This window comes from Pseudomonas sp. NPDC096950 (genome assembly GCF_044762525.1).
GTDB lineage: Bacteria > Pseudomonadota > Gammaproteobacteria > Pseudomonadales > Pseudomonadaceae > Aquipseudomonas.
This window is the reverse complement of record NZ_JBIWEL010000004.1, coordinates 1-230,686: the sequence shown is the minus strand read 5'-3', so window position 1 is coordinate 230,686 and position 230,686 is coordinate 1. Positions and strand designations below refer to the sequence as shown.

Below are 230,686 nucleotides of genomic sequence, written 5' to 3'. Positions count from 1 at the left end.
TGCCGACGAAGACCACGTAGTTCTGGTAATCCAGGGTCGACACCATGTTCTCGATCATCGGCGCGATGACGTCATATTCCAGCCACGCCGGGACCATGATCGCGAGGGGCTGTTCGTCCCGGGCCATCAATTGCTCGGCGGTCAGCGGCCGGTATTTGCGGCCCACGGTGAACTTGCGAAACAGGCGGCGAGACCAGTACCACAGGTCAATGAACAGATCGTCCAGGCTGGAGATCAGGATCAGCACGGCGACCACGATGGTCGCGATCTCCAGGAAGCTGTAGTAGTGGGCCAGCCAGTAGGGCCAATAAAGCGACGTCATCGAAGGGTTCCGTTACTGGCGATTGCGACGGGCGTTACGGCCGGCCAGCAACAGGATGAGAACCAACAGAATGCCGCCCGGGATCAGCCACAACAGCGACGGCGTGCGCCAGGCGTCGAGGCCCTTGGGTTCTTCGTTGTCGATCAACTGGCTGCCGCTTGGGTCCTGGGTGTTGAAAGTGGTCAGCGTACCGTCGTCACCGAGGATGGCCACGTCGCCACGGCTCAGCAGAATCGGTTTGGCGAAACGTGGCGCGTCGGCGCCCAGGGTGCGATAGACCAAACCATGTTGGCCGCCGGCATCCACGGCTTGCAGCGAAGCCAGGTGGTTGAGGGGATGCACGTCGAGCAAGACCTGGTCCTTGTGGTTGATGCGCAGGCGACCCTGTTCATCGACCTGCACCGATTCCTTGCTGTCCTTGACCGGCAACTCGAAGGCGAGGAAAGCTTTGTCCGGGGTGACCGAGGCTTTCGGGTCGTTGCTGACTTTCAGTTGTGCGCGCAGCGGCGAGACGCCGGCGGCGTCCGCGACCGAAATCACTTGCCCGAGGCTGCTCGCCGGGTGCTCGAGATAGGCCTGCGGCACGATGATTTGCGTGTCCATGGCAAAGCGCGCGGCCATGCCGGAGAAGTCGTCATCCAGCGCGGTTTTTTCCAGCACGATGTGGCTGGTCGGCAACACCGAGACCGGGAACGCTTGGGGCGTTTCCAGGCAGCGATCGCTAACCGGTTGGCGCTGGAACGACACGCGCAACACGTTGGTCGCGCCCACGGCATAACGCGGGATACGCGCTTCGATGCGTTGCTTCTCGCCGTTGGCCACAAGTTGTTGGGCGCCAATCAGATAGTCATTGAGAAACAGCGAAGCCACCGGTGCGGTGTCTGAGGCGCCAGGTGCGGCGGACACATCGATCACCGCTTTCACCGGCAGGCGACCGTCGTAGGCCACGCTGCCCAGCGGGAACGAAGTGCTCCAGTCGGATTTCGCCAGCACGTCGATGGCGCCAGGGTTACCGCCCAGGCGCGACAAGGCCACACGGCCGTCGGCGCTCAATGGCAACTGCGCTTCGCTGACCGTCAGGTCGCGGCTGCGAGCCAGTTTGTTCCAGGCCGAGCTGAACAAGGCCAGGGCCTTGCCAGTTGCTTGCGGCGCGATCATCAAGACCGGACGCGCGCCCAGCAGACTCAGGCGCACATTGTCGGTAACGCTAACGGCCAGGCCGGCATTGATGTGCCGTTCGCGCCATTGCGTGAAAGCGCTGGCAGCCGTGGCGTCGAGGCCTTGAATCTGGCTCTGCAAGGCATCCAGGGATTCGTTAACCGTCTTGAGCAGTTGCGGGTCGTTGATCGCCAGGTCGGCCTGGACGTTCGGGGTCTGGCCCAGCATCAGCAGCGCGCCAATTTGTGCCGGGTCCGTCAACACCTGCGAGCCTTTGCCGTTGAGGCTGGCGAATGCCGGAATGGCCAGCAACTCAGCCGGGATGCGCAGGTTGCTGAGATCAACACTGTCTTGCAGCGCCGGGAACGGCAGGATGCGGCTGTGCTTGCCGATGCGTTCCAGTGCTACACCGAGGCGCCACGCCGCGTTGTAACTTTCAGCGGACAAGGTGCCCGGCGCGACCATGATCCCGGGTTTGCCAGGCAATGCGGTCCAGGCTGCACCGACGTTCTGCAACTGGCTGGCGTCGTAGCTGTAGGAGAGGCGAGTGTCCGGTTCGATACGCAAGACGTTGCCGATGGCGCGCTGGTCTTCGCACAACACGCGGGACACCACCGACGACCAGGCAATGCCCAGGCGCACCGAGCCGCTGTCCCGTGCCTGCTTGTCCACGCCCAAGGTGGCGCTGGCGTCGCCCTGAGGTTCGCTGAGCCCTTCGGCGCGCACCGGGTAACCGTCCAGCGACAGCAGCAAGGTGTTGCGACCGCCTTCGCCATTGAGGTAACTGGCGTTGAAATTCAGCGTGGCATCGGTCAGCGGCACACCGGCCGGCACCGGCAGATACAGTTCGCGTCGGGCATCGGTGGAGCCGAGAATGATCGGTGCGTCGATCCCCAGATCGCTCAAGCGGATCTCACGCTCCTGCCGGGTATCGGCATTGAGTCGATTGATCGCCTGGGTGAGCGGGTTGTCCGCGGCCAAGGCAAAGGTCGGCATGAGCGCGAGCAGGCTCACGCCACAGGCAAGGGCGCTGAACGCACCCGTATGGATGGCAACGGAAGGCTTCATTCAGGTAGATCTCGAGCTGATAAGGGGAGATACGGTTCGGTTTATTGAGAGGTGAAAGCCGGGTGTCTTTTCTCGGGGGCAGGCACCGTCGACGGGTGATGCAGGAACTTCGGCAACGGCAGCCGCGCCACGAGGAACTCATCCACCGGACGCCCCATGAGCGCATCGACGATGCGTGCACTGGCCTGGCCATCGCCATAAGGGTTGGCCGCCTGGGAGCAGCGGCGCCACAGCAGGTCGTCATCGAACAGCGCGTTGACGCCGGCGATGATCGAGTCCGGCGCGGTGCCGACCAGGCGCACAGTGCCCGCCGCGACCGCTTCCGGGCGTTCGGTGACATCGCGCATCACCAGCACCGGTTTGCCCAGGGATGGCGCTTCTTCCTGCACGCCACCGGAGTCGGTGAGGATCACGTGAGCCCGTTGCATCAGGCGCACGAACGCCAGGTAGTCCAGCGGCTTGATCAAGTGCACGTTGGGCAGGTCGCCCAGATGCTCGGTGACCGGGCCCATGACATTCGGGTTCAAGTGCACCGGGTAGACGATCTGGATGTCCGTGCGCCGGGCCAGGTGGCTCAGGGCCTTGCAGATATCGAGGAAGCCTTCGCCGAAGTTTTCACGACGATGCCCGGTCACCAGCAGGACCTTGCGGCCAGGCTGCAGGAACGAGAATTGTTGGTCCAGGCTGGCCCGCAGGTCAGCGTCTTGCTCGATTCGCCGGGCGGTCATTTGCAACGCGTCGATCACCGTGTTGCCGGTGATGAAGGCGCGGCCTTGCAGGCGTTCGTCGAGCAGGTTCTGCCGCGATTCAAGGGTCGGCGCGAACAGCATGTCGGCACCGAGGTCGATGCAGCGCCGGTTCATTTCTTCCGGCCACGGGCTGTAGATATCACCGGTTCGCAGCCCGGCTTCCACATGGCCAACCGGGATGCGCCGATGGAACGCGGCCATCGCGGCGACCATGGCCGAGGTGGTGTCGCCATGCACCAGCACACGGTCCGGGCAGGTCTGTTCCAGCACCGGGTCAATTGCTGCATAGAGCGCCGCCGTCAGCGAGTTGAGCGTCTGGTGCGGCGTCATCACATCAAGGGTGTAATCGGCCTGGAGGTCAAACAGATCCAACACCTGCTTCAGCATGCTTTGATGTTGGCCAGTGATGCAGATCTGCGAATGAATGCCAGGTTCTGCAGCGAGGGCTTTGACCAAAGGCGCCATCTTGATGGCTTCTGGGCGGGTACCGAAGATCGAAAGGATTTTAATCCTTGGATGATGACGAGCGATGAGAGGCCTTCCTCGCGCAGTTTTAGTGCGCAGCACAAGAGCAGACCCAAGTTGTTTTTTAACTTGAGCGAGCTGGCGTTATTGGATTTTAGTTAATGCCGGGAGGGCATCAGCGTGATGGCTGATGTTCACTTCATGTGAGAGGGGTGTATCGCCTGGAGCCCGGAAGCGGCCGGATTATTAGCATTGAAGATTGGAATGTTAAAGCGTTATATGCGATTTTTAATTAAATAAATAAGATTGAAACTTTCATGTTTTAGGTCGGTCTTTTCTTGTTTTCTGTAATTCTTGAAAAGTCTTTTATTGTTGTAAATACGCCTTCAATGCTTTGTTTTTAAAAAGGTATTTATATTTTGTAGCCGTTCGTCAGTGCGTGTGAATTATTTGTTTAGTTTGATAGTCGCGATTTCTGAAGTTAGGTGCTTGGTTTTACTTGGGATGGTTTTTCAGTCACTTAAATGGCGCCTGAATGTTGTCACCATACTACAAAGAGCGGTGCTCAGTAGTAAGTTTTTTGCGATTGATCTCCCGGGCGTATGTTCAGTGTAGGAGAGTTTAGTTGTAAAAGTTGAACTTTCTAAAAGTGCATGATTTTGCCTCTGGCAGAATCCCCATCCTCTGCGATGTAAATAGCACCTACCCATTTGGAGTATGGCGCCGCCAGGCAATCGGCTGAATGATCGGCATCACAACTATTCGAGAGGGACGCGTTCATGCCGATTTCAAAACCTGCCGTTTTGACCCCTGCCGAGCAGGCCAAGCTGACCCGTGCTGACAAGGCGCATTACATGCACGGCTACCACGTGTTCGATGACCACGCGGAGCAGGGCGCGCTGAACATTGTTGCCGGCGAAGGCGCCTACATCTACGACGCCGACGGCAACCGCTTCCTCGATGCGGTGGGCGGCATGTGGTGCACTAACATTGGCCTCGGTCGCGAAGAAATGGCCGACGCCATCGCCGACCAGGTCCGTCAACTGGCCTATTCCAATCCCTTCTCCGATATGGCCAATACCGTCGCCATTCGCTTGTGCGAGAAACTTGCGAGCCTGGCGCCAGGGGATCTGGATCACGTGTTCCTGACCACCGGCGGTTCGACGGCGGTGGACACCAGCTACCGGTTGATTCAGTACTATCAGAACTGCCGGGGCAAGCCTGAGAAAAAGCACGTGATCGCCCGGCATGGCGCTTATCACGGCTCGACGTGCCTGACGATGTCGATCGGCAACAAAGCCGCAGACCGGGTCCCCGAGTTCGACTATGCCCACGATAAAATCCATCACGTTTCCAGCCCCAACCCTTACCGGGCGCCGGAAGGCATGGACGAAGCGCAACTGCTGGAATTCCTGGTCGGCGAGTTCGAGGACAAGATCCTGAGCATCGGCGCGGACAAGGTGGCCGCGTTCTATGCCGAGCCGATCATGGGCTCCGGCGGCGTGATCATTCCGCCGGAAGGGTATTTGCGGCGGATGTGGGAGGTCTGCCAGAAGTACGACATTCTGTTTGTCGCGGATGAAGTGGTCACGTCCTTCGGGCGCTTGGGCAAGTTCTTTTCATCCCTCGATGTGTTCGGTGTGCAACCCGACATCATCACCACCGCCAAAGGCCTGACTTCTGCTTATCTGCCGCTGGGTGCCTGCATCTTTTCCCAACGCATCTGGGACGTGATCAGCGAGCCGGGCCAGGGCCGCTGTTTCACCCACGGCTTTACCTACAGCGGCCATCCGGTGTGCTGCACGGCCGCCCTGAAGAACATCGAAATCATCGAGCGGGAAAACCTGCTGGCCCATGTAGATGATGTGGGCGCGTACTTTGAGCAGCGCCTGAAGACCCTGGAAGGCTTGCCGCTGGTGGGGGATGTGCGCTGCAAGAAATTGATGGCCTGCGTTGAATTCGTTGAAGACAAGCGCACGAAAAAGCTGTTTCCGGAGGCGTTGAACATCGGCGAGAAAATCCATCTGCGCGCCCAGTACAAAGGCTTGCTGGTGCGGCCGATCGTGCACCTCAACGTGATGTCGCCGCCGTTGACGATCAGCCATGCGCAGGTCGATGAGATCGTCGAGACGCTGCGCGAATGCATCCTCGAAGTCGCCGTGGAGCTGCAATGCAGCGGTGATTACGCCGGGCAATGAGCCGGCGTTTCGCACCTTTGCGCGGGGAGGGGGCAATCGCTAGACTGGCCGGCATGAACTCATCGGCCCCCTCTCATTCGATCACCCTGGCACTGCATGCGCTGCACCAATGGCATGTGGAACTTGAGCGCGCGTTCCAGCATGGCGCCGAGCCCGATGCACTGCGGCATCTGGTGGTGGCGCTGACGGCGCTGGCGCCGGTCGAGTCGGTGATGATCAGCCTGGAGCGCAAGGACTGCCCGCCCAGGTTGCTCTATCAGCACGGCATTCCCGAGCAGCACCTGGACGCGATCCTCAATCGTTACTTCTCCGTGGGCTATTTGCTCGATCCATTCTGCCTCGCGGTGGACAGTGGTTTGGCCCAAGGCTTTTATTCGCTGGCCGAAATCGCCCCGGACGACTTTTTCGACAGCGAGTACTACAAAACCTACTACCTGAATCTGGGCTGCACCGAAGACAGCTATTACATCGTCAACCTGGACGACCACAGCAAGATTTCCGTTAGTCTGTTCCAGGGCATGGGCGCCAGCAGCCTGAGCGCCGATCAGTTGGACGTGCTGCGGGCCGTCGAGCCGATGGTGCGGCTGTTCATCCGCCAGTGCGGCTACATTGACCAACAGCGCGATTCAATGGCGTCCGCCGCGCCGGTGGCGTCAACGGCGGTCAACCAGCGCATCCAGGTGGCGATGCAGCAATTCGGCTGTGACGTGCTGACCGAGCGCGAGCGCGAGAGTGCGCACATGGTCTTGCGCGGGCACTCGATCAAATCCGCCGCTCGGGAAATGGGCATCTCCCCCGAGACCGTGCGCATGCACCGCAAAAACCTGTACTTGAAGCTGGGCATCAACTCGCAGTCGGAGTTGTTCGCGCAGTTTATCGAGTGGTTGCAGAAAGCCTAGAGCGGCATCGCCAACACATCCTGTCGACACAACGTGCACCTACCCATTTGGAGTATGGTGCCGATTCCTCAATGGCTAAATAGTAAAGGCGCACGTTTCCTTCAGAAGAAAAACACCAAAAGGTGAATAGAAATGCGAACTGCGCTAGCCATCCTTTTCAGTCTGTTGCTTTTCCCTGTGTGCTCGGTGACTCATGCGGCGGAGGCGGATGACACGCTGCGCATCTACAACTGGTCGGACTATATCGGTGAGCACACCCTGGCGAATTTCCAGAAGGCCACCGGCATTAAAGTCATCTACGACACCTTTGATGGTTACGAAACGGTCCAGGCCAAACTGCTGACTGGCCACTCCGGTTATGACCTGGTCATGCTTAACGCGTCGCTGGTTCCCCCGTTGATCAAGGCGAACGTGTTCCAGCCGCTGGACAAGAAGCAGTTGCCGAGCTGGAGCAACCTGAACCCGGAGATTGTGCAAAAGTTGCAGGCTTACGATCCGGGTCTTATCTATTCGGCGCCTTACACCTGGGGCAGTAACGGGGTGACGTACAACGTCGACATGATCAAGGAGCGGATGCCGGATGCGCCGATCGGTTCATTGGCGATGCTGTTCGATCCGAAAGTCGTTTCGCGCTTCGCCGATTGCGGCGTGACGATGCTCGACGCTCCCACTGAAGTCCTTCCATTGGTCCTGCAATACCTTGGACGCGACCCGCAAAGTGCCTCTGCCGAAGACCTTAAAGCCGCGCAGGACGTGCTGTTGGCGGTCCGCCCGTACATCAAGAAGTTTGACTCGGTGAGTTACCTCAACAGTTTGCCCAACGGCGACATTTGCCTGGCCATGACCTGGTCCGGTGACGCCGCCACCGCCCAGGCGCGGGCGAAAGAGGCGGGGCTCAAGACCAACTTGTCCTATTTCGTGCCCAAGGAAGGTTCGCTGATCTGGTTCGATGACCTGTACATCCCGAAAGATTCGACCCATGCCGCGAATGCGCACAAGTTCATCGAGTTCCTGTTGCAGCCGCAGAACATGGCCGACGTCACTAACCTGATTCACTACGCCAACAGCAACGCGGCGGCGACCGCGTTAGTCGATGCGGATGTGCTGGCCACGGCGGCGATCTACCCGGATGACGCGACGCGCCAACGCCTGTTTACGCAAAAGACCCACGACGCCCAAGGCATGCGGGCCATGACCCGGGTGTGGAACAACGTGAAAACCGGCAAGTAATTCCGGCTCGCTCGACCGGCGAATGCGGGAGGGAGTTGTTCGAAGATGTAACAACTTCCACCTGTCGCCATCCCTGTTTCTAGAAAAACCAGAAATTAATCAATGAATTAAGTCCTGTAACAGGTGTTACAGGGCCTTTTGGCACGGGATTGCCGCCTTACTGAACACTTGTTTAGTATCGGCAGCAATTCAACTCCCGCAACTCAAAAACAATAAGACGAGGGCCTTTCATGACTTCTCATTCGACACTGCTGAGCCGGGTAGAAAACGGCATCGCCTGCGTCACGCTCAATCGCCCCGAACAGCGCAACGCGTTGGACATTCCGACCCTCAAGGCCTTGATCAACCTGCTCGACGAGCACGATGCCAATCCCGATGTCCGGGTGCTGGTGTTGACGGGTTCCGGCAAAGGCTTCTGCGCGGGTGCCGATGTGGCCGAATGGGCCGATGCGGAAAGCCGCGGCATCCTGGAAACCTACGGCTGGACCGAAACCGCCCACACCTTGATGAACCGCCTGCATGGTTTCAGCAAACCGACGATCGCCGCCATCAACGGCATTGCCGTCGGCGCCGGGATGGATTTGACCCTGACCTGCGATTTTCGCCTGGCCGCCCAATCCGCGCGGTTCAAGGCCGGCTACACCAGCCTGGCCTACTCGCCGGATGCGGGCGCGAGTTGGCACTTGCCACGCCTGATCGGCGCCGAACAGGCCAAGCGTCTGCTGTTCCTCGACGAAATCTGGAGTGCCGATCGCGCCTTGGCCACCGGATTGGTGAGCGAGATCTGCGCCGATGAGCAGTTGCTGGACAGCGCCGCCGAGCTGGCAACGCGCCTGGCCAACGGCCCGACCTTCGCCTTCATGCAGACCAAAGTGCTGATCCGCGATGGCGCCCAACGCAGCCTCGCCGAACAGCTTGAAGCCGAACAGGCAGCTGGTTTGCTCTGCGGTCGCAGCCACGACGGCGCCGAAGCCCTCAAGGCCGCCGTGGAAAAACGCACCCCTCACTTTATCGGCCGCTAATCCAACAGCAGGGACGTACAGCCATGAATTTCCAACTGACTCAAGAGCAGGACATGCTGGTGGAAGCGGTGCGGCGTTTTGTCGAGAAAGAGCTGCTGCCCCACGAAGAAACCGTCGACCGCGCCGATGCGGTGCCGCCGGAATTGGCCGCGCAGATTCGCGCCAAGGCGATCGCCGCAGGTTTCTATGCCTTCAACATGCCGGAAGAGGTCGGCGGTGGCGGCCTCGATTACCTGTCCCAGGCGCTGGTCGAGCGCGAATTGTCCAAAGTGTCGTGGGCGCTGCATGTGTTCGTTGCGCGCCCGTCGAAAATCCTCATGGCCTGCACTGGCGCGCAGGTCGAGGATTATCTGTTGCCCTGCGTGCGTGGCGAGAAGGTCGACTGTTTTGCCCTGACCGAACCGGGCGCCGGCTCCGATGCCAACGCGATCAAGACCCGCGCGGTGCGCGATGGCGATAACTTCGTGATCAACGGCAGCAAGCATTTCATCAGCCACGCCGGGCATGCCGACTTTGCGATTGTGTTCGCGGTCACCGACACCTATGAGCACAACGGTCGCCAGCGCAACGCCGTGACGTCGTTCCTGGTGGATCGCGACACGCCGGGGATGACCATCCGCCGTGGCCCGAAATGCGTGAGCAATCGCGGTTATCACACCAGCGAAATCTTCTTCGACGACTGCCGCGTACCGGCCTCCAAAGTGTTGGGCGAAGTCGGCAAGGGTTGGGAGGTTGCCAACGCCTGGTTGACCGCTGGCCGGGTGATGGTGGCGGCCAACTGTGTCGGTCAGGCCCAGCGTGCGCTGGACGTGGCGCTGCAATGGGCGGCGGACCGCAAGCAGTTCGGCCACGCCATCGGCACTTACCAGGGCATCTCGTTCAAGTTGGCGGACATGGCCACTGAAATCCGCGCCGCCGAACTGCTGGCGCTGTACGCCGCCTGGAAAATGGACCAGGGCACCATGACCGACGGCGAGGCCGGCATGGCCAAGCTGTTCGCCAGCGAAGTACTGGGCCGCGCGGCCGATGAGGCGGTGCAGATTTTCGGCGGCATGGGCCTGATGGACGAGGGACCGGTGGAGCGCATTTGGCGCAACGCGCGGATCGAGCGGATCTGGGAAGGCACGTCGGAGATCCAGCGCCACATCATTTCCCGCGAACTGCTGCGGCCGCTGCTGCGCTGATCGGTCGAGGAGAATCCCATGTCAATCAGAGACAATCTCAAGCGCATGCTGGCGCCGCAGCATTTGGCATTTGTCGGTGGGCGCAGCATGGCGCGGGCGTTCAAACGCTGCGCTGACGGTGGCTTTCAGGGGCAGATGTGGCTGGTCAATCCGCAGCACGAAAGCCTTGAGGGCATTCCTTGCGTGGCGTCGGTTGCCGACTTGCCTTGCGGGCCGGATGCGGTGTTTATCGCTACCAACCGCGAACTGACGTTGAGCTGCGTCGCCGAACTGGCGCTCAAGGGCGCGGGCGGGGCGATCTGCTATGCCTCCGGTTTCGCGGAAACCGGCGAGGAAGGCCAGGCGATGCAGGTGCAACTGTTGCAAGCCGCCGGCGACATGGCGCTGCTTGGGCCGAATTGCTACGGCTTGCTCGACTACCTGCACAGCGCCGCGTTGTGGCCGGTGGCCCATGGCGGCAAAGCGGTAGAGAAGGGCGTCGCGGTGCTGACCCAGAGCGGCAATTTTGCCTACAACCTGAGCATGAGTGATCGTTCGCTGCCGTTGGCCTACATGGCCTCGGTGGGCAATCAGGCGCAACTGGGTGTTGCGGAATTGATGGACGTGCTGCTCGACGAACCGCGTGTGACGGCCATCGGTCTGCACCTCGAAGGGCTGAAGAACGTCCCCGGTTTTGCCCGCGCCGCGCACAAGGCGCTGGAGAAAGGCATTCCGGTAATCGCCCTGAAAACCGGCGTGTCGCAGATCGGCGCGGAGCTGGCGTTGAGTCACACCAGTTCCCTGGCCGGTTCCGATGCGCTGTATGACAGCCTGTTCGAGCGTCTCGGGGTGATCCGGGTCAGCGGGCCGGTGAGTTTTGTCGAAACCCTCAAGGCTGCGGCGTGTGGTCGTCTGCCGGCCGGTCCGAGCCTCGCGGCGCTGGCGTGTTCCGGTGGCGACGCAGGATTTATCGCCGACTACGCCGAACGCAACGGCCTGACCCTGCCCACATTTGACGACAGCCAGCGCGCGGATCTGGCGCAGGTGTTACCGAGCTACGCCAACCTGGTCAACCCACTGGATTTCACCACGGCAATCTGGGGCGATCGCGATGCGCTGGAAAACATGCTCGACAGCGTTTTGCGCACGCCTGCTGATGCGGCATTGCTGGTGCTGGATTACCCGGCCGAATCCACCGGTGAGCGCAAGGAATGCGACTTGCTGCTGGAGTTGTTTTGCGAACGGCTGGAGCAGCATGGCAAGACCGGTGTGGTGACGTCGGCGTTCCCCGAATTGCTCCCGGCCAGTGCCCGTGATCGGCTGCATGCCCGTGGCGTTGCCGCGCTGCAAGGGATTGAGGATGGTTTGGCGGCGTGGGGGCGGATCGCCCAATACCAGACGCGCCGCCGGGTGTTGCTGGCCAAAGGTGAATCGGTGCTGGCGCCGATCTGTCCCGCTGCGTTGGTTTCTGAAGGACAGCTATTGGATGAGTGGCAATCCAAACAGGCATTGCGTCCGTTTGGCCTGCCCTTGCCGGAAGCGCGGTTGTGCCGTCCCGAACAGGCCCTGGAGCAGGCCGAGCACCTTGGCTATCCGTTGGTGCTCAAAGTGGTCAGCGCCGACCTGCCGCACAAAACCGAGGCCGGTGGAGTTGCTCTCAACCTGAAAGACCCGGCGGCTTTGCAATCAGCGCTGGAAAGCATGCGCGGCAATCTTGCGAAGCATGCACCGGGGCTGGTGTTCGATCAGGTGCTGCTTGAACGCATGGCGTCGCCGCCCTTGGCTGAGCTGATCGTCGGGATCAAACGCGAAACCGGCTTCGGCCTGGCGCTGGTGATCGGAGCGGGTGGGATTCTGGTCGAGCTGCTCAAGGACAGTCGCAGCCTGTTGCTGCCGACCACCGACCAGGCCATCCACGATGCGCTTCTGAGCCTGCGCTGTGCGCCGTTGCTCACTGGGTTTCGCGGTGGGCCAGCGATGGATATGCCGGCGTTGGTCCGGGCGATTCGTGCCGTGGCGGATTACGCCGGCGAGAACGCCGAGCGCTTGCTGGAACTGGATGTGAACCCTTTGCTGGTCAATGCCCAAGGCGCGGTGGCGGTGGATGCACTGATCCGCCTGGCCTGAACACTGACTGCATCATCGATTGCCATAAGGCTGCTCAAATGAACGTTTTGATTCTTCACGCCCACCCCGAACCGCAATCCTTTACCAACGCTTTGCGCGATCAGGCGGTGCAAACGCTGCAAGCCCAAGGGCACGCGGTCCAGGTGTCGGACCTCTACGCCATGAACTGGAACCCGGTCGCCAGCGCCGAGGATTTTTCCGACCGGGACAACCCCGAGTATCTGGTCTACGCCCTCGAACAACGCTTGGGCGTGAAGACCAAAAGCCTGGCCCAGGACATCCAGCAGGAACTGGACAAGTTGCTGTGGGCCGACCTGCTGATCCTCAACTTTCCGATCTACTGGTTTTCCATGCCGGCGATTCTCAAGGGCTGGATCGACCGAGTGCTGGTGTCCGGCGTGTGCTACGGCGGCAAGCGTTTCTACGATCAGGGTGGGCTGGCGGGCAAGAAAGCGCTGGTCACCGTGACCCTTGGCGGGCGTGAGCACATGTTCGGCGAAGACGCGATTCACGGTCCGCTGGAGGACATGCTGCGCCCACTGCTGCGCGGCACGCTGGCGTATGTCGGCCTCGACGTGTTGCCGCCGTTTGTGGCGTGGCATGTGCCTTACATCAGTGCTGAAGCTCGCGGACAGTTTCTGCTCGATTACCAGCAGCGCCTGGAGAATCTGCATCAGGATTCGCCGCTGGTCTTCCCGCGCCTGGCGCAATTTGACGAGGCGCTGTATCCGATCCGTTGATGTCGAGAGGGCAGGAGCACTATGGCCGAGGAAGCGCGTTTTTTGCGAATGGATCCCAGGTTGCGCAAGGCCAATCTGGTGGCCGCCACGCTGACGTGCCTGAAAAAGTATGGATTTGTCGGCACCTCGATCCGCAAGATTTGCGCGGAGGCCGGGGTGTCGGTGGGGTTGATCAGTCATCACTACGCCGGCAAGGATGAACTGGTCGCCGATGCTTATCTGCACATCACCGGGCAGGTGATGCGGCTGTTGCGCGAGTCCGTGGCTGCTTCGGGCAACGGTGCGCGACGGCATCTGTCGGCGTTTTTCGAAGCGTCGTTTTCCTCGCGCATGCTCGATCCCGAACTGCTTGAAGCCTGGCTGGCGTTCTGGGGCGCGGTGAAAACCGCCGATGCGATCAACCGCGCCCACGATCATTCCTATGGCGAGTACCGGACCATCATGGGCGAAGCCTTGACCCTGCTGGCCCAGGAGGAGGGCTGGGAGGGTTTCGACAGTGGCCTGGCGTCCATCGGCTTGAGCGCGTTACTGGATGGGTTGTGGCTGGAATGCGGGCTCAATCCCAGCACTTTTACCCCGACTCAGGGCGTGTTGATTTGTGAGGCGTGGGTCGATGGTCTGCAAATGGGCGGGTTTCGGCGGTTCGTCGCGCAATAATTCCGGCTTGTTGATCAACTGTTCAGCAGCGGCTACAGTGCAGGTCTTCGCGCTTCGTAAAATTCCAAAAATCGGCCGTTCGCGGCACGAACAGGAGCCAGGTCATGAAGGTGATGCCGTGCGTGCTGGTGGTGAGTGATGAGCCGCTGCTGCGGGAATCGTTGCAGGGTTTTTTGGCCGGGGAAGGGTATGAGGTCCACTGCGCCGACAGCGCCGATCAGGCCGATACGTGCCTTGAGCGTTTCTCGGTGGGGCTGGTGTTGCTGGACGCGCATTTGCGACGCGGCAACGCTCTGAACCTGACTCGCCAATGGCGCGAGCGTTCGGAGGTCGGGATTATCTTGGTGGGTGGCGATGACGCCGAACGTCTCGCTGGCCTGGAATGCGGCGCCGATGATTACCTGACCCTGGCTTTGCCTTCACCCGAATTACTCACCCGCGCCCGCAACCTGCTGCGGCGTGTGCAGCACGCTCAATTGCTCGTGCAACCCGACGCGCATCTCAAGCGTTTTGCCGACTGGACTCTGGACACTGATCGCCGCCGCCTCAAGGGTTGTGACGGTCGCGAAACCCTGCTCAGCCATGGCGAGTTCCAGTTGCTCAATGTGTTCATGCGCAACAGCGGTCACACTTTGAGCCGCGACCAGTTGATGGACCAGTTGCGCAACCGCGAATGGCTGCCCAACGATCGCTCGATTGATGTGCTGGTGGGGCGCCTGCGCCGCAAGCTGCATGACGACCCGGCCGAACCGGAATTGATCATCACCATTCACGGTGCAGGCTATCTGTTTACTGCCGGTGCATCGTTGGCAGCCTGAGCATTCAGGTATGTTCGAAGATGTAACAACTGGCCGTTGGCGATTCATGTCTTCTATATAAATTCCTTTAAAAACAAATAATTAATTTATGTTTGTGATGTGAGTTCGCAAGACAGTAAAAGCTTGCCTCTCTGTTGAACGAGTGTTTAGTATCGACACCATCCTCCATCACTTCAGAACAATAAATCGAGGGCTTGCATGAGCTTCCAATCGACCCCGCAACCTGTTTCTTTGAGCCTCACCGGCGGCCAGGCATTGGTGCGTCTGCTGGCCAATTACGGCGTCGACACCGTGTTCGGCATTCCCGGCGTGCATACGTTGGAGCTGTATCGCGGACTGCCTGGCAGTGGCATTCGGCATGTATTGACCCGCCATGAGCAGGGCGCCGGTTTTATGGCCGATGGTTATGCCCGGGTCAGCGGCAAGCCCGGCGTGTGCTTCATCATTACCGGCCCCGGCGTCACCAACGCAGCGACCGCCATCGGCCAGGCCTACGCCGACTCGATTCCGATGCTGGTGATCTCCAGCGTCAACCACACTTCAAGCCTCGGCAAAGGCTGGGGCAGCCTGCATGAAACCCAGGATCAACGGGCAATCACAGCGCCCATCACCGCGTTTTCGGCAGTGGCTCTTAGCACTGACGATTTGCCTGAGCTGATCGCCCGCGCCTTTGCCGTGTTCGACAGCGAGCGGCCACGCCCCGTGCATATTTCGGTGCCACTGGATGTGCTGGCCGGGGCGATCAGCCGCGACTGGAGCGCAGAGGTGGTGCGGCGTCCCGGGCGCGGTCTGCCGGAGGCTGGCGCGCTGGATGACGCGGCTCGGCGTCTGCAACAGGCCAAGCGTCCGATGATCATCGCGGGTGGCGGTGCATTGGCGGCGGGGGCCGAGTTGCAGACCTTGAGCGAACATCTCGCCGCGCCGCTGTTCACCAGTGTGGCCGGCAAAGGTCTGCTGGCGCCGGATGCGCCGCTGAATGCCGGCTCCAGCCTGTGCGTGCAACCCGGTTGGGACCTGATCGCGCAAGCGGACGTGGTGCTGGCCGTCGGCACCGAAATGGCTGACACCGATTATTGGCGCGAGCGCCTGCCGCTGAGCGGTGACGTGCTCCGGGTCGATATCGATCCACGCAAGTTCAACGATTTCTATCCTTGCGCCGTCGCTTTGCATGGCGATGCCCGGCAAACCCTCGGGGCTTTACTGGCACGCCTGCCTGACGCGGCGCGGGATTCTCGTGAATCGGTAACGGCGGTGGCCGCATTGAAAGCGGCGATCCGCAGCGGCCACGCTGAATTGCAGTCGATCCACCAACAGATTCTGGACCGCATCGCCGCCGCGATGCCCGCCGACACTGTCATCAGCACCGACATGACCCAACTGGCCTACACCGGCAATTACGCGTTCGCCAGCCAGGGTGTCCGCAGTTGGTTGCATCCCACCGGCTACGGCACCCTTGGGTATGGCTTGCCGGCGGGCATCGGTGCGAAGTTCGGCGCGCCGCAACGACCCGGCTTGGTACTGGTGGGCGACGGCGGATTTCTCTACACCGCGCAGGAACTGGCCACTGCCGTCGAGGAACTGGACAGTCCGCTCGTGGTGCTGCTCTGGAACAACGACGCCCTGGGGCAGATTCGCGACGACATGCTCAGCCTGGACATCGAACCGGTGGGCGTATTGCCGCGCAATCCGGATTTCCCACTGTTGGCCAAAGCCTTCGGCTGCACGGTGCACGAGCCGCAAAGCCTCAACGAACTGGAACGCGATCTGCGCCACGGTTTTGCCCACGCCGGCGTAACCCTGATCGAGCTCAAGCACGCCTGCGCGTGTCGATAAAACCAGGAAAAATCCTACTGAAATAACGGCTCGACTGTCGTGAAAACGACCTGTTTACGCTGAACACGAACCACCATGAGTTTTCTATTGAACGACTGTTCAGCGTCGGCTATGTTGGCTCCACCACCCCCGGTTGGTTGCGGGCTTGCGTTTCTTCCATTCGAACGAGGCACTGGCATGCGGTTTTCACCCTTTGTTGAGCGGATTTCAGGCGATGGCGTCGCCGCCTGGGATATTCACAATGCAGCGTTCGAAGCCCGGCGCCGTGGCGAAGATGTGATTATTCTCAGTGTCGGAGACCCGGATTTCCCCACTCCGGATTTCATCACCGACGCCGCAATCCACGCTTTGCGTGAAGGCGACACCCACTACACCGAAATCGCCGGCCGCCAGGCCTTGCGCGAAGCCATCGCCACCCGCTACAGCGGCTTGTTCGACCGCGAAGTGAACGCCTCCAACGTCATCATCGTCGCCGGGGCACAGAACGCTTTGTTCGCCGCCTCGATGTGCTTGCTCAATGTCGGCGATGAAGTGATTGCCCTGGACCCGATGTACGTCACCTACGAGGCGACCCTCAAGGCCTCCGGCGCAACATTGGTCCGCGTGCCTTGCTCGGCGGACGCGGGCTTTCGCCTCGACGCCGCCGTCCTCGCCAAAGCCATCACCCCGAAGACCCGGGCGATTTTCTTCTCCAACCCCAACAACCCAACCGGCGTGGTGCTCAGCCGCGAAGAGCTGCAAGGCATTGCCGACCTGGTTATCGCCCATGATTTGTGGGTGGTGGTGGACGAGGTCTATGAAAGCCTGACCTTCGAGCGCGAACACCTGAGCCTGGCGTCGTTGCCGGGCATGGCCGAGCGTTGCGTGGTGATCGGCAGCCTGTCGAAATCCCACGCGATGACTGGCTGGCGCACCGGTTGGATCATCGCCGATGAAGCAATGGTCGCCCATGCGGAAAACCTGGTGCTGAGCATGCTCTACGGCTTGCCGGGGTTTGTCATGGAGGCCGCGCTTAAAGCCGTGGAGTCCCATGAAGCAGTCACCCACGGCATGCGCGAAATCTATCGCCATCGCCGGGATCTGGTCGTCGCGGGCCTGTCGGATTGCCCAGGGATTTCCGTGCTCAACCCCGATGCTGGCATGTTTGTGCTGGTGGATGTGCGTGATACCGGGCTGACCTCGCTGGAATTCGCCTGGCGCCTGTTGCGCGAAGCGCATGTGTCGGTGCTGGACGCCGCCGCATTCGGTGAGCCGGCACAAGGCTTCGTGCGTATCTCGTTCACGCTGGGCGAAGAACGACTGGCCCAGGCCTGCCAGCGCATTCGCGACTTTGTCCTGGTGCTCAAAGGCGAAGCGCCCCGGCCCGTGATTGCCCGTGTCACCCGCGCAGCAACAGCTGAGCCGGTTGCGGCCCGGACCATGATCGAAGTCGACAGCCTGCACAAACGTTTCGGTAATATCGAGGTGCTCAAGGGCGTCTCGCTGACCGCCCGTGAAGGCGACGTGATCTCCCTGATCGGCGCCAGCGGCTCGGGCAAAAGTACCTTGCTGCGCTGCATCAACATGCTCGAAGTGCCGGACCAGGGACGCATCCTGGTGGACGGCGAAAGCATTCACCTGAACTTCGATCGCCCCGGCGCACCGCTGGTGTCGGACGCCAAGCAACTGGTACGGATTCGTTCGAGCCTGGGCATGGTGTTCCAGAACTTCAACCTCTGGCCCCATCGCACGGTGCTGGAAAACCTCATCGAAGCGCCGACCCAGGTCCTGCGCGAAAGCCGTGCCGAAGCCACTGAACGGGCCGAAGCCTTGCTGGAACGCGTGGGGCTGGCGGCCAAGCGCAACGAGTACCCGGCGTTTCTCTCCGGGGGACAGCAGCAACGGGTGGCCATCGCCCGTGCCCTGGCCATGCGGCCCAAAGTCATGCTGTTCGATGAACCCACCTCGGCACTCGACCCGGAACTGGTCGGTGAAGTGCTGCGGGTGATCCGCTCCCTCGCGGAAGAAGGCCGGACCATGATCCTGGTGACCCATGAGATGGCTTTCGCCCGCGATGTGTCGTCCAAAGTCGCCTATTTGCATCAAGGGCTGATCGAAGAAACCGGTTCGCCGGATGAAGTGTTCGTACACCCACGCAGCGAACGTTGCCGGCAGTTCGTCAACGCTCATCAGACTCGCTAACGCATCATAAAAAGACGGGGAAAAATCATGGGAAATCGACGTTTGGCAAACTGGTTGACCGGCGTGGCCTGCGTCATGCTCGCTGGCATGAGCGCGGCGCAAGCCCAACCGATCAGGTTCGCGGTCGCGGCAGAACCCTATCCGCCGTACACCGAGAAACAGGCCAATGGTGAGTGGAAAGGCTTTGAAGTCGACCTGATTCACAAGCTGTGCAGCGAAATGAAAGCCGAGTGCGAGATCAAGGAAGTGGCGTGGGACGGGATCATTCCGTCGTTGCTGGCGAAGAAGATCGACGTGATTTTCTCCTCCATGTCCGTGACCGAAGAGCGTGAAAAACAGATCGCGTTCAGCAAGGCCTACTACGACTCGGTGATTGCGATTGTCGGGCCGAAGGACGCTTCGGTGAAGAAGTATCCGGATGACCTCAAGGGCAAGACCATCGGCGTGCAGAACTCGACGGTGAGCGCGAGTTTCCTGAAGACCTACTACGAAAAAATTGCCGACGTTAAGTACTACGACACCCAGGACTCGGCCAACGCCGACCTGATTGCCGGGCGCATCGACCTGATGATGGCGGACGGCACGGCCATGGCGGCCTTCGTCAAGACCCCCGATGCCAAGGACCTGGCGTACCTCGGCCCGGTGCCTTATGACCCGATCTTCGGCAAAGGTGTGGGCGCCGGTCTGCGCAAGGATGACACCGAGCTCAAGGTCAAACTCGACAAGGCCATCACCTCCTTGCTGGCCAGCAAGGACTACGACGACCTCTCCGAGCATTACTTCGGCACCAGCGTGAAACCTGCGTTCTGACCTGAACACAACCCGTGTGGGAGCGGGCTTGCTCGCGAAGGCGGTTCATCATTCAGCAAGGATGTTGACTGGCCCACCGCCTTCGCGAGCAAGCCCGCTCCCACAGGTGACTGACTGGAGAATGAAATGCCAGCAATGTTCGAGTTGATCAATTTCAGCGAAACAGGGTGGGGCGGGGCGCTGCTCAAAGGGTTGTGGATGACCCTGCAGATCTCGGCCGGGGCCTTTGTGCTCGGGCTGGCCATCGGGCTGGTCGTGGCCTGCCTCAAGCTCAACGCACCGAAACCGATTGCGACGCTGATGCGCGGCTACACCACGTTGTTCCGCGCGGTGCCGGAGTTGTTGCTGATCCTGTTGCTGTACTACGTCGGTTCCATGCTGCTCAACTCGCTGATGGTCCAACTGGGTTACGGCGTGGTGAATGTCAGCGGACCGCTGGCGGCCATCGTGGTGCTGGGTCTGGTGCAGGGCGCGTACGCCTCGGAAATCTTCCGGGCGGCGATCCAGGCGATTCCGTTTGGCCAGATCGAAGCGGCGCGGGCCTTCGGCCTGAGCGGGTTCGGCCTGTTCCGGCGCGTCACGTTGCCGATCATGGCGCCGTTCGCGATGGCGGGGATGGCGAATCTGTGGATCAACCTGATCAAGGACAGTGCCTTGATCAGCGTGGTCGGCACCAACGAGCTGTTGTACACCGCCAAGCAAGGCGCGGGTTCCACGCGTCATTATCTGTTGTTCTACCTCACGGCCGCGGCGATGTATTACGCGGTGACGTTGGTGTCCAACTACCTGTCGGGACGGCTTGAGCGACGCATTCGTCGCTGGATGCCTTTGGCTGAGTGATTGAAATGATTCCAGCGTGGATAGTTGAATACGCAGCGCTGTTGGGCCGAGGGTTGCAAACGACCGTTACCCTGCTGTTGCTGTCCAGTGTGTTCGGTTTCTTGTTGGCCATCCTGGTGGCACTGGCGCGGATCTCCAAATACAAGGTGATCGCCAAGGCCAGCCTGTTCTATACCAGCGTGTTTCGCGGCACGCCGTTGCTGATCCAGATCTACATTTTCTACTACGGGCTCGGCAGCCTGTTTGCGCAGTTTCCGTTGATTCGCGGCAGCTTCCTTTGGCCTTACCTGCGTGACGGCTACTGGTACATCGTGTTTGCTCTGGTGGTGTCGATGGGCGCCTACGTCGGAGAAGTGATTCGCGGCGGTCTGCTGGCGGTGCCCAGAGGTGAAATGGAAGCGGCTTCGGCCTTCGGCATGACCTCGCGCCAGTCCTTGTTGCGGGTGCGCTTGCCCCGGGCGATGCGCTTGCTGTTGCCGACCCTGGCCGGGGAAACGGTGATGTTGCTCAAGTCCACGGCACTGGCCTCGACCATTGCGGTGATTGACCTGCTGGGCGCCGCCAACGTGGTGCGGGCGCAGACCCTGCAAGTCTATGAGCCGTTGCTACTGGTAGCCGGCGTGTACGTCTGCCTGACTTTCCTGATCGAGGCGCTGTTCGGCTTCGTCGAGCGGCGCGGGACGCCCGTGCGCAGGTCGGTTTGATGAGTTCGCCAACGATCGTCGACCGTTCGTTGCAGGGCATTGGCCTGTGCACCTTGGGTTATGCGTTCCTGGCGTTGCAGGACGCGGTCATCAAGTGGCTGGTGGCCGACTATTCGGTGGTCACCATCCTGTTCTGGCGCAGCTTGGTGGTGGTCGTGGCCTGTTTGATCGCGGGGCGGATGAGGCTGGTTCAGCGCGCCTGGCGTTCACCGAGCCGGCGCTTGCTGGTGGTGCGCGGTTTGTTGTCGATCGTGGCGTGGCTGCTGTACTACACGGCGGCCCGGGACCTGACCCTCGCCGAGATGACCACCCTGTATTTTTCAGCGCCGATCATGGTCACCGTGCTGGCGGCGATGATCCTCAAGGAACGCGCCAGCGGCTGGCAGTGGTTCAGCCTGATCATCGGCTTCGTCGGAGTGATTATCGCCTGCCGCCCGAGCCACATCGCCGATCCGTTGCCGATCATCCTCACGCTGCTGGCGGCGATGTGCTGGGCGTTCACCTACATCCAGTTGCGCCAGGTCGACGATCAGACCTCGGTGCTGGAGCAGATGCTGATCACCAACGTGGTGTTTGTGATTTGCATGACGGTGGCACTGCCCTGGACCCACACCCCGGCGCCCACCCCGGCCTGGCTGGGCATGCTGGCGGCCGGGCTGGTGGGCGGTATCGGGCAGTTCCTGCTGTTCGCCAGTTTTCAGCGCGCGACCGCGACCTTGCTGGCGCCGTTCGAGTACACCGGGCTGATCTGGGCGTTCGCGCTGTCGAACCTGATCTGGGGCACGTTGATGGACGTGTCACTGATGATCGGTGCCGGGCTGATCGCGGTCAGCGGCACCCTGGCCATGATCTTCGGGCGCCACGCTTCCCAGGACGTCGTCGGTGCTGAATGCTCCGTGACGCAACCCCTTTATCCAGCAACGACAGATGTGGAGGCCGTTGGCGGGGCTGAAGGTTTCGGGGTTCAGGCACCACTCGATCCAGAGTCCGTCGAGCATCGCCGATAAGCCAATGGCCGCCAGGCGCGTGTCGTGGATGACAAAACCCTCGCTGGCCGCCAGATCGTCCAGCAGTTGGCGCAGCAGATCGAGGTAGGCGCGGTAGCTTTTTTCGTGGGTCTGGCTGACGTGTTCCGAATGCCGGATCAGGCTCCAGAACACCACCCAGACCCCGAGCAGTTGCGGGTCCATGACCCGTGGCGAAAACGAGCCGACGAGGAAGGTGTCCATTTTTTCGGCCGGTGTATTGGCCTGTTGGACTTCCACGAGCAGGGCGCTGGTCAGCTCACTGGCCAGGGTCTGGTAGGTGTCGGCGATCAGCGCATCAATGCTGCCGAAATGGTGATTGAGCAGGCCGACGGACACCCCGGCCTCGGTCGCGATGCGGCGCACGGAAATACCGGCATGGCCGTCGCGGGCCAGGCAACGCAGGGTGGCGGCAATCAGCAGTTCGCGGCGCGCGTCGGCTTCAACGCGACGGAATTTTGGAGCGTCGGTGGTCACAAGCGAATCCTTGGGTGCAGTGCCTGGTTGGCGAGCTTAGTTGAACGTGCGTTCAAGTTCCAGCGTCGGCGACGGCAATCCAGGGTTTTTTAACGATCAACACGGGAGAACAAGCGGATGGCGCAGGATATTTCGTTCAGTGTTCGCAACAACAATGGCGATCCGGCGCGGGTCGGCGCCTGGCGTTTTCAGGGCGATGGCAGCGGGCCGAAGGTGCACTTGCAGGCGGGGGTGCATGCCGATGAAATCGCCGGGATGCTGGTCCTGCACCTGTTGATGCAACGGCTAACAGTCGCCGAGGCCGAGGGCCGGCTCAAGAGCCAAGTGACGGTGGTGCCGCAAGCCAATCCCCTGGGCATCGGGCAGTTTCGCCAGGGGCGGATTCTCGGTCGTTTTCACGACGCCACTGGGCACAACTTCAACCGTTCGTTTGATCTGTCGGCGGCGCTGGAGCGACCTTCGACCAACGTCCAGGAGTGGCAAAAAAGCCTGGTACAACTGGCGTCCACGGCGGACGTGATGCTCGATCTGCACACCGATGACGAAGCCTTGCCATACCTCTACGTGCACCGCAGTTTCTGGCCCCGTGGTCGTGAACTGGCCGTGGCGATGAAGATGGACGTGGCGATTATCTGGGATGACGGCGGCGACGGTTCTTTCGAAGAAACGATCATTGCGCCCTGGCTTCGCGATGGCGTCACCGAGCGGAAAATGGCGGCAACCCTGGAATTGCGCGGGCAGGGCGATGTCAGCGATCACTTCGCCGAACAGGATGCGCAAGGCCTGTACGCGTGGCTGTGCGCTATCGGCGCGATCGATGAGGTCGTGATAACCGGTGACTGGCCCGTCGAGACCATGCAGATGAGCCACATGGAAACCCACCTCGCGCCGCAACCTGGCGTGCTGATTTTCGAAAAGGAACTGGGGGATTTTGTCGAGGCAGGGCAGCGCTTTGCGCGCATTCTCCAGCGCCCCGGCGATCCCGCTTCCGAGGTGGTGTTGTACGCCGAGCAGGCCGGGCGAATGGTCACGCGCTATCGGGATCGGCTGGTGTCGCAAGGCATGGTCGTGGCCAAGTTCACCGGCAGCCGGGAATCACGGCATTGGAGCGGCGGGTTACTGGATCCAAATTGAGGCCGGAGCCTGACTGCATCCAAGCGCCGCTCGAAGGCTTTACGGCGGCGCTTTGCGTCGGATGACGACGCGGGAATGAAGGAAATATCTGAAAGATATTTTTCACTTTTGTAACTTTTTGTTTGCTTCACCGCCAAAATCCATGGTTATTATCCGGCGGCGCACCAGGCCAAAAGCCTGGCGCCAAAGGATTGCCATGCGTCCACAGACCCGGCAATCGCAGCCGATCGGGTCCACCCTAGCGCTGTCACCCCTGCGCAGGCCGTTCCCCGTCGTTGACCCTCAAACGAAAGGTGAGGTTTCAATTGGTCAAGCGGTATGCATTCGTCGGTGTAATGGGCAGGACGACCGAAGTCGCCAATGTCCCCGTCAGTTCCCTTGCTGTTTGCGATTCACGCCTTGCAGCGCTGTTCGCCAGCCAAATCCCCCGCAATTCCTTGTGCGCCACTGCGTCCGCCCCTGACGTGAGTCCGCGGGCACGCGCCGCACCATCCCCCTGATTTCGCATGACCGACCCGGCACACACTGTCGGGCCTGACTGGCGGGTGATGAACGTCCCAGCCAAACACACAAAAATAATGTAGTCATGGACGGTAGCCTGATGTTCGACAAATCCTCCTCGCGTGGGATGACCTCCGCGCAGCCCAATGCTTTACCCGAAAATCCATCGACCACCCCGGCACTCGCCTACTGGCGCGAGCGGTTGGCCGATGCCCCTGCGTTGCTGGAGCTCCCTACCGACCGGCCACGGCCGGCGGTGCAGGGCGCTCAAACCGCTTCGCACGCGCTTTTGCTGGATGCGCCGTTGACCGAAGGGCTCAAGGCGTTGGGACGGCAACATGGCACCACGTTGTTCATGACCTTGCTCGCCGGTTGGGCGGTGGTGCTGGCGCGGTTGTCCGGTCAGCACGAGGTGATGATCGGGGCGCGCACGGGAGATTTAGGCAACACGCTGCCACTGCGCCTGTCCCCGACGGAGGCTCCGTCCACGAGCCAACTGCTCGATCACACCCGCGCTGTGCTACTCGGCGCCGAGGAACATCAGGACCTGCCGTTCGAGCAATTGCTCGCGCAACTCAACCCCGAACACAGCCCCGCTTACCATCCGCTGATCCAGGTGCTGTTCGCCTTGGACCACTCGCATTCGCTGCCTGCCGGGTTTGACCTGACATTGGTGCTGGCCGAAACGGAAGGGTGCATCAGCGGCTATCTGCATTACGCCTCGGCGTTGTTCGACGCCGCCATCATTGAGCGTTTCGCCGGTTACCTGAACACGATTCTGCAGCATATGGTCGCGCAACCCGCAGCTTCGGCAATGGCGCTGGAGATGCTCGACGACGCCGAACGCCAACGCCTGCTGCACGACTGGAACAGCGCCGAGCAACCGTTCGACGCCAACCAATACGTACACGGTTTGTTCGAAGCCCAGGTCCTGCGCAACCCCGATGCCATCGCCGCACGATTGAACGACGAGGCGCTGAGCTACGGCGAACTGAACACCCGCGCCAACCGCCTGGCCCATCACCTGCGCAGCCTCGGTGTCGGCCCGGACGTGCGCGTCGGGTTGTGCCTGGAGCGCTCGCTGGACATGCTGGTCGGCGTACTGGCGGTGCTCAAGGCTGGCGGTGCGTATGTGCCGCTGGACCCGGCGTATCCGCCGGCGCGGCTGGCGCATATGCTCGCCGACAGTGCGCCCGTCGTGGTGCTGACCCAAGGCCAGGACACGGCTGCTCTTCAGCATTCAACCGTGCTGGACATCACCGACACCCGCCCATGGGCCTCGCAATCACCGAACAATCCCGATCCCCTCATCGTTGGGCTAACGCCCCGGCACCTGGCCTACGTGATCTACACCTCGGGCTCCACCGGCACCCCTAAAGGCGTGATGGTCGAGCACCGTGGGCTGATCGCCGTCAGCGCGGCGTGGGAAAAGCTTTACGCATTGGGCGCGCCCCTCAATCACCTGCAAATGGCCGGTTTTTCCTTCGATGTGTTCAGCGCCGACCTGATCCGCGCACTGGGCTTTGGCGGCACCTTGGTGCTGTGTCCGCGTGAAACGCTGATGGACCCGCCGGCGCTGTATCGCCTGCTGAGCGAAACCCACATCGGTTTCGCCGACTTCGTGCCGGCGGTGATCAATCCGTTTCTGGCCTGGGTCGAAGAAACCGGCCACGACCTGTCGTTCATGCGCACCGTGGTCTGCGGCTCGGACATCTGGACCGCCCACAGCGCCCGGCAATTGCGCCGGTTGTGTGGCGAACAGGTGCAAATCGTCCAGGCCTATGGCGTTACCGAAGCGAGCATCGACAGCACCTGTTTTGAATTCAACGCCGATAGCGTGGCCGACGGCGTGTTGCCGATCGGGCGAGCGCTGGCCAACACGCGGATTTACCTGCTGGATGCCTTGGGCGCACCCGTGCCCGTGGGTGTCGCGGGCGAATTGCACATCGGTGGTGTTGGCGTCGCGCGGGGTTACCTCAATCTGCCGCAACTGACCGCCGAACGTTTTATCGACAGTCCATTTGTGGCAGGCGAGCGTCTGTATCGCAGCGGCGATCTGGCACGTTATCGGGCGGACGGTAATCTCGAATTCCTCGGTCGCAACGACTTCCAGGCCAAGCTGCGTGGCTTGCGTCTGGAGCTGGGGGAAATCGAAGCGCGTCTGGCGGACATCGCCGGGGTGCGCGAAAGCCTGGTGCTGTTGCGCCAGGACACGCTCGGCGAATCGCGACTGGTGGCCTATTACTGCGAAAGCCAAGACGCGGCGCTGACCCCGCGTTCGCTGCGTGAACAACTGCACACCAGCCTGCCGGATTACATGGTGCCCACCGCATACGTGCGCCTGGATGCGCTGCCGCTGACCGCCAACGGAAAACTGGATCGCAGTGCATTACCGATGCCGGATGCCGAGGCCTTCGATCAGCGCGACTACCAGCCGCCGCAAGGTCCACTGGAAATCGCACTCGCTAAAATCTGGGCCGAAGTGCTCGGTGTCGAGCGGGTCGGGCGTCAGGATCAGTTCTTCGCCCTCGGCGGTCACTCGTTGCTGGTGATGCGCGTGCTGGCTCAGGTTCGCCAGCAACTCGGTCTGGAAGTGGCCCCTTCGACGCTGTTTGCCGCGCCTGTGCTGGAACAGTTCGCCGAACGCCTGAAACTCAACCAGGACAAGGCTCGCGTGGCGATAACGGCTGTTGAACGGCCGGGCGCGCAAACGTTGTCGTCTGCCCAGCAGCGCCTGTGGTTCCTCGCACAAATGGAGGGTGGCAACGCGGCGTATCACATGCCATTGAACCTGCGCTTGCGCGGTCCGTTGCAGGTCGCCGCCCTGGAACGCAGCTTCAATCAACTGGTGGCGCGGCATGAAGCGCTGCGCACCACGTTCATCGCTGTTGAAGGGGAAGGGCGGCAACTGGTCGCGGCGCTCTGGCAGTTCATCAAGCTGTCGGTGATTGACCAGCAAGGCCAACCCCAAGCGCGTCTTACGCAATTGATCGACGAAGAAGGCGCCAAGCCCTTCGACCTGACCCGTGGACCGCTGATGCGCGTCAGCCTGGTGCGGCTGGCGGACGACGACCATGTGTTGCTGCTGACTCAGCACCACATCATCTCCGATGGCTGGTCCATGGGCGTGCTCACCCGCGAGTTGGGCTTGCTGTACGAAGCGGCCGTTCAGGACCGCGACGATCCATTGCCAGCGCTGCCCGTGCAGTATGTGGATTACTCGGTGTGGCAAAGGCAGTGGCTGACCGGCGACGTGCTGGCCGAACAGAACAGCTACTGGCGCGACACCCTCAGCGGCGCGCCGGTGTTGCTGGAACTGCCGGCCGATCACAAACGCCCACCGGTGCAGGATTACCTCGGCGGTTTCGTACCGCTGGTGTTCGACCCGGCATTGACCGCGCAGTTGAAAACCTTGTGCATGCAGCAGGGCACCACGCTGTTCATGACGTTGCTCGCGGCGTGGTCGCTGGTGCTGTCGCGCCTGTCCGGGCAAGCCGATGTGGTGATCGGCGTGCCGTCGGCCAACCGCACGCAGCAGGAACTGGAAGGGCTGATCGGTTTCTTCGTCAACACCCTGGCGCTGCGCATGACCCGCTCGGGCTCTCCGTCAGTGGCGCAATGGCTGCAACAGGCGCGCCGTGTGGCGCTGGGCGCCCAGGAACATCAGGATCTGCCGTTCGAGCAGGTCGTCGAATTGCTCAACCCGCCTCGCAGCCTGGCCCACAGTCCGTTGTTCCAGGTGCTGTTTGCCTGGGAGCAGGATCAGGATTCCGATCTGGTGTTGTCGGGGCTTGAGGTCAGCCCGGTCGAGAGCAGCCATCACGTGGCCAAGTTCGATCTGCAACTGGCGCTGCATGAGCGTGACGGGCAGATTGTCGGCGGTCTTGAATACGCCTCGGGGCTGTTTGAGCCGGCCACGGTGGCGCAGTTCGGTGAGTACCTGCGTCGGGTGTTGACCCAGATGGTCGAGAACCCTAAGCAGCCGTTGACCACGGTTGATTTGCTGAGCGCGGAACAGCATCAACAGATCGTCCACGACTGGAACCGCACCGAGCGCGACACCTCGGGCATGCCCGATTGTGTGGCGCGGTTTGAAGCCATTGCCCGGCAAACACCAGAGGCAGTGGCGGTGCTCGCGAATGACCGGCAACTGCGTTATGGCGAACTGAATCAAGCCGCCAATCGCCTTGCGCATTACCTGATCGAGCAAGGCGTGCGCCCCGAGCACCGAGTGGGACTTTGCCTGGCGCGCTCGCCGGAAATGGTCATCGGTTTGCTGGCGATCCTCAAGGCGGGCGCGGCGTATGTGCCGTTCGACCCGGCGTATCCGAGAGAGCGTCTGGCTTTCATGTTCAGCGATGCGGCACCGACCTTGCTGCTGACTCAGGACCCATTGCGCGACGGTCTGCCCACGCTCACCAACGCCTGCTGCCTGGACACCGATGCACAGCGCTGGGCGCACTGTCCGGACACTGATCCGCAAGTGGTCGTCAGCCCTGACAATCTGGGCTACGTGCTCTACACCTCCGGCTCCACTGGCCGCCCGAAAGGCGTGGCCCACAGCCGCCGCGCCCTGGATAACCTGATCGCCTGGCAGCTCGACCAAGCGCAGGCACCGGGCCGGGTCCTGCAGTTTGCTTCGCTGAACTTCGACGTGTCGTTCCAGGAAATCTGCAGCACTTTGTGTTCGGGTGGCAGCCTGTTGCTGATGACCGAAGACAGCCGCAAGGACCTCGCCGCGCTGCGTCCGACCCTGGTGGCCGAAGGCGTGCAGCGGGCGTTCCTGCCGTTTGCCGTGTTGCAGCAACTCGCCGGGCTGACCGAGGCCGACGCGCCGATGCCGGCCGGTGGCTGCGACATCGTCACGGCGGGTGAGGCCCTGCAAATCAACGATGAACTGCGCGGCTTTGTGCGTGGCCTCGGCGGCGCGCAATTGCACAACCAGTACGGCCCGACCGAAACCCATGTGGTCAGCCAGTTCAGCCTCTCATGCAGCGACGCTGAACACTGGCCAGACGCGCCGCCGATTGGCCGTCCGATCGCCAACGCGCGGCTGTATGTGCTCGACGTTGATATGAACCCGGTGCCGGTCGGCGTGGCGGGGGAGTTGTACATCGCTGGCGCGTGCCTGGCTCGGGGTTATCTGAACCGCCCGGACCTGACCGCCGAACGCTTCGTGCCGGACCCGTTCAGCGCCAAACCCGGCGCGCGCATGTACCGCAGCGGTGACTTGGCGAAATTCCAGGCCGACGGAAACGTGCAGTACCTGGGACGCATCGACCAGCAGGTCAAGCTGCGCGGTTTCCGTATCGAACTCGGTGAGATCGACAGCCTGTTGCAACAGCAGCCCGGCGTGCAGGAAGCCGCGGTGTTGCTGCGTGAAGACGTGCCGGGGGACAAGCGTCTGGTGGCCTACGTGGTCGGTCCGGCGTCCAGCGAATCCCTGCGCGCCGAACTGCAACGTCATCTACCGGAACACATGATCCCCAGCGCCTGGGTGTCGATGGCGCAGTTGCCGTTGACCCGCAACGGCAAACTCGACCGCCAGGCGCTGCCCGCACCGGAACGCAACGCCGGGGCCACTTACGTGGCGCCGCGCAATGACACCGAACAGCAAATGGCCGAGATCTGGGCCGAGGTGCTCAAGTGCGAGCGGGTCGGGATTCACGATAACTTCTTCGAACTTGGCGGACACTCGCTGCTGGCGACGCGGATGATCTACGCGATCAACCAGCGCATGGGCGCGCAGTTGTCCTTGAGCAGTCTGTTCAAGACGCCGGTGCTGATGGACCTGGCGGCGCAGGTGCAGGCCGGGCGCAGTGATGAAGCGCAAATCGTCCCGGCTTTCCTTGAGATCGAGGCGGATCGCGATGCCCGGCATGCGCCGTTCCCCCTGACCGATATCCAGCAAGCCTACTGGTTCGGTCGCGAAGCCACGGTCAGCCTCGGCGGGGTCAGTGCCCACGGCTACGAAGAACTGCGCATTCCCGACTTCGACGCCCCGCGTTTCGAGCAGGCGTTGAATCGCATGATCCAGCGCCACGACATGCTGCGCGTGGTGTTTCTCAGCGACGGCACGCAACAGGTGTTGGAGCAGGTGCCGACCTACTGCATGCCCCGCAGCGATTTGCGCGGCGTGCCCGCCGAGGTCGCGCAACAGACCCTTCAAGCCACCCGCGAGCGCCAGTCCCACCAAGTGCTGGACGCCAGTCGCTGGCCGCTGTTCGAGTTCAGCCTGTCGTTGCTCGGTGACGGCATCACCCATCTGCACATCAGCCTGGATGCGCTGATCGTCGATGCCGCGAGCACGCAGATTCTCGCTCGCGAACTGATGGCGTTTTACGTTGACCCGAATCTGATCCTGCCCGAACCGGGCCTGACCTTCCGTGATTACGTGTTGGCCGAACATCAACTGCGCAGCGGTATTCGTTACGAGCAGGCGCTGAGCTACTGGCGTGAACGGGTCACCACCCTGGCGCCGGCGCCGGACCTGCCGCTGGTGCGCCAACCGGACAGCATCAGCAACCCGCACTTCACCCGCCGCGACCGCGACATGCCGGCGACGCAATGGGCGCAGCTCAAAGCCGTGGCCAAACAGTTTGCGGTGACACCGTCGGTGATGCTGTTGACGGCATTCAGCGAAGTGCTGGCGCTGTGGAGCCGACAACCGCGCTTCACCCTGAGTCTGCCGCTGTTCAACCGTTTGCCGTTGCACCCGGATGTCGATGAAATCATCGGCGACTTCACCTCCCTGGTGCTGCTGGAAGTCAGCATTGCCGGGGCCATGAGTTTCACCGACAAGGCCCGGGCGTTGCAGGCGCAGTTGTGGCAAGACATCGATCACTCGGTGGTCAGCGGGGTGCGGGTGCTGCGGGAATTGTCCCAGGCCCGAGGCGTGCAGCAGACGGCGATGCCGATCGTGTTCAACAGCACGTTGTCGGAAGCGGCGCCGGAGCTGGCGGAGTTCAACCTGGCGGACGCGTTGAACGCCAGGCACATGCACAGCATCACCCAGACCCCGCAAGTGTGGCTCGACCACACCTTGCTGGAGCTGGAAGGACGCTTGCTGTTCAACTGGGACAGCATTGATGAGCTGTTTCCGGCGGGCATGATCGAAGAAATGTTCGTGGCCTATAACGCGTTGCTGGATCTCCTGCTGGAACCGACGGCCTGGGACGCGAGCACGCCGCAACTGCTGCCGTTGGCCCGCTTGCCGGCACCCCTCGACACTCAAGAAGCGTTGCCGTTGATGCACGAATTGTTCGAGCGTCAGGCCCTCATCACGCCGGACGCTGTGGCGGTGATCGCTGCACAGCGGCAACTCACCTACGGGCAATTGCGCGATGAGGCGCGGTCCCTGGGGGTGCTGCTTCAGGCCGAGGGCGTGGTGCCCAATCGACTGGTCGCCGTGATGATGGAACGCGGCTGGGAACAAGTGGTGGCGACGCTGGCGATTCTCTACGCCGGTGGCGCTTACATGCCGATTGACCCGACGCTGCCGGCGGAGCGGGTGCGGCATATTCTTGAGCGGGCCGAAGTCAGCCTGGTGCTGACCCAACCGGCGCTCCTCGGCGTGATCGAGTGGCCCGTGCAGGTCAGCGCCATCGCCGTGACCGATGACGTCATGGCCGAACACGCGCCGTTGCAACCAGTCAACGTCGCACCGACCGATCTGGCCTACGTGATCTACACCTCCGGCTCCACCGGCATGCCAAAAGGCGTGGTCATCGACCATCGCGGCGCGGTCAACACCTTGCTCGATATCAACCGGCGTTTTGCCGTCGGCCCGGCGGACCGGGTGCTGGCGATTTCGTCGCTAAGTTTCGACCTCTCGGTGTATGACTTCTTCGGCACCCTGGCCGTCGGCGCAGCGGTGGTGGTGCTTGAACCGCAACTGGCCCTCGACCCGGCGCATTGGCGGGACTTGATCGAACGTCATCAAGTGAGCCTGTGGAACTCGGTGCCGGCGTTGCTCGGCATGTTGCTCGAATATGTAGAGGGCGAGGGCGGTACGCTGCCGGTCAGCCTGCGGGTGGCGATGCTTTCCGGCGACTGGATTCCCCTGACCCTGCCGCAACGGCTGTGGGCGTTGCAGCCGTCGGCGCAACTGTTCAGCCTCGGCGGGGCCACCGAAGCCTCAATCTGGTCGATCTGCTACCCGGTGCAGCACGTCGATCCGGCGTGGCGCAGCATCCCTTACGGCAAGGCCCTCGATCACCAGCGCTTTTACGTGCTGGACGAAGCCCTGCAAGTGCGCCCGACCTGGGTTGCGGGGCAGTTGTACATCGGCGGTATCGGCCTGGCGCAAGGTTACTGGCGTGATGAAAAACTCAGCGCCGGCAGTTTCTTCCCGCACCCGTTGACCGGCGAACGCCTGTACCGCACCGGCGACCTCGGGCGTTTGCTGCCCGACGGCAACATCGAATTCCTTGGTCGCGAAGACAATCAGGTCAAGGTCCAGGGCTATCGTATCGAGTTGGGTGAAATCGAAGCCGCGCTCAATCGCCATCCCGGCGTGCAAGGGGCGGTGGTGCAAATCCTCGGCAGCACGCTCGGCGAAAAACGCTTGGCCGGCTATGTGCTCAGGGCCGATCCGGCGTTGCAGGCCAGCGACTTCGCCCAGTACCTGGCAGACAAACTGCCGGCGTACATGGTGCCGTCGTCGTTTACTTTCGTGGAGGCCTGGCCGTTGTCGTCCAACGGCAAGGTCGACAAAAAACGCTTGCCGGAACCCTCGCAACAACAGGAGTCCGGCCCGGCGCTGGACGTCGAGGGACCGCAGGAACAACGGCTGGTGGCGATCGTGCAGGGCGTGCTCAAGCGCGATGCCATCGCCGGCAACGCCAACCTGCTGAACCTCGGCGCGACGTCGATCGACATCGTGCGCATCAGCAACGCATTGTCCAGCGAACTTCGGTTCCGTCCCCATGTGGCGCAACTGTTGGCGCAACCGACCTTGCTGCACCTGGTCGGCATGTACCGCCAGAGCCTGGCGCGCCAGGAACTGGTCAGCAATGCGCAACAGCGTGCGGGCAGTCCTGAAGAGGTCATCGAAGATCCGCAGCAACGCGCGCAGTTCAAGGCTGATCAGCGTGGGCGTCGCAGCTTTGCCCCGGACTTGTCGGCGGTGGCGCTGTCACTGCCGCAATCCCCGGCATTCACCCGGCGCTTCAGCGATTACCGTTCGGTGCGCCAGTACGCCGCACAGCCGATTGAAACCCGCGCTTTTGCCGAACTGTTGGCGGCACTTGCCCAGGGGCAACTCGACGGCGAGGTGAAATACCAGTTTCCGTCGGCGGGCGGCTTGTACCCGATCCAGGCGTACCTCTACGTCAAGCCGGACCGAGTGCTCGGCGTGCCCGGTGGCGCGTATTACTACGACCCGCGCCAGCACCGGTTGCTCGCCCTCGACAGCGGGGTGCTCGACCCGGACACCTACGACTACTTCGTCAATCGCCCGGTGTATGAGAACGCCGCGTTCTCGCTGTTTTTCATCGCCGACATGGCCGCGATCCGTCCGCTGTACGGCGAGCGCAGTCGCGATTTCTGCCACATCGAAACCGGCGCCATGGCGCAATTGCTGACCATGACTGCCGTCGAACAAGGCCTGGGCCTGTGCGGTACGGGTTCGATTGAAGAGGCGCAATTGCCGGCGCTGTTCGACCTCGGGCCGAGCCATCAATTGATCTACTCGATGGTCGGTGGCCTGCGCACCACGGATGAGCAACACCGCGCCCAAGTCGAGGCCTTTGCGCCCGACCAGCCCAGTGACGACAGCGACATGGAGGAATTTGAGGTATGAACGCCTATCAATTGCTGGAGCTGTTCGCTCGTCATGCTGTAGTTCTTGAAGTGGACGGCGACAAGCTGCGCTGCAAGGCGCCGCGCGGGTTTCTCACTGAAGAGATGATGCAGGCGCTCAAGCGCCACAAACTGGAATTGATTGCGTTGCTGGGCGGCCAAGACGGCGCGGCGATTCCGCTACGACCGGCCGGTGAATCGACCGCGCCGCTGTCGTTTTCCCAGCGACAATTGTGGTTTCTCGATCAACTGGAACCGGGCAACGCGTTCTACAACGTGCCCACGGCGGTGACCCTCAAGGGTTCGCTTGAAGTGCCGCTGCTGGAGCGGGCACTGAACGAACTGATCCAGCGCCACGAAATCCTGCGCACGACGTTTTGCAGTGTGGATGGCGAACCGCGTCAAATTGTCCATCCGGCGATGCCGCTGGCACTGCATGTGGCCGATTTACGCGACCTGCCAGCCGCCGAACGCGAGCAACAGGTGAGGGCGGCAGTTGATCACGATGCTCGCGCACCGTTCGATCTGGCCACCGGCCCACTGTTCCGAGCCGCGTTACTGCGCCTGGCCGACGACGAATACCTGTGGCTGTACAGCGTGCACCACATCATCGCCGATGGTTGGTCGATGGGCGTGATCCTGCACGAAGTCGCCACGTTGTATGGCGATTACCTGCGCGGCGAGCCGTCGAGCCTGGCGCCATTACCGGTGCAGTACGCCGACTACGCCTGCTGGCAACAGCAACGTCTCGTTGGTGACGCGTTAACCGCGCAACTTGATTACTGGCGGCGCACCCTGGCCGACGCGCCGGCACTCTCGACCATCCCCGCCGACCGTCCTCGGCCACTGGTGCAGCGCTATGCCGGCACCACTTTCAGTTCATCCCTCGACGGCAACACGTTGCGTGAGCTGAATGGGTTGGCTCGACAAACCCAAGGCACCTTGTTCAACGTGTTGATGGGCGCTCTGGCCGTGCTGCTTTGGCGGTACAGCGGTCAGCAGGATTTGTGCATCGGTACACCATTCGCCAACCGCAGCAGCCCGGAAATCGAGCCGCTGATCGGGCACTTCGTCAACACTTTGGTGCTGCGCCAACGCCTGGATTCGCAGCAAACCTTCGCCGAATTGCTGCGCGATGTGCGCGGGCAGATGCTCGACGTTCACGCTCATCAGGACGTGCCGTTAGACCGGGTGGTCGAGGCCGTCAACCCGCAGCGTGATACCGCTCATTCGCCGTTGTTCCAGGTGATGCTGGTATTGCAGAACACCCCCGGCGGCGCGGTGGAAATGCCCGGTTTAAGCCTGTCGCCCTACAGCACCAGCAGCGCCACGGCCAAGTTCGACCTGGCATTTGAGTGGGTAGAACGGGAAGGGCGGCTGAATCTGTTGATCGAGTACAACACCGACCTGTTCGACGTGGCGACCATTGAACGCCTGAGCGGGCATTACCGGCAGTTGCTCGAACACATCGCCCAGGACCCCAAGCAGCCGATTGGCGCGTTGTCGCTGTTGGCCGAGGCCGAGCGCGAACAAATCCTGGTGGACTGGAACCGTTCCGCGCCGCTGATGCAACCGGTCGATTGTGTGCACCGATTGTTCGAAACCCAGGTTGCGCGCAATCCGCAAGCCTGCGCGGTGGCGTTCGAAGCTGAAACCCTGAGCTACGGCGAATTGAATGCCCAGGCCAATCGTCTGGCCGCCTATTTGCGCAGCCTCGGTGTCGGCCCGGACGTGCGCGTGGCGGTGTGTGTCGAGCGCTCGCTGGAATTGCCGGTGGCGCTGCTGGCGGTGCTCAAGGCTGGTGGTGCCTATGTGCCGCTGGACCCGAATTACCCGGTCGGACGCCTGAGCCACATGCTCAGCGACAGCACTCCGGCGGTGCTGCTGACCCTCGGCTCGGCGCACGCCATCTTACGCCAGGCCCAGCAAGGCTCAACCTGGGAAGCGCCGGTACTTGACCTCAAGGCCGACGCCGGAAGTTGGGTCGGGCTGTCGCCAGACAACCCCGACCCGCGCAGCGTCGGTGTCACGCCCGATCACCTCGCCTATGTGATTTACACCTCGGGCACCACCGGGTTGCCGAAGGGCGCGATGGTCGCCCATCGCGGCCTGAGCAATCTGTTGCTGTGGTGTTCCCAGGTCTGCGGCGAAACCGGGGTGATGCTGCACAAGATTCCCTTCGGTTTCGACGCCTCGGCCTGGGAAACTTTCTGGCCGCTGGCCACGGGCGGGCGGCTGGTTGTCGCACGTCCCGGTGGTCATTTGGAACCGGGTTACATGGCGAAAGTGGTGCGCGAACAGCGAGTCACGGCGCTGGTGTTTGTGCCGGCGATGCTGCAACTGTTTCTTGAGGTCGATGAAGTCAGTCTGTGCACCGAGCTGACCGACGTGTTCAGCGGCGGCGGTGAGCTGTCGCCGGCCCTGGCCCGGCGTTTTCAGGAGCGTCTGCCCCATGCCCGTTTGCACAATGTCTATGGCCCGACCGAAACCACGGTGATCAACAGCGTCTGGACCCTGGAGCCCGGCGCCGAGGTCCCGGCCCTGCAAGTGCCGATTGGCCGGCCCATCGCCAACAACCGTTTCTACGTGCTGGATGAGCGCGATGCGCCGGTGCCGGTGGGCGTTACAGGACAACTGCACATCGGTGGCGTGGGTGTGGCCCGTGGTTATCTGGGACTGGCACAACTCACCGCCGAGCGCTTTATCGACAACCCGTTCGTGCCCGGTGACCGGCTCTATCGCAGCGGCGATCTGGCGCGTTATCGCCCGGATGGCCAGCTGGAATTCCTCGGGCGCAACGACTTCCAGGTCAAGTTGCGCGGCGTGCGCCTGGAACTGGGCGAGATCGAGGTACGCCTGGAAGCGTTCGCCGACATCCGCGCCGCCGTGGTGCTGATGGTCGGCGACACGGCGCAGAACCAGCGACTCGTAGCCTGCTGTGCCGTGATGGAAACCCCGGACGAGTCGGCGGTGCACGCGCACCTGGCGGCCACGTTGCCAAGTGCGGTATTGCCGAGCGCCTACCTGTGGCTCGACACGCTGCCGCTGACCGCCAATGGCAAAGTCGATCGCGTGGCCCTGACGACCCTGGCCGATCACGACCTGGCCAATCGTCAGGTCAACCTGAGCAGCCCGCGGGACCACATCGAACTGACCCTGTACCAAATCTGGAAAGGTTTGTTGCTGGCGACCCAGATCGGCATCCGCGACAACTTTTTCAACGTCGGCGGGACGTCCATCGCGGCGATCAAAATGGCCCACCAGATCGGCCAGGCGTTCGCCGTCGAAGTGCCGGTGCGCGTGGTGCTCGGCTACCCGACCATCGAAGCTCTGGGCGGCTGGTTGCGCGCCGGGGCCAGTCCGGCGGCGGTGCAAAGCAATCTGATCGAATTTCGTCGCGGCGCGGGCCAGCGCAATGTGGTGTGCATTCACCCGGCGGGTGGCACCGCGTTTTGCTATTTGTCCCTGGCCAAAGTGCTGCCGGAAGCGGTGGGTGTGTACGGTGTGCAATCGCCGGGACTGAATCCGGGGGAAGCCACCGAGCCGACGGTCGAAGCCATGGCCGAGGCCTATTTGCGCCTGATCGAACCCTTGGCGACGCAACCGCTGGTGCTCACCGGGCTGTCCTTCGGTGGTCTGGTGGCTTACGAAATGGCCCGACGTTTGACAGCGGCGGGGCATCGCCAAGTGACCGTGGTATTGCTCGATACCCAAGGCTCGGATGATCCGGGTTTCCGGCAACAGATCGGCACCGTGGACATGGCCGAGTTCCGCGACAAACTGGTGCGCTTCAATGGCATGTACCCCGGCATCGAAGACGCCCAGGTCGAGCGTTATTTCCACCTCTACAACCACAACCGTCTGGCCATGGCCGGCTACGAGTGCGAGCCCCGCGCCGGTCGCGTGGTGCTGATCCAGGCCCGGGAAGGTTTCAGTCGCCAGCAGTTGCATGAACTGCGGGGCTTCTGGCGTCGGCGTGCTGGCGAGGGCTTCCTGGCGAAACTGGTGAATGGCGGTCACTGGGACATGCTTGAAACCGCTGAAGTGCATCGGGTCTCCCAGACCCTCAAGCAGGAGCTGCAACGCTTCGACGCGCAGGAGGCGAAATGATGAATCCACAGATGCTGACGTTGCTCGCACAATTTGCCGGACAAGTACGGCGCGATCCCCAAGCCCTGGCAGTCATTGATCAGCACTCACGGCTGACCTACGCCGAACTGGCCAGCGCCAGCGAACGCATCGCCCGGGGTTTGCAGGCGCGGGGCGTGCAACCGGGCCAGGCAGTGGCGCTGTGCATGCCGCGTGGCTGGCAATGGCTCGCGGCGATACTTGGTGCGTTGAAAGTCGGCGCCGTGGTGGTGCCGCTGGACCGTGCCAGCCCTTTGAAGCGCCGGGACTTGATGCTTGCCGACGCCGCGTGCGTGGGGCTGATCACGCTGGATGAAGAATGGAGCCCGGCAACCGCGCTTTGGCAGGCGAGTGTCGACGCGCTGCTGGATCACCCGGATCAACCGCCACAACCCTTGGCCGACACGTTTGCCGAGGTAAGTTTCCTGTTCTACACCTCGGGCACCACCGGCACACCGAAAGCGGTGGAAGTCGGCGAACGAGGCTTGCTGCGCCTGACCCAAACCGCTGGCTACATCGAGATTCGTCCGGCGGACCGTTTTGCCTGCCTGTCGAATCCGGCCTTCGATGCGTGCAGTTTTGAACTGTGGGCGCCGCTGCTCAATGGCGGTTGCTGCGTGATGATTGCCGATCACGATTTGCTGGACGCGCAACGTCTGGCCCGGGTGTTGGAAGAACAGCGGGTCGACAACCTGTTCATGACCGTTTCGCTGTTCAACACCTTGAGCGCGGAATGTCCTGCGTGTTTTGCCAGTTTGCGTCAGGTGCTGATTGGCGGCGAACAAATCAGCGCCGCCGCCGTGCGTGCCTGGTATCGAGCGAATCCTGACAGTCAGTGCCAAATCTTCAACGTCTACGGCCCCACCGAATGCACCACGTTTGCGTTGTGTTATCCGATTGCCCGGGACTTCAGCGGCCCGTCGGTGCCGATTGGCCGGCCATTGCCGGACACTGGCGTGCGGGTGCTGGATGAGCAACATCGAACGGTCGCGGTCGGTGAAGTCGGTGAGCTGTACTTGAGCGGCAGCGGTGTTGCCCGAGGCTACCGCAACCGTGCCGAAGACACCGCCCGCAGCTTCGTGCGCCTGCCCGAACTCGACGCTGGCGCCCAGGTGCATTACCGGACAGGTGATCGGGTGCGGGTCAACGCTGAAGGATTGGTCGAGTACATCGGCCGGGTTGATCGCCAGGTAAAGGTGCGTGGTTTTCGCATCGAGCCAGGGGAGGTGGAGCTGCAGATTCTGGAGCATCCGCGGGTGGCGCAGGCGTATGTCTGCACCCGGCGTCAGGCTGCCGAAGATCATCAGTTGCTGGCGTTTATCGTGCCGCGCGACGGTTTGGACTACGTTGAGTTCGACGCCCATTTGCGGGCGCGACTGGCGTCCTACATGCGCCCGCACCAATTGTTTTTGCTGGAGCGTCTGCCGCTGACCGCCAACGGCAAGATCGACCGCGACAACTTGCTCGCACAGGCGTTGACACCATGGCGGGCAGCCGTCGAGCAGAGTGATGTCGATGTTTCGCCGGCCCTGAACTGGTTGCTGGAGCACGTTCGAACCTTGCTGGGCCAACCGACATTGGGTGCGCACGACGACTGGCTCGGCAGTGGCGGCGATTCGCTCAAAGCCATGCGCTTGCGTTCGGCGATTCGCACCCATTGGCAGCGTGAAATCGCCATCGCCACGTTGTTGAGCGAGCCTTTCGCAGCGCTGGCCGAACACCTGATCGGCCAACAGGCCAACTTTATCTATCCTCCCGCGCCCTCCATCAGCAGCGCACGACGTCTGCCGGCCACCGCCGAACAACGCCGCTTGTGGCTGATGCAACAACGCACACCGACATCGACCGCTTATAACGTGCCGCTGATTCTGCATCTCGCAGCGGGTATCGACGTGCCGGCGCTGACGCATGCCGTGGGGCAACTGGCGGCGCGTCATCCGGGGCTACGTACGGCGTTTGTGTCCGGCGCTGATGGCCTCGATCAAGTGATCGTCGAACAAGGCCCGGTTTGCCGCACCTTCGAATCGGGGCATTTCACTGAAGACACCTGGCAAGCCTTCGCGGCATTGGTGTTCGGTACGCCGTTTGATCTGGCCACGCCGACGCTGTTCCAGGCCTGGCTGCTGCCGTTTGCCGATGGCAGTTGCCGGTTGTTGCTGAACCTGCACCACATCATCGTCGATGGCTGGTCGATGAACCTGCTGTTCGACGACCTGACGCAGCTGTATGAAGACGCCGTGCACGGTCGCATCAGTGCTGAGCCGGCGCCACGCCTGACCACGCTGGAATTTGGCCTGTGGCAGGGCCAGTGGAGTGTCGATCCGCATTACCGCGACCAGCGCCGGGCCTTGGCGCAATTGCACCGCCAGCAAGAGGCGCCGTCGCCCGCGCTGCTGCCGATGCGAGCCGTCAGTCCGGACGCCAGACTCTACCGCGCCCCCCTGGGCAACCTGCGCAGCGCGGCCCTTGAGCGTTTTTGCAGCCAGCAGCGCCTGACCCGTTTCGAAGTGCTGTTCAGTGTCTTCGCCTGGAGCCTGTACGCCCTGACCGGGTGTGAACGGCCACGGATCGCCAGCCCGGTGTCGAACCGGCCGCTGGCGGAATTCGAACAGACGCTGGGCATGTTTGCCAACACCGTGCTGATCCCGAGCGCCATCGACAATGCGCTGGCGTTGGGCGACCAATTACGGCGCCAGACCTTCACCGTGCGCGAGGTGCTGGCGTTGCAGGACGTCGCGTTGGCGGATGTGGTGGAAGACTTGCGGTTGTCGTCGGGCACGGCGTTGTTCGATTTTATGTTCGTGCTGGAAAACACCGATTACGCCGCGCTGGCGGGTTCCGGCTTGCAAGCGACGCTGGAGTTCAGCGAGCCGTTGCAGGCCAAATGCCCGCTGACCTTGCTTGTCGTGGGGGCTGAATGCTGGTGGGAATATCAGTGCAGCTACTTCGATGAAGCGCAGATGCACGCGGTGAATGACCTGTTCTGCCGTGGCCTCGACCTGCTGCTGGAATCCCCGGCAGCGACTCTCGACGAATTGCTCAGTCCTTATCGCCGGCAATTGCCGGCGGCCAGCGAGGGTGCCAGCGGCGAACCGCCGTTCTACACCCTGGCCGACTGGTTCGAGCATCAGGTCCATTGCACGCCGGACGCCATCGCATTGGTTGCCGGCCAGCAGCGCGTGAGCTATGGCGAGTTGAATACGCTGGCCGACACCTTGGCGGCGACCTTGATCGAGCGCCATCCGCTGCCGATTCATGACAACGCACCGCTGCATGTGGTGTTGTTCCTTGAAGCCTCGGTCGAGCACATCGTTGCCTTGCTGGCCCTGGCCAAACTCAACCTGACCGCCGTGCCGCTCGATCCCGGTTATCCGCTGGCCGTACAGCGTCAGGTGCTGGAACAGGCGAATCCGCATTGCCTGTTGTTCAGCACCGCGACCGAGGCGGCGCTGGAAAACCTCGATGCCAAGCGCTTTGCCCGGCATCGGGTGGATCTGAGCGCTGAAGCCCAATCTTTCGAGCGCCCGCGTCATTCCGGCGAGCGCGCGCTGTACACGCTGTTTACCTCCGGCTCCACCGGTACGCCCAAAGGTGTGCAAGTGCCGGATCGCACCCTGTGCAACCTGCTGCAATGGCAGCGCACCGAAGGCCAGTTGCCGGCGAAATCGGTGACCTTGCAGTTTTCCATGTTGTCGTTCGATGTGTCGTTCCAGGAAATCTTCGGCACCTTGTGCGGCGGTGGCACCTACCACCTGATCACGCCCCGCTGGCGCCAGGATGCCCAGGCGTTGCTGGCGTATCTGGTTGAGGCGCGAATCGAACGTTTGTTCCTGCCGTGTGTGGCGTTGCAGCACCTGGCGCAAACCGCTGTAGCTCAAGGCGTGTACCCGTCGGCACTGCGCGAAGTGGTCACGGCGGGGGAGCAACTGCTGTGCACCGACGCGCTGAAAACCTGGTTCGCCGGTTTGCCGCTGGCGACATTGTTCAATCACTACGGCCCCACGGAAACCCACGTGGTCAGCGCTTACCGCTTGTCGGCAACCGCCCGTGACTGGCCGCTGCGCGCACCGATTGGCCACGCCGTCAGCAATGCCCGGTTGTTGTTGGTGGACGATCACGACCGCCCGGTGCCGAACGGTAGCCGTGGCTACCTGCTGGTGGCCGGACCGATGATTTCCCGCTGCTACCTCGCCGACCCGGCATTGAATGCGGCGCGGTTTATCGAACTGCCCCAGGCTGAAGGTGACACCCGGTTGTTTTATCGCACCGGCGACCTGGCCTGGGCCGACCCTGAAGGTTGCCTGCATTATCTGGGGCGCGACGATCAGCAGATCAAACTCAGCGGTCATCGCCTGGAGCTGGGGCAGATCGAAGCGGCGCTGATGCAGGTGCCGCAAGTGATCAACGCGGTGGTGACGGTCCAGGCCGATCCGCCGAGCCTGATCGCCTACCTGCAACTGCAAGGCGAACCGGCGACGGCGCAGATGCTGGATCGTCAGGTCACCCGGCAACTGCCGGCCCACGTGCGCATTGACGAGTACCGACGGATCGACGCCTGGCCACGCACGCCCAGCGGCAAAATCGACCGCAAGGCCTTGAGCGGGTTAGGTGAGGCGTTGGAGCGCCGTCGGTCAACGGCTCCGGCCATTGCGCTGAGCGCGCTGGAGCAGCAACTGAGCGAGTTGTTCAGCGCCGTGATTGGCCGTGAAATCGAACCCGATCAAACCTTCTTCGAAGCCGGCGCCACCAGCCTTGGCCTGATGCGCCTGCACGCCCGCTACAACCAGGAACTGCCGCACGCAGTGGCGATGGCCGATCTGTTCGAACAGGTGACAGTGCGACGGCTCGCGGCGCACTTGTCCAGCGCGCCATCGGCCCCGGCCGAGCGGGTACGCCACGCCGATGTCGGCCAGCAACCCATGGCGATCATCGGCATGGCGGTCAACGTCGCCGGGGCGCAGAACCTCGATGAGTTCTGGTCCATGGTCCAGGGTGGCGAGTTGGGTATCGAGCATTTCGAGGCCAGCGAAGGGCGCGTCGGTGCCCGCAGTCAACTCGCCGGAATGCTGGATTTCGACCCCGAGTATTTCGGCATCAGTCGTCAGGAAGCGCGCCTGATGGACCCGCAACAGCGGCATTTGTTGATGGCGTGTGTGCAGGCGCTGCAACACGCGGCGATCACGCCGTCCGCCGACGGTCCGCGCATCGGCCTGATTGCCAGTTGCGGCGAAACCACTTACTTCCAGCAGATGTTGCGCGAGACCGCCGACGGTGATTTGCCGGACGGTTTCCAGATGGCGCTGCACCACGACAAGGACTTCCTGGCGACCAAAGCCGCCTACCATCTCGACCTCACCGGCCCGGCCATGAGCGTGCAGGCAGCGTGCGGCAGTTCGCTGATCGGCGTGCACCTGGCCAGCGCGATGCTGCGCCAGGGTGACAGCGACGTGATGCTGGCGGCCGGGGTGCTGATCGACCCGACGTTGACCGACGGCTATCGCCATCGTTCGCAGCACATCTTTTCCAGTGACGGTCTGTGCCGACCGTTCAGCGACGATGCCAGCGGTACCATCGGCGCCAGTGGTTATGGCGTGGTGGTGCTCAAGCCTTTGGCCCGGGCTCGCGCCGATGGCGACCGGATTTATGCGCTGGTCGAGGCCTCGGCGCTGAACAACGATGGCCGTGACAAGATGAGCTACACCGCGCCATCGGTGGCGGGGCAGAGTGCGGTGATTCGCGAAGCCTTGGCCAAGGCCGGGCTGACCGGCGCCGACATCGGTTACATCGAAGCCCACGGCACCGGCACGTTGCTGGGTGACCCGATCGAAGTCGCGGCACTGAGCAAGGCGTTCGGTGATGCCCCGGCCGGCGGTTGTGCGTTGGCCTCGGTGAAAAGCCAGATCGGCCATTTGGGCGCGGCGGCCGGGGTGGTTGGACTCATTCGCGCCAGCCTCGCGGTGTTCCATGGCGTAGTGCCGCCGAACCTTGGCTTTGGCCGGATCAATCCGCAAATCGACTTCGCGAATTCGCCGTTCTACATACCAACTACGTCGCGGCCATGGCCAGAAGGTCGGCGGTGTTTGGCGGGGGTCAGCAGTTTTGGCATCGGTGGCACCAATGCCCATGTGATTGTGGGGGCTGCGCAGCAGGATGACGTTTTGGCTGAAGACGTGGTGCCATGCCTGATGCTCTCGGCTCACAGCCGTTCGGCGTTGTTGCGTGATGTGGCGGCGATTCAAGGGTATTTGCAGGCTTATCCCGAGCGGCACGAAGCGCTGCTGCGCCACCTGCAATCCGGTCGTCGTCAATTGCGCTGGCGTTTGGCGATGGCGTATCGGCCAGGTGAGGAGTTGCAGACTTCGTCGATCAAGGAAGTGAGCGTGTCGGGTGTGCAGCTGAAGGCCAATGGGCATTCAACTCAGGCGCTGATTGAGGCGTGGTATGACGGTGCAACCATCGACTGGCCACAGCGCTCGGCGCCACCGCCCTGGGATCTGCCGCCATCGTCTTTCGACCTGGAGACTTTCCGGTTCCAGACGGCTGCCGTCGCTGAACCCGAAAAGGCGATGACCATCGAGCGACAGCCATTAGCTGACTGGTTCTACCAACGGCAATGGATACGCGTGCGACGCTTGAACACGGTGGTGGCTACCGAACGACGTGAAACCCTGGTCATCTGCAGCAACGATGCGCCCGACGCGACGTTGCTGGAGTGCCTGAATGGCGTTTATCAGCGGGTGATTCAGGTGCGCGCCGGCAACGGCTTCAAGCGACTCGGTCCGGATTGTTTCGAGCTGGATCCGCTGGACGTCCAGGCCTTGTCGCGCCTGCTCGACGAACTGGCTGAGCCCGCATTGGGTGAACTCGACTGGCTGCATGCCTTACCGCTTTCAGTGACAGGCCCGGTCAATGAGCAAAGTCTGGCGGCAGCACAGTGGGCCGGTCTGGACACGGTCAGCGCCTTGATGCAGGCCTGGGGGCAAACCTCGCGGACGACGGCCCTGCGGCTGTGGCTGATGTCATGGCAGGCGTGCCCGGTGGACGGTGAAGTGATGCGCCCCGAGCTGGCGGCGCTGGCCGGGATCGCCGAAGTGGTGCCCCAGGAATACCCGGTGCGTTGTCACTGGCTGGATTGGCCGTCGTCCCGCTTGGGCGCGCAGGAACTGGCGACGTTACTCGCGGCCCCGGCGTCCTTGCCTCGGCGCATGGCGATTCGCGGTGGTTACCTTTGGCAACCACGGTTGATCGCCAGCCCGTTGCCGGCCAGTGCAGCGATGTCGAACAGGCTGCCCATGGATGGCACGTTCCTGGTGCTGGGCGGCACGGGCGGTATCGGGCGCACGTTGGCCGAGCACCTGTTGCAGGCGCCGCAACGGCGCATCGTCGTGCTCTCGCGTGGGGGTGAATTGCCGGCAGCGCTGGCGGCGTATGTCGCGCGGATCGACTGCGTTCAGGCCGACATCTCCGACCTGGTCCGTTGGCCCACGGTGCTCGACCAATTGGCCCGGCGTTACGGCCGCTTTGCCGGGGTGATCCACGCCGCCGGGGTCGGTGCGGGCAGCCTGATTCGCCAGCGTGACGCCCGCCAATTGGGCGAAGCCATGGCGGCCAAGACCCGTGGCATGCTCGCGGTCGAGGCCTTGATTGAGGCGATGAATCCCGGGTTTGTCCTGTACTGCTCGTCGATGTCAGCGCTGTTCGGCGGCGCGGGGCATATGGATTACGCGGCCGCCAGTGGCGTGCTCGACGGCTTCGCCCATTACCGTCCGAACACCACCAGCGATTGCGTGCGCCTGGGCATCAACTGGGACATCTGGCGCGACATCGGCATGGCCACCACCAGCGGCACCGGCGATGCCGCGCATCAGGAACACCTGACGGTCGGCATGACGGCGGAAGAGGGCTGCCGGGTGTTCGACCTGGCTATGGCGACGCAACTGCCACAACTGCTGATCTCGACCACTGGCATCGACACTGCGCGGCGTTTTTACCCGGTTCGCCATGGCGCTGTGATTGCGCCGATGAATGTGCCGGAGGTGTTGGATCTGCACAGCCATCTGCACGAATGCCTGTGCAAATGGCTGGGTGTCAGCACTCTCGAGGACGACGATTCGCTGTACGAACTGGGGGCGGATTCCCTGACGTTGCTGGACCTGATCGACGAACTGCAAGCAGCCACCGGTGTGGTGTTCCAGCTCTCGCAATTCAGTCACAAGGTCAGTCTGCAAGAAGTCCTGGCGCTGGTGGATGCAGCCGCGGTCTGTGTGACGCCAACAGCGCCGGATACCTGGGCCGATGCGGTGCAGGTTGATCAATGGCACGCGGGGGCCGGCCGTGAGTGGCTGTACCTGATTCACCCGGTGGGCGGCGATGTCCAGGCGTATCGGGAACTGGTGTCGGCGCTGCATCCGGATCTGGGCGTGTGTGTGATTGCCGATCCGGCGTTGCGTCTGCCGGACTTGCCGAACATCAGCCTCGATGAGCGCGCCACTCTTTACCTGAAAGCGATTCAGGCCCGGGAGCTCAACGGCAGTGCCTGGCGCCTGGCGGGTTGGTCGTTTGGTGCCTGGGTGGCGCAGTCGATGTGCAGCCTGGCGCAGTCATCCGGAATCAGGCAGCCGCTGTTGTACCTGATCGACCCGCCCGCGCCGGATGCCGGGGCGGAACTGGCGAGCATCGATGATCAGGCCATCGAGCAGGTGTTCCAGCGCGAGTTTGCCCAGCGTTGGCCCGACGCCGTCGGCCGGGCGTTGTCGGAAGACCGGCAACTCTATATGCAGCGCCTGACCCATTGCTGCCACCACAACATCGCGAGCATGGCGGCCTTCCAGCCACCGCCCTTGGCCAACACCTCAGCGCGGCTGTTCATCGCCGCGCAAGCCAATCCCTATGGCGTGGGCAGTGCCTGGAACACCGAAGATCTGAAACAAGCGTGGCAAGGATTACTCCCGCAGTTGCTGAGCTGGCAGCTGCTGGACACCGATCACTACGGCGTCGTCGCGGGCCAGTGGGCGCGGGTGATCGCCGACATCATCAGCACCGATTCGCAACCCGAGGAGGGCGATCAGCATGAGTGACATCAACCCGCAATTCGAAGTGGTACGCAACGACGAAGGCCAGTACTCCCTGTGGCCGGTGGGCAAGCCGATGGCTAATGGTTGGACCGAGGTTGGGCAGCGTGGGGAGCGGCAGGTTTGCCTGGATTACATTGCTGAACACTGGACGGATATGCGGCCGCGTTCGTTGCGCGAGCTCTTGTCCTGACAATGGACAACCCCTGTGGGAGCGAGCCTGCTCGCGAAAGCATTGTGTCAGGCAGCATAAATGTTGACTGTGCCGGCGTCTTCGCGAGCAGGCTCGCTCCCACAGGTTTGAACGCATTTCAAATAATAAGGTGAGGGAACATGGATCAATTGGCATTGAAGGCTATCGAGCGCATCGCAGGGCAATCCCGTGCGCCTTACAACAGCATCACCGTGGACCGCCTGACACCCATCATCGGTGCAGAAGTCGGCGGCGTTGACCTGTCACAACCGCTGAGCGACGAACAACTCACAGAAGTGCGCCGGGCTTTTCTGGAGAATCATGTATTGGTCTTTCGCGACCAGCACCTGACCGTGGACCAGCACAAAGCTTTCGGCCGGTTGTTCGGTGAACTGCGGGCCTTACCGGTGGAAGACATCGATGGCGATGACCCGGAACTGGTGGTGATCCGCGCCAACGCGCAATCGCGGTTTGTCGCCGGGGAAACCTGGCACACCGACGGCACGGCGGACCTGGAACCGTCCATGGGTTCGATGTTGTACGTCAAGGAAACCCCGGCCATCGGCACCGGTGGCGATACCCTGTTCGCCAACATGCACCTGGCCGTGGAAATGCTGTCACCAACGATGCAGCAGTTCCTGGGTGGATTGACTGCGATCCATGACGGCGAGATTCCGTGGAAGGGCTTCCAGCCACCGGCCAATTTGCCCAAGACCGAACACCCGGTGGTGGTCCGTCACCCTGAAACCGGGCGCAAGACGCTGTTCGTCAATTCCGGGTTTACCTCGCACATCGTGCAGTTGTCCGGCGGCGAGAGCCAGATGCTGTTGAACATGCTGTTCGATCTGATCGCCCGAGAACCGATCCTCAGCTGCCGCGTACGCTGGGCGCCCAACACCCTGGTGTTCTGGGACAACCGCTGCACCCAGCATCACGCAGTCTGGGATTACTTCCCGCACTCGCGCTACGGCGAACGCGTGACGATCCTGGGCAAACAACCCAAGGCCTGAGCCCTCCACAGCATTCCCCTGTGGGAGCGGGCTTGCTCGCGAAAGCGGTGTGTCAGTCAATGATGATGTCGACTGACACACCGCATTCGCGAGCAAGCCCGCTCCCACAAAGGGCGGGTCTCAGGGCATGGAGGTTGCTGGCACCACCTCAGGCTGACTCACCCGCAACACCCGATACCCCAACAACCCAATCGGAATGCAAGCCAACGCCAACCCCCAGAACAACATCGCACCGCCAAAATGCGCAATCACCACCGCCCCCAGCAGCGGCGCCAGCGCCGAGCCAAACCCCGCCAGCATCGAAATCCCGATAAAACTGCCACGCATGCCCGGCGGCGCCAGGCGATCGATCAGGGTGCCGAACAGCGGCATCACAATGATTTCGGCGAAAGTGGCGAAGACCACCGCAAACAGCCAGCCAGCCCACCAGGCTCCGGTGTTCAACGCAATCAGGGCGTGCGCGACCATCAGGCAGCCCAGCGCCATCAGGTAGGCGGTCTTGTCGGCCAGGGCAATCAGCCAACTCATCAAAAACAAGTGCACCACCAGCACCACGGCGGCGTTGGTGAAGCTCATCATGGCGATGATGTGGTTGATGTCGTCGACGCTCAGTTGCAGCAGGTAAAAGGTCAGCGGCTCATCGATTTGCGCGTAGACCAGCACCAGGAAAAAGTTGGCGACGATAATCGACAGAAACAACTTGCTGCCGAGGATCGCGCGGAAAATCTCCCGGAGCGGTGGCGAGGCGGTTTTCGTCAGGTGCGGGTTACGCAAGCGCGCGCGGGCAGCGTTAATAATCGTCAGGGTCAGCACCGCATAGACGCACACGGCAATCGCAAACACGCCGTCGCTTTGATGGTTGGCAAACCACAGGCCAATCAGCGGACCGATGGCCGCCGCGCAATTGACCACGTAATAACGGATATGGAACAGGAACGTGCGCTGGGCATCATCGACCGCGGTGTCACTCAACAGCATGCGTAGCAGTGGCTCGAGAATGCTCTGGGACAGCGCCATGCCGATGATCGCCACGAAGTAACTGGTTTGCCCCGGCAGCAGGCCCATCAACAGGTAACAACTGGCGCACAACGCACAGCCGAACAGCATCAGGTTGCGCGAGTTGAAGCGATCGCCCAGCAGACCGCTGAGCGGCGACAAGGCAATCGAGATCAACGCGCCGAGGGCCAGTTGCGCGCCAATCTCGGTGATCGGCGTGCCGAAGCGTTTGTTCATCGCCACGGCAATGAACGGCCAGATCATAAATGAGGCGACGCGGGCGAGTCCGATCCCCAGTAACAGCCAGCGGGTCGGAGGGGGCAGGGCGCGTAACGAGGCGAGGGTGCCGGTGTCCGGGCGCTGACTCATCAAGTGAGCCGAAGCTGGTAGATCAAGTCGTCAAACCACTGATCACCAATCTGATAGGCCTGGGGCACGCGGCGTTCGAACACGAAACCGCATTTCTCCAGCACCTTGCACGAGGCGATATTCCCATCGGTGACGGTCGACTCCAGCGAGTCGAGGCCGATGGCCGCGGCGTAATCGATGATCGCGCGCCGGGACTCGGTGCCAAAACCCTTGCCTTGAAATTCCGGCAGCAGCAGCGTGCCAACCTCGGCGTGGCCCGGCGACAGAATCCGGAAACCGCTGACCCCCAGTTCCTGCTCGCTGGCCTTGTCGATCACCACCAGGCACAACCAATGCTCGGACTGCGGCGTCCACGCCGGGAGCCGGTGATCGAAGCCTTTGCGAATCTGTTCCTCGGCGATTTCGCCAAACACGAATTGCATGGTCTGGGGTTCGGAATGCAGTCTGAGAAACAGTGGCCAGTCGGATTCGACCATGGTCCGGAAATACAGCTGCTCGGTGTGTAACGCCAGCATCCAATGCTCCTTGCGTGATCGAAAAGGGACAGGCTTTTTTACGCGGCGCGCCTGCAAAGATCAATGCAAAGGTGAAAGAACCGCGAGGTGCTTTACCCTGCGTTGAACAGCGCGGTTTGCATCGCCTGTGGCGCTTGTCCGAAGGCCCGCAAAAACGCCTGGCGCATGCGTTCGCGGTCACCGAATCCGGTCGTCCTGGCGATGACTTCGATGGGATGGCGGCCGGTTTCCATCATGATTCGCGCGGCTTCGACTCGCAGGCTTTCGATGGCCTTGGCGGGTGTTTTTCCGGTTTCTTCCCTGAACAAGCGACTGAACTGGCGAGGGCTGAGCCGCGCCACGGCGGCGAGCGCTTCGACCGACAGATCATCCGTCAGATTCTCCCGCGCGTAGGCCATCGCCAACTGCACGCGATCAGACTTGGGGTCCAGTTCCAGCAGCGCAGACAGTTGGGATTGTTCGCTGCCACGACGCTGATAGATCACCAGTTTGCGCGAGATCCGCCGGGCCAGGTCGCTGCCCAAATCGTTCTCGACCATGGCCAGCGTCAAATCCAGCGCGGCGCTCATCCCCGCGCCTGTCCACACTTGGCCGTCCACCACGAACAGCTTGTTTTCCTCAAGACGAATGTCCGGGTAGCGCTTCTGGAAGGCCGGCGCGTGAAGCCAGTGGGTGGTGGCGCGTTTGCCGGCCAGCAAACCGGCTTCAGCCAGCACAAAGATGCCGGTGCACAACGACACCACCCGCCGCGATTGCGCGGAGGCGGCCCTGACGAATTCAAGCAGGCTGGTGTCCGGCAACTGGAACTCAAGGTAGCCGCTGACAATCAGCGTGTCATAACCCTCTGCGCGGATCGGCGTGGTGTTCACCGCAAAGCCCTGGGAGGACATGACGGCGCCGCCGGTTTCCGACACGAGATGAAATTCGTAGGCCGGTTCATCGTGCAGCAGGTTTGCACATTCGAAAACCGAACCTACGGACAGGCTCAGCGGTTGAAAGTTTGGATAAACCACCAATGCAACGCTGTGCATTCCATCTCTCCAGGGGGCGACAAGTCGGTGATTGTCGGGGTTGGTCCGGCAAACGGCAACTGACATCGTGACGGCCATGTCCGGAATCCTTGCGGATTTGACATTGTGCAACTTTTACCCGGCTCCTAACATTCAACTCAACGAGCTAGACGACTGGTCTACTCAGACAGTTGGATAGGAAGATGAACGTCAGTAAAAGTGTAAGGCAGCATATTCTTGATACCGCACAACTGATTGTGAGTCATAAAGGTTTTACTGCGGTGGGTTTGAATGAAGTACTTCAAGCCGCCGATGTTCCCAAAGGCTCGTTTTATCATTACTTCGGTTCCAAAGATGCGTTCGGTGTGGCGCTGCTGGATAACTATTTTGAAAGTTATTTGAACGAAGTACGGCAGATTTTTCAGGCGCCGAATACGTCGGAGCGCCAGAAGTTATTGCGGTACTGGCAGTGCTGGATCGACAACCAGACGCAGCAAACAGATGCCGGCAAGTGCCTGGCCGTCAAACTCGGGGCCGAGGTGGCGGATCTTTCCGAACCCATGCGGTTGGCCCTGGATCGCGGCACGTCGCAAGTCATCAGCGTGCTGGCTGGCGCGCTGGATCGCGGCATTAAAGATGGATCGTTGACGATTGATGAAGCTCCCGAGTGCATGGCGCTGCGCTTGTACGCGTTGTGGTTGGGGGCGAGTGTCATGGCAAAGATAACCCTTACAACCGTTGCATTCGATGAAGCCATGCTGATGACCCGAACGTTGTTGGGATGCGCTGAAAAAAACTGATACCCACACCCTACGAGGAAGCACACATGAAAGTATTAATGGTATTGACCTCCCACGATCAGCTGGGCAACACCGGCAAGAAAACCGGTTTCTGGCTCGAAGAATTCGCCGCGCCGTACTACGCCTTTACTGACGCAGGTGCTGAAGTGGTGCTGGCATCTCCAGCCGGCGGGCAGCCGCCGCTGGACCCAAAAAGTGATCAACCCGAGTTCCAGACCGAATACACCGCGCGCTTCAAGGCCGACCCGGCGGCGCAGCAGGCCTTGGCATCGACCGTGACCCTGGATTCGGTTTCGCAGGCTGATTTCGACACGGTGTTTTACCCAGGTGGTCACGGTCCGCTGTGGGATCTGGCGGAATCGAGCACTTCGATTGCGTTGATCGAGGCCTTTGAGCGCGCCGGCAAACCCATCGGCTTCGTGTGCCACGCCCCGGGCGCCCTGCGTCATGTCAAAGCCGCCAGCGGTGAACCGCTGATCAAGAACCGCCGCGTCACCGGTTTCACCAATTCGGAAGAGGCCGGTGTCGGGCTGACCGATGTGGTGCCGTTTCTCATCGAAGATGAATTCAAGGCACTCGGCGCTCGATATGAAAAGGGCAGTGACTGGGCGTCGTTTATTGTCGAAGACGGCCTGCTGGTCACCGGTCAGAACCCGGCAAGTTCCGAAGCTGTTGCAAAAGCGCTGCTCAAGTTGCTGGCGTGATTTAACTCGCTAGCACTTACCTTTCTAAAGTTTATAAGTCGCGTGCTGACGATTCGTTGGCACGTCGGCCAACTATTGCCTGAAAAGTTAATATTTTGGAGTTGATGTCATGAATAACGTGTTGCGTAGCATTGCGCCGGCCAATTTATTTGAAGGTCCCTATTATCTGAGCATCGCCGGCGAACTTGTCGAGACGAAAGATTCATTCGCAGTAATAAACCCCGCAACAGGACAAGTGCTGGCTAACGCGCCAGCGGCAACTTCCGAACAACTTGATCAAGCCGTGACGGCGGCCAAGTCTGCGTTCAAGCGCTGGTCGCTGCTCAGTTACGATGAACGCCAGAGCTACCTGAATGCCTATGCTGACGCACTGGAAGTTCACCGCGATGAACTGGCTCGTTTGCTGACTTTGGAGCAGGGTAAACCGCTCAAGAGTGGCGCCGAGCCGGAAGTCGACCAGTCGATTTCCTGGATTCGCCAGATTGCCGCCCGACGCATTCCGGTCGAAATTCTCGAAGACACCGACAGCCACATCGTAGAACTGCACCACACGCCGTTGGGTGTGGTCGGCGCTATCACACCGTGGAATTTCCCGGTGCTGCTGGCGCTGTGGAAAGTCGCCCCGGCGTTGCTCACCGGTAACACCATGGTGATCAAGCCGTCGCCGTTCACGCCGCTGACCACATTGCGCTTCGGGCAAATTGCGCAATCGATATTCCCGCCGGGCGTGCTGTCGATTGTCTCCGGCGGCAACGAGCTCGGGCCGCAAATGACGGCTCACTCGGACATCGCCAAAATCAGCTTCACCGGCTCGACGGAAACCGGCAAGCACGTGATTCGCTCGGCTGCCGGCACCGTCAAGCGCCTGACCCTGGAAATGGGCGGTAACGACGCCGCCATCGTCCTGCCCGATGCCGACTGGAAATCCGCCATCCCCCAGTTGTTCTGGGGCGCGATTGGCAACTCAGGCCAATGGTGCGTGGGCATCAAGCGCCTGTACATCCATCGGTCATTCCACGAAGGATTCGTCGCGGCATTCGTCGAGTACGCTCGCCGGCAGAAGCTCGGCGACGGCCTCGATCCGGACGTAACGATTGGTCCGATGCAAAACAAAATGCAGTTCGACAAAGTCCGCACCTTCCTCGACGACATCAAGGCCAACGGTCAGAAGATCGTGCTGGGCGGGGAGGTGGACGAGGGGCGGCCGGGTTACTTCATTCCCGTCACCGTGGTGGACAACCCGCCGGAGAACTCGAAAATCGTCCAGGAAGAACAGTTCGGTCCGATCGTGCCGATCATCGTGTATGACGAGGTGGACGATGTGATCGAACGCGCCAACGACAGCCCGTTCGGTTTGGGCGGCTCCGTGTGGGGACGCGATACCCGGCTGGCCGTGGCGGTGGCGAATCGTCTGGAAACCGGCATGGTGTGGGTCAACGAGATGCACACCCAAGGCGTGGACATCCCGTTCGGCGGTCACAAACAGTCCGGTGTGGGCACCGAAGGCGGGCATGAAGGTCGACTGCTGTTCACCAACCCTAAAACGCTGTTGATCAAGAAGTAAGTCGGCAGCCGTTCCCGGCGGCACAAATGAAAAATCCCGGAGACATTAACGTGTCCGGGATTTTTTCGTTGTTACGCCAAAATGAGGCGCCCACGGAGCCAGATTTACCCTTGGTGGGCCCAAACCCCGGTCGCTGCCGTACGCCGGACATAATCGCTGAAGTCCCGCGCCGGCCGACCCAATGCACGTTGCACGCCATCGGCCACAGGCGTGTTGCGGCCATCGAGCACGGTGGTGAACAGGTACAGCACCAGGTCGATCACGTCGGCGGGCAATTCTTCCTGTTCCAGCGCTCGGCGATAGTCGTCGGCCGGCACTGTGGCGAAATGAATATCGCGGCGTGTCTCGCGGGCGATTTCCTCGACGGCTTGGGCAAAGGTCAGCGCGCGTGGGCCGGTCAGTTCGTACAGTTGGTTGGAGTGCCCGGGTTGGGTCAGCGCCGCGACCGCGATTTCGGCGATGTCTTCGGCATCGATGAAGGGCTCGGCAATGTTGCCCACGGGTAGGAAGAATTCCCCTTGCAGGATCGGGTCGAGGAAGTGCGCCTCGCTGAAATTCTGGGCAAACCAACTGGCGCGCAGGATCGTCCAATCGACGCCGCTGTTCTGTACGACGCGCTCCGCTTGTTCGGCTTCGATCTCTCCACGCCCCGAAAGCAGCACCAGTTTGCGAACGCCGCTATCAACCGCTTGAGCGGTGAATGCCTGAATGGTTTCGAGCGCGCCCGGAACCGCGAGGTCGGGTTGAAACGCGATGTAGACCGCATGGATACCGTCCAGCGCAGCGGCCCAAGTGCTTCGATCGTCCCAGTCGAAAGCAGGATTTGCCCCGCGAGAGCCCAGGCGAACGGGCCGGCCGGCGGCTTCCAGTCGCTGCGCAATCCGCCGTCCGGTTTTGCCGGTGGCGCCGAGAATCAGGATGGTTTCTTGTTGGGTTTTCATCGATTCATCTCCCTCGGGTTAATGTGAGTGATACTCACGTTAAAAAGATGATAGACCCTCACGTTTTGCTGTCAATGGGCAGAATTACCGAGCCCGACGTACGGCCGATGCTAAAGTGAGCCTATGTCATGTTCACGATCGGGAGATTTACACCGGTGCCCAAGAAAATTATCGATGCCTCCGTAGCAGAACCCACGCGGCGCAATCCCACGCAGCAGCGCAGCCGCGACCGTCAGGAACGCATTCTCACCGTCGCGACGGAATTGATCGCGAGCAAGGGCAGCGACCAGGTCAAAATGAGTGAAATTGCCGAGCGCTCGGAGATTTCGATTGGCTCGCTGTACCAGTACTTTCCCGACAAAAGCTCGGTGATCCGCACGCTGGCCGAGCGCTACAACGCCGAAAGCCGCCGCTGTATCGAAGAGGCGCTGAGTGCAGTCCAGGATGCGCAAGGTCTTCAAACCGCCTATTCAGACCTGCTCGACGAGTATTACGAAATCGTCCTGGCGACCCCGGCGATGCGTGATATCTGGTCTGGCATGCAGGCCGATAAACAGCTGATGGATTTGGAGCTGCAGGAGAGTCGTATCGCCAGCGTGTTTTTGAGCGACGCGATGCTGCGGGTTTACCCGGACAGCGATGCGCGGCAGGTGCGCGAGTCCGCGTTTCTGATTTGGCACCTGGGGGAGGCGACGATGCGGCTGGCCATCTCCTGCACACCCGAGGAAGGACGGGGCTTGGTCGAAGCCTTCAAGCGTATGTCGTTGCGCGAAATCATGGCGCCGGTGGCCGAATCGAGTGAACCCGATCCAGCCGCCGAAGTAATCAATTAAGCCAAATCTTCAGCCTGGTGCCGCTCAGGCACTTGGCTCGCCTCATCGCCCCACGTGCGGTTGACCCGCTGGCCACGGATGACCGCCGGCCGTTTGGCGATGTCTTCCGCCCAGCGCTGTACGTGGGTGTATTCGTGGGCCGCCAGGAACTCTGCCGCCGAATACACGTTGTTTCGCACCAATTGGCCGTACCACGGCCAGACCGCGATATCCGCGATGGTATAGCTGTCGCCGGCCAGATAAGGGCTTTGCGCTAGTCGGCGATCAAGCACATCCAGCTGACGCTTGGCTTCCATGGTGAAACGGTTGATCGGGTACTCAAGCTTCTCCGGCGCGTACGCGTAGAAATGCCCGAAACCGCCGCCCAGGTAGGGCGCCGCGCCCATTTGCCAGAACAGCCAGTTCAAGGTTTCGGTGCGTCCTGCCAGATCGCTGGGGAGGAAGGCGCCGAACTTTTCCGCGAGGTACAGCAGGATCGAACCGGACTCGAAGACCCGGATGGCCGGCTCCACGCTGCGGTCCAGCAAGGCCGGGATTTTCGAGTTGGGGTTGATCCCGACAAAGCCGCTGGAGAACTGGTCACCCTCATTGATGCGGATCAACCAGGCGTCGTATTCGGCTTCGCGATGCCCGAGCGCCAGCAGCTCTTCAAGCAGGATCGTCACCTTCACGCCATTGGGCGTGGCCAGGGAATAAAGCTGCAACGGATGCTTGCCGACGGGTAATACCTTGTCGTGGGTCGGCCCTGCGGTCGGGCGGTTGATGCTGGCGAATTGTCCGCCGGACGGGGCGTTGTTTTTCCAGACCTGGGGAGGCACATAGGACGCTTTGCTCATGAGACAAACCTTATGGGTTGCTGACGGTGATCACGAGAACCGCGGATGGACAGTTCTCGCGGCGAACAGGCTTTTTTACTCGGCACGCCTGCAAAGATCAACGCAATGGCCGAAAGAACGCCCGGATATCCTCGGCCAGTAACTGCGGTTGTTCCATCGCGGCGAAGTGGCCACCCTTGGGCAAGGAGGTCCAGCGCTGCACGTTGAAACAGCGCTCGACCCAACTGCGCGGCGGCATCGGCAGTTCGGCGGGGAACAGCGCCACGGCGGTGGGTGGTTGCACCCGTTCCCCGGCGGCAAACGCCAGCGGACGGGCGCGACCTTCGACATACGGCCGCAACGACGAACCGATGCTGCCGGTAAACCAATAGACACTGATGTTGGTCAGCAACGTATCCAGCGCAACGGCTTGCTGCAGATCGCCGGAACAATCGGTCCACGCCTGGAATTTCTCGACGATCCATGCCGCCAATCCGGCCGGTGAGTCGTTGAGGCCGATCGCCAGGGACTGCGGTTTGGTGCCGTGGACTTTGGCGTAGGCGCCCTCGGCATCGGCAAAGACTGCGCCGCGATCGAGAAAGGCTTGTTCTTCGCCGGAGATCGGTGGGTGGTCGGGCCCCAGTGGCGGACGATAGGAACCGGGCACGTAGTTCAGATGAATCCCGCTGATCTGCTCGGGGAAACGCCGTCCCAGCCAGGTCGAGACCCCGGCGCCCAGATCGCCGCCCTGAGCGCCGAATCGTTCATAACCCAAACCGGCCATCAGCGTCGCCCACAATTCGGCCACTTCATATGGCCCGACCCCCTTATGCGTCGGCGCCGGAGAGAAGGCGTAACCCGGCAGCGATGGCACCACCACATGGAAGGCATCCGCCGCATCGCCGCCATGGCTGGCCGGGTCCGCGAGCAAGGGGATCAGGCGTTGCATTTCCACGAACGACCCCGGCCAGCCGTGGGTCAGGATCAATGGCAGCGGCGCCGGGCCAGTGCCGGGTTGATGAACGAAATGCACCGTTTGCTCGCCGATCCGGGCGAGGTATTGCGGCAATTGATTGAGTTGCGCTTCTTGGGCGCGCCAGTCAAAACCCTCGTCCCAGTGCCCGAGCAACGCCTGCAAAAACCCCAGGTCCGTGCCCTCGCTCCAGCCCTGGCCGTCGATGGCCTCCAGCCAACGGGTACGTCGCAGGCGGTCGTGCAGGTCAGCGATGGCGGCATCGGGGATGGCGATTTTGAAAGGCTGGAGTTGCATGGGCGTGCTCATTCCTGAAAGGAAATCAAGGTTGTCCGTAACTTACGCCAATTTGTGCGTGGTGATAATGGATAAACGTGAAAGCCCAGCATTCATTGATTGAAAACTTCAGTAAATAATTGCCCGCGTGGGTCGGTTTTACTTCTGGAGGTCGGTAGGTTTTTGACCCGTGTTGACTTCGATGTGCCGTGGGTACACCCTTGATGTACAACATTTATTTTCAAGAAATTGAGTTGGTTATCACAAAAAATGCCCAAGGTATAGTTTGAAATTTGACGGATGAATATACCTGAGGGTCGTCGATTTCTATGTTAGTTTTCGCAGCGATCCGGTCCGGAACCCTTGGTTTTGAGCGCTTATGAAGGCATGAAAGATTCAGGGCGGAGATGGCTGGGCAAGCTGCCAGGCCAGTGTCGCCAAGGCGCCTATCTTACAATTGGTAATAACTAGGTGTGATGATCAGTACTTCGCGCGTGACAGGTAAATGAGCTAAGCGGCAAGTAGGGTTTAATAGGCAATATTTTGTGAAATATGCACTTACATGGTGTGAGTGTAACTAATCGACAGAAGCGAAGATGTTTGCTTCTGGGAGGCAAGGATGCGCGACCAAAGTACTTCCAGGTATTCAGATCACCTGTGTGCTCATCATTTGTTTGAACAGCAAGTTGCCCGCAACCCCGAGGCGAAAGCACTGGTCTTCGGGGGCGAGGTGCTCAGCTATGGCGAACTCAACGCCAGGGCCAACCGACTGGCGCACCAGCTGATTGCGTCAGGCGTCAGGCCAGAACAGCGGGTGGCGATCTGTGTCGAGCGGTCCCTGGCGATGGTCGTGGGGCTGCTGGCGATCCTGAAGGCGGGCGGGGCGTATGTGCCACTCGATCCGGCCTATTCGGGGGAGCGGCTTTCTTTCATTCTGGATGATACGGCGCCGGTCCTGGTGTTGGCGGATGCGGTCGGGCGCGATGCGCTGGGCAGTGATCTGCAGGCGTATGCGGTACTGGACCCGCGCGAGGCGTCGGCCGGTGCCGATACCAACCCGGATGTTCCTGGCCTTACGCCGCAAAACCTGGCCTATATCATCTACACCTCGGGTTCGACCGGTCAGCCTAAAGGCGTGATGGTCGAGCATGTCCAGGTGGTGCGTTTGTTCGACACCACGCAGGCCGATTTCGGTTTTGCGGCCAGCGACGTGTGGTGCCTGTTCCACTCGTTCGCCTTCGACTTCTCGGTCTGGGAACTGTGGGGTGCCCTGCGTTATGGCGGCACGCTGGTGTTGGTCCCGCATGCCGTTACCCGTGCTCCACAAGCGTTCTACCAGTTGCTGTGCGAGCAAGGCGTCACCGTCCTGAACCAGACCCCAAGCGCGTTCACCGCCCTGATGGAATTCGTCCAGCCGTCATCGGATCGGCTGCGCTATGTCATCTTTGGCGGTGAAGCCCTGCAACCGGCGACCCTGCGCGACTGGTATGGCACGCGCGGCGAATCGGCCCCGCAACTGGTCAACATGTACGGGATCACCGAAACCACGGTCCACGTCACCTATTACCCGCTGACCGCATCCGATGCGCAACGCACCGACAGCGTGATCGGCCAGCGCCTGCCGGATTTGCATCTTTATCTTCTGGACGCGTTTGGCCAACCGGTCCCGATGGGCGCCGTGGGGGAGATGTACGTCGGCGGCGCCGGCGTGGCGCGCGGTTACCTGAACCGCCCGGACCTGACGGCCGAGCGCTTCTTGCGTGATCCGTTTTCTGATCAGCCCGAAGCGCGGATGTACCGGACCGGCGACCTGGCCCGTTACCTGTCGAACGGGGACCTGGCGTATCTCGGGCGCAATGACGATCAGGTCAAGATCCGCGGCTTCCGGATCGAGCTGGGCGAGATCGCGGCCAACCTGGGCGAGCATCCTTCCATCCGCGAGGCGGTAGTCGTGGCGCAAGGCGCCGACAGCGACAAGCGCTTGGTGGCGTATGTCGTGGCTCAGCCCGAGGTGGCGGAAACCGACGCGAGCGCCTTGCGTGATTATCTGAGTGGTCGTCTGCCCGATTACATGGTGCCGTCGGCGTTCGTGCGAATGGACAGCTTCCCCCTGACCGCCAATGGCAAGCTGGACCGACGGGCGCTGCCGCGTCCTGACGGCGATGCTTTCGCCCGCGAGGCTTACGAGGCTCCGCTGGGCGAGATCGAAGTGGCCCTTGCGGCAATCTGGTCAGAGTTGCTGGGGATTGAACGGGTCAGTCGTCATGACAATTTTTTTGCCCTCGGCGGGCATTCGCTCATTGCCGTGCGATTGGTCAGCCGGATAGCTTCTTTGGGAGTGGAATTGCCTCTGGCAACCTTGTTCGCCTCTCCAACGCTCCAGGCTGTCGCCTTGGCGATTGAGGCGCAGCGTGACGCAGGCGCTGTGGCGCGCGGCTCGATCGGGATCATCTCTCGCGACAAGCCGTTGCCGCCATCGTTTGCCCAACAGCGACTATGGTTCCTGGCACAGCTGGACAGTGAAATCAGCGATGCCTATCACATTCCCCTGGCCCTGAGATTGCGCGGCTCGTTGAACGTGAAGGTGTTGCAACAGGCCCTTGATGAACTATGGTCGCGTCATGAGGCATTGCGCTCGGTCTTCGTTAATAACGAGGGTGAGGTTGAAGTGCGCCTGCTGGCCAGTGACCACGGTTTGCCATTGCGCCAGATCGATCTGCATGATGAGCCGGTCAAGGGATCGAGTGCAGAGGCCGAGCTTGCAAGGCTGTGTACCGAAGAGGCTCGCGCCCCTTTTAATCTTGATACGGGGCCGCTGGTCCGCGCTTGCCTGATCCGGACGAACCTTGCGCAAACAAGTTCCTCATCTGCAGATGAGCATGTCTTGCTCCTCACACAGCACCATATCGTCTCGGATGGCTGGTCCCTTGGCCTGCTGTTATCTGATTTGAGTGCGCTGTATACGGCTTACAGTAACGATCAAGTCAGTCCATTGCCGTCGCTTGCGATCCAATATCCGGACTATGCGGCATGGCAGCGTCAATGGCTGTCGGGCGCTCGGCTGAATGAGCAGAAGGCTTACTGGAAGCAAGCGCTGGCCGATGTTCCGACGCTCCTCGATCTGCCAACGGACCGGCCGCGGCCTGAACAGCAGTCCTTCGTGGGCGCCTCTGTGCCGATCAAATTGAGTCGAGAGTTGACCGCTGACCTCAAGCAATTCTGCCAGGCGCAGGGCACGACGCTATTCATGACGCTGTTGGCGGCCTGGTCGACGGTACTGTCACGTCTGTCGGGGCAGGAAGACATCGTCATCGGTGCGCCAAGTGCCAACCGGGGCCATCGCGAAATCGAGCCGTTAATCGGCTTCTTTGTAAACACGCTGGCGTTGCGGATTGATCTGGGCGACAGCCCGAGCGTTGCCGAGCTCCTTGCCCGAGTACGCGAAAGGGCACTCAAGGCCCAGGATCATCAGGACCTGCCGTTCGAGCAGGTGGTGGAGATCGCGCAGCCGCCTAGACGGTTAAGCCATACGCCGCTGTTTCAGGTGGTTTTCGCCTGGCAAAACTACGATGCAGGCCAATGGGCCTTACCCGGCCTTGAAGCCAGCCCGGTTCATTCTACCTACGACGTTGCCCGGTTTGATCTGGAGCTGAACCTGGCCGAGGAGGGCGACCGAATCGTTGGTGCGCTGGGCTATGCGACGGCATTATTTGACTCGGTGACAATTGAGCGTCATGTGGGTTACCTGACGACTGCCCTTGCTCAGATGATCAAGGATGCAGGCCAAACGGCCGCCGCGATCGAGCTTCTTGATGCCGATGAACGCACCTTGCTGCTCAAGACGTGGAACGCGACGGTTGAGTCCCGTCCGGATCAGTTGTGCATGCATCAGCTATTCGAGGAGCAAGTTGCCCGCAACCCCAAGGCGAAGGCACTGGTCTTCGGGGACGAGGTGCTCAGCTATGGCGAACTCAACGCCAGGGCCAACCGCCTGGCGCACCAGCTGATTGCGTCAGGCGTCAGGCCGGAGCAGCGGGTGGCGATCTGTGTCGAGCGGTCCCTGGCGATGGTCGTGGGGCTGCTGGCGATCCTGAAGGCGGGCGGGGCGTATGTGCCACTCGATCCGGCCTATTCGGGGGAGCGGCTTTCTTTCATTCTGGATGATACGGCGCCGGTCCTGGTGTTGGCGGATGCGGTCGGGCGCGATGCGCTGGGCAGTGATCTGCAGGCGTATGCGGTACTGGACCCTCGCGAGGCGTCGGCCGGTGCCGACACCAACCCGGATGTTCCTGGCCTTACGCCGCAAAACCTGGCCTATATCATCTACACCTCGGGTTCGACCGGTCAGCCTAAAGGCGTGATGGTCGAGCATGCCCAGGTGGTGCGTTTGTTCGACACCACGCAGGCCGATTTCGGTTTTGCGGCCAGCGACGTGTGGTGCCTGTTCCACTCGTTCGCCTTCGACTTCTCGGTCTGGGAACTGTGGGGCGCGCTGCGTTATGGCGGCACGCTGGTGTTGGTCCCACATGCTGTCACCCGTGCTCCACAAGCGTTCTACCAGTTGCTGTGCGAGCAAGGCGTCACCGTCCTGAACCAGACCCCAAGCGCGTTCACCGCCCTGATGGAATTCGTCCAGCCGTCATCGGATCGGCTGCGCTATGTCATCTTTGGCGGTGAAGCCCTGCAACCGGCGACCCTGCGCGACTGGTATGGCACGCGCGGCGAATCGGCCCCGCAACTGGTCAACATGTACGGGATCACCGAAACCACGGTCCACGTTACCTATTACCCGCTGACCGCATCCGATGCGCAACGCACCGACAGCGTGATCGGCCAGCGCCTGCCGGATTTGCATCTTTATCTTCTGGACGCGTTTGGCCAACCGGTCCCGATGGGCGCCGTGGGGGAGATGTACGTCGGCGGCGCCGGTGTGGCGCGCGGTTACCTGAACCGCCCGGACCTGACGGCCGAGCGCTTCTTGCGTGATCCGTTTTCTGATCAGCCCGAAGCGCGGATGTACCGGACCGGCGACCTGGCCCGTTACCTGCCGAACGGGGACCTGGCGTATCTCGGGCGCAATGACGATCAGGTCAAGATCCGCGGCTTCCGGATTGAGCTGGGTGAGATCGCGGCCAACCTGGGCGAGCATCCTTCCATCCGCGAGGCGGTAGTCGTGGCGCAAGGCGCCGACAGCGACAAGCGCTTGGTGGCGTATGTCGTGGCTCAGCCCGAGGTGGCGGAAACCGACGCGAGCGCCTTGCGTGATTATCTGAGTGGTCGTCTGCCCGATTACATGGTGCCGTCGGCTTTCGTGCGAATGGACAGCTTCCCCCTGACCGCCAATGGCAAGCTGGACCGACGGGCGCTGCCGCGTCCTGACGGCGATGCTTTCGCCCGCGAGGCTTACGAGGCTCCGCTGGGCGAGATCGAAGCGGCCCTTGCGGCAATCTGGTCAGAGCTGCTGGGGATTGAACGGGTCAGTCGTCATGACAACTTTTTTGCCCTCGGTGGGCATTCGCTCATGGCTGTGCGGTTGATCGAACGCTTGCGCCGCCAGGGTCTGAGCCTGGCTGTGCGCGATCTGTTTCAAACGCCAGTGTTGTCCGTTCTGGCCAACACGCTTGGCCAGCACCGCGAAGTGGTGGTGCCATCCAATCCGATCAGGCCCGAGACAATCAACATCACGCCCGAACTGTTGCCCTTGATTGATCTTGAGCAATCGGACATCGATCGGATTGTGTCGCAGGTTCCCGGAGGCGTAGCCAACATCCAGGATATCTATGCGCTGTCACCCATGCAGGACGGCATCCTGTTCCATCACCTGCTGGCAGAGGAGGGGGACCCCTATCTGTTGGTTGCCCAGATGGCTTTCCCTGATCTTGAAACGGTGGAGCGTTATCTTGGCGCGGTTCAACAGGTGGTAGACCGTCACGACATTTTGCGCACGGCCTTCGTTTGGGAGGGGATGTCACGCGCAGCGCAGGTTGTCTGGCGAAAAGCGCCGCTCTCCATTACGAATATTGTTCTCGATCCGGCGGACGGTTCGATCACCGAGCAGCTTTCCCGGCGTTTTAATTCAAGCCGTCACAGAATCGACCTGAGCCAGGCCCCGGTGCTGTGTTTCATCGTGGCTCGTGACCCTGTCGAAGATCGCTTCATCCTGATGCAATTGCAGCATCACTTGATTGACGATGCTTCTTCATTGCAGTTTTTCTATAACGAAGTGCAGGCGTTCCTTGCTGGTCGCGGAGAGAAACTGCCAGCGCCTCAACCATTCCGCAACCTGATCGGCCAAGTGCGTCTGGGCAAAAGTGTGGAGGAGCATGAACGGTTCTTCACCGCAATGCTCGGTGACATAGAAGAACCGACGCTGCCCTTTGGTTTGGCGGAGGTGCATCTGGATGGCGCGCAGGTGGGGCAGACCCACCGCCGGGTGTCCGCCGAACTGAATGATCGGCTGCGTACCCAGGCAAGGCGATTAAATGTGAGCCTCGCAAGCGTGTGTCATGTTGCGTTTGCCCAAGTGTTGGCACGTACCAGCGGCCAGGAACAGGTTGTGTTCGGCACGGTGCTGTTTGGGCGCATGCAAGCGGGCCATGGGGCCGATCGAGCCATGGGCATGTTCATCAATACGCTGCCGATCCGGTTCGACTCAGGTGGTATTGATACGGCCAAAAGTGTCCAGCAGGCTCATGCGCGACTGGCCGAGTTGCTTGCCCATGAGCATGCCTCGCTGGCGCTCGCGCAACGGTGTAGTGGTGTCGCCGCGGGCTCGCCGCTGTTCAGTGCGCTGCTCAATTACCGGCACAATGATCTGGCGGGTGAAGACAATGTGGTCCAGACCCTGGGGAAAATGCCCGGCGTCGAGTTGTTGAATGAGCAAGAACGGACCAATTATCCGTTTACCTTGTCGGTGGAAGATTTCGGTCACTCGCTGGGTTTGACGACCCAAGTGATCGCGCCATTCGATTCTGATCGTGTGTGTGGCTACATGGAACGCGCGCTGGAAAGTCTGGCGCAGACCCTGGAGCGCTCGCCGCAGCGACCGGTTCGGCAACTGGATATTCTGCCCGGGGCTGAGCGTTTATTGCTGCTCGAGACGTGGAACGCGACAGAGGCCGCTTACCCGGATCACTTGTGCATTCATCATTTGTTCGAGCAGCAGGTTGCGCGCACTCCAGAGGCGACGGCGCTGGTCTTTGAGGGACAGGCGCTTTGCTATGGTGAACTCAATGCCAGGTCGAATCGACTGGCGCATCGGCTGGTGGAACTGGGCATCGGGCCGGACCAGCGGGTGGCGGTGTGTGTCGAGCGCTCAGCGGCCATGGTGGTTGCCCTGATGGCGGTGCTGAAGGCGGGTGGCGCCTATGTACCGCTTGATCCGGCCTATCCGGGAGACCGACTGGCCTACATTCTCGACGATACCGCTCCAGCCCTGGTGCTGGCCGATGCCGTCGGGCAGCACGTGCTGGGTGAGGCTTTACAGCGTTACACCGTTCTTGATCCTAACGAAACCCCGGCAGAGATGGATGCCAATGTGCGGATTGCCGGCCTTACATCCCGCCATCTCGCCTACATCATCTATACATCGGGTTCGACCGGGCAGCCTAAGGGCGTCATGGTCGAACACCGTGGATTGATCGCATCGACGCTGGCAAGAACCACGATTTACAAGCCAACCAGCGATGCCGTTTTTCTACTCTTGTCTTCGATGGCCTTCGACAGTTCCGTAGCGGGCATTTTTGGAACGTTAACCACCGGTGGTGCTTTGTGTCTACCGCGCAGCAAGGCAGTCGTGGATCCACAGATCATTAGCCGCTTATTGATTGAAAACAACGTGACGTCAGTGCTGATGGTGCCTTCGCTTGCACGGTTGGTGCTACCGCAAGTGGCCCAACTTGGGTATGGGCAACTGCGTCAGGTGATCGTAGCGGGTGAGGTGTGTACTGCGAAGCTGATACAGGACGTACTTTCAGCGTTTACGACCGTCGAGTTATTCAATGAATACGGCCCGACTGAAACGACAGTCTGGGCTACGGTCCATCGCTGTTCGTCCGACGATCCTGATCCTGTACCAATAGGCCGGCCGATTCCAAACGCGCGCATTTACCTGTTGGACGCACATGGCGAGCCGGTTCCTGTGGGGGCGGCAGGTGAGATATACATCGGCGGCGCTGGGGTTGCGCGTGGCTATTTGAATCAGCCGGAGTTGTCGGCCGAGCGCTTCTTGCGCGATCCCTTTTCCGAAAAACCTGAAGCGCGGATGTACAGGACGGGAGACTTGGGCCGTTATCTGCAGAACGGGAATCTGCTATTCCTGGGCCGCAATGACGATCAGGTCAAGATCCGTGGCTTGCGGATTGAGCCGGGTGAAATTGCGGCAAGACTGACAGAGCATCCTTCCATCCACGAGGCCGTTGTGGTGGTACAAGGCGCAGACACTGACAAGCGACTGGTCGCTTATGTCGTGGCTCAGCCAGAGGCCAGGGAATTCGACCCGCAGGCAGGTTTGCCGCTGGCAGTTTTGTTGCGCGGTTATCTGAGTGAGCGTTTACCCGACTACATGGTGCCGTCTGCCTTCGTGCTCATGGATAGCTGGCCGCTGACCCCCAACGGCAAGCTTGATCGGCGAGCACTGCCGGTTCCTGACGGGCAAGCCTTTGCCCACGCGGCCTATGAAGCGCCGCAAGGTGAGACCGAGATGATCCTGGCAGCACTGTGGTCAGGGTTGCTCGGGGTTGAGCAGATCGGTCGCCAGGACAATTTCTTCACCCTCGGCGGTCATTCGCTCATGGCTGTGCAGTTGATGCAAAAAATCCGCAGTTATGGCCTGGATTGTTCGCTGAGTGACCTGTTTGCACACGCGCAACTGGCCAGTCTTGCGACCCACATCGCACAGTCCCCTGCACTCAAGGCACAAAACGGTGCGATTGCGGTGCGCTCCGGTGGCACTGAACCACCGATTTTTTTCGTGCCTTCCGGGTTGGCTGACTATTCGTATGCGATTTCCCTGGCGCAATTTATCCGGGAAAGTTGCCCGATCTATGTTTTGCCGTGGTCGGCAGCGGGTGAATCGCTTCCTCAATCGCTGGAGGTGATGGCCGACAGAATGCTGCCGCTTATCCAGGCGATACAGCCTGAAGGGCCTTATCGCATCGCCGGGTATTCCTCTGGAGGGATTCTTGCCTTTGCCATCGCCCGCGCGTTGCTGTGCAAAGACGCCGAGGTCGAGTTTTTAGGCTTCATTGATGTGCCCGCGCCACATAAGTTACCTAATAGAAATCAGGATATTAACCAGCACTTTGTCGAACATGTTAAGGCGACGGTTTGCGAGGTGGAGGCTGACAAGTTTGAACTACTGAGCCAGGGTGCCGGGGATGAAGAACTGGGGGCATTGATAAAAAAAGCACAGGCTTTGGGCGGTTATGATTCAAACGCGGACATTTCACTGGAAACAGTCAAATGGCAGGCGATTCATCATTATTCGCAAATAGCCGGCGCGTATGAGCCGCTACCCTTGCCGATCCCGCTTTATCACTTCTACGCCGCGGATCGTGAGCGGGCCGGTTTGCCGCAAGTTGATATGGTCGGCGGTTGGAGAGAGGTATTACCTGATTTAGCGATCAGCTCCATTTCCATTCCAGGCAGGCACGTGACGATGATGGAGGATGTCAGCAATCGCAAGCAGTTGGCTCAAGCATTCAATCGCGTTCTTTTGCAAGAAAATGATGATTGAGGTTTAGCGTCGCAGACGCTTCTTACCCACACGCCAGTGGGGCTGTTGCAAACGTTGTAATGCCTCACTGGCGGGTTTGCTAATGACACTACTGCGTCGCCTGGAAACCGCTTCAGACAGTGATGTCGCATGAATCGGAATACTGATCAGCGTCGCGTTATAAAACTGGAGAAATCATGGCTAATCCCTATCGCGAACTTCTAACCACCCCCGGCGTCGCGGGGTTGGTGATCGCGAGCTCCATTGCCCGCCTGCCGCAGGCAATGATCGGCATCGGCATCATCACGATGCTGGTGATGCAGACGGGTCTTTATTGGCTGGCTGGTGCGGTCGCCGGTACGTTTACATTAGCGAACGCACTGATAGGGCCGAGAATATCAAAACTCGTGGATCAGCGCGGCCAGAGCCGGGTTCTGCCCGTTGTGACGGCGTTCAGCATTGGCATGTTGCTGGCGTTGATAATGGCCGTCTATATGAGGGCTCCGGCCTTTATGCTTTTTATCCTGGCAGCACTGGCGGGGACGATGCCAAGCATGCCCGCCATGATCAGGGCACGATGGACACAGCTTTTCCGTGGCAAACCGCAATTGCACACAGCGTTTTCCCTGGACACTGTCCTGACGGAACTGGCCTTTATTATTGGCCCGCCATTGGCCATTGGCCTGAGCACCAGCTTCTTTGCCGAGGCCGGACCTCTGGTTGCCGTCTTGCTGTTGGTGATCGGCGTGACGGCGTTTGTCCTGCAGCGACAGACAGAACCTGAAGTGGTCAGCGGTAGCCGGAAAAACGCCAGCTCAACCTTGCGTATCCCTGGTCTTCGCATCATCGTTCTGGCGTTGCTCGCGATGGGGGGCATTGGCGGATCGATCGATGTGGCGGTAGTCGCTTTCGCTACCGCAGAGGGCTGGCCAACGTCCGCCAGTTTTATCCTGGCAGCCTACGCGGCCGGCTCAATGATCGCGGGCCTGACTTTCGGTGCGCTGAGCATTTCCCTGCCGATCGAAAAGCAGTTCTTTATCGGGATACTGATAACGGCAGTCACCGCCGTACTGCCCATTCTTTCACCAAACGTTTACTTCCTTGCCGGAATGCTTTTTGTGGCCGGGATGTCATTCGCGCCAACGATGGTCATCGTCATGAATCTGGGCACGATCATCGTGCCGCCGTCGAGGATCACCGAAGGACTGACGTGGATGACCACCGGTATCAGCATCGGCGTAGCGCTGGGTGGCGTACTGGCGGGCTTGATCATCGACGTCTATGGCGCGCGAGCAGGTTTCGGTGTTCCCATTGCCGCCGGCCTCGTGATGGTGATGGTGGTGTTTTTGGGGCTGGGTACGCTGCGAGCGTCATCAACGACTTGCGGCGAGCCTTCCTTTCAGTAGCCAACTCCCGGGAGCGGCAGGCGTCACGCGGTTTTGCGCTTCGGCGCCGGCACCGGTTTTTTTCAAAAACGATCCAGCCTGTAAGGTTCGGTGACCGGCAATTCATGGGATTTGCCGAGGGCCTCCGGCACGGCCAGTTGCCCAATCAGTTCCGCGGTGATTGCTGCCTGGGTCAGCCCCAAATGCTGGTGACCAAACGCCAGCAGCACCTTGCCATCGCACACCCGATCGATGATCGGCAGGGAGTCCGGCAAGGAAGGGCGAAAGCCCATCCACGGCGTAGCGTCTTCAGCATTCAAGTCTCGGCTGAACAGGCCTTTGCTCAGGCGATGCAGTTGCCAGGCACGTTCCATGGTCGGTGGGCGGTTGAGGCCGGCGAATTCGACGGTGCCGGCCAGCCTCAACCCATCGGCCATGGGGGTCATGATGAATTTTCGCTCCAGGGAGGTGACGGCGAACGGCAACCGGTCATGCTCGTGAGGCAACATCAGGTGATAACCGCGCTCGGTGTCCAGCGGCACATTCTCGCCGGTCAGCGCAGCGGTGAGTTTCGCCGAGTGTGCACCGCAGGCGATCAGGACCCGGCGGGCGGTCAGGGGCTGCTGGTCAGTGATCAGCGCAACGCCATGCTCATGCAACTGCCCACCCAGGACCTGCTGTTTCAAGAACTGCACGCCGCTGGTTCTGGCGGCGTGGACCAGTTCGCAGACCACCTGGTAAGGATCGAGAAAATGCCCGGTGCCCGGAAAGAACAAGCCGCCCTGAATTCCCTCACTCAGTTGCGGGGCCGTCTCGCGTATCACGTTGGCCTGCCAGTAATCGACCGGCACTTGTTGTTGCTGCATCCGCGCCTGCAGCGCCTCGATGACCGGGCGCGAGTCGGCGCGTTCGAACATGAGCAGTGAGCCGTCCTCCCGCAGCAAATCGGGACGGCTGATGTCCTGCAACAAGCGCTGCCAGGCACCAAGGCTGCTTTCGTTGAGCGCGCGGATACCGGCCACGGTACGTCGGAACGGCGCCGGGCGAAGGTTCAATAACAGGCGGGTGAACCACGGCAGGGCACGAGGCAGGTATTTCCAGTCCAGGCGCAGCGGGCCCATCGGGTCCATCAGCATGGCGGGCAGGCGTCTAAGGATCGACAGGTCGGCGATGGGAAACACCTGCTCGGTGGCCAGGTGCCCGGCATTGCCAAACGAGGCGCCGTGACCGGGTTCCTGCCGGTCGATGACCACCACCCGCAGCCCCTGGCGTGCCAGGCGCAGGGCGCAGGCGACGCCGATGATGCCGGCGCCGACGACCGCGATGTCGGGATGCTCAGTGGCGTGATCAGACATTGTTCTGCTCGGCCGACCAGTTTTTGTACCACTGGCGGAACAACGAGTACTGATTTTCGGCGTAACGCCGCTGGGCATCGCTGAGCACATCGGTGTCGTTGAAGTGCAGGGTGTATTCCTTGTCGCCGTTGAGCCCCATCAAATGCTTGTAATAGAGCACCAGGTCGCAGCCTTCATCGAAGGACGACAACACCGCCAATGCCGATTCCAGCTCCCGCGCCAGGCGTCGGGCCTTGGCGTCGCCGTTGGCCGCTTGCTTGCTCAGGGCCACCAGTTGCAGCACTTCCCGTGGCAGGGCGTTGCCGATGCCGGTGATGGCGCCGGTGGCGTTGCAGTTGACGAAACCATGCACCACTTGCGTATCGACTCCGACCATCAGGGTGACGCTGTCGTCCTGGGACGTGATGTTTTCGGCGGCGTAGCGCAGGTCGGCGGCGCCACCGAATTCCTTGAATCCGATCAGGTTCGGGTGTTCGCGGCGCAGTTCAAAGAACAGATCGGCGCGTGTGGCGAAGCCGTAGTAAGGGCTGTTGTAGATCACCGCCGGCAGGTTTGGCGCGGCATTCAGGATGGCGGCGAAGTGGTTTTTTTGCGCGGTGGCCGAGGCGCCGCGAGAAAGCACGCGCGGGATCACCATCAAACCGTGGGCGCCGACTTTGGCCGCATGGGCCGCATGGGAAATTGCCTCGCGACTGTTCACGGCGCCGGTGCCGACGATGGTCGGAACACCGGCAGCAACCAGACGCGCCACGCCTTCCTGGCGCTGGGCTTCGGTCAACAACGGCCAGTCGCCCATGGAGCCGCAGTACACGACTGCACTCATGCCGATATCGACCAGCTCACGCCCCTTGGCCACCAACTTGTCAAAGTCCGGTGTGCGCTCGGCGGTGCACGGAGTCATCAATGCAGGGATGCAGCCAGTGAAAATATTGTCGCTCATGATGGTCACTCCAGATTTATTGAGAGGCGGGGTCGCTCAAATGCCCCAGGCGAAAGGGTCCTGTTCGTCGATCAGCAGCGTGCTGTCGGCCGTCATGAACGCCTGGCCGGTAATGAACGGGCGGACACGTTCGCCTTCCCATTCGTAGCTGCCGATGAACTGGCTGGCGGTGATGCTGGCCTGGACCCAGGGCTCACCGGGGGCGAGTTTTCCATCGGCCGCCAGGCACGCCAGTTTGGCGCTGGTGCCGGTGCCGCAAGGCGAGCGGTCGTAGGCTTTGCCGGGGCACATGACGAAGTTGCGGCTGTCGGCCTGGTCATCGTCGGCAAACAGTTCGACATGGTCGATGACTGCGCCGTCCTCGCCATGAATGCCTTGGGCTTCCAGGGCCTTGAGCATCGCCCAGGTGTATTCGGTCAGGGCGTCGACGTTGTCGAGTTGCAACACTTTTCCGTGATCGGACACCAGGAAGAACCAGTTGCCGCCCCAAGCGATATCGCCGTACACGCGGCCATGCCCCGGAACATCGACCGGCACCTGTTGGCGGTGGCGATAGGCGGGCACATTGCGCAGGGTCACCGTGCCGTCGTCGTGCAACGTGGCGCTGACCGGGCCGACGGGCGTGTCGATCTTGTGCACCCCGGGCTTGATATAGCCCAGGTAATGCAACGAGTTGACCAGGCCGATGGTGCCGTGGCCGCACATGCCGAGGTAGCCGGCATTGTTGAAGAAGATCACGCCGCACGTGGCGTCCGGCGACACCGGTTCGCAATACAGCGCGCCGACCAATACGTCGTTGCCGCGCGGTTCCAACAGACAGGCACGCCGCCAGTGGTCATGCTGGTCACGCAGGGCGTCGCGTTTCTCGACCATCGTCTGGCCAGCCAGTTGCGGGAAGCCACTAATCACCAGGCGGGTCGGTTCGCCGCCGGTGTGGGAATCAATGACATGAACCAGTTTCATAAACCTATCCTTGAGAGGTGCGCAGGTAATGGCTGTAGCCTGGACTTCCCGTCACGCTGGCGATTGATGTTTTCAGTGGGCGTGGATGACGAAATCAGCACAATGCAGGAGGGCTCGACACCGCTCCCGCAACGGGGCAATCTCGGGTCGGGCATTGAGAGGGTGAGACGGATGACGCAGAACGCGTTGGCGATGCTGTGCCAGGGGAGCGACGGGAATCGCCCCGAAACCATCGAAGCGCTACTGGCGGGCGTGGCGCCGCTGTTACCGATGCTGGATGTGATTCCGAATGCGACGATTTTTATCAAGGACGTCCAGGCGCGCTACGTCATGGCCAACCGCACGCTGGTTCAGCGCTGTAACTTGAAACAACTGCAATCCTTGCTCGGGAAAACCAGCGCCGAGGTTTTTCCAGCACAGTTTGGACCGGGTTATACCGAACAGGATCGACAGGTGTTGGAGCAAGGCCGGGTGCTGGAAGATCAACTGGAACTGCACCTGTACGGCAGTCGCGAGCCGGGCTGGTGCCTGACCCACAAGCGACCGCTGTTAAACCACAAGGGTGACATCATCGGCCTGGCGGGGATCTCGGTGGATCTGCAATCGGCCAGCGACACGCACCCGGCCTACCAGCGCCTGGCGGCGGTGGACGAATACATTCGCGCGCATTTCAATCGGCGTGTCACCTTGGCCGAACTGACGCGGATTGCCGGTATTTCCGTGGCGCAACTGGAAAGGTACTGCCAGCGGGTGTTCCACCTGACGCCACGGCAGATGATTCAAAAAGTGCGACTGGAACACGCCCATCGTTTACTGCACACCGACATTCCCATCACCGATGTCGCGTTGCAGTGCGGCTACACCGACCACAGTGCTTTCACCCGCCAGTTCAAGGCCTTGACTGGATTCACGCCACGTCAGTATCGGCAAGCTACCGCCAATTAACGGTGGGGAGTCGGTTCTGGTAGATGGCGTTTTCTGCTTATTTTTCGGTGCGCTCTCGTCATTGTGCGGGCATGGCAGAAAGCGTCCAATCATCACGTGTCAACACAACACACGCACTTCCGAAAGACACGGCGCGCTCGTTTAAATACGAGCCCGGAGTCTCTTCTAATAATAAGATTTTGGATGCGAAGATGAAAACACACGTGGCGAGCGGCTGTTCCTTAAATACCCTACCTTTACTCTGCGCCTTGACTGTCAGTGCACCAGCATTTGCCGTGAATTTCAATATTGGTGAAATAGAAGGGCGTTTTGACTCTTCACTTTCAATCGGGTCAAGTTGGGCGCTGCGTAATCCAGACCCTCATTTGATCGGCGTCAATAATGGCGGAAAAGGTTCGGCATCGACCGGGGACGATGGTCGGTTGAATTTCAAGAAACATGAAACCTTCTCTAAGATATTCAAGGGTGTGCATGATCTTGAGTTGAAGTATCAGGATGTGGGTGTGTTTGTTCGCGGCAAGTATTGGTACGACTTTGAGTTGAAAGACGAAAATAGGCGTTTTCGCGATATCGACGACTCTGGACGCAAGGAAGGCGCCAAATCGTCCGGCGCGCAAATCCTCGATGCGTTCGCTTATTACAACTACGTGATCAGTGACTTGCCTGGCTCGTTTCGTGCGGGCAAGCAGGTGGTCAACTGGGGCGAAAGCACCTTTATTCCGGGCGGGATCAACGTGATCAACCCCATCGACGTGGCTGCGATCCGTCGCCCGGGGTCCGAGGTCAAGGAAGCGCTGCTGCCGGTCAACATGCTCTACCTGTCGCAAGCGCTGACGGATAATCTGGGGCTGGAGACCTTCTACCAATTGGACTGGGAACAGACGGTCGTCGATAACTGCGGCACGTTCTTTGGCAGCGACATCCTGGCTGATGGCTGCAACTTTGCCACGGTCGGCCCGAACCTTACCGGTAATGCCAGTGCGGTCAGGGGCCTGACCCCGTTTGGCATCGGGCTCGACAAACAGGGCATCATCCTGCCTCGCGGCGATGACAGGGATGCGCGTAACGGCGGCCAGTGGGGCGCGGCCATGCGCTATATGTTCGAACCGCTGGACACGGAGTTTGGCGCGTACTTCGTCAACTATCACAGTCGCAGCCCTTACCTCAGTTCGCAAACCAGTGCCCATGCCACTGACCTGGGTTTCGCCCCGCAGTTGTGTGCAAACCTGGGCATCGCCGCCAATTCCGCCGGGTGTGGCAGCGCGGTGGCGGGCCTGGCGCCGGCGTATCGTTTCGGCACGGCCAACTACTTTATCGAGTACCCGGAAGACATTCAGATGTACGGGTTGAGTTTCGCCACCACCTTGCCGACCGGCACGGCGTTGTCCGGTGAAATCAGCTATCGACCGAACTTGCCCTTGCAGTTGAACACCGTTGATTTGCTGCAAGCGACCATTGGCGCCACGGCGCAATCGCCGATCCTCTCCAGTGGCGACATGATCGTCGGCAACTCCACCGACATGACCGGCTACAAGCGCAAGGAAGTGACGCAGATGCAAGTCACGGCCGTGCACTTCGTGGATCAGGTGCTGGGCGCCAGTCGCCTGTCTTTGGTCGGAGAAGTAGGCGCGGTTTACGTTGCCGGGCTGGAAGGCAATGGCGGCGTGCGTTATGGCCGCGACAACGTGTATGGCCTGGGTGCTATCTCACCGGATAACAGCAAGTGTTCGAACGCGCAAACGAGGTTTTGCACTAACGACGGTTTCGTCACCACGACTTCGTGGGGTTATCGCGGTCGCGCGTCGTTGGATTATCCAAGCGCGATTGCCGGGATAAACCTGCAGCCAAGTATTTCGTGGTCACATGATGTGAAGGGTTATGCGCCGTCGCAAAGTGCGGGTTTTAACGAGGGCAGTAAAGCCATCAGTCTTGGATTGACCGCTGATTATAAAAATACTTACACGGCGACCCTTAACTACACCGACTTCTTTGGCGGGACTTACAACGCGCAAATTGATCGTGACTTTATCGCCCTGAGCATGGGCGTAAACTTCTAGTTATAAAAAGAACGTCTGCCACGAGGTTACTATGAACGTTATTGCATATTCAGTATGTGTCTCCGCGCTCGGCCTGTGTTTGGCCAGTGGACATGCACTTTCTGCTGTTTCGGAAGTTGAAGCGGCCAAACTAGGTAAAGAACTGACCCCGGTCGGCGCGGAAAAAGCCGCGAATGCCGATGGCAGTATTCCGGCCTGGACCGGCGGCCTGCCCAAAAATGCCGGGGCGGTGGATGCCAAAGGTTTTCTGGCGGATCCTTTTCCTCAGGAAAAACCGCTGTTCACCATCACCGCAAAGACCGTGGAAAAGTACAAGAAGAATCTGACGCCGGGGCAACTCGCCCTGTTCGCGCGCTACCCCGACAGTTACACGATGCCGGTCTACATGACCCATCGAACCGCGAACTTGCCGGACGATGTATTGGCGGCCATTCGTCAAAATGCGCTGAAGGCGAATCTGGTTGAAGACGGTAATGGTTTGGAAGGTTTCAGTACCGCGATCCCGTTCCCTATTCCACATACGGGCCTGGAAGTGATCTGGAACCACTTGACCCGTTATCGCGGAGAGGGCGTTTCGCGTTTGATTACCCAGGTCACGCCACAAACCGACGGTTCGTATTCCCTGGTGCGCTTCAAGGATCAGATGACCTTCTCTCGAGGGTTGACCGATTTTGATCCGGTCAAACAATCGAACCTGTTGTTTCTCTTCAAGCAGGAAGTCATCTCGCCGACCCGATTGTCCGGCTCGGTGGTCCTGGTTCATGAAACCCTGAATCAGGTCAAAGAACCGCGCATGGCCTGGGTGTACAACGCCGGGCAGCGTCGGGTCCGGCGTGCACCACAGATTGCCTATGACGGCCCGGGCAGCGCCTCCGATGGCACCCGTACCTCGGACAACTTCGACTTGTATAACGGCTCGCCGGATCGATACGACTGGAAACTGGAAGGGAAAAAAGAGGTGTATATCCCTTACAACAGTTATCGCCTGGACTCACCGAAATTGAAGTATGACGACGTGGTAAAGGCCGGCCATATCAATCAGGACCTGACTCGTTACGAGTTGCACCGGGTGTGGCATGTTGTGGCGACGTTGAAACCGGGCGCTCGGCATATTTACTCCAAGCGCGACTTCTACATCGACGAGGACACTTGGCAGGCTGCGACAGTTGACCACTATGACGGTCGCGGAACATTGTGGCGTGTGGCCGAAGGGCATCCGCAGTTTTACTACAACCAGCAGATTCCCTGGCTGACCGTGGAAACCCTCTACGACTTGATCTCCGGGCGCTATCTGGCCCTCGGGTTCAAGAACGAAGAGGCCCAGGCTTATGACTTTGCGTTCAAGGCCAACAACATCGACTACACCCCGACGGCACTTAGACAATCAGGGGTTCGCTAACTAAAAGGGCACTTGAAATCCCGGGCAGGATTATCTGCCCGGGATCAGTCTATGCGGCGATAATCGCCGGGCGTTACACCGGTCCATCCTTTAAACGCGCGAATAAAAGCACCCGGTTCAGTGAAGCCGACTTTTATCGCGATCTCATTGATGGGCAGGTTGCGTTGCGTCAGGTGAAAGATGGCGAAGTCGCGGCGGATGGTGTCCTTGATCGTCTGGTAGGGCGTGCCTTCCTGGGCCAATTTACGTCGCAGGGTCTGTGGCGCCATGTTGAATTCGCTGGCTACTACGGTGAAATCCGGAAAGCCTTCTTCCATGCGGGTTTCGATCATCAAGCGGATTCGTGTGCTGTAACTGTCGTCGTTTTCCAGCTTCATCAACATATCGATGGGGGTTCTATGGAAGTATTCTTTCAGCGCACTTTCGGACTGGATCACCGGTAACTGCAGATATTTTTTATGGAAGGTCAGGCTGTTGACGGGCTCCGAGAAACTCTGGTCGCCAGGAAACAGGAATTTGTATTCGTCGACATGGGGCGGCGGCGGGTATTTGAAGGTGCTGTGCCCCAACAAAATATATTTACCGACGAGCCAACTGAAGAAACGGTGCCAGACAATCATCAGGAATTCGGAAAATAAATGATGGGGGTCCAGTTCTGGATTGTTGAAGGTAAAGACCAGGCGCGCTTCATCACCTTCTTTTATCAACTCTATTCGGTAGTTGTCTTCGATTGTTCGATAGAAACGGGTGGCAATTTTCAAAGCCTTTTCCAGATTGGGCTCATGCAGCGCCAGTTTACCCATCAGGTAAAGCGTGCCGATTTTACAAGGCGTCAACGTAAAACCCAGGTACTCGTCCTGCAGGGATTCCCAGGTTTTTTGCACCACCCGGGCGAGTTTCTCCACGGCAATTCGGGCCTGCGGGCTGTGCAGCAACTCTTCGGAAATCCCGGTTTCACGCAGCAGGCTTTCGGTGTCGAGGCCTTTGGCAGCTACTTGTTCCAGTAAAACGGACACGTAGTGATTGCTGGCGGTGTATTTTTTCATTGCGCTCCCGATGGGCCGGCTTATTGTGCGGAAATGTTCATTTCACAGTTTCTTTAGGGCATTGTCCGACGAGGCGAATAAAAATTAGTATCGAGGTGTCGGTAAGGCGAAGTCAATGCATATCAATGCTTTAGCAGAATTCGAAAGAATGATTGAAAGATGAAAAATATAAGTGTGTGGATGTAGCGCGTTTTGTCAGATGGGTAGCTGATATTAGTTCTGCAAGCTTCTATTCTCTGCTGGCCCGGTGCAAGGCGTGTTAATACCCAATAATTATAAAAAGAGGCTCCCATGTACCTGTTCCAGTCGATCAAGCGCAATGCGCAAGTCACTCCCAACCATATCGCGACAGTGGACGGCGCGCGTCGGCAAACATGGGCAGAACTCCACGGGCGCGTCGCGAGGTTTGCTGGCGCGTTGGTCGCTCTGGGCGGACAGGCGGGCGATCGGGTAGCGATTCTGGCGCTGAATTCGGATCGCCACTTCGAGCTGTGCTTCTCGGTGCCATGGGCCAATCGCGTGGTGGTGCCTCTGAATACCCGCTGGTCGATCAAGGAAAATGTGTATTCCTTGCAGGATTGCGGGGCGACGGTGCTGGTGGTCGATGATGCGTTCAAAGGCATCGCCCATGAGATTTTTTGTCAGGTGGATAGCCTTGAAACCCTTGTCTACGTGGGGGACGGTGAAACACCTGAGGGCATGTTGAACTATGAAGCGTTGCTCGACGCCGCAGAGCCGGTCGAGGCCTCTCATGCAGAATACGGCGAACTCGCCGGCATATTTTACACCGGCGGCACCACGGGTTTTCCGAAGGGCGTGATGTTGTCCCATCAGAACCTGTGGAGCAGCGCCATGTCGGTCATGGCGGGGATTTCGGTCAATGAACCCGGCACGGTTTATCTACACGCCGCGCCCATGTTCCATCTGGCCGATCTGGCGTTTTCGATTGCCAATTCGATCGCCGGGTCCACCCATGTCTTTGTCCCGGCATTCGAGCCTGGAAAAGTGCTGGAGACGATTGCCGAGAACAAAGTCACCGACGTATTGCTGGTGCCGACCATGATCTCGATGTTGTTGAGCCATCCGGCACTGGCCGACGCCGATATTTCGTCCCTGCGCAAGGTTGTCTACGGCGCCTCGCCGATGCCGGAAGGCACGTTGAGGCGAGCGATCGAAGGTTTCGCGAAAGTTGATTTCTATCAGGCCTACGGGCAAACCGAACTGGGGCCCATCGCGACGATCTTACAGCCGCAATACCATGTGATCGAAGGGCCGAATGCGCGCCGATTAAGGTCTGCAGGGCAGGCGGCCTATTGCGTTGAACTGAAAATTGTCGGTGATGAAGGCCAGGCGCTGGCGGTGGGTGGCATCGGTGAAGTGGCGGTTCGTGGCCCCAATGCCATGCTCGGCTATTGGAACAGCCCGGAGCAGACCCGTGCTGCGTTGGTCGACGGTTGGGTCATGACCGGCGACGCCGGTTACCTGGATGACGAGGGCTTTCTGTTTCTGGTGGACCGGGTCAAGGACATGATCGTGTCCGGTGGCGAGAATGTGTTTTCCGCTGAGGTGGAAAGTGCCATTTCCAAGCATCCGGCGATACACGAAGTGGTGGTCATCGGTATTCCCAGTGAACAATGGGGCGAGTCTGTGCATGCCATTGTTCGTCTGCGTGAATCAGCCGGCACGACTGAACAGGAAGTTATCGACCATTGCCGGCAATACATTGCCGGTTATAAGTGCCCGCGAAGTGTGGTGTTTCGCGAAGAACCTTTCCCGATGACCGGTGCAGGAAAGTTACGCAAGGTTGAACTTCGCGAAGTCTATTGGCGTGACCGCCAGCGCGCCATCAATTAATTAATAACATCGGATAAGCCTGCCGCAACGATGGGTTATCCAGAAACGTCAAGCAGCACCCAAGCGCGTTATTGTTAATTTAGTTGGTCTATGCCGGCATTGTTTGCCGGCATGGCCATCGGCAAAGTACCTATCAATAAGAACAACCAAGGCATTCCTAAATGAATCAAATACGATTTGACGGGCGAGTTGTAGTTGTGACTGGCGCGGGCAACGGTTTGGGCCGCGCTTATGCGTTGGAGTTTGCCCGCCGTGGTGCGCAAGTTGTGGTCAATGACTTGGGCGGTAGCGGTCACGGCGAAGGACAAAGTGCGACGGCCGCCGATCTCGTGGTTGCGCAAATCCGCAGTGCCGGTGGTCAAGCGGTGGCCAACTATGATTCGGTGGAGTTCGGCGAACGGATTATCGAGACCGCGCTGGATAACTACAGCCGTGTGGATGTGGTCATCAACAACGCCGGGATCTTGCGCGATTCCAGTTTCGCCAAGATGACCGATACCGATTGGCAGTTGATCTACCGCGTGCATGTGGACGGTGCTTACAAGGTCACCAAAGCTGCCTGGGCAACCATGCGTGAACAGGGTTTTGGACGAATCATTTTTACCACCTCGGCTGCCGGGCTCTACGGCAACTTTGGCCAGGCCAATTACAGCTCGGCCAAGTCCGCATTGCTGGGCTTGGGTCGCACCCTGGCCATTGAAGGCGCGCGCAACAACATCTACTCAAACGTTATCGCGCCAATCGCCGGTTCCCGTTTGACCGAGACGATCTGGCCGGAAGAAGTACTCAAGGCTACCAGCCCGGATTATGTCGTGCCGCTGGCGATCAAGTTGTGCGCCGAAGACAGCACGGAAAACGGTGGCGTGTTTGAAGTCGGCGCCAGTTGGTTCGCGAAAGTCCGTACCGAGCGCAGTAAAGGCGTGGCCTTCGGTATCGAGAACGTCGTCAGTGCCGAACAAGTTGCCGAGCGCTGGAGTGATATCTGCGACTTCGGTGAGTCCGAGCCGGCGGAAGATGTCTTGAGCACGTTCAACGCCGTTGGCCGGATGGTAGGCATCGACTTGTTGGCCACTAAAAAGTAACCCAACCCGCAAGAGGAAACAGTGATGTCCAATGTTCGGATTGCCGGTGTGGGAATGGTCAAGTTTTGTAAACCGGGTACCCAGGAACCGTATCGGGTCATGGCCACCAAAGCGGTGAAAGCGGCCCTGGAAGATGCCGGTATCGACTACCGCTTGGTGCAACAGGCGTACGCCAGTTATGTCTACGGCGACAGCACCTGCGGGCAGCATGCGTTGTATGGCGTCGGCATGAGCGGTATCCCGATTATCAACGTCAACAACAATTGCTCCTCGGGTTCGACGGCGTTGTTTCTGGCGCGTCAGGCTGTGGCCAGCGGCGCTGTCGAGTGTGCGTTGGCAGTGGGTTTCGAGGAGATGCAACCGGGTGCGCTGGGTTCGGTGTGGAACGACCGCGAGTCACCGTTCGATCCGATGGTGCAACGCCTGAATGAAGTCGCCGACGCGCCCGAAGGACCGTTGGCCCTGCGTATGTTTGGCTCGGCGGGCACGGCGTATATCGACAAGTACGGCGCCAACCCTGACATCTTCGCCCGCGTCTCGGCCAAGACCCGCAGCCATGCGATCAAGAACCCGTTCTCGATGTTCACCACGCCACTGACCGTGGAAGAAGTGATGGCGGCGCCGATTATCTACACACCCTATTTGACCCGGCTGATGGCGTGTCCGCCGAGCTGTGGCGCGGCAGCGGTGATCGTGTGCAGCGAAGCATTTGCGCGCAAACACGGCACCGCCGCTGGGGTGGAAATCATCGGGCAATCGATGGTCACCGACCTGCAGGACAGCTGGACTGATCCAATCAACCTGATCGGCGCCAGGATGACCAGCACCGCCGCGCAACAGGTTTACGAACAGTCCGGCCTGGGCCCGGAAGCCGCTCAGGTTGTGGAGTTGCACGACTGCTTCACCACCAACGAAGTCATTACCTACGAAGGCCTGGGCCTGTGCGAAGAAGGGCAGGCCGAGCAATTCATCCATGACGGCGACAACACCTACGGCGGGCGATACGTGGTCAATCCATCCGGCGGCCTGATGTCCAAGGGGCATCCCCTGGGCGCTACCGGCCTGGCTCAATGCACGGAACTGGTCTGGCACCTGCGCGGCACGGCCGGCGCGCGTCAGGTCGAAGGCGCGCGAGTGGCTTTGCAGCACAACCTGGGCCTGGGCGGCGCGGCTGTCGTCACGATGTATCGCAGCGTTTAGTTCTGCGCCGTTCAATAACAAAAAAGGAAGATTGCCATGTTGGATCGCACCAAGATAGGCACCGAATTCAAACCCTTCGTCGTTTCCGTTGAAAAGGGCCGGCTGGCGTTTTTCGTGAAAGCCATTGGCGAGCGCAATCGCATCTATCTGGACGCGCCGAGTGCCCAGGCCGCCGGTTATCGCTCGATCCCCGCGCCGCCCACCTATGCGTCGGTACTGGAAATGGAAGGTGACAGTGATCTGCCACCCGAAGTGCAAGCGTTGCAGCTAGAGGTCGGGCGGATTCTCCATGGCAGCCAGTCCTTTGAATACTTCGAGCCGATCTATGCGGGGGATGAAATCACCGTCGTGCGGAAAATCATCGATATGTACGACAAGAAGGACGGCGCCCTGGAGTTTGTGGTGACGCAGAGCACCTACACCAATCAACACGGCAAGTTGGTCGCCAAGGCCCAGTGCAACCTGGTCTATCGCAATTAAGAGGGATGTCTTTCATGTCGAATATTCAAGTGGGCAGTGAAATAACGCCCTTGCAGTTGCCACCTGTTTCCCGCCACACCCTGGCGTTGTACTGCGGGGCTTCGGGCGACCATAACCCGATCCATGTGGATTCGGACTTCGCGGTAAAAGCCGGCATGCCCGATGTGTTTGCCCACGGCATGTTGTCCATGGCCTACCTCGGACGCATGCTGACGAACTGGCAGCCGCAGTCGAAGTTGCGCACGTTCACCAGCCGTTTTGTCGCGCTCACCCAGGTGCATGACGTGATTACTTGCACCGGCTCGGTTATCGAGTTGTTCGAAGAGCAGGGCGTGCAACTGGCGCGCCTGAGCATTGCCGCCACGACCGGCAATGGCACCCAGACGTTACTCGGTGAAGCCGTGGTGGCGTTGTAACCCTCGTTAAACCTGGCGGTCGATAAATTCGCCATCCGTCCAGCGGATGGCGCACAACAATAAGAGGCAATTCATGGGTAGCGAATCGGATAAACCGGAACTGCAATTGTTCCGCCACAATGTGCGGCGCTTCGTGCAAAACGAAATTGTTCCCCACTACGAACAGTGGGAGAAAGCCGGCATCGTTCCCCGGGAGTTCTGGAATACATTAGGCCGCACCGGGCTGTTGTGCGTGGATATTCCCGAAGACTATGAAGGGGCCGGCGCGACGTTCGAGTTTTCCATGGTGGTGTCACAAGAGTTGGGCCTGGCAGGTTGCTCCGCGTTGGCCGGTAGCCTGGCGGTGCACTCCGACATCGCGGCGCATTACATTCTCAACGTCGGCACCGAGCAGCAGAAAACCACCTACTTGCCGAAGATGATCACGGGAGAACGCATCGGCGCCATCGCGATGACCGAGCCCGGCGCCGGTTCCGACTTGCAGGGCATCCGCACCAGTGCCAGGCGGGACGGCGATCACTACGTCATCAATGGCTCCAAGACTTTCATCACCAATGGCCAGCATTGCGATTTTGTCATCGTGGTCGCCAGGACCAATCCGGACGTGGCCGGTGCAAAAGGGCTGTCACTGTTCATCGTGGACAGCGACAGTCCGGGGTTTGAGCGCGGACGCAATCTGGACAAGATCGGCTGCCATAGCGCAGACACCTCCGAGTTGTTTTTCCAGGACGTCCGGGTGCCCGCTACGGCGATGTTGGGTGAGTTGAACAAAGGTTTCGTGGTGTTGGCGAATGAGTTGCAACGCGAGCGTGTAAGCCTGGCGACCATGGCGGTGGCGGCTGCCGAGGGCGCACTGGCGCTGACCGTGGACTACGTCAAGGAACGCAAAGTGTTCGGCGGACTGCTCGCGGATTTGCAGAACACCCGCTTCAAGCTGGCGGAAATGCACACCGACATGCGCGTGCACAAAGCCTTCGTCAACGAGTGCCGCGAGCGTTTTGAAGCAGGGACGCTGGACGTGGCGTCCGTGAGCATGGCCAAGCTGGCCTGCACCGAAATGCAGGGGCGGGTGGTCGATGGTTGCCTGCAACTGTTTGGCGGCTACGGCTACATGAGCGAATACCCGATCTCCCGTGCCTACGTGGATGCGAGGGTGCAGCGGATTTATGGCGGGGCTTCCGAGATCATGAAAGAGATCATTGCCCGGGATGTGTTGAAGTAAGAAGATCCCTCCAACCGATGGTGGCTAGACATGCTGGCCGCCATTGACCTGGATCTCGGCACCATTGATGTAGGACGCGCCATTGGTGCAGAGGAAATGAATCAGTGACGCGACTTCCTCAGGCTTGCCGAGCCGGTGCATCGGGATGTCGCGCGCCACAATGTCGTCAGTACCGGGGGAGAGGATGGCGGTATCGATTTCCCCTGGGGCGATAGCGTTCACCCGAATCCCATGTTGGCCGTAGTCATAAGCCATTTCGCGTGTGAGAGCAGACAAGGCGGCTTTTGACGCCGCATAGGCAACGCCGGCGAAAGGGTGCACCCGGGAACCGGCAATAGAGGTGACGTTGATGATGGTGCCCTGCGCCGCTTTCAATTCCGCGAACAAGCCTCGGGCGAGCAGGGCGGTCGAAAACAGATTGACGTTGAAGACCCGAAGCCACGTCGCATAGTCGGTTTCCAGCACCCCCAGTCGACCGCCCTCAGGCCCTTTCGGACTGACCCCGGCATTGTCGACAAAGGCGTGCAGTCTGCCGTCGCCAATCTTCGCCTTGATCAATTCGATACTGGCTTCGATGCTGCCGATATCCTCCAGATCCAGGTGAATGTGATTTTCCTGCCCGTCCGCCCACGGGCATTCGCTTCCCCAACTCTGCCGCGAGGCGGTGAATACGCGCCAGCCGGCTGCATTAAAGTGTTTGACCGTGGCATGGCCGATGCCTCGACTGGCGCCGGTCAGCAGCAATGTTTTCTTTTCGTTCATGGATCAGGCCTCGCAACTCATCGTATGCAGCTTTTTTTCCTGTTGGCGAAAATATCGGGCGGCAAAAAAGCCACCCAGCGGTATCAGCGCCGAGCCGAGTGCGCGGGCCAGGTCGCTTCTCTTCCATTTTTCGCTTTCAGCGGCGGTGATCACCAGCCAGCAATAAAGCAAAAACACCAGGCCATGCAACGGACCGATGATTTGTACCGCCGCCGGCCAGTCAAAAACGTGCTTGAGCGGAACAGCGACGCCAAGCAACAAGGCCAGGGTGCAGCCTTCCAGGAGGGCGGCATAGCGCAGCTGTCGCAGGATGCCAAGGGAGCGCGAAGTCAGGTCATTCGTCATGGGTGGTTTCTCCAAAGCGGGGCCTGAGTATGTCGACCTTGTGCCACCTCGCCAATTGGCTAAAATGCCAATCATCGACGGATTCAAGCCAGGTTCACCACCACCATGTCGCCCCAACCCAAACCTCATAAAGTCGCGATTCTCGCGTTCCATGGCGTGGTCGCGTTTGACCTCACCCTGCCGATTGAAATGTTCGAGCGCGTTCGCCTGGGAGCGGGGCAGCGCGCTTATCAAGTGATGGTCTGCGCACAGACGCGGGTGGTCAGGACGGAATATTTCGACTTGCAGGTGAAGTGGGATTTGAGCGACCTGATCCACGCCGATACGGTCATCGTGCCCGGCCTGATAGATATTGCCGCGCCGATACCCAAGGCACTTCTGGAGGCACTGAAAGCGGCAGCCGACGCGGGCGCGAGGATTGCGTCTGTTTGTACGGGATCGTTCCTCCTGGCCGCCAGTGGTCTGCTCGACGGATTAAGCGCAACTACCCATTGGTTGGCGGCGTCCGCGCTCGCTGCGCGATATCCCGCCATTACGGTCGATCCGAATGTGCTGTTTATCGACAACGGGCAGGTGCTGACGTCGGCGGGCGCGTCTGCCGGCCTGGATTTGTGCCTGCACATGATCCGGCAAGACCATGGCGCCGTGGTGGCTGCGGACACCGCTCGCCTGGCGGTGATGCCGCTGGAACGGGCGGGCGGGCAAGCGCAGTTCATCGTCCATGAACCCGTTGAATCAACGGGGACGTTGCAACACCTGCAGCAATGGATCGAGCAACAACTGGATCAGCCGTTGACCCTGGAACAAATGGCCGACAAAGCCTCGATCAGCACCCGAACCCTCAGCCGGCGTTTTCGCGAACAACTCGGCGTTACGCCCCTGCAATGGCTATTGCACGCACGGGTCCGGCGAGCGCAATGCATTCTCGAGACCACCGACATGTCCGTTGAGCAGGTTGCGTTAAAGGCCGGATTTGGCTCGCCGACCTCCCTGCGCGAACACTTCCGACGTGTCGTCGGAACCAGCCCCCAGGCATACCGCAACGCATTCTCCAGTGCGCTATCGCGACGCGGCCGGGCTTGAGCATCACTCCAGAAAGCTTCGATCAAACAGGTAGAGGCTGGCCGGCTTGAGATTTTCCAGGGTGGCTTGCGGGCGGCCGCCGTCACCGCTCTTTTTGCGGCCGGTTTCCTGCAGGTAGCCTGCCTCGGCCATTTTCAACAAGCGCTGGCGAATGCTGGTCTTGAGTACGGGACGCTCGAGCACCAACGAGAAAATGCTTACCGCTTCCGGTGCGCTGAATTCGGTGCCGAGGAACATCAGTGGCAGGCTGCTGTAAAGCGACTTCGACAGCAGTCGCTCCTGCACGGCGGCTACCAGGCTGTTGTGATCAAACGGCAGTTTTGTCGAGGCGTCGGCCACGTCCTTGAGCGGGAAAAACCCCTGATGCTCTGCAAGCTGCACGTCTTCGCTGACGATGGCGAGGTAGAACGTGGATGACGACCAGCAGCGCGGATCGCGGAACGCATCGCCGACGGTGCCGACCTGCTCGATCCAGGCCAGCGGCATGCCGACCTTGTTCGACTGGCGCAGACGCTCAACGGCATCGCCCAATGTCAGGTCTTCGACACCGCCGTTGACCACCATCCCGGGCAGCGCCCAATGGCCGGCGAACGGATCGGCTTCCCGCCGATTCAAGAGGATCTCAAGCGCCTGGGTTTGCCGGCAGTAGCGCAATACGCAGAGGTCGATGGTGTGCAGGTAGGCATTGGGGTGGGCGATGCGGTCAGGCATATCAGTTTCCGTGAGCAGCGTAGAGATCATAGTTTACCGGGTTCATGCCGGGAGCCAGCCATTGACTGGGCAGTGACTCGCCCGAGGCCAGGCGTTCGCGTATTTGTGTGCTGTGGACCTGGATTTTTTCTTCCACACAAAGGATGGAAAAACGCTCCAGCAATTGTGCACCGCGATAGAAGGTGGGTAACAGTGAGGCAACGTCCTGACCCACCACCAGTGCAACCTGTTTGCCATCCAGGGCCAGGCTGTCGGCGAGGTGGGCGAGCAGGGTGTAGCTGTAGATCGGCCCTTCGACGTTGCGTGCCACGTGCTGTTCGACTCGACTCGCACACAGTTCGGCGTGGCACAGCGGCTGCACATGTTCAACGATCGATTCCAGCCACTCCAGGCGCAGCTCGTAATCGGCCATTCGTTTGCCGTAAGGGTGCCTGAAGCTTGGGGCGACCAACACGCGTCGGGCCTGGGCTGACGCCTCGATCATCGCCTGGACATGACCGGCGTGCGGCGGATTGAAGGCGCCACCATAAAGGGCTATCTCAAACATGGTTGATCGTCCTGATATGTACATGACGTGTACCTTATCATCAAAATTTATTCAGGCGAAATGCCGCGTGTAGATTCAGCAGGATTACCGATAGCTATTATTTTCAAAAGATTACTTGTCTTGTAAGTGCATGACGTGTACCTTGCGATCCATGCACAGGAGAGACACGACATGAAAAGCCTGACCGTGAGCACCGCTTCCTTCGATGTTGATGCACAAAAGAGCTTTACGCCGTTGTGCCCCGATGAACTTCCCGTACCCGGAGGGGACCAGATTGGCGGCGAGCTGAATTTCATGGCTTCCCTCGGTAGCCTGCGGGTCGGCAGCAAGGACGCGCATTCGCCGCACGCCCCATGGGTGGTTGCGGAGCACTCGCAAATGCTCCGGCCGACCGGCCTCGAGCACGCCGACCTCACCTGGGTCAGCCACTGCATCCCCGGCACCGAAGGCTTTGGCTTGCTGGACGAGCTGCCGACCCCCTACGACTACGACTATTTCGTGTGGAAGGGCGTGGAGCCGGACCTTCACCCCTACGGCGCCTGTTACCACGACCTGCACGGCAAGCTGTCCACCGGCGTCATCGAATACCTGAGAAGCCGGGATGTCCGGCAGGTCATCGTCGGTGGCCTGGCCCTGGATTTCTGTGTCAAGACCACCGCGCTGCAACTCGCGGCCGCCGGTTTCAAAGTGATCGTGCACCTTCCGGCCTGTCGGGCCATCAGCGAGGAGGGCGCCACCCAGGCCATTCAAGACATGCAACAAGCGGGCATCGCGGTTACTGCGACTCGCAAAGAAACCGCCCAACTGGCAAACGCATAAGGACATCAACATGGACAGTGCATTCGATTCAGGCAATGGCGTAATCCAGAGTCTTCTGGACACCGATTACTACACCTTCACCATGATGCAGGCCGTCCTGCACCAGCACCCGAACGTCGAGGTGGAATACCAGTTCATCGTGCGCTCGAAAGAGCGGCTCGGGCACTTGATCCCGCAGATTCGCGAAGAGCTGGAGAAACTCGCCGGCCTGCAACTGCGCGAAGGTGAGCAGCGGTTTTTGTTCAACAAGCGTTTTCGCGAGTACCTGACACCGGACTTCGAACAGTTTCTCGGGCTGTTCCGCTTCAATCTGCGCTACATCCATGTCTCGGAAATCGACGGTCAACTGAACATCCGCGTCCGAGGCCCGATGCTGCATTGCATCATGTTCGAGCAACCGGTGTTGGCGATGGTCAGCGAGTTACGCAACCGCGAGAAGTACCCCGAAGCCGAACTGGCCGATGTCACCCGTCAGCTGTACCGGAAGTTCGAATGGCTGGAGAAAAATGCCAGTCGCGAAGAACTCGCCGAGTTGCGCGTCTCGGACTTCTCCACCCGCCGGCGCCTGTCGTTCCGGGCCCAGCGCGAAGTGGTGAACGTGATGCGCAGTGATTTCCCCGGTGTGTTTGTCGGCACCAGCAACGCCCACCTGGCCTATGAATTCGACTTACCACTGATCGGCACCATGGCCCACCAATGGCTGATGGTGCACCAGCAACTCGGGCGGTTGCGCGAGAGTCAGAACGCCGCGCTGGAAAACTGGGTGCACGAGTACCGTGGCCGGCTCGGTATCGCACTGACCGATTGCATCAGCACCGATTTCTTTCTCAAGGATTTCGACCTGTACTTCGCCAAGCTCTACGACGGTCTGCGCCAGGACTCCGGTGACCCGATTGTCTGGGCCGACAAGGTGCTGGCGCGCTACAAGGAACTGGGCATCGACCCGCGTACCAAGGACTTGATGTTCTCCGACGGCCTCAACTTCGAAAAATGCCTGCCGATCCTGCGTCACGTTCGCGGCAAGGCCAAATTCGGATTCGGCATGGGCACCAGCCTGGCGTGCGATGTCGAAGGTGTCGAACCGTTGAGCATCGTGATGAAGCTGGTTCGGGTTCACGGTGAGCCTGTTGTGAAGTTTTCCGACGACCCGATCAAAAACGTATGCGAAGACGCCTCGTTCCTGCGCTACGCGGCCCAGGTGTTCAACGTCACGATGATCAATCCACAATTGGGAGCCTGATATGACCACGCAACGGCAAGATACCATCGCCCGGGAACTGGGAATCAACCGCCAACTCACAGAGGGTGGAGAGGCCCCGGAAATCGCGCGGCGTATCGACTTTATCAAGCAGGTTTTACGCGACTCGGGTTGCAAGGCACTGGTCCTCGGGATCAGCGGCGGCGTCGACTCGCTCACGGCTGGCCGTTTGTGCCAGTTGGCGGTGGAGCAATTACGCGACGACGACTATGACGCGCGCTTTATCGCCGTGCGCCTGCCCTACAAGACCCAGGCCGATGAACGAGACGCCCAGGCTTCCCTGGATTTCATCCGGCCGGACTTGATCACCACCAGCAACATCGCCCCGTGCGTTGACGGACTGATGGCCAGTATCGCCATCGACGGCTTGCAGCCCAGCGCCGAACTCGTCGATTTTGCCAAAGGTAACGTCAAGGCCCGGGCCCGGATGCTGGCGCAATACGCCATTGCCAACTTCAGCAACGGGTTGGTGGTCGGCACCGATCACGGCGCGGAAGCCTTGATGGGTTTCTTCACCAAATTCGGCGACGGTGCCTGTGATTTGGCACCGCTGTCGGGCCTGACCAAGACCCAGGTGCGGCTGCTGGCCGATGAAATGGGGGCGCCGGCTTACCTGGTGCGCAAGGTCCCGACGGCGGACCTGGAAGATCTGGCGCCGGGCAAACTGGATGAAGCCGCGTATGGCTGCACCTACGAAGAGATCGACGCCTACCTGATGGGGGGCGCGGTATCGCCGCAGGCACGACAGATCATTGAAGGCGCCTACCTGAAAACCGCGCATAAGCGCGCATTGCCTTGCGCCCCGCTTAGCGGGAATCCATCGGTAACCGCCGTGTCTTGAACCGTCTCCTATACTGTCTCGCGTCGACAGGTTTAACGCCGTTCCTGAACGCCGTTGAGCTTCCCTCTGAACTCACAGTAAGGAGAACGAACATGGCAATCCGCATAGGCGACGAAGCACCGGACTTTACCGTTGAAAGCACCGAAGGCACGCTGCATTTCCACGAGTGGATCGGCGACAAGTGGGCGATTCTGTTCTCGCACCCCAAGGACTTCACACCGGTGTGCACCACTGAACTCGGCTACATGGCCGGCCTCAAGCCCGAATTCGATAAACGCAATACCAAGGTGGTCGGGCTCAGCGTGGACCCGGTCAGCAACCACGCGAGCTGGGCCAAGGACATCGAGGAAACCCAGGGGCATGCGGTCAACTATCCCATGATCGGCGACGAAAACCTGGTGGTGGCCAAGCTCTACGACATGATCCATCCGAACGCCAGCGGCGGTAACCGGACGGCAGTGGACAACGCCACCGTGCGTTCGGTGTTCATCATCGGCCCGGACAAGAAGGTCAAGGCGATGCTGATCTACCCGATGAGCGCCGGGCGCAATTTCGATGAAGTGCTGCGGCTGCTCGACGCCCTGCAGTTGAATGCCAAGCACACCGTCGCCACGCCGGTGAACTGGCGTCCGGGCGAAGACGTGATCATCCCGACTTCGGTTTCCGACGAAGACGCCCGCAAGAAATACCCGGACGGCTTCAGGACGGTGAAACCTTACCTGCGCACGGTGGCGCAACCGAAGTAATCCGCCCCGGCTTAAAAATGGATCTGTGAAAACAGGTCCATTTTTTTGCCCGATCACGGCGTGCTTGTGTCGAGCACGTTTTGCGAAGCGATGTACATCCCATGTGGGAGCGGGCTTGCTCGCGAAGGCGGTGTGTCAGTCAACATCTGCATTGCCTGACACAGCGCCTTCGCGAGCAAGCCCGCTCCCACAGGTTTTGCGTGTTTATATGCAATAGTTAAATATAGAAAATAGTTATGATCATTGTTTTTCATAATTAGGATAGATCAACAAAGCATTTCACAAGCGTATTCCCAACGCCTAAGGTCGTGCTTCAACGGCCAGCAGAGCTGCCATCTCCGGGGGAATATCCAGATGTCCACTTCACCACGACAACTCAAATTCGGCGCCATTCTCACTGGCGTCGGTACCGCTCAGAATGAATGGCTGCACCCGGAAATTCCCGGTGATGCGAGCATCGACATCGACTGGTATCGCCAGCAGGCGCAACAAGCCGAGGCGGCGAAATTTGACCTGATCTTCATCGTCGACAGCCCCTACATCACCCCGGATTCGGCCCCGCATTATCTCAATCGCCTGGAACCGCTGACGTTGTTGTCCGCCGTCGCGGGGGCGACGTCGAAGATCGGGCTGGTCGCCACCCTGACGACGTCCTATACCGAACCGTTCAATGTGGCCCGGCAATTTGCCTCGCTGGACCTGATCAGCGGCGGTCGCGCGGGCTGGAACGTGGTGACCACCGGGCTCGAAGGCGCCGCCGGGAATTTCGGACGCGAGCAGCACATCGACCACACCGAGCGCTATCGTCGGGCCGGCGAGCATCTGCAAGTGGTGCAAGGCTTGTGGGATTCCTACGAAGACGACGCCTTTGTGCGCGACAAGCAGAGCGGGGTGTTTCTCGACCCGCAACGCCAGCACCGTCTCGATCACCAGGGCGAGTTCTTTTCCGTGACCGGGCCGTTGAACATCGCCCGTTCGGCCCAGGGTCAACCGGTGATTTTTCAGGCTGGAGTTTCCGAGTCCGGACGTAACCTGGCGGCAAGCTTTGCCGAGGGCATCTTCGCCGGCGTGGACAATTTCGAGGACGCTCGCGACTACTATCAAGACGTCAAAAAACGCACCGCAGCGGCGGGCCGCAATCCCGATCACGTGACGATCCTGCCGGGCATCGCGCCGATCATTGCCGACACCGACGAAGAGGCCCAAGCCATCGATCGCCAACGCCACGGTGAACTGGACCTGCACAAGGCGCTGGTGCAATTGGGGCGGCCGTTCAACTATCACGATTTTTCCCAGTATGCCCTCGACGAACCGTTCCCGGACCTGGGTGATCTGGGCAGCAATGGTTATCGCGGGCACGCCGAACGCATCAAACAGGTTGCTCGTGAGCAGGGGCTGACCCTGCGTCAGACGGCCTTGCGCTTCGCCGCTCCGTTTTCGAATTTCGTCGGGTCGCCGAAAACCGTGGCCGACGAGATCGAGCGCTGGTTTGTCGAAGGGGCGGTCGATGGGTTCAACATCCGTGTCGGTGCCCCCGGTGAATTTGCCCGATTCACCAACGAAGTCCTGCCATTGCTGCGTGAGCGCGGCCTGTTCCGCAGCGAATACAGCCACAGCACATTGCGTGGTCACCTGGGCTTGCCGGTGCCGGTCAATCGCCACAGTGCCGCGCGTGCGGCACAAGCTGTTACCGTCATTGAATCTTTACAAGCAGTGGGTGCATAAATGTCTTCATCTTTGAACAGCCGCTATCGACACGGCGAGTGGCCGCAAGGCGCGCCGTGGAATGACGTCATCGAGTCACTGTTGCAGCACAGCAGTGTGCGCAGCTACCTGGACAAACCGTTGCCGGAAGGCACGTTGCACACGTTAGTCGCGGCCGCGCAATCGGCGGCCACCTCGTCCAACCTGCAAGCCTGGAGCCTGCTGGCGATCGAGGACCCGGCCCGCAAGGCGCGCTTGGCCGAACTGGCCGGCAACCAGGCGCATATCCGTCAGGCACCGCTGTTTCTGGTGTGGCTGGCGGACCTGTCGCGGATTGACCGCCAGGCTCAACGGCAGGACGTCGAACTCGACGCGCCGGCCTACCTCGATAGCCTGCTGGTCAGCAGCATCGATGCGGCGCTGGCGGCGCAAAATGCCGTGGTGGCGTTGGAATCCCTGGGACTGGGCAGCGTGTACATCGGCGCGCTGCGCAATAACCTCGCCGCCGTCATCGATGAATTACAGCTACCGCCGCTGGTGTTCCCCGTGTTTGGCCTGTGCGTCGGCTATGCCGATCCGACGCGTCCGAGCGCCGTCAAACCGCGTCTGCCGCAACAGGTCGTGCTGCACCGCGAGACGTACGGGCAACCCGTCGAGCAGCAGTTGGTCGACGACTATGACCAGCACATTGCGGCGTTCTATCGGGAACAGGGGCTCAGCACGCCGAGCTGGTCGCAGCAGGCGGTCGAACGCCTGCGCAGCATCCACACATTGAACGGGCGTGAACACATCAGCTCAGTCCTCAAGGGGCAGCGCTTCGAGCAGAAATGAGGCGATGGCCGGGATTACCGGCCACTGGCCGATTTGAACACCCCGCTGAGCACGAAGGCGTAGCGTTCCGGGCGGATAAAGAAAGTGGTGCGGTCGCAACAGCGGCCGTCGGCAAAGTAAGAGGTGCGTTCCATCACCAGCAGTGCGGCGCCGCGTTTGACGTTGAGCGCGCTGGCCAGGCTTTTGTCCGCTTCTTGCGCGCGGATTGCCAGGTCGGCGCGGGTGACCGCCAGGCCGGTGATCGATTCCAGAATCGAGTAGATCGGTTGATGCTCGACGTCCGTCCACACCACGCTGGCCAGCTCGGCCGGTAGATGGCTGCGGCCCAGGGCGATAGGTTCGTCATCGACAAAATGCAGTCGCTCCAGCAGCAGGCAATCGTCCGCTGCTTCAAACAACCCCCGCAAGGCTTCCGGAACGGGCCACAGCGTATGGCTGATCACCCGCATGCTCGGTTTCAGCCCTTGCAACAGCAAGGCTTCATGAAAACTGCGCAACGCATCCAGTCCATGCCGAACCTGTTTCGCCGCCACGAACGTGCCTTTGCCTTGCTTGCGCTCCACCACGCCGTCGTCACTGAGCTTGCCCACCGCGAGGCGCACCGTGACGCGGCTGACCCCAAAGCGCTCGCCCAGCTCGGCTTCTGACGGCAACTTGCCGGTGGGTTCAAAGTCGCCGCGTTGAATCTCTTCCAGCAAACGATGGGCGATCTGTTCGTAGAGCGAGGTGGTGCTGTCGCGAAGAATGGACGTGGACACGGTCGGCTTCCATGGCCTTGGAGTGGGGCGGTGTGCCTTCACTTCTAAGGTTATAAAAATAGGTTATTGGGACAACTTGTATTAATACGTATTATGTCAGGCATTCCCATTGTAAACGACCTGACGACACTTGCCATGCCCGAATCCTTGCCTTACGCACCGCCGCAAGCCGACGCCCTGACGGTCGATGACATCAGCTTCAGTTACCCCAACGGGCATCGGGTGTTCAGCGCTTTCAGCCTGAACGCCAAGCCGGGTGAATTCGTTGCGATCCTCGGGCCGTCCGGCTGCGGGAAAACCACGTTGCTGAATCTGTTGTCCGGTTTTCAGCAACCGCAAAGCGGCCAGATCAGCATTAACCAGACGGCGGTGCGGCCGGAGCGTTCGGAATTGGGCTATGTGTTCCAAGCGCCGCAATTGTTTCCCTGGTTGAGCGCGCTGGAAAACGTGCGTTTCGGCCTGCGGATGACGGCGCAGCTCAGCGAGGATCAACAGCGTGCGCAAGCGTTGCAGTATTTGCGGCTGGTCGGTCTGGAGAGCGCGGCGCAGCGCTTGCCCCATCAGCTTTCCGGCGGCATGCAGCAGCGGGTTTCCCTGGCCAGGACCTTGGCCCTGGAACCCAGCGTGTTGCTGATGGACGAGCCTTTCGCCGCGCTGGATGCCATCAGTCGCAACAGCATGAACGAAGAGACCCTGCGCATCTGGGCCGAGCTGGGCCAGACGGTGCTGTTCATCACCCACGATATCGACGAAGCGGTGTTCCTGGCGGATCGGGTCATCGTGCTCAACATCGCCCCGGGCGGCATCCATAGCGAACTGAATATTCATCTGCCGCGTCCGCGCTCCAACCTGAAAACCCGCCGCTTGCCGGCCTTTCTCGATTACCGCAATGAACTGATGGAGCGTATTTCCCACGTCATGGAAGTGTCCGAGGCCATCGCCAACCCAACCCGCCAACCCGAGTTAACCGCATGATCAAACGTTCGCTGCTTGCCCTCTCTTTGTCTGTTGCCGCATTGGCAAGCAGCACATTTGCCGTGGCCACTGAAGAGAAGCCCCTGCGTGTGGGTTATGTCTTCGCCATGGCCAACGCCCCGGCGCTGATCGCCGACAAACAGGGTTACTACCGCGAGGAAGGCTTGAATGTCGATCTCAAGGCCTTGGGCGATGGTCCGGTTATCCAGCAGGCGCTGGCCGCCAATGAGCTGGACGTGGCCTATGTCGGCACGCCGCCGGTGTACCAATGGTTCTCCCGAGGCTTGGAAAGCCGGATTCTGGCCAAGGTCAATTACGGGCAGGCCGCGGTGATTGTCGATGCCAAAAGTCCGATTAACAGCCTGGATCAACTCAAGGGCAAAAAACTCGCCGGGGTCAAGAAGGGCAGTGGCATGGACGTGCTGTTGCGCGGCTATGTGCTGAAGGAAAAGGCCGGGCTCAATCCCGACAAGGATCTGGACATCATCGACATGCCACCCGGCAACATGAACGCGGCGCTGGAGCGCGGCATTGTCGACGCGGCGTTTTCCTGGGAACCCTTTGTCAGCCAGTCGTTGCTGCGCGGGTCGAGCCGGATTCTGCTCGACGTCAACCAGGCGCTGCCGAATTACCCGTGGTACGTGGTGATCGCGCTGCCCAAAACCTTGCAGGAGCGGCCGGACGATGTGGTCAAGCTGCTGCGTGCGCACCGCAAGGCAATCGCGTTCCTCAACGAACACCCTGACGAGTCGAATCGCATCATCGCCGAGGCGTTCAAGCTTGAGGCGGTACAAGGCGCCGACTGCAAGACCATCGCCCCGGAAACCATCGTTGCCCAGGCACGCACCCGATTGGGCTGGTCGGCGGATTTGCAGGCTTCGGACATCCAATTCATCCAGCGCCTGATGAATTACTCCCACGACCTGGGCTTTATCGACACCACGCTCAAGACTGAGCAGATCGTGGATACCTCCTACCTGGAAAAAGCCTCGCGCTGAGTCTGAGTCTGTCATGTCCTTGCCAAAACCGAATTGGGGATGGGCTTCGCTGCCATTCCTTCTGTTGATCTGGATCGCCCTGGCCAGTCGTTTTCCCACTTACATCCTGCCGCAGCCCTGGGATGTGGCGCGCGAAGCGGTGCGCTGGCTCAGCGACAGTTCGCTGTGGCAGCACCTCAAGGCGAGCGTCCTGGAAGAGGTCGGCGGATTCTGTGCAGCCGTGATTGTCGCGATTCTGTTGGGCACGGCCGGAGGATTGTCTTCACGGTTTCGCGATTTCATTTCGCCGCTTAACAGTCTGTTCATGGCGATCCCGCCCATCGCCTGGGCGCCGCTGATCATGATCATTTTCGGCCTGGGTTATGTGTCCATCGTGCTGGTGATTTTCATCGCCGCGGTGTTTCCCATGGCGGTGACCATCCAGGAGGGCGTGCAGAGCATTCGCGGCGGTGAAGTCCGGGCGGCGCGGACCTTGGGCGCCAGCGCCTGGCAGTTGCTGGCCCACGTTTATCTACCCGCTTCATTGCCCTTCGTGACAGCAGCCCTGCGCATCGGTTTCAGCCAGGGTTGGCGAGCCTTGGTCGCCGCGGAAATGATCGGCGCGTCCCAGGGCATCGGCTGGATGGTCTCCACCGGTGGGCAGATCGGCAACAGCAGCCAAGTGCTGCTGGGCATCGTGCTGATCGGCCTGATTGCCTGGCTCATGGAGAGTTTTGTGTTCCGGCGCATCGAGCGTCACTACCAGAAATGGCGCGTGCAGTAGCAGCTGTCGAGCAACGCGAGGTAGCGTCCGGCGGCGCAGCCTTCGTAAACCCTGCATACGCGGTCTGCCTGACACACCGCATAGGCTGATTTTACGACGGCTGCGTCGCCGGACGCTGCCTCGCGGTGCTCGACAGCTGCTACAGAGCGTGTTTTGAAGCCTTTTCATCCACTGCACGAGGTGTCATGTGAGTAACGTTTTCGATCCCCGGGAAGCCGGGCATTACATCGCCCCCCAAGGCCTCTACGAACGCAACAAGAAACGCCCGTTCCTGGGCCACATCGACTGTGACCGAGACACGCTGATTGCCGGGCAATGGGATGAAATCACCTTGGTCTATGAGGTCGGCGGCAGTGGTTTGGCGGACGGCGCCTGGCTGAAACTGGCGTTCAAGTTCTACTCCGACTGGGCCTTGTTCCAGACCTCGAATCCGGCCGGTCCCAACTACGTCAGCGCCGAGTATCAGGCGGGTGACCTGGTCCCCGGCCAGAGCCAGGCCACCGTGCAGCACCTGAAAGTGCGCTTCGACCAGAAGGGCCACGAACGGCCGTTCCAGAAAGCGATCATCATCGACATCATCGACGGCTACCTGAATCCCGGCGACAAAATCACCATTCGCCTGGGCGACCGTCGCCAGGGCGGCGCGGGGACGCGGGTGCAGAGTTTCGTCGAGAAAGACTTCCGTTTCCGGCTGTTTATCGACCCGTTGGGCAGCTCCAAATTTGCCGAGGTGCCGGGTGATCCGTTGCTGAACATCGTGCCGGGGCCGCCCCAGAGTGTGCAGCTGATTGTGCCGCGCCTGGTCAGCGCCGGTGAGGCGTTCGATGTTTTGCTGCGGGTGGACGATGCCTGGGGCAACACATGCCGCAACCTGCCGCTTAACGGTGTCCTGACCCTGGTTGATCCTGAGGGCGGCGAGCGCCAACAAACATTCACCTTGGCGGCTGAAGGCTGGGCGACGGCGCGACTTGAGGGTTTTGATCTAGGGGCCGTGGGCGAGTGGCGCTTGTCCGCCGGGGTGCAGACGCCTGGCGTGCGAGGCGCCCAGGCCTTCGTCACCGTTGACCCGGCCGGCACGGCATTGCGGCCGCTGTACGCCGACCTGCATGTGCATTCCGATGACACCGTGGGCACCAATGACACGCTCTATAACCTCAGCTACGGTCGCGATGTAGCCGGTCTCGATGTCCTCGGCTACACCGCCAACGACTTCAATATCACCGAGCAGCGTTGGGATCAGGCGGTGAAGCTGATCCACGAACTGAACGAACCCGGTCGCTTCGTCTGCTACCCCGGCACCGAATGGTGCGGCAACTCCTGCGCGGGCGGCGACCGCAATGTGGTGTTCCTGCATGATCGCAAACCCGGGTTTCCGTTCGACAATCAAGGACGACTGGTGCGCTCCTTCGAATGGAACGAGTTCACCGCCGGCACCATCAAACCGGGCGCCTGGCCGGTGGACGAGTTGTACGCCGCCTATGCGAAAGACCCGGAAGGTCACCTGATGATGCCCCACGTCGGCGGGCGCCGCTGCAACCTCGACTGGCACCACCCGGAGCTGGAACGCTTGATTGAAGTCGGTTCGGCGTGGGGCCAGTTCCATTGGGTCTACGCCGAAGCCCTTCAGCGTGGCTATCGGGTGGGCGCCGCGGCGAACAGCGATGAACACCAGGGCCGTTGCGGTGGCGGGGTACCGGCCACGGCGGTGTTTGGTTCTCGCGGCGGGTTGACCGGTGTGGTTGCCGATGGCTTCGACCGTGCCAGTGTCGGCAAGGCCCTGCGTGCCCGGCGCACCTTTGCCACCACCGGCGAACGTTCATTCGCCAGCCTGCGCCAGGGCCGGCATTTCATGGGCGAAGTGTTCACGGCGGATTCGAATGCAACCCTGGACTATCGTTTGCTGGGCGAGGCGGGCTGGGAGCAGGTCGATCTGTTCGACGGCGAGACGCTGATCTGGTCGCGCAACCTGCACCAGGAACTGGGTTTTTCCGCCCAACGCATTCGCTTGCGCCTGGGTGGCGCGCGGATCAAGGATCGCTATCGCGGTGCCTACTGGACTGGCGAGGTCCGGGTGACCGGGGCGGTGATCAATGGTTTTCGCGCCTTGGGCCTCGATCACCCGGAGCAAACCGTCTGGCGCAAGGACGCCACGACTCTGGCCTTTCGCACCGACACCAACGGCGACACCGACAGCATCGAAATCGACCTGTCGCAACTGGCCGGCGCGACGTTGCAGGTCCGCAGCCGCATCGACAACTACATCAAGGTCGGCGACCCGTCCGAACCGCAACCCTACGTGCATGCGCCGACGGTGCTGATGGAACTGTCCGGTGAAGCCTTGCTGGCGCAATCCGAAGTCATCGAAGAGTTGCAGGGGGCCGAGTTGAAAGTCTCCCTGGAAAGAACCACCGCCGCGCCGCTGCCCCGTGAGCTGCAAGGCAAGATCGAGCTGGCGCAACTCAATCTGCAACCGGGCCGCGAGCATCCGTTGTTCATCTGTGCGCGTCAGCGGGATCAGTCCCGGGTCTGGACGTCGGCGTTGTTTCTGACGCTGTCCTGACGCCGGAGGTTCTGGCTAGAGTGTGCCGTCGGCTGTCGCTGGCGGTTCACTGACGGGGCTTTCCGCCAGTTCAAGGGGGATTTCCAGGGTGAATACCGCGCCCAGTTCAGGCCCGTCGCTGTGGACGTTCAGGTGCCCGTTCATTTCCACGGCGGCGAGTGCGCAACTGTGCAGACCAAAACCGTGGCCTTCCTTACGTGTCGTGAAACCATGGTTGAAGATGCGCGACAGGTTCTCGGCGAGAATGCCTTCCCCCTGATCCTTGACGCTGAAACGCAGCGTTGTACGGTTGATGACGCTGACACTCAGGGTCATTTCCCGCTGCTGCTCGGTGACCTTGGACATCGCATATTTGGCGTTGCTGATCAGGTTGATCAGGATCAACAGCAACCGGTGCTTGTCGCCAATGATGGTCGGCACGTCGTGGTAGTCCTTGACCACCGTGACATGGTGCCGGCTCAAGGCGCCGGAGTTCATCCGCAACGCGTCATCAAACAGACTGATCACGTTCAAGGGTTCGACCACTCGGGCCGCGCCGGCGTAGGCCTGCTGGGTGGAAACGATGTCCTTGATGTGGTCGATACTCTTGGTCAGTTGCGACAGCTCATCGACGATGCCGGATTGCTCGACCGCGATGGAATCTACCAGTTGATTGAAGTACAAGGGCAACAACTTGCCTTTCTCATCGTGGGTGATGAATTGCCCCAGGTCCTCGGCATGCGCATTCATCATGTTGACGGCTTTGCCCAGGCCCAGGGTATTACTGGTGGACAAGCGATGGGCGATCACATCGGCGGAGACGTTCACGCTGTTCAACACATTGCCGACGTTGTGCAGCACATTGGTGGCGATTTCCGCCATGCCGGCCATTCGCGCGGCATCCACCAGCTCGCGCTCGGCCTCGATCAATTCCCGGGTGCGTTCTTCGACGCGCTGTTCAAGGCGTTCATTGGCGGTTTGCAGTTCGTTGTTGATTTTGTTGATCACGGTGTAACTGCGAATCAAGCGAAAGGCCAGGTACACCAACAGGAACGCCATGATGCTCGCGCAAATGGCCAGGTAAATATGGTATTGGCGGTCCTGGGCTTCCGTTCGCCGCTGGGTTTCGTTCAATAACTCATTGATGCTGTCCAGTTGTTGCGCGACGGGAATCACATTGATCCGGTCGAGCAGGTCATTCACGATCGGTTGTTCCCGCACGATAGTGTTCACGTGGGTGACATACGTATCGAATGGCGCCCGGCGCTCGGCAGGGAGCTGGCTCATGTACTGATTAAGGATGCTCAGTTGGCTATCAAGGGCCTGGGCGTTGTTGCTGGAGGCATACAAGGCGTATTCGAGGGTGGTCAGGGTCAGGTTCAGAATGTTCCAGGAGTTGGTCAGGTATTCCAGCTGTTGTTTATCGGTAATGTCTTCCAACAGGTCTTGCACCGAGTCTTCTACCTCGGGCAAGGCATCCAGGGCGGCGCGTAGCGCGGTGTTGTGCTCCTTGAATTGATCCACCAGCAGCGTCTTGTTTTGTACGGCATTCAAATAACCCTGGCGGCGATCATTCCATAAAGTGGCCAGTGGACCGGAATTGTTCAGTTTGTCCAGTTGATCCCATCGATTACCGGATTCGGCCGGCGCTCCCAATTGCAAACTGCTGTTAATGCCGATTTTCGCCCTGAGGATTTTCACCGCCCAATTGGCATCCAGTTGCTTTAGTTGACGAACAAAGTCCCGGGATTCGAAATAAGTTGAGGTTTCATAGGAGTACGACTTGATCAGCAGGAATATCAGCGCCGCGAAAACAGTCAGTGTTATGGCGGTCAAGCCCGTCCATGTGTAACGGCTGCTGATTTGCATAATTTTTTTCAACTCCCTGAAAACGGTAAATACCTATGCAAATGCCATCGTTGTGCAGATTCTAGTCGTGCGTTGGGAAACTGCTTGCGGCGACAGTGAAAAGCCCCGAGGCCTTAAAAAAAGGCGTCGGGGCTTTTTAGTGCTTTCTTGAAAACAATGAAGACCCCTGTGGGAGCGAGCCTGCTCGCGAAAGCGGTCTGTCAGCTAATACTGTTGTTGACTGACACGACGTCTTCGCGAGCAGGCTCGCTCCCACAGGACTGTGTGGCGGGGTTACGCGCTGGGCTTGAAGGACAAGATATCCAGGTTCTTTTTGCGAAAACTGCTCTGCGGGGTCAGGCGGAAATACCATTCCCGCAGCCAGCAGGCGACTTTCGATTCAGCCTGTTCGATGCCACTCATAAACCGCGCAGCCTTCACCACCCCGTTGGCGCGCGGATGGCGAAACGCCTGGTACTGCGCCAGCGCGGCATCCAGGTCGGGCGTTTGCGCCAGGTAGTGCGCCAGCACCACGGCATCTTCAATCGCCTGGGCCGCACCCTGGCCGAGGCTCGGCAACATGGGATGCGCCGCATCGCCCAACAGCACCACGTGGCCATCGCAGAACTGTTCCACCGGGTCACGATCCCGGGCCTGCATTTTCAGGATCGCACTTTCGGGCGTGGCGACGATGGCCGCGATCACTTCCGGCGCCCAGCTGCTATAGGCGTCGAGCACTTCCTGTTTGCTGATGCTCAACGCGGCATCCGCCGCATTCTCGTGGTTGCAGGTGCCCCACCAGTAGGCCTGGCCGTCGCCCACATCGCAGAGCCCGAAGCGTTTGCCACGACCCCAGTAATGCGCGACGTAGCCTTCGGTCATCGCCGGGTGGCTGAAGGGCACGATCGCCAGCCAGGCGATGTAACCGCAGGGCCGCGTCGGTGTGTCGCCGAGCATCTGCTGGCGGATCACCGAATTCAGGCCGTCCGCGCCAATCAGCAAATCCGCCTGGCGGGTGCTGCCGTCTTCAAACGACACCTGCACGCTATCCGGGCGATGGGTATAGCCCACGCAACGCAACCCGGTGGTCAGGGTGTCCGGCGTCAACTGTTGGGCCAAGGCCCTCAGCAGGAGAGGGCGCTGGATATTCACGCTCGGGTGCCCCAATTGCTCGCCGATCTCGTGGATCGGCATACGCGTGATGGCGTCGCCGTTCTGTTTCTTGAAATGAAACTGTTTGATCACCTGGCCGGCTTGTTCCACCGGGACGTCGGCGTCGATTGAATGCAGGGCCGCCATGGCGTTGGCCATGATCGACAGGCCGGTGCCACCGGTGCGCAGGGTCTGGGCCGCTTCGAAGACCTCGACCTGCCAACCCGCCCGTTGCAGCGCAATGGCGGCGGTGAGCCCGCCGATGCCGGCGCCTGCCACAATGGCTTTCTTGAGTGCTGTCATGCCGTTCCACCTGTATCGAGCCCGGAGTGACCGGGCGTTGAGTTGTGACCGTCGGTGACGGCTATGCGAATGCAGCCACGGTGCCGGCGCTTTTCACCCGGGCCGCATCAATGCGTGCCTTGATGACCTCGCCGACCCGCTGGATATGCGGTTCGCGCATCATGGTCAGATGGTCGCCCTCGACGGCGATGCGCTCCACATGCGGCGCCACCGTGCGCCAGCCGCGATACGGATCGCGGAAGGCCGTGCCGACCAGTTCATGGGGGGCTTGCAGCACATCCGGTAATTCGACGTCCGCCGCGAACAGCGTCAATGGCAAATCCAGGGGCGGGAAGCGGTAGTCCAGCAGCGACTGCCAATTGGCATGAAACACCCGATACAGCTGATCGAGCGTTTGCAACGTGATGCTCCCGTCGAAAATGCCCTGGGCCACGCCGTGCTGCTTGATCGCCTCGAAAGCTTGCAGGTCGCTCAGCGGCGCGAAGTCCAGGGCGTGGTAGCCGTAGTCTTTCTGGCCGTCGCCGCTGAGCAATTCCCACATAAACCAGTTCATGAACTCGCTGCGTTCAATCTGCACCTCGCCCTGGCTGACCCGCACGATGGTGTCGAGCAAGAACACGTTATGCAGACGCCGACCCCGCCGCTTCAACTCGCTCGCCAACTCGTAAGCGACCACGCCGCCGTAGGACCAGCCGCCAATGTTCAGCGGGCCGGTGGGCGCGACCTGCTCAATCGCATCGGCGTAATGCATGGCCTGGGCCTGCACCGATTGCAACGGTTCGCGACTGTCCCAGGTGCCCGGCGCCTGCAGGGCGTACAGCTGAACCCGGTCCTTGAGCACCCGCGCCAGCGCGGCATAACACAGCACGTGCCCGCCGATGGGGTGCACCAGGAACAGGGTCGGCACACGCTTGGCGTTTTTGAAGTCCACCAGCGCGCCGGTTTGCCCGTGACCGGCCTCGCTTTGCTGCAACACCTGGGCGAATTCGGCGATGGTTGGTGCCTGGATAAAGTCGGACAACGACGGCTCGCAGCCCTGATGCCGGGCCAGCATCGCAATCAGCCGCACGGCTTTGAGCGAGTTGCCGCCCAGTTCGAAGAAATTGTCATGGACGCTGATGTCTTCCAGCTCCAGGGTTTCCTGCCAATAGGCCTGCAACAGGTCTTCCCAAGTATTGCGCGGCGCGGTGAAGGGCCGCTGCAACGTGGTTTGCACGTCGACCTTTTGCAAGCGCTGGCGATCGATCTTGCCGGTGGGGCCAAGGGGCAATTTACTGATGCTGACCAGCGTGGTCGGCAGCATGTAGTCGGGCAGCGTCAGGCGCATTTCGGCCTTGAGGCGATCCAGGTCCAGCTCACGCCCCGGCATCACCTGAACGAAACCGACCAGATAGCGACCGCCATCCGCCGCCTGCTTGTCGATCACCGCCACTTGCTGAATGTCGGCGCCAAACTGAGGCGAGCCGAGCATGGCCACTTCGATCTCGCCCAACTCGACGCGATAACCGCGAATCTTCACCTGCGCGTCGCTGCGACCCTGATAGATCAGGTCGCCCCAAGGCAGGTAAAAGCCGACGTCGCCGGTCTCGTATAACCGGCGGTTCTCGCCTTCCAATTCACGATAGACAAAGCGTTCGGCGGTCAGGTCCGGTTGATTCCAGTAGCCGTTGGCCAGGCACAGGCCTTCGATAAACAGGTCACCGCTGACTCCAACCGGGCAGGCATTGCCCGTGGCATCCAGCACATGCATGCGCACCCCATCGATCGGCACACCAATCGGCGGCATGTTCGGCCAGTCTGCGCTGGCGCCTTCAAGCCGCAGGCTGGTGACCACGTGGGCTTCGGTCGGGCCGTAATGGTTTTCCACCCGGCAATCGTCGAGGCCATCGATCAGGTGGCGGATTTCCGCGGTGATTTTCAACTGCTCGCCCGCCACGTTGATCTGGCGCAGCGAAGCGGGGCGGATACCGAGTTGCATCGACACCTCGGCCAAGCCCTGGAACGCGACGTAGGGCAGGAACAGCCGATTGATATCCTGGGCGCCGATAAATTTCAGCAGCCGGATGAAGTCGTAACGCAGCGCTTCATCGATCATTACCAACTCTGCACCGCTCGACAGGGTCGAGAAGATTTCCTGGAACGAGACGTCGAACGAAATGGGCGAGTATTGCAGGGTCTTCAGCGGTGCATTCGTGGCGTCCTGCTGGCGGGTTTGCCAGCGGATCATATTGCCCAATGCGTGATGCGGCATGGCGACGCCTTTCGGCCGTCCGGTGGAACCCGAGGTATAGAGCAGGTAAGCGTTATCGTCGCCGGCGATGTCGGCCGCGATCGAGGCGACCCGCTGATGACAGCGCGGCAGGTTGCCGTCGAACTCGGTGACCACGCCGTCCCAATGCCGCCGCTCGACCTGACTGGCCAGAGTCGCCACCAGATTGGTCGAGCCATCGCCGGACAGCACCAGGCGCGGCTGTGAATCGTCGAGGATCAGGCGAATGCGGTCCTGCGGGTAACTCAGGTCAATCGGCACATACGCAGCGCCAGCCTGGATCACCCCCAGCAGGGCGATGATCAGCTCGGGGGAGCGGGGCATCATGATCGCCACCCGATCACCCGGACCAATGCCGCGCTGGTGCAGCCAACTCGCCAATTGGGCGCTGCGGTTCGCCAGTTGCCGGTACGAGAGTCGGGTCTGGCCAAAGCTCACGGCGACCTTCTCGTCATGGCGGGCGAAGCTGTCCAGCAACAAGGTCGAGAGGTTGCCGTGGGTCGCTGGCAACCTGTGCTCGATGCGCGGCATCCAGTCCGGGATGCGCGGCGGCGCGTCGGGGTTGGCGATCATCAGTTCCAGGGTGCGCAGCATGTAATCGGCGTAGACCTCGACCTGACTGGTGGCGACGCGTGCGGTGCAGTAATCGGTTTTCAGCATCAGCGAGCCGTTGGACGGGTGGCGGCCTGCGGTGGTCAGCAAGTCATAGTTGCTGGCTTCGGTGGTTTCCCAACCGGTGAGGATCTCTTCCCCCGGCGCCAGCAGGTCGTTGAGCACGTAGAAGTCCACGTAGTTGAACACCACGTTCAGGGCCACGTCGGTTTCCCGGTGAATCAGCGCGAACGGGTAGCGCCTGTGAGCAAACACCTGTTGCTCCTGGCTCATCAGCCCGCGAATCACCTCAAGCCAATTAGCGCCCAGGGTGCTGAAGCGCAGGGGCAAGCTGTTGAGGAACAACCCCAGCACCTGGGCGCTGTCGGCAAACTCCGGGCGACCATGACTGATCACGCCGCACAACACTTCTGGCTGATTGGACACGATGGCTTGGGCAAAACCGTGGGCCGCCAGCAACACGGCGCGCAAGGGCAGGTCCTGGTCGCGGCAGAACGCTTCGAGCCGGGCCACGTCGGCGGCGGGCATCTCCCTGTAGGCGGAACGGTGCGGCGTCGGGTCCGGGGCCACCGCGTGGGTCCAACTGGTCATGGACGCGGCGGGCGCGTCGTGCAGGTAGTCGCGCCAGAATTCACGGTGGGCCTCGTTGGCCATGGCTTCCTGTTCCAGCACGATAAAGTCGGCGGGTGTGGTGGTCAGGGCCGGCAACGGGGTTTCGGAGGTGTAAAGCGTGATCAGATCGCGCATCAGGGTCGCCACACTCCAGCCATCGAGAATCGCGTGGTGGAAACTGAACACCAGATCCATGTCGTCCGCGCCCGCGGCTACGGCGAACTGGTACAGCGGCGCCTGGTGCCAATCCTCACGGTGACGCTTGCGTTCCTCGATGTAGCTGGCGACCGCTTGCTCGCGATCAGCAGGGCTCGGTGAAACAATCAACTGCACCGGCGATTCCACCACCGAATGCACCCGCGCCATTGGCACTTCGGAATGGCCGACGTCGAACGACATGCGCAGCGCCGGGTGACGCTGGATCAAGGCGCGACAGGCCCGGTCCCAGTTTGCGGCGTCCCATTTCAGGCGCAGGCGATAGCGGAAGATGTCGTGATAGATCGCCGAATCCGGGTGCATCATCGAGTGGTAGATCATCCCGACTTGCAGTTGCGACGCGGCAAACACGTCATCGAATTGACCCGCGCTGGCCAGGCGAATCGCCTCCGGCACCTGGGCAAACGGCGCCACATGTGCCAAGGGTGCAAGGGTGGTGGAAGTGCCGCCCTGGGCTTCAACGCTTTCGGCCAGTTGAGCGATGCTCGGGTGCTGGTAAATCTGCGCCAGCGTCAACGCGATCCCTTGTTCACGGGCCTTGACCTGCAAGTGAATGACTTTCAGGGAGTCGCCGCCGAGCATGAAATAGTTGTCGTGGATGCCCAGTTCCGAGCGTTTGAGGTTGTCCCTCCAGAGTTCGGCCAGCACGTGTTCCAACGCCGAGCGCGGCGCCGTTGTATCGCGGCGGCCCAAGGCTTCGTCGGGCTCGGGCAGGGCCTTACGGTCGAGCTTCCCGTTGACGTTCAACGGGAATTGCTCAAGCTGGATCAGGTGCCGGGGCACCATGTAGTCGGGTACTTGCTGGAGTAAAACGGCCTGCAATGCCGTGGGTGATAGCTCGAATCCCGGCTCGCCGACAACGTAGGCGCACAGCCAGGCATCGCCTTCGGACTGTTGACGGGCAATCACCACCGCCTCCTTGACCCCTTCGCACGCCACCAGACGCGATTCGATCTCGCCCAACTCGATGCGCAGGCCACGAATTTTCACCTGGAAATCATTGCGGCCCAGGTATTCGAGGCTGCCATCCGGTAACCAGCGGCCCAGGTCGCCGGTTTTGTATAGGCGCGCCTGTGGATCGGTGTGGAATGGATCGCGAATAAACCGTTCCGCCGTCAGCTCGGGGCGATTCAAATAACCTCGCGCCACACCGATGCCGCCGATGTGCAGCTCACCGGCGACGCCGGGCGGTAAACGTTGCAGGTTTGCGTCGAGGACGTGCATTTGCGTATTGGCGATGGGCAGGCCAATCGGCACGATGCCGCTGTGCACCCCGGGCCGGCAATGCCAGGCCGTGACGTCGATGGCCGCTTCGGTGGGACCGTAGAGGTTGTGCAATTGCACCTGCGGCAAGCGGTCGAAAAAGCGCTCCTGCAAGGCATACGGCAACGCTTCGCCACTGCACAGCACTTGCTTCAGCGCCGGTAAACGCCGGGGTTCGACCTGGTCGAGAAATACTTGCAACATCGACGGCACGAAATGCAGCAGCGTGATGCCGGCGCTCGCCATGATGTCCATCAAGTAGGCAGGATCCTGATGCCCGCCAGGCGCCGCCACCACCAGTTGCGCGCCGCTGAGCAGCGGCAGGAAAAACTCCCACACCGACACATCGAAACTGAACGGAGTCTTCTGCAGGATGCTGCTGTGCTCATCGACCCCATACGCGTCGCGGGCCCACAGCAAGCGGTTGACCACCCCGTCATGCTGGTTCATCACGCCTTTGGGCAGGCCGGTGGAGCCGGAGGTGTAAATCACATAGGCGAGGTGTTGCGGAGTCAGGCCGAGGATGGGGTTTTCATACGGTTGCCGGGCGAGCTGTTCGTGGTCGGTGTCGAGACACAACACCGGCACCGTTACGTCGGGCAGGCTGGCCAGCAAGGCGCGGGTGGTGATCAGGGCGGCGGGCGTGCTGTCGCTGAGCATATGGCTCAAGCGGTCGGCGGGATAACCCGGATCCAGCGGGACGTAGGCGGCGCCCGCTTTCAGAATGCCCAGCAGACCGACCACCATCTCCAGACTGCGCTCCACGCAAATGGCCACGCGGTCGTCCGGACGAATGCCGGTTTCCAGCAATGCGTGAGCCAGCTGATTCGCCTGGCGATTCAGTGCGTCATAGGTCAGCGATTGCTGTTCGAAACGCACGGCGATCGCACCCGGGCGAGCAGCCACCTGAGCCTCGATCAACTGATGCAGCATCGGTGTCTTCGGGTAATCAAGCTCGGTGCGATTCCACTCATCCAGCACCTGGCGTTCGGCGTCCGGCATCAGCTCCAGGGCGTTGACTGGTACGTTGAAGTCAGCCGCCACGCTGTGCAGGAGACTCATGAACCGCTGTTGCAGCGCCTCGATTTGCGGGGCGTCGAAGTACGCCTCGTTGTAGATGAAATGCATCCACACATCGTCGTCCGGCCCAGCCTCACGCACGTGCATTGCCAACGGATTCTGTTCGTAGCCGTTACTGAGCTTGACCGGATGCGCGAGGGTGGCGTCGTACCACGTGTCCTGGTCTTGCTCGAAGGACAACACCAAGTCGAATAATTGCCGCCGCCCCAGGTTCTGCAAGCCGAGTTCACGGTTCAGTTCGCTCAACGGATAACGCTGATAGCGGTAATCCTGCTTGAGTGTCAGGGCAATTTGGCCGACCAGTTCGCTGAAAGTCAGGTCGGTGCCGAGGCTCAAGCGGACCGGGCTCATGCCAACGAACAACCCGACCGTGGACTTGTGTGCGGCATTCGCGCGGTTGAGGATCGGCAGGCCGATCACGATCTCGTCGCGCTGGGCTACGCGGGCGAAGTAGCTGTACAGCGCGCCCAGCATCACATGGAAAATCGACCCCTGGCCGCTGGCTTTCGTCAGTTCGCCGAGACGGTTGTACAGCGCCCGGGGCAAGCGCCAGGTGTGGTTCTGGCTCGGCGCCAGGCCTTGTCCGACACGGCTTTCAGTGCGAGGCGCGAGCAAGGGTTCGGGCAGCGTGCGGTACTTTTCCAGCCAGTACTGGCGTTGGCGCTGCAACGCCGCCGAGGCTTTTTCGCTGCCCTGCTGTTCGAGATAGGCCTGATAGCTTGGCGCCGGCAGCATCGGTTCCGCGGCGGTATAGGCCTCGCTGATGGCCTTGCCAATCATGGCAAACGACCAGCCATCCACGATCAGGTGATGGCAATTGAAGAAGAAGTAATACAGGTCTTCCCGCACCTTGAGCAGTTCGGTGCGATACAGCAAACCGTCGTCAAACGAGAACGGCGTTTGCAGGTTTGTTTCCAGCAGCGCCAGTGCGGCAGCCTCGGGATCGGCCTTTGCGGAGACATCGATCAAGGAATACGCCGCGCTGACCGAGGCCAGGAAGCGCTGGCGCGGCAACGGATGATCCACCGAACCCGGCACCAGTTGCGTGCGCAGCGCATCGTGGCGACTGACCACCTGATCGATCGCGTGCTGCATCCGGATGGCATCCACCGCGCCGTTGATCCGGGCATAACCGCCGATGTTGTACAGCGGCGAGTCTTCGTGCAGTCGCTGGTCCAGCCAGATATCCAGTTGCGGGGCCGTCAGCGGGTAAAGCAGGTCACTCGAAACGGGCTTGGCCTGAGTCATGAAGTTCTCCGTGGGCCGGGCCCATAACTGATTAATTGCGTGACAACCGAGGCTTCGCGCAGGCGTGGCGAAGCAACGGAGGTCAGGAGTCCGTTGCTGGGATCAGCGGTTAAGGTGTGTCTGGGTAAAAACCGGTTACGCGACGCGGTACGTCTTCACTCGAGCGAGTGCGAGTGCCTCGACCTGCAGTGCGGCCGCTTCACTGGCGCTTTCGCCGCTGGGAATCAGGGCACGGTAGCGAGCGCAATTGATCAGCACCTCGGGGCTGGTCAACACCTTGTCCAGTGCCTTGGCCAGCGCTTCGCCGGAGGCCGGAGGCGATAAGCTCACGCCGCACCCCAGACGCTCCATGCGCGCCGCGTTGTCGAACTGGTCATGGGCAAACGGCGTCGCCACTTGCGGTACGCCGGCAGCCATCGCCAGTGCCGTGGTGCCGACGCCACCGTGGTGCACCAGTGCGGCGGTGTGGGGCAGGATGCGGCTCATCGGCACATAGCGGCGCACCAGGATTTGCCCGGCGGCGGCCATTGCCGTGTCCACCGGTTGTCGGGTCAGGAACACGCCACGGCGGTTGACCGCTTTCAGCGCAGCCACGGCAGCGGCGAAATATTCTTCGCCATTGACTTGGGTCGAGCCGGGCGTAAACACCACCGGTGATTCTTCGCGGAGGAAGTCGTCCAGTTCGCTGTCGGGGGGCTGGAATCCGGATTCGTCGAACAGCGGAAAACCGGTCAACACGGTGTGGCTCGGCCAGTCCGATGCCACCTCGGCGAACCACTGCGGGAACAAGCCCAACACCCCGTCGGGTGAGCAGATCCATTCGCTGATAATCCGCTTGGTCGGCGGCAGGCCCAACTCCCGGCGGAAGCGGTTGAGTTCCGGTTTCATGAGCCCATCGAGAAAGGCCCGCTCTACCAGACGCAGCACCAGGCGTTTCACCGGGGTAGGCACAAAACCTGGCAGATTGGTGCCCGGTGGATGCACCGAGGGCGAAGCGGCGGACCAGAAACCGAACGGCGAGACCTGCGCGGTGATTAGCGGGATACCGCGTTTTTCCTGGAGCAGACGGGCTGAAAACGCCCACAGGGAACCGAGCATCACGGTCTCGTCGTCACACGCGCCTTCGAGCAACTGGTATTGTTCGCGCAGCGTGCTGGAAACGGTTTTCCAGAGGGTGGGCAGCGACGTTCGCGTGCGCCACAGCGCCGGGTCGGCCATGACCGCTTCATAGTCCTCGGCGGTACCCAATGGCAAAAAGGTAAAGCCGCAGCGCTCGATCAACGGCGCGAATGCGGCGCTGGCGCAAAAGGTGATCCGGTGTCCGCGGGCAGCGAGCGCGCGGCCGATACCGACAAAAGGATGAACGTCACCGGCAGAGCCGATGGCCGTAATGATCACATGCATAAGAATCCGTCCTGTTGAGTGATCTGGCGGTCGAGGCCTAGGCTGGGGCGGCGATCAGGTCGCGCGCCGAATAGAAGCCCAGCACCGTGCGTTTTTTCTCCCGGTATTCACAAGGCACCAGCGGCGTGCCCGGCAGGTCGGAAGTGAAGGAGGGGTGTTTGACAATCATTTTCCTGCCGCCCGCGCGTAAGCGAACGTATTCACCCGGTTCGAATGTGTTCATTTTCATTGCCCTCACAATGCAACATTCAGTCGTTCGGCCCAGCCTCCGCCCAGCGCCTTGTACAGCCCGACCTCAGAGGTCAGCTGTGCGAGCCGGTCGGTGATCAGCGTTTGCTGGGCACTGAACAGGGAGCGTTGCGCGTCGAGAAAGGTCAGGTTGTTGTCGACACCGATGCGATAGCGACGCTCGGCCAACCGGTAGTAATCCTGGTTCGCCTGGACGAGGTCGCGTTGCGCGGTCAGTTGTTCGCTGTAGGTCTTGCGCGCCGCCAGGCCGTCGGAGACTTCCTGGAACGCGGCCTGGATTGATTTCTCATACTGCGAAACCCGGATGTCTTTCTGGATCTTCGAATAATCCAGGCTCGCCCGCAGGCTGCCGGCATTGAAAATCGGCAGATTGATTTGCGGCTGGAACAGCCAACTGCCAGAGCCACCCTTGAACAGCCCGGACAGTTGCGAGCTGGAGGTGCCCGCGTTGGCCGTCAGGGTGATGCTGGGGAAGAACGCAGCACGGGCGGCGCCGATGTCGGCATTCGCGGACTTGAGCAGGTATTCGGCTTGCAGGATATCGGGACGCCGTTGCAGCAGGTCCGATGGCAACCCGGCCGGTACTTCGCTGAGCAGCTCGGAGGCGAGGGGCAGGCCAGGCAGGTTGTCCGGCACAGAGGTGCCGACCAGCAGCGTCAGGCCGTTCATGTCTTGCGCCACTTGCCGTTGAAACTTCGCCAGATTGGCCCGGGCACCTTCGACGGTGGTCCGGGCCTGGCTGACGTCCAGCGCGGAGGCCACGCCAACGGCATTGCTGCGGGTGGTCAGGCGCAGGCTTTCTTCATAAGACTTGAGGGTGTCCTGGGTCAGCACCAACAATTCCTGGTCGGCGCGCCAGGTCAGGTAAGCCGTGGCCACATTCGCCACCAGGCTCAATTGCGTACTGCGCCGGGCTTCTTCGCTGGACAGGTAAACCTGCATGGCTTCCTGACTCAGGCTGCGGATTCGCCCGAACAGGTCCAGTTCATAGGCGCTGATACCCAGGCCCGCCGAGTAGGAACCGCTGGTGACCGCTTCGCCAGTAGGCGACAGGTCGCCCGGCGTGCGCTGGCGCGTACCGGAACCGCTGGCGGACACCGCGGGGTACAAGTCTGCGCGCTGGATCTGGTATTGCGCCCGATAGGCCTCGACGTTCAACGCCGCCACCCGCAGGTCGCGGTTGTTGCTCAAGGCACTCTGGATCAGCTGCTGCAACGCCGGATCGCGAAACTGATCGCGCCAGCCTTGTTCGGCCGCATTCCCATCGGCCTGGGCCGGCGCGTAGGCGGCGCTTTGCGGGTACTGCGGGGCGACTGGTGCGGCTGGCCGTTGGTAGTCCGGTATTAACGAACAACCGCCGAGAACAAACGCAACGGCCGCCAGGGACATCGGGGACTTGCTCATTGACCAGCCTCATCGTATGGGAGTCGGGGGCTTCGCTTTAACGGAGAAGAGTTCGGGGCATTACGCCCCGATCATCCATTTGGCCAGGCCGTGTCGACCGCTCACGCCAAGCTTGGCCGCAGCCCGCTTGAGGTAGGTTTCGACGGAGCTGTTCTTGACGCAGAGTTTTTCCGCCATCTCCGGCACGGTGCCGCCGGTCAACAGCCCCAGGCACACCTCTTTCTCCCGTGCCGACAAGGCCACGTCACACAGGGTCAATCGTTCGTTGAAGTCCCGTTGCAGGGGTGTTTGCTCAAAGGCGACGACAGGTCGCGCCATTGGGCTGCCGGTCTTGCGCACGTTGACCTGACGACTGATCCGCGCATGCCGCTCGACCAGCGGCAACAGCGTCTCTGAAAGGTTTTTCAGAAACGACAGTTCGCTCAGGGAAAAGTCACGGTCCAGCAACGGTCGGTGCAACGAGATCACGCAACGCCGATTACCCTTGCCCGAGACCAGGCTGCATTGATGGGTCGCGTTGCTGAGTTGATAACCCTTGGCGTCCATCATTGGCGCGTTCATGTGAATCAGGATGGAATCGTCCACTTCAAGAATCCTTTGCATGAGTGGGTGTTCGTCTCGCTGCCGGGGGGTGATGGAACAAGGGAGGGAGGGCGACGCGATGTCCTCTGGGAGGCCTGCGGTGCCGAGGGATTGGATGTCGATGACGCTTCCCTGGCTGTCGTCTGTTGTCCATTCGCTGAGTTCGACCAGGCTGACGGACACTGATGTCCCGATCAGTTGGTGCATATTCGCAACGAAGTGTTCATGCCCTACGCTTGAAATCAGTTTCCCTAGTTCGAAATAGATATGCGGATTCTCTATATTTCGTACGCTACTGATTCGATTCATAAGCCTGCATACCAAAATCGCTGGTTGACCTGGTTTCCGACCGCCCGGTCGAAAATAACCCTGCCCCCATGTCAAATTTCCACCGTTGCGTTTCATTGATTTAGTGCACGACTAAATCGATTCAGCGTGGGTGAATTATTAAAACCTACACGTTTATAGGTGTATGTAGGGGGATACAGGGACAGGCATGTCACAAAATTGGCGTCAATAAGCATAGAAGTCGGCCTCCGTGCCGAGAGAAACATTTGTTCGAAACTAGCGTTTGTCAGCGATATAAGCATTTGAAAGGTAGAACCTTTTTTGAAGTACGCAAGCTCATCGGAATAAATGATGTCCAAATGGCCATCATTTGTAAGTTGTAGGACAAATTTGTAGGACAAAGCCGACCAACGGTCGGCTTTAAACGGGTTGTTATTTGGATTTTCCCTTCAGTGCGTAGGAAATTGCCTCACCGAGGGCATTGACGTACGGCGCGCGTACCAACGTGTGGTGCGTGCCTGGCAGCGCTTTGATCGTCACGCGCTCACCCTGCAAGGCTCGCCAACCCAATGTCGGGTCGGATCGCTCTTGCTGGGTCGCCGTGAACAGCGAAACCGTCACCGGCAACTCAGGGCTCACGTAGGCAGCCACGGCCAGCCGCGTCGCGTAGGCCACCGCCAGATGAGTGCGTAACATCCCGGCGTCGATCCCTTGACTTAACTCTTCCGGCAGCAAGCCATGGGTCGTGCAACGTGCAAGCATCGGCTCGATCTCGCCGTTCGCCACCAGCGGCGACAGTTGATCGAACAACGCGGCGTCCATGTCCTCCGGCAGCCACGACATCAGGAACTGCGCTTCCGTCAGCACTTCGCGTTCCTCCGCGCCGACATCGGCGGAGGTGTCGATGATGCCGATGAACTCGACCTGCTCGCCGCTGGCGATGACCTGACTGGCCATCTCATAGGCGATCAAGCCGCCAGCCGACCAACCCGCGAACCGGTATGGACCCTGGGCCTGTACCTCGCGAATCGCCGCCAGATAACGCGCCGCGATGGACGGGATCGTTCTAAGGGGCACTTCACCCGCCACGAAGCCCGTGGCAGCGAGGCCGTAGACCGGCACCTCGGGATCCAGGCTCGGCGCCAGGTCCCGGGCATAACCGACCTCACCACCGAGCGGGTGCACCAGGAACAGCGGCCGCTGGGAACCACCGCGACGGATCGGCACCAGGTTATTGCGCGACGTCGGTCGTGATTGCGTGTCGAGGGTGCGGGCGAACCCGGCGATGGTCGGTTCGACAAACAGGTCACGCACGGCGATGGGTTTGCCCAACACTTTGCGCAGTCGCGACGTCATCTGCACCGCCATCAGCGAAATCCCGCCGAGCCTGAAGAAGTCGTCGTGGCGACTGACCTGCTCAAGTTTCAGCAACTCCAGCCAGATCTTCGCGATGGCCAACTCGGTGTCACCTTGGGGCGCTTCGAAGGGCAGTTCCTGCACTTCAAGCGCTTGCGGGGCTGACTCGGACCGGACCAGCACCGGCAGCGCCTCAAGCAGTGCGCCCACCGGTTGTCGGGCGTCAGTGACCAGGGTTTCCAGCACCTGGACGAACAGCGCGATGATGTTTTCCACCGTGGCGGTATCGAACAGATCACTGGCGTATTGCAGGCTGCCGGTGATGGTCTCGACGTCATCGATCAGCGACAGCGACAAGTCGAACTGCGTGGTGGTGTGCGCGCTGTCCACCGATTGCACCGTCAGGTTCGGCAATTGCAGCGGTGCCGGCGGCGTGTTGTTCAGGCTCAGCATCACCTGGAACAACGGGCTGTGGCTCATGCTCCGGGTCGGCTGCAACGTGCTCACAACCTGTTCGAAAGGCAGGTCCTGATGGCTGAAAGCCGCCAGGGTCAGGCCTTTGATGCGGGTCAGCAAATCGCCGACGCTGGCCTCGGGCTCCGTGGTCACGCGCAGCGCCAGGGTGTTGGCGAAGAAGCCGATCAAGCCTTCCAGTTCGGTGCGTGGCCGGTTGGCCACCGGAGTACCGACCACCACATCCGATTGACCGCTCAGATGCGTCATCAGCGTTGACCAACCCGCCAGCAACGTCATGAACAAGGTCGAGCCCTGGGCCTGGCTGAAGGCGCGCAATCGGGTGCTGAGTGCTGGCGGCAACACGCAATCAATGATGCCACCGGCATAGCTTTGAACTGCCGGGCGCGGACGATCCAGCGGCAGATTCAACAGGCTCGGCGCACCGTCCAAGTGAGCACGCCAGAAGTCGGTCTGCGCCTGCAACGCCGGGCCGTTCAGCCATTGGCGTTGCCACACCGCGTAGTCGGCATATTGCAGCGGCAGGGCCGGCAACGGATCTTTCAAGCCTTGAGCGAACGCGGTGTACAGCACGGTCAGTTCATGGGCGAGCACGCTGTTGGACCAACCGTCCGAGACGATGTGGTGCAGGGTGACGAACAGCACGTGCTCTTCGTCGTCGAGCCGAACCAGATGACCCCGCACCAGCGGGCCGCTGCTCAAATCGAACAACTCGGACGCGTTGGCATCGCCGAACCTGGCGAGTGTCGCACCGCGTTGTTCTTCGTCAAGTTCCCGAAGGTCCTGTTCCAGCAGCTGGAAGCGCTGGTCAGCCGGCGCAATCTTCTGCACCGGTTCTCCGTCGATCAATTCGAACGTGGTGCGCAAGGTTTCATGGCGCGCCACCAGGCGATCCAGGGCCTGGCGCAATGCTGGCGTGTGCAGCACGCCGTTCAGGCGCAGGGCCAGCGGCAAGTGATAAGCCGCGCCCGCCGCGTGATCGAGATGGTCGAGGAACCACAACCGTTGCTGGGAGAACGACAGCGGCAGCCGCGCCTTGCGGTTGGCCAGTGGAATCGGTTGCGCTTCGGTCGGCACGGCGGCGTTGACCAGCGCGGCGAGGCCACGCACGGTCGGGGCGTCGAACAACTCGCGCAGGGTCAGTCGTGCACCGAGTTTGCGGCGCAGTCGCGACAGCAGTTGCACCGCGAGCAGCGAGTGACCGCCGAGTTCAAGGAAACCGTCGTGACGCCCGACCTGATCCAGGTGCAGCAGGTTCTCCCAGATGCCGGCGATGGCGATTTCGGTTTCACCTTGCGGCGCTTCATAGGCACGGCTGGCCAGGGAATCCTGACCCGGAGCGGGCAGGGCACGGCGGTCGAGTTTGCCGTTGGACGTGAGGGGCAGGGCGTCGAGTTGCACGTAGGCACTCGGCACCATGTACTCGGGCAGGTTTTTCAGCAGTTCGGCGCGCAATTGTTCAACGGTCACCGCGTCGCCACACAGATAGGCGACCAGGCGCTTGCCGTCCTCGGGATTGTCCTCCCGGGCGATGACCGCCGCTTCACGCACGCCAGGGCAGGCGAGCAAGGCGTTTTCGATCTCGCCCAGTTCGATGCGGAAACCCCGGATCTTCACCTGGAAGTCGTTGCGCCCCAGGTATTCCAGGGTGCCGTCGGCCTGCCAGCGGCCAAGGTCACCGGTTTTATAGAGACGTGCCTGCGGAAGGCTGGAGAACGGATCGGCAATAAAGCGCTCGGCGCTCATGTCCGGACGGTTGAGGTAGCCGCGAGCCACGCCGGCACCCCCGATGTGCAGTTCACCGGCCACACCCAACGGCGTCGGCTGGCCGTGAGCGTCGAGCACATGCACTTGAACGTTGGCGAAGGGCCGGCCAATGCTCGGTGTTTCGCCGAGGTCGCGGATCAGGTCGATCGTCGCATCCACCGTGGCTTCGGTCGGGCCGTACATGTTGTAGAAGCGGATGCTCTGGCAGTCGCGCAACTTGCTCCACATCGCCGCATTGATCGCTTCACCGCCGAGCAACACGCTCACCGGTTGATAGCTGTTGCGTTCCAGCAAACCGGCATTGAGCAGACCGTCGAGTTGCGATGGCGTGGAGTCGAAGGCGTGCACCCGATGCTGTTCGAGGAAATCGAGCAACTCGTTGCCACTGCCGCGAATCTGTTGCGGGATGATCACCAGTTTGTGGCCGGAAAACAGCTGCGAAATGCCCTTGATCGACATGTCGAAGTAGAACCCGGCGTTCAGCGCCACGGTGGCATATTCCGGGCAATGCTGGTGCGTGGTGCGTTGCAACACCTGCCAGAAGTTATGTACCGAATGATGCTCGACCATCACGCCTTTGGATTGCCCGGTAGAGCCGGAGGTGTAGATCACGTAGGCCAGGTGATTCGGGGTCAAGCCTGGAATAACCGGATCGAGATCGTAAACAGGATCATCGGCAGCCAGCAGCGATTCGCGCTCATCCAGCAACAACAATGGCGTTTCACCGACCGGCAATTGTGCGGCCAGGGCCTGTTGGGTCAACACTGCTAGCGGCGTGCTGTCGCTGAGCATGAATGCCATGCGTTCAACCGGATGCGCCGGATCGATCGGCACATAAGCACCGCCGGCCTTGAGCACGCCGAGCAACCCGACAATCATCTCCAGACTGCGCTCGGCACACAGCGCCACACGCTGATCCGGTTGCAGGCCGAGGGCAATCAGGCGTCGAGCCAAGTGGTTGGCCCGGCGGTTGAGCTGGACGTAGGTGAGTTGCTGATCCTCATGAACCAGCGCAGTCGCCTGAGGCCGTGCACGCACCTGGGCTTCAAATAGCGTGTGGATCGGCTGGGCCGGGGCGAACTCGGTGGCGGTGTCATTGAAGCTGTTGAGCAGTTGCTGACGCTCAGCCGCCGGCAGCACATAGAGTGTGTTGGCCCGTTGCGACGGATCACGTTCAAGCGCCTCGACCAGCGCCGTCACCGCATGCGCCAGGTAAGCCGCAATCCGCTGCGGATCAATCCCGGCAATCGACTGCGCCGTCAGCGAGAACCCGGTTTCCTCAGCCGCCACGGCAATTTCAATCGGGTAATTGGTCCGCGTTTCGGACTCCTCGAAACGCATGCCTTCCCAATCGCCCATTTCATCGACGCTCTCGCCGCCCGCCGTGACCATATCGCCATGGCGGCAGTTGAGAATGACAGTGAACAGTGGCAACGCCGAATCCACACCGCTGCAACGCTGGGCGAGGGCCAATGACGCTTGTTCGTGGGTCAGCAATTCGCTGAGCTGCTGATAAGCGTCCTGCACGATGGCGCTGACGCTACTGTCCTGCAGGCGAATGCGCATCGGCAAGGTGTTGATGAACATGCCCAAGGCATGATCGGCACCGGTGGTGCCTTGGGAACGCCCCGACAACACCGTGCCGAAGATCGCATCGTCGCGACCGCTGGTGGCCGCGACCACCAGGCCCCATGCGGCATGGAACAGCACCGATGTCGGCACCCCTTGGGTCCGCGCCGTGCGGTGAATCGCGGCGTTGACCTCATCACTCAGGTGCTCAATCGCCCGAGTCACACTGGCGCCATTGCCGCGTACATCCAGCACCCCGTAAGGCGCGGTGGTTTCGTCAACATCCGCCAGCAAACGGCGGAAGTAGGTTTCATGTTCCTCCTGGGAAATCGCCGCTGCCTGGGCGATGAAATTGCGATACGGCTGGGACGGCGGCAGGCTGTCGCCACGGCCGGCGAGGATGCTTTGGATCTCCAGCATGATCAGGCGCAGGGTCACGTTGTCGCTGATCAGGTGATGGTCGAGCAGGGCCAGCAGCCATTGCTCGCGGACCGGGTCATAGGTCACATACGCCGCGATCAACGGCGCGACCTGCAAGTCCAGGCGCAGATGATGGGTGTCGGTTTTATCGCGCAGCATCTGCAACGCGTCTTTACCGTCCGTGCTTTCCAGCGTGATGACCGGCAGTTGCGCTTGCCGATGAACGATTTGCACCGGTTGCGGCAGGCCGGACCAGCGCAAGGCACTGCGCAGGATGTCGTGGCGGTCGATGACTATTTGAACTGCGGCGAGGAAGTCGTCGAGCAGGCTGCGCTGGTCAAACAGGATCACCGAGCGCATCAGATACGCATCGCCTTCCGCCAGCAGCAAGTGGTGGAACAGAATCCCTTCCTGCAGCGAGGACAGCGGGTAAATGTCCTGCACATTGCTCGCGCCACCGGGCACGTCGGCAACGATCTGATCGATTTCCGCTTGGCTCAAGGTCAACAGCGGTAGCATCGATGGGTCGATAGCCTCGCAATCCGCTGGAATCAGATTCGGCGGCACGATAAAAGCCGCGCTACGTTCACCGGCCAGCACGGTCGCCATGGCCCGCAGCGTCGGGGCCGAGAACACGGTGCGCACATCCAGCAGCAACCCGGACTGGCGCAGCCGCTCGATCAGGCTGATGACCAGGAACGAATGCCCACCGAGTTCGAAGAAGTGGTCATCGCGACCCACCTGTTCAACCCCGAGCAGTTCCTGCCAGGCCGCCGCCAGTGCGGTTTCAATCGCACCTTTCGGCGCTTCATATTCACGGCTCACCAGCGCGGACAGGCCCGGCGCGGGCAGGGCGCCGCGATCCAGTTTGCCGTTGGTGGTCAGCGGCCAGGTGTCCAGCGTGACGAAGGCACTCGGGATCATGTGTTCGGCCAACACATCGGCCAATTGCGTGCGTAGCGTGGCCGATTCCGGCGCGGCGTTATCCTCGGCAATCAGGTAGGCCACCAGGCGTTTGTCGCCGGGCACGTCTTCGCGCACCGTGACCACGGCTTCGCGCACGCCAGGGCAGGCGAGCAGTTGCGCTTCGATCTCGCCGAGTTCGATGCGAAAGCCACGGATCTTGATCTGCGAATCGTTGCGACCGATATAGACGATTCCGCCATCCGCGCGATAACGCGCGACGTCGCCGGTGCGATAGAGACGCTGCGGCCCGTACGGGTCGGCGATAAACCGTTCGGCATTCAGTTCCGGACGGTTCAGGTAATTGCGCGCCACGCCGGCGCCGCCAATGTAGATCTCGCCGTGTACACCGACAGGCACCGGTTGTTGGTATTCATCGAGGATGCGCAGGCACAGGTCCGGCAACGCGGTGCCGATCAGGCTGGGTGCGCCGGTATCGATCTCGGCCTGCGTCACGGCATGGAACGTGGCGTGCACGGTGATTTCGGTGATCCCGTACATGTTCACCAGTCGCGTTTGCGCCAACGGTGTGCGGGTGATCCATGGACGCAGGCTGATAAAGTCCAGCGCCTCGCCGCCAAAGATCACCTCGCGCAACCCATGCACCTGGTTGCTGCGACCACTGGCGTCGATGAACTGGCGGAAGGCACTTGGCGTCTGGTTCAACACCGTTACGTTCTGGCGACAGACCAGGCCGTAGAACTCATCCGCCGAGCGGGCCACGTCGGTCGGCACGATCACCAGTTTGCCGCCATAACTCAACGCGCCCCAGATTTCCCAGACTGAGAAGTCGAAGGCAAACGAATGGAACAGCGTCCAGACGTCATCGCGATTGAAGCGGAACATTTCCCGGGTGGTGTCGAACAGCCGCGCGACATTGCCATGCTCGACCAGCACGCCCTTGGGCAAACCGGTGGAGCCGGAGGTATAGATGACGTAAGCCAGATGCTGCGGCAGGGTATCGACCACAGGATTGATGTCGAACGATGCATCCGACAGCGAATATTCGTCGCTCTCGGTATTCAACAGCACCACCCGGATATCCAGGGCCGGCAGCACGTCGAGGCAGTCTGGCTGCGCGAGCAACACCACCGGGGCGCTGTCGCTCAGCAGATAGTTGAGGCGCTCGGCCGGATAGGCCGGGTCCAGCGGCACGTAAGCGGCGCCGGCCTTGAGCACACCGAGCACGGCACAGACCATTTCCAGCCCGCGACCGCTGAGAATCGCCACGCGATCATCGGCTTTCACCCCCAGCGCCAGCAGTTGCGCAGCGATGCGGTTGGCTCGGCGGTTCAGCTTGCGGTAGCTCATGTGAACGTCGCCAAACACCAGGGCAACGTTTTCGGGGTGGGTGGCCGCGAACTGCTCGAAACGCTGATGAATCAGCAGCCCCGGCGCACGCACTTGCAATGGTGGACGCACCGCCGGTGAAGCCTGGCTCTGCGCCGGGCTCAGCAACGGCAAGGCACGCACCGCTTGATCGGCGTTGTCGAGCATGGCGCCGAGCAGGGTCTGGAAGTGCTGGGCGAAGCGCTCGACCGTCGCGCGGTCGAACAGGTCGGTGGCGAACTCGATCACACCGCTCAACTCGCCACCCTCATCGGCGAGGGTCAGCATCAGGTCGAATTGCGAGGTTTCCCGGGCTTGCGCCAAAGCGGTCAGGGTCAGCCCTGGCAACGCCAATTCGCCGCCGTCCGGGGTGTTGTTCAGCGACAACGCCACCTGGCACAGCGGGTTATGGCTCAACGCACGAGGCGGCTGCAAGGCGTCGATGACTTGCTCGAACGGAATGTCCTGATGTTCGTGGGCGGCGAGGGTGGTTTCCTTGATCTGCGCCAGCAACTGCGCGACGGTCGGGTTGTCTTGCAGCCGGACGCGCAGGGCGAGGGTGTTGACGAAGAAACCGATCAGCGCTTCGACTTCGGTGCTGCCGCGATTGGCGGTCGGCACGCCGATTACCACGTCGGGCTCGTTGCCCAGTCGCGCCAGCACCACCGACCACGCGGTCAGCAGGGCCATAAACAGCGTGACGTCGTGTTCCCGGCAGAACTGTTCCAGGCGTTCGCGCAGTTGCGGCGCAATCACCACCGGCACATCGCTGCCACGGTAGCTTTGCATCGCCGGGCGTGGACGGTCGGTGGGCAGGGACAGCAAGGTCGGTGCGCCGGTGAGGTGCTCACGCCAGAACTCGACTTGTCGGGTCAGGCGGTCGCCGCTCAGGCAACGGCGTTGCCAGGCTGCGTAGTCGGCGTACTGGATCGCCAGGGGCGGCAGCGGGTCGGGCTGTTGTTGGCTGAACGCGCCGTAGAGCGCCGCGAATTCCTTGACCAGCACGCCAATCGACCAGCCATCGGAGATGATGTGGTGCTGGGTGATCAGCAGGATGTATTCGTCATCGGCCAGGCGCAGCAGGCGACCGCGAATCAGCGGGCCGTTGTGCAAATCGAATGGCGCGTTGGCTTCGCTGTGACTCAGGCGCGCCGCCGTGTGACTGGCTTCTTCGTAAGGCAGGGTACGCAAGTCCTGCTCTACGAGGGTGAAACCGGATTCCGGCGCGGCAATGCGCTGCACCGGCTGCTCGCCCACCCGTTCAAACGTGGTGCGCAGGCTTTCATGGCGGGCTACCAGTTGATCGAGCGCAGCCTTGAGCGCGGGCAGGTCGAGTTCGCCGCGCAGCAACAGGGACGCCGGCATGTGGTAAGCGGTGCTCGCATTCGGATCGAGCTGATCGAGGAACCACAACCGTTGTTGGGAAAAGGACAGCACCAATGGCGCATCGCGGTCGACGACGGTGATTGCGTCGGGCAGGACTGACTCAAGGTTGCCAACGCTTTTCGCCAGTTCCGCCACCGTTGGATGGCTGAACAATTCCCGCAGCTTCAATTCGCCGCCCAGGGTTTGGCGAACCCGAGAAACCAATTGCGCCGCCAGCAGCGAATGCCCGCCCAATTCAAAGAAGCCGTCGTGACGACCGACCCGCTCCAGGCCCAACAACTCCTGGAAGATCAGCGCCAGAGCCTGCTCGGTTGGGCCTTCCGGCGCTTCGTAGCTGCGCTCGGACATGGCGTCCAGATCCGGTTCCGGCAACGCGTTCTGATCCAGTTTGCCGTTGGCGGTCAGTGGATAGGCCGTCAGGCTGACGAAGGCGCTGGGGATCATGTAATCCGGCAGGGTCGCGCCGAGTTGCAGGCGCAGCGCGGCGATTTCCAGCACTACGCCGGGTTGCGGAATCAGGTAGGCGATCAGGCGTTTGCTGCCGGTTTTGTCATCGCTGGCCAGCACGCGGACTTCAAACACGCCCTCGCAGGCCTGGAGTTTCGCTTCGATTTCCCCCAGTTCGATGCGGAAACCACGAATCTTGACCTGAGCATCCATCCGCCCCAGGTGCACGATTTCGCCATTGCCGAGCAACTTGCCCAGGTCGCCGGAGCGATACAGCCGCTCGCGGGGGCGGAAGGGATCGACGATAAAGCGTTCAGCGGTGAGTTCGGGACGGTTCAGGTAACCGCGGCCGACCCCCTGGCCACCGACGCAGATTTCCCCAGGCACCCCGACCGGCATCAGGCGCTGTTGCGCGTCCATGATGTAAGTCACGGTGGTCGGGATCGGCCGCCCGACATTGGAAATGCCCTCGGCGATATCCGCCGCTTCGAGGTGTTTGTAGGTCACGTGGACGCAGGTTTCGGTGATGCCGTACATATTGATCAACGCGACATGCGGGAAGGCGCGATGGAAAGCATCGAGGCGGGCCGGTTCGAGGCTTTCGCCGCCGAGAATCACGTAGCGCAGCTTCGCCAGGGTGACCTCCGGGCGGGACGTCGCGACGCCGCTCAATTGATGGAACGCCGACGGCGTCTGGTTGAGAACGGTGATGCCGTCGCTTTCGATAAACGCGAGGAAGTCCTGCGGATCCCGGCGCAGGGCTTCGGGCACCAGGCTCAGGCGGGCGCCATGCAGCAGCGCGCCAAACATCTCCCAGACCGAAAAGTCGAACGCGTTGGAATGGAACAGCGACCAGACATCATCGGCGTCGAAATGGAACGGTGTGCGGCTGTTGTGCAGCAGGCGGATGACATTGCGGTGTTCCAGCAACGCGCCTTTCGGCTGCCCGGTGGAGCCCGAGGTGTAGATCACGTAGCACAGATGATCCGGCGCATTGACGTTCGACAGGTTCACCGAAGCGCGCTGCACTTCAGGCGAAGTCTGGGTGCTCAGGGGTTTGGGATCGAACACTTCGATGCCCAGTTCGCCCAGTTCGACGGCCATGTCTGCCAGGGCAATCGCCTTGCGCGCGCCGCTGTCCTGCAGCACATACGCGATGCGGTCCGACGGCGATGTTGGATCGATGGGCACATATGCCGCGCCGGATTTGAGCACGGCGAGGGTGGCGACGATCATGTCCAGCGAGCGTTCCAGCAGGATTGCAACGAGGTCTTGCGGCACCACACCGGCGGCGCGCAACCGGCGGGCCAGTTGGTTCGACAGTTCGTTGAGTGCGCGGTAGGTCAGGCTTTGCGTGCCCATGCTCACCGCGATGCTTTGCGGCGTGCGCCGGGCCTGCTCTTCGAACATTTGATGCAGGGTGGTTTCTTCCGGGTAAGCGGCTTCCGTGTCGTTCCAGTCCAGGGCCTGGTGTTGCTGTTCGCGAGCATCGAGCAGCGGCACCTCATCGACCCGTTGTGCTGAGTCATCGGCGAAGGCTTCGAGCAGGCGCACGTAGTGCCGCATCATTTGCTCGATGAAGTCTTCATCGAACATCTGCGCGTTGTAAGTCAAGCGACCCATCCATTGCTGTTCACCGGCCTCGACCAACAGATGCAGGTCATTCTTGCCATAGCCCAGGTTGGTTTCCAGCGTCTGGACCGTCAGGCCGGCGACGATTTCCGAGGCCTTGGCGGCTTGTTCGAAGTTGAACAACACATCGAACAGCGCGGTGCGGCTCATGTCCTTGTCAGGATTCAGCGCCAGTACCAGTTGGTCGAACGGCATGTAGCGATGGCGCAGGGCTTGGGCCTGGGTGCTGGCGACCTGTTCAAGCAAGGCCTGCAACGTCGTGTGGTTATCGCAGGTGTTGCGCAGCACCGACAAGTTGCCGATCGGTCCGACCAGTTCTTTGACTGCCAGGTCTTCGCGGCAAGTGGCGGTGGTGCCGATCACCAGTTCGTCGTGCCCGGCATAGCGGCGCAACAGCGCGGTGAAGGCGCTGAGGGCCAGGGTATTGGCGCCGACGCCAGCCAGTTCGGCGGCAGTGTTCAGGCGATTGACCAGTTTGGTGTCGATCAGGAACGGGTGCGTCGCCTCGGCGTAGGTGTGCACCGCGTTACGCGGACGGTTCAGCGGCAGCTCCATCGCTTGCAACTTGCCGCGCAATTGATAGGCCCAGAATGAACGCAGGGTTTCGTTGACGGCAGCTGGAAACTGGCGCTGCCAAACGGCGAAGTCGCGGTAGTGCACCGTCAGTGCCGGCAATCGGGCAGGGCGGTCGGCGCAGGCGGCGGCATACAGTTCCAGCAGATCGCGGCGGATCACTTGCATCGACGCACGGTCGGCCAGCAAGTGGTGAACGGCAATCGCGAGCACGGCGTCGTGGTCGTCGCTGTGTACCAACGTGGCTCGCACCAGGCTGCCGCCATCCATTTGCAACGGTTGGCGCGTGGATTCCAGTGCCCGCGCGGCGATTTGTTCCGGCAGGGCTTGCACCACCGTCAGTGGTAACACCGCCTCGCCGTCGAAACGCTGCCAGGCACTGGCACCATCGGACACCACCCGGCAACGCAGGATGTCATGCCGGGCCAGCAATCCGTCGAGGGCGCTTTGCAGCGCCGGTTGATTGATTGCGCCACGCAGCTCCAGCAGCAGCGGAATGTTGTGATAGATCGGATTGGCGTCGTACAGATAGCCGGATTCGAAGGTATCGACGAACCAGATGCGCTCCTGGTGGAACGACAACGGCGTGCGTGGTTCTTCGGGTTGCGGCTGCACCGCCGGCAGGTTCAGTCCGGGGTCGAGGTCGAGGGCGCCGATGCGGGTTTGCGGCGCGTCGGTGAAGTAGCTCAACACCCGCTCGAAACGCTGGGCGATACGCTCAATCGTGGCCGCATCAAACAGCGCCGTCGAATACGACAAGCTGCACGACAGGCAGTCGCCGGAGTCATCGATGTGCAGCGACAAATCGTGTTGCGTCTGGTCCTTGCGCGACGGCAGGAATTCCAGGGTCAGGCCCGACAGGCTGAGGGTTTCAGCGTCATTGCCGGCGTTGGTGTAGAGCATGGTCTGGAACACCGGGCTGTGCCGGGTGCTGCGCGGTGGCTTGAGCGCTTCGACCACTTGCTCGAACGGGGTGTCCTGATAGACCGACGATTCCAGCATCAGCGTGCGGACTTGCAGCAACGCCTCGTCGAGGGTCGGGTTGGCGTGCAACCTGATCCGCAACGCCAGGGTGTTGACGAAGAAGCCGATCAGCGACTGCACGTCCTGCCGGTCACGATTGGCCGCGACGGTGCCGATCACCAGATCCTGCTGGCCGCTGATGCGCACCAACAGCACGGCCCACGCAGCCATCAAGGTCATGAACGGCGTCGCCGCACGGGATTGGGCGAAACGGGTGATGGCGTTGGACAGCTCTGCAGGCAGATCGAAACTCAGGGTCGCACCGCGATAATCCTGCACCGCCGGGCGCGGACGGTCGGTGGGCACCGTGAGCAAGGCCGGCGCGCCCGCCAGGTGACTGCGCCAGTATTCGATGTTCTTCGCCAACCGCTCGCCGTCGAGGTGACGGCGTTGCCATGCCGCATAGTCGGCGTATTGGATGGAAAGGGGCGGCAGCGGGTCCGGTTGCTGGCGGGCGAAGGCCTGGTACAGCGCGGCAAACTCCTTGACCAGCACGTCGATGGACCAGCCATCGGAGATGATGTGGTGCTGGGTGATCAGCAAACGGTATTCATCATCGGCCAGGCGCAGCAGGCGACCGCGAATCAGCGGGCCGTTCAGTAGATCGAACGGCGCAGCAGCTTCTGCATCGCTGATGCGTTCGGCGCTGCGGGCGGCTTCTTCGGCGGACAGGGCGCGCAGGTCTTCTTCGATCAGGCTAAAACCACACTCCGGGCTGGCAATCACCTGCACCGGCTCATCGCCCACCCGTTCAAACGTGGTGCGCAGGCTTTCATGCCGGGCGACGAGGCGGTCCAGAGACGCCTTGAGCGCGACGATGTCCAGCGAGCCACGCAGGCTTAGCGCCGCCGGGATGTGATAGGCAGTGCTGGCGGTCGGATCGAGTTGATCGAGGAACCACAAGCGTTGCTGCGAGAAAGACAGGGCCAATGGCGCGGCGCGGTCGGCGAGGCTGATCGTGTCCGGCGTTTCGGCGACCCTTGCCGCACCGCGTTGCTGGAGAAGACGCAGCAGCGCGGCACGTTTGAGCTGTTCCAGACTATCGTTTTGGCTGTTCAATTTTTAAGCATCCTTGGAGACGATAGCGAGCAAGTCGCTTTCTGATAACGAAGCCAGTTCGCGCTCGAGATCGAGCAGCACTTCTGACTCGTACAGCGCCAGTTGCAGGGTCGTGATGAGGTCGGCCAGTTCGCGCAGCGACGGGTGTTCGAACAACGCCTTGAGCGTGACTTCGACGCCGAAGTGTTCCCGGGCCCGCAGGGTCAGTTGCACCGCGATCAGGGAATGGCCGCCCAGCTCGAAGAACTGGTCGTTGCGGCCAATGCGCTCGATGCCGAGCAGGTTGCTCCACAGCGCCGCGAGTTTCTGTTCGGTCTCGCCTTTGGGCGCTTCGTACTGCAGCGCTTCGGCGGCTTCGATTTCACCGGCGTCACCGAGGGTGAGCGGGCTTTCCAGGATTTCAAGCGTGCCGTCCGCGAGCCAGCGACCGAGATCGCCGGACTTGTAGAGGCGCGCTTGTGGATCTGCGCTGAACGGGTTGCTGATGAAGCGATCGGTGCCGAGGTTTTGCGCACCACCGATATGGATTTCGCCGGTGACACCGATAGGTGCCAACTGGCCGGCCGCGTCTAGCACATAAAGCCGTGGCTCGCTGATGGACAGGCTGTGCTGTGCCAACCACTCGGCGTCCGGTGCGGTCTGGCTGAATTCGACCAACAAGCGCTCGCGTTCCTGCTCTGGCAACAGATCCAGTTGCGTGAGCAGCGCGTCCGGGGTGTTTGCCAGCGCCTGGGTCAGTTGCTCCAGTGCGCGCTGCATCATGTCGCAGATGCGCTGCGGGTTGACGCTCGGCGAGCACTGCACGGTCAGGCCCAGGTCGTGTTGGTAATCGTTGACCGACACTGTCAGCGGATAGTTGTCGCGCTCCGCTTCGGAGAGGATCCGCGCGCCCGGCCATTGCGTCGGCGCGGCGTCATCCTCCAGTTGATGGCGATAGTTGAACAGGCTGCTGAACAGCGGCAGCGAGGCAGGCACCGCGCTGCAACGCTGGGCCAGCGCAAGCGAAGCCTGTTCGTGGGCGAGCAATTCGCTGAGGTCGCGGTGCGTCTCGGCGACCAGCGCATTGGCGCCAAACTGCGCCAGGTTCACCCGCAGCGGCAGGGTGTTGATGAACACGCCCAGCGCCCTTTCTGCACCGGCCGAGCCTTGCAAACGACCCGACACCACGGTGCCGAACACCACGTCATCGCGGCCGGAACAACGACCGATCAGCTGCGCCCAGGCCACATGGAACAGCACGGCCGGGGTAATGCCGCGCTCGCGGGCCTGGGCCCGGATCAGACGGGTGAGGCCATCGTCGAAGCGCATGCTGACTTCTTCGACATCGCTGCCGTCGCCCTGCACATCCAGCAGGCCGAACGGCGCGGTGGGTTGGTCGATATCGGCCAACCGGCGCTGGAAGTATTCCTCGTCGGCTTCGATTGGGGTCGCCAAAATCTGCGCAACGAAATCCCGGTAAGGCATCGGCGCGGTCAAGCTGTCGCCCTGGCCCTGAAGGATGGTCTGGATTTCTTCCAGCACAATTTCCAGGGTGACGTGGTCGCTGACCATATGGTGGTTGAGCAAGGCCAGCAGCCAGCGTTGGCTGTGCGGATCCCGACCAATGTAGGCGCGCAGCAGCGGCGCCTGGCTCAGGTCGAGGCGCAATTGACGCGGGTCGCTGATGTTTTCCAATTGCGCGAGGGCGTCGCTTTTTGGATCGAGCGTGACCGTGTGCACCGCCAGCTCGGCGTTGCGCTGCACGATTTGCACTGGTTCCGGCAAGCCATTCCATTGCACCGAAGTGCGCAGGATGTCGTGTCGATCAATCACTTGTTGCAGCGCCGCGACGAAGCGGTCGAGACCGCTGCGCTCATCGAACTCGATCATCGAGCGAATCAGGTACGCGTCACCGGCATGGCCGAGCAAGTGGTGGAAGAGAATGCCCTGTTGCAACGGCGCGAGGGGGTAGATGTCCTGGATATTGGTGATGCCGCCGGGCACGTTGGCAACGATGGTGTCGATCTGCGCTTGATCGAGTTCGATCAGCGGCAGCATCTGTGGCGTCAGTTGCGTCGTGCCGGGCAGGATCAGGTTCGGCGGTGCGTGGAAAATTTCCCGCGCATCACGGCCAATCGCCCGGGCCATTTCACGCAGGCTCGGCGAGGCGAAGACCATGCGCACATCGGCCCCGAGGCCGTGCTCACGCAAGCGATCGATCAGGGCCACGGCCATCAGTGAGTGACCGCCGAGTTCGAAGAAACGATCATGCCGACCGACTTGTTCCAGACCCAACAGGTCCTGCCAGATGCCGGCAATCACGGTTTCCACGTCACCCTGCGGCGCCTCGTAGGCTCGGCTGGCGAACGCGTCGGCACCCGGTGCCGGCAGGGCGCGGCGATCCAGTTTGCCGTTGGGCGTCAGCGGCAACTCGTCGAGGTAAACAAAGGCGCTCGGCACCATGTACTCGGGCAGATGCGCGAGCAATTCACTGCGCAGCAATTCGGCGAGCACCGGTTCGCCACACAGGTAGGCGACCAGTCGCGTGCTGTCCGATTGGCCAGGGCTGACTTCGCGAGCAATCACGGCGACGTCGCGCACACCTTCGCAACCGGCAAGCACGGCCTCGATTTCGCTCAGCTCGACACGGAAGCCACGGATCTTCACCTGATGGTCATCGCGACCGAGGTATTCGAGGGTGCCGTCCGCCAGCCAGCGACCGATGTCACCGGTCTTGTACAGGCGTGCGTCCGCGGTGGCAGCGAACGGATCGGTGATGAAACGCTCGGCGCTCAACTCCGGTTGGTTCAGGTAGCCACGGGCCACGCCGGTGCCGCCAATGTGAATCTCGCCGCGAACACCGATCGGCACCAGATGCCCGAGGGTATCCAGCACATGCAGTTGCATGTTGCGGATCGGCTTGCCGATGGGGATTGCCTGGTCCCGGTAAACGTCGAGGTCGGCGTCAACCGTTTGCCAGGCCACCACGTCACTGCACTCGGTCGGGCCGTAGCTGTTGATCACGATTGGCCGAGGCGCCTGGAGTTTTTCCAGCATGGCCAGCGGGATCGGCTCGCCGCCCAGCACCACGCGTTTGAGGCTGGCGAGGGCGTGGGTTTTGTCGGCATCGACCAAGGCGTGGAAGGCGCTCGGCGACATATTGATGTGGGTGATGCCCGACTGTGCAATCTGCTGGACGATGGCGGCGGGGTCGAACGGTTCTTCGGCCAGGTGCAACACACCGCCCACCATCAGCGGCGCCAGGATGTTTTTCTGGGTCAGGTCGAAGTTGTAGGAGGACGCGAGCAGCACCGCATCATTGGCGGTGAACGCCAGATCCTTGAGGTACCAGTCGAGCAGGTTGCGCAGCCCGCGGTGTTCGACCATCACGCCTTTCGGCAGGCCAGTGGAGCCAGAGGTGTAGATCACGTAGGCGAGATGGCCCACGGTCAAACCGGCGATTTGCGGGTTGCGGGTGATTTCGTCGCTGCCGATCTCGATGGTGGCGAGGTCAACCGGCACCGCCAACTCAAGCCCTTGTTCGCGCACCAGCACGCGGGGTGCGCTGTCGGCGAGCATGTGCGCCAGACGTTCCGCCGGGTATTGCGGGTCGAGCGGCACGTAGGCGGCGCCTGCCTTCAGGATGCCCAGCAGGCCGATCACCATGTCGGCGCTGCGCCGGGCGCACAGGCCCACGGTGTCATCGGGCTTGACCCCGAGCTTGATCAGGCGATGGGCGACGCCATTCGCCCGTGCGTTCAACGTGGCGTAAGTCAGGGATTCGCCGGCACTGACCAGGGCAATCGCCTCCGGTGTGCGGGCGGCCTGGGTTTCGAAGATTTTCTGCGGCAGGCGATCCGGGTCTTCGTCGAGAGGTTCGGCGCTCGGATTGAAGTCCTTCAGCACCTGCAGGTACTGCTCGGCGTCCAGCAGCGGCAAGGCGCCGACGGCTTGGCTGGTGTCGGCAAGCATCGCCTCAAGCAGACGCAGGAAGTGCCGGCCCCAGCGCTCGATGGTGTTGGCGTCGAACAGGTCGGTGGCGTATTCGAACTGCCCGGTAATGATCTCGCCATCGTCGTTGAGCGACAGGCTCAAATCCGTTTGCGTCGTGCTGAGTGGCAGGGCGACAGGGCTCAGTTGCAGGTCCGGCAGCTCTAGCGTGCGGTCATGGGGCGTGTTGCCAAACACCAGCATCGCCTGGAACAGCGGACTGTGGCCCAGGCTGCGCTCCGGTTGCAGGGCTTCGACGACTTGTTCGAACGGCAATTCCTGATGGCTGTAGGCGTCGAGGGTGGTGGACTTTATCCGCGCCAGCAATTGCCCGACGCTTGGCTGGTCGCGCAGGTCGACCCGCAACGCCAGGGTGTTGACGAAGAAACCGATCAGGGCTTCGGTTTCAGCGCGGGGACGGTTGGCCACCGGGGTGCCGATTACCACGTCGGACTGATTGCTCAAGCGTGCAAGCAGCACCGACCAGGCACCGAGCAAGGTCATGAACGGCGTCAGCCCTTGTTGCTGGCTGAAGCGGCGCACTGCGTTGCTCAACTCTGGCGACAGGCGCAGCGGTACGCTGGAACCGATATAACTTTGTACTTGCGGGCGCGGCCGGTCTGCCGGCAGTTCGAGCAGTGCCGGCGCGCCATCCAGAGCCTGGGTCCAGTAGCGGGTTTGGGTTTGCAGCACCTCACCTTGCAACCATTCACGCTGCCACACCGCATAGTCGGCGTACTGCAGCGCCAAGTCCGGCAGCGGATCGTCCAAACCCTGGCTGAACGCGGTGTACAGCGCGTTGAACTCTTCGATCAGCAGCGCGATAGACCAGCCATCGGTGACGATATGGTGCTGAGTCACCAGCAACACATGCTCGCTGTCGTCCAGTCGCAACAGACGGCCACGGATCAGCGGGCCACGGCTCAAATCAAACGGCGCGTGGGCCTCGATTTGCGCGAGTTCCTTGACCGCATGTTCCCGTGCCTCGGGCGGCAGGCGCTGTAAATCGTGCTCGGTGAGGGTGAAGCCAGCGTCCGCCGGGGCGAAGTATTGGCCGACTTTATCGTCGCGACGTTCGAAGGTGGTGCGCAGGCTCTCGTGGCGCGCAACGATGCGGTCGAGGGCGCGGCGCAGGGCGGTTTCGTCGAGGCTGCCGCTCAGGCGCAGCGCCGCGGGCAGGTGATACGCCGCGCTGGCGGCATGATCGAGTTGATCGAGGAACCACAACCGCTGCTGCGCCATCGACAAGGGCGGCGCCTGTTTGCGCGAAACCAGCGGGATCGGTTGCACCAGCGACAGGCTGGCGTGGCTGACGCACTCGGCCATGGCACTCAGCGAACCCTGGGCAAACAGCGTGCGTAAGGCGATTTCGACACCGAGCACCTGATGCAGGCGGGCCTGCAACTGCACGGTCAGCAGCGAATGGCCGCCGAGTTCAAGGAAACCGTCGTGACGCCCGACCTGCTCAAGGTGCAGCAAGTCCTGCCAGATGCTGGCAATCGCGATTTCGGTTTCACCTTGGGGCGCTTCATAGGTGCGGCTGGCCACGGCGTCCTGGCCCGGCGCCGGCAGAGTCTTGCGGTCGAGTTTGCCGTTCGGGGTGAGGGGCAGGGCGTCCAGTTGCACGTAGGCGCTGGGCACCATGTAGTCGGGCAGGCTTTTCAGCAGTTCGGCGCGCAGCAGTTCGGCCGGAACCGGGTTGCCGCACAAGTAGGCGACCAGGCGTTGGCTGTTGGCGACTTCCGGGGTGTCGTCGCGAGCGATCACCACCGCTTCACGCACACCGGGGCAGGCCATCAGGGCGTTTTCGATTTCGCCCAGTTCGATGCGCAAACCGCGGATCTTCACCTGGAAGTCGTTGCGTCCCAGGAATTCCAGGCTGCCGTCGGCCAACCAGCGGCCGAGATCGCCGGTGCGATACATTCGCGCGTTCGGCACTGTGCTGAATGGATCGGTGAGGAAGCGTTCGGCGCTGAGGTCGGGACGGTTCAGGTAGCCACGGGCCACGCCGGTGCCGCCGATAAACATTTCCCCCGAGACACCGACCGGTACGGGGTTACCTTGCGGGTCGAGCAGGTAGAACTGCGTATTGGCGATCGGCCGGCCAATGCTGACCTGGCTGCCGAGGGTGTCCTGAGCGCTGACCTGAATTGCCGATGACCAGATGGTGGTTTCGGTCGGGCCGTACACGTTGAACAGGCGCGCGACCTGTCCGGCCAGACGCCGGGCCAGATCAGCCGGCAAGGCCTCGCCGCCACACAGGGCGGTCAGCGATGTATCGCCCGACCAGCCTGAATCCAGCAGCATGCGCCAGCTCGCCGGGGTGGCCTGGGCGAGGGTGACTTCGTTGCGCGCAATGACTTCGGCCAGTAGTCGACCGTCATGAGCTTGATCACGGGAAGCCAACACCACCCGTGCGCCGCAGATCAGCGGCAGGAACAGTTCCAGACCGGCAATATCGAAGCCGAGGGTGGTTAGCGCCAGTACGCGATCATTGGCATTCGCCCCGACTTTTTCAGCCATCGTCCGCAACAGATTGACCACGTTGCGGTGTTCGACCATCACGCCTTTCGGCTTGCCGGTCGAGCCCGAGGTAAACATCACGTAGGCCAGATGCGCCGGGGTCAGCCCGGCAATCACCGGGTCCAGATCGAAGGCCGGGTCGTTGCCAGCGTCCAGGGACTCGCGTTCATCGAGCAACAACAGCGGCGTTTCGCCGACCTGCAATTGCGCCGCCAAAGCCTGTTGGGTGAGTACCACCAATGGCGTGCTTTCGCTGAGCATGAACGCCGTGCGCTCGACCGGCAGGGCCAAGTCGAGGGGCAGGTAGGCGCCGCCGGCCTTGAGCACGCCGAGCAAGCCGATCAGCATCTCCGGGCTGCGCTCGGCACACAGCGCAACACGCTGGTCCGGTTGCAGACCGAGGGCGATCAAGCGCCGTGCGAGCTGGTTGGCGCGGCGGTTGAGCTGGGCGTAGGTGAGTTGCTGATCCTCGTAGACCAGCGCAATCGCCTCGGGTCGTACACGCACCTGGGCTTCGAAGAGCGCCTGCAGCGGTTGAGACAAGTCGAAGTCAGTAACGGTGGCATTGAAGCCGCCGAGCAGTTGCTGACGCTCGGCTTCGGGCAGCACGTTGAGGGTGTCGGCCAGTTGCTCGGGGTTGTGTTCAAGGGCTTCGACCAGCGCGGTGACGGCATGGGTCATATAAGCGGCGATACGCTGTGGATCGATGCCCGCAGTCGCTTGGGCGCTCAGGGAGAAGTCCGCGCCTTCATCTGCCACGGCGATTTCGATCGGGTAACCGGTGCGTTCTTCGTTGCTCAGGAAGCGGATGCCTTCCCAGGCCAGCACTTGATCTTCATTAGCCAGCGACGCATCGCCGGTCTGGTGGCGATAGTTGAGCAGGGTAGTGAACAGCGGCAGGCCGGCGGACAGCCCACTGCAACGCTGGGCCAGTGCGAGGGAGGCCTGTTCGTGGGCGAGCAGGGCGCTCAGGTCGCGATAGGTATCGGCAACCAGCGCGGGGGTGGTCTGTTCACTCAGACGCACACGCACCGGCAGGGTATTGATAAACACCCCGAGAGCCCGATCAGAACCCGCCGAACCTTGCAAACGACCCGACACCACGGTGCCGAACACCACATCGTTACGCCCGGTGCAGCGTGCGAGCACCAGCGCCCAAGCGATATGGAACAGCACCGCCGGGGTGACGCCACGTTTGCGCGCGGCAACGCGGATGTTGCGGGCCAGTGTCGTGTCGAGGCGCACGTTGACCATCGAAACGTCGCTGCCGTCGCCCTGGATATCCAGCAGGTCGAATGGCGCGGTGGGTTCGTCGATATCCGCCAGACGCTGGCGGAAATAGGCTTCATGGACCTGTGGCGGACTCGCGAGGGTCTGCGCCACGAAGTCACGGTAAGGCAATGGGGTTGGCAGGCTGGCGCTGTCGCCATTGAGGATCGCTTGCACTTCTTCGAGAAGAATCCCCAGCGTGACGTGGTCGCTGACCATGTGGTGGTCAAGTAGCGACAGCAACCAGCGTGGCGACTGCGGATCTTTGGCGATGTGCGCGCACAGCAGCGGCGCCTTGGTCAGGTCCAGGCGCAAGTGACGTGGATCGCTGATGTTTTCGAGCTGGACCAGCGCGTCTTCTTGATCGTTGAGGGTGACGGTATGCACGGGCAGCACCGCGCGGCGCTGGACGATCTGCACCGCGTGCGGCAGGCCGCTCCATTGAACGGCGGTTCGCAGGATGTCGTGACGGTCGATGACCTGTTGCAGCGCCGCGACGAAGGCGTCGAGACGGCTGCGATCATCGAACTCGATCAGCGAGCGCACCAGATAGGCATCGCCTTCATGGCCGAGAAAGTGGTGGAAAAGGATGCCTTGCTGCAACGGCACCAGCGGGTAGATGTCCTGGATATTCCCGGCGCCGCCGGGGATGTTGGCGACGATGCGGTCGATGTGCGCCTGTTCGAGCTCGACCAGGGGCAACAGGTCTGGGGTCAGCGCGGTGCAACCGGCGGGAATGCGATTGGCCGGGGCCTGGAACAGGTCGCGGGTGTCGCGATCAATCGCCTGGGCCATGTCGCGCAGGGTCGGCGAGGTGAACACGGTGCGCACGTCGGCAGACAGGTTTTGCTGGCGCAGGCGTTCGATCAGGCTGACGGCCAACAGCGAGTGACCGCCGAGTTCGAAGAAGTGATCGTGGCGACCCACGGCATCGACTTTGAGCAAACTCTGCCAGATCTGGGCGAGGGCGATTTCGGTCGAGCCTTTCGCGGCTTCGTGGGTGCGGTTGGCGAAGGCTGCGGCATCCGGCGCTGGCAGCGCTCGGCGGTCGAGCTTGCGGTTGGGTGTCAGCGGCAAAGCTTCAAGGCTGACGAAGGCACTTGGCAGCATGTATTCGGCGAGCAACGGAGCGAGTTGCGCGCGCAGGTTGGCAGCGGTCAGGGTGATGCCGGTTTGTGGCACGACGTAGGCGACCAGGCGTTTTTCGCCCGGCGCGTCTTCGCGGACGATCACGGCGGCTTCTTTCACGCCGGTGCAGTCGCCAAGCTTGGCTTCGATCTCGCCGAGTTCGATACGGAAACCGCGAACCTTGACCTGGAAGTCGTTGCGGCCTTGGTATTCGAGGCCGCCGTCCGGGCGGTAGCGCGCCAGGTCGCCGGTTTTGTAGAGGCGGGCGCTGGCGAGGTTGCTGAAGGGGTCAGGCAGGAAACGTTCGGCGGTGATTTTGTCGAGGTTCAGGTAACCCCGTGCCACGCCGTCGCCACCGATGTAGATTTCGCCGATGACGCCGAAGGGCACCGGTTGCAGGTGCGCATCGAGCAGGTAGATGCGTGTGTTGGCCATCGGTGTGCCGATGCTGGCGTTGCTGTTCAGCGCTTCGAAGGTGACGTAGCTTGCGGTGCAAGACACCGTGGCTTCGGTCGGACCGTAGGTGTTGACCAGTTGGGTGTGCGCCGGACGAATTTGCTCCCACATTTGCAGTTTTTGCGTGGAGAGCGCGTCGCCGGTGACGTTGATCAGGCGCACGTCGCGGAGTTGTTCTTGCGCCAGCGTCGGGTTGTAGTGCCACTCGGCAGCCAGGGTGTGCCAGTGGGCAGCGGTCAGGTGCAGGAAGGTTGGGCGGATGTCGTCCTGGGAGGTGCCGAAGATGTTGCGGCTCGGCGCGAGGGTCGCACCGGCGATCAGCGCCGGGAAGATTTCTTCCACCGACAAATCGAAGTTCAGGGTGTTTTGTTGCAACACGGTGTCGGCATTTGTCAGACCGAACAACCGAATGGCGTCGAGGGTGTAGTTGACCAGCCCGCGATGTTCGATCATCACGCCTTTCGGGGTGCCGGTGGAGCCGGAGGTGTAGATCACGTAGGCCAAATGGCGCACGCCCAACGACAGGATCACCGGGTTGTCGTCGTAACCATCGGCGATGTGCACGCGTTCTTCACGGTCGAGCAGCACCACCGGCACGTCGAGCACTGGCAAACGATCCTGCAACGCCCGTTGAGTCAACAACACCGCCGGAGTGCTGTCGGTGAGCATGTAGGCCAGTCGTTCAGCCGGATACGCCGGATCCAGCGGTACATAACCGGCACCGGATTTCAGAATCGCCAGCAAGCCGACCAGCATTTCCGCGCCACGTTCGACGCAAATCGCCACCCGATCATCCGGACGAATGCCCAGCCCGATCAGGTGATGCGCCATCTGGTTGGCCTGGCGATTGAGTTCGGCGTAGCTCATCTGCTCGCCGTCAAACACCACCGCAATGGCGTCCGGTTGCGCTTCGGCCTGGGCTTCAAACAACTGGTGAATGGTTTTGTCGCGCGGATACGGAGCGCGGGTGGCGTTGAGGTCAACCAGCAAGCGTTGGCGTTCGCCGGCATCGAGCAACTCGATACGGTCAACCTGCGCCTGATCGTCGGCCACCATGCCACGCAGTACCCGTTCGAAATAACCGAGATAACGCTGCACCGTGCGCTCATCGAACAACGCCGTGGCGTATTCCAGCGTGCCGAGCAGTTGCCCGCCGACCTCACCGAGTTCCAGCGACAAGTCGAACTTGGCCACACGGTTGGTCATGCCCAGGGTTTCGAGTTTCAATTCCCCGAGCACCAAGTCATCGCCGTTGGCGGTCTGCCACGACAACATCGCCTGGAACAACGGACTGTGAGCCAGGCTGCGCACCGGGTTCAGCGCTTCCACCACTTGTTCGAACGGCAGGTCCTGATGGGCCTGGGCGCCGAGGGTTTGCGCCTTGACCCGGGCCAACAGGTTTTCAACATTCAGGGCGCCGGAGACATCCACACGGACGGCCAGGGTGTTGACGAAGAAGCCGATCAAGCCTTCGACTTCGGCGCGCAGACGGTTGGCCACCGGTGAGCCGATCACCACTTCGTCCTGGCCCGAGAGACGGCTCAGCAGCGCTGCCCAGCCCGCCATCAACGTCATGTACAACGTGGTACCGTGGCGTTGGCTGAGGTTTTTCAGGTCTGCGGTCAGGCTCGCGTCGAACGCCACCGACAGTGCGGCGCCCGCGTAATCCTGTTCCACCGGACGTGGCCGATCGGTCGGCAGCATCAGCAATGCCGGCGCATCGGCCAGGGTTTTTTGCCAGTAAGTGTTCTGGGTTTGCAGCACCTCGCCGCTCAACCAGCGACGCTGCCACACGGCGTAATCGGCGTATTGCACCGCCAGCGCTGGCAGTGGATCGTCGAGGCCATGGCGGAACGCTTCGTACAGCGCCGCCAGTTCATTGGTCAGCACACCAATCGACCAGCCATCGGAAACGATGTGGTGCATGGTCACCAGCAGCACATGGTCCTGGGCATTGAGACGGATCAATCGGCCACGAATCAACGGGCCGTGTTCCAGATCAAACAGCTCGGCCTCTTCTTCCGCTGCCAGAACCTGCCATTGCGCCTCGGCATCGGCCTCACCGCGCAGATCGTATTGACGCAAGGCAAACCCACAATCCGCCGGGGCGATGCGCTGGGCAGCGTCCTCGCCTTGAGCCTGAACGAAGGTGGTGCGCAGCGCTTCGTGACGGAACACGATGCGATCCAGCGCCCGTTGCAGCGCCTCCGTATCCAATGTCCCGCGCAAACGCAGGCCCGCCGGCATGTGATAAGCGGCGCTGCCACCTTCCATCTGCGCCAGGAACCACAACCGTTGCTGGGCAAACGACAGCGGCAGCTCTTCCTCGCGGGAAACCGTGACGATCTCCGGCAAGGTGCTGCGACTGGCCTCAGCCACGGCTTGTGCCAACGCGGCAAGCTCAGGCTGGGCGAACAAATCAGCCAGGCCGAGCTCGACGCCCAGTCGCAAACGCACCTGGGAAATCAGTTGAATCGCCAGCAGCGAATGGCCGCCCAACTCAAAGAACTGATCCTGACGCCCCACCTGCGGCAAGCCCAACAAATCCTGCCAAATCTGCGCCAGGGCAATTTCAACTTCACCCACCGGGGCTTCGTAAGTGCGAGTGACCAGCGACGCCAGATCCGGCGCCGGCAATGCCTTGCGATCCAACTTGCCGTTGGAGGTCAGCGGCAGCGCGTCGAGGCGCACATACGCCGCCGGCACCATGTATTCCGGCAACAGCGCTTGCAGGTGCGTACGCAGGGTTTCAGTCTCCAGCGCTTCATCGGTGGTTGTGTAGTAGGCCACCAGACGCTTCTCGCCCAACGCATCTTCACGCGCCAGTACCACGGCTTCCTTCACGTCCGGATGGTTGGCCAGCTTGGCTTCGATCTCACCCAACTCAATGCGGAAGCCGCGAATCTTCACCTGGAAGTCATTGCGGCCCATGTACTCGATCGAACCATCCGCCAACCAGCGGCCCAGGTCACCGGTTTTGTACAGGCGTGCTTCAGGATCCGTAGAAAACGGATCGGCCACAAAGCGCTCGGCACTCAGCTCCGGCAGGTTCAGGTAACCCCGGGCCACGCCGACGCCACCGATATTGATTTCCCCGGCGACGCCCATCGGCGTGGGTTCGCCAAAGCTGTCGAGAATGCGGATCTGGATATTGGCGATCGGTCGGCCAATCGGCACGCTGTCGCCGCGATCGGTCGGACGGCAGTGCCACGCGGTCACGTCGATGGCCGCTTCGGTAGGGCCGTACAGGTTATGCAGCTCGACTTCGGCCAGTTGCTGTTCGAAGCGATTTTGCAGACTGCGAGGGAGGGCTTCGCCGCTGCACAGCACCCGACGCAGGCCCGGGAAGCCTTGGCTGGTGCGGTCTTCCAGGAACAGCTCAAGCATCGACGGCACGAAATGCAGCATAGTGATGCCGGCGCTTCGAATCACTTTCGCAAGGTAATCCGGCTCCTGATGGCCACCCGGACGCGCCATCACCAGTTGCGCACCGGCCAGCAACGGCAGGAAGAATTCCCAGACCGACACGTCGAAACCGAACGGGGTCTTTTGCAGGACGCGGTCGGTTTCATCGACGCGGTATTCATCACGCGCCCAGAGCAACCGGTTGACCACCCCGCGATGCTCGTTCATCACGCCTTTTGGCATGCCGGTCGAGCCCGAGGTGTAGAGCACGTAGGCCAGGTGCGTGGCGTTGAGGCCTGACACTTGCGGATTGGTGTCGGGGAAATCATGGGTATCGCGATCCAGCACTAACACCGGCACGTTCAACGCGGGCAGGGTCGCAAGCAGTGCTGCGCTGCTCAACACCGCCAACGGTGCGCTGTCATCGAGCATGTATTCGCGGCGAGAAACCGGCAGATCCGGGTCAATCGGCACATAAGCGCCGCCAGCCTTGAGGATCGCCAACAGGGCAATCACCATCTCCGGACTACGGCGCAGGCACACGGCAACCCGTGCGTCAGGGCCGACACCCAGTTCGATCAACCGATGGGCCAACTGATTGGCCCGGCGGTTGAGTTCGGCGTAGCTCAACACCTGACCGCTGTCGTCGCTGACTGCATTGGCTTCCGGGCGGCGGGCGACTTGCTGTTCGAACAGTTCGTGGATCAACAGATCCCGTGGGTAATCGCGCTCGGTGGCGTTGAACTCGCCGAGCAGTTGCTGCCGCTCTGTCGCAGGCATGATCGGGAAGTGCCCGACCGGCAGCGCGTGATGCTCGATCACGGTTTCCAGCATCGACAGAATGCGCTGTTGCAGCTGCTGCACTTCGTCGAGGGTGAAGAATGCGGTGTTGAAGTTGAAGTCCAAGTACACGTCTTCGTTCGGGTGGTAGTCACGCACGAAAATCGCCAGCGGCGTGCGTTCATAACCATTGTCCAGGGTGAACACTTCCGATGGCATGCCGCCGAAATGAATGTCGCCGTCGAGGCTTTCGAAGGACAGCGAGATGTCGAACAGTTGTCGGCGCCCTTGCTGCGCCAGTTTCAGGGAGCGGTTCAACTCGGCAATCGGGAAACGCTGGTGGCGGTAGCATTTGCGCAGTTGCGTGGCGACGACCTGCATCAGGTCCAGCAACGAGGCTTGCGGATCGACTTCAAGCAGAATCGGGCTGAGGGAGGAGAACATGCCGACCGTGGCTTTCTGGCGCGCGGTGGTGCGGTTGTGCACGGGCATGCCGATCACGATTTCGTCCACGCCTTCGGTGCGGCAGAAGTACGTGGCCAGGACCGTCATCAATACGTGGGCGAGGGACATGCCATGGCCGCTGGCGAATTGCGCCAGGGCGTTGAACAGGGCGCGAGGAATCATCGCTTGCGCTTGCGCACTCGGGGCGATGCCGCTGCCTGCGACCGCAACCCTTTGCTGCAACAGCGCCGGCGGCAACTGGGCAAATTTCTCATGCCAGAACGCGCGGTCGCGCTCGAAACGCGTTGATTCGATGTAGCTACGGTCTTCTGCCAGGAAGGAAATATAGGAATGGCCTTCGGGCGGGTTGTCGTCACCGGCAAGCAGACCGTTGTAGGCATCACTGACCGCATGACCGATCAGCGACACACTGGCGCCATCGGTCACGAGGTGGTGATAGCGGTTGAGCCAGTAGAAACGCTCCGGTCCGCACCGCACCAATCGTGCTTCCCACAGCTTGCCGGTCAGTTTGTCGAACGGCTTGCGGAAGGCTTCACGCACGTAGGCCATGGCCAGTCCGGCGGCGGTGTCTTCCTCGGAAAAATCGACGACGTCGAGCCTCACTTCGATGGACGGCAACACGGTCTGACGCGCGACGCCACCTTCGTGGCTGAAGCTCAGGCGCAGGGCATCGTGCCGATTGGCGATCAGTTCGATGGCTTGTTCGAGCAAGCGCACATCGATCCGGCCCTTGATCTCCAGCACCATGCCGATGTTGTAGTAAGGCAGCTCCGGGTGGGCCATCTGATCCAGCCAGATGCCTTGTTGGACGGAAGCGAGCTCGTGGGCCTGGTTGTCATTCTGGAGGTCGTGGGAAAGCGCCATATCGGTAGACGAAGCCATATCGGAAACACCTGTTTCTAAGTCAATTAAGGCTCGTCTCCGTTCGATGGGCAGATATACCTGAGGGGCTGGGCTGAGCATCGACGTGACGAAACGTAGGTCGTGGAGAGGGCGGTTTTCGCGGCGCGGACGTATCGTTCGAGCGCCTTGACGGTCTCTCCACAGGGTCGGAAAAAATTAGAACATCCACGGCCGACTGTCTGTCATGGGAAGCAGGGACAAGCGTGCCGATGCACCGGCGCGGCGCTTTGGATCTGGGGAGGGGGCTGCTATAAAAGCCCGGGCAAACCTTCAGTCAGCCCGTGTCCGGCTCTCGACTGTCTCGAGAAAAATCGATGCTTTCCCAGAGACCGAACGCCATCCCTTGGGTGTACTTGCGAGAGCCATTGAAATGAACATGACAGCCGAAACGGACCGTCCCGCGGTTAAGCCCTGGAGCCTGACCCGATTCCCCAATTACGCTGAAGCCGCGGCGGTTGAAGTGATCGATGCGCATGAAATCTCCAAAGCCGATTTCATGCGCCTCTATGTCACCAAGAACCGTCCCTGCCTGATCAAGAATGCCGTGCGCCACTGGCCGGCGTTCACCAAATGGACCGACACCGAATACCTGCGGGCCAACTCGCCCAACAGCCCGGTGGTGGTGCGTTCGGCGATGGTGTCGGAGGTGATCGGCTGGTCCGGGCCCGAGGTCAAAGCCGCGTTGACCGAACAGGCGGACGCGCGTCACCGCGACATTCTGTTCCACGACTTTCTCGACGAGTTGAAGGTTGAGGGTGGGCCGTTGGTGGCTGACAGTTGCGGTTTCACCGAAGGCGCGGCGTTCGAGAAGATGAAGGACGACGTCGCGGGTATGCCGTTCATGCCGGTGCTGAGCAAGGCCCGGCGTTATCCGTCCTATCGCGGTTTCCTGTATCGCGATTCCTATACGGACTGGCACTTCCACGCCACCGACGAAACGTTCATGACCCAGGTGATCGGCGCCAAGGAAATCCTCTTGCTGCCACCGGATGATGCGAGTTGGGAAGGCTTGCGGCCGGTGATCGAGAACGAGGGTTACCTGTTCAATATCGACACCGAGCGTTTCCCCGGCACCCGCGCATTGCGCCCGACCCGGGCCGTGGTCGAACCCGGCGATGCGCTGTATATCCCGGCGCTGTGGTGGCATGCGGTGGAGTCGATTGGCGAAGAGTTCGGCATCACCGTTGCCGCGACTTTCGGCACGCCGTTGCACATCAACGGTGACCTGCGCTATCCCATCGCTCGCAAAGTGGCGCGCACGTATCTGTTCACCCCGGCGGCCCCGTTGGTACTGGGTGCGGTGGTGTATTCCCTGGCGTATCGGCTTCTGCATGGCGTTGCACGCCTGGTCAAACGGTGATCTTCAAGTCGGCCCGACCAGACTTTTCCCTCGGGCGCGGTTTCTATTTCCTGTGGATGGGCGAATCCCTCGCGGTGATCGGCACCGCGCTGATGGAGTTCGCCCTGGGCGTCTGGGTCTACAACCACACCGGATCAGCCGTTGCGTTTGCCAATGTGGTGCTGGCGGCGACGTTGCCGGCGATCATCTTCCTGCCATTGGCCGGAGGTCTGGCGGATCGGGTCAGTCACAAAGTCATCATTGTCTGCAGCGACGTGCTGCTCGCGGCGATGCTGTTCGTGGTGATGGCGCTGCTCTGGACCGATCGGCTGGAACCGCTGCATTTGTATGTGTTCAACGCGTTAGCGTCGATCGTCAGTTCGTTCCGCCAGCCGGCTTATCAGGCGGCCGTCAATTCGATTGTTAAACCCGACAAATTCACCCGGGCCTCGGGGTTGATGGGCATCAGCAAGAACGCCTCGGCGCTGGTGGGGCCGCTGTTGGCAGGGATACTGATGGCTCAGGCCGGGTTGGTGACGATTGTTGCCATCGACCTGATCACCTTCTGCTCGGGCACGTTATTGGTGATCAAGGCGTTTTCCCATGCGCGCACGCCGGTATTGGGCGGTGGCGGGGCGAGTGCGGGGTCGGTAATGCGCGGCGCAGTGCGCAATGTCACCGATGCGCTGGGCTTCTTTAAAAGCGAACGGCTGATGGCGGGGTTGCTGGTCTACACGATGCTGCGCAATGCGCTGCTGTCGATGGTGACGTTGATGATCACGCCGTTGTTGCTGTCGATGCACACCAGCCAGACCTTGGGCGTGGTGTACACCTGGGCGGCGTTGGGCGGATTGTCTGGCGCCGGGTTGCTGATCTTTGTCGGCAACCCCGGGCGGTTGATGGTGTTGATTGCGTGTGCCGACCTGGTGTTGTCGCTGTGTGTGGTCAGCATTGGACTGGTATCGAGTACGACGGCCTACTGCGCGGTGGTGTTTGTCGCCATCGCGGCGGCCAGTGTGGCCGATGGCGGCGTCAGTGCGTTGTGGATGCGCAAGATCCCCACCGGGTCCCGGGCCAGTGTGTTTGCGTTGATCAGTATGTTGATCATTGCCGCCACGAGCATTGCGATCTTTGGTGGTGGCTTGATTGTCGACCACTGGTTCCAGCCGGCGCTTGAACCGGGTGGGCGGTTTGTCGAGTCCATCGGCGGCTGGCTCGGTGTGGGCAAGGGCCGGGGCGTGGCGCTGCTGTTTGTGGTGGCGGGCGCGGTGAGTGTGTTGTTGTGCCTGGGCACGCTGATCTATCGGCCGATGCGGCGACTGGATCGGTTGGTGCGGGATGAGGACAGCACAGCACTGACCCCGGCCGACGCGGTTCTGTAGGAGCGAGGCTTGCCCGCGAAAGCGGTGTGTCAGTCGGCATGAGTAGTGACTGGTGCGACGCCTTCGCGAGCAAGCTTTGCTCCTGCAGGGGTCTGTGCCGACCACAGATCTTGTGATCGACACTTAAACAAATGTGGGAGCGAGCCTGCTCGCGAAAGCGGTGTGTCAGCCAACGATAATGTCGACTGTCATGCCGCCTTCGCGAGCAGGCTCGCTCCCACAGGGTTAGTGTTTCTTCAGCACAATCCCTGTTTCAGACCTCAGCCAATTCAAGCGTTGCGTCGATGAATTCAAACGCCGTTTTCTTCGACTCCGCTGCCCGTTCGAAGAATGCCAGATGGCTGCCATCCTTCTCGATATGCAACGTTGCACCCTCAATGGACTGCGCAATCAACCGCGAGCCACCGATGTGGGTGGTGCTGTCGCTGTCCCCAGCCACCACCAATGTCGGCACCGTGATCCGGGGCAGGATGGGGAGCAACTCGGTTTTGTTCAGCGCGTCATTGAGGCGGGCGTAGCGGTAGAACAGCTCCGGGTTGACGTAGGGGAACAGCACCGTATGAGCGATCGGTTCCGGCGTGGTCGCCAGGGTCTTTTGATCAACGAACATCGCTTGCAGGTCTTGCGCCTCGGCCCGGTCCTGCGCGGCGGTTTCCATCAGCCATTCGAAGTTTTGCTGGTGCGGCGTACGCAGGCTGTCATCGCCCAGGTTGTAGTCGCCGTGCCAAAGGCTCAACGACTGCGCGCGTTCGCCATGCACGGCCGCAGCGCACAGCACAATCGCGGCACCGCCGCAGATGCCCATCAGGTGTGCACTGTGCAGCTCGAAATGATCCATCACCGCGAACAGATCGGCGACTTGGTCATGGGTATCGACGCCCACCTGGTCGAAGGCTTCGCACGCGCCAAACAGCCCGCGAGTTTCCCAGGTCACGACAAAGTAACGCTCACTGAGCGCGTCGAACCAGTCACGGCAAAGATCAAACGGCATGCCGCAGGGCAGGGCGAGGACGATGGGCGGGCGTTGCCGATGTTTGCTGGCATAGACCGAAAGGGGGACGCCGTCACGAGTGATCAGGCGCGACGTTTCGATCTGCGGGACGGCGCCGCTGAAATCGAAAGACGCCAGCACGGCCTCAAAGGGTTCCGGCGCGTCGAAAGCGTCGTAGCGAAAGTCGAGGGCCTGGGAAATCTTCTTACTGATAAACAATTCGAACGACGACAGTTGCGCCGACGCGCCGTGCAAGTACTGCACGGCGCTGACGCCAACGTGGGCCAACGCGCGAGTCACGGCGTGCTCTGTGGCAACCCGCGCCGGGGAGGCGGCGACAGGCGTGCTGTCGTCTCCCCCGGCGAAGAAACACAGACGAACCGGGTCCGGCAGGTTGGCGGCAAGATGCCGGAGCATCCTGACTGTCTCGCACAGGCGCGTTGCGGCGTCGGTGGGAAGGGACATGGAAAGGGTGCTCCTGTTAGGCAACGTTGCTCAAGCCAGCATTATTCCGAGCCGAATTTCTTGCCTCGGGTGGTCTCGGTCACCAGGCGGTTGTAGTCCGGTGAGGAGTTGCCGAGCACCTGGACTGCGCCGTATTTCTCCAGGCTGATCTTGCCGCCGTACTCTTCGATGTGGTCCGAGTCCGGGTAGATTTTCACGAACGAAGGCACGTAGCGCGAGGCAAAACCCATGCGCATGTCCTGGGATTCGCCGCTGTGCGGGTAGGAAGCGTGCATCAGCGTGGACCAGAAAATGATGAATTGGCCGGCCTTCATTTGCATCGGCACGGCAGAGGCTTCGTCAGGTTTCCAGTTTTCGTCGATCTGCAACTGGCGGTAGTCGTAGCCGAAGAAACCACGACGAACGCCGTCCTTGACCACCCCGGTGGCGTTTTCGGGGTCGTAGCTCATGCGCTTGGTTTCGTCGTAATTCATGCTGTTCTGCGTGCCCGGAATAAATTGCAGGCAGCCGTTGGCAATGTTGGCGTCGGTGAACGCGGTCCACACGGTGATGGTGCCGCCGAACTCTTCGTTCTCCGGCCAGATGATCTGCGGTTTACCCGAGGCGTTGGCGAAGGTGTCGGCCTGGTGCCAGTCGGTGCCTTCGTCGCCAGGGTATTTCGGGAAAAACTCGGTGCGCCAGCACAGCACTTCAGGGCCGAGGATGCTTTGGATGCGGTCGGTGATTTCGGCGCGGCAGATGTGGTCGGCGAGGAAATCGTCATCGAGGTGGCGATCGTAGTTGGCGATGTTGGTGGCGCCGGAAATCGCGTCGAGGTCTTGATAAGCCGCGGCGCTGCGGTCGAGCAGGCGCAAGCGGGTACGCTTCCAGGTTTCTTTCATTTCTTCCGGGGTGTAGGCCGTGAAGGGGCCGATGAAGCCATTCTTTTCGAACGACTCTCGTTCTTCCTTCGTCAGGTTGAATTTTCTAACCGCAACTTCAGACATTTGCTTCTTCCTTTTGGTTGTGGGCTTGAACAAGCGAATTAATGCAGCCGGCGAGGACCTTGGCGGTCGCGCCATCGGCCAGGACGCCTGGGTCCAGGTTGATCTGGTAATGCGTCTTGAGCTTGCTCAACGAGCGGATCAAGGCCAGGGAGGTGCCGCCGAAGTCGAAGAAGTCATCGTTGAGGCCGATGCCGCTCAAGCCGATATCGTCGGACCAGACCCGCAATACGAAGTGCTCATACTCGGACAGCCCGGATTGCAGCGGCGCGGACGTCTCGTTCAACGGCGACGGCAGCTGCGCCTTGTCGATCTTGCCGTGGGCGGTCATCGGCAGGGCCGGGAGCACGATGTAGGCGGAAGGGCGCATGTAGTCCGGCAGGTTGTCCGAGGCCAGTGCCGCGAGTTGCGCACGGGAGTGTTCGGTCCAGGCATCCGGGCCATCGGTGGGTACGACATAGGCGATCAGGCGCCAGTCGCCGTCGCCATAATCATGGGCGCCAACGTGGCAAGCGGACAGGGCGGTGCTGGTTTGCAGGCAGGCTTCGACTTCACCCGGCTCGATGCGAAAACCACGGATTTTCAGTTGTTCGTCGCAACGCCCGACGTAGCGATATTCACCGTCGGCGCCTTGCATCAACAAGTCACCGGTGCGATAGGACGGGCTCGTGTGGCCGGGCAGGGTGACGAAGCGTTCGGCACTGAGCGCAATTCGATTCAGATAGCCTTGAGCGACGCCGGCACCTTCGATGTACAACTCGCCGGTCGCACCTTGGGCCACTGGGACCTGGTTCACGTCCAGCAGGTTGAGCTTCCAGCCATCCAGTGGCTGACCGATGGAGACCATCGCCGAGCTTTCCAGATCCTGGCCGCGCACCCGTTTGTAAGTGGTGTGGACCGTGGCTTCAGTGATGCCGTACATGTTGATCAGCGCGGGCTTTTCATCGCCGTGACGCTCGACCCAGGGACGCAGCACCGTGGCCGGCAAGGCTTCGCCACCGAACACCACATAACGCAGGGCCAGGCGATCCTTGGCCGCGCGGTCAATCTCATCAAGACCACGGAAGGCCGAAGGGGTCTGGCTGAGCACGGTCACGCCGTTGCGCACCAGCCACTTGCGGAACGATTCCGGCGAGCGCGACACGTCGTAAGGCACCACGGCGACCTGGCCGCCATGGGCCAGTGCGCCCCAGATTTCCCACACGGAAAAATCGAAACCGATGGAATGAAACATCGACCAGACGTCCGTCTGCGCGAAGCCATACGAGCGTTGTGTGCTTTCCAGCAGACTGCTGACGTTGCCGTGTGCGACCAGCACGCCCTTGGGTTCGCCGGTCGAGCCAGAGGTGTAAATCACATAGGCCGGGGCGGTTGCCGCGTTGAGTTTTGGTGCAGTCGAGTCGACCTCTGGGCCGGTCAGCAAAGCGTCAAGATGCAGCACGCGCAGCGACGGACTCGCCGGAACGCTGGCGACATCCTTGGAAGAAATCATCAGGCTGATGCCGCTGTCGCGCACGATATGTTCGAGGCGTTTGGCCGGGTACAGCGGGTCAACCGGCACATAAGCCGCGCCGGCTTTCAGGATGCCGAGCAGACCGATCACCAGGTCGACACTGCGCTCCAGGCACAGGCCCACGAGCATGCCGTCAGTCACCCCTTCATGACGCAGGCGTGCCGCGAGTTTCGATGAGACGGCTTCCAGTTCCGCATAGCTCAAGGCCCGGGTTTCGTCGGACACCGCCGTTCGCTCGGGAAATTCGCGGGCCTTGGCACTGAACAACTCATGCAGCAACGCTGCGGGTTTGAGAGGCGATGACGCGGAGTTCAGCGCCCCGCCCGTGTTGGTGATCGGCATGACTAACGCTCCAGTGAATGGGGAAAGGTGCATCACGGTTGCCTCGACGGGCGAGGTCATTCGACCGTCCACCGGACAGGTATCCGGGGACCGACCGCGATTCGCAGCTGCCGTATTTCAGCACCGTGTTCAAGCGGATGTCTGTCGCGGGAAATGGGGACAAGCGCACAGATGGAGCGAACGACGAACCAAATGTGGGAGCGGGCTTGCTCGCGAAGGCGGCCTGTCTGATACATCAATGTGGGATGTGCCGCCGCTTTCGCGAGCAAGCCCGCTCCCACATGGGGCGGTGGATGACATCCGAGCCTGTCCCGGATTGCGGTTACAGACATGACCCACCCGCAATGTTTTGATCCTTGCGCGATCGATCCATATGGCTTGGGAGTTGTGCATGAATCTTGAAACTGCGGCGGTTGGTTGGGCTGACAACGGTCTGGATGCGTCGGTCCGGCTTTCTTTGTTGAGCCCCGGGCTCAGCCTGCCGGTGGTGATCGAACCGGTGACTGCCGGCCTTGATTTTGCGGCGTGGGCCTCGGCCCGGCGCGAGGCGGTGGAGGCCTTGTTGTGTCGGCATGGCGCCGTGCTTTTTCGCGGCTTTGGGCTTGACACGGTGTCGTCCTTCGAAGCCTTCGCCGAGGCACTGTCACCCGGTCTGCATGGCAGCTACGGCGACCTGCCGAAGAAGGAGGGCGGGCGCAATGTCTATCGTTCGACGCCTTATCCCGAGCGGGAAATGATCCTGTACCACAACGAGAGTTCTCACCTCGAAAGCTGGCCGCGCAAGCAATGGTTCTTCTGCGAAAAGCCTTCCCGCGTGGGTGGCGCAACACCCCTGGTGGACATCCGCCAAATGATTCGCCTGCTGCCCGCCGACATCGTCGAGACGTTCGAGCGCAAGGCACTGACCTACAGCCGCACCTTCACCAAAGGCGTCGAGCCGAGCTGGCAGAATTTTTTCGGTGTCGATGACCCCGCTGTGGTCGAGGCCCGTTGCCATGAACAGGGCACCGAGTGCGCCTGGCTCGACGCCGACACCTTGCAGATTCGCACCCGCTGCCCGGCGGTGATCAAGCACCCGGTGACCGGTGAATCGGCGTTTTTCAATCAGGTGCAGCTGCATCACCCGTTCTGCCTGGGCGAGGAAATGCGCGAAGACCTGCTCGACATGTTCGGTGAAGATCGCTTGCCACGCATGGTCAGTTACGGCGACGGCACACCGATCGAAGACGAAGTCATGGCGTTGCTCGGCGAGGCGTATGAGTCCTGCGCGGTGCGCTTCGATTGGCAGAAAGGCGATGTGGTGATGCTCGACAACATGCTCACCGCCCACGCCCGCGACCCGTATGAAGAACCGCGCCTGATTGTGGTGGCCATGGGTGAGATGACCGCCAGAAACGATGTCTGGCAGGAACAATAACAGCGGCCGGGTGCCAGGCATTTGCGGTTTTGTACCGGCAATCCGGGACAGCCGATTTGCTCACGCTCCGTACACTTGATGCCCTGCGGTGAGCCCATTTGAGGATAGCGATCAATGAAAGGCGAGAAGAAAGAGAAGAAGCCAAAGAAGGACAAAAAGCCGAAACCCGGCTCGGTCATGCGCCTGCTGTGGCGCAGTCATCCTTGGCTGACCTTCTTCACCTTGATCACCGGCATCATCAGCGGCGTGGCGTCCATTGCCGTGGTCAGCGTGATCAACAAAGCCATTCATGAAGAAGGCACGCGCACCGATGCACTGATCTGGTTTGTCGGCCTGAGTGTGGTGGCGCTGATTTTCCGTAATGGCGCCGCGCTGTTTCCGGCCTACGCCAGCATGCGCATCATGACCCGCTTGCGCATCGCCCTGTGCCGCAAGATCCTTGGTACGCCGCTGGAAGTAGTCGACCGGCGCGGCCCACCAAACGTGTTGACGATGTTGACCAACGACATCCCGCAGCTGAACACCACGCTGGTGGTCATGCCCACGGTGTTGATCGAGGCGACGGTATTTATATTCGGCATCGCTTACCTGGCGTACCTGTCGTGGGTGGTGTTCGCCCTGACCCTGACGCTGATGGTCGTCGGCGTCATCCTCTATATGTTCTTTTTCCTGGGCGGCATCCGCTACTCCGGTCGGGTCCGCGATGAGTTCACCTCGTTCAACGAATACACGCATGCCCTGGTGTTCGGCCTCAAGGAACTGAAGCTCAACGGCATCCGCCGTCGCTGGTTTGCCCGCTCGGCAATCCAGGCGTCTTCCACTCGGGTGGCGCGCTTCAATTTCATCGAGCGCCTTTGGTACACCGCCGCCGATAACGTCGGCCAGTTCACCCTGTCGCTGTTGATCGGTTGCCTGCTGTTTGCCGCGCCATTGGTCATCGCCCTCGACCCGAAAGTCATGACCGCCAGCGTGCTCGCGGTGCTGTACATCATGGGGCCGCTGTCGCTGTTGGTTGGCGCGATGCCGGTCCTGGCGGGCGGGCGTATCGCTTGTACACGCCTGGCCGAATTCGGCTTCTCGATCAACGACCCACACCCGGATCCGGTTGAACCGGAAGTCGCCGCCACGCTGTTGCTGGAGCACAAAAAATACTGGGACAGCATCGAACTCAAAGACGTGCGCATGCATTACCAGGACAAAGTCACCGGGACCGGTTTCGGCCTGGGGCCGATCGATTTGAGTATCCAGTCCGGCGAGTTGATCTACATCGTTGGCGGCAATGGTTGCGGCAAAAGTACCCTGGCCAAGGTGATCTGCGGTCTCTACATCCCGCAAAGCGGTGAAGTCATGCTCGACGGCAAGGCCATCACCGATGACAGCCGCAGTGATTTCCGCGACTTGTTTTCCGCCGTGTTCTCCGACTTCCACCTGTTCAATCGCCTGATCGGGCCGGACGAGGAAGAGGGCAGTCCCGCGCTGGCCCAGAAGTACCTGGAAACCCTGGGCCTGGCGGACAAAATCAAGATCGAAGGCCTCGGTTATTCGACCACCAAGGAGCTGTCCTACGGCCAGCAAAAACGCCTGGCGCTGGTCTGCGCCTACATGGAAGACCGGCCGGTCTACGTGCTCGACGAATGGGCCGCCGATCAGGATCCGCCGTTCAAGAAATTCTTCTATGAAGAACTGCTGCCGGACCTCAAGCGACGCGGCAAAACGGTGCTGATCATCACCCACGACGATCAATATTTCCAACTGGCCGACCGCATCATCAAGTTGGCCGACGGGCACATCGTCTCCGATATCAACTGCACCGCCCGCGACAAGAACCTGAGCTCCCTGGCGTAGACCGCGCCACATCTCCTGACACCGCCGCCGAGCCTGACCACAGGCCGGTTCGGCGCACTGATTCCGTACCCACTCCAAGCGTGCCTGGTGCTTTGTGTCCCGGGTGGCACTGACAAATCTTCGAGAAGGAACTTATGAAATTTATCGCTGCTCGTGCGTTGGGCGACTTTGTCGCGACAGGTTTTTCCTTGGTTGAGGCCGTGCGTGCCATGGAGTGCGGAGCATGAATCAACGTCTTGAGCTGTCCGAAACCTACCCGCTGACCGCCGCGCAGCGCGATATCTGGCTGGACCAGATGACCCAGGGCGATTCGCCCCTGTACACCATCGGCGGCTACATCCAGATCAAAGGGCACATCGACCCCGAACGCTTCCAGCGCGCGATTGAATTGCTGATTCAAAAGCACGATGCCCTGCGCACCGTGTTGCTGCCCAACGTGGGCGAAGAGGGCGCGCCGATGCAGGCGCTGGCCGCCGCCATGGTGGAACAGGTCGAGTTGCAGGACTTTTCCGGTCACGCCGATCCCGAGGCAGCAGTGCAAGCCTGGATGCAGCAACAGATCGAGATCGCGTTTCCGCTGGATGGCCGTCGGTTGTTCCGCTTTCACTTGGCCAAGCTCAGCGACACTTCGTTCTACTTCGTTGCCCACGTTCATCACCTGATCCAGGATGGCTGGGGCATCAGCCTGATGTTTGATTCCGTGGGTGAGCTTTACAGCGCACTGGACAATAACCAGCAGCCTGACCTGTCGGCACCGTCCTATGTGGAGTTCATCCACGACGATGCGCGGTATCGCGACTCCCCGCGTTTCGCCCGTGACCAGGCGTATTGGCTGGAAAAATACCGGGACGTACCGGAGCCGTTGTTTGTTGCCCGTTACCGCGACCAGTATCCGGATCGCGGGGCACCGAGCCGCGTGGTGACCCAGCGTTATCCGCACTCGCTCAACGACCGCATCGACGCCTTGGCGCAATCGCTTCAGGTCTCGCGCTTCCACGTGCTGCTGGCCGCGCTGTACGTCTATTTCGTGCGCACGCCAGAGCGCGATGAATTGGTGATCGGTTTGCCGATCCTTAACCGCTCAAACGCGAATTTCCGCAATACCCTGGGTTTGTTTACCCAAGTGAGCGCCGTGCGCTTGCAGTTCAGCGATGAATTGTCGTTCGGTGAACTGGCGCGGGAAATTGCGCGCACGCTCAAGCAGGATTATCGCCACCAGCGTTATCCGCTCAGCGACATGAACCGTTCGTTGGGCCTGCGCCGTGATGATCGCGCGCAGTTGTTTGATTTGTCGTTTTCCTATGAGCAAGTCGATCACCAGTTCATGTACGGCCAGGCGCCGGCCAGTGTGGTCAAGAGTTCGAGCAATCATGAACAGACACCACTGACCATCCACATCCGCACCAGCCCCCACGATGAAACCGCGTGGATGCACTTCACCTACAACGAGGCGTATTTCAAACAAACCGACGTTGAGGCGATGGTTGAGCGCTTTATGCATGTGCTGGAGCAGGGGTTGGCCGATGACGCCATGCCTGTCAGAGGTTTTCTGCTGCCAACGCCGGCTGAAGCACTCACCTTGCAAGACTGGAACGCGACCAAGACACCGTATGAGCAGGACCGCACGATCCATGGTCAGTTTGAAGCTCAGGTGCTGGCGCAACCCGATGCGGTGGCGGTGGCTTACGAAGATCAACAGCTGACCTACAGCGAGTTGAATGCCCGGGCGAATCAGGTCGCGCATCAGTTGCTGACGCTGGGCATCCGCCCGGATGACCGGGTAGCGATTTGTGTTGAACGTGGTCTGGAGATGATCGTTGGTCTGCTCGGGATCCTGAAATCCGGCGCGGGTTATGTGCCGCTGGACCCGGCCTATCCGCTGGAGCGCCTGAAGTTCATGCTTGAAGACAGCGCGCCGGTTGCGTTGCTGACCCAATCGGGCCTGCGTGAATTGCTGCCGCCACTGGAGGCCCCGGTGCTGTTGCTCGATCAGCTCGAAGCGTCGGGTATGCAGCACAATCCCGACGTAAACGTGCTGTCGCACCACTTGGCTTACGTGATCTACACCTCCGGTTCGACCGGTCTGCCCAAAGGCGTGATGGTCGAACATCGCAATGTGGCGCGGCTGTTTTCAGCGACGCAAGACTGGTTCAACTTCGGCCCGCAAGATGTCTGGGCCTTGTTCCACTCGTTTGCTTTTGACTTCTCGGTCTGGGAAATCTGGGGCGCGCTGATCCATGGCGGACGCTTGCTGGTCGTCCCGCAACTGGTCAGCCGTTCGCCAGAAGATTGTTACGCGCTGCTGTGCGAGGCCGGCGTCACGGTGTTGAACCAGACGCCGAGCGCCTTCCGGCAGTTGATTGCCGCCCAGGACGCCACGCCTCATAGCCTGCGCCAGGTGATTTTCGGCGGCGAAGCGCTGGAAACCGGGATTCTCAAGCCGTGGTACGCCCGCCAAGCCAATGCACAAACGCAATTGGTCAACATGTACGGCATCACCGAAACCACGGTGCACGTGACCTATCGCCCGCTGACTGCGGCCGATGCGCAACTGGTCGGCATCAGCCCGATCGGCAAGCGTATTCCCGACTTGCGCCTGTACCTGCTCGATTCCCACGGCCAGGCAGTGCCGGTGGGCGTCGAGGGTGAGTTGTATGTCGGCGGCGCCGGTGTGGCACGGGGTTACCTGAATCGTCCGGAACTCAATGCCACGCGGTTTCTGGACGATCCGTTCAGCGACACGCCACACGCACGGATGTACCGCACCGGCGACCTCGGTCGCTGGCTGGCGGACGGCGACCTCGAATACCTCGGTCGCAACGATGATCAGGTGAAGATTCGCGGTTTCCGCATCGAACTGGGTGAAATCGAAGCCAAACTCGCGGCCTGCGACCACGTGCGCGAAGCCGTGGTCATCGCTCGTGAAGACGAACCGGGGGACAAACGCCTCGTCGCCTACGTCATCGCGAAGGATGGCGAACAACTGTCCGCCACCGAGCTGCGCACCCAACTGCTCGGCGCGTTGGCCGAATACATGGTGCCGAGCGCCTTCGTGACCCTGGCCTCGTTCCCGCTGACCGCCAACGGCAAACTCGACCGCAAGGCCTTGCCGGCACCGGATTCGGCGGCTTATGCCAGTCGCGACTATGAAGCGCCGCAGGGCGCGGTGGAAATCACCCTGGCCGCGTTGTGGGTCGAGTTGCTCGGTGTCGAGCAAGTCGGGCGCCACGACCGCTTCTTTGAACTGGGCGGGCATTCGCTGTTGGCGGTCAAGCTGATCGAGCGCATGCGCCAGGTCAATCTGAGCGCCGATGTACGCGTGTTGTTCGGCCAGCCAACGCTGGCGACTTTGGCCGCTGCCGCCGGAGCCAGCAGCGGAATCGTCGTCCCGGTCAATCGCATTCCCACCGATTGCCCGCGCATCACCCCGGACATGCTGCCCCTGGCCACCCTGCGTCAGGACGAGATCGATCGCATCGTCGCCACCGTGCCGGGCGGTGTGGCGAATGTGCAGGATATCTACGGATTAGTGTCGCTCCAGGAAGGCATCCTCTATCACCATTTGGCCACTGAAGTTGGCGATCCGTATTTGCTGCAAGCCACGCTGCGCATGGACAGCCGCGCGCAACTGGATACGTTCGTGCAGTCCCTGCAATCGGTGATCGAGCGCCACGACATCCTGCGCACTTCGGTGGCATGGGAAGGGCTGGACGAGCCGGTGCAAGTGGTTTGGCGCGAGGCTCGGCTGGGCGCGTTTGAAGTGGCGCTGGACCCGACTCAGGGCGATATCGCCGAGCAATTGCAGACCCGTTTCGACCCGCGTCACACCCGTTTCGATCTGCGCCAGGCGCCATTGATGCGTCTGCACTTCGCCGAAGACGTGGCCGGCGCGAGCTGGGTCGCGATTCTACTGTTCCACCATTTGATCGACGATGCGACTTCGCTGGCGTTGCTCGGCCAGGAAATCGAAGCGTTCAGTGAGGGCCGTTCGGCGCAGTTGCCGGTGTCGGTGCCTTACCGCAATTACGTGGCGCAGGTCCGGCTCGGGGCGAGTCAGGTGCAACAGGAAGCGTTCTTCAGCGAGATGCTGGGGGACGTGGACGAGCCGACCCTGCCGTTCGGTTTGCAGGATGTGCAAGGCGATGGCAGCGGGATGGAAGAGGCGTCGCTGCCGCTGGAAGCCGGGCTGGGCCAGCGTTTGCGTGCCCAGGCCCGGCGTCTGGGCGTCAGCAGCGCCAGCCTGCATCACTTGGCCTGGGGCCAGGTGGTCGGGCGTTTGGCCGGGCGTCAGGACGTGGTGTTCGGCACGGTGCTGATGGGGCGCCTGCACAGTGGCGAGGATGCCGAGCGTGCCCTGGGCATGTTCATCAACACCTTGCCGTTGCGCGTCGATGCCGGCGATAAAGGCGTGTTGGCGGCGCTGAAAACCACCCACGCACGACTGGCCGCACTGATGGGCCACGAACATGCACCGCTGTCCCTGGCGCAGCGTTGCAGCGGCGTTGCTGCACCGGCGCCGCTGTTCAGCGCGTTGATGAACTACCGCCACGGCGCTGTCGGTGCGCAGGCGCCAAAAGATGCCGGCAATGCGCGGATCTGGGCGGGCGTGACGCTGTTGGGCGGCGAAGAGCGGACCAACTTCCCGCTGTCGTTGTCGGTGGATGACCTCGGCCAATCGTTCGGCTTGACGGTGCAAGCCGTCGCCGGGATCGGTGCCCAGCGGGTTTGCGGCTACATGCATACCGTGCTTGAAGCGCTGGTCGATGCGCTGGATCACGACACGAACATACCGCTGCAACACCTCGCATTTTTGCCAGATATCGAACGCCGGCAGGTGCTTGAAGACTTCAATGCCTTTGACGCGGACTATCCGTCGGGGCTGATTCATCAGTTGTTCGAAGCGCATGCCGCCGAGCAGCCTGATGTCATCGCGGTGACCTATGAAGGCCAGCGTCTCAGTTACGGCGAGCTCAATCAGCGCGCCAACCAGATCGCCCATCGCCTGATCGAATTGGGCATTGGTGCGGATGATCGCGTGGCGATTTGCGTGGATCGCAGCCTGGAAATGATCGCCGGGCTGATCGGCATCCTCAAGGCCGGCGCCGGTTATGTGCCGCTGGACCCGGCGTATCCCGCCGAGCGCTTGACCTACATGCTCGACGACAGCGCGCCAAAAGTGCTGCTGACTCAACACAGCTTGCAAGAGCGTTTCCCGCAGTTGAGCGTGCCGGTGTTGTTGCTCGATGTCGAGGCCAGTCTCAACGATCAGCCGCAAACCAATCCCGATGTTCATGAGCTGACCGCGCAGCATTTGGCCTACGTCATCTACACCTCGGGTTCGACCGGTCAGCCGAAAGGTGTGGCCATGGCCCACGGGCCGCTGGTCAACCTGATGCAATGGCAAATCGCGCAATCGGTGCCGGCGCGCACCTTGCAGTTCGCCGCCCTCGGTTTTGACGTGGCGTTCCAGGAAGTCTTCAGCACCTTGTGTGCCGGGGCCGAGCTGTCGCTGATCCATGCCGACACTCGCTTGAATTTCCACGCGCTGTTCCAGCATATCGCCCAGCAGAACATCGAACGCCTGTACCTGCCGTGTGTCGCGTTGCAAGCCCTGGCTGAATCTGTGATCAGCGACGGCGCGAGCGGACCATTGGCCTGTGGGCTGCGGGATGTCATCACCGCCGGCGAGCAATTGCGCATCACGCCACAGATCCGTGCGTTCTTCGAACGCCTGCCGGGCTGTCGCCTGCACAACCATTACGGCCCGACCGAATCCCACGTCACCACCGCGCTGACGCTGCCGAACGATGTGGCGGCCTGGCCAATCTTGCCGGCCATCGGCTATCCGGTGGCCAACACCCGCATCTATTTGCTGGACGAACACCTGCAACCGGTCCCGGTCGGTGTGGCTGGCGAGATTCACATTGGCGGCGCCTGCGTGGCGCGGGGCTATCTGAATCGCCCTGACATGACCGCCGAGCGCTTCATTCGCGATCCGTTTAACGCTGATGGGCGTTTGTACAAGACTGGCGACCTCGGTTGTTATCAGGTTGACGGCTGCATTGATTACCTGGGCCGCAACGACGATCAGATCAAGATTCGCGGCTTCCGCGTCGAGTTGGGCGAGATCGAATCCCGTCTCGGCCAGCATGCCGGCGTCAGGTCGGCAGCCGTGCTTGCCCGCGAAGACAGCCCCGGCGACAAGCGTCTGGTGGCGTATTTCACCGCACAAAAATTGGATACAGCGCCGGACGCCGACTCCCTGCGCGCGCATCTCCAGGCCTTGTTGCCGGACTACATGGTCCCGGCAGCCTACGTGCTATTGGAAAAACTGCCGCTGTCGCCCAACGGCAAGCTTGACCGTCGCGCCTTGCCGGCGCCTGACGCCGACGCATTTGCCAGCCGCGAATATGAAGCGCCGATCGGTCATCTGGAAACCACCTTGGCCAGCCTATGGGCCGAGGTGCTGGGTGTGGCGCAAGTCGGTCGGCATGACCACTTCTTCGAACTCGGCGGCCATTCGCTGTTGGCGGTGAAGCTGATCGAGCGCATGCGTCACGCCGGATTGAGCGCCGATGTGCGTGTGCTGTTCGGTCAACCGACCCTGGCGGCACTGGCTGCGGCGGTCGGTGGCAGCACTGAAGTGGTGGTGCCGGCCAATGGCATTGCGCTCGATTGCGCGCAGATCACTCCGGCGATGCTGACGCTGGTCACACTGAGCCAGGAAACGATTGATCAAGTTGTAGAGAAAGTCCCGGGCGGCGTGGGCAACGTGCAGGACATCTACCCGCTGGCGCCGCTGCAAGAGGGCATTCTTTACCACCATATTTCCGCCGAACAGGGTGATCCGTACCTGTTGCAAGCGTCGTTTGCCATGACCAGTTGCGCCCAGCTCGACGGGTTTGTGCAGGCCTTGCAGGCGATGATTGATCGCCATGACATTCTCCGGACCGCCATGGTCTGGGAAGGGCTGGACGACCCGCTGCAAGTGGTGTTGCGCCGGGCACAACTGAACGTCGAAGAAATTGCCGTCGACCCTGCATTGGGCGACGTCGCCAAGCAATTGGGCCAGCGTTTCGACCCGGCCCACACGCGTCTGGACCTGGGCAACGCGCCGCTGATGCACCTGGCCTGCGCCTGGGATGCGAGCCACCAGCGTTGGGTCGCGATCCTGCTGTTCCACCATATCGCCCTCGACCACACCGCGCTGGACGTGATGCATGACGAGATGTTGGCGTACCAAAACGGTGAAGCCTCGCGCTTGAATGCAGCAACGCCGTATCGCAACTACGTGGCCCAGGCCTTGCTGGGTGTGAGCCGCGAGCAACATGAACGGTTCTTCCGCGACATGCTCAACGACGTCGATGAGCCGACGCTGCCGTTCGGCTTGCATGAAGTGCAGGGTGACGGTCGCGGCATCCAGGAGGTGAAACTTAATCTCGATCCGCTGCTGAGCCAGCGTCTGCGCACCCAGGCGCGGTTGCTGGGGGTGAGTGCGGCGAGCCTGCATCACTTGGCCTGGGCCCGGGTGTTGGGGCGCGTTTCCGGCCGCGACGATGTGGTGTTCGGCACGGTATTGCTGGGACGGATGCAGGGTGGCGTGGGCTCGGACCGCGCCCTCGGGATGTTCATCAACACCTTGCCGTTGCGGGTGAAAGTCGGTGCTCAGGATGTGCGCAGCGGCGTGAAGGCGACCCATGCACGGCTGACTGCGTTGCTCGGTCATGAGCATGCGTCATTGGCATTGGCCCAGCGTTGCAGCGGGGTGCCGGCGTCGTTGCCGCTGTTCAGCGCGCTGCTGAACTACCGGCACAGTGCGCACCAGGACAACGATGGCGTTGAACTGTGGGGCGGCACTGAAGTGTTGGGCGTGATGGAACGCACCAACTATCCGTGCATGTTGTCGGTGGACGACCAGGGCGAAGGCTTCCTGTTGAGCGTGCAGACCGCGGGCGCGGTGGATGCCTGGCGGGTTGGCGCTTATATGCAGACCGCGTTGGCGAGCCTGGTGGATGCGCTGGAGTTTGCGCCTGAGTCGGCAGTGGATCAGTTGGATATTTTGTCGGCGGATGAGCGTCGGCAGGTGGTGTTGGAGTTCAATGCGACGGAAGCGGTTTATCCGTTGGAGCAGACGGTTCACGGGTTGTTTGAGGCGCAGGTTGAGCGCACGCCGGATGCGGTGGCTGTGGTTCATGGCTTGGAGCGGTTGAGTTATCGCGAGGTGAATGAGCGGGCGAACCGCTTGGCGCATTACCTGCGCGGGCAGGGTGTAAAACCTGATTCGCGGGTGGCGATTTGTGTTGAACGTTCGGCGGATATGGTCGTCGGGTTGTTGGCGATTTTGAAGGCGGGCGGGGGTTATGTCCCGCTGGATCCGGCGTATCCGCTGGACCGGATTGCCTACATGTTGCAGGACAGCGCGCCGGCCGTGGTGTTGGCGCAAGCTTCGACACTGGGCTTGTTGGCCGAAGCTTCGATGCCGGTCATCGATCTGGATAGCGGCATTTGGCAGGACGAATCCGTTTCCAATCCTTCGATTGAAGGTCTGACGTCCGCGCATCTCGCTTACGTGATCTACACCTCGGGTTCGACCGGTTTGCCGAAAGGCGTGATGATCGAACACCGCAACACCGTGAACTTCCTGACCTGGGCGCATCGTTCGTTTGACGATGCTACGTTGGCGAAAACGTTGTTTTCGACTTCGTTGAACTTCGACTTGGCGGTCTATGAATGCTTCGCGCCGCTGACGTCCGGCGGCAGCATTGATGTCGTCACTAATGTGCTGGAACTGCGCCACGACATCACCCTGATCAACACCGTGCCGTCGGCGCTTAAAGCGTTGCTGGAATCCGGGGGTCTCAGCGCCAAAGTGCACACGGTCAACGTCGCCGGGGAAGCGCTCAAACGCAGCCTGGTAGAAAACCTGTTCGAACAAACCGCCGTCCAGCGCCTGTGCAACCTCTACGGCCCCTCGGAAACCACGACCTACTCAAGTTGGGTCTCGATGGACCGCGAAGACGGTTTCGCCGCACACATCGGCAAACCCGTGGCCAACACCCAGTTCTACTTGCTGGATGAACACCAACAACCGGTTCCTTTAGGCGTGCCGGGTGAAATCTACATCGGCGGCGCCGGCGTGGCTCGCGGTTACCTGAACCGCGACGACCTCACCGCCGAACGCTTCCTTAACGATCCGTTCCAAACAAACGGCCGGATGTACAGAACCGGCGACTTGGGCCGCTACCTCCCCGACGGCAACATCGAATACCTGGGCCGCAACGACGATCAAGTCAAAATCCGTGGCTTCCGCATCGAACTCGGCGAAATCGAAGCCAAACTCGCGCAACACGCCGACATCAACGAAGCCGTCGTCCTGGCCCGCGAAGACGTGCCGGGCGACAAACGCCTGGTCGCTTACTACACCGCGCCGCAAGCACTGGACATCGACGCGTTACGCCGGCACCTGCAAACCCAACTCCCGGACTACATGATCCCGGCAGCCTACGTCCACCTCGACGCGCTGCCACTAACCCCCAACGGCAAACTCGACCGCAAAGCATTGCCAGCCCCCGACCTGGACGCCGTGATCACCCGAGGCTACGAAGCCCCCCTCGGCGAAACCGAGATCACCCTGGCGCGGATCTGGGCGCAAGTGCTCAATGTGGAACAGGTCGGTCGTCACGATCACTTCTTCGAACTCGGCGGCCACTCTCTATTGGCCGTCAGCCTGATGGAGCGGATGCGCCAGGCCGGCCTGAGCGCCGATGTGCGCGTGCTGTTCAGTCAACCAACCCTGGCCGCACTGGCGGCGGCAGTCGGTGGCGAAAGCAGCGAGGTCAGCGTCCCGGCCAACCTGATTCCAGCCAACTGCGAACACATCACCCCGGCCATGCTGCCGCTGGTCTCGCTGACTCAAGCTGCCATCGAACGCCTCGTCGCCACGGTGCCCGGTGGTGCCAGCAATGTGCAAGATATCTACCCGCTGGCGCCGTTGCAGGAAGGCATCCTCTATCACCACCTCGCCGCCGAGCAGGGCGACCCGTACGTGCTGCAAGCTCAGTTTGCTTTCGACAGCCGCCAGCGTCTGGACGACTTCACCCAGGCCTTGCAGGGCGTGATCGACCGCCACGACATCTTGCGCACCTCGATGGCCTGGGAAAGGCTGGATGAACCGGTGCAAGTGGTCTGGCGCCAGGCGCGACTGTCGGTGGAAGAAGTGACATTGGCAGCCGCCGAAGGCGATATCGCCGATCAGCTGCGTGAGCGTTTCGACGCTCGCCACCATCGCCTCGACATTCGCCAGGCACCGTTGATGTGCATCCGTTTTGCCCAGGATGACCAGCGCTGGATCGCGACGCTATTGTTCCACCACATGGCCCTCGACCACACGGCGCTGGAAGTCGTGCGTCACGAAATGCAGGCGCACTTGCTGGGTCAGTCGGACCAGTTGGGCGCCGCCGTGCCATATCGCAACTACGTGGCGCAGGCGCGCCTTGGCGTCAGCCGTGAAGAACACGAAGCCTTTTTCCGCGACATGCTTGGCGATATTGATGAACCGACGCTGCCGTTCGGTTTGCAGGATGTGCAGGGTGATGGCCGCGACATCGAAGAGGCCAAACAATCGGTAGACGCGGCGCTGAGCCTGCGTTTGCGCGCCCAGGCGCGGCAGCTCGGTGTGAGTGCAGCAAGCCTGGTGCACCTGGCGTGGGCGCAAGTCCTCGGCCGGGTCTCGGGTCGCGAAGAAGTGGTGTTCGGCACCGTGCTGATGGGCCGAATGCAGGGCGGCGAAGGGGCTGAGCGTGCCTTGGGCATGTTCATCAACACCTTGCCGCTACGGGTCAGCGTGGGCGGCCAAAGTGCACGGGCCGCCGTCAAGGCAACCCATGCGCGATTGACCGGGCTGTTGGGGCATGAGCATGCCTCGCTGGCACTGGCCCAGCGTTGCAGCGGCGTGGTTGCACCGACGCCGCTGTTCAGCGCGTTGCTCAACTTCCGCCATTCCGGCGCGGAGCCAACGGCTTTGGGCGACTCTGCGGCCTGGAGCGGGATTACGGCGCTGGGCGGGGAAGAACGTACGAACTATCCGCTGACGCTGTCGGTGGATGATTTGGGCCAGGGGTTCAGCCTGACGGTCCAGGCTGCCGCCGGGATTGGTGCGCAGCGGGTCGGCATGTTTATGCAAGCGGCGATGGCGAGTCTGGTGGAGGCGCTGGAATCGGCGCCTGAGACTTCGTTGTTTGATTTGGCGATTTTGCCGGTGGCGGAAAGATTGAAGCTGCTGGTTGAGTTCAATGCCACTGAGGCTTCGTATCCGCTGGATCAGACGGTTCATGGGTTGATTGAGGCTCAGGTTGAGCGGACGCCGGATGCGGTGGCGGTGGTTCATGGCTTGGAACAGTTGAGTTATCGCGAGTTGAATAGTCGTGCTAACCAATTGGCGCATTACCTGCGCGGGCAGGGCGTAAGGCCGGATTCGCGGGTAGCGATTTGTGTGGACCGCTCGGCGGACATGGTCGTCGGATTGCTGGCGATTCTGAAGGCGGGCGGTGGTTACGTGCCGCTGGATCCGGCGTATCCGCTGGATCGGATTGCCTACATGTTGCAGGACAGTGCGCCCGCCGTGGTGTTGGCGCAGGCCGCGACGCTAGGGTTGCTGGCCGAAGCTTCGATGCCGGTCATTAATCTCGATAGCGGCATCTGGCAGGACGAATCCGTCACCAACCCAGTGATTGAAGGGCTGACGTCGGCGCATCTGGCTTACGTGATCTACACCTCCGGCTCCACCGGTCTGCCGAAAGGCGTGATGATCGAACACCGCAATACCGTGAACTTCCTGACTTGGGCGCATCGTTCATTCGATGAAACTACATTGGCGAAAACGCTGTTCGCGACCTCGCTGAACTTCGATTTGGCGGTCTACGAATGCTTCGCGCCGCTGACGTCCGGCGGCAGCATCGATGTCGTCACTAATGTGCTGGAACTGCGCGACGACATCACGCTGATCAACACCGTGCCGTCCGCGCTTAAAGCGCTGCTGGAATCCGGTGGCCTCAGCAAAAACGTGCACACGGTCAACGTCGCGGGTGAAGCGCTCAAAAGAAGCTTGGTCGAAAACCTGTTCGAACAAACCAGCGTCCAGCGCCTGTGCAACCTCTATGGCCCCTCAGAAACCACGACTTATTCAAGCTGGGTGTCGATGGACCGCGAAGACGGGTTCGCCGCACACATCGGCAAACCCGTGGCCAACACCCAGTTCTATTTGCTGGATGAACACCAACAACCGGTTCCTTTGGGCGTTGCGGGCGAAATCTACATCGGCGGCGCCGGCGTGGCTCGCGGCTATCTGAACCGCGACGACCTGACTGCCGAACGCTTCCTTAACGACCCATTCAGCACAAACGGCCGGATGTACAGAACGGGCGACTTGGGCCGCTACCTGCCCGACGGCAACATCGAATACCTCGGCCGCAACGACGACCAAGTGAAAATCCGCGGCTTCCGCATCGAACTCGGCGAGATCGAAGCCAAACTCACTCAACACGCCGACATCCATGAAACCGTTGTCCTGGCCCGCGAAGACGTGCCTGGCGATAAACGCCTGGTCGCGTACTACACCGCGCAATCATCGCTCGACATCGATCAGTTACGCCGATACCTGCAAACCCAGCTACCGGACTACATGGTCCCGGCTGCCTACGTCCATCTCGATAACCTGCCATTAACGCCAAACGGCAAACTCGACCGCAAAGCATTGCCAGCACCTGACCTGGATTCCGTCATCACCCGAGGCTACGAAGCCCCCCAAGGCGAAACCGAAACCACCCTCGCGCAGATCTGGTCAGACGTCCTAAACGTAGAGCGCATCGGCCGACACGACCACTTCTTCGAACTCGGCGGCCACTCACTGCTGGCCGTCACGCTGATCGAACGCATGCGCCAGGCCGGGCTCAGCACCGACGTCCGCGCACTGTTCAGCCAACCGACCCTGGCCGCTTTGGCCGCCGCCGTTGGCAGCGGCAACGAAGTCATCGTCCCGGCGAACCTGATCCCTGACAGTTGCGACCACATCACCCCGGCCATGCTGCCGCTGGTCACCCTGACGCCGGAAACCATCGAGCGCATCGTCGCCACGGTTCCCGGCGGCGCGCGCAATGTGCAGGACATCTACCCGCTGGCGCCGTTGCAGGAAGGCATCCTCTACCACCATATTTCGGCGGAGCAAGGCGATCCCTATGTGCTGCAAACCCAGTTTGCGTTCGCAACCCGCGCCCGCCTGGACGATTTCGCGCAGGCGCTACAGCAGGTCATCAATCGACACGACATTCTCCGCACCTCGATGCTCTGGGAAGGACTCGAGCAGCCGTTGCAGGTTGTCTGGCGCGAAGCGCAACTGATTCAGGAAGAAATTGAAGCGCTCGACGACGATGTTGCGGCGCAACTGCTTGAGCGTTTCGACCCAAGGCATCACCGCCTAGACATCACCCAGGCGCCGATGCTGCGCCTGGTCTACAGCCACGACGCCGCCAGCAACCGCTGGCTGGCGATTCTGCTGTTCCACCACATGGCCCTCGACCATACGGCGATGGAAGTGGTGCAACTCGAGATGCAGGCGTTCCTGTTGGGCGATGGCTCGCAATTGGGCGCGGCGATGCCTTACCGCAACTACGTGGCCCAGGCGCGGTTGGGCGTGAGCCTGGAAGAGCACGAAGGGTTCTTCCGCGAGATGCTGGGCGATGTCGACGAACCGACGCTGCCGTTCGGCCTGCACGATGTGCAGGGCGGCGGGCAGGGGATCGAAGAGGCCACGCTGGCGCTGGAAAACAGCCTGAGCCAGCGCCTGCGCGGGCAGGCACGCCAACTCGGCGTCAGTGCCGCGAGCCTGGTGCATCTGGCCTGGGCGCAGGTGTTGGGCCGGGTGTCGGGCAAGGACGATGTGGTGTTCGGCACCGTGCTGATGGGGCGGATGCAGGGCGGCGAGGGTGCTGATCGTGCGCTGGGCATGTTCATCAATACCTTGCCGTTGCGGGTGAATGTCGGCATTCAAGACACTCGCGCCGGGGTCAAGGCGACCCATGCGCGGCTGACCGGGTTGCTGGGGCATGAACATGCTTCGCTGGCCCTGGCGCAACGCTGCAGTGGCGTGATCGCGCCGCTGCCGTTGTTCAGTGCATTGCTCAACTATCGCCACAGCGGTGTTGCCGAATCGGCTTCCGCCGACGCCATTCGTGCCTGGGAAGGGATCGATGTGCTGGGCGGGGAAGAGCGCACCAACTATCCGTTGATGCTGTCGGTGGATGACCTGGGCGACGGCTTCAGCCTGACGGCGCAGGCCAGTCTTGGGGTCAGTCCGCAGCGGGTTTGCGCTTATATGCGCACGGCGCTGCATAGTCTGGTGGAGGCGTTGGAGCAGAAGGCCGCGGTGGCGCTGCACAGTTTGTCGATTCTGCCGCAGGATGAGCGGGCGAAGTTGTTGGTCGATTTCAACGCGACCGAGACGTTGTATCCGCTGGAGCAGACGGTTCACGGGTTGTTTGAGGCGCAGGTTGGGCGCACGCCGGATGCCGTGGCAGTGGTCTATGGCGAACAGCGTCTGAGTTATCGCGAGCTGAATGAGCGGGCGAACCGCTTGGCCCATCACTTGCGCGGGCAGGGTGTGAAACCGGATTCGCGAGTGGCGATTTGTGTTGAGCGTTCGGCGGATATGGTCGTCGGGTTGTTGGCGATTTTGAAGGCGGGCGGGGGTTATGTGCCGCTCGATCCGGCGTATCCGCTGGATCGGATTGCCTACATGTTGCAGGACAGCGCGCCGGCCGTGGTGTTGGCGCAAGCTTCGACACTGGGCTTGTTGGCCGAAGCTTCGATGCCGGTCATCGATCTGGATAGCGGCATTTGGCAGGACGAATCCGTCGCCAATCCTTCGATTGAAGGGCTGACGTCTGCGCATCTGGCGTACGTGATCTACACCTCGGGTTCGACCGGTTTGCCGAAAGGCGTGATGATCGAACACCGCAACACCGTGAATTTCCTGACCTGGGCGCATCGTTCGTTCGATGAATCCACGTTGGCCAAAACCCTGTTCTCGACTTCGCTGAACTTCGACCTCGCGGTCTATGAATGCTTCGCACCGCTGACGTCCGGCGGCAGCATCGATGTCGTCACTAATGTGCTGGAACTGCGAGACGACATCACGCTGATCAACACCGTGCCGTCGGCGCTTAAAGCGCTGTTGGAATCCGGCGGATTGAGCAAAAACGTGCACACGGTCAACGTCGCCGGTGAAGCGCTCAAACGCAGCCTGGTAGAAAACCTGTTCGAACAAACCGCCGTCCAGCGCCTGTGCAACCTCTACGGCCCCTCGGAAACCACGACTTATTCAAGTTGGGTCTCGATGGACCGCGAAGACGGCTTCGCCGCCCACATCGGCAAACCCGTGGCCAACACCCAGTTCTATTTGCTGGATGAACATCAGCAACCGGTTCCTTTGGGCGTGCCGGGCGAAATCTACATCGGCGGCGCCGGCGTGGCACGCGGTTACCTGAACCGCGACGACCTCACCGCTGAACGCTTCCTGACCGATCCCTTCAGCACCAATGGCCGGATGTACAAAACCGGAGACCTGGGCCGCTACCTGCCCGACGGCAACATCGAATACCTGGGCCGCAACGACGATCAAGTCAAAATCCGCGGCTTCCGCATCGAACTGGGCGAAATCGAAGCCAAACTCGCCCAGCACGAAAACATCAATGAAGCCGTGGTCCTGGCCCGCGAAGACGTGCCGGGCGACAAACGCTTGGTCGCGTACTACACCTCACCACAAATCCTCGACATCGACGCACTCCGCCGTCACCTGCAAACCCAACTACCGGACTACATGATCCCGGCGGTCTACGTCCATCTCGACAAACTGCCCCTGACGCCCAACGGCAAACTCGACCGCAAAGCCCTGCCAGCCCCGGACTCCGATTCCGTCATCACCCGAGGCTACGAAGCCCCGCAAGGCGAAACCGAAACCACCCTGGCGCAGATCTGGTCCGAAGTCCTCAACGTCGACCGCATCGGCCGTCACGACCACTTCTTCGAACTCGGCGGCCATTCCCTGCTGGCCGTCAGCCTGATCGAACGCATGCGCCAGGCCGGCCTCAGCGCCGACGTGCGCGTGCTGTTCGGCCAACCGACCCTCGCCGCGCTGGCGGCCGCCATCGGCGGCACCCACGAAATCGTGGTCCCGGCCAACGGTATCCAGCCCGATTGCACGCGAATCACCCCGGACATGCTGGTCCTGACCGAGCTGGATCAAGACGCCATCGACCGCATCATCGCCACCGTCCCCGGCGGCGCCCGCAACGTGCAGGACATCTACCCGCTGGCGCCATTGCAGGAAGGCATCCTCTACCATCACCTGTCTGCCGAGCAGGGCGATCCGTATGTGCTGCAAGCGCGGTTTGCGCTGGACAGCCGCCAGCGTCTCGACGATTTCGTCCAGGCCCTGCAAGGCGTCATCGACCGTCACGACATCCTGCGCACTGCTGTGCTCTGGGAAGGGCTCGACGAGCCGCAACAGGTTGTTTGGCGCCATGCACAACTAGGCTTGGATGAACTCGCGCTCGACCCGCAAGCCGGCGACATTACCGAACAACTGCACCAGCGTTTCGACGCCCGCCACTATGGCCTGGACATCACCCAGGCACCGCTGATGCGCCTGGCTTTCGCCGAGGACACAGCGAATCAGCGTTGGGTGGCAATGCTGCTGTTCCACCACATGGCCCTCGACCACACGGCGCTGGAAGTCGTGCGTCACGAAATGCAGGCGCACTTGCTGGGGCAGTCGGACCAGTTGGGCGCCGCCGTTCCATATCGCAACTACGTGGCCCAGGCGCGCCTTGGCGTCAGCCGTGAAGAACACGAAGCCTTTTTCAGCGACATGCTGGGTGATATCGACGAGCCAACGCTGCCGTTCGGCTTGCAGGATGTGCAAGGCGATGGCAGTGATATCGAGGAAGCCCGCGTAGTCATCGACCGCGACTTGAGCCGGCGCCTGCGCCGTCTGGCCCGTCAGTCGGGCGTGGGTGCGGCGAGCCTGCACCACTTGGCCTGGGCGCAAGTGTTGGGCCGTGTTTCCGGTCAGGACGACGTGGTGTTCGGCACCGTGCTGATGGGCCGGATGCAGGGCGGCGAGGGCGCTGATCGGGCGCTGGGCATGTTTATCAATACCCTGCCGCTGCGGGTTGATGTCGCCGGTCAAGACGTCAAGGCCGGCGTGCGCGCCGTTCACGAGCGACTGACCGCGCTGCTGGGGCATGAGCACGCTTCCCTGGCCCTGGCCCAGCGTTGCAGCGCGGTGGCCGCGCCGACGCCGCTGTTCAGCGCCTTGCTCAATTACCGTCACTCCAGTGAGCAGTCAGAAGAAGTGAATGCAGCGTGGCAGGGCATCGATGCCCTGGGCGGCGAAGAACGCACCAACTACCCGCTGACCCTGTCGGTGGACGACCTGGGCGATGACTTCGCACTGACGGCGCTGGTCGGCGGCGGTGTCAATGCGCAACGGGTTTGTGCCTACATGAATGCCGCGCTGCAAAGCCTGGCCACAGCGCTGGAATCCGCGCCGACCTCAGCCTTGCACGGCCTGGATGTACTGCCGCAAATCGAGCGTCGACAAGTGTTGACCGGTTTCAACGCGACCGCTCGCGGCTATCCGCAAAGCAGCACCGTGCACGCGGCGTTCGAAGCGCAGGTCCTGGCCCATCCGACCGCCACCGCGGCGGTCCACGACGGACACAGCCTGACCTACAGCGAACTCAACGTGCGGGCCAATCGCCTGGCGCATCACCTGATCAGCCTTGGCGTGCAGCCCGGCGACAGCGTGGCGATCCTGCTGGCGCGTTCGCTTGACCTGCTGATCAGCCAGTTGGCGATCCTCAAGTGCGCGGCGGTTTATGTGCCGCTGGACGTCAACGCACCGACCGAACGCCAGCAATTCATGGTGCAAGACAGTCAGGCCGGCCTGGTACTGACTCACCGTGACGAAAACGTTGCGCTCGGCGTACAGCGAATCGACCTGGATACCCTCGCGCTCGACAGCCTGCCGAGCCATAACCCACAACGGCCGCAGTCCAGCGAGACGCCGGCGTACATCATGTACACCTCCGGTTCGACCGGCACGCCTAAGGGTGTGCTGGTGCCGCATCGGGCGATCAACCGTTTGGTGATCAACAACGGCTACGCCGAATTCAACGCCCGGGACCGCGTGGCCTTCGCCTCGAACCCGGCCTTCGACGCCAGTACCCTCGACGTCTGGGCACCGTTGCTCAATGGCGGTTGTGTGGTGGTGGTTGCGCAGGATGTGTTGCTCTCGCAAGAACGCTTCAGCGCATTGCTGCTTGAGCAAAAGATCAGTGTCTTGTGGATGACCGCAGGGCTGTTCCACCAGTACGCCGCCGGTTTGATGGCGGTGTTTGGCCAGTTGCGCTACCTGATTGTCGGTGGCGACGTACTCGATCCGGCGATGATCGGTCGCGTGCTCAAGGATGGCACGCCGCAGCACTTGCTCAATGGCTACGGCCCGACGGAAGCGACCACGTTTTCCACCACGTATGAGATCAAGTCGGCCGGCGCGGGCAGCATTCCGATTGGTCGTCCGGTCGGCAATACCCGGGTCTACGTGCTGGACGCCTACCAGCGGCCAACACCCATCGGCGTGGCGGGCGAGTTGTACATCGGGGGCGACGGCGTGGCCAACGGGTATCTGAACCGTCCGGAGCTGACCGCCGAGAAGTTTGTCGCCGACCCGTTCAGCACCGAGCCGCAAGCCTTGCTGTATCGCACGGGCGATCTGGCGCGCTGGTTGCCGGACGGCAATGTCGAATACCTGGGGCGCAACGACGACCAGGTGAAAATCCGAGGTTATCGCATCGAACTGGGCGAGATCGAAGCCCGGTTGGCGCAACACCTCGATGTCAAGGACGCAGTAATCCTGGCCCGGGAAGACGTACCGGGCGACAAACGCCTGGTCGCTTATTACACCTCACAACACACGCTGGACATCGATGCATTACGCAGCCACCTGCAAGCGCAGTTGCCGGACTACATGATCCCGGCCGCCTACGTGCGCCTCGACGTGTTGCCCCTGACGCCGAACGGCAAACTCGACCGCAAAGCGCTGCCGGCGCCAGACCTCGATGCGCTGATCACTCGTGAATACGAAGCCCCTGTCGGCGAAACCGAAATCACCCTGGCGCGAATCTGGGCGCAGATTCTCACTGTGGAACAGGTTGGCCGTCACGATCATTTCTTCGAACTCGGTGGCCATTCGCTGCTGGCGGTAAAGCTGATCGAGCAGATGCGTCAGGCTGGACTGAGCGCCGATGTGCGGGTGCTGTTCAGTCAGCCAACGCTGGCTGCATTGGCCGCGGCGATTGGCAGCGGCAGCGAAGTGCGGGTGCCGGTGAACCTGATTCCGCTGGACTGCGAACACATCACTCCGGCCATGCTGCCGTTGATCCAGCTTGATCAGGCAGCGATTGATCACATCGTCGCGACGGTTCCCGGCGGCGTGCGCAACGTGCAGGACATCTACCCGCTGGCGCCGTTGCAGGAAGGCATTCTCTATCACCATTTGGCCGCCGAGCAGGGCGACCCGTATGTGTTGCAGACGCTGTTCGAACTGAGCAGCCGTGATCGGCTGACGGCGTTCGTGGCCGCGCTGCAAAACGTCATCGACCGCCATGACATCCTGCGCACCAGCGTGGTGTGGCAAGGGCTGGACGCGCCGACGCAAGTGGTGTGGCGCGAAGCGAAGTTGCATCTGGAACAGGTCGATCTTGACGCCACCGCCGGCGATATCGCCGCGCAGTTGCAGCGCCAGTTCGACCCGCGACATTACCGACTGGATATCACCCAGGCGCCGATGCTGCGCCTGGCCTTCGCCGAGGACGCAGCCAATCAGCGTTGGGTCGCGGTTTTGCTGTTCCACCATATGGCGCTCGACCACACCGCGATGGAAGTGGTGCAACACGAGATGCAGGCGCACTTGCTGGGCGAGGCGGATCAACTGAGCGCAGCGGTGCCGTACCGCAACTATGTGGCCCAGGCGCGGTTGGGGACGAGCCAGCAAGCACACGAAGGATTCTTCCGCGAGATGCTCGGCGATGTCGACGAGCCGACCCTGCCATTCGGTTTGCAGGATGTGCAGGGCGATGGGCGCGATGTCGAAGAAGCCCGGCAGTCGGTGGATGCGAGATTGAACCTGCGTCTGCGGGCCCAGGCACGCCAGCTCGGCGTGAGTGCCGCGAGCCTGGTGCATCTGGCCTTTGCCCAGGTGCTGGGCAAGGTGTCCGGCAAGCAGGACGTGGTGTTTGGCACGGTGCTGATGGGCCGGATGCAGGGCGGCGAGGGTGCCGACCGGGCGTTGGGGATGTTCATCAACACCTTGCCGTTGCGGGTCGATGTCGGCGCGCAAGCGGTGCGCGACGGGGTGAAAGCCACCCATGCACGGCTGACTGCGCTGCTGGGGCATGAACATGCGCCGCTGGTGCTGGCACAGCGTTGCAGTGGCGTGGTTGCGCCGGTGCCGCTGTTCAGCGCCTTGTTGAATTACCGTCATAGCGCAGTGGCCGAGCCGTCGGCGCTGTATCAGGCGGCGTGGCACGGTATCGAGGTGCTTGGCGGGGAAGAGCGCACCAATTATCCGTTGACGCTGAACGTCGATGATCTCGGTAACGGGTTTGCGTTGTCGGTGTTGGTGACTTCGCAGGTCGGCGCGCAGCGGGTTTGCGCTTATGTGCATACGGCGCTGGAAAGTCTGGTGGAGGCGTTGGAGCAGGCGCCGAAGGCTTCGCTGAACAGCTTGCCGATTTTGCCGGCGTCGGAGCGTGAGCAGTTGTTGGTTGGGTTCAATGCGACTGAGGCGTTGTATCCGCTGGAGCAGACGGTTCACGGGTTGTTTGAGGCCCAGGTTGAGCGCACGCCGGAGGCGGTGGCGGTGGTTCATGGTTTAAAACACCTGAGTTATCGCGAGCTGAATGAACAGGCGAACCGCTTGGCGCATCATCTGCGCGGGCAGGGTGTGCGGCCGGACTCGCGGGTGGCGATTTGTGTTGAGCGTAGTGCCGACATGGTCGTCGGGTTGTTGGCGATCCTGAAGGCGGGCGGTGGTTACGTGCCGCTGGATCCGGCGTATCCGCTGGATCGGATTGCCTACATGTTGCAGGACAGTGCGCCCGCCGTGGTGTTGGCGCAGGCCGCGACGCTAGGGTTGCTGGCCGAAGCTTCGATGCCGGTCATTAATCTCGATAGCGGCATCTGGCAGGACGAATCCGTCACCAACCCAGTGATTGAAGGGCTGACGTCGGCGCATCTCGCTTACGTGATCTACACCTCCGGTTCGACCGGTTTGCCGAAAGGCGTGATGATCGAACACCGCAATACCGTGAATTTCCTGACCTGGGCGCACCGTTCATTCGATGACGCCACGTTGGCCAAAACCCTGTTCTCGACCTCGTTGAACTTCGACTTGGCGGTTTATGAATGCTTTGCGCCATTGACGTCCGGCGGCAGCATTGATGTCGTGGCCAACGTATTGGAACTGCGAGACGACATCACCCTGATCAACACCGTGCCGTCGGCACTGAAAGCCTTGCTGGAATCCGGCGGGCTCAGCAAAAACGTGCACACGGTCAACGTCGCGGGTGAAGCGCTTAAACGCAGCCTCGTGGAAAACCTTTTCGAACAAACCAGCGTCCAGCGCCTGTGTAACCTCTATGGCCCCTCAGAAACCACGACTTATTCAAGCTGGGTCTCGATGGACCGCCAGGATGGTTTCGCCGCACACATCGGCAAACCCGTGGCCAACACCCAGTTCTACTTGCTGGATGAACACCAACAACCGGTTCCTTTGGGCGTGCCGGGTGAAATCTACATCGGTGGCGCCGGCGTGGCTCGGGGCTATCTGAACCGCGACGACCTGACTGCCGAACGCTTTCTCACCGACCCATTCCGCACCAACGCCCGCATATATCGTACCGGCGACCTGGGCCGCTACCTCCCGGACGGCAACATCGAATACCTCGGCCGCAACGACGATCAAGTCAAAATCCGCGGCTTCCGCATCGAGTTGGGCGAAATCGAAACCAAACTCGCCCAACACGAGGACATCCAGGAAACCGTCGTCCTGGCCCGCGAAGACGTGCCGGGCGACAAACGCCTCGTCGCGTACTACACCGCGCCGCAAGCACTGGACATCGACGCACTCCGTCGTCACCTGCAAACCCAACTCCCGGACTACATGATCCCGGCAGCCTACGTCCATCTCGACAAACTGCCCCTGACGCCCAACGGCAAACTCGACCGCAAAGCGCTGCCGATCCCGGATCTGGCCGCCGTGATCACCCGCGGCTACGAAGCCCCCATCGGCGAAACCGAAACCACCCTGGCGCAAATCTGGCAAGACCTGCTGGGCCTGCCACAAGTCAGCCGCCACGACCATTTCTTCGAACTCGGCGGCCACTCGCTCCTGGCCGTCAGCCTGATCGAACGCATGCGTCAGGCTGGCCTCAGCGCCGACGTCCGCGCACTGTTCAGCCAACCGACCCTGGCCGCACTCGCAGCTGCCGTCGGCAGCGGCACCGAAATCCATGTCCCGGCCAACCTGATCCCGGCCAACGGCGACCACATCACCCCAGCCATGCTGCCACTGGTTGCGCTGACCCAGGACGCCATCGACCGCATCATCGCCACCGTCCCGGGCGGCGCAGGCAACGTGCAAGACATCTACCCGCTCGCGCCGCTGCAGGAAGGCATCCTCTACCACCACCTCGCCGCCGAGCAGGGCGACCCGTACGTGCTGCAAACCCAGTTCGCGTTCGACAGTCGCGAGCACCTCGACGCCTTCACCCAGGCGCTGCAAGTGGTGATCGATCGCCACGATATCCTGCGCACCTCGATGGCTTGGGAAGGGCTGGACGAACCGGTGCAAGTGGTCTGGCGCCACGCGCAATTGAATGTGGAAGAAGTGACCCTGGCCGCCACTGAAGGCGATATCGCCGATCAGTTGCGCGAGCGTTTCGACTCCCGCCACCATCGCCTCGACATCCGTCAGGCGCCGCTCATGTGCATCCGTTTCGCCCAGGACGCCGCCAATCAGCGCTGGGTCGCGACCTTGCTGTTCCACCACATGGCGCTGGACCATACCGCGCTGGATGTGGTGCGCCACGAAATGCAGGCGCATTTGCTGGGTCAGTCGGACCAGTTAGGCGCCGCCATCCCGTATCGCAACTACGTGGCCCAGGCGCGCCTGGGTGTCAGCGAGCAAGCGCACGAAACCTTCTTCCGCGACATGCTCGGCGACATCGACGAGCCGACGCTGCCGTTCGGTTTGACTCAGGTTCAGGGCGACGGACGCGGCATTGAAGAAGTGACCCAAGCCGTCGATCAGGCCCTGAGCCTGCGTCTGCGGGCCCAGGCCCGGCGCCTCGGCGTGGGTGCCGCGAGCCTGGTGCATCTGGCCTGGGCTCAGGTGTTGGGCATGGCTTCCGGTCAGCCGGACGTGGTGTTCGGCACCGTGCTGATGGGCCGGATGCAGGGCGGTGAGGGCGCCGATCGTGCCTTGGGCATGTTCATCAACACCTTGCCGATCCGCGTGCAGATTGACGCGCAAAACGTGCGCGCCGCCGTCACTTCCACCCACGCACGACTGACCGGGCTGTTGGGGCATGAACACGCCTCGCTGGCCCTGGCCCAGCGTTGCAGTGGCGTGGCCGCACCGGCACCGCTGTTCAGCGCACTGTTGAACTACCGCCACAGCTCGGTCCAACTGACCGATGAAGTGCTGTCGGCCTGGAGCGGCATGCACCTGCTGGCCAGCGAAGAACGCACCAACTACCCGCTGACGCTCAACGTCGATGACTTGGGCCAGGGTTTCAGTCTGACCGCGCAGGTCGAGGCGCAAATCGGCGCGCAACGCATCTGCGGCTATATGCAGGTGACGCTGGAAAGTCTCGTCCACGCCCTGGAGCACGCACCGCACACCGCGATGCGCGATTTGGCCGTGTTGCCGCTGGCAGAACGTCAACAACTGCTCGACACCTGGAATGCTCCGACGGGCGAATACGCCCATAACCACACCATCCATGGCCTGTTTGAAGCGCAAGCAAGCGTGCAGCCCGATGCAGTGGCGGTGGTATTCGAGGATCAATCCCTGACCTACGGCGAACTCAACGCTCGGGCCAATCAGGTCGCCCATCGCCTGCTGTCACTGGGTATTCGCCCGGATGACCGAGTGGCGATTTGCGTCGAACGTGGCCTGGAAATGATCGTTGGCCTGCTGGGTATCCTGAAATCCGGCGCAGGCTACGTGCCGCTGGACCCGGCATATCCCGCCGAGCGCATCGCCTACATGCTGGAAGACAGCACGCCCGTGGCGATCCTGGTCCACGCCGCTACCCGCGAATTACTGGCGGAAGAGTCGGTGCGGGTGCTCGACCTCGATTGCGCGTCGTTGCACAGCCAATCGACGAGCAATCCGCCGGTGCCGGAGCTGACCTCGGCGCATCTGGCCTACGTGATCTACACCTCGGGTTCCACCGGTCTGCCGAAAGGTGTGATGGTCGAACACCGCAACGTCGCGCGGCTGTTTTCCGCGACCGAGGCGTGGTTCGATTTCGGCCCGCAGGATGTCTGGGCGCTGTTCCACTCCTTTGCCTTCGACTTCTCGGTCTGGGAAATCTGGGGTGCTTTGACCCATGGCGGTCGCCTGTTGGTGGTGCCGCAAGCAACCAGCCGTTCGCCGGACGACTGTTATGCCTTGCTGTGCGAGGCCGGTGTCACGGTACTTAACCAGACGCCGAGCGCGTTCCGTCAACTGATCGCCGCCCAAGGCGAAAGCACCAAGGCCCACAGCCTGCGCCAGGTGATTTTCGGCGGCGAAGCGCTGGAGCCGGGCCTGCTCAAACCGTGGTATGCCCGTGCAATCAATGACCAGACGCAACTGGTCAACATGTACGGCATCACCGAAACCACGGTGCATGTGACCTATCGCGCACTGACAGCGGCGGATGCGCAACGGCCTGGTGTCAGCCCGATTGGCGGGCGCATTCCCGATTTGCAGTTGTACATCCTCAATCCACAGCGCGAGCCAGTGCCGGTGGGTGTGATCGGGGAAATGTACGTCGGCGGTGCCGGCGTCGCCCGGGGGTACCTGAACCGCGACGAATTGACCGCCGAACGTTTCCTGAGCAACCCGTTCAGCCGCGAGCCGAACGCCCGGATGTACCGAACCGGTGACCTCGGTCGCTGGCTGGCGGACGGCAGCGTCGAATACCTCGGGCGTAACGACGAACAAGTGAAGATTCGTGGTTTCCGCATTGAACTGGGCGAGATCCAGGCCACGTTGGCCAACTGCGCAGGCGTCAGTGAAGCGCTGGTCATCGCCCGGGAAGATGCGCCGGGTGACAAGCGCCTGGTGGCGTACGTAATTGCCCGGGAAGGTGTTGAACTCAGCGCCGCCGAATTGCGCGGCCAACTGCTGGACACTTTGGCCGACTACATGGTGCCGAGTGCCTTCGTGACGTTGACCGCGTTCCCGTTGACCGCCAACGGCAAGCTCGACCGCAAGTCCCTGCCGGCGCCGGATCAGGCTTCGGTGGCGTCCCAAGCCTATGCCGCGCCACAAGGCACGGTCGAAACAATCCTCGCGTCTATCTGGCAAGAGTTGCTGGGCCTTGAGCAAATCGGCCGTCACGACAACTTCTTCGAACTGGGCGGCCACTCGCTGCTCGCGGTGAAGTTGATCGAGCGCATGCGCCACGCCGGTTTGAGTGCCGACGTGCGGGTGCTGTTTGGTCAACCGACCCTGGCGGCGCTGGCGGCTGCGGTCGGTGGCTACACCGAAGTGGTCGTGCCGCTGAATCGGATTGCCGCCGATTGCCAACGCATTACCCCGGACATGCTGCCCCTGGCGCGTCTGGAGCAGTCGGCGATTGATCACATCATCTCGATGGTGCCCGGTGGCGTCAGCAATGTGCAGGACATCTACCCGCTGGCGCCGTTGCAGGAGGGGATCTTGTATCACCACCTCGCGGCGGCCCAGGGCGATCCGTACCTGCAATACGTGATGTTCGGCTTCGACAGCTTCGCGCGCCTGAACGGTTTCAGTCAGGCGCTGCAAGCCGTGGTCGCGCGGCACGACATCCTGCGCACCGGTGTGCTGTGGGAAGGCCTGGCCGAACCGATGCAAGTGGTCTGGCGTGACGCGCGACTGGTGGTCGAAGCGGTCGAGCTGGAGCCGGCGGCCGGCGATATCGCCACACAGCTGCACCAGCGTTTCGACCCGCGGCACTATCGCCTGGATATCCGCGAAGCACCGATGATGCGCATCGCGTATGCGCAAGACACGGCGAATCAGCGCTGGGTCGGCATCCTGCTGTTCCATCACCTGGTGGACGATGCCACGTCGCTGGCGGTGCTGGCCTCGGAAATCGAGGCGCATATGCTCGGCCAGGCACAACGCCTGCCGATGTCGGTGCCGTACCGCAACTACGTGGCCCAGGCTCGACTCGGTGTCAGCCGCGAAGCCCACGAAACCTTCTTCCGCGACATGCTCGGTGAGGTTGACGAACCAACCTTGCCGTTCGGTTTACAAGACGTGCAGGGGGACGGCAGTGGCATCGAGGAAGTGCGCGAGAACATCGACGCCGACCTCAGCCGTCGCTTGCGAGTGCAGGCCCGTCAGCTCGGGGTGAGTGCGGCGAGTTTGTATCACCTGGTCTGGGCGCAGGTCCTGGCCAAGGTTTCGGGCCGCGACGACGTGGTGTTCGGCACCGTGCTGATCGGGCGGATGCAGGCCGGCGAGGGCGCAGATCGTGCCTTGGGCATGTTCATCAACACCTTGCCGCTGCGGGTGCAATTGGGCGAACAGGCTGTGCGTGCCGGTGTGAAAGCCACGCACAAACAATTGACCGCGCTGCTGGGCCATGAGCACGCCTCGCTGGTGCTGGCGCAACGTTGCAGCGGCGTATCGGCACCGACGCCACTGTTCAGTGCCTTGCTCAACTACCGCCACACCGGAGCGATGACGTCGAAGGAAGCGTTGTCAGCGTGGAACGGCATTGAATTGCTCAGCGGTGAAGAGCGCACCAATTATCCGTTGACCTTGTCGGTGGATGATCAGGGCGAGTCGTTCAGCTTCACCGTCATGACCCCGGAGCGGATCGGTGCGCAACGTATCTGCGGTTATGTGCAGCAGACGTTGCAAGGCCTGATCGGCATGCTCGAACAGACCCCGGATGCGCCGCTGCACCAATTGTCGATCCTGCCTGCCGCTGAAACCGAGCAGTTGCGGGTGACGTTCAACGCCACCGAGCGCGATTACCCACGGGACCTGTTGATTCACGAGCTGTTCGAACAGCAAGTCGTACGCCGTCCTGACGCTTGTGCGGTCAGCGACGACAGTGGCCAGGTCCTGACCTACACCGCGCTCAATCGCCGGGCCAACCGACTCGCCCACCAGTTGATAAAACTCGGCGTCGGCCCCGATGCACGGGTTGCCGTGTGCCTGCGCCGCAGCCCGGAGATGGTGATTGCGCTGCTGGCGATCCTCAAGGCCGGTGGCGCCTATGTGCCGATCGACCCGGACCTGCCGGACGCTCGCCGCGAATACATGCTCGACGACAGCGCGCCGTTGGCGGTGTTGAGCAGCGCGGAGTTGGCGCAAACCCTGCCAGCGCTGGGCGTGCCGTTGTTGGTGCTGGATCGCGATACTTATGACTTCTCCGACACCAATCCGCAAACACCGGGCCTCAACGCCACGCACCTGGCCTACGTGCTCTACACCTCGGGTTCGACCGGCATGCCCAAAGGCGTGATGAACGAGCATCGCGGCGTGGTCAATCGCCTGCTCTGGGCGCGTGATGAATACCGTGTCGATGAAACCGACCGCATCCTGCAAAAGACCCCGTTCGGCTTCGATGTCTCGGTCTGGGAATTCTTCCTGCCGTTGCTCGCCGGTGCCCAATTGGTCATGGCCAAGCCCGGCGGCCATCAGGAACCGGATTACATCGCGCAAACCATTCGCAGCGCCGGCATCACCCTGTTGCACTTCGTGCCGTCCATGCTCGAGCTGTTCCTGGAACGTCGAGACAGCCAAGGCTTCCCAGGACTGCGTCGGGTGCTGTGCAGCGGCGAGGCGTTACCCCGCAGTCTGCAAAAACGCTTCGAACAACAACTGGCCGAGGTCGAGCTGCACAACCTGTACGGGCCGACCGAAGCGGCCATCGACGTGACCGCGTGGCAGTGCCGTCCGACGGATCAGGGCGACAGCGTGCCGATTGGCCGACCGATCGCCAACATCCAGATCCACATCCTCGACAGCCATGGCGCGCCTACGCCGCTGGGCATTGCCGGGGAAATCAATATCGGTGGCGTCGGCGTGGCCCGGGGTTATCTGAACCTGCCTGAGCTGAGTGCCGAGCGTTTTGTGGCTGATCCGTTTTCCAGCGATCCGGAGGCTCGCCTGTACAAAACCGGAGACCTCGGTCGCTGGCTGCCCGATGGCTCGGTTGAGTATCTGGGCCGTAACGACTTCCAGGTGAAGATCCGCGGCTTCCGCATTGAGTTGGGCGAGATTGAAGCCAAGTTGGCCAATTACCCTGAGGTCAAGGAAACCGTAGTGCTGGCCCGTGAAGACGTGCCGGGCGAGAAACGCCTGGTGGCTTACTACACGACTCCGGGCGGCGCGCTGGAGGCGGAAATCCTGCGCTCGCACCTGCAAGCCCGGCTGCCGACCTACATGGTCCCGGCGGCTTATGTACACCTCGATGCCTTGCCGCTGACCGCCAACGGCAAACTCGACCGCAAGGCGCTGCCGGCACCGGACCTGGCGTCCCTGATCACCCGGGGCTACGAAGCGCCCATTGGCGACACCGAAATCACCCTGGCCCAACTCTGGGCGGAAGTCCTCAACGTGGAGCGCGTCGGCCGTCACGATCACTTCTTCGAACTCGGCGGGCACTCGCTGCTGGCCGTCAGCCTGATGGAGCGCATGCGCCAGGAAGGTCTTGAAGCGGATGTCAGGACGTTGTTCGAGCAACCCACGCTCTCGGAATACGCAGCAACGACAGAAAAAATGGAGATTGTCCTGTGACTGTGATCGAACTGTTGGCAACACTAAAAGAAAAAGACGTACAGCTCTCAGTCAAAGGCGACCAGCTTGTTGTTCGAGGCCGCAAACAGTCTCTGGGCGAACCGGCGGTGCTGGCCTTGCTGCGTGAGCATAAAGCGACGCTGATCGAGTTGATCCAGACCGGGCAATACGACGCCAGCAAGGCCGGCGAAATCGAGATCCCCGGCAACGGCATACCGGAGGGTTGCACGCGCATTACGCCGTCGATGCTGACGCTGGTGAACCTGGATCAACCGGCCATCGAGCGCATTGTCGCCACGGTGCCGGGCGGTGCGGCCAATGTGCAGGACATTTATCCATTGGCGCCGTTGCAGGAAGGGATTCTTTATCACCACTTGACCGCCAGCCAGGGCGACCCCTACGTCCTGCAAGCCCAATTCAGCATCACCACCCGTGAACGCCTGGCGGATTTTGCCGACGCCTTGCAAAGCGTGGTCGATCGCCACGATATCCTGCGCACCGCGATCGTCCGCGAAGGGCTGGATGAACCGGTGCAAGTGGTGTGGCGCCATGCACGCCTGGGCCTGCAAGACATCAGTGCCGACATCGTCGACGGCGATGCCATGGCGCAACTGCAAGCGCGTTTCGATCCTCGCCATCATCGCCTCGACGTCAGCCAGGCGCCGTTGCTGTTGCTGGTGTTCGCCGAAGACCCGCTGAACCAGCGCTGGGTCGCGATGCTGCTGTTTCACCATATGGCCCTGGACCATGCGGCGCTCGCCGTGGTCCAGCATGAAATGCAGGCCTACCTGATGGGGCAGGCCGAGCAATTGCAGGCTGCCGTGCCGTACCGCAACTACGTCGCGCGCACCCGTCAGGCCGGTCAGCGCCAGGCCGACGAAGCATTTTTCGGTGAGATGCTCGGTGATGTCGACGAACCGACCTTGCCCTTCGGCCAGCAGGATGTGCTGGGCGACGGCAGTGCGATCGAAGAGATCCAGCGTCCATTGCCGTCGGAACTAAGCCGCCGTCTGCGGGCACAGGCGCGATTGGTCGGGGTCAGCGCGGCGAGCGTGATCCACCTCGCTTGGGCCCAGGTGCTGGGCTGTGTGTCGGGCCGCGAGGATGTGGTGTTCGGCACGGTGATGCTGGGGCGTATGCAGGCCTCGGAAAACATGAGCCGGGCGCTGGGCATGTTCATCAATACCTTGCCGCTGCGGGTCGGCGTGGGCGCACAGAGTGTGCGCGACGGAGTCAAGTCCACCCACGCGCGGCTCAGCACCTTGCTCAGTCACGAATACGCGTCCCTGGCATTGGCCCAGCGCTGCAGCGGAGTGCCGGCACCGGCGCCGTTGTTCAGCGCGCTGTTGAATTACCGCCACAGCACCAGCGCGACCCAGGCGATCCCGGCCGAAGCGAGCCGGGCCTGGAGCGGCATCGAAACCCTCAGCGCCCAGGAGCGCACCAACTACCCGCTGATTATCTCGGTCGACGACTTCGCCGATGACTTTGCCCTGACCGTGCAGGCGAGCGCGCAAATTGGCGCGGCGCGTCTGTGCGACTACATGCAGACCGCCGTGGAAAGTCTGGTCGCGGCGCTGGAAGAGGCCCCGGATTCGCGGCTCGACAGCCTGTTGATCCTGCCGGCCGCCGAGCGTGAACAAGTAGTGCTGACGTTCAACCAAACCGAGCGCGAATACCCCCGGCAGCAGACCGTTCACGGGTTGTTCGAAGCCCAGGCCGAGGCTCGCCCCGACGCACCCGCCGCCGTAGAAGCAGGGCAAACCCTAACCTATGCCGAGCTGAACACCAAGGCCGAACGCCTGGCCGCACGCCTGACCAGCCTTGGCCTGCAACCGGGCGAAGCGGTGGCGATCCTGCTGCCACGCTCCCTGGATTTACTGGTCAGCCAACTGGCGATCCTCAAATGCGCGGCGGTTTATGTGCCGCTGGACATCAATGCGCCCGTCGAACGCCAGCAGTTCATGCTGCAAGACAGTCGCGCCGTCCTGGCCTTGACCCGAAGTGGCGAGGTGTTGGCCGACGGCGTACGTCGAGTCGATCTGGATACGCTTGATTTCGCTAACCAGGCGGTCCGCAACGTAGCGCACCCGCAGTCCAGCGAAACCCCGGCGTACATCATGTACACCTCGGGCTCCACCGGCACACCTAAAGGCGTGCTGGTGCCGCACCGGGCGATCAGCCGACTGGTGATCAACAACGGCTATGCCGATTTCAACTCAGCGGATCGTGTGGCCTTCGCCTCCAATCCGGCCTTCGACGCCAGCACCCTGGAAGTCTGGGCACCGTTGCTCAATGGCAGTTGTGTGGTGGTGGTCGAACAGGATGTGCTGTTGTCCCAAGAACACTTCCGCGCGCTGGTGCTTGAGCAAAAAATCAGTGTGTTGTGGATGACGGCGGGGCTGTTTCATCAATACGCCGCCGGTTTGATGTCGGCGTTTGGCCAATTGCGCTACCTGATCGTCGGTGGCGATGTGCTCGATCCGGCGGTGATCGGCCGCGTCTTGAACGAAGGCGCGCCGCAGCATCTGCTCAATGGCTACGGCCCGACCGAAGCCACGACCTTTTCCACCACTCACGAAATCACGGCAGTCGACGTCGGCAGCATTCCGATTGGCCGGCCGATCGGCAACACGAAGGTCTACGTGCTCGACGCACAACTGCGCGCCGTACCCCTGGGCGTGCCCGGCGAGCTGTTTATCGGTGGCGCGGGGGTCGCCAACGGCTATCTTAACCGTCCAGAACTGAGCGCTGAAAAGTTCATCGCCGACCCGTTCAACGGTCAATCGATGTATCGCACGGGCGACCTCGGGCGCCACTTGCCGGACGGCAGCATTGAGTACCTGGGCCGCAACGACGATCAGGTGAAAATCCGTGGCTACCGCATCGAACTGGGTGAAATTGAAGCCCGGTTGGCGCAACACGACAGCGTGAAAGACACGGTGGTGCTAGTACGTGAAGATGTGCCGGGGGAAAAACGCCTGGTGGCCTATTTCACCGGCGATGGCGCGGCGGACCTCGACAGCCTGCGCACCCACCTGCAATCAGGACTGCCGGATTACATGGTGCCGGCGGCGTACGTGCAACTCGACCGCTTGCCATTGACCGCCAACGGCAAGCTCGACCGCAAGGCACTGCCCGTGCCGGACCTGGCGTCGATCGTCACCCGGGGTTATGAAGCGCCGCAGGGCGAAATCGAAATCACCCTGGCCCGGCTCTGGGCGCAGGTGCTCAACGTCGAGCGCGTCGGTCGTCACGATCACTTCTTCGAACTGGGCGGGCATTCGCTGTTGGCAGTCAACCTGATCGAGCAAATGCGTCAGGTCGACCTCAGCGCCGATGTGCGCGTACTGTTTGGTCAACCAACATTGGCAGCCCTGGCCGCCGCCGTGGGTGGCGGCAATGAAATCCAGGTGCCGGCCAATGGCATCACCCCGGACTGCCAGCGGATCACCCCGGCGATGTTGCCGCTGGCCGCGCTGGATCAGGACGCGATTGATCGCATCGTCGCCACGGTTCCCGGCGGCACGGCCAACGTGCAGGACATCTACCCGTTGGCGCCGTTGCAGGAAGGCATTCTCTACCACCATATGTCCGCCGGGCAGGGTGACCCTTACGTCCTGCAATCGCTGTTTTCCTTCGACAGTGAAGCGCGTCTTCAAGCGTTTACCCAGGCGTTGCAAGGCGTCATCAATCGCCACGATATCTTGCGCACGGCGGTGCTTTGGGAAGGTCTGGAACAACCGGTGCAAGTGGTCTGGCGCCAGGCCCGGCTCGGTGTCGAGCACGTGGCGTTGAGCCGCGACGATGGCGATGTCGTGACCCAGTTGCACGCACGTTTCGACTCCCGTCATCACCGTCTCGATATCCGCCAGGCGCCGTTGATGTGCCTGCGGGTGGCCGAAGATTCGGCCAACCAACGTTGGGTGGCGATGCTGCTGTTCCACCACATCGCCCTCGACCACACCGCGCTGGAAGTGGTGCAGCAGGAAATGCAGGCGCACTTGCTGGGTCAGGAAAACGGTCTGGCCGCGGCCATGCCGTACCGCAACTACGTGGCCCAGGCTCGGTTGGGTGTCAGCCAGGTACAGCACGAAAGCTTTTTCCGCGAGATGCTCGGCGATATCGACGAGCCGACGCTGCCCTTTGGCTTGCAACAGGTGCAGGGCGACGGCAGTGGCATCGAGGAAGCCAAACTGGAAGTGAACGCCGAGCTGAGCCGACGCCTGCGGGCCCAGGCGCGGCAGATGGGCGTGAGCGCCGCCAGCCTGCATCACTTGGCCTGGGCGCAGGTCATCGGGCGTTTGTCCGGGCGCGAAGACGTGGTGTTCGGCACCGTGCTGATGGGCCGGATGCAGGGCGGCGACGGTGCGGACCGGGCGCTGGGCATGTTCATCAACACCTTGCCGCTGCGGGTCAGCCTGGACGAGCAGGGCGTGCGCGCCGGGGTCAAGGCCACGCACGCGCGGCTGACGGCATTGCTCGGTCACGAACACGCTTCGCTGGCCTTGGCGCAACGCTGCAGCCGCGTGGCATCACCGGCGCCGCTGTTCAGTGCGTTGCTCAATTACCGCCACAGCGCGACCGGCGAAGTCTCGGCTGAAGCGGCGAGCGCGTGGCAGGGCATGGAAAATCTTGGTGCAGAAGAACGCACCAACTATCCGCTGACCCTGTCGGTGGATGACCTGGGCGCCGGATTCCTGCTGAGCGCCCTGGTGCAGAAAGGCATCGGTGCCGCACGCATCTGCGCCTACATGCACACCGCGCTGGAGCAGTTGGCCAAGGCGCTGGAACACGCGCCGCGAACGCCGCTGCGTAACCTGGAGATCTTGCCGGACGCCGAACGTAGCCAATTGCTGGTGGATTTCAACGCCACCACACGCGCCTATCCCCAGGACAAAACCGTCCTCGCGCTGTTCGAAGCGCAAGTGGCACGCACCCCGCACGCAGTCGCGGCGGTGCACGGTCAGGAAACGTTGAGTTATGCCGCATTGAATCAGCGGGCGAACCAACTGGCGCATTACCTGATCGGTCTGGGTGTACAACCGGACGATCGCGTGGCGATCCTGCTGCCGCGTTCCCTCGATTTGCTGGCCAGTCAACTGGCAGCGCTCAAATGCGCGGCGGCCTATGTGCCGCTGGATCGCAATGCGTCCCTGGAGCGCCAGCGCTTCATGCTGGAAGACAGCCAGGCCTCGGTGTTGCTGACGTTCAGCGATCAGGAGGCGCCTGAAGGTGCGCACCGTATCGATCTGGACGCATTGGATCTGCACGGCGAGGCCATTCACGATCTGGCGCTGAGCCAGTCCGCCGAAACCATCGCCTACATCATGTACACCTCCGGTTCCACCGGTCAGCCCAAGGGCGTACTGGTGCCGCACCGGGCCATCAATCGCCTGGTGATCAACAACGGTTACGCCGATTTCAACGAACAGGACCGCATCGCTTTCGCCTCGAACCCAGCGTTCGACGCCAGCACCATGGACGTGTGGGGCGCCTTGCTCAATGGCGGCCGGGTGATAGTGATCGACCACGAAACCCTGCTGGAACCGTCACGCTTCGCCGCCGTCCTGACCGAATCCGGCGCGACGGTGTTGTTCGTCACCACGGCGATCTTCAACCAATACGTGCAGCTGATCCCGCAAGCCATCGGTGGCCTGCGCATCCTGCTGTGTGGCGGTGAACGGGCGGATGCGGCGTCCTTCCGGCGCTTGTTGAGCCTGGCGCCGAATCTGCGTCTGGTGCATTGCTACGGCCCGACCGAAACCACCACCTACGCCACCACTTATGAAGTGAAGGCTGTGGCAGCGGATGCCGAAAGCGTGCCGATTGGCGGGCCGATTTCCAACACGCAACTCTATCTGCTCGACGCCCGCCAGCAGCTCGCACCGCTGGGCGTGGTCGGCGAAATCTATATCGGCGGTCGCGGGGTGGCGAAGGGATACCTCAACCGGCCGGAACTGACGGCGCAGGCGTTTATCGCCGACCCGTTCAGTGATGAGCTCGGCGCCTTGCTCTACCGCACCGGCGACCTGGGACGTTGGCTGTCCGAGGGGCAGCTGGAATGCCTGGGGCGCAATGATGATCAGGTGAAGATTCGTGGCTTCCGCATCGAGCTCGGTGAAATCGAGGCCAAACTGGCTGCCTGCGACGGCGTGAAGGACACCGTGGTGCTGGTCCGGGCCGACGAGTCCGGCGAAAAGCGCCTGGTCGCCTACGTGGTGGCTCAGCCCGAGGTCACGCTGACGGTGGCGTGGTTGCGCGAGCAATTGTCCGCGTCTTTGTCCGAATACATGGTGCCGAGTGCGTTCGTGATCCTGCCGATATTCCCCCTGACCCTCAATGGCAAGATCGATCGCAAAGCGCTGCCCGCGCCACAAGCCGACGCCTTCGCAAGCCAGGCCTACGAAGCGCCGCAAGGTGAGATCGAGCAGACCCTGGCGGGTTTGTGGGCGGACCTGCTGAACGTCGAGCAGGTCGGTCGTCGCGATAATTTCTTTGAACTGGGCGGGCATTCGCTGTTGGCCATGCGCCTGATCGAACGGATGCGCCAGGTTGATCTGGCGGTGGATGTGCGGGTGCTGTTCAGCCAACCGACGCTGTTGGCGCTGGCCGCCGCCGTGGGCGGGCACACCGAAGTGGTGGTGCCGGCCAACGCGATCGTCGACGGGTGTGAGCGCATTACCCCGGCCATGCTGCCGCTGGCGATCTTGAGTCAGTCGGCGATTGACCGGATCGTCGCGAGCGTGCCCGGCGGCGTCGCGAATGTGCAGGACATCTACCCGTTGGCGCCGTTGCAGGAAGGCATCCTGTTCCACCACCTCTCAGCGGAACATGGCGATCCTTATGTGCTGCAATCGCAATTCGGCTTTGAGAGCCGTGCGCGTTTCAATGACTTCGCCCAAGCGCTGCAACAGGTGATCAACCGCCATGACATCCTCCGGACCTCCATGTCCTGGGAAGGACTGGCGGAACCGATGCAGGTGGTGTGGCGTCATGCACCGCTGGTGTGCGAACAGTTTGAGCCGGCCAGCGGCGATGTCGCCCAGCAGTTGTATGCGCATTTCGATGCCCGGCATTACCGCCTCGATGTGCGTCAGGCGCCGATGCTACGCCTGGTGTTCGCCGAGGACGTGGCTAACCGGCGCTGGGTCGCGACGCTGTTGTTCCACCATATGGTGCTCGACCACACGGCGCTGGAAACCCTGGAACACGAAATGCAGGCGCATTTGCTCGGTCACGGGCAGCGTTTGGGCGCTGCGGTGCCGTATCGCAACTACGTGGCGCAGGCGCGGCTGGGTGTCAGCCAGGATCAGCACGAAGCATTCTTCCGCGAGATGCTTGGCGATATCGATGAGCCGACCCTGCCGTTTGGTTTGCAGGATGTGCAGGGCGATGGTACCGGCGTCACTGAAGTGAAACGCGCGGTTGATGCCGGTTTGAGCCAACGCCTGCGTGCCCAGGCCCGGCAACTCGGGGTCAGTGCGGCAAGCGTGGTGCATTTGGCCTGGGCCCAGGTGTTGGGGCGGGTCAGTGGCCGCGACGAAGTCGTGTTCGGCACGGTGCTGCTGGGGCGGATGCAGGGCGGTGAGGGCGCCGACCGCGCGCTGGGGATGTTCATCAATACCTTGCCGTTGCGGGTCAGCCTCGGCGGGCAAGGTGCGGGTGCTGCGGTGAAAGCCACGCATATGCGCCTGACCGGCCTGCTCGGTCACGAACACGCGCCGCTGGCATTGGCCCAGCGTTGCAGCGGCGTGGTCGCGCCGACGCCGCTGTTCAGCGCCATGCTCAACTATCGCCATAGCGCGACTGAAGTCACGGAACAAATGGTCTCGGCCTGGCAAGGCATCGAGGCGTTGGGCGGTGAGGAACGCACTAATTACCCGCTGACACTGGCCGTGGATGACGAGGGCCTGGGTTTCAGCCTGGTGGTTCAGGCGGTGGAAGGGATCGATGCGCAGCGGATCGGCGATTACATGCAGCTTGCGCTTGAGCGTCTGGTCATTGCACTGGAGCAGGCGCCGGACACGCCGCTGCATCAACTCGATAGCCTGCCGGACGCCGAACGTCGGCAGTTGCTGGAGACCTTTAACGCTACGGCGGTCGAGTATCCGCAGGGTCTGACCTTGCACGGGTTGTTCGAAGCGCAGGTGACTTCGGGCCCGGATGCGATTGCCGTGAGCTTTGAAAACAGTCACTGGACGTATGCCGAACTGAACCGCAGCGCCAACCAGATTGCCCATCGCCTGATCGAACTGGGCATCCGCCCGGATGACCGTGTGGCAATTTGCGTGGATCGCAGCCTGGAGATGGTCGCGGGACTGTTGGGCATCCTGAAATCCGGCGCCGCGTATGTGCCGCTGGATCCGGATTATCCGGCTGATCGGTTGGCCTACATGCTGGAGAACAGTGCGCCGACGGTGGTCCTGACCCAACGTGCTTTGCAGGCCAGCCTGCCGGCGACAGATGCACTGGTCTTGTTGCTGGACGGCGGCGGCTTCTCGATTCAGCCGAACACCGATCCTGTCGTAGAAGGCCTGAAATCAGACAACCTGGCCTACGTGATCTACACCTCCGGATCGACCGGGATGCCCAAAGGTGTGATGAACGAACACGGCGGGGTGGTTAACCGCTTGTTGTGGATGCAGGACGAATACCAACTGACACCTGCGGACGCCGTGCTGCAAAAAACACCATTCAGCTTCGACGTCTCGGTCTGGGAGTTCTTCTGGCCGCTGTTCACCGGTGCACGCCTGGTCATGGCGCGTCCGGGCGGTCATCGCGAACCGGCGTACCTGCGCGAAGTGATCCAAACCGAAGGCATCACCACGCTGCACTTTGTGCCGTCGATGCTGGATGTGTTCCTGGCCGCAGGCGATGTCAGCGATTGCAAAGGCCTGGTGCGGGTGATGTGCAGCGGCGAGGCGCTGCCGGGTCAACTGGTTCGACGCTTCAAGCTGCAACTGCCAGCCACTGAGTTGCACAACCTCTACGGCCCAACCGAAGCCGCCGTCGATGTCACCGCATGGAGCTGCGCCGGCCCTGATACGCCGGACAGCACGCCGATTGGCAAACCGGTGGCCAACACGCAAATCTACCTGCTCGATGCCCACCAACAGCCTGTGCCGATGGGCGTGGCGGGGGAGATCTACATCGCTGGCGTTCAAGTCGCGCGGGGCTATCTGCATCGTCCGGAACTGACGGTCGAACGCTTCCTTCGCGACCCGTTCAGCACCAAGCCGAATGCCCGGATGTACCGCACCGGCGACTTGGGCCGCTACCTGGCGGATGGCAATATCGTCTACCTCGGCCGCAACGACGATCAGGTCAAGATTCGCGGTTTCCGCATCGAACTGGGTGAGATCGAAGCCCGTCTCGCCGAGCACCCAGCGGTCGCGGAAGCGGTGGTGCTGGCCCGTGAGGACGCCAGCGGCGACAAACGCCTGGTGGCCTATTACACAACACCGACAACGGGCGAAACCCTCGACATCGAGACCCTGCGTGCCTACCTGCAAGTCCAGTTGCCGGAACACATGATCCCGGCAGCCTACGTGTATCTCGATGCATTGCCGCTCACCCCGAACGGCAAACTGGATCGCAAGGCGCTACCGGCGCCGGACGCGGATTCGGTGATCAGCCGTGGTTACGAAGCTCCCCAGGGTGAAGTGGAAACCACCCTGGCGCAGCTCTGGAGCGAACTGCTCAACGTCGAGCAGGTCGGGCGTCACGATCATTTCTTTGAACTGGGCGGGCACTCTCTGCTGGCGGTGAAGCTGATCGAGCAGATGCGTCAGGCCGGATTGAGCGCCGACGTGCGCGTGCTGTTCGGCCAGCCAACGCTGATGGCGCTGGCGGCGGCCGTGGGCGGTAGCAGCGAGATCGAGGTGCCGGTCAACGGCATCCCGGACGGTTGTGAACGGATCACCCCGGACATGCTGCCCCTGGTCCAACTGGATCAATCGGCGATTGATCAGATTGTCGCGCGAGTGCCCGGTGGCGCACGCAATGTGCAGGACATCTATCCGCTGGCGCCGTTGCAGGAAGGGATTTTGTATCACCACCTCGCCGCGGCCCAGGGCGATCCGTACTTGCAATACGTGGTGTTCGGTTTCGACAGCTTTGCCCGTCTGGAAGGTTTCAGTCAGGCGCTGCAAGCCGTGGTCGCCCGTCACGACATTTTGCGTACCGGCGTGCAATGGGAAGGCCTGGCCGAAGCGGTGCAGGTGGTCTGGCGCGATGCGCCGCTGGCCGTTGAGGCCGTGGCGCTAGACCCGGCGGACGGCGACATCGCCACGCAACTGCACGAGCGTTTCGACCCGCGCCACTATCGCCTGGATATTCGTCAGGCGCCGATGATGCGTATCGCGTATGCCGAGGACAACGCGAACCAGCGCTGGATCGGCATGCTGCTGTTCCATCACCTGGTCGACGACGCCACCTCCTTGGCGGTGCTGGCCTCGGAAATCGAGGCGCATATGCTCGGCCAGGGGCAACGTCTGGCGGCGTCGGTGCCGTACCGCAACTACGTGGCTCAGGCCCGATTGGGTGTCAGTCGAGAAAAACACGAAGCGTTTTTCCGCGACATGCTCGCCGATGTCGATGAGCCGACGTTGCCGTTCGGATTGCAGGATGTGCAAGGGGATGGCAGCGGTATCGAGGACCTTCGCCAGGACGTGGACGCCGACCTCAGTCGCCGTTTGCGCCTGCAGGCCCGGCAGCTCGGCGTGAGTGCGGCGAGCCTGTATCACTTGGTCTGGGGCCAGGTGCTGGCCAAGATCTCGGGCAAGGACGATGTGGTGTTCGGCACGGTGCTGATCGGCCGCATGCAGGGCGGTGAAGGCGCCGACCGGGCGCTGGGGATGTTCATCAACACCTTGCCGTTGCGGGTGACGCTGGGCGCGCAAAGCGTGCGGGACGGCGTCAAGGCCACCCATGCACGCCTGACCGCGCTGCTGGGGCACGAGCACGCTTCCCTGGCGCTGGCGCAACGTTGCAGCGGCGTGGAAGCACCGACGCCGCTGTTCAGCGCCTTGCTCAACTACCGCCATGCGTCCGCGACGGCCTCGACCGAGGCGCTGTCGGCCTGGAGCGGGATCGAGATGCTCAGCGGCGAAGAGCGCACCAACTATCCACTGACCTTGTCGGTGAACGACTTGGGCGAGGGGTTCAGCTTCACGGTCATGACCCCGGCGCGGATCGGTGCGCAGCGTATCTGCGGCTATGTACAGACTGCGCTGGAAAGCCTGGTGCAGGCGTTGGAGCATGGGCCGAAGGCGCCGCTGCATGGCTTGCGGATTTTGCCGGCGTCGGAGCGTGATCAGGTGTTGCTCGGGTTCAATGCCACTGAGGCGTTGTATCCGCTGGACGAGACGGTTCATGGGTTGTTTGAGGCGCAGGTTGAGCGGACGCCGGATGCTGTGGCGGTGGTCTATGGCGAACAGCGTCTGAGTTATCGCGAGCTGAATGAGCGGGCGAACCGCTTGGCGCATTACCTGCGCGGGCAGGGTGTGCAACCGGATTCGCGAGTGGCGATTTGTGTTGAGCGTTCGGCGGACATGGTCGTCGGGTTGTTGGCGATTTTGAAGGCGGGCGGCGGTTATGTGCCGCTGGATCCTGCGTATCCGCTGGATCGGATTGCCTACATGTTGCAGGACAGTGCGCCGGCCGTGGTGTTGGCGCAGGCTTCGACGCTCGGGCTTCTGAGTGAAGCTTCGATGCCGGTTATCGATCTCGATAGCAGCACTTGGCAGGACGAATCCGTCTCCAATCCTGTGATTGAAGGTCTGACGTCTGCGCATCTGGCCTATGTGATCTACACCTCGGGTTCGACCGGTTTGCCGAAAGGCGTGATGATCGAACACCGCAATACCGTGAATTTCCTGACCTGGGCGCATCGCTCATTCAACAGCGAAACCTTGGCGAAAACGCTGTTCGCGACCTCGCTGAACTTCGACCTGGCGGTCTACGAATGCTTCGCGCCGCTGACCTCGGGCGGCAGCATCAATGTCGTGACCAACGTATTGGAACCGCGAGACGACATCACCCTGATCAACACCGTGCCGTCCGCGCTTAAAGCCTTGCTGGAATCCGGCGGCCTCAGCAAAAACGTGCTCACGGTCAATGTCGCCGGTGAAGCGCTCAAACGCAGCCTCGTGGAAAACCTGTTCGAACAAACTCAGGTTCAACGTCTGTGCAACCTCTACGGCCCCTCGGAAACCACGACTTATTCAAGTTGGGTCTCGATGGACCGCGAGGATGGTTTCGCCGCGCACATCGGCAAACCTGTGGCCAACACCCAGTTCTATTTGCTGGATGAACACCAACAACCGGTTCCTTTGGGCGTGCCGGGTGAAATCTACATCGGCGGCGCGGGCGTGGCGCGGGGTTACCTGAACCGCGACGACCTGACTGCCGAACGCTTCCTTAACGATCCATTCCGCACCAATGCCCGGATGTACCGTACGGGCGATCTGGGCCGATACCTGCCCGACGGCAACATCGAATACCTCGGCCGCAACGACGACCAGGTCAAAATCCGCGGCTTCCGCATCGAACTCGGCGAGATCGAAGCCAAACTCACCCAACACGAGGACATCCACGAAACCGTCATCCTCGCCCGGGAAGACGTGCCCGGCGAAAAACGCCTGGTCGCGTACTACACCGCCCAGGCAACCCTCGACATCGACACATTACGCCGCCATCTGCAAGCGCAACTCCCGGACTACATGATCCCGGCAGCCTACGTCCACCTCGACAACTTGCCGCTGACCCCCAACGGCAAACTCGATCGAAAAGCCCTGCCGGCACCCGACAGCAGCGCCTATTCCACCCGTCACTATGAAGCCCCGGTGGGCGACATCGAGACGAAACTCGCGGTGTTGTGGGCGGAGCTGCTGAAAGTCGAACGGGTGGGGCGTCACGACCACTTCTTTGAACTGGGCGGGCATTCGCTGTTGGCGGTCAGCCTGATCGAGCGCATGCGCCAGGACAACATGGAAGCCGATGTCCGCGTGCTGTTCGGTGCGCCGACACTGGCGTCGGTGGCGGCGGCCGTGGGCCAGGTGCAACGGGTTGACGTACCACTGACGACCATCCCCGCGCTCACGCGCAAACGCCGTATCTGATTCATTCGCGATCCCGATCCGATGGGGTTCTCCCATCGGATTGCCTGCCTTTGCACAAATCCACACCGATCGACGCCAGGGCTTGTCCCTGCTTCCCATGACAGACATTCGGCCTCGAATGTTCTAATTTTTTCGACCAGTAAAGGGCGTCATTGCTGCGAGTAGACCACTCCCGATCAGCGATCGCTTTTGACCCGATATTCATTCAAAGCCCTGACCCAAGCGCCGCCCTCGGCCCCTGAAACGCTGCCGATTCCCGCGTTCAGGCGCCACGCCGTATCTGAAAAGCACATTTTTCATCGTCAACCACCCCCGAATTCACAAAGCAGGTTCTTCGATGCAATTCAGCGATTTGATGGCCGTTCTTTCTCTGCACCCGATCCGTCTCCAACTGGATGATGGCGACCTTGTGATCCTGGGCGATGACGAAGGGCTGGACAGCGCGCTGTGGGACAGTCTTGGCGTGCATAAGAACGAGTTGATCGCGCTGGTTACGAAAAATGGCGGCGACTGGCTCAGCCCGGCGTTCCGCATAACCCCGGACATGCTGCCCCTGGCCAGCCTGAGTCAGGCCGAAATCGACCGCATCGTTGAAACCGTGCCCGGTGGCGCCGGCAATGTGCAGGACATCTACCCGCTCGCGCCGTTGCAGGAAGGCATTCTTTACCATCACCTCGCCGCCGAGCAGGGCGACCCGTACGTGTTGCAGGCGCTGTTCGGCGCCGAGCAGCGTTCGCACCTCGAACACTTTACCCAGGCCTTGCAAGGCGTGATCAATCGTCACGACATCCTGCGCACTTCGGTGGTGTGGGAAGGGCTCGACGAGCCGGTGCAAGTGGTCTGGCACGCGGCAACCCTGCCTTTGGAAGAATTAGCGCTCGACCCGACCCAAGGCGACATCCTCGGGCAACTGCGCCAGCGCTTCGACACCCGCCAGCATCGTCTGGACGTGGGCCGGGCGCCGCTGATGCGCCTGGTCTGCGCCCAGGACCTTGAGCACAACCGTTGGGTCGCGATTCTGTTGTTCCATCACATGGCCCTGGACCACGCGGCACTGGAACTGGTGCAGCATGAAATGCAGGCGTTCCTGCTCGGCGAGGGCGACGCGTTGCCCGCCGCGATGCCGTTTCGTAACTACGTGGCGCAGGTACGGTTGGGTGTTGGCCGCGATGCGCATGAGGCGTTTTTCCGCGACATGCTGGGCGAGGTCGATGAGCCGACCTTGCCCTTCGGCTTGGCGGATGTGCCCGAACTCGAGCCGGTCATCGAAGAGGTGCATCTGTCGGTCGATGCCTCCCTCAGCCTGCGCCTGCGCGCCCAGGCCCGGCAGTTGGGCGTGAGCGCCGCGAGCCTGCATCACTTGGCATGGGCGCGGGTGTTGGGGTGTGTTTCGGGCCGTGAAGATGTGGTGTTCGGCACCGTGCTGATGGGCCGGATGCAGGGCGGCGATGGTTCGGATCGGGCCTTGGGCATGTTCATCAATACCCTGCCGTTGCGGGTGAAACTGGCCGGGCAGGGCGCGCGGGACAGCGTCAAAGCCACCCATGCCGACCTCGCGGCGCTGCTCGGCCATGAACACGCCTCGCTGGCACTGGCCCAGCGTTGCAGCGGGGTGCCGGCACCGGCTCCGTTGTTCGGTTCGCTGCTCAATTATCGCCACAGTGGCACCGCGCAGGTGCCGACCACGGAGTCGCTGAAAGCGTGGGCGGGATTGCAGTCGCTGGGCGGTGAGGAGCGCACCAATTATCCGTTGACCTTGTCGGTGGATGACCTCGGCGAAGGGTTCAGCCTGAGCGTGCTGGCGTTGGCCGAAATCGGTGCGCAACGGGTCGGCGACTACATGCTGACCGCGCTGGCAGGACTGGCCCGGGCGCTGGAGCAGACGCCGGAGTTGCCGCTGCATCAGCTCAGCATTTTGCCGGACGCCGAGCGTCAGCACGTGTTGCTGGATTTCAATGCGACCACGCGCAGCTATCCGCAGGATCGGACCGTGCATGGGCTGTTTGAAGCGCAGGTTCTGGCGCATCCCGATGCGACAGCGGCGATCCACAACGGGCAACGCCTGACTTATCGTGAACTCAACGCCAGGGCCAATGGCCTGGCTCATTACCTTGTAGACCTCGGTGTGCGACCGGGCGAATCCGTGGCGATTTTGCTGGAGCGATCCCTTGAATTACTGATCAGCCAGTTGGCCGTACTCAAATGTGCTGCGGTCTACGTGCCGCTGGACATCAGTGCGCCGATTGAGCGTCAGGATTTCATGGTGCAGGACAGCGGGGCACGAATGGTGCTCACGTTGAGCACGGAATCCGTATCCGAAGGCGCTCGACGCGTGGACCTGGACACCGTTTTGCTCGATGACTTGGCTACTGACCCGCACCTGCCACAGTCCAGCGAATCGCCGGCCTACGTCATGTACACCTCGGGCTCGACCGGCACGCCGAAGGGCGTTTTGGTCCCACACCGAGCGATCAACCGACTGGTGATCAACAACGGCTACGCCGACTTCAACGCCGAGGATCGCGTGGCGTTTGCCTCGAACCCGGCCTTCGACGCCAGCACCCTCGACGTCTGGGCACCGCTGCTCAATGGCGGTTGCGTGGTGATCGTCGAGCAGGATGTGCTGTTGTCCCAAGAACGTTTTCGCGCGCTGCTGCTGGAGCAAAAGATCAGCGTGTTGTGGATGACCGCCGGTTTGTTCCATCAATACGCCGCTGGTTTGATGTCGGTGTTTGGTCAATTGCGTTACCTGATTGTCGGCGGCGATGTGCTCGATCCGGCTGTCATTGGTCGTGTTTTGAAAGAAGGCGCACCGCAACACCTGCTCAATGGCTACGGCCCGACGGAAGCGACCACGTTCACCACGACCTATGAAATCAAGGCCGTGGGCGAGGGCAGCATTCCGATTGGTCGCCCGGTCGGCAACACCCGGGTTTATGTGCTGGACGCCTACCAGCGGCCAGCGCCCGTCGGTGTGGCGGGCGAGTTGTATATCGGTGGCGACGGCGTGGCCAAAGGGTATTTGAACCGTCCCGAGTTGACCGCCGAGAAGTTTGTCGCCGACCCGTTCAGCGCAGACCCAAGCGCTTTGCTTTATCGCACCGGTGACCTGGCCCGTTGGCTGGCGGACGGCAATGTGGAATACCTGGGTCGTAATGACGATCAGGTGAAGATCCGTGGTTTCCGCGTCGAACTGGGCGAAATCGAGACCCGGTTGAGCGAGTGCGCGGGGGTGAAAGACGCCGTGGTCCTGGCGCGGCAGGACGAAGCAGGCCCCAAACGGCTGGTCGGCTATGTGATTGCCGAGCCCGGCGTGAACCTGTCAGCGCAAGACCTGCGCGCCGAACTGGTCGCCGCGCTGGCCGAGTACATGGTGCCGAGCGCCTTCGTGGTGCTGGAAACCTTCCCGCTGACCGCCAATGGCAAGCTCGACCGCCGCGCATTGCCGGCCCCGGACGCGGACGCTTACGCCAGTCGCGAGTACGAAGCGCCACAAGGTGAAGTCGAGGAAACCCTCGCACGCCTGTGGGCCGACGTACTCAAGGTTGAACGCGTCGGTCGTCACGATCACTTTTTCGAACTCGGCGGTCATTCGTTGCTGGCGGTGACGCTGATCGAGCGCATGCGCCAGGCTGAATTGAGCGCCGATGTGCGCATCCTGTTCAGCCAACCCACTTTGGCGGCATTGGCCGCCGCTGTGGGTAGCGGCAAGGAAGTCAGCGTTCCGGTGAACCTGATTCCGCTCGACTGCACGCACGTCACCCCGGACTTGCTGCCCCTCGCTTCCCTGACCCAGGACACCATCGACCGCATTGTCGCGACCGTCCCCGGCGGTGCGCGCAACGTGCAGGACATCTACCCGTTGGCGCCGTTGCAGGAAGGCATCCTTTATCACCATTTGGCCGCCGAGCAGGGCGATCCGTACGTATTGCAGACCCAGTTCGCGTTCGAAAACCAGGAACGTCTCGACGCGTTCATTCAAGCGCTGCAGGTGGTGATCGATCGCCACGACATCCTCCGCACGGGCGTGGTGTGGGATGGCCTGGAAACCCCGGCCCAAGTGGTCTGGCGCGAAGCGAAGTTGCACCTTGAACAGGTCACTCTCGACCCGGCGGCCGGCGATGCCGTGGCGCAGTTGAGCCAGCGCTTCGACCCGCGCCATCACCGGCTCGACGTCAGCCAGGCCCCGATGATGCGCCTGGCTTTCGCGCAGGATGAAGCGAATCAGCGCATTGTCGCGACGCTGCTGTTCCACCATATGGCGCTGGACCACACCGCCATGGAAGTGGTGCAGCACGAGATGCAGGCGTACTTGCAGGGTGACGCGGATCAACTCACCGACGCCGTGCCGTATCGCAACTATGTGGCCCAGGCGCGACTTGGTGTCAGTCGCGAGGAGCACGAAGCGTTTTTCCGCGAGATGCTTGGTGATATCGACGAGCCGACGCTGCCGTTCGGTTTGCAGGATGTGCAGGGCGATGGCCGGGATATCGAAGAACATGCCCGGTTTGTCGAGACGGCGCTGGACCTGCGATTACGAGCTCAAGCGCGCCAACTCGGCGTCAGCGCGGCGAGCCTGGTTCACCTCGCGTTTGCCCAGGTGCTGGGCAAGGTGTCGAGCAAGCAGGACGTGGTGTTCGGTACGGTGCTGATGGGCCGGATGCAGGGCGGCGACGGTGCCGACCGGGCGCTGGGGATGTTTATCAATACCTTGCCGTTGCGGGTGGATGTTGGCGCCCAAGGTGTGAAAGCCGGGGTCAAGGCGACTCATGCAAGGCTGACCGCATTGCTGGGCCATGAGCATGCCTCGCTGGCATTGGCGCAACGTTGCAGCGGCGTATTGGCGCCGTTGCCGCTGTTCAGCGCGCTGCTCAACTACCGCCACAGTGCGACGGGCGCGGTATCAGCCCAGGCCGTGGACGCGTGGCGTGGCATGCAAGTGCTGAGTGGTGAGGAACGCACCAACTATCCGCTGACGTTGAACGTGGATGATTTGGGTAACGGCTTCAAGTTGACGGTGTTGGTAGCCGCGCAGGTTGGGGCGGCGCGGGTTTGCGCGTATATGCAGGCGGCGCTGGAAGGGTTGGTGTTGGCGCTGGAGCAGACGCCGCAGGCTGCGTTGTATCGGTTGCCGATTTTGCCGGTGTTGGAACGTGAGCAATTGTTGGTTGGGTTCAATGCGACTGAGGCGTTGTATCCGCTGGACGAGACGGTTCATGGGTTGTTTGAGGCTCAGGTTGAGCGGACGCCGGATGCGGTGGCGGTGGTTCATGGATTAAAACACCTGAGTTATCGCGAGCTGAATGAACGGGCGAACCGCTTGGCGCATTACCTGCGCGGGCAGGGTGTAAAACCTGATTCGCGGGTGGCGATTTGTGTTGAGCGTTCGGCGGAGATGGTCGTTGGGTTGCTGGCGATTTTGAAGGCGGGTGGCGGTTACGTGCCGCTGGATCCGGCGTATCCGCTGGATCGGATTGCCTACATGCTGGAGGACAGCGCGCCGGCGGTGGTGTTGGCGCAAGCTTCTACACTGGGCTTGTTGGCCGAAGCTTCGATGCCGGTCATCGACCTGGATAGCGGCATTTGGCAGGACGAATCCGTCGCCAATCCTTTAATTGAAGGGCTGACGTCGGCGCATCTCGCTTACGTGATCTACACCTCGGGTTCGACCGGTTTGCCGAAAGGCGTGATGATCGAACACCGCAATACCGTGAACTTCTTGACCTGGGCGCATCGCTCATTCAACAGCGAAACCTTGGCGAAAACGCTGTTCTCGACTTCTTTGAACTTCGACTTGGCGGTCTATGAATGCTTCGCGCCGCTGACGTCCGGCGGCAGCATTGATGTCGTCACTAATGTGCTGGAACTGCGCCACGACATCACCCTGATCAACACCGTGCCGTCGGCGCTCAAAGCGTTGCTGGAATCCGGGGGTCTCAGCGCCAAAGTGCACACGGTCAACGTCGCCGGTGAAGCGCTCAAACGCAGCCTGGTAGAAAGCCTGTTTGAACAAACTGGCGTCCAGCGCCTGTGCAACCTCTATGGCCCCTCGGAAACCACGACCTACTCAAGTTGGGTCTCGATGGACCGCGAAGACGGTTTCGCCGCACACATCGGCAAACCCGTGGCCAACACCCAGTTCTACTTGCTGGATGAACACCAACAACCGGTTCCTTTAGGCGTGCCGGGTGAAATCTACATCGGCGGCGCCGGCGTGGCTCGCGGCTATCTGAACCGCGACGACCTGACCGCCGAACGCTTTCTCACCGACCCATTCCGCACCAACGCCCGCATGTATCGTACCGGCGACTTGGGCCGCTACCTCCCCGACGGCAACATCGAATACCTCGGCCGCAATGACGATCAAGTCAAAATCCGCGGCTTCCGCATCGAACTCGGCGAGATTGAAGCCAAACTCGCGCAACACGCCGACATCCACGAAACCGTGGTGCTGGCCCGCGAAGACGTGCCGGGTGAAAAACGCCTGGTCGCCTATTACACCGCACAAGCATCGCTGGACATCGACGCACTCCGCCGTCACCTGCAAACCCAACTGCCGGACTACATGATCCCGGCCGCCTACGTCCATCTCGACAAGCTGCCCCTGACGCCCAACGGCAAACTCGACCGCAAAGCCTTGCCAGCCCCGGATTCAGCCGCCGTCATCACCCGCACTTACGAAGCCCCGGTCGGCGAAGTCGAAATCGCCCTCGCACACATCTGGCAAGACCTGCTCGGCCTGCCACAAGTCGGCCGCCACGACCATTTCTTCGAACTCGGCGGCCACTCGCTGCTGGCCGTCAGCCTGGTCGGCCGCATGCGCCAGCTCGGCCTGTCGGCAGATATTCGCGTACTGTTCGGCCAACCAACCCTGGCAGCCCTGGCTGCTGCGGTGGGTGGCGATAACGAAATCGTCGTACCGGCGAACAATATTCGCCTGGGCTGCACCCACATCACCCCGGACATGCTGACCCTGGTCAAACTCGACCAGGACGCCATCGACCGCATCGTCGCCACTGTCTCGGGCGGCGCGCGTAACGTGCAGGACATCTACCCGTTGGCGCCGTTGCAGGAAGGTATTCTCTACCACCACATCGCCGCGTCTCAGGGCGACCCCTATGTGCTCAAAGCCACGTTCACCGTCGCCGATCGCGAGCGTCTGGACGCCTTCGCCCATGCCCTGCAAGGCGTGATCGACCGCCATGACATCCTGCGCACCTCGGTGGTGTGGCAAGGCCTCGACGAGCCGGTGCAAGTGGTGTGGCGCAAGGCGCAACTGGCGGTCGAGGAAATCAAATTTGACGCCGGTGAAGGCGAGATTGCCGATCGCTTGCGCGCACAGTTCGACACACTGCATTACCGACTCGATATGCAGCAGGCGCCGTTGATGCGCATCGCGTTCAGCCAGGACGTCCCCAACCAGCGTTGGGTCGCCATGCTGCTGTTCCACCACATGGCCCTCGATCACGTCGCGCTGGAAGTGGTGCAGCAGGAAATGCAGGCGCATCTGTTGGGGCAGGCCGACCAATTGGGCGACGCGGTGCCGTATCGTAACTATGTCGGCCAGGCGCGCCTGGGCGTCAGCCGCGAGGAGCACGAAGGGTTCTTCCGTGACATGCTCGGCGATATCGACGAGCCGACCTTGCCGTTCGGTTTGCAGGATGTGCGCGGCGACGGCAGTGATATTGAAGAATCCGCGCTGGACCTCAGCGCCGACCTGAGCCGCCGTCTGCGGGCCCAGGCCCGTCAGTTGGGCGTGAGCGCCGCGAGCCTGCATCACCTGGCCTGGGCGCAAGTGCTGGGTCGGGTGTCGGGTCGTGAAGACGTGGTGTTCGGCACCGTGCTGATGGGCCGGATGCTGGGCGGCGAGGGCGCGGAACGGGCGTTGGGGATGTTCATCAACACCTTGCCGCTACGGGTCAGCCTCGGCGAACTCGGCGTGCGCGACGGGGTAAAAGCCACCCACGCGCGGTTGAGCGGTTTGCTCGGGCACGAACATGCCTCGCTGGCCCTGGCGCAGCGTTGCAGCGGCGTGGTCGCGCCATTGCCGTTGTTCAGCGCCTTGCTCAATTACCGCCACAGCGCCGCCCATGCGCATTCAAGCGAAACCCTGACGGCGTGGGAGGGGATCGAATCCCTGAGCAACGAAGAACGCACCAATTACCCGCTGACCCTGTCGGTGGACGATCTGGGCGAAGGCTTCCGCGTGACGGCGCTGGCGATGCCGCAAATCGGCGCCAAGCGAATCTGTGCCTACCTGAATACCGCGCTGGAACATTTGGTTGATGCGTTGGAGCAGGCGCCAAACACCGCGCTGCTCAGCCTGCCGATCCTGCCGCCTGCCGAGCGCGAGCAACTGCTGGTGGACTTTAACGCCACGACACGCAGCTACCCGCAGGACCAGACCGTTCATGGACTGTTTGAAGCGCAGGTTCTGGCGGCTCCGCAAGCCACAGCGGCGGTTCATGACACGCAAAGCCTCACGTACAACGAACTCAACATCCGGGCCAATCAACTGGCCCACCACCTGATCAGCCTCGGTGTACAACCGGGGGATCGCGTGGCGATTCTGCTGGAGCGTTCCCTTGAGCTGTTGGTCAGCCAGTTGGCGATCCTCAAATGTGCCGCGGTGTATGTGCCGCTGGACATCAGCGCGCCGATTGAACGCCAGGGCTTTATGGTGCAGGACAGCGGGGCAGCGATTGTGCTGACGCTGAGCGCAACGACGGTGCCCGAAGACGCGGTGCGCGTGGATCTGGACACCGTTGCCCTCGATAACCTGACCGCTGACCCGCAACTGCCACAGTCCAGCGAAGCGCCGGCCTACATCATGTACACCTCGGGCTCGACCGGTACGCCAAAGGGCGTTTTGGTCCCGCACCGGGCGATCAACCGCTTGGTGATCAACAACGGCTACGCCGAATTCAACGCCCAGGACCGGGTGGCCTTCGCCTCGAACCCGGCCTTCGACGCCAGCACCCTCGACGTCTGGGCGCCGTTGCTCAATGGCGGTAGCGTGGTGATCGTCGAGCAGGATGTGTTGCTCTCGCAAGAACGCTTCAGCGCATTGTTGCTTGAGCAGAAAATCAGCGTGTTGTGGATGACGGCGGGTCTGTTCCATCAATACGCCGCCGATTTGCTGCCGGTGTTCGGCCAGTTGCGCTACCTGATCGTCGGTGGCGACGTGCTCGACCCGGCAGTCATCAGCCGTGTATTGAAAGACGGCGCACCGCAGCATCTGCTCAACGGCTACGGCCCGACGGAAGCCACCACATTCTCCGCGACCTACGAAATCAGGAAAGCCGGCGAGGGCAGCATCCCGATTGGTCGCCCGGTGGGCAATACGCGGCTTTATCTGCTGGACCCACAGGGCAGCCCGGTGCCAATTGGCGTCGCGGGCGAGTTGTATATCGGCGGCGACGGCGTGGCCAAAGGTTATCTGAATCGCCCCGAGCTGACCGCCGAGAAGTTTTTGGCGGACCCGTTCAGCACTGCGCCGCAAGCCTTGCTCTACCGCACCGGCGACCTCGGTCGCTGGCTGCCGGATGGCAACGTGGAATACCTGGGCCGTAACGATGACCAGGTGAAAATCCGTGGTTTCCGTATTGAACTGGGCGAGATCGAGGCGCGATTGGGCCAGTGTGCCGGCGTGAAAGACGCCGTGGTGCTGGCGCGACAGGACGAATCAGGGCCAAAACGCCTGGTGGGTTATGTGATAGCCCAACAAGGCGTAAGCCTGTCAGTACAAGACCTGCGCGCCGAACTGGCCGCTTCGCTGGCTGACTACATGGTGCCCAGCGCCTTCGTGGTGTTGGACCTGTTTCCGCTGACCGCCAACGGCAAACTCGATCGCCGCGCGCTGCCGGCGCCAGACGCAGACGCCTACGCCAGCCGTGAATACGAGGCGCCCCAGGGCGACGTCGAGGAAACCCTTGCACGCCTGTGGGCCGACGTACTCAAAGTTGAACGGGTGGGTCGTCACGACCACTTCTTCGAACTCGGTGGCCATTCGCTGCTGGCGGTGACGCTGATCGAGCGCATGCGCCAAGCCGAATTGAGCGCCGATGTGCGTGTGCTGTTCAGTCAGCCGACCCTGGCGGCACTGGCGGCGGCGATCGGCAGCGGCAAGGAAATAACGGTTCCGGCGAACCTGATTCCGCTGGACTGCGAACACATCACCCCGGACTTGCTGCCCCTCGCGACTCTGACCCAGGAAACCATCGACCGCATCGTCGCCACCGTCCCCGGCGGTTCCCGCAATGTGCAGGACATCTACCCGCTGGCGCCGCTACAGGAAGGCATCCTCTATCACCACTTGGCCGCCGAGCAGGGCGACCCGTACGTTTTGCAAACGCAATTCGCCTTCGACAGCCGCGAGCGTTTCGACGCGTTCGTCCAGGCCTTGCAGGTGGTTATCGGTCGCCACGACATTCTGCGCACCTCCGTGGTCTGGGAAGGGCTCGATGAGCCGGTGCAAGTGGTTTGGCGCGACGTCCTGCTGACCCCGGAACACATCGAACTCGACCCGGCTGCCGGCGATGTTTCCACGCAACTGGGCACGCGTTTCGATGCGCGGCACTACCGCCTCGACCTGCGTCACGCGCCACTGATGCACCTGGCGTACGCCCACGATGCAGCGCAAAACCGCTGGGTGGCGATCCTGCTGTTCCATCATTTGGCGCTGGACCACACCGCGCTGGACGTGATGCAGCACGAAATGCAACTGCACCTGCTGGGTCAGGACGATCAGCTCGGCGAAGCAATGCCGTACCGCAACTATGTGGCCCAGGCGAAATTCGGTCTGAGCGCCGATGATCACGAGGCGTTCTTCCGCGAGATGCTTGGTGAAGTCGACGAGCCAACACTGCCATTCGGCCTGCAGGATGTGCAGGGCGACGGGCATGGCATCGACGAGGCGCGTCAGCCTGTGGATCTGGCGCTGTCCAAACGCCTGCGGGCCCAGGCGCGGCAGCTCGGTGTGAGCGCCGCCAGCCTGGTGCACCTGGCCTGGGCGCAAGTGCTGGGCAAGGTGTCCGGCAAACAGGACGTGGTGTTCGGCACTGTGCTGCTGGGCCGTTTGCAAGCCGGCGACGGCGCGGATCGGGCGCTGGGGATGTTCATCAACACCTTGCCATTGCGCGTTGATGTCGGGGCCCAAGGCGTGAAAGCCGGGGTCAAGACGACCCATGCGCGGCTCACCGCGTTGCTCGGCCACGAACACGCTTCGCTGGCCCTGGCCCAGCGTTGCAGCGGTGTGACCGCGCCGACGCCGCTGTTCAGTGCGTTGCTCAACTACCGGCACAGCTCTGGCGAAGTCACCGAGGAAGCCATGTCCGCATGGCAAGGCATCGCGGCGCTGGGTGGCGACGAACGCACCAATTACCCGTTGACGTTGAACGTCGACGACTTGGGTGAAGCCTTTCACCTGACTGCTTTGGTCGCCCAACCGATCGGCGCCGAGCGTATTTGCGGGTACATGCAAGTTGCGCTGGAGAATCTGGTCGCAGCGCTGGAAATCGCGCCGCACACCCCACTGCAGGCGTTGACCGTGCTGCCAGCCGCCGAGCGAGAGCAGTTGCTCGAAACCTGGAACACCACCGACGTTCTCTATGAACATGACGCGCTGATCCACCACCAATTCGAAGCCCGGGCCGCCGCGCAGCCCGACGCCGTGGCCGTGGTCTATGAAGACCTGAGCCTGACCTACGGCGAACTCAACGCCCGCGCCAACCAGATGGCCCATCGTTTACTGGCACTCGGCGTGCGCCCGGATGATCGGGTGGCGATCTGCGTCGAGCGCGGTCTGGAAATGATTGTCGGCCTGCTGGGCATCCTGAAATCCGGTGCCGGTTACGTGCCGCTGGACCCGGCTTACCCGGCCGAGCGCATCGCCTACATGCTCTACGACAGCGCCCCGGTGGCACTGCTGACCCAGTTGCCGTTGCGCGATCAGCTGCCGCAAATGAACATCCCGACGCTGCTGCTCGACCTGATCGAAGCCAGCCACGAAGCGCCGCCCGCGCAACACAACCCGGACATTCCGGGCCTGACCTCGGCGCATCTGGCCTACGTGATCTACACCTCCGGCTCCACCGGTCTGCCCAAAGGCGTGATGATCGAACACCGCAACGTCGCGCGGCTGTTCTCGGCGACCCAGCCGTGGTTCAACTTCGGCCCGCAGGACGTGTGGGCGCTGTTCCATTCCTTCGCCTTCGATTTCTCGGTCTGGGAAATCTGGGGCGCGCTGACCCACGGCGGCCAGTTGCTGGTGGTGCCGCAACTGGTGAGCCGCTCGCCGCAATACTGCTATGAGCTGTTGTGCGAAGCCGGGGTGACCATCCTTAACCAGACGCCGAGCGCCTTCCGCCAGTTGATCGCGGCCCAGGGCGAAATCGACCTGAGCCACAGTCTGCGCCAGGTGATCTTCGGCGGCGAAGCCCTGGAAACCGGGATTCTCAAGCCTTGGTATGCCCGAGCGCAGAACGCGCACACGCAACTGGTCAACATGTACGGCATCACCGAAACCACGGTGCACGTGACCTATCGCGCCCTCGACGCGGCCGATGCGCAATTGATCGGCGTGAGCCCGATTGGCGGGCGCATTCCCGACCTGCAACTGTACGTGCTGGATCCCCAGCGTGAGCCAGTGCCGGTCGGCGTGATCGGCGAAATGTACGTCGGTGGCGCCGGTGTGGCGCGGGGCTATTTGAACCGCGACGAACTCACCGCCGAACGCTTCCTCGACAACCCGTTCAGCGCCGAGCCAGGCGCGCGGATGTACCGCACCGGCGACCTCGGTCGCTGGCTGGCGGACGGCAGCGTCGAATACCTGGGGCGCAACGATGACCAGGTGAAAATCCGTGGTTTCCGCATCGAACTGGGCGAGATCCAGGCCAAACTCGCCGCGTGCAACGGCGTGCGCGAAGCCGTGGTGCTGGCCCGCCAGGACACCGGCGACAAGCGTCTGGTGGCGTATGTGATTGCCAAGGAAGGTGAGCAATTGACGGCCGCCGAACTGCGAGCCGAACTCCTCGAAACGCTGGCCGATTACATGGTGCCGAGCGCGTTCGTAACCCTGACGTCATTCCCGTTGACCACCAACGGCAAGTTGGACCGTCAGGCGCTGCCGGTGCCGGATCAATCCTCGGTGGTCAGTCGCGCCTATGAAGCCCCCCAAGGCGAGGTCGAGATTGCCATCGCGAAGATCTGGCAAGACTTGCTGCAACTGGAGCAGGTCGGTCGCCACGACCATTTCTTTGAACTGGGCGGGCACTCGTTGCTGGCGGTGAAACTGATCGAGCGCATGCGTCAGGTCGATCTGGCGGCGGACGTGCGTGTGCTGTTCGGTCAACCGACCCTGGCGGCACTCGCCGCAGCGGTCGGCGGCACGGTTGAAATCGTGGTGCCTGCCAATGGGATCCCGGACGGTTGCACCCGCATCACGCCGGACATGTTGCCGCTGGCGACGCTGACCCAGGATGAAATCGACCACGTGGTGGCGGCAACTCCCGGTGGCGTGGCCAATGTGCAGGACATCTACGCCCTGGCGCCGTTGCAGGAAGGGATCTTGTATCACCACCTCGCGGCGGCAAAGGGCGATCCATACCTGCAATACGCGCTGTTTTCCTTCGACAGTCGCGATCGCCTGGCCAATTTCGCCAACGCGCTACAAGGCGTGGTGTCGCGCCACGATATTTTGCGCACCGGCGTGGTCTGGGAAGGCCTGGACGAACCGGTGCAAGTGGTCTGGCGCGCGGCGCAACTGGGGCTGGACGAGATTGTGCTGGATCCGACGGCGGGGGATATCGTCGAGCAACTGCGCGAACGCCTCGACCCGCGCCACTACCGCCTGGACATCCGCCAGGCGCCGATGATGCGCATCGGCTATGCCGAAGACCCGGCGAACAATCGCTGGATCGGCATGCTGCTGTTCCACCATATGGTGGATGACGCGACGTCGCTGAGCATGCTCACCGCCGAGATCGAAGCGCACATGCTCGGTCAGGAGCAGCTGCTGGGCACTTCGGTGCCGTACCGCAACTATGTGGCCCAGGCACGCCTGGGTATCAGCCGCGAAGACCATGAAGTGTTCTTCCGCGACATGCTCGGCGACATCGACGAGCCAACATTGCCATTCGGCCTGCAGGATGTGCAGGGCGAAGGGCGGGATATCGAAGAAGTCCGGCAGGTCGTGGATGCGGTGCTGAGTAAACGCCTGCGGGCCCAGGCTCGTCAGCTTGGCGTCAGCGCGGCGAGTGTTTATCACTTGGCCTGGGCGCAGGTCCTGGCCAGCGTTTCGGGCAAGGATGACGTGGTGTTCGGCACGGTGCTGTTGGGTCGGATGCAGGGCGGCGAGGGCGCCGATCGGGCGCTGGGCATGTTCATCAACACCTTGCCGTTGCGCGTCAGCCTCGGCGCACAAGGTGTGCGCGCGGGGATCAAGGCAACCCACGCGCGCTTGACCGCGTTGCTCGGTCACGAACATGCGTCGCTGGTGCTGGCGCAGCGCTGCAGCGGCGTGACCGCGCCGACGCCGTTGTTCAGTGCGTTGCTCAATTACCGTCACCTCGGCACACGGCCGGTCTCCAGTGACGCCATTGCGGCCTGGGACGGTATCCAGACGCTGGACGGCGAAGAACGCACCAACTATCCGCTGACCTTGTCGGTGGATGACCTCGGTGAAGGCTTCAACCTGACCGTCATGGCTTCGGCACAGATTGGCGCCGGGCGCGTGTGCGGCTACATGCAGTCGGTGCTGGAGAATCTGGTCGAGGCGCTGGAGCAAAACCCGCAAGCGCCGTTGCATGGCTTGAACATCCTGCCGGCGGCCGAGCGTTTGCAGTTGCTGGAGACGTGGAACGCGCCGGTTGGCGAATACGCCAGCGATCACACCATTCATGGTTTGTTTGAAGCCAGGGCCGCGACGCAGCCTGATGCCGTGGCGGTGGTGTTTGAAGCGTTGACCCTGACTTATGGTGAGCTCAATGCACGGGCCAACCAGGTCGCGCATCACTTGATCAGGTTGGGCATTCGCCCTGATGATCGGGTGGCGATTTGTGTCGGGCGTGGCCTGGAGATGATCGTCGGGCTGCTGGGGATCCTGAAGGCCGGCGCCGGTTATGTGCCGCTGGACCCGGCTTATCCGCAGGATCGCATTACCTACATGCTGGAAGACAGCGCACCGGTTGCGGTGTTGGCCCAAGCTTCCACGCAGTGGTTGCTGAAGGCGGTCGCGGTGCCGGTTGTTGATCTTGATGGCGGCAGCTGGCAGGGCGAATCCGTTGCCAATCCTGATGTTGCAGACCTGACGTCTGCGCATCTGGCCTACGTGATCTACACCTCCGGTTCGACAGGTTTGCCGAAAGGCGTGATGGTCGAGCACCGCAACGTCGCCCGGTTGTTTTCGGCGACTGAGGCGTGGTTCGACTTCGGACCGCAGGATGTCTGGGCGCTGTTCCACTCGTTTGCCTTCGACTTCTCGGTCTGGGAAATCTGGGGCGCGTTGACCCATGGCGGTCGTTTGCTGGTGGTGCCGCAACTGGTCAGCCGTTCCCCGGCGGATTGTTATGTGCTGCTGTGTGAGGCCGGCGTCACGGTGTTGAACCAGACGCCGAGCGCGTTCCGACAGTTGATTGCCGCCCAGGACGCCACGGCCCATAGCCTGCGCCAGGTGATTTTCGGCGGTGAAGCGCTGGACACCGGGATTCTCAAACCTTGGTATGCCCGGTCGCAGAACGCGCAAACGCAACTGGTCAACATGTATGGCATTACCGAAACCACGGTGCACGTGACTTATCGCCCACTGACAGCGGCGGATGCGCAACTGGTCGGCGTCAGCCCGATCGGCGGGCGCATTCCCGATCTGCAACTGTACGTGCTCGATGCTCGGCGCGAGCCAGTGCCCGTCGGCGTGGTCGGCGAAATGTACGTCGGCGGCGCGGGTGTGGCCCGTGGTTACCTGAACCGTCCTGAACTCAACAACGAACGCTTTATCCCCGACACCTTCAGCCGCCGTGCCGATGCGCGCCTGTACCGCACGGGCGACCTCGGTCGCTGGCTGGCGGACGGCACGGTCGAATACCTCGGTCGCAATGACGACCAGGTGAAGATTCGCGGTTTCCGCATCGAACTGGGTGAAATCGAGGCCAAACTGGCGGCTTGCGAGCATGTGCGTGAAGCCGTGGTCATCGCCCGTGAAGACGAACCGGGCGACAAACGCCTGGTGGCCTACGTGATTGCCGATCAGGACGCGGAGTTGTCAGCCGCTGATTTGCGCACGCAGTTACTGGAATCCTTGGCCGAGTACATGGTGCCCAGCGCCTTCGTGATGCTGTCTGCATTCCCGTTGACCACCAATGGCAAACTGGATCGCAAGGCACTGCCGGCGCCGGATTCGGCGGCGTATGCCAATCGCGAATACGCCGCCCCGCAAGGCGAAGTCGAAAGCACCATCGCCGCCATCTGGCAGGACCTGCTGAAAATCGAGCAGATCGGCCGGCATGACAATTTCTTCGAACTCGGCGGGCATTCGCTGCTGGCCGTGAAACTCATCGAACGCATGCGCCAGGTTGATCTCGCCGCTGACGTTCGCGTCCTGTTTGGCCAACCGACATTGGCCGCGCTGGCCGCTGCCGTGGGCGAGCAAACCGAAGTGCGGGTCCCGGCGAATCGGATTGCAATCGATTGCCAACGCATCACCCCGGACATGCTGCCGCTGGCCGACCTGGATCAGCAGGCCATCGACCGCATCGTCGCCACCGTGCCGGGTGGCGTCGCCAACGTGCAGGATATCTACGCGCTGGCGCCGTTGCAGGAGGGGATCTTGTATCACCACCTCGCGGCCACCCAGGGCGATCCGTACGTGCTGCAAGTGTTGTTCGGTTTTGATGGCCGTGACCGCGTGGACGCGTTTGCCCAGGCCTTGCAGAGCGTGGTGTCCCGTAACGACATCCTGCGCACCAGCATGGTCTGGCAAGGGCTGGCCGCACCGGTGCAAGTGGTCTGGCGCCGGGCGCAGATGGTGGTCGAGGAAGTCGCGACCGACCCGGCGGCGGGGGATGTGGTGCAGCAACTGCACGAGCGTTTCGATCCGCGTCACTATCGACTGGATATCTCCCAAGCCCCGCTGATGCGCCTGGCCTATGCGCAAGATCCGGCGAATAACCGCTGGGTTGGCATGTTGCTGTTCCATCACATGGCGCTGGACCACACCGCTCTTGAAGTGGTGGTGCACGAAATGCAGGCCAACCTGCTGGGCCAGTCGGAACAGCTCAGCGCCGCGGTGCCGTACCGCAATCATGTGGCCCAGGCCCGATTGGGCGTGAGCCGCGAACAACACGAAGCGTTCTTCCGCGACATGCTCGGCGATATCGACGAGCCGACATTGCCCTTCGGTTTGCAGGATGTGCAGGGCGATGGCAGTGGGATCGTAGAACAACATCAGATGGTCGATACGGCGCTGGCCGTGCGTCTGCGGGTGCAGGCGCGGCAGCTTGGCGTGAGTGCGGCGAGCCTGGTTCACCTGGCCTGGGCGCAGGTGGTCGGTCGGGTGTCGGGTCGTGAAGAAGTGGTGTTCGGCACCGTGCTGATGGGGCGGATGCAGGGCGGCGAGGGCGCTGATCGGGCGCTCGGCATGTTCATCAACACCTTGCCACTGCGTGTAAGCGTTGGCGCACAAGGCACCCGCGCCGGGGTCAAGGCGACCCACGCGCAACTCTCGGCGTTGCTCGGTCACGAGCATGCCTCGCTGTCCCTGGCCCAGCGTTGCAGTGGCGTACCGAGTTCGTTGCCGCTGTTCAGCACCTTGCTCAACTATCGCCACAGCGCTGGTGAAGCGGTGTCGGATCAGGCGGTTTCGGCGTGGCACGGGATTCAAACCCTGAGCATGGAAGAACGCACCAACTACCCGTTGTGCCTGAACGTGGATGATCTGGGCGAGGGCTTTATGCTGACCGCGCAGGCAGTGGTCGAGGTCGGGGCGCAGCGGGTTTGCGACTTTATGCACTCGGCGCTGGGTGCGCTGGTTGAGGCGCTGGAGAACGCGCCGGAGTCGCCGTTGCGTGGGTTGTCGATCATGCCGGTGGCGGAGCGTTTGAAACTTCTGGTTGAGTTCAATACGACTGAGGCTTCGTACCCGCTGAATCAGACGGTTCATGGGTTGTTTGAGGCTCAGGTTGAGCGCACGCCGGATGCGGTGGCGGTGGTTCATGGTTTAAAACACCTGAGTTATCGCGAGCTGAATGAACGGGCGAACCGCTTGGCGCATTACCTGCGCGGGCAGGGTGTAATATCTGATTCGCGGGTGGCGATTTGTGTTGAACGCTCGGCCGATATGGTCGTCGGGTTGTTGGCGATCTTGAAGGCGGGGGGGGGTTATGTGCCGCTGGATCCGGCTTATCCGCTGGATCGGATTGCCTACATGCTGGAGGACAGCGCGCCGGCCGTGGTGTTGGCGCAGGCTTCGACGCTCGGGCTTCTGAGTGCGGCTTCGATGCCGGTGATCGATCTGGATAGTGGCGTTTGGAAAGACGAATCCGTCGCCAACCCGTCGATTGAAGGGCTGACGTCGGCGCACCTGGCTTATGTGATCTACACCTCGGGTTCGACCGGTCTGCCGAAAGGCGTGATGATCGAGCACCGCAACACCGTGAACTTCCTGACCTGGGCGCATCGTTCGTTCGATGAATCCACGTTGGCCAAAACCCTGTTCTCGACTTCGCTGAACTTCGACTTGGCGGTCTACGAATGCTTCGCGCCGCTGACTTCCGGCGGCAGCATTACGGTCGTGAAGAATGTGTTGGAACCACAACACGACATCACTTTGATCAACACCGTACCGTCAGCGCTTAAAGCCTTGTTGGAGTCGGGCGGTGTGAGCGAAGGCGTGCACACGATCAACGTTGCCGGTGAGGCGCTGAAAAGAAGCCTCGTGGAAAACCTGTTCGAACAGACCAGCGTCAAGCGCCTGTGCAACCTCTACGGCCCCTCGGAAACCACAACCTATTCAAGTTGGGTGTCGATGGACCGCGAAGACGGTTTCGCTGCGCACATCGGCAAACCCGTGGCCAACACTCGGTTTTACTTGCTGGATGAACACGGTCAGCCAGTGCCATTGGGCGTTGCGGGTGAGATCTACATCGGTGGCGCTGGCGTGGCGCGCGGTTACCTGAACCGCGACGACCTCACCGCCGAGCGCTTCCTTGACGATCCTTTCCAAACAAGCGGCCGGATGTATAGAACGGGCGACTTGGGGCGCTACCTCCCGGACGGCAACATCGAATACCTGGGCCGTAACGACGATCAGGTGAAAATCCGCGGCTTCCGCATCGAACTCGGCGAGATCGAAACCAAACTCACCCAACACCTCGATATCCACGAAACTGTGGTGCTGGCTCGCGAAGACGTCCCGGGCGACAAACGCCTGGTCGCGTACTACACCGCGCCGACAACCCTCGATATCGACGCGTTACGCCGTCACCTGCAAACACAGCTCCCGGACTACATGGTCCCGGCCGCCTACGTTCATCTCGATAAACTGCCACTGACCCCGAACGGCAAACTCGACCGCAAGGCACTGCCAGCGCCGGATCTGGACTCCGTCATCACCCGAGGTTACGAAGCCCCGGTCGGTGAAGTCGAAATCGCCCTGGCGCACATCTGGCAAGACCTGCTCGGTCTGCCGCAAGTCGGGCGTCAGGATCAGTTCTTCGAACTCGGCGGCCATTCGTTGCTGGCGATTCAACTGATTTCCCAGGTGCGTTTGCGCCTCGGCGTAGAACTCGGCTTGACCGAGCTGTTCGCCCAGCCTGAACTCGCCGCACTGGCACAAGCCGTGGCCCAGGCCAGTCGCAGCACCTTGCCGGAGATCGTCACGGTTTCCCGCGAAGAAGACTTGCCGCTGTCCTTCGCCCAACAGCGCCTGTGGTTCCTGGCGCAGATGGAAGGTGGCAGCGCGGCGTATCACATGCCGGCGGGCCTGCGTCTGCGCGGCACGTTGGACACCGATGCCCTGCAACGGGCACTGGACCGCATCGTCTTGCGTCACGAAGCCTTGCGCACGACCTTTGTTCAGGCTCAAGGCGAGGAGGCTTTGCAACGAACCGCTCACGCCGATATTGGCTTCAAGCTCATTCGTCACGACCTGCACGGTCAGGCCGATGCCGAAGCACAACTGCACGTGTTGGCGGCCGAAGAAGCCATCGAATTGTTTGATCTGGAGCACGGCCCGCTGATTCGGGGCCGACTGATCCGCCTCGATGCCCAGGACCATGTGCTGCTGGTGACCATGCACCACATCGTCTCCGACGGTTGGTCGATTGGCGTGCTGACCACGGAACTGGCGGCGCTGTATGAAGCGTTCCGTCACGGTCTGGAAGATCCGTTGCCAGCGCTGACCGTGCAATACGCGGATTACGCCGTGTGGCAACGTCGCTGGTTGAGCGGCGAAGTGCTGCAAACCCAGAACCATTACTGGCAACAAACCCTGGCCGATGCGCCAGCGCTGCTGATGCTGCCGACCGACCGGCCTCGTCCACCGCAACAGGATTACTCGGGTGCCGCCATTCCGCTGGTCTTTGACGAAGCCCTGACCAGCGGCCTCAAAACCTTGAGCCAACGCCACGGCACCACGCTGTACACGACGCTGATGACCGGTTGGGCGCTGTTGCTCAGCCGTCTCTCGGGCCAGGATGAAGTGGTGATCGGTTCGCCGGTGGCCAACCGCACCCGCGCCGAAGTCGAAGGCTTGATCGGCTTCTTCGTCAACACCCTGGCGGTGCGGGTCGATGTCTCCGGTGCGCCGAACGTTGAAACCTTACTCGCTCGGGTCAAGGCGCAAACCCTCGGGGCCCAGGCCCATCAGGACTTGCCGTTCGAGCAGGTGGTTGAAGCGCTGAACCCGGTGCGCAGCCTGGCTCACAGTCCATTGTTCCAGGCGATGTTGTCCTGGCAGACGGCGGGCGGCGCCGATCTGGTGCTCGGTGAACTGAAACTTGAAGGCTTGGGCGTGGCCAACCACGTGGCCAAGTTCGACTTGTCGCTGGAACTCGGTGAGATTCAGGGGCAACTGTTCGGCAGCCTGGAATACGCCACGGCGTTGTTCGATGAAGCCACCGTGCAGCGTTATCTCGGGTATTTCGAGCGCGTGCTGCGTGGCATGGTTGCGGACGATCAGGCGCAAGTCGATCACATCGAACTGCTCGATGCCGGCGAACGCCAGCGACTGTTGGTTGACCTCAACGCCACCGAAACGCCGTATCCACGCGATCGAACGATCCATCAATTGTTCGAAGCGCAAGTTGCCGCCCAGCCTGACGCCATTGCGGTGGTGTTTGACGGCGAGCAACTGAGTTACGCAGAACTCAATCGCCAGGCCAACCAGATGGCGCATCACCTGATCGGGCTGGGTATCCGCCCGGATGATCGGGTGGCGATTTGCGTCGAACGTGGTGCCGAAATGCTGGTGGGTCTGTTGGCGATCCTCAAGTCCGGCGCCGGTTATGTGCCGCTTGATCCGGCCTATCCGGCTGAACGACTGGCCTACATGCTGACCGACAGCACGCCTGCGGTGTTGCTGACCCAACGGGCGTTGCAGGATCGTTTGCCGGTGCTCGACGTGCCGGTGGTCCTGCTCGATAAAGCCGAACGCATCGTCGACGGCTATGACGACAACCCTGTGATCCAGTCGCTCGGCGTGCGCCATTTGGCCTACGTGATCTACACCTCCGGTTCAACCGGCACCCCGAAAGGCGTGATGATCGAACATCGCGGGCTGGTCAACTACACCCTCGACGCCATTCGGTTGTTCGGGCTCACAAATGCCGACACCGTGTTGCAACAAAACACCCTGAACTTCGACTTGTCGGTAGAGGAAATCTTCCCAGCGCTGATCGCCGGCGCCACGTTGGCACCGAGCCGCAACATCTTCGGCACCTCCCAGGACGACATCCGTCCCACCTTCCTGCACCTGACCGCCGCTCACTGGCACACCCTGGCTGCCGAGTGGCACTACAACCCGGCGCTGGCGCAAGAACAACTGCGTGACGTGCGCCTGATCAACGTCACCGGCGATGCACTCTCAACTCAAAAGCTGCAAATGTGGGAACAGATTCGTCCGGCGCACACCCAACTGGTCAACACCTACGGCCCGACCGAAGCCACGGTGTCCTGCACCGCGAGTTACGTGACCTTTGAAGCGCTCAACAGCAACGCGAGCATTGGTACGCCGATGGCCAACACGCGGATTTACCTGCTCGATGCGCACCTGCAACCAGTGCCCTTCGGCGTCACCGGCGAAATTTACATCGGCGGCGACGGCGTGGCTCGGGGTTACCTCAACCTCGACGCAGTCACTGCTGAACGCTTCCTCGCCGATCCATTCAGCAGCGTACACAACGCCAGGATGTACAAAACCGGCGACCTCGCACGTTACCGTCCGGATGGCGGCCTCGAATACCAGGGCCGTAACGACTTCCAGGTCAAGGTTCGCGGTTTCCGTATCGAACTCGGCGAGATCGAAGCCAAGCTTGGCGACTGCAACGGCGTGAAAGAAGCCGCCGTGATCGTCCGCGAAGACGCGCCGGGCGAAAAACGCCTGGTCGCCTACGTCGTGCCACAAACCGGCATCACCCTGACCGCCGCCAATCTGCGCGCCCAACTGGCACCGCAACTGGCCGAATATATGCTGCCGAGCGCCTTCGTCAGCCTCGAAGCGTTGCCGCTGACGCCCAACCGCAAACTCGACCGCCAGGCCCTGCCAATACCCGACGCCGAGGCCTACGCCAGCCGCAGCCACGAAGCGCCGCAAGGCACCACGGAAATCGCCCTGGCGCAGATCTGGCAAGACCTGCTCAAGGTTGACGCCGTGGGCCGCCACGACCATTTCTTCGAACTCGGCGGCCACTCACTGCTGGTCATGCGCCTGATCTCGCAAGTTCGCCAGCAGCTCGGCGTAGAGATGAACCTGACCGACGTCTTCGCCCACCCGAGCCTGATCGCCCTGGCACAAGTCCTCTCCCAAGCCGTGCAAAGCACTCAGCCGGATATCGTCCCGGTGTCCCGCGACCAGGCTTTGCTACTGTCCTTCGCGCAACAGCGCCTGTGGTTCCTCGCGCAACTGGAAGGCGCGAGTGCGGCGTATCACATTCCCACCGGCCTGCGGTTGCGCGGCGAACTGGACAACATCGCGCTGACCCGCGCCTTGAACCGGATCGTCGCCCGTCACGAAGCCCTGCGCACGACGTTCGTGCAGGAACACGGCCGGGACGCGGAGCAACGCATTGCCGACGCCGACTGCGGTTTCGCCTTGCAATTGCATTCGCTGGCGAAGCACCCGGAAGCCGAAGCCGAACTGCTGATCATGGCTGCGGAAGAGGCTCGCGAGGCCTTTGACCTGGAGCGAGGTCCGCTGATTCGCGGGCGTCTGGTGCGCATGGCCGAAGACGATCATGTGTTGCTGGTAACCATGCACCACATCGTCTCGGACGGCTGGTCCGCCGACGTACTGACCCGGGAATTGGGTGTGTTGTATGAAGCGTTCCGCGCCGGAAGCGCAGATCCGCTGCCGGAGCTGTCGGTGCAATACGCCGACTATGCGATCTGGCAACGCCTGTGGCTCACCGGCGACGTGTTGGATCAACAGGAACGCTACTGGCAGCAGGCTTTGACTGGCGCGCCGGCCTTGTTGACCTTGCCGACTGATCGGCCACGTCCGGCGCAGCAGGATTACTCCGGCAGTGCCGTCGGCCTCGCACTCGACGAAACCCTGACCAGCGAGCTCAAAGCCTTGAGTCAACACCAGGGCACCACGTTGTTCATGACGATCATGGCCGCGTGGGCCACGGTGCTGAGTCGCTTGTCCGGGCAGAGTGATGTGGTGATTGGCACGCCGGCAGCGAACCGCTTGCGGGCCGAGGTGGAAGACTTGATCGGCTTCTTCGTCAACACCCTGGCGCTGCGCGTCGAGGTGTCGGCGGAGCTGACCGTCGAAGCCCTGCTGCAACAAGTGAAAGCCCAAACCCTCGGCGCCCAGGCTCATCAGGATTTGCCGTTCGAACAAGTGGTGGAAGTGGTCCGGCCGGTGCGCAGCCTGTCCCACAGCCCGGTGTTCCAGGCCATGTTGTCGTGGCAGAACACTCAAGGCGCCGGCCTGGAACTGGGCGACATGACCCTGCAAGGACTGGGTGTCACCAGCCGCACCGCGAAGTTCGATGTGCTGCTGGACATGGCGGAAATCGGTGGCCGACTGTTCGGTTCGCTGGAGTATGCGACGGCGCTGTTTGACCAGTCGACGATGGAGCGTTACCTCGGTTACCTCGAGTGTGTGCTGCGCGGCATGGTCGCCGACGAACACGCCGTACTGGCGCAGATTCCGTTGCTGGGTGACGAGGAACGTCTGCATCTGCTGGAAACCTTTAACAGCACCGCCGTCGAGTATCCGCAGGGTTTGACCTTGCACGGGTTGTTCGAAGCGCAGGTGACTTCGGGCCCGGATGCGATCGCCGTGAGCTTTGAAAACAGTCACTGGACGTATGCCGAACTGAACCGCAGCGCCAACCAGATTGCCCATCGCTTGATTGAACTGGGCATCCGCCCGGATGACCGCGTGGCGATTTGCGTGGACCGCAGCCTGGAGATGCTTGCGGGGCTGCTGGGGATTCTGAAGTCCGGCGCCGCGTATGTGCCGCTGGATCCGGATTATCCGGCTGATCGACTGACCTACATGCTGGAAAACAGTGCGCCAACGGTGGTTCTGACCCAGCATACGTTGCAGGCCAGCCTGCCGGCGACAAATGCGCAGATTTTGCTGCTGGATGGGGAAGGGTTCTCAACCCAACCAACCACCAACCCTGTCGTAGAAGGCCTGAAATCAGCCAACTTGGCCTACGTGATCTACACCTCCGGATCGACCGGGATGCCCAAAGGTGTGATGAACGAACATGCCGGTGTGGTTAACCGTCTGCTGTGGATGCAGGACGAATACCAACTGACACCTGCGGACACCGTGCTGCAAAAGACCCCATTCAGCTTCGACGTCTCGGTCTGGGAGTTCTTCTGGCCGCTGTTCACCGGCGCACGCCTGGTCATGGCCCGTCCCGGCGGTCATCGCGAACCGGCGTACCTGCGCGAAGTCATCCAAACCGAAGGCATCACAACGCTGCACTTTGTGCCGTCGATGCTGGATGTGTTCCTGGCCGCAGGCGATGTCAGCGATTGCAAAGGCCTGGTGCGGGTGATGTGCAGCGGTGAAGCATTGCCGGGTCAACTGGTGCGACGCTTCAAGCTGCAACTGCCGGGCACCGAGTTGCACAACCTCTACGGCCCGACCGAAGCCGCCGTCGATGTCACGGCGTGGAACTGCGCCGGCCCCGACACGCCGGACAGCACGCCGATTGGCAAACCGGTGGCCAACACGCAAATCTACCTGCTCGATGCCCACCAGCAGCCTGTGCCGATGGGTGTGGCGGGGGAGATCTACATCGCGGGCGTTCAAGTCGCGCGGGGCTATCTGCATCGTCCGGAACTGACGGTCGAACGCTTCCTTCGCGACCCGTTCAGCTCCAAGCCGAATGCCCGGATGTACCGCACCGGCGACTTGGGCCGCTACCTGGCGGACGGCAATATCGTCTACCTGGGCCGCAACGACGATCAGGTCAAGATTCGCGGTTTCCGCATCGAACTGGGCGAAATCGAGGCGCGTCTCAGCGGACATCCGGCCGTGCTGGAAGCCGTGGTGATCGCCCGCGAGGATGAGCCCGGCGACAAGCGCCTGGTGGCCTATTACACCTTGCAACTGCAAGACCAACCGGTGGACATCCAGGCCCTGCGTGCGCATCTGCACATTCAGTTGCCGGAATACATGGTGCCGGCCGCCTACGTGCGCCTCGACGCGTTGCCACTGACCCCGAACGGCAAACTCGACCGCAAGGCCTTGCCTGCGCCGGACCTGGATGCGCTGGTGACCCACGGTTACGAGGCACCGCAAGGTCCGGTCGAAACCACCCTGGCGCAACTCTGGGCCGAACTGCTCAAGGTCGAGCAGGTCGGTCGTCACGATCACTTCTTCGAACTGGGCGGTCATTCGCTGCTGGCGGTCACGCTGATCGAACGCATGCGCCAGGCCGGTTTAAGCGCTGATGTGCGGGTGCTGTTCGGCCAGCCGACGCTCGCCGCGTTGGCAGCAGCAGTGGGTGGCGGCATGGAAATCGTGGTGCCGGTCAACGGCATTACCCCGGATTGCCAGCGCATAACCCCGGACATGCTGCCGCTGACCACGCTGTCCCAAGAGGAAATCGAACACGTTGTCGCGCGCATTCCCGGCGGCGTAGCGAATGTTCAGGACATCTATGCCCTGGCGCCGTTGCAGGAAGGGATTTTGTATCACCACCTGGTGGCGCAGCAGGGCGATCTTTATCTGCAACAGGCGTTGTTCAACCTGGCGGACCGGGCGCGGCTGGAGGCCTTCGTCGATGCGTTGCAAGGCGTGATCGGTCGCCACGATATCCTGCGCACCGCCGTGCTCTGGGAAGGGCTGCGCGAGCCGGTGCAAGTGGTCCTGCGCGAAGCCCGATTGATCGTGGACGAGTGCGTTGTCGAGCACGGCGATGTCTCGGCACAGCTTCGCGAACGTTTCGACCCGAGCCACTACCGTCTCGATGTGCGCGAGGCACCGTTGATGCGCCTGGCCTTCGCCTATGACGAAGCCCATCAGCATTGGGTGGCCTTGCTGCTGTTCCATCACATCGCCCTCGACCACACCGCGCTGGAAGTGATCCAGCACGAAATGCAGGCGTACTTGCTGGGCCAGCAAGTGCATTTGGGCGAAGCCGTGCCGTACCGCAACTATGTGGCGCAGGCTCGACTCGGCATGAGCGAAAGCGCTCACGAAGCGTTTTTCAGCGACATGCTCAGCGACATCAAGGAACCGACCTTGCCGTTCGGCCTGCACGATGTGGAGGGCGACGCCACTGGCGTCGAGCAAGCGCAGTTGGTGGTGGAAGAAGGCTTGAGCCGACGTCTGCGAGCGCAGGCTCGGCAGTTGGGCGTCAGCGCCGCGAGCCTGCATCACCTGGCGTGGGCGCAAGTGGTGGCGGGCGTGTCCGGTCAGGAAGACGTGGTGTTCGGCACTGTCCTGATGGGCCGGATGCAGGGCGGCGAGGGCGCTGATCGTGCCTTGGGGCTGTTCATCAACACCTTGCCGTTGCGGGTGGACGTCGGAACCCTGGGCGCAAAAGCCGGGGTGAAGGCGACACATACACGTCTCGCCGCATTGCTCGGCCACGAACACGCCTCGTTGGCCCTGGCACAACGTTGCAGTGGCGTGGCGGCACCGGCGCCGCTGTTCAGCGCGTTGCTGAACTATCGACACAGCGCCTCCCAGGTCACCAGCGAGGCGCAATCAGCCTGGAGCGGGATCGAAGGCTTGGGCGGCGAAGAGTGGAGCAACTATCCGCTGTCGCTGAACGTCGACGATCTCGGCGAACCGTTTGTGCTCACGGCGTTGGTGGTTTCGCAGATTGGCGCGAAACGGGTCTGCGGCTATATGCACGCGGCACTGGAAAGCCTGGTCGATGCCCTTGAACGCACACCGGAAGCGCCGCTGCGCAGCCTGTCGATCCTGCCGTTGAGCGAGCGTCAGAAACTGCTGGTCGAGTTCAACGCCACTGACGCGGTCTACCCGCAAGAGCAAACGGTGCATAGCCTGTTCGAAGCCCAGGCTGCGGCGCGTCCCGAAGCAATTGCCGTCGAGCATGCCGGGCAGCAACTGACCTACGGCGAGCTGGAGAAACGGGCTAATCGCTTGGCGCATTACCTGCGCGGCCAAGGTGTCACACCGCAAGCACGTGTGGCGATTCTGCTGAATCGTTCGTTCGACCTGATCATCAGTGAACTGGCGATCCTCAAGTGCGCCGCCGTGTATGTGCCGCTGGATCACCATGCACCGCAGGATCGCCAGCGCTTCATGCTGGAGGACAGCGCGGCGACGTTGATCCTGACCACCAGCGACCGGATTGTCCCCGAAGGCACGTTGCGGGTGGATCTGGACACGTTACTGCTACCGGATGAGTTGCCCGCCGCTGCACCGATCCAGGCCAGCGATACCCCGGCGTACATCATGTACACCTCGGGTTCCACCGGCCAACCGAAGGGCGTGATCGTGCCGCACCTGGCCATCGGCCGACTGGTAATCAACAACGGTTACGCAGACTTTGCCGAACAGGACCGCGTGGCTTTCGCTTCGAACCCGGCGTTCGACGCCAGCACCATGGAAGTGTGGGGCGCGCTACTCAACGGTGGGCGGATCGTCGTGATTGATCACGAAGCGTTGCTCAACCCGACGTCATTCGCCGAGGTGCTGACGGACTCGAGTGCCACGGTGCTGTTCCTGACCACGGCCATGTTCAACCAGTACGTGATGCTGATCCCGGACGCCCTGGCACGCCTGCGCATTCTGATGTGCGGTGGCGAGCGAGCGGACCCGATGTCGTTACGACGTCTGTTGGCCCACGCGCCGGCGTTGCAGTTGTTGAATTGCTACGGCCCCACCGAGACCACAACCTTCGCCACCACGCAAAGGGTGACGGCGGTGCCGGAAGGCGCAGTGAACATCCCCATCGGCCGGCCGATTTCCAACACTCGCCTCTACATCCTCAACGGGGCCGGGCAACCGGTGCCGGTCGGGGTGGCGGGGGAAATTCATATCGGCGGCGCCGGTGTGGCCCTGGGGTATTTGAATCGTCCTGAATTGACCAAGGAGAGTTTTATCATCGACCCATTCAGCGACACCACAGGGGCACGCCTGTACCGCACCGGCGACCTCGGGCGCTGGTTGCCCGACGGCAGCGTCGAATACCTCGATCGCAATGACGGCCAGGTGAAAATTCGCGGTTTCCGCATCGAACTCGGAGAAATCGAAGCCCGCCTGCACCTGTGCGACGGCGTGCGTGAAGCCTGGGTGATGGCGCGGGAAGACAGCCCGGGTGACAAGCGCCTGGTGGCTTACTTCACCGTGCAGTCCCGGGGTGAACACCTCGACGCCGAGACCTTGCGCCAACAACTGCAATCGTTGTTGCCGGAATACATGATCCCGGCAGCCTTTGTGAAACTCGACGCGCTGCCGCTGACGCTCAACGGCAAGGTCGATGTCCGCGCACTGCCGGCGCCGGAAGCCGACGCCTATGCCAGCCGTGACTACGAGGCCCCGCTGGGCGATTTGGAAACCACGTTGGCCGGGCTGTGGGCTGAAGTGCTGAAGCTGGACCGGATCGGCCGCCATGACAACTTCTTCGAAATGGGCGGACATTCTCTGCTGGCAATCCGCTTGATCGGGCTGTTGGCCCAGGCTGACTTGAACGTTTCCCTCGCCGAGTTGTTCCAGCACGAAAGCATCGCGTCCATGGCGTCGCTGCTGGAATCGCGCAGCAGCGATGCTTCGTCACCAACGGGGATTCTGCCGGTGCGCGAGGCGGGCACGCAGAATCCGCTGTTCCTGGTGCATGAATTCAGTGGCCTCGACGTCTACTTCCCGGCGCTGGGCAAGCATATCGATCCGGATACCCCGGTCTACGGCTTGCCGGGCATTCCCTGGGGCGAAGAGCAGTTGCAGACCATGGAATGTCTGGCGACCCGCTTGTTGGGCATCATCCGTTCGGTGCAACCGCAAGGGCCGTACCACTTGGCCGGCTGGTCGTTCGGTGGGGTGCTGGCCTACGAGATCGCCATTCAACTGATTGGCCTGGACGAGAAGGTCGAATTCCTCGGCCTGATCGACACCTACCTGCCGCGCCTGGTGGATCAGGGCCGGGCACGCTGGTCGCCGGTCGATGCGCACAAAGTGCATCTGCTGGACCGTTGCGAAGTGTTCTGGAAAGCCCAGGACTCGGACGTCACCGCAATCCTGGCGCAACTGACCCGCTTGCAGGTGAACAGCTTCGACTTTGATGGACTGGTGCAGCATTGCGCCGATGAAGGTTTGCTGCCGCCGGAACTGGCCGACTACAGCGCCGCGCAACTGTGGCAGTACCTGGATCGCGAGGTGGCGCACGGTCACGCATTGGCCCACTACACGGTGTACCCGGTCAGCGCGCCGGTGCACCTGTTCATTGCGGAAGAACGCAAGGACGACGCCCCCGCGCATTCCGGCTATCTGGGATGGGACGCCGTACTACCGAAGGCGCAGATCCAATGCGTCACGGTGCCCGGCAATCACCAGACCATGATGCAGGCGCCGCATATCCAGACCCTGGCGCGGTTCATCGACGAGGCACTGCACACCGCCGCGACACGTCCGGCAGCCGTCCCGTCGAAGACCGACTACCAACCACTGCTGACCATCCAGGGCGGGCGTTCCGGCCAGGCACCGATCTTCTGCGTGCCGGGGGCGGGTGACAGCGTGACCGGGTTTATCGGCCTGACCGATGCCTTCGGGCCGGACTGGCCGATTCATGGCTTGCAACCCCGTGGACTGGACGGCACCACCGTGCCTTACAGCCTGGTGGAAACCGCCGCCGAGGCTTATCTGGAAGCGGTGGAGCGGGTGCAACCCGAAGGGCCGGTGCACTTGCTCGGGCACTCCTTCGGCGGCTGGATCGTGTTCGAGATGGCCGCGCGTTTGCGCGCCAATGGCCGTGATGTGGCGTCCCTGACGTTGATCGACAGCGAGTCACCGGGCGGCAATGGGGTGGTCGGCAAACCCTATACCGCGACCGGCGTGTTGAAGCGCTTGATCGAAGCGATGCAACTGGCGTCCGGCAAATCCCTGGGCATTGATGCCACGGCGTTCAGTCAGCAGGACGACGCCGGGCAGATGCGCATGTTGCACGCCGGCATGGTGCGCGCCGGGATGTTGCCCCAGCGTTCGGCGGCGAACGCCATGAACGGACCTGCACGAGCCTTCGGCACGGCGCTGCGCACGGTCTATCAACCTGAACATCAATACACCGGGCCGGTGCGCCTGGTGCTGGCTGACGATCCGACCCTGGACACAGCCGGTAACAAACGCGAGCAAGAAGAAATGATCGAAGGCTGGCGCAAGCATGTACCCAATCTGAGTATCTGGTACGGTCCGGGCAACCATTTCACCATCCTCAAGGCACCACACGTACACAACCTGGCTGCCTGGTGGCAGGACAGCCTTCCGATCCTCGATGAGGAGGCCGCCAATGACTACGTCTAGGCGTCGTCTCCTCGTGCAGAACAGTCGTCACTCGGCAGTGCCGGCGAATCCCTGAACCGGGCTTCGCCAACCATGAGCGGCGACAGTTCCAGGCAACACGACGCTCTTATCAATGGCTCCCGGCCGCAGTCTGGCCGGGCCTGACATCAACGCATTCGTGGTCATTTATGGAAAAGTCGAAGTTTCGCAAGATTGCTATCGTGAGCGTACTGGTCGTGGTGGCTGGTCTGATCTTCTACAGCGCTCAATCCCCGGGCAAACCACCGGAATACCTGACCGCCACGGTTGAACGCGGCGACATCGAAAATGCCGTGCTGGCCGCCGGGATTCTGCAGGGCATCAAGCAGGTTGACGTCGGTGCGCAAGTCTCCGGCCAGTTGAAGTCGCTCAAAGTCAAACTGGGCGACAAGGTCACGAAGGGCCAGTGGCTGGCGGAAATCGATCCCGTGGTGCTGCAAAACGCCCTGCGCCAGTCCCAGGTCAATGAAGAAAACCTGGTGGCGAAGAAACGCGCGACCGCCGCGCAACTCAAGGACGCCAAGGCCACCTACGACCGCTACAAAAAACTGCAACCGGACGATGCCATTTCCAAACAGGAATACGAGACCGCCGAATCCAACTACCAGGTGCAGAATGCCAACCTCGTGTCCCTCGATGCGCAGATCAAGGACGCGCGAATCCAGATCGAAACCGCGCGGGTCAATCTGGCCTACACCCATATCGTCGCGCCCATCGACGGTTATGTGGTGGGGGTCGTGACCCAGGAAGGCCAGACCGTGATCGCCCAGCAACTGGCGCCGGTACTGCTGAAACTGGCGGACCTGGACACCATGACCGTCAAGGCCCAGGTGTCCGAGGCCGACGTGATTCACATCACCCCAGGCCAGGAAGTGTATTTCACCATCCTAGGCGAGTCGGAAAAGCGCTACTACGCCAAGCTGCGCGGCACCGAGCCTGCGCCGCAAAACTTCCTGGAAACCCAGGCTTCCGGTACGACCAAGCAGAACACCGCCGTGTTCTATAACGGCTTGTTCGACGTACCGAACCCCGACCATCGCTTGCGTATCTCGATGACCGCGCAAGTGCGCATCGTGCTGGACAAGGCCAAGGATGTGTTGACGGTGCCGGTCGCGGCGCTGGGCTCCAAGAACAGCGACGGCAGCGTCGCGGTCCGGGTGCTGGACGCTCAGGGCGTGGCGCAGATGCGTAATGTGAAGACCGGCATCAATAACAACGTCAAGGCCGAGATCAAGGAAGGCCTGGCCGAAGGCGACAAGGTCGTGATCGGTGAGCCGGCGCCGGCCGTGGCAGGGGCTTGACCATGAGCCGACCATTACTGGAACTCAAAGGTGTCAGCCGCAGCTTTATGGCGGGCGAGAAGGATTTCAAGGCGCTTAAAGACATCAACCTCACCATCAATGCCGGCGAGATCGTGGCGATCACCGGGGCCTCGGGTTCGGGTAAATCGACGTTGATGAACGTGCTCGGCTGCCTCGACCACGCCAGTTCCGGCAGCTACAAGGTCGACGGGCGCGAAACCAGCGCCATGGACGATCGCGAACTGGCGGTGCTGCGACGCGACCACTTCGGGTTCATCTTCCAGCGTTATCACTTGCTGCCGCACTTGAGTGCTTTGCACAACGTGGAGATGCCGGCGATCTATGCCGGGGTCGCCGAGACGCAACGGCACAACCGGGCCGGGGAGTTGCTCGCGCGGTTGGGGCTGGACGGGCATTTGCTGAATCGGCCGAGCCAGTTGTCCGGTGGTCAGCAGCAGCGGGTGAGTATCGCCCGGGCGTTAATGAACGGCGGTGAAGTGATCCTCGCCGATGAACCGACCGGCGCCCTCGACACCACCAGCGGCAAGGAGGTGATGAACATCCTGCTGGAGCTGAATGCGGCGGGGCACACCGTGATCATCGTCACCCACGATGAAAAAGTCGCGGCCAATGCCAAGCGCATCATCAAGATTCAGGACGGCGAGATCGTCAGCGACCGCGCCAACCTCGACCGCCCGGTGGAGGATCTGCCGGTGCAGGATGAACGTCCGGCCAAGGTCAAGCAGGCCAACCGCCTGGTCGCCGGCCTCGGCTTGTTCAGCGAAGCGTTCAACATGGCTTGGGTCGCGCTGATTTCACACCGGATGCGCACCTTGCTGACCATGCTCGGGATCATCATCGGGATCACCTCGGTGGTGTCGATCGTGGCCATCGGTGAAGGGGCCAAGCGCTACGTGCTCAAGGACATCGCGGCGATCGGCAGCAGTACCATCGAGATTTTCCCCGGCACCGACTGGGGCGACAGTCGCGCGTCCGCCATCGAAACTCTGGTGTTGTCCGACGTGACTGCCTTGAGCGATCAGTACTACATCGACAGCGCCACGCCCAACGTCGGGCGCAACCTGTTGCTGCGCTACGAAAACATTGATGTGACCGCCACGGTCAACGGCGTGAGCGAGAGTTACTTCCAGGTGCGTGGGATCAAGCTGGGCGAGGGCGTTGCGTTCGGCAAGGACGACGCCCGGCGCCAGTCCCAGGTGGTGGTGATCGACCATAACACCCGCGTGCGCATGTTCGGCCCGAACGTCGACCCGCTGGGCAAGGTGATCCTGGTGGACAACCTGCCGTGCACGGTCATCGGCGTGACCGAAGACAAGAAAAGCGTGTTCAACACCAGCAAGGCCCTGAACGTATGGATGCCTTACGAAACCGCGGCCGGCCGGCTGCTGGGCCAACGCTACCTCGACAGCATCACCGTGCGCATGAAGGACGGCCAGCCGAGCAAAGTGGTCGAAGACAACATCATCAAACTCATGGAGCAACGCCACGGCGTGAAGGATTTCTTCACCTACAACCTCGACAGCATCATGCAAACCGTGCAGAAAACCAGTCAGTCGATGGCGTTGCTGCTGTCGCTGATCGCGGTGATCTCGCTGGTGGTCGGGGGAATCGGGGTGATGAACATCATGCTGGTCTCGGTGACCGAGCGCACCCGTGAAATCGGGATCCGCATGGCGGTTGGCGCACGCCAGTCCGACATTCGCCAGCAGTTCCTGGTCGAGGCGGTGATGGTGTGCCTGGTGGGCGGGACGATTGGGATCGCGCTGTCGTTCGGGATCGGCTTTATCTTTTCCTTGCTGGTCAAGGAATGGGAGATGGTGTTCTCAATGGGCTCGATCATCATGGCGTTCGTCTGCTCGACGCTGATCGGCATCGTGTTCGGCTTCGTTCCGGCACGCAATGCGGCGCGGCTTGACCCGATCGAAGCACTGGCGCGGGACTGACAGGAAACACAAATCCCCCTGTGGGAGACAATCCTCTGTGGGAGCGGGCTTGCTCGCGAAAGCGGTGTGTCAGCCGACATCAATGTTGAAGCTGAAGCCGCCTTCGCGAGCAAGCCCGCTCCCACATTAGTTTGGGGCCAAACACAACATCTGCGGGCACCGAAAATCCCCTGTGGGAGCGAGCCTGCTCGCGAAAGCGGTGTGTCAGTCAACATAGATGCTGAAGGTGCCACCGTCTTCGCGAGCAGGCTCGCTCCCACAATGGTTTAGGGCCAAACCCAACATTTGCGAACACCACAGATCCCCTGTGGGAGCGGGCTTGCTCGCGAAAGCGGTGTGTCAGCTGACGTCAATGTTGAAGCTGAAGCCGCCTTCGCGAGCAAGCCCGCTCCCCCATTGGATCTGTGGCAAACAC

Annotated in this window: 86 protein-coding genes and 1 pseudogene (1 of these 87 cut by a window edge); 56 read left to right on the top strand and 31 right to left on the bottom strand. The window is 61.6% G+C overall.

The features are described 5' to 3' along the window. The 3 genes in view from ACIQY3_RS09745 to wecB are tightly spaced (at most 41 nt apart) and all read right to left on the bottom strand, a layout consistent with a single transcriptional unit that may run on beyond the window. Positions 1–322: the 5' end (the start) of a glycosyl transferase family protein gene (locus ACIQY3_RS09745; protein ID WP_403018924.1), read on the bottom strand. Its footprint begins 1,793 nt before the window's first position; the window shows 322 of its 2,115 coding nt (coding positions 1–322); the start codon lies at positions 320–322; the stop codon falls past the left edge of the window. 12 nt (positions 323–334) lie between these two features. After that, entirely contained in the window at positions 335–2,548 is a 2,214-nt protein-coding gene (locus ACIQY3_RS09740; RefSeq protein ID WP_403018922.1) for a hypothetical protein, read from the bottom strand. A 41-nt stretch (positions 2,549–2,589) separates the two neighbouring features. Further along, the gene (wecB, locus tag ACIQY3_RS09735; RefSeq protein ID WP_403019138.1) at positions 2,590–3,828 is read right to left on the bottom strand and encodes a non-hydrolyzing UDP-N-acetylglucosamine 2-epimerase; all 1,239 of its coding nucleotides are present in this window, start codon (positions 3,826–3,828) and stop codon (positions 2,590–2,592) included. Positions 3,829–4,541: 713 nt separating this feature from the next. Here wecB and ACIQY3_RS09730 point away from each other — a divergent pair. The 15 genes from ACIQY3_RS09730 (at position 4,542) to ACIQY3_RS09660 (ending at position 21,991) form a co-directional block, all read left to right on the top strand. Beyond that, a complete protein-coding gene (locus ACIQY3_RS09730) occupies positions 4,542–5,960 on the top strand; it encodes an aminotransferase (protein ID WP_403018921.1) in 1,419 nt (472 codons plus the stop codon). A 53-nt stretch (positions 5,961–6,013) separates the two neighbouring features. Beyond that, positions 6,014–6,859: a helix-turn-helix transcriptional regulator gene (locus ACIQY3_RS09725; RefSeq protein ID WP_403018920.1), complete on the top strand. Its 846-nt coding sequence runs from the start codon at positions 6,014–6,016 to the stop codon at positions 6,857–6,859. Positions 6,860–6,991: 132 nt separating this feature from the next. Further along, the gene (locus ACIQY3_RS09720) at positions 6,992–8,089 is read left to right on the top strand and encodes a polyamine ABC transporter substrate-binding protein (protein ID WP_403018918.1); all 1,098 of its coding nucleotides are present in this window, start codon (positions 6,992–6,994) and stop codon (positions 8,087–8,089) included. 230 nt (positions 8,090–8,319) lie between these two features. Then, positions 8,320–9,111, top strand: coding sequence for an enoyl-CoA hydratase/isomerase family protein (locus tag ACIQY3_RS09715; RefSeq protein WP_403018916.1), 792 nt, complete (start codon positions 8,320–8,322; stop codon positions 9,109–9,111). Between the two features lie 23 nt (positions 9,112–9,134). Next, positions 9,135–10,295, top strand: coding sequence for an acyl-CoA dehydrogenase family protein (locus ACIQY3_RS09710; protein ID WP_403018914.1), 1,161 nt, complete (start codon positions 9,135–9,137; stop codon positions 10,293–10,295). An 18-nt stretch (positions 10,296–10,313) separates the two neighbouring features. Beyond that, positions 10,314–12,401 (top strand): acetate--CoA ligase family protein, encoded by a 2,088-nt coding sequence (locus tag ACIQY3_RS09705; protein ID WP_403018912.1) that lies wholly within the window; start codon positions 10,314–10,316, stop codon positions 12,399–12,401. A 38-nt stretch (positions 12,402–12,439) separates the two neighbouring features. Then, on the top strand, positions 12,440–13,141 hold the full coding sequence (locus ACIQY3_RS09700; RefSeq protein ID WP_403018910.1) for an NAD(P)H-dependent oxidoreductase: 702 nt from the start codon (positions 12,440–12,442) through the stop codon (positions 13,139–13,141). Between the two features lie 21 nt (positions 13,142–13,162). Further along, the gene (locus ACIQY3_RS09695) at positions 13,163–13,798 is read left to right on the top strand and encodes a TetR family transcriptional regulator C-terminal domain-containing protein (RefSeq protein ID WP_403018908.1); all 636 of its coding nucleotides are present in this window, start codon (positions 13,163–13,165) and stop codon (positions 13,796–13,798) included. 110 nt (positions 13,799–13,908) lie between these two features. Further along, positions 13,909–14,616, top strand: coding sequence for a winged helix-turn-helix domain-containing protein (locus ACIQY3_RS09690; protein WP_403019136.1), 708 nt, complete (start codon positions 13,909–13,911; stop codon positions 14,614–14,616). Positions 14,617–14,814: 198 nt separating this feature from the next. Further along, entirely contained in the window at positions 14,815–16,449 is a 1,635-nt protein-coding gene (locus tag ACIQY3_RS09685; protein ID WP_403018906.1) for a 5-guanidino-2-oxopentanoate decarboxylase, read from the top strand. A gap of 177 nt (positions 16,450–16,626) precedes the next feature. Beyond that, entirely contained in the window at positions 16,627–18,630 is a 2,004-nt protein-coding gene (locus tag ACIQY3_RS09680) for an aminotransferase class I/II-fold pyridoxal phosphate-dependent enzyme (protein ID WP_403018904.1), read from the top strand. Between the two features lie 27 nt (positions 18,631–18,657). Beyond that, entirely contained in the window at positions 18,658–19,440 is a 783-nt protein-coding gene (locus ACIQY3_RS09675) for a transporter substrate-binding domain-containing protein (protein ID WP_403018902.1), read from the top strand. 126 nt (positions 19,441–19,566) lie between these two features. Continuing rightward, positions 19,567–20,280 carry an ABC transporter permease gene (locus ACIQY3_RS09670; protein ID WP_403018900.1) on the top strand — a complete coding sequence of 238 codons (714 nt, stop codon included), beginning with the start codon at positions 19,567–19,569 and terminating at the stop codon, positions 20,278–20,280. A gap of 5 nt (positions 20,281–20,285) precedes the next feature. After that, positions 20,286–20,984 carry an ABC transporter permease gene (locus ACIQY3_RS09665; protein ID WP_403019135.1) on the top strand — a complete coding sequence of 233 codons (699 nt, stop codon included), beginning with the start codon at positions 20,286–20,288 and terminating at the stop codon, positions 20,982–20,984. Next, positions 20,984–21,991, top strand: coding sequence for a DMT family transporter (locus ACIQY3_RS09660; RefSeq protein ID WP_403018898.1), 1,008 nt, complete (start codon positions 20,984–20,986; stop codon positions 21,989–21,991). The genes ACIQY3_RS09665 and ACIQY3_RS09660 overlap by 1 nt, the downstream gene beginning before the upstream one ends. Here ACIQY3_RS09660 and ACIQY3_RS09655 read toward each other — a convergent pair. Next, positions 21,947–22,375, bottom strand: a pseudogene (locus ACIQY3_RS09655) (TetR family transcriptional regulator C-terminal domain-containing protein); the annotation flags it as partial. The gene ACIQY3_RS09660 and the pseudogene ACIQY3_RS09655 sit on opposite strands and share 45 nt — an antisense overlap. Positions 22,376–22,603: 228 nt before the next feature. On the opposite strand from ACIQY3_RS09655, the gene ACIQY3_RS09650 reads away from it, so the two are divergent. The 6 genes from ACIQY3_RS09650 to ACIQY3_RS09625 all read left to right on the top strand — a co-directional run bounded on the left by ACIQY3_RS09650 (position 22,604) and on the right by ACIQY3_RS09625 (position 48,324). After that, positions 22,604–23,620: a succinylglutamate desuccinylase/aspartoacylase family protein gene (locus tag ACIQY3_RS09650; RefSeq protein ID WP_403018896.1), complete on the top strand. Its 1,017-nt coding sequence runs from the start codon at positions 22,604–22,606 to the stop codon at positions 23,618–23,620. A gap of 601 nt (positions 23,621–24,221) precedes the next feature. Beyond that, positions 24,222–33,923 (top strand): amino acid adenylation domain-containing protein, encoded by a 9,702-nt coding sequence (locus ACIQY3_RS09645; protein WP_403018894.1) that lies wholly within the window; start codon positions 24,222–24,224, stop codon positions 33,921–33,923. Then, positions 33,920–38,032, top strand: coding sequence for an amino acid adenylation domain-containing protein (locus ACIQY3_RS09640; protein WP_403018892.1), 4,113 nt, complete (start codon positions 33,920–33,922; stop codon positions 38,030–38,032). Before ACIQY3_RS09645 ends, ACIQY3_RS09640 begins: the two co-directional genes overlap by 4 nt. After that, positions 38,029–47,127 carry an amino acid adenylation domain-containing protein gene (locus tag ACIQY3_RS09635; RefSeq protein WP_403018891.1) on the top strand — a complete coding sequence of 3,033 codons (9,099 nt, stop codon included), beginning with the start codon at positions 38,029–38,031 and terminating at the stop codon, positions 47,125–47,127. The genes ACIQY3_RS09640 and ACIQY3_RS09635 overlap by 4 nt, the downstream gene beginning before the upstream one ends. After that, positions 47,120–47,314, top strand: coding sequence for an MbtH family protein (locus tag ACIQY3_RS09630; protein ID WP_403018888.1), 195 nt, complete (start codon positions 47,120–47,122; stop codon positions 47,312–47,314). The genes ACIQY3_RS09635 and ACIQY3_RS09630 overlap by 8 nt, the downstream gene beginning before the upstream one ends. 140 nt (positions 47,315–47,454) lie before the next feature. After that, a complete protein-coding gene (locus ACIQY3_RS09625) occupies positions 47,455–48,324 on the top strand; it encodes a TauD/TfdA dioxygenase family protein (protein ID WP_403018886.1) in 870 nt (289 codons plus the stop codon). A 120-nt stretch (positions 48,325–48,444) separates the two neighbouring features. On the opposite strand, the gene ACIQY3_RS09620 is transcribed toward ACIQY3_RS09625, so the two are convergent. From ACIQY3_RS09620 to ACIQY3_RS09610, 3 genes are all read right to left on the bottom strand, one after another. Then, entirely contained in the window at positions 48,445–49,689 is a 1,245-nt protein-coding gene (locus tag ACIQY3_RS09620; protein ID WP_403018884.1) for an MFS transporter, read from the bottom strand. After that, the gene (locus ACIQY3_RS09615) at positions 49,689–50,204 is read right to left on the bottom strand and encodes a GNAT family N-acetyltransferase (RefSeq protein ID WP_403018883.1); all 516 of its coding nucleotides are present in this window, start codon (positions 50,202–50,204) and stop codon (positions 49,689–49,691) included. The genes ACIQY3_RS09620 and ACIQY3_RS09615 overlap by 1 nt, the downstream gene beginning before the upstream one ends. A 92-nt stretch (positions 50,205–50,296) precedes the next feature. Beyond that, the gene (locus tag ACIQY3_RS09610; RefSeq protein WP_403018882.1) at positions 50,297–51,235 is read right to left on the bottom strand and encodes a GlxA family transcriptional regulator; all 939 of its coding nucleotides are present in this window, start codon (positions 51,233–51,235) and stop codon (positions 50,297–50,299) included. 182 nt (positions 51,236–51,417) lie between these two features. On the opposite strand from ACIQY3_RS09610, the gene ACIQY3_RS09605 reads away from it, so the two are divergent. The 3 genes from ACIQY3_RS09605 (at position 51,418) to ACIQY3_RS09595 (ending at position 54,282) form a co-directional block, all read left to right on the top strand. Beyond that, positions 51,418–52,014: a TetR/AcrR family transcriptional regulator gene (locus ACIQY3_RS09605; protein ID WP_403018881.1), complete on the top strand. Its 597-nt coding sequence runs from the start codon at positions 51,418–51,420 to the stop codon at positions 52,012–52,014. A gap of 26 nt (positions 52,015–52,040) precedes the next feature. Next, a complete protein-coding gene (locus ACIQY3_RS09600; protein ID WP_403018879.1) occupies positions 52,041–52,718 on the top strand; it encodes a type 1 glutamine amidotransferase domain-containing protein in 678 nt (225 codons plus the stop codon). Between the two features lie 109 nt (positions 52,719–52,827). Continuing rightward, positions 52,828–54,282: an aldehyde dehydrogenase family protein gene (locus tag ACIQY3_RS09595; protein WP_403018877.1), complete on the top strand. Its 1,455-nt coding sequence runs from the start codon at positions 52,828–52,830 to the stop codon at positions 54,280–54,282. Between the two features lie 104 nt (positions 54,283–54,386). Here the strand turns inward: ACIQY3_RS09595 and ACIQY3_RS09590 are convergent, their stop codons facing one another. Beyond that, positions 54,387–55,223 carry an NAD(P)H-binding protein gene (locus ACIQY3_RS09590; protein WP_403018876.1) on the bottom strand — a complete coding sequence of 279 codons (837 nt, stop codon included), beginning with the start codon at positions 55,221–55,223 and terminating at the stop codon, positions 54,387–54,389. Positions 55,224–55,351: 128 nt separating this feature from the next. On the opposite strand from ACIQY3_RS09590, the gene ACIQY3_RS09585 reads away from it, so the two are divergent. Further along, entirely contained in the window at positions 55,352–56,056 is a 705-nt protein-coding gene (locus ACIQY3_RS09585; RefSeq protein WP_403018874.1) for a TetR family transcriptional regulator, read from the top strand. Here ACIQY3_RS09585 and yghU read toward each other — a convergent pair. Both yghU and ACIQY3_RS09575 read right to left on the bottom strand, forming a co-directional pair. Beyond that, complete coding sequence (yghU, locus tag ACIQY3_RS09580; RefSeq protein WP_403018872.1) at positions 56,053–56,892, bottom strand: glutathione-dependent disulfide-bond oxidoreductase; 840 nt, start codon at positions 56,890–56,892, stop codon at positions 56,053–56,055. The genes ACIQY3_RS09585 and yghU overlap by 4 nt on opposite strands. A 97-nt stretch (positions 56,893–56,989) precedes the next feature. After that, positions 56,990–58,141, bottom strand: a complete 1,152-nt coding sequence (locus ACIQY3_RS09575; protein ID WP_403018871.1) for an epoxide hydrolase family protein — start codon at positions 58,139–58,141, stop codon at positions 56,990–56,992. Positions 58,142–58,739: 598 nt separating this feature from the next. Between ACIQY3_RS09575 and ACIQY3_RS09570 the strand changes: the two genes are divergently transcribed. Next, positions 58,740–67,856, top strand: a complete 9,117-nt coding sequence (locus tag ACIQY3_RS09570) for an amino acid adenylation domain-containing protein (RefSeq protein WP_403018869.1) — start codon at positions 58,740–58,742, stop codon at positions 67,854–67,856. A gap of 176 nt (positions 67,857–68,032) precedes the next feature. After that, positions 68,033–69,241 (top strand): MFS transporter, encoded by a 1,209-nt coding sequence (locus ACIQY3_RS09565; protein WP_403018868.1) that lies wholly within the window; start codon positions 68,033–68,035, stop codon positions 69,239–69,241. Positions 69,242–69,303: 62 nt separating this feature from the next. Here ACIQY3_RS09565 and ACIQY3_RS09560 read toward each other — a convergent pair whose 3' ends face one another. From ACIQY3_RS09560 to ACIQY3_RS09550, 3 genes are read right to left on the bottom strand one after another with little or no spacing between them, the layout of a single operon-like run. Next, positions 69,304–70,575, bottom strand: a complete 1,272-nt coding sequence (locus tag ACIQY3_RS09560; protein ID WP_403018867.1) for an NAD(P)/FAD-dependent oxidoreductase — start codon at positions 70,573–70,575, stop codon at positions 69,304–69,306. Further along, positions 70,568–71,515 carry a dihydrodipicolinate synthase family protein gene (locus ACIQY3_RS09555; RefSeq protein WP_403018866.1) on the bottom strand — a complete coding sequence of 316 codons (948 nt, stop codon included), beginning with the start codon at positions 71,513–71,515 and terminating at the stop codon, positions 70,568–70,570. The genes ACIQY3_RS09560 and ACIQY3_RS09555 overlap by 8 nt, the downstream gene beginning before the upstream one ends. Positions 71,516–71,551: 36 nt before the next feature. After that, positions 71,552–72,478: a 4-hydroxyproline epimerase gene (locus ACIQY3_RS09550; protein ID WP_403018864.1), complete on the bottom strand. Its 927-nt coding sequence runs from the start codon at positions 72,476–72,478 to the stop codon at positions 71,552–71,554. 171 nt (positions 72,479–72,649) lie between these two features. Here ACIQY3_RS09550 and ACIQY3_RS09545 point away from each other — a divergent pair, with 171 nt between their 5' ends. The 3 genes from ACIQY3_RS09545 (at position 72,650) to ACIQY3_RS09535 (ending at position 76,879) form a co-directional block, all read left to right on the top strand. Beyond that, entirely contained in the window at positions 72,650–73,423 is a 774-nt protein-coding gene (locus ACIQY3_RS09545; protein WP_403018862.1) for a helix-turn-helix domain-containing protein, read from the top strand. Between the two features lie 191 nt (positions 73,424–73,614). Beyond that, positions 73,615–75,480, top strand: coding sequence for a DUF1302 domain-containing protein (locus ACIQY3_RS09540; protein WP_403018860.1), 1,866 nt, complete (start codon positions 73,615–73,617; stop codon positions 75,478–75,480). Between the two features lie 31 nt (positions 75,481–75,511). Further along, positions 75,512–76,879, top strand: a complete 1,368-nt coding sequence (locus tag ACIQY3_RS09535) for a DUF1329 domain-containing protein (RefSeq protein ID WP_403018859.1) — start codon at positions 75,512–75,514, stop codon at positions 76,877–76,879. Between the two features lie 44 nt (positions 76,880–76,923). On the opposite strand, the gene ACIQY3_RS09530 is transcribed toward ACIQY3_RS09535, so the two are convergent. Beyond that, positions 76,924–77,925, bottom strand: a complete 1,002-nt coding sequence (locus tag ACIQY3_RS09530; protein ID WP_403018858.1) for an AraC family transcriptional regulator — start codon at positions 77,923–77,925, stop codon at positions 76,924–76,926. A gap of 291 nt (positions 77,926–78,216) precedes the next feature. Here ACIQY3_RS09530 and ACIQY3_RS09525 point away from each other — a divergent pair, with 291 nt between their 5' ends. The 6 genes from ACIQY3_RS09525 to ACIQY3_RS09500 all read left to right on the top strand — a co-directional run bounded on the left by ACIQY3_RS09525 (position 78,217) and on the right by ACIQY3_RS09500 (position 84,179). After that, positions 78,217–79,779, top strand: coding sequence for a long-chain-fatty-acid--CoA ligase (locus tag ACIQY3_RS09525; RefSeq protein ID WP_403018856.1), 1,563 nt, complete (start codon positions 78,217–78,219; stop codon positions 79,777–79,779). A 161-nt stretch (positions 79,780–79,940) separates the two neighbouring features. Beyond that, a complete protein-coding gene (locus ACIQY3_RS09520; protein WP_403018853.1) occupies positions 79,941–80,861 on the top strand; it encodes an SDR family oxidoreductase in 921 nt (306 codons plus the stop codon). 21 nt (positions 80,862–80,882) lie between these two features. Next, a complete protein-coding gene (locus ACIQY3_RS09515; RefSeq protein WP_403018851.1) occupies positions 80,883–82,061 on the top strand; it encodes a lipid-transfer protein in 1,179 nt (392 codons plus the stop codon). Between the two features lie 36 nt (positions 82,062–82,097). Further along, positions 82,098–82,541, top strand: a complete 444-nt coding sequence (locus ACIQY3_RS09510) for a MaoC family dehydratase N-terminal domain-containing protein (RefSeq protein ID WP_403018849.1) — start codon at positions 82,098–82,100, stop codon at positions 82,539–82,541. A gap of 14 nt (positions 82,542–82,555) precedes the next feature. After that, the gene (locus ACIQY3_RS09505; RefSeq protein ID WP_403018848.1) at positions 82,556–82,957 is read left to right on the top strand and encodes a MaoC family dehydratase; all 402 of its coding nucleotides are present in this window, start codon (positions 82,556–82,558) and stop codon (positions 82,955–82,957) included. 73 nt (positions 82,958–83,030) lie between these two features. Beyond that, on the top strand, positions 83,031–84,179 hold the full coding sequence (locus tag ACIQY3_RS09500) for an acyl-CoA dehydrogenase family protein (RefSeq protein ID WP_403018845.1): 1,149 nt from the start codon (positions 83,031–83,033) through the stop codon (positions 84,177–84,179). Positions 84,180–84,203: 24 nt separating this feature from the next. Here ACIQY3_RS09500 and ACIQY3_RS09495 read toward each other — a convergent pair whose 3' ends face one another. Together ACIQY3_RS09495 and ACIQY3_RS09490 are read right to left on the bottom strand one after the other, a co-directional pair. After that, the gene (locus ACIQY3_RS09495; protein ID WP_403018844.1) at positions 84,204–84,941 is read right to left on the bottom strand and encodes an SDR family NAD(P)-dependent oxidoreductase; all 738 of its coding nucleotides are present in this window, start codon (positions 84,939–84,941) and stop codon (positions 84,204–84,206) included. Between the two features lie 3 nt (positions 84,942–84,944). Then, positions 84,945–85,373: a DUF3817 domain-containing protein gene (locus tag ACIQY3_RS09490; protein WP_403018843.1), complete on the bottom strand. Its 429-nt coding sequence runs from the start codon at positions 85,371–85,373 to the stop codon at positions 84,945–84,947. A gap of 18 nt (positions 85,374–85,391) precedes the next feature. On the opposite strand from ACIQY3_RS09490, the gene ACIQY3_RS09485 reads away from it, so the two are divergent. Next, positions 85,392–86,369 (top strand): GlxA family transcriptional regulator, encoded by a 978-nt coding sequence (locus ACIQY3_RS09485; protein ID WP_403018842.1) that lies wholly within the window; start codon positions 85,392–85,394, stop codon positions 86,367–86,369. A gap of 3 nt (positions 86,370–86,372) precedes the next feature. Here the strand turns inward: ACIQY3_RS09485 and ACIQY3_RS09480 are convergent, their stop codons facing one another. Both ACIQY3_RS09480 and ACIQY3_RS09475 read right to left on the bottom strand, forming a co-directional pair. Then, positions 86,373–87,080: an NUDIX hydrolase gene (locus ACIQY3_RS09480; RefSeq protein WP_403018840.1), complete on the bottom strand. Its 708-nt coding sequence runs from the start codon at positions 87,078–87,080 to the stop codon at positions 86,373–86,375. Between the two features lies 1 nt (position 87,081). Beyond that, positions 87,082–87,627, bottom strand: coding sequence for an adenylyltransferase/cytidyltransferase family protein (locus ACIQY3_RS09475; RefSeq protein ID WP_403018839.1), 546 nt, complete (start codon positions 87,625–87,627; stop codon positions 87,082–87,084). Between the two features lie 171 nt (positions 87,628–87,798). Here ACIQY3_RS09475 and ACIQY3_RS09470 point away from each other — a divergent pair, with 171 nt between their 5' ends. From ACIQY3_RS09470 to ACIQY3_RS09445, 6 genes are all read left to right on the top strand, one after another. Beyond that, entirely contained in the window at positions 87,799–88,446 is a 648-nt protein-coding gene (locus ACIQY3_RS09470; RefSeq protein ID WP_403018837.1) for a nicotinamidase, read from the top strand. Between the two features lie 10 nt (positions 88,447–88,456). After that, positions 88,457–89,686 (top strand): nicotinate phosphoribosyltransferase, encoded by a 1,230-nt coding sequence (pncB, locus tag ACIQY3_RS09465; protein WP_403018835.1) that lies wholly within the window; start codon positions 88,457–88,459, stop codon positions 89,684–89,686. 1 nt (position 89,687) lies between these two features. Beyond that, the gene (nadE, locus tag ACIQY3_RS09460) at positions 89,688–90,545 is read left to right on the top strand and encodes an ammonia-dependent NAD(+) synthetase (RefSeq protein ID WP_403018833.1); all 858 of its coding nucleotides are present in this window, start codon (positions 89,688–89,690) and stop codon (positions 90,543–90,545) included. A gap of 92 nt (positions 90,546–90,637) precedes the next feature. Continuing rightward, on the top strand, positions 90,638–91,291 hold the full coding sequence (locus ACIQY3_RS09455) for a peroxiredoxin (protein ID WP_054050904.1): 654 nt from the start codon (positions 90,638–90,640) through the stop codon (positions 91,289–91,291). Positions 91,292–91,645: 354 nt separating this feature from the next. Further along, positions 91,646–93,016 (top strand): LLM class flavin-dependent oxidoreductase, encoded by a 1,371-nt coding sequence (locus tag ACIQY3_RS09450; protein WP_403018831.1) that lies wholly within the window; start codon positions 91,646–91,648, stop codon positions 93,014–93,016. Beyond that, complete coding sequence (locus ACIQY3_RS09445) at positions 93,017–93,826, top strand: NADPH-dependent oxidoreductase (protein ID WP_403018829.1); 810 nt, start codon at positions 93,017–93,019, stop codon at positions 93,824–93,826. A 14-nt stretch (positions 93,827–93,840) separates the two neighbouring features. Here the strand turns inward: ACIQY3_RS09445 and ACIQY3_RS09440 are convergent, their stop codons facing one another. Next, positions 93,841–94,584 carry a GntR family transcriptional regulator gene (locus ACIQY3_RS09440; RefSeq protein ID WP_403018828.1) on the bottom strand — a complete coding sequence of 248 codons (744 nt, stop codon included), beginning with the start codon at positions 94,582–94,584 and terminating at the stop codon, positions 93,841–93,843. 135 nt (positions 94,585–94,719) lie between these two features. Between ACIQY3_RS09440 and ACIQY3_RS09435 the strand changes: the two genes are divergently transcribed. The 4 genes from ACIQY3_RS09435 (at position 94,720) to ACIQY3_RS09420 (ending at position 99,880) form a co-directional block, all read left to right on the top strand. Beyond that, positions 94,720–95,559 carry an ABC transporter ATP-binding protein gene (locus ACIQY3_RS09435; RefSeq protein WP_403018827.1) on the top strand — a complete coding sequence of 280 codons (840 nt, stop codon included), beginning with the start codon at positions 94,720–94,722 and terminating at the stop codon, positions 95,557–95,559. Continuing rightward, positions 95,556–96,557 (top strand): ABC transporter substrate-binding protein, encoded by a 1,002-nt coding sequence (locus tag ACIQY3_RS09430; RefSeq protein WP_403018825.1) that lies wholly within the window; start codon positions 95,556–95,558, stop codon positions 96,555–96,557. The genes ACIQY3_RS09435 and ACIQY3_RS09430 overlap by 4 nt, the downstream gene beginning before the upstream one ends. A gap of 13 nt (positions 96,558–96,570) precedes the next feature. Next, positions 96,571–97,320: an ABC transporter permease gene (locus ACIQY3_RS09425; RefSeq protein ID WP_403018823.1), complete on the top strand. Its 750-nt coding sequence runs from the start codon at positions 96,571–96,573 to the stop codon at positions 97,318–97,320. 187 nt (positions 97,321–97,507) lie between these two features. Then, positions 97,508–99,880, top strand: coding sequence for a hypothetical protein (locus tag ACIQY3_RS09420; protein ID WP_403018822.1), 2,373 nt, complete (start codon positions 97,508–97,510; stop codon positions 99,878–99,880). 15 nt (positions 99,881–99,895) lie between these two features. Here ACIQY3_RS09420 and ACIQY3_RS09415 read toward each other — a convergent pair whose 3' ends face one another. The 9 genes from ACIQY3_RS09415 to ACIQY3_RS09375 form a co-directional block, all read right to left on the bottom strand. After that, on the bottom strand, positions 99,896–101,728 hold the full coding sequence (locus tag ACIQY3_RS09415; protein ID WP_403018820.1) for a DAHL domain-containing protein: 1,833 nt from the start codon (positions 101,726–101,728) through the stop codon (positions 99,896–99,898). Positions 101,729–102,001: 273 nt separating this feature from the next. Continuing rightward, positions 102,002–103,162, bottom strand: a complete 1,161-nt coding sequence (locus ACIQY3_RS09410; protein ID WP_403018819.1) for an FAD-dependent monooxygenase — start codon at positions 103,160–103,162, stop codon at positions 102,002–102,004. A gap of 61 nt (positions 103,163–103,223) precedes the next feature. Then, positions 103,224–110,462, bottom strand: a complete 7,239-nt coding sequence (locus ACIQY3_RS09405; RefSeq protein WP_403018818.1) for an amino acid adenylation domain-containing protein — start codon at positions 110,460–110,462, stop codon at positions 103,224–103,226. 135 nt (positions 110,463–110,597) lie between these two features. After that, positions 110,598–111,866 (bottom strand): glycosyltransferase, encoded by a 1,269-nt coding sequence (locus tag ACIQY3_RS09400; protein ID WP_403018817.1) that lies wholly within the window; start codon positions 111,864–111,866, stop codon positions 110,598–110,600. A 37-nt stretch (positions 111,867–111,903) separates the two neighbouring features. Next, on the bottom strand, positions 111,904–112,089 hold the full coding sequence (locus ACIQY3_RS09395; protein WP_054049663.1) for a hypothetical protein: 186 nt from the start codon (positions 112,087–112,089) through the stop codon (positions 111,904–111,906). 11 nt (positions 112,090–112,100) lie between these two features. Further along, positions 112,101–113,519, bottom strand: coding sequence for an AdeC/AdeK/OprM family multidrug efflux complex outer membrane factor (adeC, locus tag ACIQY3_RS09390; RefSeq protein ID WP_403018814.1), 1,419 nt, complete (start codon positions 113,517–113,519; stop codon positions 112,101–112,103). 60 nt (positions 113,520–113,579) lie between these two features. After that, entirely contained in the window at positions 113,580–114,410 is an 831-nt protein-coding gene (locus tag ACIQY3_RS09385) for a helix-turn-helix transcriptional regulator (protein ID WP_403018812.1), read from the bottom strand. Positions 114,411–114,821: 411 nt separating this feature from the next. Continuing rightward, positions 114,822–128,387 carry an amino acid adenylation domain-containing protein gene (locus ACIQY3_RS09380; RefSeq protein WP_403018810.1) on the bottom strand — a complete coding sequence of 4,522 codons (13,566 nt, stop codon included), beginning with the start codon at positions 128,385–128,387 and terminating at the stop codon, positions 114,822–114,824. A 3-nt stretch (positions 128,388–128,390) separates the two neighbouring features. Further along, positions 128,391–143,264, bottom strand: coding sequence for an amino acid adenylation domain-containing protein (locus ACIQY3_RS09375; RefSeq protein ID WP_403018808.1), 14,874 nt, complete (start codon positions 143,262–143,264; stop codon positions 128,391–128,393). 397 nt (positions 143,265–143,661) lie between these two features. Here ACIQY3_RS09375 and ACIQY3_RS09370 point away from each other — a divergent pair, with 397 nt between their 5' ends. After that, positions 143,662–144,645 (top strand): cupin-like domain-containing protein, encoded by a 984-nt coding sequence (locus ACIQY3_RS09370; protein ID WP_403018806.1) that lies wholly within the window; start codon positions 143,662–143,664, stop codon positions 144,643–144,645. After that, a complete protein-coding gene (locus tag ACIQY3_RS09365; protein WP_403018805.1) occupies positions 144,642–146,006 on the top strand; it encodes an MFS transporter in 1,365 nt (454 codons plus the stop codon). Before ACIQY3_RS09370 ends, ACIQY3_RS09365 begins: the two co-directional genes overlap by 4 nt. A 253-nt stretch (positions 146,007–146,259) precedes the next feature. On the opposite strand, the gene ACIQY3_RS09360 is transcribed toward ACIQY3_RS09365, so the two are convergent. Genes ACIQY3_RS09360 through ACIQY3_RS09350 form a run of 3 tightly spaced genes read right to left on the bottom strand, consistent with a single transcriptional unit; the run spans position 146,260 to position 150,300 of the window. Next, positions 146,260–147,462, bottom strand: coding sequence for an alpha/beta fold hydrolase (locus ACIQY3_RS09360; RefSeq protein ID WP_403018803.1), 1,203 nt, complete (start codon positions 147,460–147,462; stop codon positions 146,260–146,262). A gap of 41 nt (positions 147,463–147,503) precedes the next feature. Then, positions 147,504–148,448: a syringomycin E biosynthesis L-threonyl-[L-threonyl-carrier protein] 4-chlorinase SyrB2 gene (syrB2, locus tag ACIQY3_RS09355; RefSeq protein WP_403018802.1), complete on the bottom strand. Its 945-nt coding sequence runs from the start codon at positions 148,446–148,448 to the stop codon at positions 147,504–147,506. Further along, positions 148,441–150,300 carry an amino acid adenylation domain-containing protein gene (locus ACIQY3_RS09350; RefSeq protein WP_403018800.1) on the bottom strand — a complete coding sequence of 620 codons (1,860 nt, stop codon included), beginning with the start codon at positions 150,298–150,300 and terminating at the stop codon, positions 148,441–148,443. Before ACIQY3_RS09350 ends, syrB2 begins: the two co-directional genes overlap by 8 nt. Positions 150,301–150,691: 391 nt before the next feature. On the opposite strand from ACIQY3_RS09350, the gene ACIQY3_RS09345 reads away from it, so the two are divergent. The 7 genes from ACIQY3_RS09345 to ACIQY3_RS09315 all read left to right on the top strand — a co-directional run bounded on the left by ACIQY3_RS09345 (position 150,692) and on the right by ACIQY3_RS09315 (position 230,271). Further along, positions 150,692–151,717 carry a TauD/TfdA family dioxygenase gene (locus ACIQY3_RS09345; RefSeq protein ID WP_403018798.1) on the top strand — a complete coding sequence of 342 codons (1,026 nt, stop codon included), beginning with the start codon at positions 150,692–150,694 and terminating at the stop codon, positions 151,715–151,717. 114 nt (positions 151,718–151,831) lie between these two features. Further along, the gene (locus ACIQY3_RS09340) at positions 151,832–153,562 is read left to right on the top strand and encodes a cyclic peptide export ABC transporter (protein ID WP_403018796.1); all 1,731 of its coding nucleotides are present in this window, start codon (positions 151,832–151,834) and stop codon (positions 153,560–153,562) included. Positions 153,563–153,785: 223 nt separating this feature from the next. Next, on the top strand, positions 153,786–182,693 hold the full coding sequence (locus tag ACIQY3_RS09335; protein WP_403018793.1) for a non-ribosomal peptide synthase/polyketide synthase: 28,908 nt from the start codon (positions 153,786–153,788) through the stop codon (positions 182,691–182,693). After that, on the top strand, positions 182,690–195,817 hold the full coding sequence (locus tag ACIQY3_RS09330) for an amino acid adenylation domain-containing protein (protein ID WP_403018791.1): 13,128 nt from the start codon (positions 182,690–182,692) through the stop codon (positions 195,815–195,817). The genes ACIQY3_RS09335 and ACIQY3_RS09330 overlap by 4 nt, the downstream gene beginning before the upstream one ends. A gap of 337 nt (positions 195,818–196,154) precedes the next feature. Then, a complete protein-coding gene (locus ACIQY3_RS09325) occupies positions 196,155–226,988 on the top strand; it encodes a non-ribosomal peptide synthase/polyketide synthase (protein ID WP_403018790.1) in 30,834 nt (10,277 codons plus the stop codon). A 167-nt stretch (positions 226,989–227,155) separates the two neighbouring features. Then, positions 227,156–228,307 carry a macrolide transporter subunit MacA gene (macA, locus tag ACIQY3_RS09320; protein ID WP_403018788.1) on the top strand — a complete coding sequence of 384 codons (1,152 nt, stop codon included), beginning with the start codon at positions 227,156–227,158 and terminating at the stop codon, positions 228,305–228,307. Between the two features lie 2 nt (positions 228,308–228,309). Further along, positions 228,310–230,271, top strand: a complete 1,962-nt coding sequence (locus ACIQY3_RS09315; protein ID WP_403018787.1) for a MacB family efflux pump subunit — start codon at positions 228,310–228,312, stop codon at positions 230,269–230,271. The last annotated feature ends 415 nt before the right edge of the window (positions 230,272–230,686 follow it).

What these genes read in the sequence shown, in the direction of transcription:
- ACIQY3_RS09740 (WP_403018922.1), bottom strand. Translation starts at nt 2,548, where the DNA reads ATGAAGCCTTCCGTTGCCATCCATACGGGTGCGTTCAGCGCCCTTGCC.
- ACIQY3_RS09730 (WP_403018921.1), top strand. Translation starts at nt 4,542, where the DNA reads ATGCCGATTTCAAAACCTGCCGTTTTGACCCCTGCCGAGCAGGCCAAG.
- ACIQY3_RS09725 (WP_403018920.1), top strand. Translation starts at nt 6,014, where the DNA reads ATGAACTCATCGGCCCCCTCTCATTCGATCACCCTGGCACTGCATGCG.
- ACIQY3_RS09720 (WP_403018918.1), top strand. Translation starts at nt 6,992, where the DNA reads ATGCGAACTGCGCTAGCCATCCTTTTCAGTCTGTTGCTTTTCCCTGTG.
- ACIQY3_RS09715 (WP_403018916.1), top strand. Translation starts at nt 8,320, where the DNA reads ATGACTTCTCATTCGACACTGCTGAGCCGGGTAGAAAACGGCATCGCC.
- ACIQY3_RS09710 (WP_403018914.1), top strand. Translation starts at nt 9,135, where the DNA reads ATGAATTTCCAACTGACTCAAGAGCAGGACATGCTGGTGGAAGCGGTG.
- ACIQY3_RS09705 (WP_403018912.1), top strand. Translation starts at nt 10,314, where the DNA reads ATGTCAATCAGAGACAATCTCAAGCGCATGCTGGCGCCGCAGCATTTG.
- ACIQY3_RS09700 (WP_403018910.1), top strand. Translation starts at nt 12,440, where the DNA reads ATGAACGTTTTGATTCTTCACGCCCACCCCGAACCGCAATCCTTTACC.
- ACIQY3_RS09695 (WP_403018908.1), top strand. Translation starts at nt 13,163, where the DNA reads ATGGCCGAGGAAGCGCGTTTTTTGCGAATGGATCCCAGGTTGCGCAAG.
- ACIQY3_RS09685 (WP_403018906.1), top strand. Translation starts at nt 14,815, where the DNA reads ATGAGCTTCCAATCGACCCCGCAACCTGTTTCTTTGAGCCTCACCGGC.
- ACIQY3_RS09680 (WP_403018904.1), top strand. Translation starts at nt 16,627, where the DNA reads ATGCGGTTTTCACCCTTTGTTGAGCGGATTTCAGGCGATGGCGTCGCC.
- ACIQY3_RS09675 (WP_403018902.1), top strand. Translation starts at nt 18,658, where the DNA reads ATGGGAAATCGACGTTTGGCAAACTGGTTGACCGGCGTGGCCTGCGTC.
- ACIQY3_RS09670 (WP_403018900.1), top strand. Translation starts at nt 19,567, where the DNA reads ATGCCAGCAATGTTCGAGTTGATCAATTTCAGCGAAACAGGGTGGGGC.
- ACIQY3_RS09665 (WP_403019135.1), top strand. Translation starts at nt 20,286, where the DNA reads ATGATTCCAGCGTGGATAGTTGAATACGCAGCGCTGTTGGGCCGAGGG.
- ACIQY3_RS09660 (WP_403018898.1), top strand. Translation starts at nt 20,984, where the DNA reads ATGAGTTCGCCAACGATCGTCGACCGTTCGTTGCAGGGCATTGGCCTG.
- ACIQY3_RS09650 (WP_403018896.1), top strand. Translation starts at nt 22,604, where the DNA reads ATGGCGCAGGATATTTCGTTCAGTGTTCGCAACAACAATGGCGATCCG.
- ACIQY3_RS09645 (WP_403018894.1), top strand. Translation starts at nt 24,222, where the DNA reads ATGTTCGACAAATCCTCCTCGCGTGGGATGACCTCCGCGCAGCCCAAT.
- ACIQY3_RS09640 (WP_403018892.1), top strand. Translation starts at nt 33,920, where the DNA reads ATGAACGCCTATCAATTGCTGGAGCTGTTCGCTCGTCATGCTGTAGTT.
- ACIQY3_RS09635 (WP_403018891.1), top strand. Translation starts at nt 38,029, where the DNA reads ATGATGAATCCACAGATGCTGACGTTGCTCGCACAATTTGCCGGACAA.
- ACIQY3_RS09630 (WP_403018888.1), top strand. Translation starts at nt 47,120, where the DNA reads ATGAGTGACATCAACCCGCAATTCGAAGTGGTACGCAACGACGAAGGC.
- ACIQY3_RS09625 (WP_403018886.1), top strand. Translation starts at nt 47,455, where the DNA reads ATGGATCAATTGGCATTGAAGGCTATCGAGCGCATCGCAGGGCAATCC.
- ACIQY3_RS09620 (WP_403018884.1), bottom strand. Translation starts at nt 49,689, where the DNA reads ATGAGTCAGCGCCCGGACACCGGCACCCTCGCCTCGTTACGCGCCCTG.
- ACIQY3_RS09615 (WP_403018883.1), bottom strand. Translation starts at nt 50,204, where the DNA reads ATGCTGGCGTTACACACCGAGCAGCTGTATTTCCGGACCATGGTCGAA.
- ACIQY3_RS09610 (WP_403018882.1), bottom strand. Translation starts at nt 51,235, where the DNA reads ATGCACAGCGTTGCATTGGTGGTTTATCCAAACTTTCAACCGCTGAGC.
- ACIQY3_RS09605 (WP_403018881.1), top strand. Translation starts at nt 51,418, where the DNA reads ATGAACGTCAGTAAAAGTGTAAGGCAGCATATTCTTGATACCGCACAA.
- ACIQY3_RS09600 (WP_403018879.1), top strand. Translation starts at nt 52,041, where the DNA reads ATGAAAGTATTAATGGTATTGACCTCCCACGATCAGCTGGGCAACACC.
- ACIQY3_RS09595 (WP_403018877.1), top strand. Translation starts at nt 52,828, where the DNA reads ATGAATAACGTGTTGCGTAGCATTGCGCCGGCCAATTTATTTGAAGGT.
- ACIQY3_RS09590 (WP_403018876.1), bottom strand. Translation starts at nt 55,223, where the DNA reads ATGAAAACCCAACAAGAAACCATCCTGATTCTCGGCGCCACCGGCAAA.
- ACIQY3_RS09585 (WP_403018874.1), top strand. Translation starts at nt 55,352, where the DNA reads ATGTTCACGATCGGGAGATTTACACCGGTGCCCAAGAAAATTATCGAT.
- yghU (WP_403018872.1), bottom strand. Translation starts at nt 56,892, where the DNA reads ATGAGCAAAGCGTCCTATGTGCCTCCCCAGGTCTGGAAAAACAACGCC.
- ACIQY3_RS09575 (WP_403018871.1), bottom strand. Translation starts at nt 58,141, where the DNA reads ATGCAACTCCAGCCTTTCAAAATCGCCATCCCCGATGCCGCCATCGCT.
- ACIQY3_RS09570 (WP_403018869.1), top strand. Translation starts at nt 58,740, where the DNA reads ATGCGCGACCAAAGTACTTCCAGGTATTCAGATCACCTGTGTGCTCAT.
- ACIQY3_RS09565 (WP_403018868.1), top strand. Translation starts at nt 68,033, where the DNA reads ATGGCTAATCCCTATCGCGAACTTCTAACCACCCCCGGCGTCGCGGGG.
- ACIQY3_RS09560 (WP_403018867.1), bottom strand. Translation starts at nt 70,575, where the DNA reads ATGTCTGATCACGCCACTGAGCATCCCGACATCGCGGTCGTCGGCGCC.
- ACIQY3_RS09555 (WP_403018866.1), bottom strand. Translation starts at nt 71,515, where the DNA reads ATGAGCGACAATATTTTCACTGGCTGCATCCCTGCATTGATGACTCCG.
- ACIQY3_RS09550 (WP_403018864.1), bottom strand. Translation starts at nt 72,478, where the DNA reads ATGAAACTGGTTCATGTCATTGATTCCCACACCGGCGGCGAACCGACC.
- ACIQY3_RS09545 (WP_403018862.1), top strand. Translation starts at nt 72,650, where the DNA reads ATGACGCAGAACGCGTTGGCGATGCTGTGCCAGGGGAGCGACGGGAAT.
- ACIQY3_RS09540 (WP_403018860.1), top strand. Translation starts at nt 73,615, where the DNA reads ATGAAAACACACGTGGCGAGCGGCTGTTCCTTAAATACCCTACCTTTA.
- ACIQY3_RS09535 (WP_403018859.1), top strand. Translation starts at nt 75,512, where the DNA reads ATGAACGTTATTGCATATTCAGTATGTGTCTCCGCGCTCGGCCTGTGT.
- ACIQY3_RS09530 (WP_403018858.1), bottom strand. Translation starts at nt 77,925, where the DNA reads ATGAAAAAATACACCGCCAGCAATCACTACGTGTCCGTTTTACTGGAA.
- ACIQY3_RS09525 (WP_403018856.1), top strand. Translation starts at nt 78,217, where the DNA reads ATGTACCTGTTCCAGTCGATCAAGCGCAATGCGCAAGTCACTCCCAAC.
- ACIQY3_RS09520 (WP_403018853.1), top strand. Translation starts at nt 79,941, where the DNA reads ATGAATCAAATACGATTTGACGGGCGAGTTGTAGTTGTGACTGGCGCG.
- ACIQY3_RS09510 (WP_403018849.1), top strand. Translation starts at nt 82,098, where the DNA reads ATGTTGGATCGCACCAAGATAGGCACCGAATTCAAACCCTTCGTCGTT.
- ACIQY3_RS09505 (WP_403018848.1), top strand. Translation starts at nt 82,556, where the DNA reads ATGTCGAATATTCAAGTGGGCAGTGAAATAACGCCCTTGCAGTTGCCA.
- ACIQY3_RS09500 (WP_403018845.1), top strand. Translation starts at nt 83,031, where the DNA reads ATGGGTAGCGAATCGGATAAACCGGAACTGCAATTGTTCCGCCACAAT.
- ACIQY3_RS09495 (WP_403018844.1), bottom strand. Translation starts at nt 84,941, where the DNA reads ATGAACGAAAAGAAAACATTGCTGCTGACCGGCGCCAGTCGAGGCATC.
- ACIQY3_RS09485 (WP_403018842.1), top strand. Translation starts at nt 85,392, where the DNA reads ATGTCGCCCCAACCCAAACCTCATAAAGTCGCGATTCTCGCGTTCCAT.
- ACIQY3_RS09480 (WP_403018840.1), bottom strand. Translation starts at nt 87,080, where the DNA reads ATGCCTGACCGCATCGCCCACCCCAATGCCTACCTGCACACCATCGAC.
- ACIQY3_RS09475 (WP_403018839.1), bottom strand. Translation starts at nt 87,627, where the DNA reads ATGTTTGAGATAGCCCTTTATGGTGGCGCCTTCAATCCGCCGCACGCC.
- ACIQY3_RS09470 (WP_403018837.1), top strand. Translation starts at nt 87,799, where the DNA reads ATGAAAAGCCTGACCGTGAGCACCGCTTCCTTCGATGTTGATGCACAA.
- pncB (WP_403018835.1), top strand. Translation starts at nt 88,457, where the DNA reads ATGGACAGTGCATTCGATTCAGGCAATGGCGTAATCCAGAGTCTTCTG.
- nadE (WP_403018833.1), top strand. Translation starts at nt 89,688, where the DNA reads ATGACCACGCAACGGCAAGATACCATCGCCCGGGAACTGGGAATCAAC.
- ACIQY3_RS09455 (WP_054050904.1), top strand. Translation starts at nt 90,638, where the DNA reads ATGGCAATCCGCATAGGCGACGAAGCACCGGACTTTACCGTTGAAAGC.
- ACIQY3_RS09450 (WP_403018831.1), top strand. Translation starts at nt 91,646, where the DNA reads ATGTCCACTTCACCACGACAACTCAAATTCGGCGCCATTCTCACTGGC.
- ACIQY3_RS09445 (WP_403018829.1), top strand. Translation starts at nt 93,017, where the DNA reads ATGTCTTCATCTTTGAACAGCCGCTATCGACACGGCGAGTGGCCGCAA.
- ACIQY3_RS09435 (WP_403018827.1), top strand. Translation starts at nt 94,720, where the DNA reads ATGCCCGAATCCTTGCCTTACGCACCGCCGCAAGCCGACGCCCTGACG.
- ACIQY3_RS09430 (WP_403018825.1), top strand. Translation starts at nt 95,556, where the DNA reads ATGATCAAACGTTCGCTGCTTGCCCTCTCTTTGTCTGTTGCCGCATTG.
- ACIQY3_RS09425 (WP_403018823.1), top strand. Translation starts at nt 96,571, where the DNA reads ATGTCCTTGCCAAAACCGAATTGGGGATGGGCTTCGCTGCCATTCCTT.
- ACIQY3_RS09415 (WP_403018820.1), bottom strand. Translation starts at nt 101,728, where the DNA reads ATGCAAATCAGCAGCCGTTACACATGGACGGGCTTGACCGCCATAACA.
- ACIQY3_RS09410 (WP_403018819.1), bottom strand. Translation starts at nt 103,162, where the DNA reads ATGACAGCACTCAAGAAAGCCATTGTGGCAGGCGCCGGCATCGGCGGG.
- ACIQY3_RS09405 (WP_403018818.1), bottom strand. Translation starts at nt 110,462, where the DNA reads ATGACTCAGGCCAAGCCCGTTTCGAGTGACCTGCTTTACCCGCTGACG.
- ACIQY3_RS09400 (WP_403018817.1), bottom strand. Translation starts at nt 111,866, where the DNA reads ATGCATGTGATCATTACGGCCATCGGCTCTGCCGGTGACGTTCATCCT.
- ACIQY3_RS09395 (WP_054049663.1), bottom strand. Translation starts at nt 112,089, where the DNA reads ATGAACACATTCGAACCGGGTGAATACGTTCGCTTACGCGCGGGCGGC.
- adeC (WP_403018814.1), bottom strand. Translation starts at nt 113,519, where the DNA reads ATGAGCAAGTCCCCGATGTCCCTGGCGGCCGTTGCGTTTGTTCTCGGC.
- ACIQY3_RS09385 (WP_403018812.1), bottom strand. Translation starts at nt 114,410, where the DNA reads ATGAATCGAATCAGTAGCGTACGAAATATAGAGAATCCGCATATCTAT.
- ACIQY3_RS09375 (WP_403018808.1), bottom strand. Translation starts at nt 143,264, where the DNA reads ATGGCTTCGTCTACCGATATGGCGCTTTCCCACGACCTCCAGAATGAC.
- ACIQY3_RS09370 (WP_403018806.1), top strand. Translation starts at nt 143,662, where the DNA reads ATGACAGCCGAAACGGACCGTCCCGCGGTTAAGCCCTGGAGCCTGACC.
- ACIQY3_RS09360 (WP_403018803.1), bottom strand. Translation starts at nt 147,462, where the DNA reads ATGTCCCTTCCCACCGACGCCGCAACGCGCCTGTGCGAGACAGTCAGG.
- syrB2 (WP_403018802.1), bottom strand. Translation starts at nt 148,448, where the DNA reads ATGTCTGAAGTTGCGGTTAGAAAATTCAACCTGACGAAGGAAGAACGA.
- ACIQY3_RS09350 (WP_403018800.1), bottom strand. Translation starts at nt 150,300, where the DNA reads ATGCCGATCACCAACACGGGCGGGGCGCTGAACTCCGCGTCATCGCCT.
- ACIQY3_RS09345 (WP_403018798.1), top strand. Translation starts at nt 150,692, where the DNA reads ATGAATCTTGAAACTGCGGCGGTTGGTTGGGCTGACAACGGTCTGGAT.
- ACIQY3_RS09340 (WP_403018796.1), top strand. Translation starts at nt 151,832, where the DNA reads ATGAAAGGCGAGAAGAAAGAGAAGAAGCCAAAGAAGGACAAAAAGCCG.
- ACIQY3_RS09335 (WP_403018793.1), top strand. Translation starts at nt 153,786, where the DNA reads ATGAATCAACGTCTTGAGCTGTCCGAAACCTACCCGCTGACCGCCGCG.
- ACIQY3_RS09325 (WP_403018790.1), top strand. Translation starts at nt 196,155, where the DNA reads ATGCAATTCAGCGATTTGATGGCCGTTCTTTCTCTGCACCCGATCCGT.
- macA (WP_403018788.1), top strand. Translation starts at nt 227,156, where the DNA reads ATGGAAAAGTCGAAGTTTCGCAAGATTGCTATCGTGAGCGTACTGGTC.
- ACIQY3_RS09315 (WP_403018787.1), top strand. Translation starts at nt 228,310, where the DNA reads ATGAGCCGACCATTACTGGAACTCAAAGGTGTCAGCCGCAGCTTTATG.